The sequence below is a fragment of the Nocardia sp. 149-1B genome, from assembly GCF_057747975.1.
In genome coordinates this window covers 3102484-3329921 of record NZ_CM173233.1, presented here as the reverse complement: position 1 = coordinate 3329921, position 227438 = coordinate 3102484, and the positions used below count along the sequence as shown (strand labels likewise).

Here is a 227438-nt window from a genome sequence, read left to right as displayed (position 1 = left end):
CGCTGGAACCTCGGCATCGACGACGGACGGATCACGGCCGTGAGCCCGGACCTCCTCACCGGCGAGCAGGAGATCGACGCGGCCGGCGGGCTGGTCACGGAGAGCTTCGCCAACGGCCACATGCACTTGGACAAGGTGCACACGCTGGACCGGATCGGTGACGCGGCGCTCACGGCCTACACCGCCGGCGACATGGGCTCGGCGCTGCACTCGATCGAGCTCGCGAGCGCGGTCAAGGCCGGATACGACCGCGCCTGGATCGAGCCCAACGCGCGGCGGGCGGTGCTCGAGGCCGTGCGGTACGGCGTGCGCCACGTGCTCGCCTTCGCCGACGTCGACACCTCGGCCCGCCTGGAGGGCGTGATCCCGCTGCTGGCGCTGCGCGAGGAGTTCCGCGGCGTGGTCGACCTCCAGGTCGTGGCGTTCCCGCAGGACGGGCTGCTCCGCGACCCCGGAGCCGAGGAGCTCGTGCGCGAGGCCATCGAGCTCGGGGCCGACGTGGTCGGCGGCATCCCCTGGATCGAGCACACCGACGCCGAGGCGCGTGAGCACGTCCACCGCATGTGCGCGCTCGCCGCGGAGCACGGGCGCCGGGTCGCGATGCTCGTCGACGACGCGGGCGACGCGAGCCTGCGGACCACGGAGATGCTCGCGGCCGCGATGCTCGAGCACGGCCTCGAGGGCCGCGGCGTCGCCAACCACGCCCGCGCCGTCGGCCTCTACGCCCGGCCGAGCCTCGAGCGGCTGGCCGGCCTGGCGCGGCGCGCCGGTCTCGGCTTCGTCAGCGACCCGCACACCGGCCCGCTGCACCTGCCGGTCCGCGAGCTCGCCGCGATGGGGCTGCCCGTGGCGCTCGGCCAGGACGACATCGAGGACGCCTACTACCCCTTCGGCCGGCACAACATGACCGAGGTCGCGTTCCTCGCCGCCCACGCGCTCGAGGCGGTCGACACCGCCGGCATCGACCTCGTCTACGACGCCGTCACGACCACGGCCGCACGCGTGCTCGGCGTGGCCGGCCACGTGCTCGAGGAGGGCGGCAACGCCGACCTCGTCGTGCACCACCACCCGACCCTGCGCGAGGTCCTCGCCCACCACGAGGCGCCGGCGTACGTCGTCGCGTCGGGCAGGTTGGTGGCGAGCTCGACCCAGTCCACGACGTTCCACCTGGAAGGACCCGCATGAACCGCCGCATCCGGATCGGCATCGACACCGGCGGGACGTTCACCGACGTCGTCGCGTTCGACGAGGGCTCGGGCGAGGTCGTCACCACCAAGACGCCGTCGACCCCGAGCAACCCGGCCGACGGGTTCCTGGCCGGCATCGACAAGGTGCTGGGCCTGCTCGGCGCCACGGGTGCCGACATCGACGCGGTGAGCCACGGCACCACCGTCGCCACGAACCAGCTGCTCGAGGGCAAGGTCGACCGGCTCGGGTTCATCACGAACACCGGCTACGAGGCGATGCTCGAGATCGCCCGCCAGTCCGTGCCCGACGGCTACGGCAACTCCTACTTCTGGGTGAAGCCGGACCGGATCGTGCCGCGCCACCTGGTCCGGGGCGTCGAGGGTCGTCTCGACGTCGCCGGGGACGAGGTGCGGCCGTTCGACGAGGACGGTGCCCGAGCGGTCGCCCGCTGGTTCCGCGCCCAGGGTGTCAACACGCTCGGCGTCTGCTTCCTGCACGCCTACGCCAACCCGGTCCACGAGGAGCGGATGCGGGCGGTGCTCGCCGAGGAGCACCCGGACGCCGTGGTCTCGCTGTCCAGCCAGGTGCTGCGCGAGTACCGCGAGTACGAGCGGGCGATGACCACGCTCGTCGACGCGGCCGTCAAGCCGCGGCTCTCGGCGTACGTCACGAACATCAAGAACCGCCTCGAGGCCCTCGACGACCGGACGATCCCGTTCTACGTCATGAAGTCCAACGGCGGAGTGCTCTCGGCCGACGAGGTCGTGCACCAGCCGATCACGACCGTCCTCTCCGGCCCGGCGGCCGGCGCCCTCGGGGCCGCGCTGATCGCGAAGGTCGCGGGCTTCGACCGCGTCCTCACCTCCGACGGCGGCGGTACGTCGACCGACGTCAGCGTGGTGATCGACGGGGAGCCGACGCTGACCACCGAGGGGTCCGTCGGTGCGTTCCCGTCCAAGATCCCGATGATCGACGTGGTCACCGTGGGGGCCGGGGGCGGCTCCATCGCCTGGCTCTCCCCGGAAGGAACGCTCAAGGTCGGGCCCCAGTCGGCCGGCGCCGACCCGGGTCCGATCTGCTACGGCAAGGGCGGGGCCGAGGTCACGATCACCGACGCCCACGTCGTGCTCGGTCGCATCCCCCCGCACCTGCTGGGCGGAGAGATCCCGCTCGACGTGAGCGCCGCGCGAGCCGGCGTCGAGGCGCTCGCCGAACAGCTCGGCCTGAGCCCCGAGGCCTGCGCCTCCGGCGTCCTGGAGATCTCCGCGTGGAACCAGGCCAACGCCCTGCGTCAGGTCACCGTCAAGCGTGGTCTCGACGTACGCGACTTCACGCTCGTCACCTTCGGTGGCTCGGGGTCCCTGCTGCTGTGCCGGCTGATGGACATCCTCGGGATCGGCACCGTGCTGGTGCCGCCGAACCCCGGCAACGTCTCGGCGTTCGGACTGCTCACCGTCGACGTCAAGAACGACTACGTGCGCACGCACGTCACGCTCGCCGACCACCTCGACGCCGCGGCCGTGACGGGCATCTACGACGACCTCACCGCTCAGGCCGCCGAGGCGCTGGCGAAGGAGGGGTTCGAGCCGGCAGAGCACCAGTTCGTGCGCACGGCGGACCTGCGCTACTTCGGCCAGGCGTTCGAGGTGCGGGTCCCGGTCGGCCACGGCCCGCTCGACCCGGGCGCGGTCGCGGACGTGTTCCACGCCGAGCACCGGGCGCTCTACGGCTACGACTTCTCCACCGACCCCACCCAGCAGGTCGAGTGGGTCAACCTGCGGGTCTCCGGCATCGGTCCGATCCAGCGGCCGGAGATCCAGCGGCATCCGGTGGACGGTGGTTTCGAGGCTCGCTCCGCTCGCACCTCAACCACCGAGCACGCTCGCTCCGCTCGCACCTCAACCACCGGCGACGACACGGTGGACGGGGGTTTCGAGGCTCGCTCCGCTCGCACCTCAACCACTGGCGACGTGCGCCAGGTCTGCTTCGACGCCGCCGAGGGGTACGTCGAGACGCCGCTGCACCAGCGCAGCGAGCTCGCGCCGGGGACCGTGATCGCCGGCCCGGCGATCATCGAGGAGTTCGGCTCGACGGTGCCCATCCACCCGGGGTTCGACGTACGCGTCGACGAGTACCTCAACCTGATCGTGACCCGGACGCAGGAGGACGAACGATGAGCGAGCGCAGCGAGCGAACCATCCAAGGCAGCGCCGCATGTGCCTCATGCGCGCACGGAGCGAAGCGAGTACGTGCATGAGCAAGCGTGCGCCCACCGACTTCCCGTTCGGCCACCTGACCGCCGACGCCGGCGCGAGCGCCGACCCGGTGCTGGTCGAGATCGTGCAGGGCTCGCTGGCCAGCGTCGAGATGGAGGTCGAGACCGCCATCGGGCGCACCAGCCGCAGTCCGATGATCCGCGACGCCCACGACTTCCGCGCCGGCATCCACGACCGGCTGCTGCGCAAGCTCACCGGGCGGTCCTACTCGGCCCTGGTGCACCCGGTCGCCCGCGACTTCCCGATCGAGGAGATGCGCGAGGGGGACGTGTTCTTCCACAACGACGTCTACCGTTCCGAGGGCGGCATCGGGCACCTGCCCGACCTGTGCGTCACCGTCCCGGTGTTCAGCGGTCCGGAGGGCGAGCGGCGCGTGGTCGCGTTCGTGCAGGCCTTCGGTCACCACGACGACATCGGCGGCGCCGTACCGGGCTCCATGCCCTCCCACGCCATGAGCGTGTTCGAGGAGGGCCTGATGGTCCCGCCGATCCGGCTGTGGGACGCCGGCGTGCCCAACCGGGCGGCGCTGAGCATCATGACCCGCAACTCGCGCATGCCCGAGTCGCTGGCCGCGGACCTCGACGCCGAGTGCTCGGCCTGCCTGATGGGCGCGCGCCGGCTCGGCGAGCTCTTCGACCGCTACGGCGTCGAGACGGTCGAGTCCTGCTTCGACGCGATCATCAGCCGCACCACCGAGACCTACCGGCGCGAGATCCTCAGCCAGATCCCGGTCGGCAGCTGGACCTGGGAGGACTACGCCGAGCACGACGGCGTCGACGACCCGATGCTGCACACCCAGCGCATCACGCTGACCCGCACGCCGGCCGACGATCCGGGCGGCGAGCGGCTGATCCTGGACTTCGACGGCACCGGCCCCCAGGCCAAGGGCCCGATCAACCACTGCGGCGACTACAGCGACGGCGTGTTCCTCAAGAAGTGGCTCGCCCCGATCCTGCGCAACCTCGCCGAGACCCCCGAGCGGATGGCCGAGCTCGACGTCAACGAGGGCATCGTGCCGCTGATCGAGATGCGCTTCCCCGAGCCCGGCACCCTCCTGACGCCGGTCTTCCCGGCGCCGACGAACGCCCGCACGTTCGTGATCCTGCGGCTCCTGGGCGTGCTCGCCGGCGTGGTCGCGAAGGCCGTCGACGGCCGGATGCCCGCCGACCAGGAGACGATCCGCTACACGGGCGTGTACGGCGAGGACCTCGACGGCCGGCCCTACCTGATGCGCGAGGTGCTCGGCGGCGGCTCCGGCGGCCGCTACTACGCCGACGGTGAGGACACCATCCACGTGGTGCCCGACTCGCGGAACCTGCCGACGGAGTTCACCGAGGCGCGGTTCCCGTTCCGCGTCGAGTCGCTCTCGCTGGCGATGGACAGCGGGGGAGCCGGCCAGTTCCGCGGTGGTCTGGGCTACGAGAAGCAGATCCGGATGCTCAAGGACGGCCACTTCATGTCGATCGCCGACCGGTCGATCCTGGCGTGCTGGGGGGTCAAGGGTGGCCGCGCCGGCCAGCCCTTCCAGGTCACGATCGACCCGGGCGGCCCGCGCGAGCGTGAGGTCGACGCCCTGGCCGACGCCGAGCCGGTCCAGGCCGGTGAGGTGATCCGCATCCGCACCACCGGCGGCGGGGGCTGGGGCGACCCGCTCCGGCGCGACCCCGACCTGGTGGTCCGCGACGTCGTGTGGCGCAAGGTCTCTCCGGAGGCGGCGCTGGCCGACTACGGTGTCGTCCTCACCGGCTCCGTGGAGGACGACTCGCTGGGCTACGACGAAGCCGCGACCGCCGCCGAGCGGGCGGACCGGGCGGCTCCGAGCGAGGCGTTCTTCGACCGCGGCCCGGGCTACGCCACGCTGGCCGCGGGTGCGGCGTACGCCGACGTCGACCTCGTCTGAGCCGATGCGCGTCGGCGTTGTCGGGGGTCACGGGAAGACCGGGCGCGCGGTGTGCGCGGGCCTGCCGGACGCGGTCCCGCTGGGACGGGCCGACTGGGCGGGCCTCGCGGGTGCCCTGGCGGGCTGCGACGCGGTGTACGTGATCGCCCCCAACCTGCACCCCGACGAGCCGGCGTACGTCGCCGAGGTGCTCGCCTCCGCCCATGCGGCCGGGGTCGGTCGCGTGGTCTACCACTCCGTGGCATCGCCGTACGTCCCGGAGATGCCGCACCACCTCGGCAAGGCGGTCTCGGAGGACCTGGTGCGCCGGTCGGGCCTGGCCTGGACGGTCCTGCAGCCCGGCGCCTACCTGCAGAACCTCGACCTCGCCGGACCCGTCGTGCGCGTGCCCTACGACGTCGAGGCCCGCTTCGGGTTCCTCGACCTGGCCGACCTCGGTCCCGCGGTGGCAGCGGTGCTGTCGGGGGAGGAGCACGTCGGTGCGACGTACGAGCTGGCGTCGCGGCAGGCCAGCGTGGCCGAGCTCGCCGCCGAGGCCGGTCTCACCGCCGAGCGGGTGGCCGATCCGGGGACGCATCCGTGGCTCAGCGCGATGTTCGCCTACTACGACCGGCACGGGCTCCCGGCCGGCACCGTGCCTCTGCGGGCACTGCTCGATCGCCGCCCCTGACGAAGATGTCGACACGTTGTCGGTAAGATGCCGACATGATGTCGACAAACTCTCGTCCGGACCGGGGAGGCCACCGTGTTCCTCGCCGTCCGTGAGCTGCGCTTCGCGCGCGCCCGGTTCGCCCTGATGGGGGCGGTCGTCGCCCTGATCGCGGTCTTGATGGTGCTGCTCTCCGGGCTGTCGGTCGGCCTGGTCGACGACGGCGTCTCGGGGCTGCAGAAGCTGCCGGTGACGTCGTTCGCGTTCGAGAAGGACGTGCCCCACGACACCGCGTTCTCGCGCAGCGTCGTCTCGCTGTCGGCCGTCGACACCTGGGCGAAGCAGCCCGGCGTCGAGGATGCCGCGCCGTTCGGCAACACCCTCGCCAACGCCCACAGCGATCGCGGCGTCGCCGTCGACCTCGCGCTCTTCGGGGTCGAGCCCGGCACGTTCGTCGCGCCCACCCCGACAGCCGGAGCGCCGCTCGGCAAGGACCCCCAGGGCATCGTCGTGAGCCAGACCTTGATCGACCAGGGCCTGCACATCGGCGACACCGTGACGATCGACCGGATCGGCACCGAGCTCCACGTCGTCGGCTCCCTCGCCGGCCAGCACACCTACGGACACGTCGACATCGCCTACGTCCCCCTCGAGACCTGGCAGCGGATCAAGGTCGGCGCCCGTCCCGGCGAGCAGCTCCCGGCGGCCGCCCAGGACGAGGTGACCGCGGTGGCGGTCCGCGCCACCGGTGACGTCGACCTGGCCGCCGGCGACCGCGCGGCCGGGACGGAGTCCCTGACCAAGAAGCAGTCGTACGGCGCCTCGCCGGGCTACACCGCCGAGACATCGACGCTGCTGCTCATCCAGGTGTTCCTCTACGCGATCTCGGCGCTGGTCGTCGGCGCGTTCTTCACCGTCTGGACGATCCAGCGCCGCCAGGAGATCGCGGTGATGCGCGCGATGGGCGCGCCCACGGCGTACCTCCTGCGCGACAGCCTCCTCCAGTCGCTGCTGCTCCTGGTCGCCTCGGCCGCCGCCGGGGTCGCCGTCGGCGTCGGGGCCGGCGTCCTGATCGACGGCACCTCGATGCCGTTCGCGCTCAGCGCGCCCTCGATCGTGCTCGCGGCCGTGCTGCTCGTCGTTCTCGGGCTCGTCGGCGCCGCTGCCGCCGTCGTCCGCATCACGCGGGTCGACCCGCTGACCGCCCTGGGAGGCAGCCGATGAACGCCAACACCGATCAGCCGACCGGCCAGCCCGGCCTCGTCCTCGACGACGTCACCCTCGTCCTCGGCGACGGTGAGGAGACCGTGCAGGCTCTCGACGCCGTGTCGCTCGCTGTCCTGCCCGGAGAGCTCGTGGCCATCGTCGGCCCGTCCGGATCCGGCAAGTCCAGCCTGCTCGCGGTCGCCGGCGCACTCACGCTGCCGACCTCGGGCCGGGTCGTCGTCGACGGTGTCGACACCGCGGTCGCCGGCCCGCGCGGCCGGACCCGCCTGCGCCGCGACCACATCGGGTTCGTGTTCCAGTCCGGCAACCTGATCCCGGCGCTCACCGCGGCCGACCAGCTGCGGCTGCCGGGCCGGTTCGGTGGCAGGCGGGAGCACCGCGACCCGGTGGAGCTGCTGGCCGAGGTCGGCATCGAGCACAAGGCCGACCGGCGCCCGCACCAGCTCTCCGGCGGCGAGCGGCAGCGCGTCGGCATCGCCCGGGCGCTCGTGACCGGCCCGCGGGTCCTGCTCGTGGACGAGCCGACCGCGGCCCTGGACCGGCAGCGCAGCCAGGACATCGTGGCGCTGCTCGCCCGGGAGACCCGCAGCCACGAGGTGGCCACGGTGATGGTGACCCACGACCACGACGTACTGCACCACTGCGACCGCGTGTACGAGATGATCGACGGGTCGTTGCACGCGTTCGCGGGCTAGCCGCACCAGGGGAGGGAGGGCCGCGATGCCGAGGATCCAGGCCGCCACGGTGGCCGAGCACCGCGCCCTCCAGCACCGCGCGCTGCTCGACGCGGCGCGCGCGCTGCTCGCGGAGCCCGGCCGCCGCGAGGGGCCCGGCCTCGGCGAGGTCGCAGCTCGAGCGGGCCTGGCCCGCTCGAGCGTCTACCAGTACTTCGCCTCGCGTGACGAGCTCTTCGAGGCCCTGGTCGCCGAGCTGCTGCCCGGCTGGGCCGCGCACGTCCAGGAGCAGATGGCGCGCTCGAGCACCCCGGGCGGCAAGGTCCGGGCGTACGTCGAGAGCAACCTGCAGCTGGTCGCGGCCGGTGACCACGCCGTGCTGCGCGGCCTGGCGACCGTGGCGCCGGCCTCGCTGGCCCACTCCAGCGCGGTGCTCCACGAGCAGCTGCGCCGGCCGCTGGAGCGCGCGCTCGACGAGGCCGGTGAGGACGACCCGGCCGGAATGTCTGAGCTCGTGCATGCCGTCGTCCTCACCGCCTCGCGGCTGGTCGAGGAGGGCCGCGGACTGGACGAGGTCATGCGGCTCTGCGACCGGCTGCTCGCGGCGTACCTCGCCGACTGACGCCGAGGCGTCGGTCGGATCAGCTGCTGCTGGGCTTGGGCAGCTGGGGGATCAGCCAGCTGAGGAACGCGTCCTGGCTGCGGGTCTGGAGATAGATGCGCCCCGGCCCGGTGAGGTCGCAGACCAGGCCCTCGCCGGAGAAGAACGTGGACTTCCAGTTGCCGACCTTGCGGACGTTGTACTGGACGCCGTCGGTCCAGGCGACCATGTGGCCCGTGTCGACCGTGTAGGTCTGGCCCGGCTGCAGGTCGATCGCGTGGATCGCGCCGTAGCTGGAGAGCACGAGCTCGCCCTGCCCGGAGATCCGGAGCATGAACAGGCCCTCGCTCGAGAAGAACGTCTTGCCGCCGCCCCACTGGGTGTCGACCTGGACGTTCGACGACGCGGCGAGGAACGACCCGGACTGGACGAACAGGGTGCCGTTGAGCGGCCACGAGACGATGTCACCGGGCAGCGCGGGAGCGACGTACAGCTCGGCTCCGTCGGTCTGGGCGGTGAAGGTGTTCATGAAGAACGACTCGCCGCCGAGCACGGCGCGCTTGAGGCCCTTGAGCACCCCGCCCTGCGTGGAGGTCTCCATGGAGATCCCGGCCGACATCGCGAGCATCGCGCCGGACTCGGCCCGGACGGCCTCGCCCGCCGCCAACGTGAGCTTGGCGGTCGCGTAGGCGGGGCTGTACATGACTTCGGATTGCATCGGACTACTTCCTCTACGGTCCCGAGCGCGGTCGACGGTCGCACCGAGCCTAGTGGTGCCGGAACGCGCTCGGCCGTGTTCGTGGCTACGTCGCGACCCCGGTCCGGACCGGGGGCTCGCCGTAGTCGTTGGCGTGAGAGTCGCCGGCCTGGCACCACATCACGATCAGCGCGATGAAGCCGAGGCAGGGCACCAGCGACAGCAGCAGCCACCAGCCGCTGCGACCGGAGTCGTGCAGCCGCCGCGCGCCCACGGCGAGGCTCGGCACGAGCACGGCGACCGAGGTCACCAGGCTGATGACGCCGTCGGCGACGTAGGCGGCGCCGCCGTCGAACCCGAGACCCGTGGCCTTGTCGAGCCAGCTGGCCACGAACGACACAGCGACGTTGAACACGAAGAACCACCAGAACTCCGCTCGCCCGGCGCGACCGGAGAACACGGCGTACTTCTGGAAGCAGGTCCGTACGGACTCGGAGAACGTCACGGCGGGATTCTCCTCGCAGTCGGGTGGGGCTCGCGGCAGGATGGCGGAATGCTTCCTCCAGTCGCCCAGTCGCTCGGCCTGCGGCCGCACCCCGAGGGCGGCTGGTACCGCCAGACCTGGGCCGCGCCGGAGACCGTGACGCTGCCCGACGGACGCGTCCGGCCGACCGCCACGCTCATCTACTTCCTGCTGCCCGCGGGTGAGACCTCGGCCTGGCACCGGGTGGCCTCCGACGAGGTGTGGCTGGCTCACCACGGCGCGGTCGCCCTCGAGCTCGGCGGGGTGGGCCCGGAGCCGGTGCTGGAGTCCACGCTGGTCGTCGACGCCGATGCGCCGCAGGCCGTCGTCGCGGCCGGCACCTGGCAGCGCACGGTCCCGTCAGGGGAGGACGCGCTGGTCAGCTGCGTCGTCTCGCCCGGGTTCGACTTCGACGACTTCGAGCTCGCGTGACCAGGCCGCTGACGCTGGTCACCGGCGGCACCCGGGGGATCGGGGCCGCGACCGCCCTGCGCCTCGCCCGCGACGGCCACGACCTGGTGCTCGGCTACGCCCGCGACGTCCGGGCCGCCGAGGAGGCACGGCTGGCTGTCGAGGACGAGGGTGCGCGCTGCGTGGTCGTCCGTGCCGACCTCACCGAGCCCGACGCCGTCGACGACCTCTTCGCGCGGGCCGCCGAGCACGGCCGGCTCACCGGCGTGGTCAACAACGCCGGGGCGACCCTGCACATCGGGCGCCTCGCCGAGACCCCCGTCGAGGTCGTGCAGGCCACGGTGGACCTCAACCTCACGGCCGCGCTGCTGGTCGCGCGGGCCGCGGTGCGTGCGCTCGGCACGTCGTACGGCGGCGCCGGCGGCGTGCTCGTGAACGTGAGCTCGGGGGCGGCCACGCTCGGGGCACCGGGGGAGTACGTGCAGTACGCCGCGGCCAAGGCCGGTGTCGACGCGCTCACGGTCGGCCTCGCGCAGGAGGTGGCCCCCGAGGGCATCCGCGTCGTCGGGGTGGCCCCCGGCATCGTCCGCACCGGCATCCACGCCGACGCCGGCGAGCCGGGACGGCTCGATCGGGTCGGCCCGCTGGTGCCGCTGGGACGCGCGGGCGAGCCCGCGGAGGTCGCCGACGCGATCGCCTGGCTGATGAGCGAGGAGGCGTCGTACGTCACCGGCACCACGCTGAGGGTGGCGGGCGGGCGGTGACCTCCCGGCCGGTGACCCGCCGGGCGCGGATGCGCCGATCGTCGGGGGCGTCGACTACCTTCGTCTCGGCATGACAGCGTCGATTCCCGGGGTGGAGCCCGCCGGCCACCGCCGAGCGGGGCACTCGGCGACCGCTCCTCCGGAGACCGCCACTCGGTTCCGGGGCGACATCCAGGGCCTGCGCGCCGTCGCGGTGCTCACCGTGATCGCCGCCCACGCCGGGGTCGGTGTCCTCGCCGGCGGGTTCGTCGGCGTCGACGTGTTCTTCGTGATCTCCGGGTTCCTCATCACCCAGCAGCTCGTCGGCGACGTCGAGCGCTCCGGCAACGCCTCGCTGGTCGGCTTCTACTCACGCCGCGCTCGCCGGATCCTGCCGGCCGCCACCGTCGTCCTCGTGGCGACCGTCGTGGCCGCCACCTTGTTCCTGGGCTTCCTGCGGGTGCGGACCATCGTCACCGACGCGATCTGGGCGGCGTGCTTCGGCGCCAACATCCGGTTCGCCCGGTCGGGCGTCGACTACTTCGCGGCCGACCTGCCTCCCTCGCCGGTGCAGCACTTCTGGTCGCTGTCGGTCGAGGAGCAGTTCTACCTCGTGTGGCCCCTGCTGCTGATCGCGGTCGTCGCCGTCGTACGCCGGGGCCGTGCCGGCAAGGCCCCAGTCGGCGCGCTGCTGGGCGTGATCGCGGCGCTGGCGGTCGCGAGCCTCGCGTGGTCGGTCACCGACACCTCGAGCAGCCCGGCAACGGCGTACTTCTCGACGTTCACCCGGGGCTGGGAGCTGGCGGTCGGGGCGATGGCCGCGCTCGCGGTGCACCGGGTTCCGGGCTGGCTGCAGGCGTTGGGGCGGGTGCGCTGGCTGACCGAGGTGCTGGCCGCCGCCGGCCTCGTGGCGATCGCCTGGGCCTGCCTGACGCTCGACGACACCACCCCGTTCCCGGGCGCGGTGGCCGCGGTGCCGGTGCTCGGCAGCGCCGTGGTGATCGTGGTGGGCGCCGTCGCCGCCGAGCGCACCGCCGCGGCCCGGCTGCTCTCGGTCGCGCCCGCCCGCCTCGTCGGCGACTGGTCCTACTCGCTGTACCTGTGGCACTGGCCGATCCTCGTGATCGCCGAGGAGCACGTGCGCCACGACCTCACCAACGTCCAGACGCTGGTGCTGGTCGCGCTCACGTTCGTGCTCGCGGGGCTGACCTACCACCTCGTCGAGACGCCGTTCCGCGTCGGCGCGGGGTGGTCCGTACGCCGCCGGCGTGCGGAGGGTCCGTCCGAGTCGCGGCTGCGGCCGTGGACCCGCCCGCCGCGGGCGCTCGCGCTCTATCCCATCTCGCTCGTGCTCGTGGTGGCCTCCGCGATCGCCGGCAACGCCGCGACCGACTACCGCGAGGAGCACCGCCCCGACAACCCGCCGATCACGCTGCCCGACGGCTGGCGCTCGCGGGCGACCGACGCCGCGGGCAAGGACCCGACGGTGGCGCTGGTCCGCCGCTCGGTGTGGGCGGCCCAGCACGGTGCCGGGGTGCCGAGCACGCTGCACCCCGCCCTGGAGGACGTCGAGGGCTCGGTCGCCGACATCGGGGAGTGCGACTACGCCGACGAGTTCGTGAAGCTCTGCCCCCGGGGCGACACCCACGGGTCCAAGACCCTCGTGGTCCTCGGCAACTCCCACGGCCGCCACTGGATCCCGGCGTTCGAGAAGATCGCGAAGCGGGCCGGCTACGTCGCCTACTACCTGGTGCGGGTCAAGTGCACCGCGGCCCTGGTGACCCCCGACCTGGAGACCAACAGCGAGCCCAACCAGGGGTGCGCGGACTTCCACGAGTGGGCGATCGACCAGATCCGCGACCTGCACCCCGACCTCGTCGTGGTCGCCACGTCCACCACCAGCGGTGGCGTCTACCTCGACGACGGCACCTACCTGACCAAGACCCACGACGTGAACGACGCGCTGCGGGTCGGCTTCACCCAGCTCTTCGAGCGGCTGAAGCCGCTCACCCCGCGGCTCGTGCTCCTCGACGACATCCCGCGGGTCCACACCCCGATGAGCGACTGCCTCGCGTCGGCGCCTGACGACCTCGGCGAGTGCCTCCAGAAGCCGCTGGGCGCCAACGCCGGACTCACCCGGATGGTGGGTGACGTGGCCGACGGGCTCGGAGTGGAGCGGATCGGCACCGCGCAGTGGTTCTGTGCCGACGGGTGGTGCCCGGCGGTCATCGGGGACACCATCCCTTACCGCGACCCGAGCCACATGACCAACGAGTACTCCGCCGAGCTCGCCCGGCCGCTGGGCGAGGCCCTCGGCATCTGGTGATCGCGATCGTCGCGGCCGTTGGCACAACCTGACAGCGGGCTGCGTCCTCGTTGGCCGCTGTTGCCAGTGCCCGGCCCGTGGGGCACTCAGTAGGTTCGACGCCATGAGGGTCCTGCTCGCGCTCGGTGGCAACGCCATGACGAACGCCGAGGGCCGGGCTCGGCCCGAGGACCAGATCGCGGCGGCCGACGTCGCCATGGAGGCCGTCGCCGGCCTCCTGGAGCGTGACGTCGAGGTCGTGATCACCCACGGCAACGGCCCGCAGGTCGGCAACCTGCTGGTCAAGAACGAGGTCGCCGCGGCCGTCGTGCCGCCGGTGCCGCTGGACTGGTGCGGGGCGCAGACCCAGGCGACGCTCGGGTTCGTGCTGATGAACTCCCTCGAGGCCGCGCTCGCGCGGCGGGGCGTCGAGCGGCGTACGGCGACTGTCGTCACCCGTGCGCTGGTCGCCTCCAACGACGAGGGCTTCACCCGTCCCACCAAGCCGATCGGCCGCTTCCTGCCCGCCGCCGAGGCCGCGGTGCTCGTCGAGCACGGCGAGACCTGGGAGGACCGCGGCGAGAAGGGCTGGCGCCGCGTGGTCGCCTCACCCGAGCCGCTGCGGATCATCGACGCCCCTGCCGTGCAGGCACTGGTCGACGCGGGGTTCGTCGTGGTCGCCAACGGCGGTGGCGGCATCCCGGTGATCCAGGACCTCGACGGCACGCTGCGTGGCGTCGAGGCCGTGATCGACAAGGACCTGGGTGCCGCGCTGCTCGCCCAGACCGTCGCGGCGGACGTCCTGGTCATCGGCACCGACGTGCCGCACGCCGTGCTGCGGTACGGCGCCCCCGACGCCGAGCCGCTCGGCACCGTGACGGTCTCGCAGCTGCGCGGGTTCGCCGCGGAGGGCCACTTCGCCAGCGGCTCGATGGGACCCAAGGTCGACGCGGCCTGCCGGTTCGTCGAGCGCGGCGGCGCGCGCGCCGTCATCACCGACCTCGCTCACATCACCCAGGCCGTCACCGGCGACGGCGGCACCGTCGTCGTACCCGACTAAGCAAAGGACTCCCATGCCCGACGCCATCGAAGTACGCAAGGTCCCGATCCACTCCGTCGCCGACGCCAGCGAGCTCGCGAAGCTCATCGACGACGGCGTCATGCAGGCCGAGCGCGTGATCGCGATCATCGGCAAGACCGAGGGCAACGGTGGGGTCAACGACTACACCCGGATCATCGCCGACCGTGCGTTCCGCGAGGTGCTCATCGAGAAGGGCGCCCCCGCCGAGCAGGTCCGGCAGGTCCCGATCGTGTGGTCGGGCGGCACCGATGGCGTGATCAGCCCGCACGCGACGATCTTCGCGACGGTCCCGCCGTCCGAGGTCGTGCCGTCCGACGAGCCGCGGCTGACGGTGGGGTTCGCGATGAGCGAGCAGCTGCTGCCCGAGGAGATCGGCCGGACGCCGATGATCACCAAGGTCGCCGACGCGGTGAAGGTCGCGATGGAGCGCGCGGGGATCACCGATCCGGCCGACGTGCACTACGTGCAGACCAAGACCCCGCTGCTCACCATCCACACGATCCGCGACGCCAAGTCGCGCGGCAAGACCGTGTGGACCGAGCACACCCACGAGTCGATGGACCTCTCCAACGGCTGCACCGCGCTCGGCATCGCGGTCGCGCTGGGTGAGATCGAGATGCCGACCGATGCCGACGTCATGCACGACCGCTCGCTGTTCTCCTCGGTCGCCTCGTGCTCCTCGGGTGTCGAGCTCGACCAGGCGCAGGTGGTCGTGGTCGGCAACGCCCCGGGTGTCGGCGGGCGCTACCGGATCGGCCACGCGGTGATGGAGGACGCGCTCGACCAGGACGGCATCTGGGACGCGATCCGCTCCGCCGGCCTCGACCTGCCCGAGCGGCCCCGCACCTCCGACCTCGACGGCCGGCTCGTCAACGTGTTCCTCAAGTGCGAGGCCTCCCAGGACGGCCAGGTCCGGGGCCGCCGCAACGCGATGCTCGACGACTCCGACGTGCACTGGCACCGCCAGATCAAGGCGGCCGTCGGTGGCGTCACCGCGGCGGTCACCGGCGACCCCGCCGTGTTCGTCTCCGTCTCCGCCGCCCACCAGGGCCCCGACGGCGGCGGCCCGGTCGCCGCGATCGTCGACCTCGGCTAGCGGCCCGCGACCGCGGCGCCGACCGCAACCACGACGTCGGGTGACCGACCCAAGAGCGATCCGCGACCGGCGTGGCGGCGGAGCCGACACGCCAGGCGCGGGACCTTCGTCAGTTAGATGAGTTGTCAACCACCATCAGACTGAGGACAAAGGTCCTACGAATCCACGGTTCCGGCGCGGGACGATGGAGCGGTAAAGACGGGAGGACGGGCGACAGCGTCCGGCCCCCGGGACCCGCGAAGGACTGCACCGACCCGTGACGACCACCGCTGAACGCCCCGTCGAGACCGCGACCCCCACGACCCGCAGCGGGACGGACACCGGCCCCTGGCGCGGGTTCGTGCGCGGCACCTGGTGCGACGACATCGCGGTGCGCGACTTCATCAACGCCAACTACACGCCGTACGACGGTGACGCGGGCTTCCTGGCCGGGCCGACGGCCCGCACCACCCACATCTGGGCGACGCTCTCGGCGATGTTCCCGGTCGAGCGCTCCCGTGGCGTCTTCGACATCGACACCCATGTCCCGGGGTCGATCATCAGCCACGGCCCGGGCTACATCGACCGTGAGCACGAGCTGATCGTCGGCCTGCAGACCGACGTGCCGCTCAAGCGCGCGATCATCCCCAACGGCGGCTGGAAGATGGTGAAGGACTCCCTCGCGGCGTACGGCTACGACGTCGACCCGCACGTGGAGGAGATCTTCACCCACTACCGCAAGACCCACAACGCGGGCGTCTTCGACGCCTACACCCCCGAGATCCGCGCGGCCCGCCGCTCGCACATCATCACCGGCCTTCCCGACGCCTACGGCCGCGGCCGCATCATCGGCGACTACCGCCGCGTCGCGCTGTACGGCGTCGACCGGCTCGTCGCCGGCAAGGTCGCCGACCTGCGGGCCCTCGACTCCCGGCCCGCCAGCGAGGAGATCATCCGCTCCCGCGAGGAGCTGGCCGAGCAGATCCGCGCGCTCGACGAGCTGAAGACGATGGCCGCGTCCTACGGCTGCGACATCTCCGGCCCGGCGGCCAACGCCCACGAGGCGATCCAGTGGCTGTACTTCGGCTACCTCGGAGCGGTCAAGGACCAGAACGGCGCCGCGATGTCGCTGGGTCGCACCAGCACGTTCGTCGACGTCTACCTCGAGCGCGACCTCGCCGAGGGCGTGCTCACCGAGGAGCAGGCCCAGGAGCTGGTCGACGACTTCGTGATCAAGCTGCGGATCGTGCGCTTCCTGCGGACTCCGGCGTACGACGCGCTGTTCTCCGGCGACCCGATGTGGGTCACCGAGTCGATCGGCGGCATGGGCGAGGACGGCCGCACGCTGGTGACCCGCACCTCCTTCCGCTACCTGCAGACGCTCTACAACCTCGGCCCGGCGCCCGAGCCGAACCTGACCGTGCTGTGGTCGCCGGCGCTCCCCGAGGGCTTCAAGCGCTTCTGCGCAGCGGTCTCCCTGGACACCAGCGCGATCCAGTACGAGTCCGACGAGCTGATGCGGCCGCGCTTCGGCGACGACACCGCGATCGCGTGCTGCGTCTCCCCGATGCCGGTCGGCAAGTCGATGCAGTTCTTCGGCGCCCGGGTCAACCTGGCCAAGACGCTGCTCTACGCGATCAACGGCGGCCGCGACGAGGTCTCCGGGGCGCAGGTCGGCCCCGAGAGTGCCGTCTACGACGCCGAGGTCCTCGACTACGACGAGGTCCGCGCGCGGCTGGACGCGATGATGGACTGGCTCGCCGGCACCTACGTGTCCGCGCTGAACGTCATCCACTACATGCACGACAAGTACGCCTACGAGAAGCTCGAGATGGCGCTGCACGACTCCGAGGTGCACCGCACCATGGCGTGCGGCATCGCCGGGCTCTCGGTCGCTGCCGACTCGCTGGCCGCGATCAAGTACGCCCAGGTGCGTCCGGTCAAGGACGAGCGCGGACTGGTGGTGGACTACGAGACCACGGGCGAGTTCCCGACGTACGGCAACGACGACGACCGCGCCGACGCGATCGCGGTCGAGCTGGTCGAGTCGTTCATGGAGAAGGTGCGCCAGCACCCGACGTACCGCAACGCCGAGCACACCCAGTCGGTGCTGACGATCACCTCGAACGTCGTCTACGGCAAGGGGACCGGCAACACCCCCGACGGCCGGCGCGCGGGCGAGCCGTTCGCCCCGGGAGCCAACCCGATGAACGGCCGCGACCGGCACGGCATCGTGGCCTCGGCGCTCAGCGTCGCCAAGCTGCCGTTCGACTCCGCGCGCGACGGGATCTCGCTCACCACGACCGTCACGCCGGCCGGCCTGGGCCGCACCCGCGATGAGCAGATCACCAACCTGGCGGGCGTCCTGGACGGCTACAACGCCTCCGACGGCTTCCACATGAACGTCAACGTGCTCGACCGGGCGACGCTGCTGGACGCCATGGAGCACCCGGAGAACTACCCGCAGCTGACGATCCGGGTCTCGGGGTACGCCGTGAACTTCGTGCGGCTGACCCGCGAGCAGCAGCAGGACGTCATCTCGCGCACGTTCCACGAGGGGCTCTGACCGACGTGACCATCGACCTGTGTGCCGCCACCCCCGAGGCGGACGCGACCGCCTCGGCGGGTGGCGTCACCGGGTCGGTGCACTCCTGGGACATCTCCACCGGCGTCGACGGACCCGGCACCCGGTTCGTGCTGTTCACCGCCGGCTGCCCACTGGCCTGCGCGTACTGCCACAACCCCGACACCCAGGACATGCGCTACGGCACCCGGCACTCCGTGGACGACGTGCTGGCCCGGGTCGGGCGCTACCGCCGGTTCATCTCCGCCTCGGGTGGCGGCGTCACGGTCTCTGGCGGTGAGCCCCTGCTGCAGCCGGCGTTCACCTCCGCCGTGCTCCGCGGCGCCAAGGAGCTCGGGCTGCACACCGCCCTCGACACCTCGGGCGCGCTGGGTCAGCGGGCCGACGACGAGCTGCTGGACGCCACCGACCTGGTGCTGCTGGACGTAAAGGCCATCGACCCGGCGATCTACGAGAACCTCACCCGCGGTGACCTCACACCCACGCTGCGGTTCGCCGAGCGGCTCGCCACGATCGGCAAGCGGGTCTGGATCCGCTACGTCCTCGTGCCCGGCTGGAACGACCAGCCCGAGCACCTCGAGCGGCACGCGGCGTACGTCGCGACGCTCGGCAACGTCGAGCGCGTCGACGTGCTCGGCTACCACCGGCTGGGCCGGGAGAAGTACGCCGAGCTCGGCATGGTCGACCGCCTCGAGGGTGTGGACGGTGCGACCGCCGCCCAGGTGCAGGCCGCACGCGACGTGTTCACCGCCGCCGGCCTGGTCGCGCCGTGACACCCGCGATGATGGTGCCGTGACCACGAACCCCGAGCCGGTCGGCTCCCTCTGGCCCGGCCTCACCGACCCGGAGCACTCCCACCACTACGTCGAGCGGTTCCGCCAGATGGCGGCCCGTGGTCAGGACCTCCACGGCGAGGCCCGGCTGGTCGACACCCTCGCCCCGCGCGGCGCCCGCCTGCTCGACGCCGGCTGCGGTCCCGGCCGCCACGGCGGCTACCTCGCCCGTCTGGGTCACGAGGTCGTCGGTGTCGACGTCGACCCGGTGCTGATCGACGCCGCCCGCGCGGACCACCCGAACGCCACCTGGCTGGTCGCGGACCTGGCCGGTCTCGACCTGCCCGCGCTGGGCGAGCCGAAGCCGTTCGACGGCGCCATGGTCGTCGGCAACGTGATGGACTTCGTGCCCCCCGAGGCCCAGGCGCGGGTCGTGCAGCGGCTGGCCGCGCACCTGCGTCCCGACGGCTTCCTGGTGGTCGGCTGCCGGACGGTCCGGGGCTTCACCCCCGACGACCTCGACGCGGCCCTCCCCGACGCCGGGCTGGTGCTCGAGCAGCGGTTCGCGACGTACGACCTGCGACCCTGGCGCGCGGACTCGACGTTCTGCGTGAGCGTGCTGCGCGCCGGCTGACCGCAGGTCGCCGGGGACGCCATCCGTTTCGAGGTCCCTAGCCATCGAAAGGGATGACGTCTGCGACCGGCGCTGGGCGCCTCCGGTCACACGAAGCTGAACAGCCGCACGCCTGGGCGGTACGGCGTGCCCGCGTGCGGCCAGCGGTGCACGCCGACCCGGAACCCGGCGTCGTCGGGCCGCACGAACGCGACCTCCTCGAAGCCGGCGTCCGCGAAGAGCGCGCGGACCAGCTCACTGGGATCGCCGCCGAAGTCCGAGGGGTCGCGGGGCACGTGACTGCCGCGAGTCCAGATCACCTGCCCACCCGGAGCGAGCAGCGACGGGAGGGTGGCCACCGTGGCGGCGATGTCGTCGTCGACGACGTTGCCGAACACCCCGCACGCGAGGAGCACGTCGGCGGGGACCGCGCCCTCGTAGGAGGAGGTGGTGCCCGCGTCGGCGGTGCGCACCTCGACGCCGCGCAGCTCGAGGTCGTGGGCGCTGGAGCGAGCCGCCTGGGCCAGGTCGGGGTCGAGCTCGACCAGGAGCGCGACGACGTCGGCGCCGGTCGCCGCAACCACCGGCAGTGTGTCGCGGCCGTCACCCGAGCACATGCTCACGAGCCGGGTCGGACCGGTCGCGGCCGCCAGCAGGGCGCCCAGCTCGGTCCGGACGACCTGGAGCCGGCGCGACAGGTCCGACGTGGGGTCGTCGTACTCGCCGTGCCAGGCGTGCCAGTCGCGACTCATGAGTCCAGCCACTCCCGGATCGAGGCGTCGTGCTGGCCCAGGGTCGGGGGAGCGGTGTGCTCGGACCGTCCGCCGGAGAACGCGTTGTCGTCGAAGCGGATCGGCGAGCCGGGCAACCGCAGCTGGCCCTGGGTGGCGTGCTCGACCGAGAGCAGCAGTCCCTGTGAGAGCGTCTGCTCCCAGGAGTAGACGTCGTCCAGCGAGCGGACCTTGCCCGACGGCACCCCGGCCTCGGCGAGGGCGGTCAGCCAGTGCTCGGCGGGCTCGGTGGCGAACAGCGCCTCGATGCGGGCGGTCAGCGCGTTGCGGTTGGCCACGCGCACCGCGTTGGTGGCGAGCTCGGGCTCGTCGGCGTCCCAGCCGAACGCCGTGCAGAGGGCGCGCCACAGGTTCTCCGACCCGCAGGCGATCTGCACGGGCGCGCTCGCGGTCGCGAACATGCCGTACGGCGAGATCGAGGGGTGGTGGTCGCCGGCCAGCCCGGGCACCTCGCCGGCGACCGTCCACCGGGTGCCCTGGAACGCGTGCACGCCGACCATGCCCGCGAGCAGCGAGGTGCGGACGACCCGGCCACGCCCGGTGCGCGTGCGCTCGTGCAGGGCGGCGAGGATCCCGAACGCGCCGTTCATGCCGGCAACGAGGTCGGCGATCGGTACTCCGACCTTGGTGGGCTGGGAGGTGCCGGTGATCGACATCAGGCCGCCCTCACCCTGGGCGATCTGGTCGTAGCCGGCGCGGGTCGCCTCGGGGCCGTCGTGGCCGAAGCCGGTGATGCTGAGCACGACCAGGCCGGGGTTGAGCTCGTGCAGCCGCTCGTTCGAGAAGCCCAGGCGGTCCATCACCCCGACCCGGAAGTTCTCCATGAGCACGTCCGCGCGCTCGACGAGCCGGGCCAGCACCTCGCGGTCGTCCTCGGACTTGAGGTCGAGGACCAGCGACTCCTTGTTGCGGTTGGCCGAGAGGAAGTACGTCGACTCGCGCTCGTCGTCCGCGCCGATGAACGGCGGGCCCCATCCGCGGGTGTCGTCGCCGGCCGGCGGCTCGATCTTGATGACCCGGGCGCCCATGTCGCCGAGCATCATCGCCGCGTGCGGCCCCGCCAGGGCGCGCGTCAGGTCGAGCACCAGCAGGTCGGAGAGGGGCCCGTCGCTCATGGGCGTGCACGCTACTGAGCGGAGGTGGGCGCGGCCTACGGCGAGATCTGCCAACGCGAGCCGGCGTTCCTTGGGCGCGGCGTCGCCGTGGATCGAGCAGCGAAGGCCGCCAGGCCTGAGCGCCCGTCGAGATCCCCGCAGCCGACCCGCCGCGACGACCCCTGGGAGCCGGCGCCCTGCCGACGCTGCGGGGGTCTCGACAGGCTCGACCACCGTCCGGTGCTCAGCAGGTCAGGACTGCCACATCCATTCCATCTCCGTGACCGTGACGTCGCGGGTGGCCTGGCCCGCCAACAGCTGCACCACGTGCAGGGACAGGTCGACCCCGGCGGACACACCCGCCGACGTCAGGATCGTGTCGCTGCTGCGCACGAACCGCTGGCCGCGCACGACCTGCGTGGTGGGCGAGATCACCGCGAGCTCGTCGTACGCACCGTGGTGGGTGGTGGCCGCGCAGCGCTCGAGCAGTCCGGCCTGCGCCAGCAGCAGCGCGCCCGTGCAGACCGACAGCAGCAGCTCGACCTCCGAGGCCCGCTCGCGCAGCCACCCGAGCAGCCGTTCGTCGCGCAACAACGGACGGGTGCCGGCGCCGCCGGGCACCACGAGCAGGTCGGGCGGGGGAGCGTCGTCCAGGGAGTACGCCGGCAGCACCGTGAAGCCCCCGCGCCCGACCGCCGGGGCGCCGGTCAGGCCGACCGAGAACACCGAGAACGGGTGCCCCTCGCCGAGCTCCCCGGCCACGTTGAACACCTCGTAGGGTCCGGCGAAGTCCAGGACCTCCATGTCGTCGAAGGCGAGGATGGCGACGCTGCGTTGGCTCACGCACGACATTGTGACGGGCCTGTCGGTGCGGTCTGGTCGAATAGCCGCATGACGACCACCGCCACCTCCTACCGCCTCGTGCGGCCGGAGCTCGCGGTGCGCGTCCCGGAGCTCGACGAGCACCAGCGCCGGGTCGTCGACCACCCCGGCGGCCCGCTGCTCGTGCTCGCCGGCCCCGGCACGGGCAAGACCACCACGCTGGTGGAGACGATCGTCGACCGCATCGAGCACCGCGGCGCCCAGCCCGACCAGGTCCTCGCGCTGACGTTCTCCCGCAAGGCGGCCGAGCAGCTGCGCGACCGGGTCACGGCCCGCGTCGGCCGCACGATGGCCACCACGCTGAGCTCGACGTTCCACTCCTTCGCCTACGGGCTGGTCCGGCGCTACGCGCCCGCCGAGCTCTACGCCGCGCCGCTGCGGCTGCTCTCGGCGCCCGAGCAGGACGTCGTCCTCCAGGAGCTGCTCACCGACAACCCCGAGTCGGTCCGCTGGCCCGACTCGTTGCGGGCCGCGGTCGGCACGCGGGGGTTCGCCCGCGAGGTGCACGCCGTCCTGTCCCGAGCGCGCGAGCGCGGGCTCGACCCCGACGACCTGGTCGCGCTGGGCCGGGCCGAGGGGGTCCCGGAGTTCGAGGCGGCGGGCCTGTTCCTCGGGCAGTACCTCGACGTCCTCGGCGACCAGGCGGCGATCGACTACCCCGACCTGATCGCCCGTGGCGTCATCGAGGCGCAGCGCCACCGCGACGAGCTGCGCGCGCAGTTCCGCCACGTGTTCGTGGACGAGTACCAGGACACCGACCCGAGCCAGGTGGCCCTGCTCCGGGCGCTGGCCGGCGACGGCCGCGACCTGACCGTCGTCGGCGACCCCGACCAGTCGATCTACGGCTTCCGCGGCGCCGATGTGCGCGGCATCCTCGACTTCCCGGCCGAGTTCCGCACGCGCGACGGCGACCGGGCGCCCGTCGTCGCCCTCGGCACGACCCGACGCTTCGGGTCCCGGCTGCTGCGCGCGTCGCGCACCGTCGCCGCCTCGATCGGCATCAGTGGCGCCATCCCGCACGAGGCGTGGGACGCGTTCCGCAACCCGCAGGCGGCGGCCCACGACCTCGGTCCCGGTTCGGTCGAGGTGCTCACGTTCGACACGGCGCGCGCCGAGACCGAGCACGTCGCCGACCTGCTCCGCCGCGCCCACCTCGAGGACGGGCTGCGCTGGTCCGAGATGGCGGTGCTCGTCCGTTCCGGCCGCGGCAGCATCCCCGCGCTGCGCCGGTCGCTGACCGGCGCCGGCGTCCCCGTGGAGGTCGCCAGCGACGAGACGCCCCTGGTCCGCGAGCCCGCGGTGCTGCCGCTGCTGGGCGCGCTCGCCGCCGTGGTCGACGCCGACGTCGAGGACCCCGCTCACGACGACTACGTCGGCCCCGACCGCGCCGAGGCGCTGCTGACCTCCCCGCTCGGGGGTCTCGACGCGACCGACGTGCGCGCCCTCACCCGCGCGCTGCGCGCGCGTGACCCCGAGGCCGCGCCGCGCACGCTCGTACGCCGCGCCCTGCTCGACCCCACCGCGCTCGACGACGCCCGGTCCGGCAACGTGTCGAGCGAGCCCGCCCGTCGCGCTCGCCGCCTCGCCGTGCTCCTCGACCAGGCGCGTCAGCAGGCGGCCGTCGGCGGCACGGCCGAGGAGGTGCTCTGGACGCTGTGGGACGGTTCCGACTGGGGGCGCAGGCTCCGCCAGGCCACGCAGGGTGGCGGCCACGGCGCCCGGCTGGCCCACCGCGACCTCGACGCGATCTGCGCGCTCTTCGAGGTCGCCGCCCGCACCGAGGAGCAGCGCGGCCACACCAGCATCGGCGCGTTCCTCGACACGCTGCGCGCGCAGGACATCCCGGCGGACACCCTGGCCGACCGCGGCGTCCGGGGCGACGCGGTCCGCCTCCTCACCGCTCACCGGTCCAAGGGCCTGGAGTGGCGGCTGGTCGTGGTCGCCCACGTGCAGGAGGGGGCGTGGCCCGACCTGCGCCGGCGCGACTCGCTGCTCGGCGCCGACCGCATCGGGCGCGGCGCGCTGCTGCCTCCACTGGCCCGCAGCGCGATGCTCGCCGAGGAGCGCCGGCTCTTCTACGTCGCCGCGACCCGGGCACGGCAGCGGCTGGTCGTGACGGCCGTGCAGTCGCCCGACGACGACGGCGAGCAGCCGTCGCGGTTCCTCACCGAGCTGGGCCGACCCCCCGAGCACCGCGTGGGCCGCCCCCGTCGGCCGCTGTCGATGGACGGCCTGGTCGCCGAGCTGCGCCGCACGCTCGCCGACCCCGACCAGCCGGAACCCCTGCGGCGGGCCGCGGCCCGACGGCTGCGGCTGCTGGCTGACACCGACCTCAACGGTCGTCCGCTCGCGCCCTCGGCCGACCCGGCGAGCTGGTGGGGGCTGCGTGCCCCCACCCGGTCCGAGCGCGCGGTCCGGCCGGAGGACGAGCCGCTCACGATCTCCGCGAGCGCCCTCGAGGGGCTGCTCACCTGCCCGGCACAGTGGTTCCTCCAGCGCGAGGCCGGGGGTGAGGTGGTGAGCTCGGCCAGCCAGGGTTTCGGCAAGGTCGTGCACGCGATCGCCGAGCGGGTCGCCTCCGGTGAGCTCGACAGCGGCGACCCGATGCCGCAGCTGATGGCCTTGGTCGACGAGGTGTGGGGGCGCATGGAGTTCCGCACGCCGTGGTCGTCGGCGCGTGAGCGCGAGGCGGTCGAGGCGGCACTGCTCCGGTTCCTCCTCTGGCACCGCCGCCCCGGCGCCCGCACCGTCGTCGCGACCGAGCCGAGGCTGCACGCCGAAGTCACGCTGCCCGACGGCCAGGTGGTCCGGCTCCACGGCTACGCCGACCGGCTCGAGCTCGACGAGGACGGCCGGGTCGTCGTCGTCGACCTCAAGACCGGCAAGTACGCCCCCACCGGGCCCGAGGTCGAGCGGCACTCCCAGCTCGGCCTCTACCAGCTCGCCGTCGACCACGGAGCGGCCGACGAGCTGGTCGGGCGACCGGTGGTCTCCGGTGGCGCCGAGCTCGTGCAGCTGCGGCTCGGTGACGAGCAGCCCAAGGTGCAGCACCAGCCCCCCGCGTCCGGCGAGGGCCCGCGCCTGGTGGAGGAGCAGCTCGCTCAGGCGGCGGCGGCCGTGCGCGCGGAGCAGTTCGCGGCGCGCCCGGGTGCCCACTGCGAGCGGTGCACGTTCTGGGCGGTCTGCCCGGCCAAGGCGTCCGGGACGGTGCTGTCGTGACGACCATCGACACCCCCGAGCAGCTGCGCGAGGTGCTCGGCGCCGACTTCACGTTCAGCGCCCAGCAGTTCGCGGCGATCACGGCACCTCTCGAGCCCGCGGTCGTCATCGCCGGCGCCGGCTCCGGCAAGACCACCGTGATGGCGGCCCGGGTCGTCTGGCTGGTCGCCACGGGCCGGGTGCGCCCCGACCAGGTGCTGGGCCTGACGTTCACGACCAAGGCGACCGCGGAGCTGCAGACGCGGATCCGCGAGAGCCTGCGCAACGCCGGGCTGCTGCCCGACCGCAGTCGACCGCTCACCGGCCCGCAGGCGGAGGACGAGGACGAGGTCGAGGAGCCGACCGTCGCGACGTACCACTCCTATGCCTCGACGCTGCTCAGCGAGCACGGCCTGCGGATCGGTCACGAGCCCGACACCCGGCTGATCGCCGACGCGAGCCGCTACCAGCTCGCCGCGCGCGCGGTGCAGCGCTACACCGAGCCGGTGGAGAAGCTCAGCGACTCCCCGCGCCACGTGGTCCAGTACCTCCTCTCCCTCGACGCCGAGCTCAGCGAGCACCTCGTCTCGCCCGAGCAGGTCCGTGCCTACGACGCCGCCGAGCGGCCGCGCTTCGAGGCCGGCATGGCCACCGAGCACCGCAAGACCTACCGCGAGCGCAACGAGAAGGCGATCCTCGCGATCGACCGGCGTGCCGAGCTGCTCGGACTCGTCGAGTCCTACCGTCGCCTCAAGACCCACCTCGGGCTGATGGACTTCTCCGACCAGATCGCTCTGGCGGCACGCCTGGCCCAGGAGTGCCCCGAGGTCGGCGAGGCGGAGCGGGAGAAGTACCGCATCGTGCTCCTCGACGAGTACCAGGACACCTCGGTCGCCCAGGCACTGATGCTCAGCCGGCTGTTCGGCGGCGGCCACCCGGTCACCGCGGTCGGAGATCCCAACCAGGCCATCTACGGCTGGCGCGGTGCGTCGGTCTCCAACATCTTGGAGTTCGCCCGGGACTTCCCCCCGGCCCCGGGCGCCACCACCACCTACCCGCTCACGGTCAACCGGCGCTCCGACGAGCGCATCCTCGCGACCGCCAACCACCTGGCCGCGCAGCTCTACACCGAGCGGCCGGACCTGCTGCCGCTCGAGCCCAAGCCCGACGCGGAGCCGGGCGAGGTTCGCGCGATCGTCCACGACACCGATGTCGACGAGCTGACGTGGCTGGCCGACCGGGTGATCGAGACCCACGCTGCGATCGCGGCCCGCACCGACCAGCCGGCCTGGAAGGAGATCGGTGTCCTCACCCGCGACAACGCGCACGCCGCGGCAGTCTTCGACGCCCTGAGCGCGCGAGAGGTCCCGGTCGAGATCGTGGGCCTCAAGGGCCTGCTCCGGCTGCCCGAGGTCTCCGAGGTGGTCGCCACGCTGAGCCTGGTCCAGGACGTCACCGCCAACGCGGCGTTGCTGACGCTGCTGGCGGGACCCCGGTGGGCGATCGGCCTGCGCGACCTGGCGCTGCTGGGCCGCCGGGCGCGCGAGCTCGCCGGGGGCACCCGTGGCGGAGCGGCGTTCGCCGACCTCGAGGCGCAGCTGCGGGCCGCGGTCGAGGGCGCCGACCCGACCGAGATCCCGTCGCTGTGTGATGCCCTCGAGGACCCGGGCGACCTCGACTACTCCGCCGACGCGCTGGCGCGGTTCCGGATGCTGGCCGACGAGCTGCGCCGGCTGCGCACCGCGATCGGCGAGCCGATCCTCGACCTGGTCCGCCGGATCGTCGACGTCACCGGCATCGACGTCGAGCTCGCCTCCTCGGTCAGCCCGGCCGCTGCGGCCCGACGGGACAACCTCGACCTGTTCGTGCAGGCCGTCGCGGAGTTCCAGGCGGTCGACGGGCAGGTCACCCTGGCCGCGCTGCTGGCCTGGCTGGAGGCCGAGGACGAGTTCGGGCAGGGCCTCGACGTCGCGACCCCCTCGGAGGCCGACTCGGTCAAGCTGCTCACCGTGCACCGCGCCAAGGGTCTGGAGTGGGACGCGGTGTTCCTGGTCGGCGTGACCGAGCAGAAGTTCCCGACCAACCGCGGGCGGTCGAGCTGGCTGACGGTGCCCTACGCGATGCCGGTGGCGCTGCGCGGCGACGCCCGCGACCTGCCGCAGCTGGCGGGCCACACCCCCGAGGACATCGCTGCGCGCGCCAAGGCGGCCAAGGAGCACGAGGCGCTGGAGGAGCTCCGGCTCGGCTACGTCGCCTGGACCCGGGCCCGGCACCAGCTGTTCGTCTCCGGCTGGCGCTGGACGGCCTCGCGCAAGGGCGGGCTCGGCCCCTCGGCCTACCTGGTCCGCACCCGCGAGGCGATGGCGGCGTGGGGCGGTGAGCCCGACGCGTGGCTCGAGCCCGTGGCGAAGGGCGAGCCGCACCCGTTCGCGGACGCGTCGCCCGACCTGCCGTGGCCGATCTCGCACCAGACCGCGGAGGTCGAGCGTCGCCGGGAGGCGGCGGCGCGGGTGCGCGACGCCGATCCGTCCGTGCCCGACGCGGTCGAGGACATGCTGGTGCTCGACCGGATCCAACAGTGGGACGACGAGATCCGGCGCCTGCTGGAGGAGGCGACCCGCGATCGCTCGCCGGACGTCGCCGTGCCGTTGCCCTCCAGCCTGTCCGCGACCTCGCTGGCCCGGTTGCGCGACGACCCGGAGGAGTTCGCCCGCGACCTGGCCCGTCCGATGCCCCGGCCCCCGTCGTCCGCGGCCCGCTTCGGCACCCGCTTCCACGCCTGGGTCGAGGCGCGGTTCGGCCAGCAGCTGCTGCTCGACCCCGACGACCTGCCCGGCCGCGCGGACGCCGAGGTCGACGACGACGCCGACCTGCGTGAGCTCGTGAAGCGGTTCGAGGACGGCCCGTTCGGCGACCGGGTGCCCACCGCGATCGAGCCGTCGTTCGCCCTCGTGCTCGGCCAGCCGGGCGGGGGCGGCCAGGTCGTGCGCGGCCGCATCGACGCTGTCTACGTCGAGCCGGACGGCTCCCACCTGCTCGTCGACTGGAAGACCAACCGCTCGGCGAACGCGGACCCGCTCCAGCTGGCGATCTACCGGGTCGCCTGGGCGGAGCTGCACGGCCTCCCGCTGGAGCGGGTGCGTGCCGGCTTCTACTACGTCCGCACCGGTGACCTGGTCGAGCCCGAGGGCCTCGCGGACCGTCAGGCGCTCGAGGCGATGCTCTCCCTCGGCGCCTGACCCAGCCACGCGGCGACGCCACGGGCCGCGACGCGGCCCGCCCGGTTGGCGCCGATCGTGCTCGCGGAGGGGCCGTACCCGACGAGCTGCACCCGCGGGTCCGCGACGGCCGTCGTGCCGTCGAGCTGGATCCCGCCCCGCTCCGAGCGCAGACCCAGCGGCGCGAGGTGTCCGACGGCCGGCCGGAAGCCGGTCGCCCACACGATCGCCTGGGCCGGCTCGAACGAGCCATCGGGCATCCGTACGCCGCCCGGCTCTACGCGTGTGAACATCGGGTGCCGCTCGTAGGCGCCCAGCCGCTCGGCCTCGCGCTCCTGCTCGCGCAGCACCAGCCCGGTCACGCTGACGACGCTGGCCGGGGGCAGGCCGCGGCGTACCCGCTCCTCGACCAGGGCGACCGCCTGTCGCCCGCGGTCGGGAGTGAAGTCGTCGGAGCGCCACACCGGCTCGCGCCGGGTCACCCAGAACGTGTCCGTGACCGGTGCCAGCTCGCCGAGCAGCTGGACCGCCGAGGCGCCACCGCCCACGACGACCACCCGGCGTCCCCGGAAGTGCTCGGCCCCCGGGTAGCCGACCGGGTGCAGCTGCTCCCCGCGGAACGACTCCATCCCCGGATAGCGCGGCACGAACGGGTGCGACCACGTCCCGGTCGCGTTGACCAGCGTGCGGCTGGTCCAGGTCCGCTCGCCCGCTCGGACGACGAGCAGGTCGCGGTCGCTGGTCACCTCCTCGACCCGGACCGGCCGGAGCACGGGCAGGTCGTGCGCGCGCTCGTAGTGGTCGAAGTACGCCGGCACCACCACGTTGGCGCGACCGGACTCCTCGGTCGGCGCGTCGGCGTCGGGGAGCGCGGCGACGCCGTGGACGTCCCGCATCGTCAGGGAGTCCCAGCGGTGCTGCCAGGCGCCACCGGGTGCCGCATCGCCGTCCAGCACGACGTGGCCGATCCCGCGACGCTGCAGGTGGTACGACGCGGAGAGGCCGGCCTGGCCGGCACCGATCACCACCGAGTCGTAGACCGGGCCCAGGACGTCCATGGTCGTGCAACGCCCGGGGGCGGGGGATTACTCCGCAGCGGTGCCGGCGGCGAGGGCGATCTCGACCATGGTGCCGAAGGTCTGCTCCCGCTCCTGGGCGGTGGTCTCCTCACCGGTGAGGATGTGGTCGCTGACCGTGCAGATCGTCAGCGCCCGCCGGCCGTGCTTGGCGGCGAGGGTGTAGAGCGCGCTGGCCTCCATCTCGATCGCGAGCACGCCGTAGTCGGCCATCCGGGCGGCCAGCTCGGGACGGGCCGGGTAGAACGAGTCGCTGCTGAAGATCAGCCCGACGTGCACACCCTCGCCGGCCGCCTGGGTGGTCGCGGCGTCGTGGGCGGCACGGAGCAGGCCGAAGTCCGCCACCGGGGCGTAGTCGAGGCCCTCGAACCGGATCCGGTTCATCGCGGAGTCCGTGCACGCACCCGAGGCGATCACGACGTCGCGGACCGCGAGCCGCTCGCTCAACGCACCACACGAGCCGACCCGGATCACCGACTGCACGTCGTACTCGCTGAAGAGCTCGTTGACGTAGATCGACATCGAAGGTTGGCCCATGCCGGAGCCCTGGACCGAGACCCGGTGGCCCTGCCAGGTGCCCGTGAAGCCGTACATCCCGCGCACCTCGGTGTAGCACCGGACGTCCTCGAGGAACGTGTCCGCGATCCAGCGCGCACGCAGCGGGTCGCCGGGCATGAGGACGAGGGGAGCGATGTCGCCGGCCTGGGCGCCGATGTGGGTACTCACGTGGATCAACGCTAGAGCTAACCTCCCCTGAGTGACGTATCCGCACGAGCGGCTCTCGGCCAACCCCCACGACCGGACCGCGCTGCACCGCAGCGACGAGGAGTGGCTCGACGCCAGGTGGGCGGACCCGGCGACCCGGGTGCTCGTGGTCGCCGGCACCCGGGTCCGGCCCCGCGACGGGCAGATCCCGTGGGTCTCGCCCGCGGAGGCCCCGGACGGGTTGCGGGTGCTGCTGGGGGAGTACGACGGGCGCGCCTGGTTCGCCGTCGTGGCCGACCCCGCGCTGGCAGCCGCGGACGATCCGGAGGAGTGGACCCCGCTGCGCGGACTGCTGCCCCACCTGGCCGACGGCGCGGGCGACGCGGCCCTCGTGCTGCATGCCCTGGGCCTGGCCGAGTGGCTGTTCGTCACCCGCTTCTGCCCGCGGTGCGGCGAGCCGCTCTCGCCCCGGTCCGCCGGCCACGAGCTGGTCTGCCCGAACGGGCACACGCACTTCCCGCGCACCGACCCCGCCGTGATCATGGTCGTCACCTCGGGAGAGCCCGGGGCCGAGGACGAGCGCTGCCTGCTCGGCCGGCAGGCGGTCTGGCCGGCGGGGCGCTACTCCACCCTGGCCGGCTTCTGCGAGCCGGGCGAGACGCTCGAGGACGCCGTACGCCGGGAGGTGCACGAGGAGGTCGGTGTCGAGGTGGGCGAGGTCGAGTACTTCGGCAACCAACCCTGGCCGCTGCCCGCGAGCCTGATGGTGGGCTTCGTCGGCCGCGCCCTGACCACCGAGATCCAGGTGGACGAGCGCGAGATCGAGGACGCCCGCTGGTTCACCCGGGCCGAGATGAAGGAGCTCGCCGAGGCGGGCACCCTCGTGCTGCCGAGCGGGGTCTCGATCAGCCGCTCGCTCGTCGAGCACTGGTACGGCGGGTCGCTCCCCGGTCACTGGTGACCGCGTCTGGCGTGTCGGGGCTCCGCCCCGCCACGCCGGCCGCGGGATCGCTCTTGGGTCGGTCGTCCGACGGTGTGGTTGCGGTAGGCGCGTCGGCTGCGGCTTACGAGGCCAGAGCGGCGATCTTGTCCTTGACCTGGATCAGCGAGGGGTTGGTCTGGGCGGTGCCGTCGGCGTAGACGAGGGTCGGGACGGTCTGGTTGCCGTCGTTCGCCGACTCCACGATCTTCGCGGCCTCGGGGTGCTGCTCGATGTCGACGACGTCGTAGGTGATGCCCTCACGGTCCAGCTGGCTCTTGAGACGGTGGCAGTAGCCGCACCAGGGGGTCGTGTACATGGTGAACGAGCTGCTCATCTGGGACTGTCGCCTCCGACGTCTAGGGTTTGACCTGCACCCGATCCAACCACCGCCCTCCAGGAGATGTTCCCCCGCATGGCCACCGCCGCCGACCTGCTGACCGCGCTCGATCCCGAGCAGCGCCAGGTGGCGGAGGCGCTGCGTGGGCCGGTCCGGGTGCTCGCCGGAGCGGGCACCGGCAAGACCCGGGCGATCACCCACCGCATCGCGTACGGCGTGGCGACCGGCGTCTACGCGCCGACCGAGGTGCTCGCCGTGACGTTCACGACGCGGGCGGCCGGCGAGATGCGCGGCCGTCTCCGCACGCTCGGTGCCGGACCGGTCCAGGCCCGGACGTTCCACTCCGCCGCGCTGCGCCAGCTGCGCTACTTCTGGCCGGGCGTCTACGGCACCGAGCTGCCCACGCTGATCGAGTCCAAGATCGGGCTGCTCGCCACCGCCGCGCGTCGGCAGCGGCTCAGCGCCGACCAGGCGCTGCTGCGCGACCTCGCCTCCGAGATCGAGTGGGCCAAGGTCAGCAACGTCCACCCTGACGACTACCCGGCCGTCGCGGCCCAGCGCGGGCGCAGCGTCGCGGGTCACGACCACGACACCGTCGGCCGGGTCTTCGGCAGCTACGAGGAGGTCAAGCGCGGCCAGGGACGCATGGACATGGAGGACGTCCTGCTGCTCACCGCCGGGATGCTCGCCGAGGACGAGCGGGTGGCCGCGCAGGTGCGCCGGCAGTACAAGTGGTTCGTCGTCGACGAGTTCCAAGACGTCTCCCCGATCCAGTCGGCACTCCTCGACCTGTGGCTCGGCGGCCGCGACGAGCTGTGCGTGGTCGGCGACCCCGCGCAGACGATCTACTCCTTCGCCGGCGCCAACGCCGCCTACCTGCGTGACTTCCCCGCGCGACACCCCGGCACCACCTCCATCGAGCTGGTCCGCAACTACCGCTCCACCCCCGAGGTCGTCGCGGCTGCCAACTCCCTGCTCGCCGGGTCGTCCAGCGCCGGGGTCGAGCTGCGCGCCCAGCGACCCTCGGGCCCGCCGGTCTCCTACACCCCACGCTCCGACGAGGTCGCCGAGGCCGAGGCGGTGGCCGCCCAGATCCTGCGCCTGCGCGACGCCGGGCGCTCGCTCGGTGAGGTCGCCGTGCTGTTCCGCATCAACGCCCAGTCCGAGGCGTTCGAGGAGGCCATGGCGGCGCGCGGCATCCCCTACGTCGTGCGCGGCGCCGCCCGGTTCTTCGACCGTCCCGAGGTCCGTGAGGCGGTCACCCGGCTGCGCGGCGCGGCCCGGTCGGGCGAGGCCGAGGCGAGCGCCACCGACGGCGACTGGGTCGAGGTCGTGCGCGCCATCCTGGCCGGCATGGGCTGGAGCGCCGAGGCGCCGACGACGCGCGGCCAGACCCGCGATCGCTGGGAGTCCTGGCAGGCGCTGGTCGACCAGGCCGCTCAGTTCGCGGCCGAGTCCACCACCGCCGACGGGCCGGTGGGGCTGAACGCCTTCGTCGACCATCTCGACCGGCGCGCGTCCGAGCAGCACGCTCCCGTCGCCGACGGCGTGACGCTCGCGACGTTCCACGCCGCGAAGGGCCTGGAGTGGGACTCGGTGTTCCTCTGCGGCCTCCAGGACGGCACGCTCCCGATCACCTATGCCGACACCCCGGCCGCGGTCGAGGAGGAGCGCCGGCTGCTCTACGTCGGCATGACCCGTGCCCGTCTCGACCTGGCGCTGTCCTGGGCGCTGTCGCGCAACCCGGGCGGCCGCGCCTCCCGCAAGCCCTCTCGGTTCCTCGACCCGCTGCTGCCCGACGACGCCCGCGCGACGCACGACCGGCCGCGCAGCCGCAAGGTCGCCAACTGCCGCGAGTGCGGCCGTCCGCTCGCGACCGGCCAGGAGCTCAAGCGCGGGCGGTGCACCGACTGTCCGGCGTCCTACGACGAGGAGCTCTTCGAGCGCCTGCGGGAGTGGCGTCGCGAGCGCGCGGGGGAGGAGAGCGTGCCGGCGTTCGTGGTGTTCACCGACGCGACCCTGCAGCTCATCGCCGAGCACAAGCCGCGCACGCCCGAGGCGCTGCTGCGCATCAACGGCATCGGTCGGTCCAAGCTCGAGCGCTACGGCGAGGACGTGCTCACGGTGGTCGGCTGACCGGCCCCGGACGCCGTACGTCGTACGCCCCCTGCTCGGTCCGTCTGACGTCCCGGGACACCGCCGCCCACCGAGCCGGAGGCCCGTCCGCGAGAAATTTCGAGAAATACCCACTAAATCGTTTGCCCATTACATGCCGGAGACGATAAGTTTCCGCAGGAACAACCGGAACGCGCACTCGACCCTGGCACGGTCGGCGCCCAATGCACCGAAGGAGGTGGCCTCGTGAACAGCATCAAGAACCAGAAGGCGGCTCAGACCCCGTCTCGCTTCGTCATGCCCATTTCCGGCCACGCCTTCTTCGGCGCGACCACGCGTGCCACCGACTCCTGCACCGCCGCCGCCACGCTCGTCGTGCGCGAGCGCCGGGTCGTCGTCGGCAGCACCACGGGCGTGAAGACCGACAAGGGTCTTGCTCAGTCCTACTTCCCGGGGACCTCTGCCTGGAGACCACCGACCTGTTGACACCCAACAGTCATCGGCAGCCTCCAGGCCGCGGAACCCGAACCCCGGGATCCGCGGCCTTCTTGTTTTCCCGAAGGACCCGCACCGCACACACCCACCGCGATCAGGTCAGATGAAGGAGGTGAAACATGACCATCAGTGAACTCGTCCGCACCGACGAGGCTGCCGAGGTCAGCCTGGGCCAGCTGCACGACCAGGCTGTCCAGATCGACGACGAGATGCTCCCGTGCCGGGCGAACAACCCCGAGCTCTGGTTCGCCGAGTCGCCCAACGACGTGGAGTTCGCCAAGGCCCTGTGCCAGGACTGCCCGGTCCGCACGCTGTGCCTCGACGGAGCACTCGAACGCCGTGAGCCCTGGGGAGTCTGGGGAGGACAGCTGTTCCTGCAAGGAGTGGTGATTCCCCGCAAGAGGCCCCGCGGGCGTCCCCGCAAGAACGAAGCCGCCGCCTGACCGGGCGGTCCGCTTCATGACCACCCGCCCGAGCACCACCGATCCCGTACTCGACAACGACGTCAAGGAACCCACCATGATCCCGAGCCACGAAACCCTGGTACGCGCGCACCTCAGCGCTCGTCTGGGTGAGGCGCAGCAGTGTCGACAGGGCCGCCAGCTGGCCCGCGTGCTCCGAACCGGCCGCAAGGCCGAGGAGCTCGCTCAGCAGGCCCGTCTCGCCCTCGCCCGCACGCTCTGAGCGCGCCACCCGAACACGAAAGTCCGACCTTCGATGAAGACCACCCAGACCACTGACCCGAACGGAACCACGAAGATGAATCTTCTCCACGAAAATCTGGCCCGAGCGCAAATGACCGAGCGCCTGGGAGAGGCGCAGCAGCTCCGGCGCGGCCACCAGCTCGGCCGTGCCCGCCGACTCAGCCGCAAGGCCGAGCAGGCAGCGCAGCAGGCTCGTCTCGCCCTCGCCCGCGCGCTGTAGGACCACACCCACCTCACCTGATCGCGGGTGACTGAGAACGAGAGCCGGGTACGACGTGCGTCGTATCCGGCTCTCGCACGTCCGGAGCCGGGTCCCGCACTAGCCTGGCGGAGTGATGACGTGCGACTTCTGCGGACGCCAGGAGGCGGACGAGGCCAAGACGCTCACCTGGACGACCGCCGTCGAGAACGGCCGCAGGCGGGTGTTCTGCGACGAGTGCTCGCGGGCCAACCTGCGGGCGATGGAGGGCAAGCTCGACAGCGAGTGGTGGTGATCTGGGTGCCCGGTGCCCGCTGGCTCACCCCGTGAGCCCCTCGGCCCAGGAGCAGCCACAGTGCGGGTGTCGGGCCCAGGGGCGGCGGATCGGGTCGAGATCGGTTCCGAGCGAGACCGTGGCCGACCAGGTCGCCGGCCGGCCGCCGGCGAGGTAGGTCAGCACGTCGTGCACCGCCCAGGCCGCGGCCAGCGAGCGCAGGACGGGGTCTTCCGGTCCGCCGGGCCGGCCGTCGAGCTGCTCGACCACCACCGCGCGGCGCGGATCGTCCTCGCCCCGGTGGGCATCCACGCAGCGCAGGCACGCGGTCATGCCCGGGACGACGAACGGCCCCACGGTGTAGCCGTAGGCCGTCCCGCCGACCACGAGGTGGGCTCGTCCGGCACGCACCTGGTCGTCGACGTCCGTGCGGGGTGGCTCGCCGTCGGCCACCAGCAGCGCCACGTCGGCGGAGTCGGTCACCGGAGAGCCGGCGACCCGCAGCACGCGCACGGCCTCGGCGGCCAGCGGCCCGCTGCCGTGGACGGCGACCGCCGGCGGCGTACCGGTGCCGGGCGCGGGCTCAACGAGCATGCCGGCGCGCGCCAGGGCGTGCAGGACCCGGTGGGCCTGCGGGGTGTCCGGCGCCGGCCTCCGGCCCGCCGTCAGGTCCTCGAGCAGGCGACGGACGTCGGGCTGGTCGGGGACCACGAGCCGCCAGGGCGGGTCGACGCCGACTTGGAGGTGCCGGTCGTCACGGCGGACGACATGGAGTCCGGGACGCAGGAGGGTCATGACCGGGGTCTACCCACCGGGGAGCGGCTCGCCGCGTCCTCTCCACAGGCCCTGTCTTCACGGGCCCTGTCTTCAGGGCCGGCTCTCCACGGGTGGAGCGTGGGCGCCCGGGGAGACGGCAACGGCGACGCCAAACCGGTCGCGGGACCGGTTCGACGCCGCCGTTGTCAGATCATCGGGGCGCTACGCGCGAACGTGTCGCGTCAGGCCTTGCCGAGGATGCGGTTGAGGTTGGTGCCACAGACGGGGCAGACGGCCTTGGCCATCCGGGTGCCCTTGTCGTTCACCTTCACCTCGCCCTCGGCCTCACGCTTCTCCTTGCACTTCACGCAGTAGAACTCGCCGCTCCAGGTCTCCGCCATGACGGCCTCCTTGCCTATGTATAACTGGTCGTCGCGACGGGGCAGAGGGGAAGACCCGTCGGAAGTTCGGCAGCGGGTGCCGCCGAACCGACTCAGACCCTACGACACGAGCGGGCACATTGCGCATCAGGCGCACCGTACGCGGTGAATCGGGTCACGGCGCGGCGCGCCGCCGGTCAGTACCTTGAGCCCATGTCTGCAGCCCTCGAACTCACGCACCTGCGCCTCGAACGCCCCACCGACGGCGTCGCGGTCCTCACCCTCGACAACGCCGACCAGCGCAACGCGATGTCGGATGCGATGACCGCGTCCTGGGTCGCCGCGATCGACGAGCTCGCCGCCGACCGGTCGGTGCGCGTGGTCGTCGTCACCGGAGCCGGCTCAGCGTTCTGCTCGGGCGGCAACACCTCCTGGATCGCCAGCGAGCCGGACGCGACCGTCGACCACCTGCGGACCCGGATGATCGCGTTCTACCGGGCCTGGCTCGCGATCCGCCGCCTGGAGGTCCCGACCATCGCCGCGGTCAACGGGCCGGCGATCGGCGCCGGCCTCTGCCTGGCGCTGGCGTGCGACCTGCGGTACGCCGCAACGGGCGCCCGGCTCGGCGCACCGTTCGTCAAGCTGGGGATGCACGCCGGCATGGCCGGCACCTACCTGCTCCCCAACGTGGTGGGGGAGGCCCACGCCCGGGACCTGCTGCTCACCGGCCGCGTCGTCGACGCGGACGAGGCGCTGCGCCTGGGCATGGTGTCCCGCGTGATCGCGCCGGAGACGTTCCTCGAGGAGGTGCTCGCCACCGCGGAGGGGATCGCCGCCACCGCGCCGATCGCGAGCCGGCTCACCAAGCTCGCCCTGGCCGACGGTGGTCACGCGGACTTCGAGAGCTGCCTGCAGTGGGAGGCGATGGCGCAGCCGATCACGCTGGCGACCGCCGACCTCCAGGAGGGCATCCGGGCCGCGCAGGAGAAGCGCGCGCCGGTCTTCACCGGTCGGTGACTCGACGGAGAACGTGAGGAGGCCCTCGACTGCGTCGTGACGTTTGCCTTCCCCTTGCGAACGTCGGTCAGCGGCCGAGGGCCTCATCTGCGGACACGCTAGGAGCCCGGGGCCGGCCCGGTCAACGCGAGCGCCCGCACCCCTGTGGACAACGCTGTGGATAAAGCTGTGGAGAGACGCCTGGGGCGGTGGAGGAGCCGGCATCCGTCCGGGATCCACCTGTGGACAGGCGGCGTTGCACCGGGACGCGCGCGCCGCTGACCTGGGAGGATGGGTCTCCACCGGGTGTGGACGAAAGAAAGTGCGCCCCCGGAGACCAGGAATCGGGAGGTCGACGGCGTGTCGGAGGCTGCAGCGGGTGCTCCGTACGACGGCGGGCCGGTCGCGGCGCTGCGCCGGATCGCCTTCCTGCTCGAGCGTGGGCGCGAGGACAGCTACAAGGTCAAGGCGTTCCGCGGGGCAGCTGCCGCGATCCTGCCGCTGTCGCACGAGCAGGTGGTCGCGGCGGTCGACGAGGGCAGCCTGACCGCCCTGCCGGGCGTGGGCGCGAGCACGGCTCGCGTGATCGCCGACGCGGTGCGCGGCGTGATGCCGGCACGGCTGGCCGAGTTGGAGCGTGAGCACGGCGGCGACCTGACCGCCGGCGGCGCGGGCCTGCGCAGCGCCCTGCGGGGTGACCTGCACTCCCACTCGGACTGGTCCGACGGCGGCTCGCCGATCGAGGAGATGGCGTTCACCGCCATCGAGCTCGGTCACGACTACCTCGTGCTCACCGACCACTCACCGCGCCTCACGATCGCCCACGGGCTGAGCCCGGAGCGGCTGAGCCGCCAGCTCGGGGTGGTCGAGGCGGTCAATCGGCACCTCGCCTCCGCGGGTGAGGGTCACTTCACGCTGCTCAAGGGCATCGAGGTGGACATCCTCGACGACGGGGCGCTCGACCAGGACGACGACCTGCTGGCGCAGCTCGACGTACGGGTCGCCAGCGTGCACTCCAAGCTCAAGATGGATCCCGACGACATGACGCGCCGGATGATCGGAGCGATCCGCAACCCCCGCACCAACGTGCTCGGCCACTGCACCGGCCGGCTGGTGACCGGCAACCGCGGCACCCGCCCCGGTTCGCGGTTCGACGCGCGAGCCGTGTTCGAGGCGTGCGCCGAGCACGACGTCGCCGTGGAGATCAACTCCCGTCCCGAGCGCCGCGACCCCCCGACGGCGCTGCTCGAGCTGGCCCGTGACCTGGGGTGCGTGTTCTCGATCGACAGCGACGCCCACGCGCCCGGACAGCTCGACTTCCAGGTCTATGGCTGTGAGCGTGCCGAGGCGGCGGGCATCGGCGCCGAGCGGATCGTCAACACGTGGCCGCGGGAGCGGCTGCTGGACTGGGCGACGAAGTAGGTTTCGCCCATGGACCGTCCCGACGTGGAGGTGCGCCGCTCCAAGCGGCGGCGTCGCACCGTCTCGGCCTACCGCGACGGGGAGCGGGTGATCGTGATGATCCCCGCCTCGCTGTCGCGGCGTGAGGAGGCGGAGTGGGTCGAGAAGATGCTCTCCCGCCTGGAGCGCTCCGAGCGGCGGCGGCGCCCCAGCGACGGTGACCTGATGCGCCGTGCCCGGGACCTCAACGACCGCTACCTCGGCGGCCTCGCGACGCCCGAGTCGGTGCGGTGGGTCGACAACCAGCAGTCGCGGTGGGGCTCCTGCACACCGGGTGACCGGACGATCCGGCTCTCGGTCCGGCTGCAGGGGATGCCGTCCTGGGTGGTCGACTACGTGCTGGTGCACGAGCTCGCCCACCTGATCGAGCCCGGTCACGACGAGGGGTTCTGGGCGTGGGTCGACCGCTACCCGCGCGCCGAGCGCGCCAAGGGCTACCTGGTCGGCTGGTCGACGGCCGCCCGGCTCGAGCCGCCCCCCGGTGAGGAGATCGACCACTAGCAGGGTGGTTTCGAGGCTCGCTCCGCTCGCACCTCAACCACCGGGGTCGGCTCGCTGTCAGTGGTTGAGACGCTCGCTCCGCTCGCACCTCAACCACCGGGGTCGGCTCGCAGTCGGTGGTTGAGGTGCGAGGAGCGCTAGCGACGAGCCTCGAAACCACCCGAGCCACGGACGCGCGCCAGTGCCAGCTCGACCAGCTCCACCAGGTCCGGCTCGGGGTCCGGGAGCGCGTCGAACGGCCACCAGCGGACGTCGAGCGACTCCTCGCTCACCGCGTGGGCGGTCCCGGCGGGAGCGAGCGCGACGAAGCGCACATCGAGGTGGTGCACGTCCCCGTCGGGCCCGCAGAACGGTACGGCGTGCTCGCTGAGCTGGACCGGCACCGGGTCGAGCACGAGGCCGGTCAGTCCGGACTCCTCGGTCGCCTCGCGCAGCGCTGCGCCAGCCAGCGTGGCGTCACCGGGCTCGCAGTGCCCACCGAGCTGGAACCACTCCCGCGCCTTGGCGTGCAGGGTCAGGAGCACGGCGTCACGGTCCGCGCTGAGCACCAGCGTGCTCGCGGTCAGGTGGTCGGGCCGGCAGGCCCGGTCCAGCCCGTCGGGATGGGCGCGCAGGTGCGCGACGTACCGCTCTCTCGAGCGCTCCTGGGCGGGGCTCGGCGCTCGCCAGCCGGTGAGGGCCGCGAGCGCGTCGTCGTGCAGCGGGCTCACTCGTCGGGGGAGTCGAGCAGCTTCTTCAGCTCGGCGTCGAAGTCCTCGTCGCTGAGCTCGGGGAGCGCGGTGGCGTCCTCACGGAAGCCGAGCGGGTCGTCGAGGTCGGCCGCGGTCGGCAGCAGGTCGGGGTGCATCCACACCCCGTCGCGCGCCTCGACGCCCTGGCGAGTGCGCAGCGAGCCCCACAGGGTGGAGGCGTCGCGCAGGCGCCGCGGGCGCAGCTCGAGACCCACCAGGCTCGCGAACGTCTCCTCGGCAGGCCCGCCGGCCGCGCGGCGGCGCCGGAACGCCTCCTGCAGCTTGCCGGCCGCGGGCATCCGCTCGGCCGTCGCCTGTCCGACGACCTCGTCGACCCAGCCCTCGACCAGGGCGAGGGTGACCTCGAGGCGCTGGAGCGCGGCTTCCTGGGCGGGGGAGCGGGGGAGGTCGAACATGCCGCCGTCGAGCAGCGCCTGCATCGACTCGGGGTTGGTCGGGTCGACGCCGCGCATCTGCTCCTCGATGCGGGACTGGATGCCCTCGGTGTTGATCTCGATGCCGCGGGCGTAGTCGGCGACCGCGCCGATCAGGTGGTCGCGCAGCCAGCCGACGTGCGCGAAGAGGCGCTGGTGGGCGGCCTCGCGCAGCGCGAGGTAGAGCAGGACGTCGTCCTCGGTGACGTCGAGGCCCTCGGCGAAGGCGCTGATGTTCGTCGACACCAGCGCGGCCTTGCCGGGTGCGGCGAGCGGGAGACCGATGTCGGAGACGCTGAGCACCTCCGCGGCCAGGGCGCCCAGGCCGGAGCCCACCTGCGACGCCAGCATGCCGCCGACGGCCTGGCCGAGGATGCCGAGCAGCGGCCCGGTCATCGCCCGGGCCTCCTCGGGGAGCGCGCCGCCGAGCGCGTTGACCGAGGACTCCGCGATCGGCTCGACGAGCACCTTCCAGACGTCGGTGGTGCCGACGATCCACTCCGCGCGGCTCCACGCCGCGGTCGAGGTGACGCCAGAAGGGAACGCCGTGGTGTCGTCGAGCCAGTGGTCCGCGAGGCGTACGGCGTCGGCGACCGCGTCGCGCTGCCGCTGGCTCGGCGTCGGGTCGGGCTCCTGGGCGACGGACTTGCGGGCGAGGTCGAGGGCGAGGTCCCAGTTGACCGGGCCGTCGTGCGGCTGCATGAGGAACTGGATCTGGCTGAAGATCTGGCCGAGGTCGGGCATGCCCGCGGGCATGGCACCGCCGGCGCCTCCGAAGGCGCTGAAGATCTGTTCGAACGGCGTGCCCTTGAACGGGTTCTGGCCCGGGTTCTGGCCCGGGTTCTGGCCCGGGTCCTGGCTCGGGTCGCTGCCGTCGTCGGGCGTCTCGCCCGGCTTGTCGTTCATGGCTCCACGGTACGCGGGTGCCGGTCACCGAGTGGCGTACTAGGGTCGCGACGTGACCTCCGCCGTACGCCTCGTGGACCTGCGCGAGACCCCCCTCGACGTCGCCGAGGTCGTCGGTGCGCTCGACGACGACGCCTCCGGTGGCCTGACGCTCTTCGTGGGCCGGGTCCGCGACCACGACGGTGGGAAGGGTGTGACCGGTCTGGACTACTCGGCGCACCCGACCGCACTGGACCGGCTGCGTGAGGTGTGCGAGCGCGTCGCCGAGGAGTACGCCGTGCACGGGGTCGCCGCCGTCCACCGCACGGGCACGCTCGACATCGGCGACATCGCGGTCGTCGTCGCGACCACCGCCTCCCACCGCGGCGATGCGTTCGCCGCGTCCCGCGCGCTGATCGACACGCTCAAGGCCGAGGTGCCGATCTGGAAGCACCAGCGGTTCGGTGACGGCACCGAGGAATGGGTGGGCACCCCGTAAGCCGCTCGGTGCGGCGAACGGGGTAGGAGCCGACTAGGGCTCTCCTGCTGGAAGTGCGGGCGGGTCGGTGTCCTCCCGGTGGCGCCAGTGTCCGTCCTCCGCCAGGCGCCTGTCGGGAGGACGCCGACCTGTGGTCACCCCGGGACGTCATACGGATGGAGCAGGAGGACACACAGGAGGACACCGTCCGTATGACGTCCCGCGAGCGCCCGGCGACGAGCCCACGGTGGCCACCGACACCCATAGCAGAAGAGCCCGACTCGGCGATCCCGACGTGAACGGTGAAGGATCCGCCTGCCGCGAGTCGCGCGGGTTTGCCTGAGGCTCGGGCCTAACCTCTCTCTGTGGAGATCCTGCTCTGGCTGGTGCCGTCGATCGTCGTCACGGTGATGGCGATGCTCTGGGTGGCCTGGGCCGGACGCGAGGGGCGTGGCGAGGTCGACCGCGAGGTCGCCGTACGCCGTCTCGCTGCGGTGCTCGAGCCCGACGGCACCCCGCGCCGGGCGCCCGGGTACGCCGTCACGCCGCCGACCCGCGACCGCTCCACCGGGGTCGCCGTGCGGCCCTCGCGCCGGGTCTCCTGACCGTCGCCTTCACCTGATCTGACACTCTTGGCGCCATGACGCAGCGCACCGTGGCCGGTCTCCTTGCCGTGCCGCTGCTGATCGGGCTCTGGTTGACCGCGGTGCTCAAGCCGCTGCCGTTCGTCACCTACGAGCCCGGCCTGACCGTCGACGTGCTCGGGACCAACGCCGACGGCAAGGAGATCATCGAGGTCACCGGACACCAGGTCTACCGCGACCCGGGCCAGCTGCGGATGACCACGGTCTACGTCTCCCAGCCCGAGCCGAAGGGCAGCAACAACCTCTTCGAGCTGATGCGCGACTGGTTCAGCGACGAGGACGCCGTCTATCCCTACGACGCCGTCTACCAGCGCGGCGAGACCGTCGAGCAGAACCGCCAGCAGGGCGCCCAGGAGATGACCAGCTCCCAGGACGCCGCCACCGCGGTGGCGCTGGAGGAGCTGGGCTACGACGTCACCGAGGCCGTCGTGGCCGGGGTGGCCAAGGGCACGCCCGCCGACGGGGTCCTCGAGACCGGCGACGTGCTGCTGAGCGTGGACGGCAAGGCTGTCAGCACCGGGAACGACGTCGTCGACACCGTCGGCAGCCTCCAGGAGGGCCAGCCCGTGCGGCTCGCCGTACGCCGCGACGGACAGCGCCGCGAGCTGTCGATCACGCCGAAGGTCGTCGACGGCAAGCCGCAGATCGGCATCCAGGTCGGCACCCAGACCAAGAAGGACCTGCCGGTCAAGGTCGACATCGGCATCGACCCGAGCATCGGTGGCCCCAGCGCCGGACTGATGTTCTCGCTCGGCATCTACGACACGCTGACCCCCGGGTCGCTCACCGGTGGGGCCACGGTGGCCGGCACCGGCACGATGGACGCGGCCGGCAACGTCGGCCCGATCGGCGGGATCCAGCAGAAGATCGTGGGCGCCCGCGACGCCGGCGCCCAGCTGTTCATGGTGCCGCCCGACAACTGCGCCGAGGCGCTCGGCGCGCCCCACGGCGACATGCGTCTCGTGCGCGCCGACACCATGCACGACGCCCGGTTGGCGATCACCGCCTGGGTGAAGGACCACGACGCTGATCTGCCGAGCTGCGAGGAGAAGGACGAGTGACGGAGTTCGACCCCGACCTGAGCCCGGAGCTCAGCGAGGAGCTGACCGCGGACCTCGACGCCGACCCGGCCCTGGCCTCGGCCGTGCTGGAGATCGAGGGTCACATCGCCGCCGACGGGTGGGACCAGCCCGCGCGGCTCTACGCGCTCGTCGACACGGCCGCGCTGGTCGAGCGGGAGCCGGCGCTGGCGGCCGCCATGGGCCTGGACGCCTCGTCGGCCCACGGGTCGCTCACCCCGATCGAGCAGGACCAGCTGCCGCCCGACCTGCCCTTCGAGATCGCCCTCGAGTCGGTCCTCTGGCCGCCCGAGGTCACCGGCTGCGCGGCCGTCGTCGAGCGGCTGGTGCTGCCTCCGGACGCCGACCCGCTGATCCCGGCCGACCCGGCCTCGGCCGAGCGGTTCGCCCGGGAGCACCCCGACCGGCAGGACGTCCGCATCGTCGCCGGCGTCACGCGCGCCGGCGCGACGTACTGTGCATTGCGACTGCGTGCGCACGACGACGACCAGTCCGTCGTGGGTGGCTCCGACCTGGTGCCGGGGCTGCTGCAGTTGCTCGGGGCAACGCTGGAGGAGCCCGGGGACCTGTCCGGGCACGAGGGAGAGAAGCTGAGATGAGCGAGCTGTTCGACGAGGACCCCCGCGACGTCGGCCCCCCGGCGCGGTCCGGGTCGCGGCGCTCGCGTGCGCTGATCATCACCGCGGTCGTGCTGGTGGTCGCGTTCCTGGGCCTGAGCACGTTCGCCGGCATCTACACCGACCGGCTGTGGTACCAGTCGGCGGGCTACGGCAAGGTCTTCAGCACCTTGTTCTGGACCAAGACCGTGCTGTTCCTCGTCTTCGGCGCGGGCATGGCGCTCGTGGTCGGCGCGAACATCTACCTGGCCTACCGGTTCCGGCCCTTCTTCCGGCCCAACTCCCCGGAGCAGAACGGGCTGGACCGCTACCGCGACGCGGTCAACCCGATCCGCACCTGGCTGCTCGTCGGGGTGGCGCTGCTGATGGGCGCGTTCGCCGGCAGCTCCGCGATCGGTGAGTGGCGCGACTACATGCTGTGGCGCCACGGGGTGTCCTTCGGCAGCGAGGACGCCTACTTCCACAAGGACATCGGCTTCTACGTCTTCTCCCTGCCGTGGCTGCACTACCTGGTCGACTACGCGATGGCGGTGCTGGTCGTCGCGCTGATCGCCGGCGCGGTCGTCCACTACCTGTACGGCGGGATCCGGCTGCAGACGCCCCGCGACCGGCTCTCCGGCGCCGCTCAGGCGCAGATCTCGGTGCTACTGGGCTTCTTCGTGCTCGCCAAGGCCGCCGACTACTGGCTGGACCGCTTCGACCTGGTCACCCAGGGCGGCGGGCTCGTCACCGGCATGACCTACACCGACGACCACGCCGTCTTGCCGGCGAAGAACATCCTGCTCGGCATCTCGGTGATCTGCGCGGTGCTGTTCTTCGTCAACGTGTGGCGCCGCACCTGGCTGCTGCCCTCCGTCGGCCTGGCGCTGCTGGCCGTGTCGGCCGTGCTGCTGGGCCTGATCTGGCCGGGCATCGTGCAGCAGTTCCAGGTCAAGCCCACCGAGGCCGACAAGGAGGCGTCGTACATCCAGAAGAACATCGAGGCGACCCGCCAGGCCTATGACATCGCCGACGTGCAGGTGAAGGAGTTCGACCCGGCCAACTCGCTGCCGGCCTCCTCGCGGACCACCGTCGAGAACGAGATGTCCTCGGTACCGCTGATCGACCCGCAGCTGGTGCGCGACGCCTTCGAGCAGACCCAGCAGGTCCGCGCCTACTACTCGGTGGCGCAGGTCCTCGACGTCGACCGCTACAAGATCGACGGCATCGACCGGGCGCTGGTGCTCGGCGTGCGCGAGCTCGACCAGTCCGGCGTGCCGAACGGCGACCGCAACTGGTCCAACCTGCACACCACCTACACCCACGGCAACGGCATCATCGCGGCGTACGCCAACCAGCGTGGCGAGGACAACCAGACCCAGATCGACAACGCCGACAACAGCGGCGACCAGGCCGGCATCGTGTGGGCGCAGGGCACCAACACCGGCCAGGACGGCCTGAGCCGGGCGACCGGTGGCTTCGAGGACCGTATCTACTACGGCGAGCAGAGCCCGGAGTACTCCGTGGTCGGCAAGGCCAAGACGAGCGACCCCGACATCGAGCTCAACCTTTCGACCGGTGGTGAGGACAAGGGCTCCACCACGACGTACGACGGCAAGGGCGACGCAAGCGTCGGGGGGCTGTTCAACCAGCTGATGTTCGCGACGAAGTACGGCGAGCCGAACTTCCTGCTGTCGGGCCGGGTGAACGAGAACAGCAAGATCCTGTTCAACCGCAACCCGCGTGACCGGGTGGAGAAGGCCGCGCCGTGGTTGACGGTGGACAGCGACCCCTACCCGGCCGTGGTCGGGGGGCGGGTCCTGTGGATCGTCGACGGCTACACCACGACCGACCGGTACCCGCTGTCGCAGAAGGAGTCGTTCAAGACGATGACCGACGACTCTCTCCAGGACGAGACCGGTCTGCGCACGCTCCCCACCGACGAGATCAACTACATGCGCAACGCGGTGAAGGCCACCGTGGACGCCTACACCGGCCAGGTCACGCTGTACGCCTGGGACGAGACCGACCCCATGCTGCAGGCGTGGCGGGCGGCCTTCCCCGGCACGGTCAAGGACAAGGCGGACATCCCCGACGACCTGCTCCAGCACCTGCGCTACCCCGAGGACTTCTTCCAGGTGCAGCGCTACCAGTTCGCCCGCTACCACGTGGACAAGCCGGTCGACTTCTACCAGGGCAACAACCGCTGGCAGGTGCCCGAGGACCCCTACGCCAAGGGCAAGTTCCAGCCGCCGTACCGGCTCTTCGCCGACAGCTCCGGCGGGGACAACCAGGTGTTCTCGCTGACCTCGGTCTACGTGCCATACAACAACACCGGTGCGCGGGCGCAGAACAACCTCGCGTCGTTCGTGTCGGTCAACGCCGACGCCACCAGCGATCAGTACGGGCAGATGGAGGTGCTCCAGCTCCCCAACGAGCAGACGCCGGGCCCGGCGCAGGTCGCGAACGCGTTCGCTGCCGACCCGGGGATCGCCAACGAGCTGGCGCAGTTCAACCGCAGCGGGGCCCGACCGGTCTACGGCAACCTCCTGACGCTGCCGATCAACGACGGGCTGATGTACGTCCAGCCCGTCTACGCCACCCGGGCCCTCTCGGACTCGAGCTTCCCGATCCTGCGCTACGTGCTGGTGAAGTACGGCGACAACATCGGGTACGGCTCGACCCTGCGCGACGCCCTCGCGGACCTGCTCGACGTCGACAGCAGCACCCCCGACAACTCGGGCGGCTCGGACAATCCGGGCACCCCCGACAACTCCGGCACACCGGGGACCGGGACCGTGTCGGCCCAGATCCGAGCGCTGCTCGATCAGGCGCAGAAGGCCTTCGACGCCGCGGACCAGGCGCTCGCCAACCAGGACCTGGCGGAGTACCAGGCTCAGGTGAAGCTCGCGCAGTCCAAGGTGGCCGCCGCGATGAGGCTGGCCGAGAAGCGTGACTCGACGGCGCAACCCTCGGGCTCGCCGTCGGCGACCACTTCGCCGTCCAGCTCACCCTCGGCGTCGCCCACGGGCTGACCCGATTTGGCCGCTCCCGCACCGGTCTGTAAGGTTGTGTTCACCGACGCGGGGTGGAGCAGCTCGGTAGCTCGCTGGGCTCATAACCCAGAGGTCGCAGGTTCAAATCCTGCCCCCGCTACAAGTCCGAGAGGCCCTCACAGTCTGACTGTGAGGGCCTCTCGCACGTGCGCCACCAGGTCGCGTTCGGGCCGCGGCCACGCGATGAGGCCCGAGACTCACACCCGTCGGGTGTCGTAGGCCCACATGGCGATCTCCACCCGGTTGCGTGCGCCGAGCTTGGTCAGCAACGAGGCGACGTGGGTCTTCACCGTGCTCAGGCCGATGAACAGCTCGGAGGCGATCTCCGCGTTGGTCCGGCCCCGCGCGACCAGGGCCAACACCTGCTCCTCGCGCTCGGTGAGCGGGTCGATCGGCTGGACCGGCAGGGCCGGCGTCTGGTCGGCGAAGGTCGACAAGAGGCGGCGGGTGACGTTGGGAGCGATCAGCGCGTCCCCGTGGGCCGCGGCGTGGATGGCCTGCACGAGGAGGTCCGGCCCGGCGTCCTTGAGCAGGAAGCCGCGGGCGCCGGCGCGCAGGGCGCCGAGGACGTACTCGTCGAGGTCGAAGGTGGTGATGACGACGACCGCCATCGGGTCCGCCACACCGGGCCCGGCCAGACGCCGGGTCACCTCGACGCCGTCGAGGCCAGGCATCCGGATGTCGACGAGGAGGACGTCGGGCCGCAGCCGGGTCGCCAGGTCGAGGGCCGTGAGCCCGTCGCCTGCCTCGCCCACGACCTCGAGGTCGGGCTGCGCGTCGAGGATCATCACCAGCCCGGTCCGGACCAGGTCCTGGTCGTCGGCGACGACCACACGGATGGTCATGCCGGTGCCTCCACCGGCAGCACGGCCTCGACCATCCAGCCGCCGTCGGGGCGGGGGCCCGCGGTGAGCGAACCGCCCAGGAGCTGGGCGCGCTCGGCCATGCCCTGCAGTCCGAACCCGGGCTCGGCGACCGCGCCCGGCGCGGTCCGCCCATCGTCGACGACCCGCAGCCGCACGGCATCGCCCTCCCGGCACACCGCGATCCCGATCCGCGTCACGCCCGGTGCGTGCCGTACGGCGTTGGTCAGGGCCTCCTGCGCGAGCCGGTAGACCGCGGCGTCCACGGGACGCGCCAGCCGGGACAGTGGTCCGGTGAGCGTCACCTCGACGGTCGGGATGGCCTCGTCTCGTGCCAGGGCAGGCAGGTCCGCGACGCCCGGCTGCGGGGTGTAGGTGGCCGGCCCCTCCTCCCGCAGGACCCGCACCATGGACCGCATCTCCGCCAGCGTCAGCGACGCCTCCGACTGGATCGCAGCGAGGACCTCGGCCGCCTTCTCGGGCCGGGTGCCGGCGACCACCCCACCAGCCTGGGCCTGCACCGCGATGGCCGAGACGTGGTGGGCCACGATGTCGTGCAGCTCGCGTGCGATCGCCACCCGCTCCTGGTTGCGGACCTCGAGCTGCGTGCGGCGCCAGACGTCGGCCCGGTAGCGGAAGACAGCGCCGAGGGCGACGAACAGCAGCAGGAAGACGCCTCCACCGAAGACGTCGCTCCAGCCCGCGAAGGTGACGTACATCCCGAGCGCGACCACGACGGCCACGAACGACATGCCCAGGACGACCTCCAGGCCCGAGCCCCACCGCACCAGCGAGTACAGCAGGATGACGACAGCCATCATCGAGTAGAGGCCGAGCTCGCCGGTGTCCGCGGCCAGCTGGAGGACCGAGAGGAGCCCGGCGGCTCCGAAGCCGACGAGCGCGGCGACCAGGGGCCGGCTGCGCCGCCAGAGCAGCGCGGGCACCATGGCCACGGCCAGCACGGTGACGAAGAGCCGCCAGGTCACGTCCGGCCGGACGACGGCCTCGACGAGCGCGGCGACCTCGAACCCGGCGACGAGCAGCCAGTCGAGCCGCCCGACTGGCGGGGCGTCGACCGGGCGGGGCTCGCGCCACAGGGAGCGCCGGTCCGTGACCACGGTCCCAGCCTAGGGACCAGCGAGCCCCGACGTACCAGTCTGGAGAACGAGCGACGAATCAGCCAGAAGGAGGAGCGACACCGGCCTCGACGCGGATCCGTCCGGCCCTCCTCCCACGGGACGGTGAAGGCAGCCGGGCACGAGCCCGCAGTCCGAGCCGAGGAGGCTGCGATGTCACACATCCTGTACCGCTGGGGTCGCTGGGCGGCCGGCCACGCGTGGACGACCGTCGGGATCTGGGTGGTCCTCGCCGTCGCCGTGGCGGGGCTGGCGAGCACGGCCGGCCATGCCCTCGACACCAGCATGGAGGCGCCCGGGACCGACTCCGCGGCCGCCGCCGACCTGCTGTCGCGTGCCGACACCGGGGCGGGCGGGCTCACGGCGTACGTCGTCGCGACCCCGCGCGGCGAGGACGAGACGTTCCTCGGCTCCCCCCAGGCGCGGCGCGACCTCGCCGCGGTCGAGCAGCAGCTGCGCGGCCTGAAGGACCAGCTCGGCGCGACCGACCCGGCCGGCCTGCTGGCGCGGGACCCCCAGGCCGCCGTCGCCGCCCAGATGGTCTCGGCCGACGGCCGGATCGCCATCATCCGGCTGCAGTACCCCGTGATCGAGAAGACCGACAAGTCCGCGCTCGCCGCGCTGACCTCGGCGCTCGCCCGGGCGCAGGCCGGGTCCGACCTCCGTCTCGAGGCGGGCGGCGACCTCTACTACACCTTCGCCGAGCCGCCGATGAGCCTCTACGAGGCCGCGGGCATCCTCGCCGCCCTCGTCATCCTGCTCGTCGCGTTCGGCTCACTGGTCGCCGCCGGACTGCCCGTCGTCATCGGGCTCTTCGGCCTGCTCGTCGGGACGAGCGCGCTCTCGCTGGTGGCCTACGCGGTCGACATCCCCGAGTGGGCGCCGGTGATGGCCTCGATGGTCGGGCTGGGCGCCGGCATCGACTACGCCCTGTTCCTAGTGACCCGGCACCGAGAGTTCCTCGCCCGGGGGCTGTCGGTCCCCGAGTCCGTCGGCCGCTCGCTCGCGACCTCCGGCCAGGCGATCCTGTTCGCCGGCGGGACCGTCGTCGTCGCCATCCTCGGCCTGACCTTCGCCGGGCTCCCGTTCGTGGCCGCCGGCGGCGTGGGCATGTCCCTGGTCGTGCTCGTGATGGTCCTCGCCGCGCTGACCCTGCTTCCCGCGCTGCTGGGCATGGCCGGTCAGCGGATCACGCGCAGGCGGGCCCGTCGTACCTCCGGCGCCACCCAACGCTGGACCCGGTGGGGCGCCCACGTGACCCGGCACCCGGTCGTCTACCTCGTCACCGGCACCGCGCTGCTGCTCGCACTGGCCGCGCCCGTGACGGCACTGCGGCTCGGCATGCCGGACGAGGGCAACTACCCCCAGGAACGCACCGAGCGCCGCGCCTACGACCTGATCGCCGACGGGTTCGGGCCCGGCGCCATCAGCCCCTTCGTCATCGCCATCGACCCCGCGGGTGACACCAGCGCGTCCGAGCGGGTCGCCGCCGCTGTGGCAGACGCCCCGGGCATCGCCGCGGCCTCCGTGCTCAGCAGCGAGCCCGACCTGGGCATCGTCACCGCGCAGGCCACCTCCACGCCGCAGGACGAGCAGACGCAGGCGACCCTGCATCGGCTGCGCTCCGACGTCCTGCCCGCCGCCCTGGCCGGCAGCCCGGCCACGGCGCACGTGGGCGGCTACACCGCGTCGATGACCGACATGAGCACTCGGGTGCAAGACCGGCTCCCGGTCTTCCTGGTCGCCGTCGTGCTGCTGTCCTTCCTGCTGCTGGTCGTCGTCTTCCGCTCGGTCGCGGTGCCGGCGAAGGCCGCCGTCCTCAACCTGCTCAGCGTCGGCGCGGCGTACGGCGTGCTCGTGATGGTCTTCCAGTGGGGCTGGGCCAAGGACCTGATCGGCCTGCACGCGACCGTGCCGATCATCTCCTTCATCCCCCTGTTCATGTTCGCCATCCTGTTCGGCCTGTCGATGGACTACGAGGTCTTCCTCCTCTCGCGGATCCGCGAGGAGTACCTGCGCACCGGCGACAGCGACCACGCCATCGTGCACGGCATCGGCGTCACGGCCCGCACCATCTCGGCGGGCGCCGCGATCATGGTCGCCGTCTTCGCCGGGTTCGTCGCCGGCAACGACCCGGTCGTCAAGATGCTCGGCCTGGGGCTGGCGACCGCCGTCGTCGTCGACGCGACCATCGTGCGCCTGGTCCTCGTCCCGGCCGCGATGAAGCTGCTCGGCCGCCTCAACTGGTGGCTCCCCGCCTGGCTCGACCGGCTGCTGCCGCACCTGACGATCGAAGAACCCGAGGGTCCCCGGGCGGGGCATGACACGGTGGGCAGCCCGGCCATCCACGGGACCGGGGAGCTCGTCGACCACTGACCGCGCTCGAGGTCGTGTGCCTGAGAGCGCGTCATGGAGCGTTCTCAGGCACACGACCCAACGTCACCAGGTGTCGTTGAAGGTGTGCCCGCCGCCTGGGTCAATCTGCACGTGGATCGTGCAGGAGTCGTCGCCCGTGGCGCTGAGGGTGCAGACCAGTGAGCCGTTGCCGCCCGAGACGCTGACGCCGCCGCCGAGGGTGGCGGTCAGGGGTGCTGCCCGGCTTGGTGGTGTCCATGGAGTAGGTCAGCCCGATGGCGATCTTCGGGTGCCGGTTGTAGCGGTGGCCGAAGAACCTCCACGACGTGCTGCGCTCGAAGGAGAAGTAGACGCCGCCGGCGAGGATGTGCGTCGTGCTGTTGTAGTCGAGGTTGAACAGCTGGGTCAGGCCGCCGTGCGACTGGACGGCACTGCAGGTGGAGCACCTTGAGCTGTCCGCAGTCGAGCTCGATCTTGCCGGCGAAGGCCAGGTTGGTCTTGCTGCCCAATCGACATGTGCCCGCTTGTGCTCGACGTGAAGTTGGCGCACGTGTTCGCCCCGAACGGCACGTTCATCACCAGGGCGAAGTCGAAGCCGTCGGTACCGTCAGACGGATCGGGCCATGGGGGTTGCCACCCTCGGGCGCACCGTCGCGGGCCGGGCCCGGTGGCGGCGGATCGCGCGGGCGACGAAGAGCGCGCCGAGCAACCCGGCGGTGATCGCGAGCCCGGCGACCGAGATGTAGTGCCCGACGGTGTGCCAGCTGTTCCCGGCGAGGTAGCCGGCCAGGATCATCATCGAGCCCCAGAGCACGGCGCCCGCGACGTTGGCGAGGGCGAACCGGCGGTACGGCATCCGCGCCATGCCGGCCAGACCCGGGACCAGCACCCGCAGGGCGACCGTGAACCGGCCCACGAACACCGACCATCCGCCGCGCCGGGCCAGCGCGCCCTCGGCGCGATCGAGGTGCTCGGCCCGGACGAACCGGCCCAGCGTGGAGTCCAGGATCCGCCGGCCCCAGCGGCGGCCGACGACGTAGCCGACGGAGTCGCCGAGGATGGCGCCACCGACGCCGGCCGCGAGTACGGCGGCGAGCGGGAGGTGACCCTGGCCGGCCGCGACGCCGCCGAGGAGGAGCGCCATCTCGCCGGGGAAGACGAACCCCAGGAACACCGAGGACTCCAGCACGGGCAGGGCGAACACCACCAGCAGGGCGAGCCAGGCCGGCGTCGTCAGCAGCTGCGCGACCAGCGCGGTGATCACGCGGCCCTCGGTGCCGTGGTGAGCAGCGGCCGGGCCGGGGTCCGCGCGAGCCGTGCGACCAGGGGTTCACCGACCGGTCGGGCGAGCAGCAGGTAGCCGGTGACCGAGACCGCGGCACCGACCAGGAGGCCGGCGACGACGTCGAGCGGGAAGTGGGCGCCGACGTACACGCGGGTGAACGCCATCAGCAGGGCCGTCGCGGCGGTGACGAGCCCGAGCCTCCGGTCCGTCAGCAGGACTCCTGCTGCCACCGCTCCGGCCATCACCGCGTGGTCGCTCGGGAAGGAGTAGTCGCTGCTGCGTGACGCCAGGATGTAGGCGTGGGGGAGCACGGTGTAGGGCCGCGGCTCGGCGAAGGCGGCGACGAGGAACTGGTTGATCGCCAGCGCCACCAGTGCGCCGACCGGCGCCCACAGCGCGGCGGTGACGCGCTGCAGATCTCCGCCGCGGCGCGCCCGCCACCACGACAGCAGCAGGAGCGCGGCGAACACCACCACGCCGTACTCGGCGAAGAGCAGGGCCGGTGTGTGCAGCCACGGCGTCGCCTTCGCCAGGTGGTCGACCGCTCCGAACCACTGCTCCTGCGCACCGGCCCAGACCACGGATCCAGCGGATGGGCTCACGACCTCGACCTCCCCTCTGCGGACCCTCAGGGGTCGGCATGGCACGACGGTAGGCAGGGACACATGAAGCGACGATGAAGCCGGCCTCCCGGGGAGGCCGGGCCGGCGGCGGGGAGAATCGGTAGCCGTGAGGCAGAGCCGCGTACGCCGTACCGAGCCCGGTGCGCCCATGCCCGAGGCGTGGTCGCCGTGGCGGACGGTGCTCGCCTTCGGCCTGGTCAGCCTCGCAGCCGACATGGTCTACGAGGGCATGCGGGCGACGGCAGGCCCGTTCCTCGCGACGCTGGGTGCTTCGGCGTTCACCGTGGGCCTGGTCACCGGCGCCGGCGAGGCCGTGGCCCTGATGCTGCGGTTGGCGACGGGCTTCTGGGCCGACCGAAGCCACCACCACTGGAGGCTGACCGTCCTGGGCTACGCCATGACGGCCGTGTCGGTGCCACTGCTGGCAGTCACTCCGTTCATCGGCGGTGCCGGCCTCGCAGTCGCCGCGTCCCTCATCCTCCTCGAGCGCACCGGCAAGGCCATCCGCAGCCCCGCCAAGTCCGCCCTGCTCGCGCACATGGCGACCGCCACCGGGCGTGGCAAGGGGTTCGCGGTGCACAAGGCGCTCGACCAGGTCGGCGCCTTCTCCGGACCCCTCCTGCTCGCGGGAACCGCCGCCCTCACCGGACTCCTGTGGCCCGGGTACGCCGTGCTCGCCGTGCCCGGGGCCATCTCGCTGGTGCTGCTCGCCCAGCTGCGCCGTCACGCACGGGTGGTCGCCGAGCCCGCACCCGACGAGACGCCCATGTCCCCAGCACGTGGAGTGCTCAGAGAGTTCGGCGCGGCGGCGGTCGGCGCCGACCTGCCTCGCACGTTCCACCTGTTCGCGCTGTCCGCCGCCCTGACCACGGCAGGACTCATGACCTTCGGGGTCATCTCGTTCCGCTTCGTCCAGGCCGGACTGCTGGCCCCGGCTGCCGTTCCGCTCGTCTACGCCCTGGCCATGGCCGTCGAGGCGGTCGTCGCGCTCGGTGCCGGTCAGCTCTTCGACCGCGCCGGCGGGCGCACCCTCCTCGCCGTCCCGGTGCTCGTCGCGATCGTGCCGCTCTGCGTCTTCTCCTCCCGGCTGTGGCTGGTGCTGGTCGGGGTCACGGTCTGGGGCGCCGCGACGGGCGTCCAGGACTCGACCGTCAAGGCGTACGTCGCCGACCTGGTGCCCAGCCCGCGCCGGGCAACGGCGTACGGAGTCTTCGCAGCCGTCCAGGGGGTCGGTGCGCTCGCCGGAGGCGCTCTCGCCGGGAGCCTCGTCGAGCACCACGTGCCGGGACTCGCGGTGACGATCGGCGTGCTCCAGGCAGCGGCCGCCCTGCTGCTCTGGCGCACGACGAGCACACGCGTGGGTAGTGCTCGAGCTCGGGACGCCAAGGCCCCGAGCCCCCGGGCTTAGGGTGCTGCCTCGTGACCGACGCTCCGAAGTCCGACGCTCCTGCTGAGGCGGTCGCGCGCGGCTCGCGGCGCCGGGAGCGCACCCGGGGGCTGCTCCTGGACGCGGCCGAGCAGCTGCTGGCGGAGAGTGCGCCCGAGGAGATCAGGATCGAGGACGTGGCCGCCGGGGCGGGGATCTCGCCGGCCTCGGTGTACGTGCACTTCGGGACCAAGGACGGGCTGCTGGCGGCCGTGACGGAGCGGGTGCTGGGGGTCGCGACCGAGACGCTGCGATCGGCGTACGCCGCCGAGACCTCCCCGCTCGAGCGGTTCGCCGGCGTGGGCGCGGCCTACCTGCGGCTGCTCCTCGACCACCCGGCGGTGGTGCGGTACCTGACCGTCACGGGGGAGCGCGGTCCGCGCTCGGCGATCGAGGACGAGGTGGTCGCGAGGTTCAGCGAGCTGCGGCGGGAGTTCGAGCAGAGCATCCGGGACGCCGTCGAGGCCGGCGCGATCCGGCAGGTCGATCCGGAGCTGATGTCGTGCTTCCTGTTCGGCGCCTGGAACGGCGTCGCCGCGCTCGCGTTGCGCCGCGACGCCCTGGCGCTGCCGCCGGAGCGGGTGGAGCAGGCCGTGATCGAGGCGGGTCTGGTGCTGCTCGAGGGCCTCATCCCCGGAAGTGATCTAGAGTCTGACTCCAGATAACTCTCCCGAAAGCGACGTGCCATGACCCGGACCGCCACCCCGCCGCCCCCGACCGAGGCGACCGGACCCGTGACCTGGGACGTCGTGGTCGTCGGTGCCGGCCCGGGTGGCCTCACCTGCGCGGCGTACCTTGCGGCGAACGGCAAGCGGGTGCTCGTGCTCGAGGCCAACCAGGTGGTCGGCGGGAGCACCCAGGTGTTCCGGCGGGCCGGCAACAAGTTCGAGTTCGACGTCGGCACCCACTACGTCGGGGAGTGCGGTCCAGGCGGCCGGATGCAGACCGCGCTTTCCGGGCTGGCGCTGACCGAGCGGATCAAGTGGCTGCGCCAGCGCCCTGAGGGCCACTGCCAGATCATGGTCCCGGGGACGACGTTCCAGACGCCGACCGGCTGGGACACCTATCTCGAGCGGCTGATCGCGGCGTTCCCAGCCGAGGAGGCGGGACTGCGGCGGTGTGTGCGGATCATGCGCACGGCCGCCACCGGCGGTCGGGACCTCAGGCGCACGCTCGCTCTGGTGCGCTGGGGCGTGCGGCCGATCACGACGTTGATGGCCGCGTGCGGCCTCAGCGCCGACGCCCAGGCGGTGATCCTCGCCGAGAACGGCGACTACACCTGGCCGCCGCACCGCACACCGACCGCGATGCACGCGGGCTTCCTGCACCACTACCTGCAGGCCGGCGCCTACTACCCGCGCGGCGGCGGCCAGATGATCGGCGCCCACCTGACCGACGTGATCTCGACCCACGGCGGCCGGGTCCGCACCAAGGCCCGGGTCGAGCGGATCCTCGTCGAGGACGGCCGCGCCGTCGGCGTACGACTCCGTGGCGGTGAGGAGATCCGATCCGAGGTCGTCGTCTCCGCGGCGGACTTCAAGAAGACCTGGGCCGACCTGGTGGGCGCGGAGCACCTGACGCGACGACTTCGGCGCCGGCTGGCGAAGCTCGAGATGACGCTGCCGATGTTCGCGGTGTACGTCGCGCTCGACGTCGACCTGCGCGAGCGCGACACCCCGCCGCTGGCCTGGGTGTGGCCGACCAACGACGTCGACGGCTACTACCGCGAGGTCGCCGCCGGGCGCTGTCCCGAGCTGATGCCGGTCGGCATCAGCTGCCCCACGGCGAAGGACCCGGAGGGCACCCACTCGGCGCCGCCGGGCTACTCCACGCTCGAGCTCGTCAGCTGGGCGCCGAAGGAGCACGCGTTCTGGAACGTCGCCACCGACCCCGGCGAGGGTGATGGCTATGGCCGCGACGAGCGCTACCGCCAGCTCAAGGAGGAGCTCACCCAGCGGGTGCTCGACACCGCCTCGCTGATGATCCCCGACCTGCGGGAGCGGATGGTGTTCTGCGAGGCCTCCACGCCGATCACCCAGGAGCGGTTCACGCTCAGCACCGGCGGCTCCTGCTACGGCATCGCCCCACTGATCAAGAACCTCGGCCCGTTCCGGCCGCGGGTCACCACGCACATCCCCGGCCTGTTCCTCGCCGGCGGGAGCACCGAGCACATGTTCGGCATCAACGCCACGATCTGGGGCGGCATGGGCACGGCCGGCGCTGTCCTGGGCCGGGACCTGGTCCAGGAGGTGCGCGACGGCGCGGTGTTCGTCGACGAGTCGCGGCTGACGCCGATCACCGACGACTTCGACCCGCTGCTCGCCTCGAAGCCCGGGTCGCCCATCCGCCGGCCGGCGCGGCGACGGCCACGGGCAGCGGCCCCGTCGGCCTGACCTCGGACGGGACGACCGTCAGCGGATCACCTTGATCGGGACGGTCGCCCGGTCCTGGTTCCCGGCCAGGTCCTCCGCCACGACGATGAGGCGGTAGGTCCCGGCCTCCACGAGGCGCCCCGACTGCATGCGCCCGTTCCACACCTGGGTGACGACTCCGGTGACGGACCTCTTCGGCGCGAACTCGCGAACGGTGGCCCCGTGGCCCTTCACGATCCGGAAGGTCACGTTCGACAGCTCGTCGACCTGGACCCGGAGCGGGAGGGAGGACTTCCGGCGCAGGTCGAACCGCACCGGCGTGCGCCCCATGCGCGTGACCAGCACGGGGGAGGTCGTGTCGAGGATCGTGGTGACGTCCGGGACTGCTGGTGCCGGCTCGACGTTCCCCACCGCGTCGGTCGCGACGGTGTAGAAGTCGTAGGTCCCCTCTGCGCCGCCGGTGAAGGTGAGCACGCCGTCCAGGACGCCGGCGTCCTCGGCAACCTGGGCGTAGGTGCTCTCGCCCGGGCCACGGGCGAAGAGGGCCACCGAGGCCGCGGTGGTGTCGTCGGTCGCCTCGTAGCTGATCGACCACGTCCCGGTCGAGCTCAGGCGCGGACCGGCCGCGCGCGATGCCGGAGCGAACCCGTCGACCACGTAGTTGCCCGAGGTCGCGGTGCCGATCCCGGCGTTGCCTGCGATGTCGGTGACGCCGGTCAGGTTGAGGGTGACCACGTTGGTCGTGTCGGTGATCCCCGTCAGCGCCGTGAGCGTGGCGGTCCAGGTCGTGCCACCATCCGTGGACGAGACGGAGCTGAGGTTGCCGTTGGGCACGGTCAGGTCGGCGTTGGTGAACCCGGCGACCGGCTCGCTGAAGGTGACGGTGATCGGCGACGTCCCGCCGGCCGCCAGCGTGCCGTCGGTCACGACGATGGTCGCGGTCGGCCGGATGGCGTCGAGCGCGTAGTTGTTCGACACGGCGGAGCCGACGCCCGCGTTGCCTGCGGTGTCGGCGACGCCGGCCAGGTTGAGGGAGATGACGTTGGTGGCGTCGGTGACGGACGGGACCGGCGTGAGGGTCGCGGTCCAGGTGACGCCGCCGTTGGTGGTGGTGACCGTGCTCAGGGTGCCGTTCTGGACGGTCAGGTCGGCGTTGGCGAACCCGGTGACGGCCTCGCTGAACGTGATGGTGACCGGCGAGGTCTCCCCGATCGCGAGGTTGGCGTCGGTCACCACGATGGTGGCGGTCGGTCGCGCGGTGTCGACGGCGTAGGCGTTCGAGATCGTCGTGCCGGCTCCGGCGTTGCCGGTGGCGCCGAACACGCCGGCGTTGTCGAGCGTGATGACGTTGGTCGGCGCGGTGATCGGCGCGTTGGGGGTGAGGGTCGCGGTCCAGGTGATGTTGTTGGCCGAGGAGACCGGGCTCAAGGTGCCGTTGGGGACGGTCAGGTCCGCGTTCGCGAACCCGGTGACGGCCTCGCTGAACGTGATCGTGACCAGGGAGGTCTCGCCGGCCTTGAGGTTGTTGTCGGTGACCGCGATGGTCGCGGTCGGTCGCACGGTGTCGACGGCGTAGTTGTTCGAGCTCGTGGTGCCGGTGCCCGCGTTACCGGCGAGGTCGGAGACACCGGCGTTGTTGAGCACGACGAGGTTGGTCGTGTCCTTCGTGGTGGGCGTGGGCGTGAGGGTCGCGGTCCAGGTGGTCCCGCCGTCCGTCGTGCCGACGGGGCTCAGCGCACCATTGGCGGCGGACAGGTCGTCGTTCGCGAACCCGGTGACGCGCTCGCTGAACGCGATGGTGACCAGGGAGGTCTCGCCCGCCTTGAGGTCGGCGTCGGCGACCGCGATGGTCGCGGTGGGCCGCTGGGTGTCGACGGCGTAGGTGTTGGAGGTCGTGACGCCGGACCCGTCGCCCACGGCCGGCGTCACACCCCCGTTGGCCAGAGTGATGGTGTTCGTCGGAGCCGTCACCGGCGCCGACGGGGTGAGGGTGGCGGTCCACGTGGTGCCGCCGTCGGAGGACGACACGGCGCCCACCGTTCCGTTCTGGACGATCAGGTCGCTGCTGTCGAATCCGCTGACGGCCGCAGCGAAGCTGATCGTCACCAGGGAGGTCTCGCCGATGCTGAGGGCGGAGTCGGCCACGACGATCGAGGCGGTCTGTGTCGCAGCCAGGGCTGGGGCCGGCGCGAGCAGAGCCCCGGCGAGGCACACGACGATGGACGAGGACCAGACTCGGGCGCGCATGGGACATCCTCACGTTCGTGCGACCGTCGGCACGGGCCGCGTCGGCCCTCCTGAACCAGTCGCAGACGAAATCCTAGGGGACGCGCATCCTGAGGCGATGTCGTGTGGCCGGGTGTCGTATCGGCGTGCTTTCGTTCGTGGTCTGGGTGTACGGCGGTCACCGGGACCGCCAGAGACCGAAGGAGTCACGCGATGACGCACTACCTGCTGTCGGTGCACGGACCGGCCGAGATGGGTGAGTTCGGCAACTACGCCTCGAAGGAGGACATGGAGGAGGCATTCGCCGCGACCGGTGCCTTCAACGACCGCCTCAAGGCCGAGGGCTACTGGGTCTTCGCCGGCGGGTTGCAGTCGGCCTCGACGGCGACCGTCGTCGACGGCCAGGGCGAGACGCCGCTGATCACCGACGGGCCGTACCTGGAGACCAAGGAGCTCATCGGCGGGTTCTGGGTCGTCGAGGCCCCCGACCTCGACGTGGTCCTCCGCCTCGCCGCCGAGGGCTCGAAGGCGTGCCGAGGCAAGGTCGAGGTCCGCCCCTTCGAGGGGCTCGCCTGAGGTGCCGCGGCGTCGGAGCCGGCGTCCTCTCCACGACCGACCGTGCCAGCGTTACCGGGACCGCCCGGTTGGCGTGGCCGGCCCACCTGCGCCGGTCGGGCCGTCGACGGACGGACCATCGGGCCCGAAGGCGATCCGGCGCAGGTGGAGCTCTCGTCGCGTCAGGTCCTGGTCCCAGGCATGGAACGCGATGACGTCGGCGCCGTCGGGGCCCACCACGAGCGAGTTGTGCCCGGGGCCGATGAGCCCGCCGGTGGTGCTCAGCAACGGCGGCGAGCCGAGGGGAGCCGGGGTCCAGGGACCTCGCACATCGTCGGCGACCGCCCAGGAGACCGCGTAGCCGGGACCGGTCCACGCGCCGCCGGAGAACGTCATCCAGTACCGACCTGCCCTCCGGACGACGCTCGGTCCCTCGAGGGTGTGCCAGTCGAACGTGGCGCCGTACATGGATCGCGACCGCTCGTAGATCTGCCAGTCGGCGTACGGCCGCAGGACCTCGACCGCCCGGCCGAGCCGGGTCGGGTCGAGGAGGGGTGCCATCGCCAGGTGGGTGCCGGGCCGCGCGTCGTCCACGACGTCCCGCGCGAAGAACAGGTACGTCGCGCCGTCCTCGTCGACGTAGGGGTGGGGGTCGATCGCGAACCGCTCGTCGGGAGTCAGGTCGATCCCGAGGTCCTCGTAGGGCCCGTAGGGGCTCGATGCCTGGGCCACGCGGAGGTGGTGACCCGCGATGCCCCGGCCGACCGAGTAGTACATCCACCAAAGGCCGTCGAGCTCGATGATCTCCGGCGCCCAGTACTGGTCGCCGAGGTCGGGGTCGAGACCCACCAGCGCGCCGCCGCGATGGGTCCACCGGACCAGATCGGGTGAGCTGAGGACGTCGAACTGCAGCGCCGGGTGCGTGTGACGAGGACCGGGATGGGTGCCGACCGCGACGTACCCCTCGGTGGTGCGGGTGAGGAACGGGTCGGCGAAGTATCCGTCGTAGAGCATCAGGCGGGGTCCTGTGCGGGGGTGCGTGACGCGGCTCTGCGGAACTCCAGCGCCGCGGGGGTGGAGACACGGCGCAGGCTGCCGTCGGGCCGCTCGTCCAGGCGCACGAGACCCATCCGGCGCAGGAACGAGCCCTTGCCCTGGCCCGGATCCCCTCGGAACCCGGCGAACTCGAAGCCGGCCGACCCGTCGGGCAGGGTGGCCTCCATCGCGAACTCCTCGACGTTGTGGCCGCCGGCGATCCACGACCAGTCGACGAAGTCGAACAGCGGCCACCAGGTGTAGCCCCGGATGTCGAGGTCGTCGGCGCGTGCGGCGACCACCGCCGCCGACTCCCGCAGCCACCGGGTGCGGACGGCGTCGTCGCCCTCGATGCTCGTCTCGGTGAGCGCGAGCGGGAGCGCGTAGCGCGCGGCGAACGTCTCGAGCACCTCCTCGAGCACGGCTGCGCCGCCGTCGAAGGCCACCTGCACGTGGGTGCCCTCTGCCGGCACCAGCCTCCGGGGCGTCAGGTCGGGGTAGTAGTTCACACCGATCACGTCGGGCCGGACGCCGTGCTGCGCCAGCCACGCGAGCTCGGCCGCTGGGGCGCCGTGGGCCAGGAGCCAGTCGTGCATCGGATGGGTGGCACCGACCCGCCCCGTCATCAGGTCGGTGGGCAGCCACCCCAGTCCGCGGAGGTGCTCGGCGTCCGGCTCGAGGGCCGGGTCGGAGGCCACCACGTGGGTCGAGGCCTCCACGTGGACGACGGTGGCGCCCGGGTCGGCCTCTCGGATCGCCCGGGTCGCGGTGATCAGTCCCCGCGCGATCGGGACCACGACCCGGACCCAGCCGTCCCAGCCGTGCAGGTTGGGGGGCCAGACCCCGCGCAACCCCGCGAAGGACGCGGTCGTGATCGGCTCGTTGAGCGGCGTGTAGGAGCGGATCAGGCCCCGGTAGCGGGTCGCGAGCGCGCCCGCGAACTCCTCGATCGCGTCGGCGTACGCCGGGTCCGCGAACGAGTCGGCAAGCCACCGGGGAGTGCCGTAGTGGACGAGGTCGGCGACGATCTCGAGCTGCAGCGAGCGGGCGGTCTCCACCGCCTCGTCGAGCAGCCGCCAGTCGAACCGGCCGGGGGCGAGGTGCACCCGCGGCCAGCTCATGCCATAACGCAGCGCCCGCGCGCCGAGGTCGGCGACCAGGCGCAGGTCGTCGCCCACGTTGACGTCGTGCTCGGTCAGGACGAACTCGTCCAGCGGCAGGCGTCCGCGGTCGGGGTAGACGCAGGTGTCTTCGATTCCCAGGATCCAGCTGATGCCGGGCTCCTGGAACACCGAGGGCGTGGTCATTTGATTCCTGTCGTGGCGACGCTCTGGACGAAGAACCGCTGGGCGAACATGAACGCGACGGCGAGCGGGACGACCGAGATCGTCGCGCCGGCGAAGAGCACGGCGTGATCGATGACGTGCTGCCCGCCGAACAGGGTCAGGCCCGCGGGGAGCGTGCGCATCTTGGTGTCGCTGGTGACGACGAGCGGCCAGAGGAGGTCGTTCCAGAGGTTCATGAAGTGGAGGAGGGCCAAGGTGCCGAGGGCCGGCTTCGACATCGGCAGGATGATCCGCCAGTAGATGGTGAACGCGTTGGCGCCGTCGATGCGGGCGGCCTCGTCCATCTCCCGGGGGATCGACATGAAGAACTGCCGGAGCATGAAGATGCCGAACGCACTGGTCGCCCGCGGGATGATCAGGCCCTGATAGGTGTTGAGCCAGCCGAAGTGGAAGAGCTCGATGAACACCGGGATCAAGGTCACCTGGAAGGGGACCATCAGCGTGGCGATGACCAGGAGGAACGCCCACCGGGCGCCCGGGATGTCGAGCCTCGCCAACGCGTAGGCGCACAGCGAGTCGAAGAGCACGCAGAGGATCGTCGTGCCCCCGGCGAACACGATCGTGTTCACCAGCATCCGGGCCAGGGGCAGCTCCGAACCGATGTCTCGGTAGCCGTGCAGGGTCCAGGTCCGGGGCAGCAGCCGCGCCGGGTTGCTGAACAGGTCCGCCTCGGGGCGGAACGACCCGCCGACCATCCAGATGAACGGAACGACGCACAGCGCCGCGCCGAGCAGCAGCAGGGCCCACTTGGCGACCCTCAGTCCGTCAGTCAACATCGCGGTACCTGAACAGTCGGAGCTGGAGGGCGGAGGCCAGTGCGATCACCAGGAACAGGGCCCAGGCCACGGCGCTGGCGTAGCCGACGTCGAACTGCGTGAAGCCGACGCGGTAGAGCATCGTGACCAGCGTGTCGGTCGCGAAGACCGGTCCGCCGTTGGTCATCACGTAGACCAGGTCGAACATCTGCAGTGAGTTGATGACGAGGATCATCGTGGTGAACATCAGCGTCGGCCGGATGCTCGGCAACGTGATGTGCCAGACGGTCCGGACCAGGCCCGCGCCGTCGACGCTCGCCGCGTCGTACAGCTGCTCGGGCACGCCCTTCAGCCCGGCGAGCAGGATCACCATCGAGAACCCGAGGTTCTTCCAGACGCTGACGAGGATCAGGACCGGGAGAGCGAGCTGGGGGTCCTGCAACCAGCCGACCGGCTCCCAGCCCAACCGGGCGGTGATGCCGCCGACGAGGCCGATGTTGGGATCGAGCAGGAAGCGCCAGACCAGGCCGATGGTCGTGAGGGACACGACCGTGGGGAAGAAGTAGATCGACCGGATGATGCGGTTGAGCCGGGTGTCGTCCTGGAGAGCGAGCGCGGCGAGGAAGGCGAGCGCGATCTGCAGCACCACGCTGGCACTGGTGAAGACGACCGTCACCCGGAGGGCGTTCCAGAAGCGCTCGTCATCGAGCAGCGTGCGGTAGTTGTCGAGCCCGACGAACTGGTTGTCCGAGGACCCCAGGTGCCAGTCGTGCAGGCTGTACCAGAACGATCGGAAGATCGGGTAGATGATGAAGGTCGCGATGATCAGGACGCTCGGGGCCGCGAACGCCCATCCCCGCCAGCGACCCCAGTCCGGCCTCCTCGCCGGCGAGGAGGACCCGCGCGTCGAGACGCGGGTCCCCTTCGCCATCGTGGCCTCCGTCAACGTCACTGACCGCAGCCGGTGAGCTGGTCGATCTGGTCGCTCGCCTTCTGTGCGGCGTCCGCGACATCCTTGCCGCGGGTGATGTCGCCGATGAGCGGAACGTAGACCTCCGTGTCGACCTTGGTGGCGTTCGGCACGCCGGGCAGGTAGAGCCGGGCGCTCGGGACCGCGGCCGCGAAGGCGGCCACCGTCGCGTTGGCGGCGAGCTCCGGGTCGTCGGCGAGGTCAGTGCGCGCGGGCGGGAAGCCGCTCGAGAGCGAGAACATCTTCTGGGCGTCCTTGCCGGTCCACCAGGCCAGGAACTCCTGCACCTGGTCGGGGTGCTTGGTCTTGGCGGAGGCGGCGAGCGGGACCGTGGAGGCCAGGGTCACCGGGCCGTCGACCCCGACGGGGACGGGCGCGATGCCGAGGTCGATCCCGGCGTCTTGGTAGCCGGCCGCGGCCCAGGGGCCGTTGAGCTGCATCGCAGCCTTGCCGGAGCTGAACAGCGAGTCCGACTCGGCGCCGCTCAGCCCGACGGGAGCCGACTTGTCCTGGACCAGGCCGGCCCAGTCGGTGAGGCTGCTGATCGCTGCCGGGTCGGTCAGCACGCTGCAGTTGTCGTCTCCCACGATGTCGGAGCCGTCGAGCCACTGCAGCAGCGGCCACATCGAGATCGTCTCGTGGTCGGCCAGCGACAGCCCGTAGACCCCGTCGCCGGTCAGTGCGGCCGCGTCGGTCTTGAAGTCGGCCACCGTGGCGGGCGGCTCGGCGATGCCGGCATCGGCGAACAAGGCCTTGTTGTAGTAGAGCTGCAGTGTCGCGAAGTTGGCCGGCACCGCCAGGAGCTTGCCGTCGATCGTGAACGCGTCGACCGCCGCCGGTGGCAGGCTGTCGACGTTGATCTGGTCCGCGCCCGTGCCGACCTCGGTGATCGGGAGGAGCGCGCCGTTCTCGGCGTACTCCGCGAGGACGTTGGGATCGAAGTTGGGGGTGGCCAGGTCAGGACCCTGCCCGGTCGCCCACGCGGCGGGGAGCTTCTGGCCCAGGGTGTCCCAGGGCTGCACCTCCATCGACACCTGGACGTCGTCGTGGGTCTTGTTGAACTCCGCGACGAGGTCCTCGTAGGACCCGCGGTCACCGCCGGTGAAGCCGGTCCACATCACGAGCTTGACCGGCCCGCTGCCGTTGTCGGCGTCGCTGCCGCCGCCGCACGCCGTCAGACCTGCGACCAGCGCCAGCCCGAGTCCGGCGGCCGCCCACCTCTTGTACGTCATAGCGCTCCTCTAGTCACCCGAGGTTGCTGAATCGATTAAGCAGAAGATAGGCATCCGCGGAAGATCATGTCAATACCCTAGATGTTGACAGTGGATCGCGTATCATCTTCGCGATGGGTCGGATTGCTCAAACGGTCAAGCAGGTCGGGTGGGCGATGGACGGAGGAGAACGATGACGAGTCCGCGGGTGACACTCCAGGACGTGGCCCGGCTCGCGGGCGTGTCGCGCAGCGCCGTCTCCATGGCGCTCTCCGACAGTCCGCGCATCAGCTCCGCGAAGAAGGCCGAGATTCGCGAGGCCGCCGAGCGACTCGGCTACGTCCCGAGCTCGGCCGGCCGGGCGCTGCGCGCCCAGCGGGCCGGCGCGGTGGCGCTGGTGATCCCCAACACCAGCCACCACGTCTACGGCCACCCCTACTTCACCCACCTGCTGGTGGGCGTGACGGAGGCGGCTCAGGCGCACGGCAGTGTGACGCTGGTCGCTACCAACGACGACGACCAGGAGGGCGTGACGGCCTATGAGCGTGCGCTGCGCTCCGGCGCGGCCGACGGCGCCATCGTCACCTCGGCGGCGGCTGCCGATCCCAACGTGAGCCGGATGGTGAGCTCCGCACTCCCCGTGGTGCTGGTCGGCCGGTTCCCGCACCTGCCGGCCGCGCTGAGCGTCGGGGTCGACGACGTCGCGGCCGCGGCGATGATCACCGAGCACCTGCTGGTCGAGCACGGCGTGCGCAAGATCGGACACATCTCGGGTCCGCTGGACCACCAGACGGGGGCCGATCGCTACACGGGCTTCCGCGAGGCGCTGGCGCAGCTCGGGGAGCCGACGCTCCAGGTGCATGCCGAGGGTGACTTCAGCGAGGAGTCCGGCCGGCGCGCGGCCCGCGAGCTGCTCGACCAGGCTCCGGGCCTGGAGGCGATCTTCGCGGCGAACGACGAGATGGCGTACGGCGCGCTCCTCGAGCTGCGCGACCGCGGTCTTCGAGTTCCCGATGATGTCGCGCTGGTCGGCTACGACGACTTCGGCGTCTCCCGGCTCACCACGCCGGGCATCACCACGGTCCGGGTCCCGGCCGAGGAGCTGGGGCGCACGGCAGGGGAGAAGCTCTTCGCCTCGATCGCCGGCGAGGCACCCGGTGAGCGGCACACGGTGCTGCCGGTCGAGCTCGTGATCCGCGAGTCCTGTGGGAGGCATGCGTGAGGACGGTGTCGGAGGAGAGCTTCGGTGTCGTCGATGGCCGGGAGGTCACGCGCTACACGTTCGTCAGTGACCACGGGCTCACCCTCCGCGTGCTCGACCTGGGGGCGACGGTCCAGGAGCTGTGGGTGCCGGACCGTGCGGGGGGCACCGCCAACGTCGTGCTCGGGTCGGCGATCGTGGAGGAGTACGCCGCCACGCCGAGCCAGTACTTCGGCGCCACCGTGGGGCGCTTCGCGAACCGGATCGCGGGCGGCAGCTTCTCCCTGGACGGAGTCGCCCACGAGCTCGTGGTCAACGACGGCGAGCACACGCTGCACGGCGGTCCGGACGGGTTCCACCGGCGCCACTGGGCGGTGGTCGACCTCGACCACGCCGGCGTGAGCTTCCAGCTCACGAGCCCCGACGGTGACCAGGGCTTTCCCGGTGCGATGTCGGTGACCGCCTCCTACCGGATCAGCGGCCACGAGGTCGAGCTGCGCTACCACGCCGAGTGCGATGCGCCCACCGTGGTCAACCTGACCAACCACGCGCACTTCAACCTCGCCGGTGAGGGCTCCGGGTCGGTCGAGGACCATGTGCTGCACGTGGACGCTGATCGGTACACCCCGGCCGGCCCCGACCTCATCCCGACCGGCGAGCTCGCGGAGCTCGCCGGCACCCCGCTCGACTTCCGTACGCCGACCGCGATCGGGGCCCGCATCAGAGCCGACCACGAGCAGCTGCGCCGCGCGCGTGGCTATGACCACAACTTCGTGCTGAACCCGTCGACGGGCGCGCCCGCGGCCAGGCTCACCGAACCACGGTCGGGGCGAACGCTGGAGGTGCGGACCGACCAGCCGGGGTTGCAGGTCTACACCGGCAACTTCTTCGACGGTTCGCACGCCGGACCGAGCGGCCGGTCGTACCGGCAAGGGGACGGGGTCGCGCTCGAGACCCAGCACTTCCCGGACTGCCCGAACAACGCGACCTTCCCGTCGACCGTGCTCCGACCGGGCGAGACGTTCACGAGCTGGACGTCGTGGTCGTTCCTCACGACGCCGTAGCGGTGACCTGCAGGTCGTGGTCTCGGCACGCTTGTGTTCGTGGTCATCGAGGCCTCCGACCCCGACGTGTCCCTCCGCCTCGCTGCGCAGGGCTCGAGGGCGTGCCGAGGGCGTCGTCACGGAGGCAGGGACGACCCGCCCGGTAGGTGACGTACTCCGGCAACGCCACGACCCGCGCGGCCCACTTCACGGTGACCATCACGCGCCGGTAGGCCTCGCGGCGACCGGTCAGCCCTCGGCGGCGGCGGGCTGCTCGCCGTTGTCTCCGGCGGCGATGAAGTCGCGGAGCACGGCCGCGAACCGGTCCGGGTCGTCGAGGTGGGGGAAGTGGCCGGCGCCCTCGAACAGCTCGACGCGGCAGTCGGGGACCGCGCGTTGCGCGCTGAGCGCGTGCCAGGCGGGGATCATCCGGTCCTTGGAGCCCCACACGATCAGGATCGGGATCGGCAGCACCCCCTCCAGGTGATCGTGGGCGCTGATGCTCTGGCCGCCGATGTCGATGACGGCGCGGGTCGTGGCGAGGAAGGCGCGACGGCTCTCGCGGTCCGAGAGCGAGCTGAACCCGCGCCAGATCGCGCCGACGTCCGCGCCGGGCCGCCAGCCCGCCTTCGAGGCGCCTCGACCCAGGGCCTCGACCCGCGACAGGACGGGAGTGGAGGCGACCAGGCTGAGGACCTGCTCCGCGCCGGGCAGGGTCGCGGCTCGCAGGATCAGGTTCACCTCGCGTCCGAGGCCGCCGCTGGAGACCAGGACCAGGCGGTCGACCCGATCGGGGAAGAGGTAGAAGAACTGCATCGCGATGCCACCCCCGAGAGAGTGGCCGACCAGCGTGACCCGCTCGACCCCGAGGTGGTCGAGGAGGTCGCGCAGCGCGGCGGCGTGCGCGCTCAGCGAGTAGTCGCCGAGCGGCTTGGCCGACTCGCCGTGCCCGAACAGGTCCGGCACGAGCACGCGGTGGTCGTCGTCCATGTCGTCGACGAGGTGGGCCCACTGTCGCTGCGAGCCGAGGATCCCGTGGATGAACAGGACCGCCGGTCCCGACCCGCTGTCGATGTAGGAGAGCTCGTGGCCGTGGAGCACGACCTTGTGTGGAGCCATGCGCGCCATGTGGTCATCCTCGGAGGTGGCCGGTGGACCCGTCGAACCCACGGTAGCCCTGCCACCCCCGGGCTCTCTCCGCGATCTCGGCCACCGGCCGTACCTGGCGTGCCGAGGCAAGGTCGAGGTCCGCCCCTTCGACGGGCTCGCATGACGCACGCTCTCGACGCGTAGGTCGAGGGCAGCGGAACGACCTCTTTTGGACTACTCTGGTCTACAACAGTTATCTAGTGGTGTTGTCACCAGAGAAGGGCGAAACGGCGATGCAGGCCTCGGCGAGCGCGATCACCTCCGACAACCCGGACCCTCTGTGGCAACAGACGGTCAACCACATCAAGGCCGAGGTGCAGTCGGGCGACCTGGCACCCGGCACCCGGCTCGCGCCGGAGCGTGAGCTCACGGAGCGGTGGGGGATCAGCCGGGTGACGCTGCGCAAGGCCCTGCAGCACCTGGTCACCGAAGGAGTGCTCAGCTCCTCGCACGGTCGTGGGTGGTACGTCGCCTCCGGCGAGCCGACCCGGGAGTTCCCGAACACGCTCGAGTCGTTCACCGAGACCGCCGCACGGATGGGCCTGCACGCCAGCGCCGCTGTGTTGTCGGAGGGCCGCGGGTCGGCCAGCGTCGACGAGGCCGAGGTGCTGAGCATCGCTCCCGGCGCCCCGGTCCTCCGGCTCGAGCGGATCCGCCGGCTCGACGACGTCGCGATCGCGCTCGACTCCTCGACGGTGCCGCTCGCGGCCCTGCCGTCCCTGGACGACGTCGACTTCGGCACCGCGTCGATCTTCGACCTGCTCACCGAGTCCGGCTACTCCCCGGAGCGCGCCGACAGCACCGTCGAGGCGACTCCGGCGGATGCGGCCGAGGCCGACCTGCTCGGCGTCGATCCCGGCACGCCGCTGCTCGTCATGCGGCAGGTGACCTACCGCGCGGACGGCAAGCCGGTCGCGATCTCCGCGATCAAGTACGTCGGCGAGCGCTACCGCCTGCGAACGGTGTTCTATCGCACGCACTGATCGGCGGACGGCCCGCGCGACGGTTCAGCCGAGCGCTGCGCGGGCGAGCGCCAGGGCCCCGGTCACCGGTGGCTCGGTCAGCAGGTGGACCGTGACGTCGGGGTGCGCCTCGGCCAGCAGCGCCCGCAGGGCCGACATCAGCAGCGGCTGCCCCGTGGCGACCCCGCCGGCGACGACCACGTCGGCCCCGACCGCACCCCGGCGTCGCAGCTGCGACACCAGCCGGGCCAGGTGCGCGGCCGCCGCATCGATCACCCGGTGGGCGAGGGGGGAGCCGCCTTCGGCCGCCGCGAAGACGGCGGGTGCGTGCGGCCCCCAGCTCGCCATCGTCGGCTCGTCGTTGACGGCGCGGGCCAGTCGTTCGGCGTCCGCGACCCCGAACGACGCCAGCAGTGCGCCGAGCAGGCCGTCGTCGGGCAGACCGTCGTCGTGCGCGAGGAGCGCCGTACGCGTTGCCTCCCGCACGATGCCGGCGGCACCGGCCTCGTCCCCGATGACCCACCCCCAACCACCGGTCGCCAGGAACCGTCCGGTGGCGTCGGCGCCCACGCCGATGGCCCCGGTGCCGGCGATCAGCCCGATCCCCGTGTGGAGGCCCGCAGCCGGGACGAGGAGCGCCGCGTCGTTGACGCACCGCACGAGGGGGTAGCCCCTCGACCTCAGGGTCTCGGTGAGCGCTGCCACGGTCGGCTCGGAGTCCAACCCCTGGGCCCCGAGCGCCAGCGACGCGACGACCTCGCCGGGAGCGAGCGACTCGCGGATGACACGGTCGAGCCAGCCGGCTGCCGTGCCGGCCGGCTCGGCGTCCCAGCCGGAGGAGCTCGTGTGGTGGAGCCGGGGGACCTCGGGACGTGGAAGCTGCTGGCGGGGCTCGACCAGGACAGCGGTCTTGGTCCCGCCGACGTCGACGCCGACGACGACCTCCGTCACGCGCCGGCTCCGGACGAGGCGACCTTGGTGTCGTCGTTGTGGAAGACGAACTCCTCGATGTCGACATCGCGCTCGTCGGCGACGTGCTGCACCAGCGCCTGCATGAGCACAGCCTCCACCACGGCGCGGCGCAGCACCGGCAGTTCGGGGACTAGCAGCACGGCGCGCAGGTCGGTGGGCTCCACGTCGTGCGCGGTCACCAGCACCACCCGGTGCCCAGCACCGGTCAGCGTGCGCGACATCTCCTCCTCGCGCTCCTCGCCGAGGAGGACGTGAACGCCGGCACCGGCGGACTCCATCGCCCCGTGGAGGTACTGACGCGTGCTCATCGCGCTGCTGGGCACCCGCGCCACCTCTCGGAACAGCAGCGCGCCGGCCTCGGCCAGCCCCGCGGAGGGTGCCTGGCCCACGAAGTCCGCGCTCGGCGCGTCTCGGAAGAAGCCCGCCGCCCGACGCAGCTCCGCGGCGGCCGCGTGCTCGACCGCGGCGGCGAGGCCGCCGATGCCGGCCCACTCCGGGCTCACAGCGCCGCCGTCCCAGGCCTCGGCGATCATGCCCAGCGCCACCAGGGTCGCGGTGAACCCGACCGTGGAGGCGTAGCTGTCCTCGAGGTTGCCCAGACCCACGGGCAGGTCGACCAGGTCGGCGACCGGCGACGGCGTGATGTTGACCACCGCACTGCGCAGCTCGCCGGGGACGGCACCGAGCGCGGCCAGCGTCTCGGTGCTCCGTCCGCTCTGGGAGATCGCGATGACCCGGCGCCGACCGGGGGGGAGCGGCAGCGGTACGTCGCCGGCTCCGAGCCGCACCGCGTCGATCCCGCGGCCGCGCAGGTGCCAGACCGGTGCGCCGGCCGCGGCGAGGCTCGCCCCGATGCCCAGCAGCACGGGCCCCTCGCCGGCGAGCGACTGGCGCGGGTCCTCGACGCACGCCCGCAAGCGGGGCACCGTGGCGTCCAGGACGTCGGACTGGGTGGAGCGGGCCCGGGCCCAGCTGATGTAGTCCATGTCCTAGGCCTCCGTCGTGGTCGCGGTGGCGACCGGCTCCCAGCGGCCGCTGCGCATGGAGCGGTAGCAGGCGTCCAGCACCCGGTTGACCGCGAGACCGTCCTCGAACGTCTCGCGTGGCGGTCGGCCGGTCGAGAACATCTCGACGAAGTGGCGCATCTGCGCGGAGAAGCCGTACGCGCGGGTCTCCTCGGGCACCGGGTAGACCCATCCGGTGTCGGCGTCGGCCTTCTCGACCAGGTAGCCGACGGGATGGGTGATGAAGCCCCAGACCGGGGTGACCGAGCTGTCCATCACCAGCCGGCCGCCGGTGCCGGTGAGCTCGTGGCGCAGCTGCATGCCGCCCTTCTCGGTCCACGCGGACTCGATGATCGCGAGCTGACCGCGCTCGAACTTCAACAGCGCGACGGCAGTGTCCTCGGCCGTCGTCTTGTCGATGTGGACCATCGTCGATCCCCAGGCGAAGGCCTCGGTGACGGCGTTGTCCTTGCCGAAGAAGTGCCGCGCGGACTCCACGGTGTGGCACCCCATGTCGAGCAGCGCGCCACCCCCGGCGGTGTCCGCGTCCCAGAAGTGCGGGGCGTGCGGACCCGAGTGCGCCTCGCGGGCGCGCATGGTCAGTAGCTCCCCGATGCCGCCGGCCTCGGCCATCTCGTGGGCCTTGGCGACGTTGGGGGAGAACACCGAGCTCTCGGCGTAGCCGTGCCAGACACCGGCGGCGACGACCACCTCGAGGATCGCGGCGGCCTCGGCGCCGGTCCGGGCGAGGGGCTTGGTGCAGATCACGCCCTTGCCCGCGGCCGCGACCGTCCGCACGGCCTCGAGGTGCAGCTCGTTGGGCAGGGCCACCACGACGAGGTCGACGTCAGGGTCCTCGCACAGCGCCGCCATGTCCGTGTACGTCGCCGGCACGGACCACCGGGCGCCGAAGGAGGCGACCCGCTCCGCGGTGCGGGAGTAGGCGGCGGAGAGAACGGCCTCGCGGACGTCGAGCAACGAGTCGGCGTACGAGTCGGCGATGAAGCCGGACCCCAGGATTCCAATACCAATCATGACCAGACCTTCGCGTCGTTGGTGTTCAGGACCATACAAGTCAAGATCATTAAAGTCCACTACAAGATCTCTTGCTACATTGAAGAGACATCGCTATGGTCGGTCACGGGCTACCCGGTCGGGCGCCCTTCGCCCTCAGGGAGAGGACCTGGGATGAGGACACGACGACTCGCAGCCGCGGTGGCCTGGTCGATGGCCACGGCGCTGGTGCTGGCTGGCTGCGGCGGCAGCGATGAGAGCTCGGGCGACGGCGGTGGGAGCACGAAGCTGACCATCGGCACGTGGCGCACCGAGGACGCGGCGATGTGGGAGTCCACGATCATCCCGGCGTTCACGAAGGCGCACCCCGACATCAAGGTCGAGTACGCGCCCATCGACACCAACGACTACAACGCCGCGATCCAGTCGCAGGTCGAGGGCGGCACCGGTCCCGACGTGATCATGTGCCGTCCCTTCGACGTCAACCGGTCCTGGATCGAGAAGGGCTACTTCTCCGACATCAGTGACCTGTTGGCCTTCGACGCCTTCGACGACACCGCGGTGGCAGCGTGGACCGGCGACGATGGGAAGCCGTACTGCGTCCCGGTGGCGTCCGTGCTCGCGGGGTTCTACTACAACAAGGCGATCTTCGACGAGCTCGGGCTCCAGGTCCCGACCACGCAGGCCGAGCTCCTGGACGTCCTGAGCGCGATCAAGGACGACGGCAAGTACACGCCGCTCTCCCTCGGCACCGCCGACGGATGGCAGCTCGCCTACAACGTGCTCTACCAGATCGGTCCGAACTACTGGCACGGCGAGGACGGCCGGCTGGGCCTCATCGACGGCAGCGCGAAGCTGACGGACCCCGACTTCGTGGCCGGGTTCGAGGCCTTCGACCAGCTCAAGGACTTCCTGCCCGACGGCTACGAGTCGATCTCGTACGAGGACATGACCCAGCTCTTCAACCTCGGCAAGGCAGCGATCCTGCCGGACGGCTCCTGGCAGATCTCCCAGGTCACCTCGACCGGGCTCGACGTCGGCGTCTTCGGTGCCCCGCCCGCCAACGCCGGCGACCAGCGCTACCAGCAGGAGATGGCCGACATGGCCTTCGGCCTGAACGCCGAGAGCAAGAACGCCGATGCGGCCAGGACCTTCCTCGAGTGGCTCGGCACCCCGGAGTTCCAGCAGATGTACGTCAACGCACTGCCCGGGTTCTTCTCGATGGCGACCGAGCCGGTGACCTATGACGACCCGCTCGCCCAGGAGTTCGCCGGGCTCAAGGAGGGCGCCAAGCTCACCTCCCGCCTGGCGCTGGACCGCCTGAGCGCGGGCCAGCCACCTCTCGACGACGAGATCTGGCGCGTGACCCAGCTGATGTACAACTCCGGGCTCTCGCCCGCGGACGCGACGGCTGAGCTGCAGAAGGGTCTCGACAGCTGGTACACCCCCGCCGGCTGACCCGACCACCCCCGGGGCGGCGCGCCGGAAGGCGCGCCGCCACCATTCTCGACAAGGAGGCTGCTGTGCAGGGAAGGGCGAGGAGGTATCGCCTGTTCGGCCTGTTCGTGCTGCCCGCACTCGCGGTCTACGTGGCGTTCGCGGTCTTCCCGCTCGTCAGCTCGGTGGCACTGAGCTTCGTGGACTCCAGCGACGGCGGGTCGCGGTTCGCCGGCCTGGACAACTACCGCGAGCTGTTCACCAACCCGGCGATCAGCGAACGGTTCTGGAACGCGCTGGCCAACAGCGTGGAGTTCTTCCTCATCCACCTCGTGGTGGAGCTCCCGATCGGCCTGCTCCTCGCGGCGATGCTCACGTCGGGACGGCTGCGCCGCAGCGCCGGCGTCTACCGGACCTTGCTGTTCATCCCCACGACGCTCTCGGTCGTGATCGTCGGGTTCCTGTGGCGGCTGATCATCAACCCGCTGTGGGGCTTCGTCGACTACCCGCTGCTCGGGACCGAGAAGACCGCGCTCCCCACGATCTCGCTGATGTCGGTGTGGGAGTACGTCGGCATCCCGATGGTCTTCCTCTACACCGCCCTGCTGGCGATCCCGGACTCGGTGATCGAGGCTGCCCGCATCGACGGGGCGAACGCCTGGTCGACGTTCTGGCGGGTGAAGTTCCCCCTGATCGCCCCGCAGTTCGGGCTGATCGTCATCCTGACCTACATCTGGACGTTCAACGGGTTCGACATCGTCTACGCGCTGAACGGGTCGGCGCCCGGGCCGAACTACTCCACCGACATCCTCGGCACGCTGTTCTACCGGACGTTCTTCGGGTCCAGCGGGCAGGTCGCCGACGTCGACCTCGGCGCCACCGTCGCCTCGGTGATCTTCCTGATCATCCTCGTCACGACCGGCGCGTACTTCTGGGTGCTGCAGCGCCGGCTCAAGACCCACGAGCTCTGAGGAGGGCACACCGCATGAGCTCCCGAACCATCGAGCCCCGTACCACCGCGCCGGGGGCGGTGCGGACCGAGCGCCCCGCGAAGCCACGACGGCAGACCGGCGACGCCCTCGGTGTCGTCGGTGTGCACGTCGTGCTGGTGGCGTTCTCGCTGCTCGCCGTGCTCCCGATCCTGTTCATCGTGATGAACTCGTTCAAGACGCCGCAGGGCATCTTCGGCGAGCCCTTCGCGCTGCCCGACGGAGACACGTTCAACCTCCAGGGCTACAAGAACGTGTTCAGCCGCGGCAACTTCGTGACGAACTACCAGAACAGCATCATCGTCACGGTCTGCACGATCACCCTCACGGCGGTCCTCGGCACGCTCGCGGCCTGGGGGATCGTCGAGTACAAGGTGCGTATCGGCGGGCTGGTGGCCGGGTTCTTCGTGGTCGGCATCATGCTGCCGATCCGGCTCGGCACGGTGCCGCTGCTGCGGATGATGAAGGCGTGGACGCTGATCGACACGCTGCCGGCATTGATCCTCGTCTACACCGCCATGCAGCTGCCGCTGGCGGTCGCGCTCATGGTGACGTACTTCCGAGCGGTCCCAGCCGAGCTCAAGGAGGCGGCCCGGATCGACGGTGCCAACGAGCTGCGCACCCTCGGCATCACGTTGCCGATCGTGCGCGTGGGCATCGCGGCCGTCGCGTCGATCACGATGCTGCCGGTGTGGAACGACCTGTGGTTCCCGCTCATCCTCGCGCCGAGCAAGGACAACCAGACCGTGACGCTCGGGGTGCAGCAGTTCGTCGGCCAGTTCCAGTCGGACTACCCCGCGCTGCTGGCCGCGCTGACGCTCGGGGCGGTCCCGCTCGTGCTGCTGTTCGCGGTGTTCTCCAAGCAGTACGTCGCCGGCCTGTCGCAGGGCTACGGCAAGTAGGACCCCCACCAGCACCCCGGGGGAGACCTGTTTCACGTGCCGGGCCCGCCAATCCGGTCACACGGGCGGTCGCGGGTGGCTAGCGTCGCACTGTGACCGTCGAGCTGTTGATCGACGGGGCCGAGCTTGTCGTCACACTCGACGCCGATGAACGTGAGCTCGCCGGGGGCTGGGTCGCCCTCGACGGGGGCTTGATCGCGGCCCTCGGCGGTCCGGGCGACGAGCGCCCGGCGGCAGGACGCGTGCTGCGCGCCGACGGCTGCCTGGTGACGCCGGGGCTGATCAACACCCACCACCACATCTACCAGAACCTCACCCGCGCCCACCGGCCCTCGGTCAACACCTCGCTGTTCACGTGGCTGACGACGCTCTACCCACTCTGGGCCGGTCTCGACGAGGAGGCGGCGTACCTCTCGGCCTGGGTGGGTCTGGCCGAGCTCGCGCTCGGCGGGTGCACCACCACGACCGACCACCTCTACGTGCACCCCCGCCACGGCGGTGACCTGATCTCCGCGGAGATCACCGCCGCGGCGGAGCTCGGGATGCGGTTCCACCCCACCCGGGGATCGATGAGCCTGTCGGAGAAGGATGGCGGCCTGCCGCCCGACTCGGTCGTGCAGGACGACGACGAGATCCTCGCCGACAGCGAGCGACTCGTGGCCCGTCACCACGACCCGTCCTGGGGCGCGATGGTGCGGATCGCGCTGGCGCCCTGCTCGCCGTTCTCGGTCTCCTCCGACCTGATGCGCCGCACCGCGGAGCTGGCCGAGCGGCTCGACGTGCGCCTGCACACCCACCTCGCCGAGGACCCCGACGAGGAACTCTTCGCGGCCCGGGCGTTCGGCCGGCGCACCATCGACCACTTCGAGGACGTCGGGTGGATGTCCGACCGCAGCTGGGTGGCGCACTGCATCTACCCCAACGACGACGAGGTACGCCGGCTCGGCGCGGCCGGCGTCGGCGTCGCGCACTGCCCCTCGTCGAACATGATGATCGGCGGCGGTGGGATGGCCCCGGTCGCGGAGCTGCGCGCCGCGGGCGCGCCGGTCGGGCTCGGGTGCGACGGCTCGTCCTCCACCGACCACGCCTCGCTCTGGCTCGAAGCTCGCACGGCGCTGCTCCTGGGCCATCAGCGCAAGGGCCCGACGGGGATGACCGCCCGCGACGCGCTCGACATCGCCACCCGGGGATCCGCCGCCTGTCTGGGCCGGACGGGTGAGCTCGGCACGCTCACCGTGGGCGCGGTCGGCGACCTCGTCTGCTGGCCGCTGACCGGCATCGCGTTCGCCGGGGCGCTCACCGACCCGGTCGAGGCGTGGCTGCGCTGCGGGCCCGTCGCGGCCCGGCACACCGTCGTCGCGGGCCGTCCCGTCGTGGAGGACGGCGCGCTCGTGCACCCCGGCCTCGAGGACATCCTGCGCCGCCACCACGCCGCCGCCAGCCGTCTGCAACGGCTTGCTTGAGAAGGACCACCAGAAGGAACGGAGCACCCATGTCGTCACGTGGCTCATCGCTGGGCGTCGAGACCCACCTCGTCGACGCGGCCGTCCGAGACCGCGCCGTCGCTCACTTCCGCGACGCCGGCATCGTGCTGCCCACGTTCGCGGAGCTGGCCGACCCCGCCCGGATCCCGGCCTCGACGAACGAGTCCCTCGCGGCAGTCGGACCCGACGAGGCCGACCCGCGCAACCTGTTCCGCATCCACTGGTACAACGACGCCGACCGCACGTCGCGCGCGGCCCTGCCCGCACACGTGGTGCTGCCGCGCGAGCTCACGGGCGTCGATGCCCGGATCGTGGTCGCGCTCGGGGACCGGTTCCCGATGATCCGGGCGCACAAGGTGCTCGCGGCCTACGGCTGCCTGGCCCCGCGGATCGTCACCGGCACGTTCGACCCCACCAGCCAGCGCGCGGTGTGGCCCTCGACCGGCAACTACTGCCGCGGCGGAGTGGCGATCTCCCGGATCCTCGGATGCCGCGGTGTCGCGGTCCTCCCCGAGGGCATGAGCCAGGAGCGCTTCGACTGGCTCCGCCACTGGGTGGTCTCGCCCGAGGACATCATCACGACGCCCGGCACCGAGAGCAACGTCCGGGAGATCTACGAGGCCTGCGACGAGCTCGCCGCCGATCCGGGGAACGTGATCCTCAACCAGTTCGCGGAGTTCGGCAACCACCTCGTGCACTGGCTGTGCACCGGCCGCGCCCTGGGCGCCGTCTTCGAGCACCTGCACGAGGCCGATCCGCGGCTGCGGCTGCGCGCGTTCGTCTCCGCGTCCGGCTCGGCCGGGACGCTCGGCGCCGGCGACCACCTCAAGAGCGAGTACGGCGCCGCGATCGTCGCGGTCGAGGCGCTGGAGTGCCCCACGTTGCTCCGCAACGGCTTCGGCGAGCACAACATCCAGGGCATCGGCGACAAGCACGTCCCGCTCATCCACCACGTCCACAACACCGACATCGTCACGGCGATCACCGACCGGGCGACCGACCAGCTCGGGGTGCTCTTCAGCGACCCGGCCGGCCTGGCCTACCTCGCCGGGCGCTGCGGCGTGCCGGAGGACGCGCTCGCCGCCCTGCCGTCGTTCGGTCTCTCGAGCATCTGCAACATCCTCGCCGCGGTGAAGGTCGCCAAGCACCTCGACCTCGGCCCCGAGGACGTGATCGTCACCGTCGCCACCGACGGCGCGCCGATGTACCAGAGCGAGCGTGACCGCGTGCTGGCCAGGGACTTCGCCGACGGCTTCGACGAGGCAGCGGCAGCCGGCGTGTTCGGGCAGTGGATGCTCGGCGCCGACACGAGCGACCTGCTCGAGACGACCAGCCGGGACCGGGACCGGATCTTCGACCTCGGCTACTACACGTGGGTCGAGCAGCGCGGCACCTCGATCGAGGACTTCGTCGCGCGGCGCGACCCGGCGTTCTGGGCCGGTCTGCACGCCAGCATCGAGGTCTGGGACGAGATGATCACCGACTTCAACGCGCGTACGGGGGTGGTGAGCGTCGGAGCCGGGATGAGGTGATGAGCGTGAACCTGCCGGCCAGCAGGCTCGTCTGCTGGGGATGCGGGGGAGTGCCGGATCCCCAGGATCCGCACCCGTTCCGCTGTCCTGACGCGGGCGTCGGCGACGTCGACCACGTGCTGGTCCGGATCCTCGACACCGACCGGGTCCGCTTCCCTGACGGTACGGCGGGGACGGCCTCGCCGTTCGTGCACTACCGCGGGCTGCTCCACAGCGACCACCGGGCGGTCGCCGGGGGCGTGAGCGACGACGAGGTCGCCGGCCTGGCCGTCCGGCTGGACGACGCGGTGGCGCGGGTCGCGGGTGCGGGCTTCCGGGCCACGCCGTTCGGTCGCGACGACGTGCTGTCCGACCGGCTCGGGTTCAGCGCCGCCGGCGGGGTGTGGGTCAAGGACGAGACCGGCAACGTCGCGGGCTCTCACAAGGGGCGGCACCTGATGGGGGTGCTGCTGCACCTCGAGGTCGCCGAGCTCCTCGGGCTCGCCGACCCGGTAGCGCGGCCGGACCTGGCGATCGCGAGCTGCGGCAACGCGGCCCTCGCGGCGGCCGTGGTCGCCCGCGCCGCGGACCGGCGGCTCCGCGTGTTCGTGCCGGTCGAGGCCGACCCGGTGGTGCTGGGCGATCTGCGCGACCTGGGCGCCGACGTCGTCACCTGCGAACGCACCGCGGGAACCGACGGCGACCCGGCCTACCTCCGGCTGCGAGCCGAGCTGGCCGCGGGCGCGCTCCCGTTCACCTGCCAGGGCAACGAGAACGGGTTGGTCATCGAGGGTGGCGAGACGCTGGGGTACGAGATCGTCTCCGACCTCCGGGCCGCGGGCGTGGCCCTCGACCACGTCGTCGTCCAGGTCGGTGGCGGTGCCCTGGCGAGCGCCTGCATCGAGGCCTTCGACGAGGCGGTCCGGCTCGGCGCGCTGGACCGGTCGCCGCGGGTGCACACCGTGCAGACCACGGGCGGGCACCCCCTGGAACGGGCCTACGTCCGCGTCCGGGCCGGTCTCGCCGGGTCGGCCGGCGCCGCCGAGATCGACCAGGCGCTGCACGCGGCTGCCGCTCACCGGTCGGCGTTCATGTGGCCCTGGGAGGGCGAGCCGCGGAGCATCGCGACGGGCATCCTCGACGACGAGACCTACGACTGGCGAGCGGTCGTGCAGGGGATGCTCGCCACCGGCGGGCGGCCGCTCGTGGTGAGCGAGGAGCGGCTGGCCCAGGCCCATGCACTCGGGCAGACCGCCGGCTACTGCGTCGACCCGACGGGGTCCTCCGGTCTGGCCGGACTCCTCGAGCTGGTCGCCGACGGGAGCGTCGACCCCGACGCCCGCGTGGGCGTGCTGTTCACCGGCGTCGATCGGTCGTCGAGAGGGTCCATGGACCCTAGCGAGCGACTGCAGCCCGGCGCACGCTGAGGGAATTCGGAGCAGAGGAGCGCACATCGTGGCGACCGGGACTCGAGACATCACTGCCTCCTCCGCGCTCTGCGGGGCCACGGTCGTGGTCGCGCTCGACCCGCCCGAGGTGGTCGAGGCCGACGTCGTCATGGCCGGCGACCGGATCGCCGCGGTGGGCTCCGCCCCGCCCGGCGTACGACGGCGCGACTGCACCGGGACGCTGATCGTGCCGGGCAACGTCTGCGCCCACCACCACCTCTACTCGGCCCTGAGCCGGGGGATGCCCTACCGGCTGGCCCCGCCGGTGACGTTCACCCAGATCCTCCAGCGGGTGTGGTGGCGCCTCGACCGGGCCCTGGACGAGCAGGCGATCCGCGCCTCGGCGCTGCGCGGCGGCCTCGACGCGCTGCGAGCCGGGACCACCACGATCGTCGACCACCACGCGTCGCCCTACGCCATCGACGGCTCGCTGGACATCATCGCCGAGACCCTCGCGCAGCTGGGGGTGCGCAGCGTGCTGTGCTACGAGGTCAGCGACCGCGACGGGCTCGATCGCGCCGCCGCCGGCATCGCCGAGAACCGCCGCTTCCTCGCGCGGGCGGGTGGGCTGACCCGCGGCATGATGGGGGCGCACGCGTCGTTCACGCTCTGCGACGCCACGCTCGAGCAGCTGGCGGACGCGGCCCGCAGCGACGGGGCCGGCATCCACATCCACGTCGCCGAGGACGCGGCCGACCAGGACGACGCCAGGGCCCGGTCCGTCCACGGCGTCGTCGAACGGCTCGACCGCGCCGGCGTCCTCACCGACCGGGCGCTGCTCGCCCACGGCGTCCACGTCGCCCCGGCCGAGATGCACGCGGTCGCCGACGCCGGCGCGACGGTGGTGTGCAACCCGCGCAGCAACATGAACAACGCGGTGGGGCACTCGCCGTTCAACCACCTCGGGCGCAGCGCCGGGGCCGGGGTCGCGCTCGGCACCGACGGCATCGGCGGCGACCTGTTCGCGGAGTCGCAGGTCGGCTACTTCCGGGCGCGCGAGGCCGACGTCGCGACGCCGGGCGACTGGCCGCTCGCCCGGCTCGCCGAGGGTGCCCGGTTCGCCGGCACCGTCCACGGCGAGCCGCTGCTCGGCACGATCCGCCCGGGCGCCCCGGCCGACCTGGTGGTCCTGGACTACCCGACCCCCACGCCGGTGACCGCCGACAACCTGGTCGGCCACTGGGTCTTCGGGCTCGGCGCGGGCCAGGTGCGCGACGTGCTCGTCGCCGGTGAGCTGGTCGTCGCGGACCGCCGGTCGACGCGGGTCGACGAGGCCGAGGTGGCCGCCGAGGGTGCGGCCGAGGCCAAGCGCCTGTGGGCCCGCATGGACGCGATCCCCCCGCACGACTTCACCCCGATGCCGAGCAGATGAGGAGCAGACGATGACTCACCAGGCGAGAGTGGCGCTGTACCTCCAGGACCTGCACCCGCTGCGTGACGCGATGGAGTACGCCCGCTACGCCGAGGACCGTGGTTTCGACGCGGTCTGGCAGGCCGAGAGCCGGCTGGTCCGCGAGGCGACGGTTCCGATGGCGGCGTACGCCGCGGTCACCAGCCGGATCAAGGTGGGCTCGGGCATCGTGCCGATCTGGACCCGCAACGTCGGGCTGCTGGCTGCCACGTTCTCGACCCTCGACGAGCTGGCCCCCGGCCGGGTGATGCTCGGCCTCGGCGCCTGGTGGGAGCCCCTGGCCACCAAGGTGGGGGTCGACCGTCGCAAGCCGCTGCGGGCGATGCGAGAGACCGTCGAGGCCACCCGCCGGCTGCTCGCCATGGAGCGGGTCACCTACCAGGGCGAGTTCGTGCACCTCGACGACGTCGAGATCGACATCGTCCACGGCGACCGCTCGCCCAAGCAGGTGCCGATCTACATCGGCGCCACCGGCATGCAGATGATGGAGCTCGCCGGTGAGATCGCCGACGGCGTGCTGCTCAACTACATGGTCGCCCCGGCCTACAACGCGCAGGCGATGGTGGCGCTCGCAGCCGGTGCCGCCAAGGCCGGCCGGTCGGTCGACGACCTCGACCGGCCCCAGCTCGTCGTGTGCTCGGTCGACCGCGACCGCGCCGTGGCCCTAGACCGGGCCCGTGAGCTGCTCACCCAGTACCTCGGCCAGCAGCCGCACATCATGAAGGCCAGTGGCGTCGACCCCGCGCTGATCGAGGAGATCGGCAAGGTCCTGACCTGGCCGGCCGAGCGGGAGGAGATCCGCCGCGCGATGCGGCTGGTCCCCGATGACGTGGTGCAGCAGATCACCGCCTCCGGCAGCCCGGAGGAGTGCCGCGCCAAGGTCGCCGAGTACGTCGAGGCGGGCGCGACCTGCCCCGTCCTCTACCCGCTCGGTGACGATGTCCGACTGATGATCGACACCTTCGGTGTCTGACAAGGAGAACGCACGATGAGGAGCTTCCTGGGCCGCGACATCCTGTCCCTCAAGGACGTCGAGCGCGACGACTACTTCCGGATCTTCCAGGTCGCCGAGGAGCTGCGCCCTCACGCCGAGAACCGGCGCAACGGGAACCTGCTCCAGCACAAGACCCTCCTCACCGCGTTCTACCAGCCCAGCACCCGCACCCGGCTCTCGACCGAGGCCGCGATGCACCGCCTCGGCGGCCACGTGCTCGGCTTCTCCGACGCCAAGATGACGCGCGCCGGCGACTTCTACCAGGAGTCGATGAAGGACACCGTGAAGATGCTGGAGTTCTACGGCGACGTGATCGCCATGCGCTCCCACGTCCAGGGCGCGCCGCACGAGGCCGCGAAGTGGGCGTCGGTGCCGGTGATCAACTGCGGGGACGGCTGGGGCGAGCACCCCACCCAGGTGCTGACCGACCTCTACACGATCTGGCGCGACAAGGGCACGCTCGACGGCATCAAGATGGTCCTCGTCGGTGACATGCGGATGCGCACCATGCACTCGATCCTGCTGGCCTCCTCGCAGTTCGACATGGAGACGATGGTCGTCTCCCCGCCCGAGCTCGCACTGCTCGACGACTTCAAGGGCGAGCTCGCCGAGCGCAGCGTGAACTTCCGCGAGGTCGAGTCCGTGGAGGAGTGCATCGGCGAGGCCGACGTCATCTACATGGAGCCGATCGTGCAGGCCGACTACACACAGTCGCGCGTGGACCCGACGGCGGAGAAGGGCACCACCCCACCGGCGTACCAGGTCACCCGGCGCCTGCTGCACGAGAAGGCCAAGCAGGACTCGATCGTGCTGCACTCGCTGCCGCGGATGGACGAGCTGACGCCCGACGTCGACGCGACCCGGCACGCGCGCTACTGGGCCGAGGCCGCCAACGGGGTGTCGCTGCGGATGGCGCTGCTGGCGCTGGTGCTCGGCGCGGTCGAGTAGCAGGGGAGGCACCGCGATGCAGACCCACCTGCGTGGCCGCGACGTCATCGACTTCCAGGAGTGGACCCGCGACGAGATCGAGACAGTGCTCGACGTGGCGTTCGCGCTCAAACGGGACCGGGCGCTCGGCCAGCCGCACCCGTACCTGCGCGACAAGGTGCTGGCGATGCTGTTCTTCTTCGCCAGCACCCGGACCCGGGCCTCCTTCGAGGCCGGGATGGCCCAGCTCGGGGGCCACGCCCAGTTCATCGAGAGCCGCTCGACCCAGATCGCGCACGGCGACACCGCCAAGGAGATCGGTGAGATCCTCGGGCGCTACAACGACGGGATCGCGATCCGCAACGTCGACTGGGGCGTGGGCAACACCTACATCCGTGAGGTCGCGGCCGCGAGCCGGGTGCCGGTGCTCAACATGCAGTGCGACCACTTCCACCCACATCAGGCCCTGGCCGACCTGATGACGATCATCGAGCGGTTCGGGGACCCGCGCGGCCGGACCGCGACGATCAGCTGGGCCTGCGCGAAGACCTACTCCAAGCCGCTCAGCGTGCCGCAGAGCCTGATCATGCTGCTCCCGCGGTTCGGCATGAACGTCCGTCTCGTGCACCCGCCGGAGTTCGGCCTGATGCCGGCGTACGTCGAGCAGGCCCGCGAGAACGCGCGCCTCGGGCGTGCGTCGTTCGAGGTGCTCGACGACTTCGACGAGGGCATCCGCGGCACGGACGTCGTCTACGCGAAGAGCTGGGGTGCGGTGATGACCACCTCGGACGAGGCGGAGGAGGCCCGGCTCGTCGACTCCTACCGGAGCTGGATCGCCGACGAGCGCCGCCTGGCCACCGCCGCGGACGACGCGATCTACATGCACCCCCTGCCGGGTGAGCGCGGCACGGAGGTCACCGACGCCGTGATCGACGGGCCGCAGAGTGCGGTCTTCGACCAGGCCGAGAACCGCCTGCACGGCCAGAAGGCCGTGATGGCTCTGACGATGGGCTGAGGCCCGTGAGGACGGTGACACCATGGTGACGGCTTCCGCCTACCGGCGCCCCTCGACGATCGACGACGCCCTCGAGCTGCTGGCCTGGTCCGGCGCGGTCGTGCTCGCCGGCGGCACGCGACTGAACGGCGACACCACGGCGCGGCAGGTCCAGGTGGTGGACCTGCAGGCGCTCCACCTCGACCGCATCCGGGCCGACGGCGAGCACCGGGTGTGCGTCGGTGCGATGACCACGCTGCAGCAGGTCGTCGACAGCGACCTGCTGCCCGCCGTCGTCCGGGAGGCCGCGCGCCGGGAGCGCCCGAGCACGCTGCGCGCGCAGGGCACGCTCGGTGGCTGCGTGGCGACCGGGGACGCGGAGAGCGAGCTGCTGGCCGCGTTGCTGGTCCACGAGGCCGTGGTGCAGGTCGAGAGCGCCGCCGGCTCCGAGGCGGTCGCGCTCGCGGAGGTCCTCGCCGGGTTGCCGTTCGCCGGGGGCCACCTGATCACCGCGGTGTCGGTGCGCACCGACGGCCGAGCCGCCGCCGTCCGCACCGCCCGCACCCCGGCCGACACGGCGATCGTCGCGGCCGTCGGCCGGGAGGCCGAGGGCGTACGACGCATCGCGCTCACCGGGGTGGCCCCGACCCCGATCCTCGTGGAGCCCGGGGACGAGCTCGATCCGCCCGCGGACTTCCGGGGCTCGAGCGACTACCGCCAGGCCCTGGCCCGCGTCCTGACGACCCGAGTGGTGGAGGCGATCTCGTGACGAGCACGGCGGACATCCAGATCACGCTCAACGGTGCGCCGCAGCACCTCACCTGCGCGCCCGGCGACTCGCTGCTGACCGTGCTGCGCCGGCTCGGCTGCTTCAGCGTCCGGTACGGCTCCGAGACGGGCGAGACCGGGGCGGCCGCCGTGCTGCTCGACGGCCGGCTGGTCGCCGCCGACGTGCTGCTCGCCGCCCAGGCCGGTGGCCACCAGGTGACGACCGTCGAGTCGCTGAACGTGGCGACCGGCGAGCTCCACCCGATCCAGGCCGCGTTCGTCGAGTCCGGCGCCCTGCAGTCCGGATACTCGGCGGGCGCCATGGTGCTGGCCACCCTGGCGCTGCTCGAGCGGACGCCCGACCCGTCGGAGTGGGAGATCCGCGACGCGTTCTCGGGGATCCTCGACCGCGAGACCGGCTACGTGAAGGTCGTCGACGCCGTCCAGCGGGCGGCGGCGCTGCTGCGCGGCGAGAAGCCGGAGCCGATGGCGCCGGTGCCGGTCGAGCGACTGACCGAGGGCGGCGGAGCACCGGTCCCGGAGGCACCGCTGGCGAGGCCGCGCCTGGTCCCGGCGTCCGACGTACCTGCCACCCAGGTCGTCGGCACGGGTGCGCCCAAGGTCGACGCAGTCAAGCTGGTGAAGGGCAACCCGGCGTTCGTCGACGACATCGAGCTGCGCGGGATGCTCTACGCCAAGGTGCTGCGCAGCCCGCACGCCCACGCCCGCATCGTCGCCATCGACGACTCCGCGGCCCGTGCGCTGCCCGGCGTGCACGCCGTGCTGCACACGTTCAACACCCCGCGGGTGAAGTACGCCTCCGGCGGCCAGAGCTGGCCCAACCCCCGGCCCTGGGACCAGGTGAGCTTCGACGACAAGGTCCGCCACGTCGGCGACCGGGTCGCCGCGGTGGCCGCCGAGAGCGTCGCGATCGCCGAGGAGGCGTGCCGCCTGATCGAGGTGACGTACGACGTGCTGCCTGCCGTCTTCGACGAGGTCGAGGCGATCAAGCCCGGAGCACCCGTCATCCACGACGAGGACGACACCGAGGGGATCCTCGACGCGTCGCGCAACATCCCGCGCGAGGTCAACGGCCAGACCGTGCCCGACGAGCAGGTGGAGGCGGCGTTCGACGCGGCCCCGCACGTGTTCGAGCGGACCTCCCACGTCCAGCAGCAGCACACCTGCCCGATCGAGCCGGCCATCACCATCGGCTGGCTGGACGAGGACGAGCGCCTGGTGCTGCGCAGCTCCACCCAGGTGCCGTTCCACGCCCGTCGGATGGTCGCGCCACTGCTGGGCCTGCCGGTCAAGCAGATCCGGGTGATCAAGCCCCGCATCGGCGGCGGGTTCGGTGGCAAGCAGGAGATGCTGCTCGAGGACGTCGTCGGGCACCTGGTGCTGGCCACCCGCCGGCCGGTCCGGCTCGAGCTCACCCGCGAGGAGGAGTTCGTCTCCGCGCGGATCCGGCACGCCCAGACGGTGACGTTCCGTGCCGCCGTCGACGACGAGGGCCGGCTGCTCGCCCTGGACCACCACGTGGTCGGCAACACCGGCCCCTACGCGACGCACGGCTTCACCGTGCAGTCGGTCTCCGGGCAGCGCGGCCTCTCGCAGTACAACTGCCCGGCGAAGCGCTACCACGCCGACGTCGCCTACACGAACCGGCCGGTGGCCGGTGCCTTCCGCGGCTACGGCGCCCCGCAGGCGCTGTTCGCCCTGGAGTCGCTCATGGACGACATCGCGCACGGCCTCGGCATGGACCCGGTCGAGCTGCGCCGGAAGAACTGGGTGCGCGCGGGTGACCCCCTCGACATCCTGCCCGCCCTCGGCGAGCGCGGTGCGGCCGAGATTGCCGGTGACGTGCCGCGGGTGACCAGCTGCGCCACTGACGAGTGTGTCGCCCAGGCCGTGCGCGCGATCGGCTGGGAACGGCGCAACGATCCGACGTGGAAGCAGCCGCAGGACCGGCCCCACATCCGGCGTGGGATCGGGTTCGCCCTGTGCATGCAGGCGACGGCGATCCCCAACCTCGACATGGGCGGTGCCTCGATCAAGATGAACGACGACGGGTCGTTCAACCTGCTGTTCGGCGCCACCGACCTCGGCACCGGCGCCGACACGGTGCTGGCCCAGATCGCCGCCGAGGTGCTCGGGGTCGAGACCGACGACATCATCGTGTACGCCGCGGACACCGACCTGACGCCGTTCGACGTGGGCGCCTACGCGGACAGCACGACGTACATCTCCGGCATGGCGGTGAAGAAGGCGGCGGACGCCGTGCGCGAGCGGATCGTGCTGCGGGCCGCCCGGCTGCTGGGGCTCGACGACCCCGGCGAGGTGGAGCTGCGGAGCAAGCAGGCCTGGGCGCCCGACGGGCGGTCGGTGACGCTGCAGGACATCGCCCTGCACGCCCTCCACCTCGAGGACCAGGAGCAGATCATGGCGACCACGTCGCACGTGTCCGGCGAGTCGCCGCCGCCGTTCGCCGCCCAGACGGTCGAGGTCGAGGTGGACCTCGACACCGGTCAGGTCACGGTCACCAAGCTCGTCATGGCCGTCGACGCCGGCGTCGTCATCAACCCCACGACCGCCAGCGGCCAGGTCGAGGGCGCGATGGTGCAGGCGCTGGGCTACGCGCTCACCGAGGACCTGGTCCTCGACGAGGCCGGCCGGGCGGTCAACGCACAGTTCGGTCCGTACTGGATCTTCCGGCCCGACGACACGCCCCCGATGGAGGTCTTCCTGGTGCAGACGATGGAGCCGAGCGGCCCGTTCGGCGCGAAGTCGATCGGCGAGATCGCGATCGACGGGGTGGCGCCCGCCGTGCGCAACGCGATCCTCGACGCGACCGGGGTCACCGTCAACGAGCTCCCGCTCACCCCCGAGCGGGTGTGGCGGGCGCTGCACGCCTAGCCGGGCACGATGCCGAACGATCTGCTGGTCCGCGGCGGGACCGTCGTGGACGCGGGCGGCGCGCGCCGCGCCGACGTGCTGGTCCGCGACGGCCGGATCGCGGCCGTCGAGCCGAGGCTGACGACCGAAGGAGCCGGGGGCGCCGAGGTCGTCGACGCCGGTGGGGCGTACGTCGTCCCCGGCGGCATCGACGTGCACACCCACTTCGCGCTCCCGGTCGGGGCGGTCACCTCGGCCGACGACTTTGAGTCCGGGACCCTGGCCGCGGCCTGCGGCGGCACCACCTGCGTGGTCGACTTCGCGGGCGCCGGACGGGAGCCGTGGCAGGAGGCGCTGGCCACCTGGCACGAGCGGGCACGGGACCGGGCGGTGATCGACTACGGGTTCCACCTCACGGTCACCGAGCTCCCGGAGGATCCCGAGGACGCGGCCGGACGGTTCGCGGAGTTCGCTACCCACGGGGTCACCAGCGTGAAGCTGTACCTCGCCTATCCGGACCGGCTGATGGTCGACGACGCCACGCTCGGCCGGGCGCTCGCCGCGTCCCGGCGTACCGGCGTGCGCGTCTGCGTGCACGCCGAGGACGGTGCGGGCGTCGAGGCCCTGGTCGCTGCGTCGATCGAGGCCGGCCGGACCGGTCCCGAGGCGGTGCCCGCGGCCCGTCCGCCCTCGGTCGAGGCCGAGGCGATCGGGCGGGCCGCAGCCCTGGCCGGCGCGGCGGGTGCGTGGCTCTACGTCGTGCACCTCTCGAGCGAGGCCGGGCTGCGGGCCGTCCTCGACGCCCGGGCCGCCGGGGTCGACGTCCACGCCGAGACCTGTCCGCACTACCTGCACCTCGACGCGTCTCACCTCGCGGCGGGGGAGCAGGACTTCGTGTGCGCGCCTCCGCTGCGCGGGGCGAGCGACCGGGCTGCACTCTGGGCGGCGCTCGGCGCCGGGGACGTGGAGGTCGTCTCGACCGACCACTGCCCGTTCACGCGGGCCGACCGGCGGCGGGGCACCGGGGGTGACGGATGGGCCGACTTCCGGCAGATCCCGGGCGGCCTCAGCGGCGTCGAGACGCGACTGTCGTTGGTCTTCCAGGGCGTGCTGTGCGGCGCCCTCTCGCTCGAGAGGTGGGTGGCGGCCACCGCGGGTACGCCGGCGCGGCTGTTCGGCCTGGACGGCGCCAAGGGCGCGGTTCGGCCCGGGCTGGACGCCGACCTCGTGGTGTTCGACCCCGGCGCCACCCGGCGCCTGGATGCCTCACGCCTGCACTCGCGCTGCGACCACAGCCCCTACGCGGGCTGCATCGTCACCGGGTGGCCGGCCCTCACCCTGAGCCGGGGAGAGGTGGTCGCGGTCGACGGTGAGCCGACCGATCCGACGCCCGGCCGGGGCCGCTTCGTGCGGAGGTCGCCGCTGGACTGACAGGGGAGTGCCCGCGCAGCCGGATCGAGCCGTGCGGGCAGGCAGCCGCGTAAAGTCGTCGTCGCGTTGCATGCGTGAGGAGTCCGGCATGGAGGCACCCAGCGTCTCGAGCATCACCGTCAACGGCGCGACGCGGCCCCTCGCCGGGGTGTCGCCGCACACGACGGCGCTGGAGTGGCTGCGCAGCATCGGGCTCACCGGCGCCAAGGAGGGCTGCGCCGAGGGCGAGTGCGGCGCCTGCGCGGTGCTGGTCGCCCGCCCCGACGGCGAGCGCAGCCAGTGGACCGCCGTCAACGCCTGCCTGATCCCCGCGGCCGCACTCGACGGCCAGGAGGTGGTCACGGCCGAGGGCCTCGGCGGCCCCGTCGACCTGCATCCCGTCCAGCGCGAGCTGGCCGCCCGGGGCGGCTCGCAGTGCGGCTACTGCACCCCGGGCTTCGTGTGCAGCATGGCCGCGGAGTTCTACCGCCGCGACCGGACGCCCGATGCCGGACCGGGCGACGGCGAGCACGGGCCCAACGGGTTCGACCTCGCGGCCCTGAGCGGCAACCTGTGCCGGTGCACCGGCTACCGCCCGATCCGCGACGCGGCCTACGCCCTGGGCGTGCCCGCCGCGGACGACCCGCTGGCGGAGCGGCTCGACCGGCCGGCTCCGGCGCCCACGGCGACCCGGGTCGCCGACCGGACCGGCCTCTTCGTCCGGCCGCGGGACCTCGCCGAGACACTCGCGCTCCTCCAGGAGCACCCCGACGCGACACCGGTCGCGGGCTGCACCGACTGGGGCGTCGAGGTCAACCTCCGCGGCGTCCGTGCGCCGTACGTCGTCGCGGTCGACCACCTCCCCGAGCTGCGTGAGCTGTCGATCCCCACCGCGACCGGCGGCGACTTCGAGCTCGGCGCCGCGCTCCCGCTCTCCGAGATCGAGACCGCGCTGGCGGGACGGGTGCCGCTGCTTGCCGAGCTGTTCCCGCTGTTCGCGTCGCGGCTGATCCGCAACGCCGCCACGATCGGCGGCAACCTGGCGACCGCATCCCCGATCGGTGACCTCGCACCAGCCCTGCTGGCGCTGGAGGCGAGCGTGCTCCTCGTCTCCGCCGACGGTGACCGCGAGGTGCCGCTGGACCGCTACTTCACCGGCTACCGCCGCACCGCGCTGCAGCCGGGCGAGCTCGTCCTCGCGGTGCGGATCCCGCAGCCGCTCGCGGAGCTCACCGCCTTCCACAAGGTCGCCAAGCGGCGGTACGACGACATCTCCAGCGTGGCGGTCGCCTTCGCCCTCGACGTCGCCGACGGTGTCGTCGTCCGGGCCCGGATCGGCCTCGGCGGGGTCGCGGCGACGCCGATCCGCGCGCTGGCGGCCGAGGCCGCGCTCGAGGGTCGGCCGTGGTCGGCCGACACCGCCCGCGTGGCCGCCGGCGTCCTGCGCACGGAGGGCAGGCCGATCGACGACCACCGGGCCAGCGCCCGCTACCGGGCCGCGATGCTCGAGCAGGCCCTGCTCGGGCTGTGGGCCTCCCACGCCACAGGCGGGGAGGTGCCGGCATGAGCGAGCTGTCCGGTCGCCCGGCCGACGCGGTCGTCGGGCTCGAGGTGCCGCACGAGAGCGCGGCCCTCCACGTCACGGGTGCGGCGCTGTTCACCGACGACCTCGTCGTACGCACCCGCGACTGCCTGCACGCCCACCCGGTCCAGGCCCCGCACGCCCACGCCCGGGTGACCGCGTTGCGGACCGCCGCGGCCCTCCAGGTGCCCGGGGTCGTCCGGGTGCTCACCGCCGACGACGTCCCCGGTGTCAACGACGCCGGGGTGCACGAGGACGAGCCGCTGTTCCCGCACGAGGTCAGCTACTTCGGCCACGCCGTCTGCTGGGTGCTGGCGGAGACGCTGGAGGCCGCCCGCCTCGGCGCCGCCGCCGTCGAGGTCGACTACGAGCCCCTGCCCTCGATCCTGCTGGTGACCGAGGCGATCGCCGCCGGGAGCTTCCAGGGCGGGCGGCCCACGATCGAGCGCGGCGACGTGGAGCTCGGCCTCGCCTCCTCCGCCCACGTGTTCAGCGGCCTCACCGAGACGGCGGGCCAGGAGCACTTCTACCTCGAGACCCAGTGCTCGCTGGCGCACGTCGACGAGGCCGGACAGGTCTTCGTCCAGAGCAGCACCCAGCACCCCGCCGAGACCCAGGAGGTCGTCGCGCACGTGCTCGGCCTCCGCGACCACCAGGTGACCGTGCAGTCGCTGCGCATGGGCGGGGCGTTCGGCGGCAAGGAGATGCAGCCGCACGGGTACGCCGCGATCGCGGCGCTCGGCGCGGTCATCACCGGCCGGCCGGTGCGGGTCCGGCTCACCCGCGCCCAGGACCTGACGATGACCGGCAAGCGGCACGGGTTCCACACCCGGTGGCGGGTCGGGTTCGACGCGGACGGGCGGCTGCAGGCACTGGACGCCACGCTCACCGCGGACGGTGGGTGGAGCCTCGACCTCTCCGAGCCGGTGCTGGCGCGGGCGCTGTGCCACGTCGACAACGCGTACTTCGTCCCCCACGTGCGCCTGCACGGACGGATCGCGCGCACCCACAAGGCGTCCTCGACCGCGTTCCGCGGGTTCGGTGGGCCCCAGGGCATGCTCGTCATCGAGGACATCCTCGGCCGCTGCGCGCCCGCGCTCGGCATCGATCCGCTGGAGCTGCGCCGCCGCAACTTCTACACCGAGGGCCAGAGCACGCCGTACGGCCAGGTGGTGCGGCACCCCGAGCGCGCCGGCCAGGTCTGGGACCAGGTCCTGGCCACCGGTCGGGTCGAGGAGCGGCGGGCGGAGATCGCCGCGTTCAATGCCACCCACCCCCACACCAAGCGCGGGCTCGCGGTGACCCCGGTGAAGTTCGGGATCGCGTTCAACTTCAAGGCGTTCAACCAGGCCGGGGCACTGGTCCACGTCTACAAGGACGGCTCCGTGCTGATCAACCACGGCGGCACCGAGATGGGGCAGGGCCTCCACACCAAGATGCTGCAGGTGGCGGCCACGACCCTGCGCGTGCCGCTGCCGCGGGTGCGGCTGGCCCCGACCCGCACCGACAAGGTCCCTAACACCTCCGCCACGGCCGCGAGCTCGGGGGCCGACCTGAACGGGGCCGCGGTCAAGCACGCCTGCGAGCAGATCCGGGCCCGCCTCGACGAGCTCGCGGCCGGCCGGGAGCTGGCCTGGGAGGACCTCGTGATGGAGGGCTACCTCAACCGGGTGCCGCTGTGGGCCGCGGGCTTCTACCGGACCGAGGGGCTGGAGTGGGACGCCGCCCGGATGCAGGGCCATCCGTTCAAGTACTTCGCGTACGGCGCGGCCGCGGCCGAGGTCGAGGTCGACGGGTTCACCGGGGCCCACCGCACCCGCCGGGTCGACATCGTCCACGACGTCGGCGACAGCCTCTCGCCGTTGGTCGACCTCGGACAGATCGAGGGCGGCTTCGCGCAGGGCGCCGGCTGGCTCACGCTCGAGGACCTGCGCTGGGACGAGTCGGACGGCCCGACCCGGGGCCGGCTGGCGACCCGGGCCGCGAGCACCTACAAGCTGCCCAGCCTCAGCGAGCTGCCCAAGGTCATGCACGTGTCGCTCCTGCCGGGTGCTCACGAGGACGGCGCGGTCTATGGCGCCAAGGCCGTGGGGGAGCCGCCCCTGATGCTGGCGTTCTCGGTGCGCGAGGCGATCCGGGCCGCCATCGCCGCGTTCGGCCCCGAGGGGGCCGGCGTCGAGCTGCCGTCCCCGGCCACGCCCGAGGCGGTGTTCTGGGCGATCGAGCGTGCCCGGTCCGCGGCGCCCGACACGCCCGTGGTCCCGGCCCTGGCCGGGGGCGATTGAGATGCCGTGGCAGAGCGTGGTCGAGGAGCTGCGCCGCGAGCGCCGTGCGGGCGTCCTCGTCACCGTGACGCAGGTGCGCGGCCACGCCCCGCGCGAGGCCGGCGCCAAGATGGTCGTCGCGTTGCGAGACCCCGGGGCCGGTGCGGGCTCGACCTCCCCGGTGCAGGCGTGGGGGACGATCGGGGGCGGCAACCTCGAGGAGACCGCCCTCGCCCGCGCGGCCGAGCTCCTCGAGGTCCCGCCCGGACCGCCGGAGTCCCTCACACTGCAGCTCAACGAGCACGCCCGCACCGACCACGGCCGCCAGTGCTGCGGCGGCGAGGTGACGCTGCTGCTCGAGCACCTCCCGGTGCCGGCGGCCGTCGCCGTCTTCGGTGCCGGCCACGTCGGCCTCGAGCTCGCCCGGATCCTGTCGCGTCAGGAGCTGGAGCTGCACCTGGTCGACTCGCGGGCCGACCGCGTCGACGCCGCGCGACTGGCGTTCCTCGACGACGGCCCGGCCTCACTCCACCTGCACCACGCACCGCTTCCCGAGCTCGTCCTCGGCGAGCTGCCGCGGAGCGCTCACGTGCTGGTGATGACGCACGACCACGCCGAGGACTTCGCCCTCTGCGACGCCGCGCTGCGGTGTGAGCACCTGGCCTCGATCGGCTTGATCGGGTCCTCCGCGAAGTGGCGGCGCTTCCAGCACGGGCTCGAGCTCGAGGGGCACCCGGCGGCCGCGATCGCGCGCATCCGGTGCCCGATCGGGCGACCCGAGCTCGGGGGCAAGGAGCCCGCGACCATCGCGGTCGGAGTCGCGGCCGACCTCCTGGCCCGGGTCGCCCCCGCGGCCGTCGGAGCTCCACCGCGCGGGATCACCTGACGGCATGACCGTGACAGCACTACTGTTACGGTCATGCCGGAGTTCGACGCTGACGTGGTCGTGGTGGGCAGTGGCTTCGGCGGAGCGGTCACGGCGCTGCGCCTGACCGAGGCCGGCCACCGCGTCCTGGTGCTCGAGAAGGGTCGCCGACTCCGCGACGAGGACCTGGTCCGCGCCCGGCGGGACCCGCGCGCCTACCTCTGGCAGCCGGGGGCCGGCCTGCGCGGGTTCTTCTGGCAGCGGATCTTCCGGCACGTCGCGATCATCGGCGCGACCGGCGTCGGCGGCGGCTCCACCGTGTGGGCCGGGGTGCTGCTCGAGCCGCGTGACGGCTTCTACGCCGATCCCGCGTGGTCGCACCTGCATGCCGACTGGCGCGCCGAGCTCCGGCCGCACCTGGACCGGGCCGCCGGCATGCTGGGACGCGTCGTCACGCCGCACCGGGGGCCGATGGACGACCACCTCCGGGCCGCGGCCGAGCACGTCGGCGCGGGCGCGACGTACGGACCGGTGCCGGTCGCCATCCACTTCGGTCGCGAGGGTGTCACCGAGCCGGACCCGTTCTTCGGCGGCGAGGGTCCGCCCCGGACCGGGTGCCGGCTCTGCGGCGAGTGCCTGCTCGGCTGTCCGTACGGCGCCAAGAACCAGCTCACCCGCAACTACCTCCACCTCGCCGAGCGGTACGGCGCCGAGGTGCGCGCCGAGCACGAGGTGACGGCGATCCGCCCGCTGGCCGGTGGCGGCTACGAGGTCTCGGTCGCCCACCCCTGGCGGCGTGCGTCGATGTCCCCGCTCCGGGCCCGTCGCGTGGTGCTGGCGGGCGGCGTGCTCGGGACGCTCGACCTGCTGTTCCGGTGCCGCGACGAGCTGGGCACGCTGCCGCACGTCTCGCCGATGCTCGGCCGGCGCGTGCGCACCAACAGCGAGGCGCTCACCGCGGTGCTCCAGCCGCCGGGGGAGGACCTGTCGCGGGGCCCGACGATCACCAGCGACTTCTACCCCGACCCCGACACCCACGTGACCCAGAACCGGTTCGTCGGCGGGTGGCACATGCGGCTCCAGGTCGGGCCGATCGTGGACGGGGAGCGCCGGTGGGGCCGCGCCGCGCGCACCCTCGGCCGGCTCGCGCTCTCGCCGGTGGCACAGGTCCGCGCGATGGCGGCGCGCGGCTTCGAGCGCCGGCTGACGGTGCTCACCGTCATGCAGCACCTCGACAACGAGCTGGCCTTCGAGCGCCGGCGGTCCCCGCTCCGGCCCTGGCGCCGGGTGCTGCGCTCACGCGCGGTGCCGGGACGCCAGGCGCCCAGCTACCTGCCGGTGGCCAACCAGGTCACCCGCGCCTTCGCCGAGTCCTCGGGCGGCACCCCGCTGAACCTGCTGGGCGAGACCGTCGGCGGACTGTCGGTGACCGCGCACATCCTGGGCGGTGCGGTGATGGGCGCCTCCCCGGACGACGGGGTCGTGGACACCTCGCACGAGGTGTTCGGCCATCCCGGCCTCTACGTCGCCGACGCCAGCACGATCCCGGCGAACCTCGGAGTGAACCCGTCGCTGACGATCACGGCGCTGGCCGAGCGCTTCGCCGCGCTGTTCCCCGACGCGCCCGAGGACGCCGTACGCCGGGCACCGATCGTGGCGCGCACCCGATGAGTGGCGTGCTCGCGCTGGTCCGCGCGTGGTCGGACCTCCCCGCACCGCGCCTCGACGACGTGTCCGGCACGCTGCGCGCCGAGTTCGTGGCGCCCCTGCGGCAGGTCGCCCCCGTCGGGCTCGGACTGGTCGGCCTCCCGCGCTGGCACGGCAAGCGGTTCGTCGCTGCCGGCCCGGGCGAGCTGACCGGGGTCAACCTCGTCCGGAGCCGCGACGGGTCGGGCTCCCTCGAGGAGCGGCTGCCCATGCGCGCCGTGCTCGGGACCGGCGTGGCCGACGGGCTGCCCGCGGTGGTCGTCACCTATCCGGTCGACGGGCCCCGGCCGTGGCGCTGGGTCCGCGACGAGCTGCGCGTGGCGCCCGACGGGTCGCTGGTCGGCATGTCGTACGTCGACCGCCCGCTGCTGCGCCGCGCCGGACTGCCGTTCCTGCTCCGACGCCCGGACGTGACCTAGGGTCCGGCTCCGAGGACCGCGCTGGTGCGCCCCAGCGGGCCGCGCCCGTCGGGATCGTCGATGGGCATGTGGACCGACCAGCCCGACGCGGAGCTCGCCACCGGGACCTTCTTCCACGGCTCGCGGCGGGGCCTCGCGGCTCGGGGTGCGTCGGCCCGGGGGCGTCGCGCTCGAGACCCGGCACGTTCGCGACTCCCCGCACCGGACCGCGACGCTGTTCTCGATGGCCGACCTGACCATCGGCGGCACCGGGCCGCTCACGGTCACCGGCGCGAGCAACGACGGCATCACCAGCAAGGACGGCCTGGTGATCCTGTCCGGGACGATCACGGTTGGGTGATGCCCAGTCGAACTGCCGGGGTTGTGGGGGGAGTGCGGCGTGCGTGTGCGCCTCCTGTGCGTCACCCGAGCTCGTCGGGCCGCGTCCCTAGAAGCTGTCGGCGACCATCACGGTGTCGTATCCGAGCGGCAGCCGTGCGGTCGTCGAGAAGCACATCATGGGCAGGGTCTGGCCCGGGTCGACCGACGGGCAGGAGCAGTCGACCTCAGCGAGCCACGTGCTGCCTCGGCGGAACGTGAACGCGTAGCGCAGGTCCGCCGTGTGGTCCCCGGTGTTGGTGACGCGCAACCCCTCGATCGTCGGCCCGCCGAGGGTCTCCTCGCCGACCGTCCATCCTCGGGCCGCCCGGAATCCCGCCAGCAGGAAGGCCTTGCCGGTCCGGACCTCCTGCGAGGTGACCGATGCGGGAGAGGTCGCGACCTCGTAGGCGCCGCTGTACTCGTAGGCGACGTGGCCGACCGCCGCGAGGCAACCGCCGACGGTCAGCACCAACGCGAGCACCGTGCCGAGGGCGATCGCCTGGAGCGGGTCGCGGCGTCGCTTCGCCGGGGTGACGGCGTAGAACCCCCAGGGGGTGAGCTGCGGCCCGGACTCGGGCTTGCGACGCAGGTGGACCATGTCGGCGACGGCTTCCTCAGGGCGCTCGCCCTGTTCTTTCCACGCTAGCCAGTCGGCACGGCTTCTGCCGCAGAAGTGCGGAACGATGCACGTGAGGTGCACCATCTGGAGTCAGCGGACCGCGCCGTCCAGCACGCTGGGCCGCATACCCGACGGCCGCCAGGGTGCGGCGACGACCTGCAGGTCGAGTGCCTGGTGCCCCAGGTCGGTGCGATCGCGGCCGAGCCGTGACCGCACGCGTCGCGGGTGATCGCCGCGCGGGGCCCGGAGGGAACGAACGGGGACGGGGCGGGTCGAGCAGTCAGGGGCGCCGGCGCGGCACCCAGAAGTTGACCACCAGGAAGGCGGCCGCCAGCGCCGCGGTGATCACCAGTGCGGTCATCACGATCCGTCACCCCGTTCTGTGTGCTCAGGTCTCGTGGGGCAGCGGTACCCCGCGGTCCGTGCCGCAATCGCCTCTCCGGGATCCCGCTCAGTCGAGGGGCACGGTGTCCCCCTGGGCGACCGGCCGCACGGTGGTGGGCGCCGACCGCTCTCGGCATTCCTGGAGGAAGTCCTCGAGCGGTGAGCGGAAGACCCGGTAGTCGTTGTGGTGGACGGGCACGGTGATCGCAGGTCTGAGCAGGTCGACGAGTCGGACGCCCTGGTGTGCGTCCATGGTCACCGTCATGCCCAGGATGCGTGTGCCGCCGAGGTGGACGAGCATCGCGTCGATCGGGCCGGTGCGGTCGCGGACGTCACGCAGCCAGGGTCGGTAGAGGGTGTCGCCGGTGATGTAGAGACGGAAGGGCTCGCTCGCGCCCGGGCTGTGCAGCTCCAACACCGAACCCATCACCGGCGGCAGCAGGGCCTGGGCGATGCCCGGTGCGTGGCGCCCGGGAACCGCCGTGATGGTCAGCCGGTGCCCCTCGGCCGCCAGCGCGGTCTGCTCCCACGGCGCGAGCCCCGCGGCGTGGCCGAACCCCCATCGATCCAGGCGCCGAGCCGCGCTGGGCGTGCTCAGCACCGGGAGGTCGCGGTCGAGCTGCTGGCGTGCCAACCGGTCGAAGTGGTCGCCGTGGAGGTGCGAGAGGACGACGGCGTCCAGCCTCGGGAGATCGGCCGGCTGCCGGGAGGGCTCGGTCAGCCGGCGGCTGAACAGGCCCTTGCCCAGGTAGGCGTGCTGTCCCCGATGGAGGAAGTTGGGGTCGGTCAGGATCGTGAACGGCCCCAGCCGCAGGAGGGTGGTGGCCGTGCCGATGAACTCCAACGTGCGGTGCATGCGCTCCGGTATCCGCGTCGCCGGGCGGCAACCCTCGGCGTCCTAGTCGGGCGGTTCGGAGAGGTCGAGCCCGTCGTCACCGTCGTCGCGCCGAGTCGCGGACCCGGACCGGGTCTCGATGCTCGGACTCGGCGCGTGGACGAGCCGCTCCTCAAGCTGCTCGACGATCATCTCCGAACGGACGGCCCCGGGAGGGGTGTCCATCAGGACCGCTCTGCAGGCGCGGGGCGGAGCCGGTGCTGATCACGGTGAGCTGCTGGGCCACGCGGCAACGCATCCGGGCGACGACGAGGTACCAGAGCGACGGGGTGTCCACACGGCGTACGTGGTGTCCTGGGTTCGAGGGGCCCTGCCGATTCGCCAACTCGCCAATTACGTGGTCTTCGTTCATCATCCTGCTCGATTCTGCGATGGCGCTGCTGCCCTGCCAGAGCGGAGTCGCGGCTGTTCACGACGCTCGCTTGGTACCCCGCCCGGAAGCGGCGACACCACCCAGGTGGGTGATTCGGGGGCGGCCGGCGATGGCAATACGGCCGGAATCGGTCCGACTTCGTCGCGGTCCGGAGTCGGCTCGTGCGCCTCGGCCAAAGGTCCCGAAGCTGCGGCCGAACGCCTCAGGCAGGCGCTGCGGACAAAAGCTACCGTCCAGTACGTGACGACGACACTGTTGATGACCGGGTTCCCCGGATTCCTCGGGTCGGCCCTGCTGCCGCGGGTGCTGGCCCGGCGCGACGGGGTGCGGGCGGCCTGCCTGGTGCAGCCCCAGCACCTGGAGGAGGCGCGCGAGCGCCTGGCCCAGATCGAGTTCGAGCACCCGCACGTGAGCGGTCGGGTGGACCTCGTCGAGGGCGACATCACTGCTCCGGACCTCGGCCTGGCCGCCGAGGTGCTGGCGGACCTCGCCGACGTCACCGAGGTGTGGCACCTCGCTGCCGTCTACGACCTCACGGTTCCCGAGGCCGTGGCCCGGCGGGTCAACGTCGACGGGACGGCACGGGTGCTCGACTTCTGCCGGTCGCGGGAGCGCTTCGACCGGCTGCAGTACGTCAGCACCTGCTACGTCAGCGGACGGCACGAGGGCCGCTTCACCGAGGACGACCTCGACACCGGCCAGGAGTTCCGCAACCACTACGAGTCCACGAAGTTCGAGGCCGAGGTGCTCGTACGCCGGGCCATCGGCCAGGGCCTGCGGGCCACCGTCTACCGGCCCGGCATCGTCGTCGGCGACTCCCGCACCGGTGTGACGCAGAAGTATGACGGCCCCTACTTCCTCGCCGCGTTCATGCGCCGCCAGCCGAAGCTGGCCGTCGTGCCCGCGGTCGGCGACGCCGACACCGTGCGGTTCTGCCTGGTGCCTCGCGACTTCGTCATCGGCGCGATGGACGCGCTTTCCGTGCTCGACCGCTCGGTCGGCCGCACCTACGCACTCACCGACCCCCGCCCGCCCACGGTCCGCGAGCTGGTCACCACGTTCGCTCGCCACCTGGGCCGCAAGCTGGTGTGGGTGCCGCTGCCCCTGCGCCCCACGCGTGCGCTGGTCTCGCTGCCCGGCATCGAGCGGCTGCTCGGCATCCCCGCCGAGTCGCTGGACTACTTCGCCTCGCCGACGACGTACGACACCTCGCACACGACCGCGGACCTCGAGGGCACCGGCGTCGCCTGTCCGGCGTTCGAGACCTACGCGGACCGGCTCCTCGACTACATGGTCGAGCACCCGGAGATCGACGCCGCGGCGATGGTCTGAGGGAGGACCACCATGGCCAGGACCGCCGTACCGCTGATCGTGAACGTCAGCCTCACCGGACGTGAGCGCGACTACGACGAGACCGTCACGTTCCTCAACCGCCCCTTCCGGGTGCGCCGGATGGGCACGGACGGCGACGTCGCCGCTGCCGAGGAGCTCGTGCGGACGATGGCGCCGCACGCCGCCGCGATCGCGGTCAGCGGCCTGCGCGAGGCCAAGGCCAGTGGCCTGTACGACGGCGACCCGGGCGCGATCGAGCAGATCACCCGGGCCACGGACGCCGTGCCGGTCACCGACGGCCGGGCCCTGCTGGGCGTGCTCCAGGAGTGGGCGGTCCGGCGCGTGCAGACCGAGATGCCGGGCTACTTCGACAACGCCCGGACGGTCGTGCTCGGTGGGTCCAACCACGGCCCGACCGTGCGGATCCTGCGCGAGTACACGGCCAATCTGGAGTTCGCCGACCCGCTGCTGCGCGTCGACCTCCCGGCGCGCCTCGACGCCAACCCGCTGCTGGCCGTCGCGGCCGACGTGGGCCGGGCATCGCTCGGCCTGCTGCCCGGCCTGGTGCAGTCACAGCTGCAGGCACCTGGCCAGCTGGTCAGCCACGCGCTCGCCCGGCGGGCGGCACGCGACTGCGACGTGGTGGTCGCGACGTACGAAGAGCTCGACGGCTTCGGCCTGGAGGACCTGGCCGGCAAGACCCTGATCACCATGTCGATCTCCGAGGAGCGGCTCGCCGACCTCGGCGACCGTGGCGTGGACATGGTGGTCGACGTGACACCCCAGCCGTTCGCGGTCACCGTCAGCGCCGCGGTGCTCGAGGCGTTGATGCTCGCGACCGTGCACGCGTCGGGGCGGCTGACCAACGACGACCTGCTCGAGATGATCGTCGCCGCGGGCTTCGAGCCGCGGGTGCTCTACCCCAACGGGTTCCGGCGCAAGAGCCGGTTCGCGTTCGTGATCCACCCGCTCTCGCAGCAGTACTTCTCCAAGATCGAGCCGCTTCGCACGATCTCGAAGGTGGCACCGGGTGTGGTGATGGACGCGGTGGAGAAGGCGGTCGCGTACGCCCCGCCGTTCACCTACAGCCACGTCACCGGCATCACCTCGCCGACCGGCGCCGAGGCGGAGGGCTGGCTGATCTCCGTGGGCGGTACGCCGAAGGAGCTCATGGCGCACAGCCCGGAGTTCACCTACGCGCGGCTGCTCGCCGCAGCCGAGACGGCCCGCAAGCTGGGTGCGCAGATCATGGGCCTGGGGGCGTTCACCAAGGTGGTCGGCGACGCCGGCGTCACCGTCGCGAAGAAGGCGCCGCTGCCGGTCACGACCGGCAACAGCTACAGCGCCGCGGGCGCGCTCTGGGCCGCCCACGAGGCGCTCGTGCAGCTCGGACTGGCGCCCGTCGACGACGAAGGCCACATCAAGGGCAAGGCGATGGTCGTCGGCGCGACCGGGGCGATCGGCTCCGTGTGTGCCCGGCTGCTCGCGCTCGCGAGCGCCGAGCTGTGGCTGGTGTCGCCGGAGTCCGCGAAGCTGTTGGCGCTCAAGCAGGACATCCAGCGCGAGAACCCGCGGGCGAAGGTCCACGTCGCCGCGACTCCCGACGGGCACCTGGGGGAGATGGACCTGATCGTGACCGCCACCTCCGGGGCGGGCAAGCGCGTGCTCGACATCATGGCGGTCAAGCCCGGCTGCGTGATCACCGACGTGGCCCGCCCGCTGGACCTCTCGGCCGAGGACGTGGCCCGGCGGCCCGACGTGCTCGTCGTCGAGTCGGGCGAGATCGAGCTGCCCGGCGACGTGCGGATGAAGAACATCGGGCTTCCCCCGAACGTCGCCTACGCCTGCCTCGCCGAGACCGTCGTGCTCGCCCTCGAGGGCCGCTACGAGACGTTCACGGTCGGGCGGAACATCGAGTGGGCGAAGGTCAAGGAGATCTACAAGCTGGGCCTCAAGCACGGCATGAAGCTCGCGACGATCTCGGGGGTCAACGGCGTCTACTCGGCCGAGGACATCGCCGAGATCCGCGACCGGGCGATCGCCGCTCGGGCGGCCCTGGACGGGCCCTCTGCCGGACGTGCCGGTCGGCGCTCCCGCGGGTGACGTTCGTCCCTGCCCGCGGGCGTGGACGCGGGCGACGATGAGGCCTACCGGACGGTAACCATAGTGAGGGTGTCATGGGTGGACGACAGCGGCTGAGCGGACAGGACGCGCTCTGGTTGGAGATGGACAAGCCCGGCAACCTCATGGTCGTCGACAGCCTCTTCTGGACCGAGACGCCGATCGACTGGGACCACTACCGCGCCCTGATGAAGGAGCGGTTCTGGGACAGGTACGCCGTCGTCCGCAGCGTGGTCGCCCGCGACGAGTCCGGCGCCCTGTGGTGGGAGGAGGCCCCCGACGCCGACCTCGACGACCGCTTCGAGCACGTGGTGCTGCCGGCGCCCGGCGGTGACGCCGAGCTGCAGGAGCTGATCGCGCAGCAGCGGGTGCTCCCGCTCGACCGCGGCGAGCCGCTGTGGCGGGCAATGCTGGTCGACGGTTTCCACGGTGGCAGCGCCGTGATCTTCCGGACCCACCACTCGATCGCCGACGGCATCCGGATGGTGCAGCTCGTGCTGCGCATCTTCGACACCAGCCCCCACGGTGGCACCCACCGGGCCCGGACGGGGTCGCGCGCAACCTCCGAGGTCGCCGTGGTCGAGCCGGCCGAGGCGACGCTGACCGAGCGCGCCATCTCCGCGGCCGCGACCTCGCTGCAGGTCGCCCGCAGCGCGATGACCAACCCCATCGGCGCCGCGCACAGCGCGCTGACGCTGTCGGAGTCGGTGCTGGGTCGCATCGGCGCGTTGCCGCTCGTCTCGGCGCTGCCCGGCGACGTCGACACCGCCCGCAAGCTGGTGCTCGGCACCCGCAACGACACGACCACGTGGAGCGGCACGGTCGGGGAGCGCAAGGCGATCACCTGGTCAGCGCCCCTGCCGCTGCCCGAGGTCAAGGCCGTGGCGCACGCCCACGGTGCCACCGCCAACGACGTGCTCGTCAGCTGCGTCGCCCAGTCCCTGCGGTCCTACCTGCAGGCGCACGAGGCCGTCTGTCACAGCGTGACCTGGGACGTGCCGGTCAACCTCAAGCCGTTCGACCCGGCGCTGCCGATCGAGCTCGGCAACAGCTTCGCCCTCGTGCAGCTCGAGCTCCCGACCAACATCGAGGACCCGGTGCGCGCGCTGGACGTCGTACGCCGGCGGATGAACCGGATCAAGAACGGCCACGAGGCCGTCGTCGACTACAGCATCCAGGCCGCGATCGGGCGGCTGAGCACCGTGCTCTACCGGGCGACGATCGACCTGCTCGCCAACCGCGCCATCGGGGTGCTGACCAACGTGCCCGGTCCCCAGGTGCCGCTCTACGTCGGTGGCCAGAAGGTCCAGGCGATGATGGGCTGGGCCCCGCTGACCGCCGACCAGGTGATGAGCCTGACGATCTACAGCTACGACGGCAAGGTGTTCGTGGGTCTCGCGGCGGACGCCGCGCTCGTGCCCGACCACGAGCAGATCGTCGACGGCTTCGCCGAGGCGTTCGCCCGGTTGGCCGAGTCCACGGAGCGGACCGCCCGGCGGTAGTGGTTGCCGCCGTTGGTTCATCCGGGGTAGCCGTCGTCCAGGTGCGTGCATCGCCAGGCGCCGGAGCGAGGTCATACCCGGGTTGTCTGTCGAGCGACGGCAACGCCGCGAGGTGCGTGCCTGGGTGGCGGGGACGCCCGACGAACCAACGGTGGTGACCACTGGGCCTGCGGGGGAGGCGCCAGCGGGCAGCGCCGTTGCCCGGATCACCCTGCGAGCGACGCAGGATGCGGTCGCCTGGATGTCAGACGGGCTCGGGAGACTCGCGCGGAGTCCGGAACGCACAACCGACCGGCACGCCCAGGCGGCTGAGCACCACTGCGGCGGGGCAGAAGCCCGTGATGCTCGCCTGCAGCAGGTTGAGCCCGACGAAGGCCGTGAGCAGCAGCCACCACGTCGAGACCAGGGCGACGAGCCCGACGCTGATCAGCGTGACGGTTCCGGCGACGGTGAGGACGGCGCGGTCGAGGTTCATGAGCTGCGGTTCCTTTGCGATGGGGTGCTGGGGCGGGCGGCAGCGAGGCGACGGGGGTCCAAAGACCCGGTCGCCGGGTCGCTGGACCCTCGCTCAGCATATACCCCTGGGGGTATACCTGGTGACACGGAACCCACATCCAGAGGAGGAAGACGATGCGCGCGAAGGTCCTGGTGCTCGGCGCCAACTTCGGAGGGATGACGGCCGCACTCGCCGTCCGTCACGAGCTCGAGGGCGACGTGGACGTGACGGTCGTGTCGGCCAGCGACCACTTCCTCTTCAACCCCAGCCTGATCTGGCTGCCGTTCGGCAAGCGCGACCGTGCCGACATCACCTTCCCGGTCGCGCCCACGCTGGAGTCGCACGGCATCGAGTTCGTGCACGCGGCGGCGACCGGGGTCGATCCCGTGGGCAAGAAGGTCACCATCGACGACGGTCGCGAGCTCGACTACGACTACCTGGTGATCGCGACCGGATACCGCAACAAGAGCGACGTGGTGCCCGGGTTCACGGAGAACGCCAACACGATCACGACCCTCGTCGAGGCCGAGCGCACCGGGGTCGCCTGGCAGCGCTACCTCGAGGCGTCCCGCGGACCCCGAGGCCCCCAGGACGTGGTGATCGCCGCCACCCAGGGCGCCGGCTGCTTCGGCGCAGCGTACGAGTTCCTCTTCAACACCTCCTACCAGCTCAAGAAGGCGGGCCTGCGCAAGCAGGTCAAGCTGACCTACGTGACCTCCGAGCCGTTCCTCGGGCACTTCGGCATCGGGGGACTCCCGCACGGCGAGCAGCTGCTCGGCATGTTCTTGAAGAAGGAGGGCATCGAGACCCGCCTGAACGTGGGCATCGACCACGTCGACGAGGGCTCCGTCGTGCTCGCCGGCGGCGAGCGGCTGCCGTTCGGGTTCGGCATGGTGGTGCCGCCGTTCCTCGGCCAGGAGTTCCTCACCCGGTCCGACGGCCTCGCGGACGAGAAGGGCTACGTCCAGGTGCGTCCGACCTACCAGAGCGAGAAGTACGACGACGTCTACGCGGTCGGCGTGGCTGCGGCCGTCGACGTCCCGTGGCAGACCCCGACCCCGGTGGGGATCCCCAAGACCGGGTTCCCGACCGAGGTGATGGCGCACACCGCGGCGGCCAACATCGCCGCGCAGGTCAAGGGGGAGGCGCCCACGCAGACCAAGGCCTTCGGCGACATCAAGGCGGTCTGCGTGATGGACGCCGGCAACAACGGCGTGATCATCCTCGCCGACAAGATGCTGCCCCCGCGCAAGCACGGGGTGCTGATCCCTGGCCCGCAGGCGCACCTGATGAAGCTGGGTTTCGAGAAGTACTTCCTCTGGAAGATGCGCAACGGGCACGTGCAGCTGCCCTGACTCCTGCAGCTGCGCGAGGGGGAGGCCGTGGCGGTCGCTCAGCCCGGGTCCGGGCTCAGGTGGCCGCCACGGCCGATGCCACGGCCGCGAGCACCACGAGGAAGCCGGCCAGCTCGACCATGCCGATCGTGCCGGGTCGCATGCCCGACCAGTCGCGGCGCAGTGCCCGGGCCGCGAGCACCACGAACGGGACCACCAGGAACCACCCGCCGGGCAGGCCCCAGGCGACGGCCAGCGCCACCGATCCCAGCGCCGCGGCGACGGCGTACCACCGCGACGCGGTCGCGTAGCGGGGGTCACGGCGCTCGCGCAGCAGCGACTTCACGTGCAGCGTCGAGCCCAGGAGCACCAGCGCGCAGACCAGCGTCAGCAGCCAGGTGTGGGCCGAGACCGCGCCGAGCAGGCTGCCGGGTGCCCAGGTGTCCGGGTCGTCGCCCACGAGAGCCGTGACGACCACCATGGCCGAGCACTGCGCGACGAACACCGCGTCGTTGACCACGTCGCGCTCGCGGTTGCGCCGGGCGTAGGCGAGGTTGATCGCGAACGACGCGAGGTAGACGAGCGCCACCCAGAGCAGCCACGGCCGCAGCGCCACCGCCGCCGCGCCCGCCGGGGCGAACGCCGCGACCCAGATCGCCAGGGGGCGCCGGAACCGCTCGGGCCGACGCGCGCGCACCTGGCTGAGCACGAAGTACGACGCCGGGTAGGCCGCGACCCAGGCCCAGGCGAGCGGCAGCCAGGCCCAGGCCGGGTCGCCGGCCAGGAACCCGAGCGCCAGCGGGAGACCGAGGAACGCCCACGCGCCGTGCTGCGGCGGGAACAGTGAGGTGCGCTGGACGGCGCGCGCCGGCGGCGGTGCTGCGGTGGTCACGGCCCGAGCCTACGAACCCCGGCACGCCTGCGCATCCGGGGGAATGGCTGCGCCCCGCCGGATGCTGTGTACGATGTTGTCGGAAGCAACTGGATCCGGCCGCACGTCGTGGGCCGGTGCTCCGCGCCGAGTCCCGGCCGTCTAGCCCGGCACTCAACGATCGCGCAGATCCGTGGACCAGTAGGTCGAGAAGCGCGTCGCCCGGGCGCACCAGCTCGCCGCACCGCAGAGTCGTTGCACACCGGGCACACTCCGGAGGAGGGGTTCTTGGCTCGACAGGGCCAGCGCCAGTCGGCGGGTCGCCGTGCACCGGCACGCAACCAGCGCCGCGGCGGCCGCACGCTCGACAACGAAGGCATCATCCCGGTGCTCGCCCGCGCCGTGCGCGAGGTCGAGACCGCCGTGCAACGCGGTGCCGTCGCGCCCTCGACCCGGACGAAGTTCCAGGTCGTCGCGCTGCTGGTGCGCGAGGAGCGGGCCCGGGTCAAGGCCGACGCCGAGAGCACCGAGGCCCAGCGCGCCGAGCAGCTCAAGCGGCTCGACGGGATCGCGACGATCCTGGCCAAGAGCGCCGCCCGGGAGACCTCCCTGCTCGCGCTGCTCGCCGAGCAGGCCGAGGTCTCCGACGCCGCCCGCGAGCTGCGCCGCCGGATGATCGAGGCCGCGGGCCTCGAGGCCGAGGAGGAGGAGCCCGAGGCGCCCGAGGCGCTGGCCGTGGTGACCGCCCCCAACCGCCGGGTCGTGCCGCAGTCGGTGATCCAGCGCCAGCTCTCCAACCCCTTCCTCGTCCCCGACTTCTCCGCCGTCCAGCAGGGCAGCGGCCACGCCCGCCGCCTGGCCGGGTGGGAGCTGCTCGGCCCGCTGTTCCGGTCCTTCGAGTACGCCGCGAACGGCATCTCGTGCATGCCGCTGCCCGAGCCGATCTCGGCGGTCAAGCTGCCGGACGGTCGCGAGCTCATGCACCACCAGGCCCAGCTGGTCGCCGGTGCGGGCAGCGGGCACCGGACGTTCCTGCTCGCCGACGAGCCCGGACTGGGCAAGACCGCCCAGGCGCTGCTCGCGGCCCAGGCCGCCGAGGCCTACCCGCTGCTGGTCGTCGTACCCAACGTCGTGAAGACCAACTGGGCCCGCGAGGTCGGGCTGTGGACGCCCAACCGGACCGTGACCGTGATCCACGGCGACGGCGAGGACGTGGACGGCTTCGCCGACATCGTGGTCATCAACTACGAGGTGCTCGACCGCCACGTCGGCTGGCTCGGCCAGCACGGCTTCCGCGGGATGGTCGTCGACGAGGCGCACTTCATCAAGAACAAGTCCTCCCAACGCTCCCAGCACGTGCTGCAGCTCTCCGACCGGATCCGCAGCCGCTACGCCCGGCCCCTGCTGATGGCGCTGACCGGCACGCCGCTGATCAACGACATCGAGGACTTCCAGGCGATCTGGGAGTTCCTCGGCTGGATCGACGAGAAGAAGCCGCTCGGCACCCTGATGGACGCCCTCGAGGACACCGGCCTCACGCCCGCCGACCCGAGCTTCTACCCCAACGCCCGCCGCGCGGTGGTCGACATGGGCATCGTGCGCCGGCGCAAGATCGACGTCGCCGCCGACATCCCCGCCCGGCGGATCGCCGACCTGCCGGTCGAGCTCGACGACGAGGCCGGCCGCTCGATCCGCGAGGCCGAGCGCGAGCTCGCCCGCCGGCTCGTCGAACGCTACGAGATGGCGCTGGCCACCCGCAAGGAGGGCCGCACGGTCGAGGGCATCGACCACGAGCTCGTCCGTCGCGTCGCGACGTGGGAGCGCGAGGACATGGACACCTCGAGCGGTGAGAACGTGTTCAGCATGATGCGACGCATCGGCCGGGCGAAGGCCGGGCTCGCGTCCGACTACGCCGCCCAGCTCGCACGCAGCGTCGGCAAGGTCGTGTTCTTCGCCAAGCACATCGAGGTCATGGACACCGCCGAGCAGACCTTCGCTGCGCGCGGCATCCGTTACTCGTCGATCCGTGGGGACCAGACGACCGCGGTCCGTCAGCGCAACATCGACGCGTTCGTCAACGACCCCGAGGTCTCGGTCATCGTCTGCTCGCTGACGGCCGCCGGCGTGGGCGTCAACCTGCAGGTCGCCTCCAACGTCGTGCTCGCCGAGCTGTCCTGGACCGACGCCGAGCAGACCCAGGCGATCGACCGGGTCCACCGCATCGGGCAGGAGGAGCCGGTGACGGCGTGGCGGATCATCGCCTCGCAGACCATCGACACCCGGGTCGCCGAGCTCATCGACAGCAAGGCCGGCCTGGCCGCCGTCGCCCTGGACGGGTCCGACGAGGAGATCGGCTCGTCGGTCGACATCCAGCTCGAGGCGCTGGTCGCACTGCTCACCCGCGCGCTCACCGAGGCCGAGGAGCAGGCCGCGTCCTGACCCCGTGCGGTCGGCCGGGCGGGACACTGAACCGCACGGGCCGTTCCTGCGTGACACGGGGTGGGAGGTGTGATGGCCGGCGACAACCAGGGGAGCCCCGAGGCGCTCATGCAGCAGCTGCACGACGAGCATGCCGCCGCGCTCTGGGGCTACTGCCTGCGGCTGACCGGGCAGGACCGCGCCCGCGCCGAGGACGTGGTGCAGGAGACGCTGCTGCGCGCCTGGCGCAACTTCCCGGCCCTCGACGAGACGCACGGCTCGGTCCGCGCATGGCTGTTCCGCGTCGCCAAGAACATCGTGATCGACGAGTGGCGCACCAAGCGGTCCCAGAGCGAGATCGCCGTCGCCGACGTACCGGAGGGCCCCGGGGAGCCCGACCGCACCGACCAGGTGCTGCTGTCGTGGGTGGTCGCCGACGCGCTCACCCGGCTCTCCGCCGAGCACCGGGCGGTCCTGCTGGAGTGCTACTACCGCGGGCAGTCGGTCGCCGAGGCGTCCCGTCGTCTCGGCGTCCCCGAGGGCACCGTGAAGTCGCGCACCCACTACGCCCTGCGCGCGCTGCGGCTCGCGCTCGAGGAGAGCGGGGTCGTGGCATGAGCACCCCCTGCGAGCTCTCTCACCTCGACGGTGCCTACGTGCTGGGTGCGCTCGCACCCGAGGAGCGCCTGGAGTTCGAGCGGCACCTGCGCGGGTGCCCGGCGTGTGCCAGGTCGGTGCAGCAGCTCGCCGGCCTGCCCGGCCTGCTGTCCCAGGTCTCGGCGGAGGTGCTCGAGTCCGACCCGGTCGAGGTGCCCGTCCCCGACACGCTGCTGCCGGCGCTGGTGCGGGAGGTACGCCGTGGCCGACAGCGGCTGCGCTGGACCGCCGGCCTCGCCGCGGCCGCAGCCGTCGTGGTGGTTGCCGGCGTCTCGGTCGCGGTCGTCGCGACGGGCGACGGTGACGGCACCCCGCAGGCGACCCCCACGATCTCGGCGGCGCCCTCCCGGCAGATGACCCCGCTCGACGCCAGCGGCACGACCGGCTGGCTGACGCTGACCTCGGTGGCCTGGGGCACCCGCCTCGAGCTGACTTGCAGCTACCCGCTGCCGGAGGGCTACCACGGCGGCGGCCCGCCGACGTACGAGATGGTCGTCCGCACGCGCGACGGTGCCATCGAGCGGGTCGCGAGCTGGCGCGGTGTCGCCGACCGGCCGATCACGGTCGCGGGGGCCACGGCGCTCGACGTCGCCGAGATCGCCTCGGTCGAGGTGCAGACCTCTGACGGACACCGCGTCCTGCGTCTCACCCAGTGAGCCGGCAGGCCCCGACGAGCCCAACCTCCGAACCCCGCAACCACCTCAGCCGCTGAACGCCTGCAGGAACCGGTCGCGGAACGAGTCCATGGGCCAGACGGTGGCGTCGGGGGAGGGGTGCAGCCCGGGCTGCCAGCCCCAGCCGGCGATGCGATCGGCGACCCGCGGGTCGCGGCTGATCACCGAGATCGGTACGTCGTGCCCGGGGTCGGGCCCGGTGACGTAGGAGTGCGGCTGGTGGTCGCCGAGCACCACCAGCACCAGGTTCGGGTCGCGGTAGGTGTCCAGGAACGAGACCAGCGTGCTCATCGTGTACTCGATCGACTGGCCGTAGAGCCGGCGCACGTCGGAGGAGTCCGGCTGGGTGGGCGTGTCGTCGAACACCGATCCGTCGCCGACCCGGTCCCAGGGCACCAGGTGGGGTGACGGCGCCCACGGGTGGTGGCTGGAGACCAGGTCGATCTCGGCCATCACCGGCCGGCGGTGCTTCGGGGCGAGCTCGAGCCGGCGGAACGCCGCGAGCGTGTACTGGTCGGGCATCGTGGCGTAACCGAACCGTGGCCCCTGGTAGTCGACGTTGCGCGAGTCGTAGAGCTGGTCGAAGCCGTAGAAGCCGGCACCCTCGGGCCAGTCGCGGGTGTTCGCGGGCACGTCGAAGACCGTGCGCCAGCCGGCGCCCTCGAACGCAGAGGTGAGCGTCAGCCGGTCGGCGCCGAGCAGCTGGTCGTAGCGCCGCTGGCTGTCGACCCACAGCCCCGACTCCAGCGTGGAGTGCGCCAACCAGCTCGCGGCCCCGAACGTCGGGGAGGTCAAGAAGGCGCTCCGCGACGACCAGCCCGCGGCCCGCAGCCGCCGGGTCCCGGCGTCCAGCACCGCGTCCACACCCGCGTCGATGTCGGGGGCGAAGTCGGTGCCCTGCACGGCCACCCGGCCGTAGGACTCGACGAACACCACGAGGACGTCCTTGCCGCGCAGGCCGCGCAGCAGGCTGTCGGGCGGCGAGGTGGCGTAGCGGTCGGTGGAGATGTCGTGGCCGAACGTGCGCCGGTCGGCCAGGTCGGCCCGCATCTGCCGCACCTCGTCATAGGCCAGCACCGCCGCACCGCTCGTGCCCGCCGGCGCGATCTGCACCAGCACGACCGACGGCAGGGCGAGCGTCAGCCCGACCACGGCCGCGGTACGCCGATGGGTGGCCGCGGTCGCGGAGACCCGGACGGTCGCGAGCGCGAGCAGCACCAGCACCACGAGCACGAGCAACCCCACACCCACGGCGGTCGCCCGCGCGGCGGCGACACCGATCGAGTCGCCCAGCACCCCGACCCCGGGGCCGAGGTAGACCCAGTCCGCGAGCGGGTCGAAGGGCCGGTCCAGGATCCGCTGGAACCCGAGGTCGAGCGCCTTGACGACCACCGCGGCCCCGATCAGCAGGCCGAGCACCACGGCCAGCACCCGACGGGTGCGGCGCCACGGCACGAGCGCGACCGCCACCACCAGCAGCGCCTCGGGCGGCGGGCGCAGGAGGTCCGCGGGACCCTCGGGGAGCACCAGCGCAGCCCACACGATGCCCAGGGCGGCCAGCGTCAGCCCGCCGCCGCGGGGGTACGCCGGCGGTGCGTCGCCCGACCGGCGGCTGCGGGTGAGCCACCAGACGTCGCGCCCGAACGACTCGGCCAGCAGCGCCAGCGCGACCACGAGGACCGCCTCCACGAGCGTCCGGGGCAGCACGTCCGCCACCGCGACCGCGAGCGTGACGCCCTGGACCGCGGCCACGACCTTGCGCCACGGACGCTGCGGCACCGGACGGCGCAGCCAGGGCCACACCCGCTCGGCCAGCCAGAGCAGGTAGCGGGCCGCGCCGATCGCCAGGACCCACCAGCCGACCGCGGCGGCGACGTACGCGCTCAGCGCGGCGATCAGGAACGCGTCGGTCTCCATGTCGAAGCGGGCCCCGAACGCCGAGACGGTGCCGGTGCGCCGGGCCACCTGGCCGTCCACCCAGTCCAGGGCGAGCGCCACCGCGACCAGCACGAGCCCAGTGGGGGTGGGGCCGATTGCCGCGAACGCGACGGCCAGCGCGGCGCGGGTCGCCGTCACCAGGTCGGCCGGTCGGTGAACCAGGAGCACCATGCCTCCGTGTGTGGGGTGTGACCAGTCGTACGGAGCCGGCACCGGCCGGGTTCACCTCGACCCGTGAAGCGTGCGCGTTCTGGGTCGAGACGCCCGGGCGCGGAGCGCTCCGTCCGGTGGAGCTCGCGCCTCCCGGCCCGGGTGAGGTGCTGGTCCGTGCACTGCACTCGGGGATCAGCCGCGGGACCGAGACGCTCGTCTACCGCGGGCAGGTGCCGGCCGACCAGCACGAGGCCATGCGGGCCCCGCACCAGGAGGGGAGCTTCCCCGGCCCGGTGAAGTACGGCTACCTGGGCGTCGGACGCGTCGAGGAGGGTCCCGACGACCTCGTCGGCCGCACGGTGTTCTGCCTGCACCCCCACCAGACGGCGTACGTCGTCCCCGCTGCCGCGGTCACCCCGGTGCCCGACGGCGTACCGGCGCGCCGGGCGGTGCTCGCCGGCACCGTCGAGACCGCCCTCAACGCGCTGTGGGACCTCCGGCCGCTGATCGGCGACCGGGTCGCGGTCGTGGGCGCGGGCATGGTCGGGTGCAGCGTGGCGCGGCTGCTGGCCCGGGTCCCGGCCACCGAGGTGACGCTGGTCGACGTCGACCCCGACCGGGCCGCGGTGGCGAGGGCGCTCGGGGTCGGCTTCGCGATCCCGGACGAGGCTGCCGGCGGGCGCGACGCCGTCGTGCACTGCAGCGCGACGTCCGAGGGGTTGCAGCTCGCCCTCGACCTGCTCGGACCGGAGGGCACCGTGCTCGACCTGAGCTGGTACGGCGACCGCCCGGTGCAGGTCGCGCTCGGTGGGGCGTTCCACTCGGGGCGGCTCGCGATCCGCGCCAGCCAGGTCGGCACGGTCGCCCCGGCCCGCCGCGGCAGCCGCAGCCACGCCGACCGGCTCGCGCTCGCGCTCGAGCTGCTGCGCGACCCCGCGTTCGACGAGCTGCTGACCGGGGAGTCGGACTTCGCCGACCTGCCCCAGGTGATGGACGACCTGGCGGCGGGCCGGCTGCCCGCGCTGTGCCACACGATCCGCTACGACACCGCGCCCGGCCCCAGGAAGGACTCACCGTGTACACCGTGACCGTCCGCGACCACATGATGATCGCCCACAGCTTCACCGGCGAGGTGTTCGGACCTGCCCAGCGGCTGCACGGGGCGACGTACGTCGTCGACGCGGCGTTCTCGGGTCCCGAGCTCGGCCCGGACGGCATCCTGCTCGACATCGGCCGGGCGGGGGAGCTGCTGCGCGAGGTGCTGGGCGGCCTGACCTACCGCAACCTCGACGACGAGCCGGCGTTCGCGGGGGTGAACACCTCCACGGAGGTGCTGGCCCGCGTCGTCGCCGACCGGGTGGCCGCCGGGGTCGCCGGCCTGGGCCCCGTCACCGGCCTGCGCGTCACGCTGCACGAGTCGCACATCGCCTCCGCGAGCTTCGAGAGGCCCCTGTGAGCATCCACCTGGTCGTGCCCGCCGGCATCGACGATCCCCGGCGGCCGAGCGGGGGCAACGTCTACGACCGGCGGATCAGCGACGGGCTCGGCGCCGTCGAGCACACCTCGACGCGGACGGTGCCGGACGGGTCGCTCACACTGGTCGACGGACTGCTGACGACCCCGGCGCTCGTCGCCGAGGCGTCCCGGCTGCGCCTGGTGGTGCTCGTGCACCTGCCGCTCGGACTGCCTCCGGGGGCGGCCGCCCCGTGGGAGCGCGACGTCCTGCGGGCCGCGGCCGGTTCGATCACGACCAGCCGGTGGACGCGCGACTGGCTGGTCGAGACCTACGGCCTCGACCCCGGGCGCGTCCTCGTCGCGGAGCCGGGGGTCGACCCGGCCCCCGTGGCCCCGGGCTCGCCGGCAGGTGGGTCGCTGCTGTGCGTGGGAGCCGTGACCGCGCTGAAGGGGTACGACGTGCTGGCCGCCGCGCTCCGCCGTCTCGACGACCTGGCGTGGACGTGCCGCGGGATCGGGTCGGTCGACCTCGAGCCCGACCTCGCGGCGGGGCTGGGGGAGGCCGTGCGGCTGAGCGGAACGATGACCCGCGACGAGCTCGCGTCGGCGTACGCCCAGGCCGACCTGCTGGTGCTCGCGTCGCGGACCGAGACCTACGGCATGGTCGTGACCGAGGCGCTGGCCCACGGGACGCCGGTCGTCGCGACCGACGTCGGCGGGGTGCGCGAGGCGCTGGGGGACGGCGGCGTGCTGGTCCCACCGGAGGACCCTGCGGCGCTGGCGGGCGCGCTCCGCACCTGGCTCACCGACGAGGAGCACCGAGCGGGCCTGCGGGCGGCGGCGGTGCGCCGGCGTGAGGAGCTGACCGGGTGGGACCGGACCACGGCCCTGGTCGCCGAGGCCCTGGAGGTGCTGCGATGAGGTGGTGGCGGGTCGCCGGTGGCGGGCTGGTCCTCGCGGTCGTCGTGGCGCGGGTCGGGACCGGGCCGTTCGTCGACGCGGTGCGGTCCACGACGCCGCTGGCCGTGGTCGTCGCGCTGGTCGTCACGGCCCTGACGACGCTGTGCTGCGCGTGGCGATGGCGGGTCGTGGCCGCGCGACTCGGGATCGACGTACCCCTTCGGCCGGCAGTCGGCGCGTACTACCGCTCGCAGTTCCTCAACGCCACGCTCCCGGGCGGGGTGCTCGGCGACCTGCACCGCGCGGTCCGCCACGGGCTCAAGCCGGTGGCGCTGGAACGGGTGGCGGGTCAGGTCGTGCAGGTGGTCGCTTCCCTCGGGGTGCTGCTCGCGGTCTCGCCCTGGCCGCTCGCCGCGTCCGCCGTCGCGGCCGTCCTCCTCGCCGGGCTGGTGCGATGGCCGCAGGTCGTCGCGGCCTCGATGCTGGCCGCCGCCGGCCACGTCGTGGTGTTCCTCGTCGCAGCCCGGGCGGCCGGCACGGACGCGCCGCTGACCGCGCTGCTGCCGCTGGCACTGGTGGTGCTGCTCGCCGCCGCGATCCCGCTCAACGTGGCCGGGTGGGGTCTCCGCGAGGGCGCCGCCGCCTGGGCGTTCGCCGGCGCCGGCCTCGGCGCCGCTCAGGGCGCGACGGTCGCGGTGTTGTACGGCGTGCTCGCGCTCCTGGCGACGCTGCCCGGTGCGGTCCTGCTGACCCGGGGGATGGTGGCTCGTGGCTGATCGGCCCTACACCCTGCTCAGCTGCGGGATGTCGCTCGACGGCTACCTCGACAGCGCCGCGGACCAGCGGCTGATCCTGTCCAACGACGCCGACCTCGACCGGGTCGACGCCGTCCGGGCCGAGTGCGACGCGATCCTCGTCGGCGCCGCCACGGTGCGCAACGACAACCCCCGGCTGCTCGTGCGCAGCGCCTCGCGCCGCGACCACCGCGTGGCTCGGGGCCTGGACCCGTCCCCGGTGAAGGTCACGGTCACCGGACGCGGGCGCCTCGACCCCCGTGGCCGCTTCTTCACCACCGGCGACTCGCAGAAGCTCGTCTACAGCCCCACCGGCACCACTCCCGAGCTGCGCTCCCGGCTGGGCTCGGTGGCGACCGTGGTCGACGGCGGATCCCGCGTCACCATGCGCCGGATGAGCGAGGACCTCCACGAGCGCGGGGTGCGCCGGCTCATGGTCGAGGGCGGCGGGACGATGCACACCCAGTTCCTCACCGAGGACCTCGCCGACGAGCTGCACCTCGTGGTCGCGCCGTTCTTCGTGGGCGACTCGCGGGCGCGCCGGTTCGTCGACGACGGCCCGTTCCCGTTCCGGCCCGACCGGCCGGCTCGGCTCGTCGACGTACGCCGCATCGGCGAGGTCGTGCTGCTGCGCTACGCGCTGTCGCCGCGGTTCGAGGACGCGTCGTGACGCCGCGGGTCCGCACCGAGATCATGGTGCCGCTGCGCCTGCCGGACGGCTGGTCGGCCCTGGCGTGCGTGTTCACGTTCGACGGGCTCGGCGACACCCGCGAGCACCTCGCGCTGCGGCTCGGCTCGCCCGGTGACACGCCCCTCGTCCGCGTCCACAGCGAGTGCCTCACCGGCGACGTCTTCGGCAGCCAGCGCTGCGACTGCGGGCCCCAGCTGCACGAGTCGTTCCGCCGGGTCGAGGCCCGCGGCGGCTACGTGCTCTACCTGCGCCAGGAGGGCCGCGGCATCGGGCTCTATCCCAAGCTCGACGCCTACGCGCTGCAGGATGCCGGGCTCGACACGTTCGAGGCGAACCTCGCGCTCGGGTACGCCGAGGACGAGCGCGACTACTCGGTCGCGGCCCAGATGCTCACCGCTTTGGGTGTCTCCCGGATCGCCCTGCTGACCAACAACCCCGACAAGGCCGAGCAGCTGGCGCTCGCCGGCATCACCGTCGCCGCCCGAGTGCCCACGGCCGTGCACCGCTCGGAGGCCAACGCCCGTTACCTCGCCGCAAAGGCGCAGCACGCCGACCACACCCTGGACCTCGGCGCCTGACGGCCGGGAATGCCGCACGCGCCGCGAGCGCTCTGCAGGTCATGGAGCATCGGGTGATCGTGTCGGGGGACCGCATCGAGACGGGGCGTCTCGTGCTGCGGCCGTGGCGCGTCGCGGACGCCCCCGAGGCGCTCGCCGTCTACGGCGCCGAGGACGTGACCCGCTGGCTGAGCCCGGCGATGGAACGGGTCGCCGACCTCGCCGAGATGGAGGCCCTGCTCGCCCGCTGGGCCGCCGACGAGCTCGAGCCGCCCCAGCGCCGCTGGGCGGTCGAGCTGGGTGAGGACGGCACGCTGGTCGGCAGCGCCACCCTGCGCGCGCTCCCGCCCGGCCACGAGGACCTCGAGGTCGGCTGGCAGCTAGCCCCGGCCCACTGGGGCCGCGGGCTGGCCACCGAGGCCGCCCACGCGGTGGCGCACTACGCGTTCGACAGCGGAGCCGAGGAGCTGTTCTCCGTCGTCCGGCCGCGCAACGCGCGCGGCATCGCCACCGCCCGACGCATCGGCATGGAGTGGGTGGGCGAGACCGACAAGTACTACGACCTCCGGCTCCAGGTCTACCGCCTGCGCAAGGCCGACCTCGACATCGCCGAGGTCGGCACCTCCGCGCGCCGCTAACCCAGTCGGGCGCGGGCGCAGCCCAGGCGGTGGAGGCGGGCGACCATCTCGGCGGCGGCCTCCGGACTCGTCGTGGGGAGGTCCGCATACGGCAGGGTGGCTCCCACCTCGACCGACTTCGCCGCCCCCCAGGAGTGGTAGGGGAACACGTCGACGCCGTCGAGCTCGGGGTGCGCGGCGGCGATCCGGGCGACGTGCTCCAGGTGCTCGTCGGTGTCGTTGACCCCCGCGACGAGCGGCACCCGCAGCCGCACCCGCTCGCCGAGCTCGAGCAGCCGCTCGAGGTTGGCGAGGATCGGCCCGGGGCGGACGCCGGTCAGGCGCCGGTGGTCCTGCTCCCCGGTGGCCTTGACGTCGTAGAGCCAGAGGTCGACGAGGCCGACCATGCGCAACAGGGTCTGCTCGCCGGCGAAGCCGCTGGTGTCGAGGCAGGTGTGCACCCCGGCATCGCGGGCGAGGCCGAGCAGGGCCTCGGTGAACGCAGGCTGCGCCAGCGGCTCCCCGCCCGAGAGGGTGAGTCCGCCACCGGAGGCGGCGTAGTAGTCCCGGTCGCGCAGCACCTCCTCGACGACGCTGCCCGCCGTGCGGACCGCGCCGACGACCCGCAGCGCCGGGCAGCGCGGCTGGTGCGGCAGCGGCACGGGCGCCCCGGGCACCGCGTCGCGGCACTCCTCGCACCCGGGACAGAGGCCGGCCCGGACGGCGAGCTGCGGGCGGTGCAGCCAGGACTCGGCGTTCTGGCACCACCCGCACCGCAGCGGGCAGCCCTTGAGGAACACCGTGGTCCTGATGCCCGGGCCGTCGTGGACGGCGAAGCGCTGCACGTCGAAGACGGTGCTCTCCACCGTCGCCGGTGGCGTGGGGTCAGTAGAGGGTGCGCTCGAGGATCTCACGCTGCACGTCCTCGGGCAGGTCGACGAACCGGGCGCTGAAGCCACCGACGCGCACGAAGACGTGCCGGTACTGGTCGGGGTGGGCGAGTGCGGCCTCGAGCTCGCCGCGTCCGGTGACCGTGACCATCAGCTGGCTGCCACCGCGGGCGAAGTAGACGGAGAGCAGCGCCTCGACCAGCTCCCGGTGGTCGCGGAACAGCTCGCGCGACAGCGAGAGGTTCTGCACCGCGCCGGCGTGGATCGCGGGGGAGGGGCAGACGACCGAGTTCATCCGTGCCGTCAGCCCCGAGACGTCGGCGCCGCCCGTAGGGGCGTTGCCGTTGGCCATCGGCGTGCCGTTGTGTCGCCCGTCGGCGGAGGCGGCGGTGTGGGCGCCCATCAACGTGTTGGCGCTGTTGTTGATCACGACCACGAGATAGCTGGAGAGCCCGACCCGGTCCGCCTGCGCGCGGGTCTGCTCGCAGACGTGCTCGTGGACGCGCACCAGCATGTCGTCGGCCTCGGGGTCGTCGTTGCCGTACTTCGGTTGCGCGAGCAGGAGGTGTCGCAGCGGCTCGGCGCCGGCGAAGTCCTCGCGCAACGCGGCGAGCAGCTCAGCCGCTCCGACCACCTGGTGCTCGAAGACGAGCCTGCGGATCGCGAGCAGGCTGTCGGCGGTGTTGGTGTTGCCGTAGGTCTCGAGCGTTCCCGCGAGCAGGTCGAGCCCGCCGTCGTGGAACGCCCGGCCGCGTTCGAGGCAACCTTCGTAGAGCAGGCTGAGGTAGAGCGCGCTGAACTCGCGGGCGCAGACGTCGTACTCCACGCGCTCCTGCTCGGCCAGCCGGCGGACCAGGTGGTCGACCTGTCCGGTGTACGCCGCCCAGAGGTCCTCGAACGTGCCGTAGGTCTCCAGGCCACCCAGGTCGGGTCCCACGCGGCGGCCGGTCCGCTGGCACACGCCGTGGAAGAGGGCGGCCTCGAGCGCCTTGAGCAGGTTGATCACGCCGCTGGGCGTGGCGAAGCTGCGCCCGTCGAGGATCAGCTCGCCGCAGCCGTAGGGGACGTACTGCTCGGCCTCCTCGCGGCTGACCCCCATCGCCGCGGCGGCGGCCGGCACGTTGACGTCGTCGTTGTAGAGGATCGGGAACGTGCGGCCCTCGCCGATCGCGTCGAGGCCGCGGGCGAGCAGACGCGGGTCCTGACCGGTGTGGAAGCGCAGGGAGAGCTGGGGCTCGGCCTCGAGCACGGTGCGGGAGGTCTCGATCGCGAGCAGCGCGAACCGGTCCGCCGTCGCGGGGTCGGGGCGACCGACTCCTCCGACGACGACCCGGTTGTGCACGCGGGTCAGCCGCGCGGCCATCAGCCGCCACAGCGACTGGGTCAGCCGGAGGGACTCGTCGTCGGTCAGCACGCCGGCGTCGAGATCGTGCGCCAGCCACGGTCCCAAGGTGACGTCGAGCCGGCCGTAGTTACGGATGTCCCCGCACACCTGGTAGAGCCAGAACAGCTGAACCGCCTCGCGGTAGCTCGCGGGTGCGCGCTCGCACACGTGACCGAGGGTCTCCGCGAGCATCTCGAGGTCCGTACGCCGGGCAGGCTCCGCGGTCGCGGCCAGCCGGAGTGCCTGGTCCCGGTAGCGGCGCGCCACGTCCTCCAGCAGGTCGAGCGCCTGGTCGAACCCGGCCAGCAGCCCGAGGTCGACCGAGCCCCGGTCTCGCCGGGCGGCGATCTCGGCGCGCAGTCCGGGCAGCCCGAGCCGCACCAGGCGAGCGTTCTGCACGGTGCCGCCGCACAGCCGGTAGAGCGGGAACCCGATGCCCGGCTCGCCCATCCAGGCGTCCGACGGGAGCGCTTCGGCGAGGTCGGGCGGATAGGCCGCGCGGACCAGCGCGGCGGTCCGCTCGGTGCGCCAGTACGCGACCATCTCCTCGACCTCGGCCCGGAGGTCGGCGCCGACCGCGTGGTGTGTGAGCGCCTCGTCGACCAGCCGCGGGAGGACGTGGTAGCCCAGCGAGATGTCGGCGCCCCACTCGTCCGGGGTGAAGCCGCACAGCCGGGGCGCGAGCCGGCCGGCGAGGAGGTCGCCGTCCTCGATCGGCGCGAGCGTCGCGGGCAGCTGGACCGCGAGGCAGGCCGCCTCGCGAAGCGCGGGGTGGGCGTCGCGGTGCGCCCGGTGCGCGGAGGTGAAGCCGAGCTCGGCGGCGAACGGGTCCAGCGTGCTGGTCGTCGGCACCAGCATGTCCGGGGCGGGCGGGACGTTCCGGGTCGAGGTCGGCCCGGGCGCGATCGCGGTCGTCTCCATCTCAGGTCCTCCAGCCTGGGGCGGCACCCGCGGGTGTCGCCGATTCGAGTGTAGGCAGCGGGCGCCGCGCCGGCATGAAGCGTTCGAACCACGCGATCATCCGCGCGCACTGGTCGGCGAGGGGGGGGAGGCGCCTGCACGCCGTGCCCCTCCTCGGGGTAGACGGCCAACGCGGTCGGCACGCCGTTCTCGCGGAGCGCGTGGTGCATCTGCTGGGCCTGGTGGGGTGGGCAGGCGAGGTCACGCGCACCCGCGGTGAGCAGCATCGGCGTGCGGATCCGCGCGTGGTGGACGACGGGGTTGCGCGTCTCGTACTGCGACCCGGGGTCCCAGGGGGCGCCGTCGAGGAACAGCCGGTCGAACTCCGCGAGGTTGCTGGTGAGGTGGAACGAGCGCCAGTCCGTGCACGGCGACCGCGACACCGACGCCTGGAACCGGTCGGTCAGGCACGGTATCCAGCAGGCCATGAAGCCGCCGTAGCTCTGACCGGTGATGCCGACTCGCTCGGGATCGACGACGCCGTCGCCGACGAGGCTGTCGATCCCGGTGAGCACGTCGGTCACGTCCGTCCCGCCCATGTCGCCGAGCACGGCCTCCGCGAACGCCGGCCCCCGTCCGGCACTGCCGCGCGGGTTCGGGCGGAAGACGGCGTAGCCGCGCGCGACGAGCGCGGTCGTGTGGGGATCACGTCCGATCCAGCCGTCCTGGTAGGCGCAGACGGGGCCGCCGTGGACGTGAACGACGAGCGGGTACGGCGCCGCGCCGGTCCGGGGCAGGTCCACGAGCCCCTCCAGCTCGAGGCCGTCCGCCGATGTCCAGGTCACGCTCCGGGTGCTGCCGACCACGGCCCGCACCGCGTCGGTGCCCGCACCGGCGCAGCTGAGCAGCACCTCGCGGTCGTCGTCCGGTCCGACCCGGACGAGGGTCGGGGGCAGGTGGTGCTGCTCGAGCACCAGGACGGGCGACCCGTCGTGACCGAGGCCGCCGAGCTCGGGCTGGTACCGACCGGTCGTCGCGCGTCCGGTCCACAGCTCGGTGACGTCGCCGCTGTCGACGTCGACCGTGGCGAGGACGGTGTCCAGGCCCCGGTGACCGATGAACAGCACGCCGGCGCCCGAGATCCATCGGTGGTCGGTGACGTGCACGTCCGCGGTGTCGACCAGCACGGGCGCTCTGTCACGGGTGCCGACCAGCAGCTGGCCGGCGAGCAGGTCGCGGTCGCTGGCGAGTCCCGTGAGCGCCGACCACCGGCGTCCGTCCGGCGAGCCGGTCGGCTGCGCCAGCTGGAACCGCTCCCGGTGGAGGTGCGTCGTCTCGCCGTCCGGTGAGACCAGCACCAGCCGGGCGGCGTACCAGGCGCCCTCGCCGGCGCCTTCGCTGACCAGGGCCACCAGGTCCTCGCCGAGCCAGTCGGCCTCCCAGGTGTTGAGGCCGGAGGCCGTGCGCACGGCACCCGTCTCGACCTCCCACACCACCAGCCTCCGGCGACCACCGGACCTGGGTGAGGTGGCCGGCCGCCAGGGCTCGCCGGCCGCCGGCTCGCCGACGACGCCGGAGCCCCAGACGTCGGAGATCTCGGCCCCGGGCTCGGCGACCACCAGGGCGATGCGGGTGCCGTCGCCCGACCACCGGGCCGTCTCGACGGAGCCGGCCAGGTCGTGGGCGCGGGCCAGCTCGACGCCGTCGACGTCGAGCACCACCGCGGTGGCGAGGCCGCCCGCGTCGGCCGCGAGCACGCAGAGCCGGGTGCCATCGGGTGACCAGACCGGCGACGCGGAGGCGGACCCGGGGAGCACAGGGCGCACCCCAGCGCCTGCGGCGACCAGGAGGACGTGTTTGTCGTCGTCGCCTGCGGACGCGCCGCCGCGCATCGTCCCGGTGCAGGCGACCAGGGCCCGCGCCGGGTGCGGAGCCGCCTGCGCCAGGTCGACGAGGTCGTGTTCGCCGGGCGCCCGGAAGCTCTGCTGCAGGTCGGCGACCCAGGCACGGACCCGGTCCGGCACCGTGCTCAGGTCGTCCTCCACGAGAGCACTTTCGCAGATCACGGTGGCGTTCACTGGCAATTCCCAAATCGATTGGCTACGGTGCCGCTGAGAGTACTCCGCCAGGAGTGCAGAGAGGAACGTCATGGAGACCACCCGCACCCGCCAGGCCCTGATCGTCCGGGGCGGCTGGGACGGCCACAGTCCGGTCGAGGCGACCGAGCGGTTCATCCCGTTCCTCGAGGAGCACGGCTTCGCCGTCGAGGTCCACGACGGTCCCCAGGTGTACGCCGACGCCGAGCGGCTCGCCGCGACCGACCTGGTGATCCAGTGCTACACGATGGGCGAGGCGACCGACGAGCAGGTGCTCGGTCTCTCGGCAGCGGTCGCCGCGGGCACCGGCATGGCCGGATGGCACGGAGGCGTGTGCGACTCGTTCCGCAACTCGCCGGACTACCTCCACATGATCGGCGGTCAGTGGGCCGCGCACCCGGGCGGCTTCGTCGACTACGAGGTCGAGGTCGTGCCGGCGAAGGCCGACCACGAGATCGTCCGCGGCCTGGACCGCTGGCAGCTGCACACCGAGCAGTACTGGGTGCTCACCGACGCCCTCGACGATGTCCTCGCCACCACGACCTTCACCGTCCGCGACGACACCCCGTGGCGCGAACCGTTCGCGTGCCCCGCCGTGTGGACCCGCCAGTGGGGCCGGGGCAAGGTGTTCGTCTCCACCATGGGCCACAAGCTCGAGGACCTCGACCACCCCGATGTGCGCACGCTGACCGAGCGAGGTCTGCTGTGGGCGAGCCGCTGAGCCCGCCGACCCGCATCATCCTCGACACCGACCTGGCGATGGGAGCGCCTGGCTCGGACATCGACGACGGCTTCGCGCTAGCGCTGGCGATCGCCGACCCGGCCCTGTCGCTGGAGGTCGTGACCACGGTCGGTGGCAACAGCGACGTCGTCACCTCGACCCGCCTGACCCACGAGCTGCTCGCGGTCCTCGGGCACGACGACGTACCGGTCGTCCAGGGGGCGCCGGCCGACGAGGGTGCCGCCGCCGAGATCGTGCGCCGGGTGCGCGCGGAACCGGGTGAGCTCACGATCGTCGCGATCGGACCGCTGACCAACCTCGCCCGCGCTCTCGAGCTCGACCCACGGGTCGCCCACGACGTCGGCGAGATCGTGGTGATGGGCGGGGTGTTCCTCGGGCAGACCAACGTCTCCGCGATGCCGGGGGAGTACAACTTCTGGTGCGACCCGGACGCCGCCCAGGCCGTCCTGCAGAGTGGTGCCCGTGTGCGGTTGGTGGGTCTCGACGTGACCAGGAAGGTGCGCGTCTCCCGTGCCGACGCCGACGAGCTCGCCGACGGCGGCGCGTTCGGGCGGGTCGCAGCCGCCGCCACCCACGGCTGGATCGACTTCCAGGAGCGGGTCAAGCCGCGTGAGGCGATCGAGCAGGGCAGCTGTGCGCTGCACGATCCGCTGGCCGTGGCGGTCGTCGCGCACCCGGACCTGGTGACCTGGCAGGACGCGCACGTGGAGGTCGAGACCGTCGGCCGGGTGACCCGCGGCGTCGCGATCGCCGACCTCCTCATGTGGGAGGACCCGCCGGCTCCCAACTGCCGGATCGCGACCGAGGTCGATGCGGCCGCTTTCCGGCGGCTGTTCCTGGAGCGGATGGCGGCGCTGCCATGACGACCGTCGACGTGGTGGTCGTCGGCTCGGTCAACCGCGACTACGTCTGCCGGGTCCCGGTGCTGCCGGCGCCGGGGGAGACCGTGCTGGGCGGCGAGGCCTCGGTCGGCTCGGGCGGCAAGGGCGGCAACCAGGCCGTGGCCGCGAGCCTGCTGGGGGCGCGCACCGCGCTGGTGGCCCGGGTCGGTCGCGACGACGACGGCCGCGCCCTGGCCGCCGACCTGGCCGCGTCCTGGGTGGACACGACCGAGATGGTGGCGACCCAGGCGCGCACCGGCATGGCGTTCGTCCTGGTCGACGCCTCCGGCGAGAACTCCATCGTCGTCGCGCCGGGTGCCAACGAGCTGCTCGAGGCGCGCACAACCGCCCGCGCCGTGCGTGATCTGATCAGGCCGCCGGGGGTGCTCGTCACCCAGGCCGAGATCCCGGTGGCGGCCTTCGACGCCGCGATCAGGGCGGCGGGGGCGGTGGGCTGCCGGGCGGTGGTCAACCTCGCGCCGTACCGACCCGTCGACGCCGAGGTGCTAGCGCTGTGCGACCCGCTGGTCGTCAACGAGACGGAGGCGAGCGGGCTCCTCGGCCGCGAGGTGCGAGGCGTCGAGCAGGCACGAGTGGCGGTCCGGGAGCTGGCGACGAGGTGCCGATCCGCGGTGGTCACGGTGGGTGCGGCCGGCGCGGTCCTCGGCTGTGGTGACGTGGTGGAGCACGTCCCCGCCGACTCGGCCGAGGTCGTGGACACGACCGGCGCCGGCGACGCGTTCACCGGTGCGCTCGCGGCGGTCCTGAGCGCAGGACACGGTCTGGCGGACGCGGTGCGCGTCGGCGTGCGGGCCGGGACCTACGCGGTCGGCCGGCCCGGCGCGCAGGCCTCGTTCGCGGACAGTGCCGCGCTCGGGCTCGGCCCGTTGCACGAACGCGGCTGAGCCATTGACCCGGCCGCGGGCGAGGGCCTAGCGTTCCTGGCAGTAAAACGATTTGCACCGATTTGTTGCGGACACGAGGGAGAGCGCGATGAGCGTGCACGAGACGGGTGCGGGGCGCGAGCCCCTGGGTGTGGCGATGATCGGCTACGCGTTCATGGGCGCGGCTCACTCGCAGGCCTGGCGCAACGCCCACCGCTTCTTCGACCTGCCCGTGCGGCCGGCGATGAACGTGGTGTGCGGCCGCACGGAGTCGGCGACCCGCGAGGCGGCCGAGAAGCTCGGCTGGGCGGCGTGGTGCACAGACTGGCGCGACGTCCTCGAGCGTGACGACATCCAGGTCGTCGACATCTGCACGCCCGGCGACACCCATGCCGAGATCGCGCTGGCCGCGCTCGAGGCCGGCAAGCACGTGCTGTGCGAGAAGCCGCTGGCCAACAGCGTCGCGGAGGCGGAGCGGATGACCGCCGCCGCCGAGGCCGCGACGGCTCGTGGCGTGCACTCGTCCGTCGGGTTCAGCTACCGGCGTACGCCCGCCCTGGCCTATGCCCGTCGACTGATCGCCGACGGTGCCGTGGGGACGGTCCGGCACATCCGAGCGCAGTACCTCCAGGACTGGATCGTCGACCCGGAGTTCCCCCTGGTGTGGCGGCTGCAGAAGGACAAGGCGGGATCCGGCGCCCTCGGTGACATCGGCGCCCACATCGTCGACCTCTCGCAGTTCCTCACCGGCCAGCGGCTCACCGATGTCGCGGGACACCTCACGCGGTTCGTCGAGCGGCGACCGCTGCCCGAGGCTTCCTCGGGGCTCAGCGCGAGCGGCGGTGCGCAGACCGGGGAGGTCACCGTCGACGACGCCGCGGTGTTCTTCGGCCGCACCGACGGCGGTGCGCTGGCGACCTACGAGGCCACCCGCTTCGCCACCGGACGCAAGAACGCGATGCGCATCGAGGTCAACGGCTCGGCCGGCAGCGTCGCCTTCGACTTCGAGTCGATGAACGAGCTCCACGTCTACGACGCGAGCGTGCCCGCGCGCGACGCGGGGTTCCGCCGGATCCTGGTCACCGAGCCCGACCACCCCTACACCGGAGCCTGGTGGCCCCCCGGGCACGGACTGGGCTACGAGCACACCTTCGTGCACGAGGTCGCCGACTTCGTCCGCGATGTCTGCTCGGGGACGGCACCGAGCCCGTCGTTCGCCGACGGCCTCCAGGTGCAGCGCGTCCTCGACGCCGTCGAGCGGTCCTCGGCCACCGGGGCCGGCTGGACCACCGTCTGACCTCGCCACGTCCGCACCCCTCGAAAGGAGCTCCGATGCCTCGTCCCGTCACCCTGTTCACCGGACAGTTCGCCGACCTGCCGTTCACCGAGATCTGCCGCAAGGCGGCCGAGTGGGGCTACGACGGGCTCGAGATCGCCTGCTGGGGAGACCACTTCGAGGTCGACCGGGCGGTCGCCGACCCCTCCTACGTCCGGGGCCGGCGCGAGATCCTCGAGAAGCACGGGCTGAGCGTCTACGCGATCTCCTGCCACCTCACCGGCCAGGCGGTCTGCGACCACCCGATCGACGAACGGCACCAGGGGATCCTGCCGTCGCGTCTGTGGGGCGACGGTGACCCCGAGGGCGTCCGGCGCCGTGCCGCGGAGGAGATCAAGGACACCGCGCGCGCCGCCGCGCTGCTCGGTGTCGACACCGTCATCGGCTTCACCGGGTCCTCGATCTGGCACACCGTCGCGATGTTCCCGCCGGTCCCCGACACCATGATCGAGCGCGGGTACGCCGACTTCGCGGAGCGCTGGCACCCGATCCTCGACGTGTTCGACGAGGTCGGCGTCCGGTTCGCCCACGAGGTCCACCCCAGCGAGATCGCCTACGACTACTGGACGACCGTGGCCGCCATGGAGGCGATCGGCCACCGCCCGGCGTTCGGACTGAACTTCGACCCGAGCCACTTCGTCTGGCAGGACCTGGACCCGGTCGACTTCTTGTGGGACTTCCGCGACCGGATCTACCACGTCGACTGCAAGGAGTCGGCGACGCGCCTCAACGGGCGCAACGGCCGCCTCGGCTCCCACCTGCCGTGGGGCGACCCGCGGCGCGGGTGGGACTTCGTCTCGACCGGCCACGGCGACGTGCCCTGGGAGCCCGTCTTCCGGATGCTCAACGCGATCGGCTACGACGGCCCGATCAGCGTCGAGTGGGAGGACGCCGGCATGGACCGCGAGCACGGTGCCCCGGACGCCCTCGCGTTCGTGCGGGCACTGACCGCGATCGAACCCCCTGCCGCGTCGTTCGACGCCGCGTTCTCCTCCGGCGGCTGAACCTCGTTGCCGGAGACCACCCACCCATCGAGAGGTACGAAGTTGAGCAGGCTGCGCGTCGGAGTCATCGGTCTGGGCGAGGTCGCCCAGGTCATCCACCTCCCCATCATCGAGTCGCTCCCCGAGCACTACGAGCTCGCGGCCGTGTGCGACATCTCGCCCGGCCTGCTCAAGCGGGTCGGCGACCGCTACCGCGTCGAGCGCCGCTACGCCGACGCGGCCGAGCTGATCGCCGCCGGAGGCCTGGACTGCGTGTTCGTCCTCAACAGCGACGAGTACCACGCCGAGTGCACGATCGCGGCGCTGGACGCCGGCATCCATGTGCTCGTCGAGAAGCCCATGTGCCTGAGCCCGCGCGAGGCCCAGGAGATCATCGAGGCGCGGGACCGCTCCGGCAAGACCGTGATGGTCGCGTACATGCGCCGCTTCGCCCCCGCGTTCACCGAGGCGGTGGAGCGGCTGCCCGAGCTCGGGGACATCCGCTACGTCCGCGTGCACGACGTGATCGGGGAGAACCGGTTGATCGTCGACCAGACCTCCTACGTCGACCGGGCCGACGACATCCCCCAGGACCTGGTCGACGAGAAGTGGGCGCGCCGGTCCGCGCTCGTCAAGGAGGCGCTCGGTGAGGTCCCCCAGGAGCTGGAGTGGACCTACGGCCTGCTCTGCGGCCTCGGCAGCCACGACCTCTCCGCGATGCGGGAGCTGATCGGGCGGCCGCAGCAGGTGGCCGCGGCGCGGATGTGGCGCAACGGCGGGTACGTCGTGGCGCTCCTCGACTACGGCGACTTCGTCGTGACCTACGAGACCGGCGTCGACGACCAGCTGCGCTTCGACGCCCACATCGAGGTGTTCGGAGCCTCGGGCAGCATGCGGGTGCAGTACGACACGCCGTACGTCCGGCACTTCCCGACCACGCTCCACCTCGAGCGCACGGTCGGCGACTCCTACGAGCGCTCCGTGGTGCGGCCGCACCTGAAGGACCCCTACACCTACGAGCTGGAGTACTTCCACGATGTGGTGACGTCGGGGGCGACGCCCAAGACCGGGCCGGAGGACTACGTCGAGGACATGGAGCTGTTCGTCGAGATCATCCGGGCGCTGGAGCGGCCCTGACCCCGTCCGGGCGACGGTCTGCGGCCCCGGGTGCCGAAGATAGGTCGAGTGCTCCGGAGGATAGGCGGGGTGACCCGGGTCACCCCGCACGTAGCGTCGTCACCGCCCCCGAGCCGGGGATCCCGAGACCTCGAAAGGCCACCGCGATGACCCAGACCTTGACCGACGCCGACGTCACGTTCTTCCAGGAGAACGGCTACCTCCTGCCCGGCCGGCAGCTGCTCTCCGAGGAGCGGCTCGCCCGGCTCGAGCAGATCTTCAACGAGCACCTGGCGGACAAGGGCGACAAGCTCTCCGACGAGCTGGACACCCCGCACTACCGCGACGAGAGGCTGCTGGAGTTCCTGCTCTCCGACGAGGTGCTCGACTGGATCGAGCCGCTGATCGGCCCCGACATCGCGCTCTGGTCGAGCCACTTCATCTCCAAGGACCCCTTCACCGGCCGAGCGACACCGTGGCACGAGGACAGCGCGTTCTGGGAGGGGCGGTTCGACAGCTACGACCACATCGTGACGATCTGGCTCGCGCTCGAGGACGGCAGCTTCAAGGACAACGGCTGCATGCGGGTGATCCCGGGCTCCCACCTGAACGGCGGCTTCTCGGACGACTACCAGCCGACCGACATCACCGAGCAGACCTTCCACGCCGAGCTCGCCGGGGTCGACGAGGACCAGGCGGTGTACTTCGAGCTCGGCCGCGGCGAGTTCTCCATGCACGACGGCCGGATCGTGCACGGCGCCAAGGCCAACACCAGTCCGGTGCGGCGCACCGGCTACACGATGCGCTACTTCCCGTCCTCGGTGCGGATGCAGGACGTCCCCCAGAACGAGGGGTGGAAGATCTGGCTGGCCCGCGGCGAGGACCTCGCCGGGAACGACTACGCGAACGTCCCGGCCGGGGCGTGAGAGGAGAGCGATGAGGCTCGGACTGCTGACGGCCTGCCTCCCGGGGGAGACCCTCGAGGACGTCGCCACCTGGGCGGGCGCCCACGGCTACGCGGCCCTCGAGGTCGCCGCCTGGCCGGACCGGCCCGGACGGGACTGGGAGGCGACCCACGTCGATGCGGAGTCCTTCGGCGCCGCCGACGCCGAGCGGGTGCGCGACACCCTGACCGCCAACGGCCTGGAGATCTCGGCCCTCGCCTACTACGAGAACAACCTCCACGAGGACCTCGCCCTGCGGGAGGCCACCCATGACCACCTCCGCCGTTGCATCGACGCCGCCGAGCTCCTCGGTGTCGGGTTGGTCGGCACCTTCGTCGGGCGCGACATCAGCCTGACGATGGTCGAGAACCTGCGGCTCGCCGAGAAGGTGATGCCGCCGCTGGTCGAGTACGCCGCGGCTCGCGGCGTACGCCTCGTGATCGAGAACTGCCCGATGGAGGGGTGGCACCCCGACGGTTACCCGGCCAACCTCGCCTACTCGCCCGAGCTCTGGGGCTGGCTGGCCGACCTCGGCCTGTGGCTGAACTACGACCCGTCCCACCTGGTGTGGCTCGGGATCGACCCGGTCACGGCATTGGAGGCACACGCCGACCGGGTGCTGCACGTGCAGGCCAAGGATGCCGAGGTCGACTTCGCCGCGCGCAACCGCTACGGCGTGTTCGGCCAGGTCCTCGACAAGCAGCCGTGGGTGAGCGGTTGGTGGCGTTACCGCATCCCGGGTCTCGGGCAGGTGGACTGGCGCCGCGTGATCGACACGCTCTACCAGGCCGGCTACGACGGGGTCGTCTCCGTCGAGCACGAGGACCCCGTGTGGAGCGGGGACGCCGAGCGCGTCCGCCAGGGCCTGTCCATCGCCGAGCGCACCCTCGGCGCCCTCATCGTCTCCTGACCACCCGACCGAAAGGCCGCCCATGCACCGCGGTGTCTACTTCGACGCCTGGTTCCCGCGCCAGCACTGCTACCACCCGAGCCTGCCCCCGCGACGGCTGCGGATGGTCGACGACCTCGTCGACTTCCGCGCCACCGTGCTGGTCTGGGCCTCGATGGGCGGCGGCTCGCTCTCGCTGCCCTACCTCGAGCAGGAGGCGTTCGGACCCGTCGACGCACGCTCGCGCTTCTACGGCTTCGTCAACGACAGCGAGTTCATCGCCGCCTGCCATGAGCGGGGCATCCAGGTCCTCGGCATCGTCTTCGAGGCGCAGGGTTGGGAGTTTCCGGTCGAGCTCAGCGCTGAGGAGGACGAGGTGCTCGCCCTCAACGAGCTCCGCGGGTCCGGCAAGCGGGACTGGATGGGGCTGCGCGAGTTCTCGTCCAACCGCTACCCGAAGCTCTGGAAGCCGGTCGAGCACTACTTCCCCGAAGGTCTGGTGAACTCCGACGGCGAGCCCGTCACCGACCTGATCGAGGAGTGCGTGGTACGCGACATCCACCAGCAGCCGTGCCACGCGCACTGGGTGGAGTGCCCCGACCGCGAGCACCAGTGCTACTACATGGACCGCAACAACCCGGTCTGGCGCGAGTACCTCAAGGCCGTCATCCGCATCCAGCTCGACGCCGGCGCCGACGGCATCCAGCTCGACGAGGCCGAGCTGCCGATGGGCGCGTTCCAGTACGGCGCGTGCTTCTGCAAGGACTGCATGAAGGGGTTCCGCACTTACCTGCAGGAGCTCACGCCCTCCCGTGTCGACATCGCCCTCGACGACGTGGACCTGGACACGTTCCACTACGGCGAGTGGCTGCTCGCCCAGGGCTACGACTTCAAGGAAGGTCGCGAGTCGACGCCCCTGTTCGGCGACTACTACGCCTTCCAGTGCCTCTCGATCAAGAAGTACTTCGCCGAGCTGGCGGACTACGCGCGCGCGTACGGCCGCTCGCTGGGCCGGGAGATCATCCTGTCCGGCAACTTCTTCAACCTCGAGCCGATGTACCTCGCGATGGCCGACGACGTCGACCTGGTCATCACCGAGATGCGCAACACGACATACCGCCAACCCGAGTGGTACCGGTACGTCGCTGCGTTCGCCGGTGACAAGGACGTCGTCGTCGTCGAGAACCCGTACGGCGGCGTGGTCCCGGAGCTGATCGGCCTGCTCGCCGAGGGCAAGGGCCACGACCTCTTCCGCCTCTCCCTGTTCGAGGCCGCGGCGTTCGGGGCGAACATGTCGGTGCCCTACGGCTCGTGGATGGGCAGCGTCATCGAGGACTCGTTCTACGCCCCGCACGGGCTCGCGACCGAGGTCCAGGGCTTCCTCGCCGAGCACGAGCACCTCCTCGCCCGGCAGACCGTCAACGAGGTCGCCGTGGTCTACAGCGTGGAGAGCACGCGCGAGCTGATCGGGAAGGCCGACGCGAGCGACAACACGACCAACCTGCGCGACGAGTCCGTGGTGGTGCCCTACCGTGTCGTGACGAAGACCCTCGCCGACGCGGCCGTGCCGTTCGACGTGGTGATCTGGCCGGACGGCGTCACGGCGCCGGATCGAGCCAGCGCGGAGTCGTTGGAGCGGTACTCGACGGTGGTGCTTCCGGACGTGTTCGCGATGACCGACGCCCAGTCCGACGCGCTGCGCGGCTACCTCGCCGACGGCGGGACCGTGGTGACCACCGACCGGGTGGCGCCGAACCTCCCGAGCCACGACAACATCCGCAGCGCCCACCGGGCGGTGCTCGGCGAGCTGCTCCCGCGCGGTCCGCAGGTCGTGTCCTCGGCGCCGCTCTCGGCCAACCTCCAGCAGCTCGACGACGGTTCGGTCGCCCTCCACCTGGTCAACTACGACTACGACCGCGATGCTGATGCGGTGCGCAGGCTCACCGATGTCTCTCTGCGGGTGCGGTTGCCGAAGAGCAAGCAGCGCGCGACGGCGGTGGCCGCCGACGGGATGCGCACACCGCTGGAGCTGGGCCGTGAGGAGGACGTGCACCTCGTCCGCGTCGACTCGGTGGGTGTCTACTCGATCGTGGTGTTCCACGACGAGGAGCTGTCGTGAGGATCGCCGCGCTCCGGGGACCGGAGGCCTTCGAGATCGAGGAAGCGCCGATACCGACGATCAGACCCGACGAGGTGCTGGTGCGTGTCGTCGCCTCCGGTGTCTGCGCCTCCGAGCTCGAGCCGTGGGTCGACGGCCCGCCGGCGGGGGAGGTCCGCTACCCGGGCCACGAGGTCAGCGGCGTGGTGATCGAGCTGGGTGCGGAGGTCACCGAGCTCGGGGTCGGCGACCGGGTCGGCGTCTGGGTCACCGAGCGGGGCTTCGCGGAGTACGTCGCGGTCCGCGCTGCCTACTGCTTTCCGGCAGGCGACGGTCCGCTCGAGGAGGCCCTGGCCGAGCCGATCGCCTGTGCCGCCAACGCCGTGGAGGCCGCCGACGTGCGCCTGGGGGATGACGTCGTCGTGATCGGTGCCGGCTTCATGGGCAACCTCGTCCAGAGCCTGGTGGCCTCGCGCGGGGTGCGCAGCCTGGTGGTCGCGGACGCCCGGCCCGACGCCCTGAGGAGAGCGGCGGACCTGGGTGCCACCCGGGTCGTCGACGTCACCCAGGAACCTCTCCCCGACGTCGTACGCGCCCTCACCGGTGGACGCGGCGCGGACATCAGCTTCGAGTGCACCGGCACCCAGCCCGCGCTCGTCACGTGCGGCGACACGACCCGGATGAGCGGCAAGATCGCGATCGTGGGCTTCCATCAGGGCGCCGCTCGCGAGATCCCGTTGGCGTACTGGAACTGGATGGCCTTCACGATCGTCAACGCGCACTTCCGCGACCTCGCCACGATCATGCGAGGGATGTCCGTGGGGATGCGGCTGGTCTCGTCGGGGGTGCTGGACATGGCGGGCCTCGTCAGCCACCGCTACGCGCTGGAGGACGTCAACGAGGCGTTCGCCACCCTGCGGGACAAGCCGGAGGGGTTCGTCAAGGCGGTGATCACGTTCCCCGATGAGTGACGACGACGAGTCCCGACGTGCCCGCGCGGCCAGGGTCCACGAGCACGGCGCCGCGCAGGAGCGCCGACGACGCCAGGAGTCGGAGCTGGCCCAGACCCTCGTGGACCGGTTCGTGGCGGACGCGCACCGGGCCGGCCTGCCGACCGAGCAGCTGACCGCCCGGCCCTGGAGCGGCGGCGGCCGCTACCGGACCGGCCTCACGGGCTGGTTCCTGCGCGGAGACCGCTCGATCGGCGTGAGCCGGGACGGCGGCTACTACGTGCTCGTCGTCGCGCCTCGCCGGCTCGGGCGTTGGCGACGGGTGCGGCTCGACCCGGTGCCACCGCCCCTCCAGGTGGGCGAGGGTGCTCGCGACGGCGAGTCGATCGCGCTGGAGGCGCTGCTGCGGCTGCGGCTGGAGAGGTGAGCTGCTGACGGGCTCGGGCAGGCGGCTCGATCCGGCTCAGGCGCTGTCGCGCACGACCAGGGGGCACGGCAGGACGACCGTGCGACCGGCGCCGGAGTAGCGCCCTGACATCCTGCTCAGCAGCAGGTCGCCGGCGGTGCTGCCGGCCTCGTAGGCGGGGTTGCGGACCGTGGTCAGGCCGGGCGTGACGATCGTGGCGGCGTCGACGTCGTCGAATCCCACGATCGCCAGATCGTCGGGCACGTGGAGCCCGAGCTCGTTGGCGAGATCGAGGGCACCGATCGCCATCAGGTCGTTGGCGCAGAAGACGGCATCCGGCGGGGAAGAGAGCGCCATCAGGGTCTTCATCGCCTCGTAGCCCCCGCGGCGGGTCCAGTCGCCGCGGACGAGCAGCGGCGCGGCGACCTTGCGCTTCGCCGCGTGCATGGCGGCTCGGAACCCGGAGGTGCGCGCGGCCCCGTAGCGCGGCGGGCCCTGGATCATCGCGATCCGCGCATAGCCACGCTCGGCCAGGAACGCCGCCGCCTCGCGCGAACCGGTCTCGTCGTCGGGGATCACCGCGTCACAGCTGGGGTGGTCGAGGTGGTCCCCGACGCACACGATCGGGGTGGCCAGGTCCGCCGGCCCGAAGGAGATCTCGGAGGCGGTCTCACCCGAGGCGAACACGATTCCATCGACGCCGCGGTCCATCACGTCCTCGAAGAACTTCCGTTCGCGGTCGTGCTGGCCGTCGGTGTTGCAGAGGTAGCTGCCGTAGCCGAGGGCGTCGACCGCGTCCGCGAGACCTCGGCTCAGCACGGCATAGAACGGGTTGGTGATGTCTGGCACCACCACGGCGATCATGTGCGACTGCCGGGTGCGCAGGTTGCGAGCCACGTGGTTGGGGCGGTACCCGAGCTCGCGGATAGCCTCCAGCACCGTCGTGCGGGTGGCCGCCCCCACCACCCGTTTTCCCGAGAGCACGTGCGAGACCGTCGTCGGACTGACGCCGGCGCGATTCGCGACGTTCGCGATGGTGACCCGAGCAGGGACGGCCTGCTCGTCGAGCTGGTCGTGCGCCGTCATGGCGATACTGTAGCGGATCTGGAGCAAAACGATTTGAGATCCGGAGGCACAGCCGTGAGGGAACCGATCGAGCGATTCAGCACGGACGCCCTGCTCCCTCCCGACCTCGGAGCTAGGGTCATGCGGCCACGCCTGCGCTCGGTCGGCGTGCACTGGCACGACTACTACGAGCTGAGCCTGGTGCTCTCCGGCGAGGGTGAGCACGTCGTCAACGGCCTCGTGAGCCGGATCGGACCTGGAAGTGCGTTCTTGCTCTCGCCGGCCGACCTCCACTCGCTCCGATCGCTCGGCGATGCTCCCCTGAGCTGCTACAACACGGTGCTCGACCCGGTGTCGATGGAGCGCCACCTCGCCGGGATCGAGGCCTCAGCGATCGCCGGCCTCCCCTGGCAGACCGAGGACTTCCTCGACGCCGAGCCCGAGTTCCGGCGGCTGCAGGAGGAACTGGAGGAGCCCCGCTTCGGATCCTCGCGGGTCGCGGACGCGCTCGTGGTCTGCCTGGTCGTCGAGCTCGCCCGGCGGTGTGGCGTCGAGAACACGCCGCGTCCGTTGCCGTCCGCCGACGCGGACCTGCGTGCTGCGGTGCAGTACGTCGACCGCCACTTCCGTGAGCCCCTCACGCTGGCCGGTGCCGCTGCCCGGGCGCACCTGTCGCCGAACTACTTCAGCGAGCGGTTCCGGGTCTACACGGGCGTTCCGTTCCAGGCCTACCTGCAGGAACGACGGCTCAGGTTCGCCCGGTCGCTGCTCACTTCGACGGGCCTGAGCGTGTCCGAGGTCTGCCATGCGGCCGGCTTCAACAGCCTGTCGCACTTCGGCCGCGCCTTCCGTCGCCGGTACGGCGAGGCGCCGTCGCAGCTCCGCGTCGGCGGGCCCTCCGGCGCCGGAACGAGGTCGCGCGAAGGTCACGATGTGACGGTTCCCACGCGAATCCATTGACAAATTGCATGCCGCCTACGATGCTTCCCGCCAAGGAGCCAAACGATTTGCATCGGTTGCGTCTCGGATCGTGTCGAGGACTCCTACTGTGCTGCTGGAGCAAGCGAAGGAGCTGGTTCGGTGAGGTTCAATCTGTCCCGGAAGGCGGCCGTGGTGGCCGTCCTTGCCACGATCGCGTCCACGGGTCTTGCCGCTTGCGGCAGCGACTCCGAGAAGCCGCAGGGCAACACCGAGCAGGGTGCGGGGGAGGGGCCCGTCAAGGATCCGACCGAGCCCACCACGGTCACGTTCTTCTCCTGGCTCGGCAACCAGCCCGAGATGAAGAAGATGGCCGCCGAGTTCCACGACCAGCACCCGAACATCACGATCAAGTTCGAGAACGTGCCGGCCGAGCAGGCCGCGCAGGTGCTGACCACGCGCATCGCGGGCAACAACGCTCCCGATGTCGCCTACATCAACGCCAGTGACACCTCGGACTACGCGACGCGGGACGCGGCGGTGGACCTGACCGACTACATCAAGCGCAGCGACGTGGTGAACCCCGATGACTACACCGACGCGTTCAAGTCCTTCGTGACCTACGACGACAAGTGGTGGGGCCTGCCGCTCGACGGCGAGACCACCGGGCTCTTCTACCGGACCGACCTCTTCGAGGCGGCCGGCATCGATGCCCCGCCGACCACCTGGGACGAGTTCGAGGCCGACGCGGCGGCGCTGACCGACCCGGCGAAGGGTCAGTACGGCTTCGAGATGTTCGCCCCGGAGTCGGGCTACTACTTCTACCCCTGGCTCTACCAGGCGGGCGGCGACCTGCTGAGCGAGGACGGCGACATCCTGTTCACCAGCGACGAGGCGCGCAAGGCCGCCAACTTCTACATCGGGCTGACCAAGTACGCCCCGCCCGACTACCTCAACTCCAACTCGTGGGACGGACGTGTGGCCTTCGCCCAGGGGCAGGTCGGGATGTACATGGCCGGTGCCTGGTTCGCCGGCACCCTGAGCGAGGAGTTCCCCGACATCGAGGGCAAGTGGGCCACGGCCGCCCTGCCCGAGGGGGACGCGGGTTGCAAGACGACCATCGCCGGCGACTCGCTGGTGATGATGAGTCAGACGAAGCACTCGGACGCCGCCTGGCTGTGGATGGAGTTCCTCTCCAAGCCCGAGAACATCGCGCGTTCGACCTACAAGACCGAGGGCACGCTGCTCCCGCCGCTGAAGTCCCTGCTCGAGGGCGATGAGATCGTCAAGGAGAAGCCGGTGCTCAAGGGGTTCATCGACCTGATGAAGTGTGGTGTCGCCAGCACGGTGGCCAACCCGAAGATGCCGCGGATCGAGACGATCCTCAACGACGAGCTCGGCAAGGCGATGTACGGCGACGAGACGGCCGACGAGGCCCTGGACAACACCGCCCAGCAGGCCGAGGCGATCTTGTCGCGCGGCTGAGTCCACCGCAGACGCTGGACTGCCGCGGGCCCGGGCGGGGAGCACCCGGCCCGGACCCGCGGCCCCGAGAGCAGAGGAGCAGGAATGGCGACGGCGGTCGTGTCGGGAAGGAAGGACATCCGGGAGACCCGGGTCAGGCGCTTCTTCTGGCGGATGTGGCGAGAGCGGTCGGCGTACCTCTTCCTCGCCCCCGGGGTGATCATCTTCTCGGTGTTCACGCTGGCCGCGTTGATCTTCGCGTTCTACCTGACGTTCCACCGCTGGAGCATCATCGAGCCCCAGAAGCCCTACGTCGGGTTGACGAACTACGACGACATGATCCACGACGAGCGGTTCGTGAAGTCGATCCTCAACACGATCTACTTCAGCGGTGCCTCGGTCCCGCTGAGCATGGGGATCGGCCTGGGGCTGGCGCTGCTGCTCAACCAGCCGATCCGGTTCCGGGCTCTGTTCCGCACCGCCTACTACCTGCCGGTCGTCACTCCGTTCGTCGTGTCCGCGCTGCTGTGGAAGTGGCTCTACAACGGGCAGTACGGCCTGTTCAACTACTACCTGCTCAAGGGGCACGTCATCGACCAGCCCCTGCTCTGGCTCTCGGACAAGGACCTCGCGATGCCGGCGGTCGTCTTGATGAGCGTGTGGAGTGGAGTCGGGTTCTCGATGGTCGTCTATCTCGCCGGTCTGCAGGCGATCCCCAGTGAGATCTACGAGTCCGCCAAGCTCGACGGCGCAGGTGCCTGGCGGCGCGTCCGCTACATCACGATCCCGATGCTGCGTCCGACGACGCTGTTCTTGCTGGTGATGGGCGTGATCAGCTCCCTGCAGGTCTTCACCCAGATCTTCGTGATGACCAGTGGTGGCCCCGTCAACAAGACGACCACGATGGTCTATTACATGTATCAGTGGGCGTTCAAGTACTACGACATGGGCTACGCCAGCACGCTCGCGTTCGCACTGTTCGCGATGCTGCTGTTGTTCACCGGTCTCCAGCTGCGGCTGTTCCGGGGCGGTGACGGCTCATGAGCGGACTGACGGAGGAGCCCACCGCCCCCCGGTTCGTCAGCGAGGCGCAGCCAGTGCTGCCGAGGCGTCTGCGCCGTCGCGCCAAGCCCAAGCGGGCGCCTGGCGCACCCCGCGAGAAGGAGCAGGTCAGCCTCAAGGCCAAGCTCGTGACGTACCTGATCCTGGCGCCGGTCGCGATCCTCTTCGTGGCGCCGTTCGCGTGGCTGATCAGCGCGTCGTTCCAGCCGCTGAGCACGATCTTCGCGAATCCACCGACGTGGATCCCCGACCACCCCACGATCGACGGCTACAAGGGCTTCCTCAACGTCGGCCACCTGAGCAAGGCCCAGCAGGGTCAGGGCCACGGCGACTGGCGTTGGTTCCTGAACAGCGCCTTCGTCGCGCTCTCGATCACGGCGCTGCAGACGTTCTTCAACGCCCTGTGCGCCTACACGTTCGCCAAGCGCAAGTTCCCGGGCCGCAACGTCATCTTCATGTTCTTCCTGGCGACGATGATGGTCCCTGGCCAGGTCACGCTCATCCCGAACTACATCATCATCCAGCACATCCCGTTCTTCGGTGGCAACGACTGGCTGGGCGCCGGCGGGCATGGCTGGCTCGACTCCTACTGGGGCCTGATCATGCCGGGCGTCGTGAGCGCCTTCGGCATCTTCCTGCTCCGTCAGTTCATGGTCTCCATCCCCGACGAGCTGCTCGACGCGGCGCGCATCGACGGGGCGGGGGAGTTCCGGATCTTCTGGAGCGTGATCCTGCCGTTGTGCACGCCGGCGCTCGCGGCCAACGCGATCTTCACGTTCCAAGGGGCGTGGGAGGACTTCCTCTGGCCGCTGATCGTGACCTCCGGAGACCCGGACAAGATGACCGCGCCGGTCGGGCTGGCCCTGTTCGTCGTGCAGAACAAGACCGACTGGAACCTGTTGTTCGCCGGCTCGGTGATCGCGACGCTGCCGATGATCTTGGTGTTCATCGTCTTCCAGCGGCAGTTCGTCAAGGGCATCGCGATGACCGGACTGAAGGGCTGAGCACGGTGGATCCTGTCGCGATCCGCGGGACCCTGGCCCGGCTCCTGTCGGACGGCGGTGGCGTGCTGCGTTGCCAGCCGGCGTGGGTGGCGCGCGACTTCCTCCCACCGGGTCGCCGCCTGGGGCTTCCGGAGGACGCCTATGACGTGGGTGAGCGTGGCTTCATCTGCGAGCGGTGGTTGGCCTCCACGACCCGGGCCGACAACCGCATCGGGCCCGATGACGAGGGGCTCAGTCACGTGGTCGGCGGCCGCGGCGAGCGCATTCTGCTGCGCGACGCCGTGGCCGCCGGTCCCGCGGAGGTGATGGGTGCGGCGTACGCCGCCACCCACCCGGCCGGCCTGGGGCGGCTCGCCAAGATCTTCGACTACGGCTACCGGCTGCCGTTCCACATCCACCCGCCGCAGGAGTACGCCGCGCTGGTGGGCTGCAACGCCAAGGACGAGTCGTACCACTTCCCGGCCGGGGTGGACCTGGGTCCCCATCCCGAGACCTTCTTCGGCGTGCACCCCTGGATCGCCGAGCAGGGTGCCCACGAGACGTTGCTGCCCTACCTCGTGGACTGGGACAGCGACCTGATCCTGCGCCACGCGCGCGCGGAGCTGCAGGTGCCGGGGGAGGGCTTCCACGTCCCGTCCGGCGTCCTGCACGCCCCCGGGACGGCGCTGACGATCGAGCTGCAGGAGGACTCCGACGTCCTGGCGATGTTCCAGGCGCTCAACGCCGGCCGGATCATCTCCAAGGACCTGCTGTTCAAGGACGTCCGTGCCCAGGACCGCGCCGCGGAGGGCGAACGGTTCCCGCTCCGCTTCGTCGACTGGGAGACCAACGGCGACCCGTGGTTCTACGAGAACCGGCACCTGAGCCCGCAGCCGGTCGCCGGCGCGCCGGACGACGGAGCCGAGACCTGGGTGTTCTACAACACCGACAAGTACGCCGGGAAGCGTCTCGTCGTGCGCCCTGGCGGAAGCCACCAGCTGCAGGAGCCGGGCGTCTACAGCGTGTTCGTCTGGTCCGGCACCGGCGCGTACGCCGGTCACGAGGTGCGCGGTGGTGAGCCGGGCATGGACGAGCTGGTGGTCACTCACGAGGCCGCGACCCGCACCCACGACGTCGTCAACACCGGAAGCGAGGACCTGGTGGCCTTCTTGTTCTTCGGCCCGGACCTGCACACCCAGGTCCCCACCATCCCCGTCCACGGCCGATGAGCGACGAGCTCACCGTCGGCCTCCTGGGAGCCGGCATGATCGCCGGGGTGCACGCCCACGCCTACCGGGAGTCGCCGGGGGTCCGCCTGCTCGCGGTCGCGGACCTCGTGCCGGGGAAGGCCGATCGGATCGCCGGTCAGTACGACGCGAAGGCCGTGCCCGACCTCGCTGCGCTCCTCGACCTCGGCGTCGACGTGGTCGACATCTGCACGCCCCCGACCGCCCACGCCGAGGCCACGATCACGGCCCTCGAGGCCGGGCGCCACGTCTTGTGCGAGAAGCCGATCACCCGCACGCTCGACGAGGCCCGCCGCGTCGTCGAGGCGGCTCGGAGGTCGCCCGGGCTGCTCTCGATCGGCCAGGTCGCTCGCTACGGGCCCGACCACCGGCTGGCCCATGACCTGGCCGAGGCCGGCGAGATCGGTGAGGTCCGGCTGGTCAGCCACTCCACGACGACGTCACTGCCCGGCTGGAGCGAGGCCGGCTGGCTCGCCGATCCGGCGACGTCGGGCGGGCCGCTGCTCGATCAGGCGGTGCACAGCTTCGACTACGCGCGCTGGATGATCGGCAGTCCCGCGGTGCGCGTGCACTGCATGGCCGCCGACAGCGGAGCGGGCCCGGCGACGTACACGCTCACGACCGTGCGCTACGAGAACGGCGCCATCGCGCACGTCGAGTGCAGCTGGGCGCACCCCGCCTCCCGCGGGTTCAAGCTGCGCGCCGAGATCGTCGGCACCCAGGGACGACTCTCGTGGGACTACGACCACCTCATGGGCGGGGTGCTGCACCCGCGCGAGGGCGACGCCGAGTGGTGGGACGTGCTCGGCGACCGCGAGTTCACCGCGGAGCTGGCCGCGTTCTTCGGGGCGGTCCGCGACGGCGGGCCGCCGCCGGTCCCCGCCGAGGAGGGACTCGAGTCGCTGCGGACGGCCCTGGCAGCGCTGGAGTCGGCACGCACCGGCCGGACCATCGACCTGACCACCTGGGAGGTCTCGTGATTCCCGCAGCACCCCTGCGCCCGGTGGGCGTCGCTATCCTCGGTGCCGCCCACATGGGCCACGCGTGGGCCTACGCGCGTGCCCTCACCGAGTCTCCCCACGCGGTGGTGGTGGGCCTGCACGACCCGGAGCCCGAGCACACCCGCTGGATCCACCAGGACTTCGGGGTGCCACTGGCGGGTACGGCCGAGGAGCTGCTGTCCTCGCCCGGGGTCGACGCCGTCTTGGTGTGCGGCGCCAACGCCGAGCACCGGGCCCAGGTCGAGCTCGCGGCCGCCTACGGCAAGCACGTGCTGTGCGAGAAGCCGATCGCGACGACCGTCGAGGACGCCCGGGCGATGATCGCCGCGTGCGAGGCGGCCGGTGTCCAGCTGCACCTGGCCTTCCCCTCGCGCTTCCTCCCTCTGGTCTCCCGCGCACGCGCCGCGGTCCGCGACGGCCGGCTCGGCGAGCTCGTCGGCCTCGTGGGCGGCAACCGCGGGCGGCCGCCACTGCCGCCGGCGTACCCGGGCTGGATCACGGACCCGGTCTCGGCCGGGGGAGGAGCGCTCATCGACCACTCGGTGCACGTCACCGACGTGATGCGGCACGTCAGCGGCCTGGAGGTCGCGGAGGTGTCCGCGGAGTCGGGGTCGCTGCTGTGGGGGTGCGACGTCGACGACGTCGCCATCCTCTCGTTGCGCTTCGAGAGCGGCGCGGTCGGCAGCGTGGACCCGAGCTGGTCCGTGCCGGCGGACAACCCCTGGGACTACGACTTCTTCCTGCGGCTGGTCGGCACCGAGGGTGCGCTCGAGATCAGCGACACGGCCGAGGCGCTGCGGGTGGTCAGCACCCGCCCGGGCGGTCCCGCGGGGCTGCGTGACGCGTCGTTCGCCGAGGACGCGGACCGGGCGATGATCGAGGCCTTCCTGGCGTCGGTGCGCACCGGCACCGTCCAGGAGCCGTGTGCGACCGGGCTCGACGGCCTGCGCGCACTGGAGGTGGCGCTCGCGGGATACCGGTCCTCGGCCGCGGGCGCGGTCGTCGCCGTTCGCTGAGTTGGTCGAGGGCTCGGCGTGGGTCCCGCCGACGGCGCCATGGGGGACGCCGCCGACGGGACGTCGGGGTCAGCGACCCTTCTCGAGCCTCCAGAGGCGCTTGCGCTCGGGAGCGTGGCGGAAGGCGCGGCTGATCGCGTAGTACGCCGGCTTGGGGTGCATGGTGCGGTCGAAGGCGAGAGGCCGCCGGTGCGTTCCGTCCGCGCGGGGCTGGTCCTCGTCGAGCCAGGTGTAGCGGTCGGTCAACCCGAAGGCGTTCACGACCTTGACGGCCGGCTCGTCGAGCGTGACGTCGAGGTAGCGGCGGTAGACGTCGGCCACCATCCGGTCGCGCTTCGCGAACCCCGTCGGCAGACCCTCGTCGAGTACGTCGAGCTCGGTCACCAGGATCGGCAGCCCGCGGTCGGCGATCTCCTGGAGGAACGCCCGGTAGCCGCGCTCGTCGAACTTGCTGCCGAACCCGTCGGCGAGGAGGTGTCCCTGGATGCCCACCGCCTGCAGCGGGACGTCCTGGTCGAGCAGCCGGTCGATCGCCTTCAGGTAGGCCCGGCGCCGGGGCTCGGGCCGGTCGCCCCACTCGTTGACGGTCTCGAACCCGAACTCGTTGATGATCCGCAGCGCGCCCGGGTCCTGGTCGTGGGCGAGGTGGAAGCTCTCCGCGATGTAGCTCGGGCCGATCGTGGCGTACCACGGCACGTTGGTGCGGAAGCCGTGCTTGTCGGCGTCCGTGGGGTCGGTGACCTCGTTGGCGACGATCCAGCCGTTGACCCGTCCGCGGTAGTGGGCCACCTCGCGGCGGATCACGCCGTACAGCAGCTTGCGGGCGTCTTGGCGGTCCAGCCCCCACAGGTCGTCGTCGGTCCACCCGTCGCCGAAGCCCTCATCCCAGGCCAGGTGGGCGGCGATCACGAGCTGGCTGTGCTGCTCGGCGAAGCCGACGATCTGGTCGCCGGGCCCGAAGTTCATCGGCTCGTCGGGACCGGGCTTGAGCTGGTACCAGAGCAGGTCGTCCTCGGTGAACAACAGCCCGGCCTCACGTGCGTGGAGCTGCTGGTAACGCTTGTCGAGCTGCCAGGTCGCGATCGAGGACCCGAACACGATGCCGCGCCGCTCGGCCTGCCGCCACAGCGGGGGACGGCCGGTGCCGTCGATGGTGCCGGTGGCGCCGGCCCCGTCAGCACGCTCGAGACCGGGGAGTCCGGCGAGGAGTGCTGCGGCGCCGCCGGCGGCCCCGGTCAGCAGCGAGCGGCGGGCGACGTGGGCGGTGTCGTGCATGTGGGCTCTCCCTGTGAGGTGCGGTGCGGTGGGTCAGGAGCGGCCGTCCCGGACGGGTCACAGGGTGTGACCACGGTCGCAAGCAAATCGATTGCACTGACGGTAGAACGTGGGTCCGCGGAGAGCAAGACCCGGCGGCCATGTCGTTCTCTCGTAGGTCCTCGTCCGTGCCCCTCGGCTCAGACGACGCCCTTCACAAGGAGGAAGCAGCCGAAGGGGCGGGCCTCGGTCGTCGCCACGACGACGTAGGCTTCCGCGGCCCGGCGGTAGAACTCGAACCGCTCGAGTGCGGCGGACGGCACCGAACGGCCCTCGGCGGCGTCGACCTCGGCCTGGAGGTCGGCGTGGACGGGCTGCACCCGCAGCTCGTCTCCGACGGCACCCATCCGCAGGACGGCCGGCTCGACGAACGTGTCCACGGGGAACACCGAGAGGATGGCCCGTGCGGCCTCGGGCACGCCCACCCCCGAGAGCCGCACCAGCCGGCGGGCGGTCGAGGCGGCCGGGAAGTTGCGGTCGACGATCGCGAGGACATCGCCGTGCCCCATTGCGGCGAGATGGCCGAGCAGCTCGGCGTGGAGCAGGGGGTCGATGTTCTTCAGCATCAGGGGTCCTCTCAGGGTCGGAGCTTGCTCCGGGTGACCAAGACGAAGGCGTGCCGGGTCCGCGGCATCACGTGTGCAGCACGACCTCGCCGTTCTCCTCGGTCACGCGGAACGTGCGCAGCCCCACGCGGGCCGGCTCGAGCAGCGACCGGCCGGTCTCGAGGTCGAACTCCCAGCCGTGCCAGGGGCAGCGGATCACCCGGTCGTCGAGGCCGTAGACGAGCTCGTGCGGCGCGGCCGCGACGAACGTGCCGCCGAGCGAACCGGCGCACATCGAGGCGCCCATGTGGGGGCAGCGGTCGCTGATCGCGTAGAACGAGTCGCCGACGCTGATCACGCCGACGGGCTTGCCGTCGACCTCGACCAGCCGGCAGCCGTCGCGGCGGACCTCGTCGGCCGGTCCGACCCGGTGCTCCATACGGTTCCTCCCGTCGATCCTGGCCCTATCGCGGAGCCAAACGATTTGCTATGCATGACTCTGACGGCTCCGAGGCCGTCTCCGCAACGGTTAGACGCCGAGGAGCGCGCCCATGACCCGAGTACTCGACCAGGCCACCGCCCCGCCGTCGGCGCGCTATGAGCTCGTCGACTGCGACGTGCACCCGATCATGAAGGGCGGGCTGGGCGACCTGCGGCCGTTCCTCTCCCGGGAGGCGCAGCGCCGACTGGGCCTGGACGAGCGCCGCAACCTGACCACGCAGGGGCACCGCGAGGCGGTCTCGATCCCGCGGAACCTGCTGTACGTCAACCAGGCAGGCGTGCTGCGCGACGACGCCCGAGCACCCGACGGGTCCGCACCCGGCGCCGACCCGGCGTTCACGGCCGAGCAGCTGCTCGACGCCAACGGGATCTCCCGGGCGGTGCTGATCGGCGGGGAGGTGCTCGGCCTCGGGGCGATGCCCGACCCGGACGCCGCCGCGATGATCGCCTCGGCGTACAACGACTGGCTCGCGGCCACCTGGCTGACCGCGGACGAGCGCTACCGGGGCAACCTGGTGGTCGGCGCCCAGGACCCCGAGCAGGCAGCCCGCGAGATCCGGCGCGCGGGCCGCGACGAGCGCTTCGTCGCCGTCCTGCTGCCGTTGACGAACATCCTGATGGGCCAGCGCCACTACTACCCGATCTACGAGGCGGCCGCGGAGCTCGGCCTGCCCATCACCGTGCACCCGAACTCCGGCGAAGGGATCTTCCGCACCTCACCGCCCATGGCCGGGGGCACCCCCACCTACTACGTCGAGTGGCACACCGGCCTGAGCCAGGTGTTCCAGGCAAACGTGATCAGCCTGATCTGCCACGGCGTGTTCGAGCGCTTCCCCGGCCTGAAGGTGATCCTCACCGAGGGCGGGCTGGGCTGGATCCCGGACGTCATCTGGCGCCTGGACAAGAACGTCAAGGGCCTGCGCGACGAGGTCCCGTGGATCCGCCGGCTGCCGAGCGAGTACATCGCCGACCACGTCCGCTTCACGACCCAGCCGTTGCCGGAGCCGAAGCGGCGACACCACCTGCATGTGCTCTGCGAGATCGCCCAGGCGGAGCGGACCCTGATGTTCAGCTCCGACTACCCGCACTGGGACTTCGACGACCCGCGGCACGCGTTGACCGCGCTCCCCGCCGAGATCCGGGGCCGGGTCAAGGCAGGCAACGCGATCGAGACCTACGGCTCGCGGCTCTGACGTCGCCTGGTCACCGGGCAGGATGGGCGCATGCCCGACTACGGCCAGGACCTGCAGTTCGGAACGTTCCTCACCCCCGACGCGGCCCACCCCGACCGGGTGGTGGAGCTCGCGCTGCTCACCGAGGCCGCCGGCCTGGAGCTCGCGACGTTCCAGGACCACCCCTACCAGGCGCGCTTCCTCGACGCGTGGGCGCTCGCGGCCACGGTGCTCGCGCGTACGTCGACGCTGCGGGTGACCACCAACGTCAGCAACCTCCCGCTGCGGCCGCCGTTCGTGCTCGCCTCGACCGTCGCCAGCCTGGACGTGCTGAGCCGCGGACGCGTCGAGCTGGGCCTCGGTGCGGGCGGGTTCTGGGACGCCATCGAGGCGGCCGGCGGGCCCCGCCGGAGCCCGGGGGAGGCGCTGCGGGCGTTGGACGAGGGCATCGCGGTGATCCGCGGCGCCTGGGACACCTCGCAACGGTCGGTCCGGGTGGACGGCGAGCACTACCGGGTCGCCGGCGTCCACCCCGGACCCGCGCCCGCCCATGACGTCGAGATCTGGATCGGGGCGATCGGCCCACGGATGCTCGCGCTCACCGGCCGGGTCGGCGACGGGTGGCTGCCCAGCCAGTCCTACGTGCCGCCGGACACGCTCGCCGAGCGCAACGCCCGCATCGACGACGCGGCCCTGGCCGCCGGCCGCGACCCGTCCCGGGTGCGCCGGCTCTACAACGTCGACGCCTCCGACGATCCCGGGTGGGCGGAGTGGCTCGCGGCGCTGACGCTCGAGCACGGCACCAGCACGTTCATCCTCGGCACCGACGACCCGGCCCGGATCCAGCGGTTCGGCACCGAGGTGGCGCCCGCGGTCCGCCAGCTCGTGCTCGCCGAGCGGTCGCGAGGGCCCGCTGTCGACCCGGTGCCCGCGCACGCACCCGCGCCTGCCGAGGCACCGGTGCGCGTGCGCGGGGGCGAGCCCGTGCGGCCGACCCCCGACGACGGTGTACGCCGCGGCGCCCGGGCGCCCTGGGACGAGTCGACGCGGCCGTCGTACGACGCCGGGCTGCCGCCCCTGGCCTGGACCGACCACGAGCGGGCCACCGGGCAGCACCTCGTGGACGTCCACGACCACCTGCGCTCCGAGCTGGCTCAGCTCTTCGACCTGATCGACCAGGTCGAGGCGGGCAGCCTCGACGCCGGGCGCGCGCGCTCGCTGATCAACACGATGACGATGCGTCAGAACGACTGGGCCCTCGGCGCCTACTGCCAGTCGTACTGCCGGCTGGTGACCACCCACCACACGATCGAGGACACCGGCATGTTCCCCCACCTGCGGTCGCGTGACGCGGCGCTCGTGCCGGTGATCGACCGGCTGGAGGAGGAGCACCACGTGATCGCGGGGGTGCTCGACACGGTCGACCGGGCGCTGGTCGCAGTCGTCGCGGAGCCCGAGGGGATGTCCCGGCTGCGCGAGGCGGTCGACCTGCTCGCGGACACGATGGCCTCGCACCTGTCCTACGAGGAGCGGATGCTCGTCGAGCCGTTGGCACGATACGGGTTCTACTGACCCGCGACCCGGGCTCAGGTGCAGAACCCGAACGTCTGCGGCGACCCGGCCTTGATCGAGTCGTTGTAGCTGAGCCCACGCAGCACCCACGAGCCGGTGGCGGCCGTGAAGGAGATGCTGTCGGAGTTCCAGAAGTTCGTGGGCTGGGTGAGCAGCCAGAACGTCGGCGAGGTGAGCCCGGGCGTGGTGTGGTCGATGGTGGCGCGCCACTTCACGAAGTCCGGTGAGGTCGTCGAGACGGTGACGTTCGCGCAGTAGTGACCGCCTCCCGAGCTGGTGACCTGGGCGGAGACGGTGGCGTCGACGAGCGCGGCGTTGGCGTTTGTGGGTGCGCAGAAGCCGAAGGTCGCGGGCTGGCCGAGCTTGATCAGCTCGTTGCTCGCCGTGCCCCTCAGCACCCACGTGCCGCTGGCGGCGGTGAAGGAGATCGTGGTGGCGTTCCAGAAGTTCGTGGGCTCGGCGTTGAGCCAGTAGACGCCGCTGCTGAGGCCGGCGGTCGAGTGGTCGATGGTCGCGCGCCACTTGATGTACGTCGGCGACGTCGTCGAGACCGTGATGTCCGCGCAGTACTGCCCGCCGCTGGGCGCGGCCACGCTGGTGGTGACGACGGCGTCGACCAGCGGCGAGGCCGCCGACATCGGTGCGCAGTAGTTCCAGGTCGCGGGGCTGGTCGCTCGGATGTACTCGTTGCTGCCCGAGCCCCGCACCAGCCAGGTCCCGGTGGCGGCGGTGAACGAGATCGTGGTCGCGTTGCTGATGGTGGTGGGCTCGGCTGCCAACCAGTAGTTGTTGTCGGTGAGACCGGTGGTGGCGTGGTCGATCGTGACCCGCCAGCGGATCCAGTCGGTCGAGGTGGTCGTGACCGCGACCGTGGCGCAGTAGACCCCGCCGCCGGCGCTGGTGACGGTGGCGACCGCTGTTGCGTCGCTCAGGTCGGGTGGTGTCCGCGTGCCGCAGTAGCCCCAGACGTACGACGCACCCGGCGCCAGCACCGAGTTGAACGCGACTCCCTTGACCCGCCACAGGTTCGGCTGGAACGACACCGTCGTGACGTTGTACGACGACGACACCGCCGTGGCGTTGTAGGGCTGTTGGGAGATGTTGAGCGTGATCTCCCACTCGACCGACTGCTGGGAGTGGTTGGTGACCGTGACCGTCGCGCAGTACTCCAGGGCGGTCTCGCTGATCAGCACCTGCTCGTAGGACACCGGGTTGGCGGCCACCGAGCTCGGCACGGTGAACGCGAGCAGGTCCGCCGACACGAGCGTCGCGGCCGGGGCTGCCTGCGCCCCGCTCGCGGTCAGCGCCGCCGCGAGGGCGGTGCCGGCCGCCGCGACCCGGAGTGCGACGTTGGCGCGTGGCGTCCTGCGGCGGTGACGCCGGCGGGGTCCGGCGTCACCGCCCGGGGGTGGGGGGCCGCCCCCGCCCCGGCCCACCCTGCCGAACACCGAAGCGCCGGCGAGCAGGCCGGAGAACAACGCGAGCACCATCGGGGATCCGAACCAGCGCAGCAGGATCCCCCCGCGCGGCACCCGCACCACCACCTGGCCCTTGACGTCGGAGGCCCTGGGCTGCCACGGGTCGACATGGTCGTTGTTGTCGCCCTGGGTCACGAACGTCGCGTCGGGCCGCACCGAGACGATCCGGTGGACGACGTTGAGGCCCGCGCCGACGTCGTCGGCGGGGATGCCGTAGACCACCGGGTCCCCGATCGAGTAGTCGGCCGAGCGCCACGTGACCACCAGGTCGCCCGGTTGGTACGTCGGCAGCATGGACGGACCGGAGACGACCGTGATGCCGAGGTGGGGCGGGCCGAGCGGGGTCGGCAGCCCGAGCGCGAGCACCACCAGCGTGCTGGCCCAGCTGAGCGCGCTGAAGAGACGACGCCACCACCGTCGGTGACGCCGCCCCTTCGCCGTGAGCTCGACCACTCCCCGCCCCCCAGCGGAGAGATCAGGAGACGTGCGCTCCGCTGATGACGACGGCCACGTCCGTGACGGAGGCCGCGTCCGCCGTCACGGTGAAGCTCGCCGTCTTCGCCCCCGTGGTGCCGGTGTAGGTCGGCGTGGCCACGTCTGCCTCGGCGAGCGAGCTGGTCCCGTCACTGAGCGTGACCTTCACGGCCTGGCCGACGCACGCGTCCGCCACGTTGCTGAGCGTCACCGAGCTGACGTCGTAGGCCCCGCTGGTCGCGTTGTACGTCGTGGTGTAGCTGACGTCGATGCTGCTGTCGCAGGACGCCACCACCGTGGTCCCCGCTCCGAGGTCGGTCGAGTTGACGGACCCGATGCTCGCTGCCGAGGCGACGACCGCCGCTGTGGCTGCGCCGCCCGCGCCGAGCGCGAGCAGTAACTGCTTGGACATCTGTTACTCCCTAGTCTGCCCCTCCCAGGGCGCTACAGGAGCACGCGCACACGCCAACAGACCGCCCCCAGCGCGGCATGCGAGCGCATGCTGCGACTCCCTCCCATTGGCCGCGCCGAGTCACGGCAGTGTGATACAAGTCACGTTGTATCACTGGTCTACGCCGCTGGACCAGACCCGTAGGGGTGCCCTCGCTCCTCGCTCGCCCAGAGCCGGAACAGCAGGTACGCCGCCAGCGCGTCCAGCAGGTGCCAGGCGGCGTGCCCCTGGAGCAGCGAGTGGGGGTCGCACCACGCGCCCTTCGTGGCGTTCCAGATCGCGAAGGCCGCGAGGATGCTGACCAGGGCGGCACCGCCCCACCGCAGGTCGGTCCGCGGCCCGCCAGTGCGCCGCGCGCGGCGCCACAGCGCCACCTCGAGCGCGACCGCGGTCAGCAGCAGAGCCGCGAACGCGACGTTGCCGGCGTAGCGCACCACCGGCACGTGGTGCGGCCACAGGCCGACCAGCTCGCACCCCGCCACGCACCCGGCGAACACCGCGGCGAAGAGACCGCGGCGCCGACCGGCCCACCGCACCACCCCGTAGGCGGCCGCGAACGACGCGACGAGGTACATGCTCAGCAGGTCGAGCTGGCCGCCCGCGGCCGTCTGCGTGGCGTGCATCGCCGCGCTGGCGGGGCCGAGCACGACCACCAGGCAGGCGTACGCCGTCGCCAGCCCGACGAGCGGGATGCGCCCGGCCCGCCAGGCGATGGCCAGCCCGGCCACCACGAAGCCGAGGTTGGACCAGGTGTTCGCCGGCTGCTTGACCCAGCCGGACCGGGCCGCCTCGCAGAAGTCGTCGCCGCGGCCGACGTCCGGGCCCAGCCACCCCCGGCCGACCGCGAGCACCAGCAGAACCGTGGCGACCCCCGCCACCACCGTGGCCGCGCCGAGCGGGCGCAGTGACCGGGCGTGCATCGCCCTAGTCTGTCGCCATGGACCTGTCGGTCGACCTGGACGCGCGGGGCGACCGGGTGAGCGCGATCTACCGGGCGCTGCTCGACGCGATCCGCGCCGGCCGGCTCGCCGTCGGGGACCGGCTGCCACCGAGCAGGACCCTGGCGCGCGACCTCGGGGTCGCCCGCAACACCGTGGCGACGGCGTACGAGCGGCTGGTCGCCGAGGGGTTCCTCGACGCCCGGGTCGGAGCGGGCACCTACGTCGCCGGCCTGGCCGCGCCCGCGCCCGCGCCGCGGCGGCCGGGGGAGCTGCACCCCCGGGCCGGCTGGACGTTCCGCCCGCTGCCGGTCAGCGGCGAGCGCCCGGTCCCGCCGCACGACTTCCGGGTCGGCATCCCCGACGCGTCGCTGTTCCCCTTCGACACCTGGCGCCGGCTGGTGGCCGCCGAGCTGCGCGGGGGAGCGCACAGCCCGGGCACCTACGCCCACCCCGCCGGGCTCCCCGAGCTGCGGCACGCGATCGTCCGCTACCTCGCTCGCTCTCGCGGCGTGGCCGCCGACGCCGAGGACGTCGTGATCACCCACGGCACCCAGCAGGCTCTCGACCTGGTCGCGCGGGTGCTGGTCTCGCCGGGCGACGTCGTCGCGGTGGAGGACCCGGGCTACCCGTTCGCCCGTGAGCTGTTCGCCTCCTACGGCGCGCAGGTGGTGCCCGTCCGGGTCGACGGCGAGGGGCTGGTGGTCGAGGACGTGCCGGAGCAGGCGCGGGTCGTCTTCACGACGCCCTCCCACCAGTTCCCGTTCGGTCCGCCCCTGTCTCTCGCGCGTCGGGTGGCGCTGCTCGAGCTCGCCAACCGGCACCGGGTGGCGGTGATCGAGGACGACTACGACAGCGAGTTCCGCTTCACCGAGCGCCCGCTGGAGACGCTGCAGGCGATGGACCGGCACGGCCGCGTCGTCTACGTCGGCACGTTCTCCAAGTCGCTGGTCCCGGCACTCCGCTCGGGCTACCTGGTCGCACCGGCCTCCCTGCGCGACGCACTGCTCGGCGCCCGCCAGCTCGCCGACGGCTACGGCGCCCCCGCCGAGCAGGCCGCGCTGGCGCACTTCGTCGAGGACGGCCTGCTGGCCCGCCACCTGCGCCGGGCTCGGGCGACGTACGCCGAGCGGCGTGAGCTGGTCCTCGGCGGGATCGACCGGTTGCTCGGCGACCGGCTCGAGGTGGTCGCGTCGGCGGCCGGGCTGCACGTCACCGCGACGTTCCGCGACCCGTCGGTCGATGACGTCGAGGTCGCCGCGGCCGCGCTGGACGCCGGGGTGGCCGTGGAGGCGCTGTCGGCGTACGCCCACGGCCCCCAGGTGCCCTCCGGCCTGGTGCTCGGCTACGGAGCGGCACTCACGGCGTCGATCACGCCGGGTCTGGAGCGGCTGGCGCGGATCGCCTGAGCGACTGCCGGTTCCGGGCCATCCAGGCGACGGCGGCCAGTCCGACGACCAGCTGGGGCAGCAGGTTGCGCCCGGTGAGACCCAGCAGCACCAGCGTCGAGGCGAACGAGACGCCGGCGCCCCGGCGGACCCAGGTGCCGCGCGGCAGCAACCGGAGGGCGGCGGCCGTGCCGACCACGTAGACGAGGCTGAACGCCCCCGTCACCAGCAACATGGTCCGCTCCAGCGGCACACCGGTGATCGCGACGACGACGAGCGTCCCCAGCGCACCCACGGTCACGACCATCAGCGAGCGCCTCGGGACCTCGCCGGCCGACGATCCGTGGGCGAACCAGGCCGGGAGCGAGCCGTCGCGGCCGAGCGCGGCACCGAGCCGGGCACTGCCGGCGAAGTAGGCGTTCATCGCCCCCAGCGAGAGCAGCACGGCCACCACCGTCGTCACGCCGCGGGCGCGCTCGCCGAAGCCGAGCACGAGCAGGTCGGAGAGCGGCGCCTTGCCGCTGTGCTCGCCGAGCACGGCGACGGTGGCGAACGCGATGCCGAGGTACATCACGCCCATCACCACCAGGGCGATCGCGGTCGCCCGGCCGATGTCGCGACCGGGGTCGCGATACTCCGAGGAGAGCGAGGTGACGACCTCCCAGCCGGCGAACGCCCAGATCAGCAGCGCCGCCGCGGAGCCCACCGAGGCCCAGCCGTGCGGCGCGAACGGCGTCAGGTTGTCGGTGCTCGCGTGCGGCAGCGCGACCAGGGTGGCGACCATCAGCAGCACCGCCAGGGTCCCGGCGATCGCGAGCTGCACCCGGCCCGACACCCGGACGCCGTACCAGTTCATCAACGCGACCGCGCAGATCAGCAAGCCTGCGGTCAGCAGCTGCGTCTGCCGGCCCCCGCCGGCGCTGTCGGCGACGTACGCCCCGGCGAAGCCCGCGGCCGCGGGCGCGCCGAGCGGGATCGCGAAGTAGAAGCACCAGCCGACGATCGTCGCCGCCTGCCCGCCGAAGGCGCGGCGGGCGTACGTCGCCACCCCGCCCCCGTCGGGGTAGCGGCCGCCGAGCGCGGCGAACGTCGTCGCCAGCGGGATCGAGAGCAGCACCAGCGCCGCCCACGCGACCAGCGAGGCCGGCCCCGCCTCGTGTGCCGCGAGCGCCGGCAGCGAGAGCACGCCCGTGCCGAGCACGGCGCCGAGCGTGAGCGCGGCGCCGTGCGGCACCCCGAGGCCGTGAGCGGCGACCGGGTCGTCGCCCGCGAGCGGGAGGGGAGTCAGCGACTGGGCAGGCCGAGAAGGCGGGACGGACGTGGTCACCCGGTCAATCTAGAAACGTTGATTGTCCGTCCGCAGCGCCAATTCGGTCCCGATCATCAGGGCCAATCAACGCTGCATGGAGGCTGTTCTCAGTGGTGCTTCTTCGCGTGCGCGCGCCGCGCGATGGTCCGGACCACGAACGTCTCCCCGTTGTCACGAGCGCGGCCCTGGCAGGACCACGACGTGCGGTGCCAGCAGGAGAACCGGGTCGAGGCGTTGACCAGCACGACCGTCACCGAGACCACGTTGCGGGCCGAGAACGAGACCAGGGCGTGGCCGCGTCCCTTGCGGCTCAGGCCGATGGCCTTCCGCGCGATGCCGTGCTTGGTCCGCACGACCAGGTAGGCACCCGGCTGGGTGCGGGCGGACGGACCGTCGACGACCACCCGGAGCTTCCAGCGCCGCGCCTTCAGCGCGGCGTCGGGCGTGACCACGACGTTGCGCGAGGCCATGTGGTCGATCCGCATCTTCGCGCCCTGGCGCGGGTTTGCCGGGGAGAGCGCCCAGCGTGCCGACGCGGGGGACGGCGCCCACGCGTCGCCCTCGGCGTAGGTGCGGCCGGGGACCACGTTCGCGGCGGCGAAGGACCGGTAGACGCCGGCGAAGCCGCCCCGCCGCTTGAGCACGCTCTTGACCGCGGTCGTGGAGTACTGGTGGCCTGAGCCCGGGTAGGCCCCGGCGTGCGTCCAGATCGAGCGGACGACGTCGTTGCCGAAGCGGGCCGAGAGGTACTCGAAGAACAGCCAGTTGCCGTACTGGTTGAACCCGCCCTGGTTGAACAGGTCCAGCGGCTGGCCCGGGGCGCCGAGCTGACCGTAGGGCAGGTACTGCCGGTTGTCGTTGACGTCGTCGGCGACCCGCTCCTCCATCCAGGTCGCGGTCGCCTCCATCAGCCACGGGTCCTCGCCGTAGTCGTAGGCGAACTGCACGGCGTGGAAGAACTCGTGGGCCGCGGTGACCCGGAGGCTGTTGCGCGGCGGGGCGTTGTACTGCGACTGGGCGAAGTCGTTGTCGAGCACGCAGTAGCCCGAGGCAAGCCACTTGTGGCCCGGGGCCCGCCGCTCCGGTGCGCAGTAGCCGTAGAGACCGCGCGCGCCGAGCTCCTTGAGGTAGACGTCGAACTTGGCGTTGCCGCCCCGGTGCCGGTCGGTCACGGGGGCGCGGTAGCCGAGCTTCCTGACCTCGGTGCGCCAGACCTTGTTCATGAACGTCAGCGTGGTGTCGACCCACGCCTGGTCCGGCGGCGCGTCCGCGGTGCTCGTCACCCAGTGCAGGCAGATGTGGTTGCGGCACTTCTTCTCGGCGGGGACGGTGTACCCGTCGCCCTGGGAGTCGGCGGCGCCGTCGGTCGGCCGGGCGAGCAGGCCGTGCGCCTCGCGGCGCTGGCCGGCGTCGAGACCGGGCAGCACCCGGAACAGGTCGCGCAGGGCCAGCGTGGCGTCCGGGCGGGCCGTGGTCGGCCGCGACGTACGCCGGGCGGCCGCCGGCACGTCCAGGCCCAGTGCCCGCCGGGCGGTCGCCAGCACGGCAGCGGGGTCGGCAGTGGGGTCGGCAGTGGGGTCGGCAGTGGGGTCGGTGGCGCCGCTGCCCGCGGCCGGCGCGGTGCGGCCCGCGGCAACGGTGGGGGACACGTCCGCTGCGAGCACGGACAGGGCCAACGCAACGGATGCTGCGGTGGCGACGATCGTTCGGCGCATCTCACTCCCTCGAGAAGTACGGGTGACGGCGGCCACGGAGTCGCGAGCGCCTGCCACGAGAGTGCCCGGAGGTCGGGCGCTCCCAAACCACTTGGGACTGCTCAGCTGCCCCCGGAGATCTTCTCGATCAGCGCGGTCGTCGAGATCGCCGGCGTGCGGGGCAGGTAGACGACCTCGCAGATGTCCTCGAACTCGTCGAACTTGCCGGCCCAGTCGTCGCCCATCACCAACACGTCGGCGGCGTACTCCTGGATGTACTCGCGCTTGAGCTCGAGACTCTCCTCGATGAAGACCTCGTCGACCGGCTTGAGGGCCGCGACGATCGCCAGCCGCTCCGCCTGGCTGAAGACCGGCTCGCGGCCCTTCTTGCGCAGGTTGAGCTCGTCGGCCGAGACCCCCACGACGAGCCGGTCGCCGAGGGCCGCGGCGCGCTCGATCACCCGGAGGTGTCCGACGTGGAAGACGTCGAACGTCCCGAAGGTGATCACCGTGCGTGGCATGCGGCGCATTCTGGCATGCGCACCCGTGGGGGAGGATGGCGGGCGATGACCACCACCGACACCAGCACCGGCACCAGCATCTCGATGATCACCCCCGACCCCGCCGCCGACGAGCAGCGCCGCCGGGGGCTCCGCCGGATGCGCACGCTCGCGGTCTCACTGCTGGTCTTCGCCGCGATCGTGTACGTCGCGACCCTCGGCCACGAGGGGTTCCTCGGCTTCGTCAACGCCGGGGCCGAGGCCTCGATGGTGGGCGCGATCGCCGACTGGTTCGCGGTGACCGCGCTCTTCAAGCACCCCCTGGGCCTGCCGATCCCACACACGGCGCTGATCCCTCGCCGCAAGGACGAGCTCGGCCGCGGGCTCGAGGAGTTCGTCGGGGAGAACTTCCTGCAGGAGGCGATCATCCGTGACCGGGTGGCGGCGGCCACGATCTCCCTGCGGGTCGGTCGATGGCTCGCGAAGCCCGAGCACGCGCGTCGCGCGGTCGACGAGGCCGCGGACGTCGCGGTGATCGCGCTCAACCGGGTGCGTGACGACCACATCGAGGGGCTCATCCGCGACGCGCTCGTGCCGCGCTTCCACGACGAGCCGATCGCCCCCCTGCTCGGCAGCCTGCTGGAGGAGACCGTCCGCGACGACCTGCACCAGGGGCTGGTCGACCTCGGCCTGGCCGAGCTTCACCGCTGGCTCACGGAGAACCCCGACACGGTGACGGAGATCCTGGGCGAGCGCGCCCCGTGGTGGGCGCCGACCCGGCTCAACGACGCGGTGACCTCCCGGCTGCACCGCGAGCTGGTGCAGTGGGTCGAGGACATCCGCGACGACCCGCGCCACCACGCGCGCCAGGCGCTCGACTCGATGCTGGCCCAGCTCGCCCACGACCTGCTGCACGACCCCGACACCCAGGAGCGCACCGAGCGGCTCAAGGAGCGGCTCCTGGACCACCCGCAGGTGCTGGCCTCGAGCGTGTCGCTGTGGAACGCCCTGCGGCGTACGCTCCAGAGCTCGCTCACCGACCCCGAGGGGGCGCTGCGCCAACGGCTGCTGGCGGAGGTCTCCGCGTTCGCGCAACGACTGCTGGCCGACGCCACGCTGCGCGAGCGCATCGACGGGCTGGCGGCCGATGCGACCGTGTTCGGGGTCGAGCGGTACGGCGCCGAGGTGACCACGGTGATCACGCACACCATCGAGCGCTGGGACGGCAAGGAGGCCGCCCGCCGCATCGAGCTCCACGTGGGCCGCGACCTGCAGTTCATCCGGATCAACGGCACGATCGTGGGTGGGCTGGTGGGTGTGCTCATCCACGCGGTGAGCGTGCTGGTTCACTGAGCACATGCCCGAGCCCGTTGACGTCTCGATCCGCGACCAGTCCATCCGCCTGGGCCAGTTCCTCAAGCTCGCGAACCTGGTCGAGTCCGGGGCCGAGGCCAAGCCGGTGATCGCCGAGGGTCAGGTCCTGGTCAACGGCGAGGTCGAGACCCGCCGCGGCCGCCAGCTGGTCGTCGGCGACGTGGTCACCCTCGGGCCGGCATCCGCCCGCGTCACCGACGAGGAGTCGTTCGAGGACAACCTCCCCTGGTGAGGCGCGTCCCGCGGCCCACCCATCGAGGCAGGCGTCTCAGCGGCCGGACGGTTGTGGCGCAGCCTCAGCTCACAGCCAGCAGGTCGACGACGAAGATCAGGGTCTCGCCGGGCTTGATGACCCCGCCGGCGCCGCGGTCGCCGTACCCGAGGTGCGGGGGGATCACCAGCTGACGGCGACCGCCGACCTTCATGCCCTGCACGCCCTGGTCCCAGCCGGAGATGACCTGGCCGACGCCGAGCCGGAACTGCAGCGGTGTCCCGCGGTTGTACGACGCGTCGAACTCCTCGCCCGTCGAGTGGGCGACGCCCACGTAGTGCACCGAGACGGTGGCACCGGCGGCGGCCTCCGGGCCGTCACCCTCGGTGATCTCGGTGATCACCAGGTCGGCGGGCGGGTCGAAGTCGGGGAAGTCGATCTCGGGCTTGTCCATGGTCCTCACCCTATGCACCGGGGCGTCCTGAGAGAATCTGCGGGTGACCCCTCTCTCGGACCGCTGGCCACGCCTCGACCTCGGCGTGGTGTCCGGGCTGGCCGTGCTCACCGTCCTGGTCACGCTGTCGGCGACGACCGACGTCCAGCTGATCGCGGTGTTCGCCGCGAGCACGATCGTCACGAGCCTGCAGACGACACCTCGGCGTACGGCGCTGGTCGGCGTGGTCGCGCTCGTTGCGGCACTGGGTGCGGGGGTGTGGCACGACACGGTCGGCACCGCCGACTGGTTCGTCCGCGTGCTGCTGTGCGGGCTGCTCTCGCTGCTCGGCATCCAGAGTGCTGCCCTTCGGGAGCGCCGTGAGGGCAGGCTCGAGCGGATGACGGTGATCGCCGAGACCGCCCAGCGTGCGGTGCTGCGGGCGATGCCGACCGCCATCGGCTCGGTCGGGCTCGCGGCCCGCTACGTGTCGGCGACCGCCGAGGCACTGGTCGGCGGCGACCTCTACGAGGTCGCGGCGACGCCGTTCGGCGTGCGTGTGATCGTGGGGGACGTGCGCGGCAAGGGGCTCGAGGCGGTGCAGACCGCGGCCACCGTGCTCGGTTCCTTCCGGGCGGCGTCGTTCACCGCCACGGACATCGCCGAGCTCGCGCACACGATCGACCAGACCCTGGCCCGGATGATCGGTGAGGAGGACTTCGTGACCGCGATCGTGGGGGAGTTCCAGGGCGATCGCGTCACGCTCGCCAACTGCGGCCACCACCCGCCGGTGCTGGTCGTCGGCTCCCAGGTGACGACCACCGACACCGGTGAGCCGGCGCTGCCGCTCGGCCTCGGCGCCCAACCGGAGCTGACCGTGCATCCCTGGCCGGTCGGCGCGCGGGTGCTGTTCTACACCGACGGGCTGGTCGAGGCCCGGGACGGCCGCGGGGAGTTCTTCCCGCTCGACGAGTACGCCGCCGAGCTGGGCGAGGGTTCGGTGGAGGAGGCGCTCGACCGGCTCGTCGAGAGGCTGCTGGCGTGGGGCGGGCACCGGATGTCCGACGACCTCGCCCTGGTGCTCGCCGAGAGCGAGACGCGCTAGCGCTCGCTCAGGTCTGGTGCACGTAGCTGTCGAGCTGGTCGCGCTCGAACTCCAGCTGGTCGATGCGGTGCTTGACCACGTCGCCGATGCTGATGATGCCGACCAGGTGGTCGTCGTCGACCACCGGCACGTGCCGGATCCGGCGCTCGGTCATCGTCTTCATGAGCTCGTCGACCTGGGTGTCCTGGTCGCAGGTCTGCACGACGGCCGTCATGATCGCCTGCACGGTGTTGTTGATGACGGTGCCGTCGCTGTGCAGGTGGCGCACGACGTCGCGCTCACTGACGATGCCGTCGATCGTGGAGCCGTCGGAGCTGACGATCAGCGCACCGACGTTGTGCTCGGCGAGCCGCGCGAGCAGCTCGCGTACGCCGGCGTCGGGGCCGATCGTGACCACCTCGTGAACGGGCTTGGCCTTGAGCACTTCGCCGATCCGCATCGCTGCACCTCCGAGGTTCCACCGTGGAGTCCGTGCGACGACCGTACTGTCGCCCGCACCCCGGCGTACAGCCCCGCGTCCAGCACCTGACGGGGTGGCGGGAGTCAGTCGCGGGGCCGGTGCATCCGCAGGTCGGACACCGAGCCCGGTCCGGAGGGCCGCGAGTCGGGGTCGTCCTCGTCGTCGGGCAGCGAGCCGAGGAAGGACAGGGCCGCCTCGTGGAGGTGGCCGTTGGTGGCCAGCACGTTGCCGCCGAAGGGTCCGTCGGTGCCGTCGAGCGAGGTGAACCGCCCGCCGGCCTCGCGCACGATCACGTCGAGCGCGGCCATGTCGTAGACCTCGAGCTCGGGCTCGGCCGCGATGTCGATCGCCCCCTCGGCGAGCAGCATGTAGGACCAGAAGTCGCCGTACGCGCGAGTGCGCCAGCAGCGCCGCATCAGCGACACGAAGTCGTCGAGCCGGCCGCGCTCCTCCCAGCCGTGCAGGGAGGCGTAGGACAGCGAGGCGTCCTCGAGGCGGCGTACGTCGGAGACCTGGCAGCGGGTGGCCTTGAGCAGCGAGCGACCGGTCCACGCGCCGTGGCCGGTCGAGGCCCACCAGCGCCGTTGCAGCAGCGGGGCGGACACCACGCCGAGCACCACCTCGTCGTCGACCACGAGCGAGATCAGCGTCGCCCAGACCGGCACGCCGCGGACGAAGTTCTTGGTGCCGTCGATCGGGTCGATGATCCAGCGGCGCTGGCTGTGGCCGGTCGAGCCCTGCTCCTCGCCCGTGATGGCGTCGCGCGAGCGCACCCGGGAGAGCGTGCGGCGGATCGCCTCCTCGACGGCCTGGTCGGCGTCGGTGACCGGGGTCAGGTCGGGTTTGCTCATCACGTGCAGGTCGAGCGCCTTGTAGCGCGCCTCGGTCAGCGAGTCGGCGTCGTCGGCGAGCAGGTGGGCGAGCCGCAGGTCGTCCGTGTAGTCGGTGGGGGTCGGCACGCCGTCAGCCTAGTGCTGCCGGTGACTGAACGATTCGACGCGGCGACACGTGTACTGGGGCATGGAGATCAACGGGCTGCCCCTCCATCCCCTCGTCGTCCACGCAGCGGTCGTGTTCGGGTGTCTCGGCGCCGTCGCGGCACTGGCGTACGTCGCGGTCCCGCGCCGCCGCGCCCAGCTCCGCTGGCCGATGGTCGGGATCGCGCTGCTCGCGGTCGCGTCGATCGTCGCGGCGTACTACACCGGCCGGAGCTTCCTCGACTCACGGCCGCCGGAGATCCGCGCCAGCCCCCAGGTGCTCACCCACGAGCACCTGGCGCGCCAGCTGTTGTGGATCACGGTCGGCTTCGGCCTGGTGGCCGTCGTGGCCGGCTGGCTCGCCAGCCGCACCGGTGCCCTCCGAGTCGTGCTCGACGTGCTGCTCGCGGCCGCGGCTCTCGCCGTGCTGGTGTGGGTCGCCCGCACCGGCGACGCCGGCGCGCGTGCCGTGTGGGGGTGATCGCCCCTAGTACACCGGCTCGCTGCGGGCGGCCAGCAGCCGCCGGAACGACGCGACCCGCTCGGGGTCGGCCTCGCCGTTCGTGACGGCCTCGTCGAGCCCGCACTCGGGCTCGTCGTCGCCATGGGTGCAGCCGCGGGGGCAGTCCTCGGTCATCTCGTCGAGGTCGGGGAAGGCCTCGATCAGCCGTTCGGGCTGCACATGCGCCAGCCCGAACGAGCGGATGCCCGGCGTGTCGACGATCCAGCCGCCCGTGCCGTCCCCGGTGTCCGGCAGCGCCAGCATGTACGCCGAGGTCGAGGTGTGCCGGCCGCGGCCGGTGACCGCGTTGACGATGCCGACCTGGCGCCGGGCCTCGGGCACCAGCGCGTTGACCAGCGTCGACTTCCCGACCCCGCTCGACCCGATGAGCACGCTGGTGCGCCCGCCGAGCCGCTCGCGCAGCGCGGAGATGTCGCCGCCACGCTGGGTGACCACCCAGGGCACCCCGAGCGAGCGGTAGGTCACGAGCAGCGTCTCGGGGTCGGCCAGGTCGGACTTCGTCAGGCACAGCAACGGCTGCATGCCGGCGTCGTACGCCGCGACCAGGGCCCGGTCGATGAGCCGGGGCTGCGGGTCGGGGTCGGCGAGCGCGGTGACGACCACGAGCTGGTCGGCGTTCGAGACGATCACCCGCTCGATGGGGTCGTCGTCGTCGGCGGTGCGGCGCAGCGTGGTCACGCGCTCGCGGACCTCCACGATGCGCGCGAGCGAGCCGTCCTCACCGGAGGTGTCGCCCACGACGCGCACCCGGTCGCCGACGACCACGCCCTTGCGCCCCAGCGGCCGGGCCTTCATGGCCATCACGACGTGGTCGCCGACCAGCAGCGTGAACCGGCCCCGGTCGACGGTGACGACCACGCCGTCGACGGCGTCGTCGTACGTCGGTCGCTCCTTGGTGCGGGGGCGGGTGTGGCGGCGCGGCCGGTCGTAGTGCTCGACGTCGTGGTCGGAGTAGCGTCCCCGCGCCTTCGGGCTCATCGCGCCGGGCTCACGCGGGGATCAGTCCGGACCAGAAGCCGGCGAAGTCGGTGAACGTCTTGCCGGTCGTCGCGATGTTCTCGACGAGCACGTCCTCGACGGCGGCGCCGATGATCACGCCGGCGTGGGCCATCCGGTGGTCGGCGTAGGTGTGGAACACGCCCCCGTGGAGGGGTGCGGGGCGGATGCTCAGGCCGTCGTCGTGCTCGGTGACGTCGGCACCGAGCGCGGTGAGCTCGGTGGCGAGTGCCGCGAGCCGGTCGGTCTCGTGGCCGCGGATGTGGGCCACGCCTCGCAGGTGCGAGGGCGCCTCGGCCAGCGCGCAGAGGGCGGCGATCGCGGGGGTGAGCTCGCCGACGTCGTGCAGGTCGACGTCGATGCCCAACAGGGTGCCGCTGCCGGTGACCTGCAGGGCCGGGTTGTCCGGGCCGTCCGGGCCGTCCACGAACGCCACCTCACAACCCATGGCGGTGAGGATGTCGCGCAGGGCGTCGCCGGCCTGGGTGGTCGCGCGCGGCCAGTCGCGGACCGTGACGGTGCCGCCGGAGACCGCGGCCAGGGCGAGGAACGGGGCGGCGTTGGAGAGGTCGGGCTCGATCAGGCGATCGATCGGCTTGACCGGTCCGGGGGCGACGCGCCACCGGTTCGCGTCGTGGTCATCGACCTCGATGCCCTGCTCGCGCAACATCGCCACGGTCATGTCGACGTGGGGGAGCGAGGGCATCGGCTTGCCGTCGTGGCGCACGTCGACGCCCTCGTCGTAGCGCGCGCCCGCGAGCAGCAGAGCCGAGACGAACTGCGACGACGACGAGGCGTCGACCACGACCGTCCCGCCGCGCACGGCACCCGAGCCGCGCACGACGAACGGCAGCGCATCGCCCTCGACGTCGACACCCAGCGCACGCAGGGCCCCGAGCACCTCGCCGATCGGGCGGGTCCGCATGTGGGGGTCGCCGTCGAAGGACACCGCGCCGCTCGACAGGCCCGCGACCGGCGGCACGAAGCGCATCACCGTGCCGGCGAGCCCGCAGTCGACCGTGGCGTCACGGTCGAAGGAGCCCGGAGTGACCAGCCAGTCCTCACCGGAGGTGTCGACGGCGGAGCCCAGCGCAGTCAGCGCCCCCGCCATCAGCAGCGAGTCGCGCGAGCGCAGGGCCCGGCGTACGACGGACGGGCCATCGGCCACTGCGGCCAGCACGAGCGCGCGGTTGGTGAGCGACTTGCTGCCCGGGAGCGTGACGGTCGCGTCGACGGGACGGCGCGCGCGCGGCGCGGGCCACGGATCGGAAGGCTCAGTCACGCGCGCAGCCTATCGGCGGCCCCGGAGGGGGGCGGCGCTCAGCCCACCTTCGCCTTGGCGAGCTTGGCCTCCTGGCGGGCAGCCGCGGCGAGGTGCTTGGCCTCGCGGCGTGCGTCCTTGGCGACCCGGCGCGCACGCCAGGCGACGCCCGGCTTGCCGTCGGTGTCGCCGGCCGCGATGACCAGGCCGCCGAGCACCGAGAGGTTCTTGAAGAAGTGCAGCTTCTGCTGGGTCCGCTGGGCCGGGTCCTGGACCTCCCAGAACCGGTGTCCGGCCGCGGTGGTCGGCACCAGGGAGGCCGCGAGCACCGCCGCCGAGAGGCGAGGGGCCCGGCCGGTGGCCAGGGCCAGGCCGGCGCCGAGCTGGACGCCGGCGTTGACCTTCACCAGCGTCTCGGGATCCTCGGGCAGCGGGATCCCCGCGCGCTTGGCGAGCGGGACCAGGCGGCTGGTCACGGGCTCGGCCTTGCCGGCGGTCCCCGAGGTGTTCTTCAGGGCGTTGACCGCACCGACGAGGAAGATCGAGGCGAGCATGGGACGGGCGATGACTCGGCTGACGCTCATGGGTCCTTCTTACCCGCCCGGGCCAGCGGCCAGTCCTGCGAGCTCACCCGCGGGCTCTTCCGCGAGCTCTCCGGCGTCGGGGTCAGGGTGTGGTCGGCCCGGGCACGCCGACCGAGATCGGCGGGAGCAGGACACCCGCGACGCCGGCCGAGACCTGCACCGAGATGCCGCCGGGGCCGGCTGAGGCTTCCACACCGAGCTGGACGAGGGGCGACTGCGGGGGCGCCGACGGGGGAGCGGACGGCGGGCTCGTGGGCGGGCTCGACGGGCCCGTGGTGGGACCCGTGGTCGGACCGGTGGTCGGGCCCGCGCTCGGTCCGACGGTCGGTGCGGGCGTCGGTTCGAGGGTCGGGCCGGTGGTGGCGGCAGCCGTCGGCGTCAGGAGGCCGGCCGGCGACACGCTCGACTGCTGCCGGTCCACGGGGCGGGTGCCCGGGGTCGACGCGGGGACGGCCGAGGTCGTGCGCGTGGGCGGCAAGCTCAGGACGGGGGTGTCCTCGGCCGCGGGCCGCCCGTCGGGCCCCTGCTGAAGCAGCGCGACCACGAGGCCGGCGGCGACCACCGAGGCGGCCGCCCCGGCGACGGCCGCGGTCGGTGCGTGGGTGACGACCGCGTCGCGGGCCCGGCCGAGCAGCACGCTGACGCCCCCGGCGCCGGCGGCCAGGCCACCGGTCGAGGCGCCGACGTACGCCGCGGCCGCGGAGCCGAGCAGCAGCGGCGCGAGCAGGGCGCCCAGGCCGGAGTTGACCTCGCTCAGCTCGAGGTAGATCGCAGTGCACCGGCGGCACTCCTTGAGGTGCTGCTCGACCTTGGCGCTGTCCCGGCGCGACAGGCCGCCGCGGACGTAGGCGCCGAGCTGGGCCCGGGTGCGGGCGCACGCATCGTCCTCGACGTCCTGGGTGTGCATCGACAGGTAGGCCTGGCGCAGCCCTTCGCGCGCGCGGTAGGCGAGAGCGGAGACCGAGTTGGCGCTCATGCCCAGCAGCAGGGCGACCTCGGCGGGCTTCTGCTGCTCCACCTCGGTGTGCCACAGCACCAGCTGCCACCGCTCGGGGAGCGAGGCGAACGCGCGGGCCGCGGTGAGGCTCTCGAAGCCCTCGAGGGCGGTGTCGCGGAACGGGACCCCGGGGTCGAACGGGGTCAGGTCGCCGGTGGTCTGCAGTCGGGCGGTCGCCCGGATCCGGTCGATGTGGAGGCGGCGTACGGCGGTCAGCAGGTAGGCGCGGAACGCGAGGTCCGGGCCGCCCCCGCGCTGGAGGACCACGAGCACCTTCGCGAAGGCCTCGGAGACCAGGTCGTCGACGTCGCCGGCCGACACGAGCTGGCGTGCCAGGCGGCGTGCGGCCTCCACGTGGCGGGCGAAGAGCTCGCCGTAGGCGTCGACGTCGCCGCCTCGGACAGCCGAGATCAGCTCCCCGTCACTGCGGCCTTCGAGGGTGGACACGTGGCTGGACACACCGGACCAACGCGCCAGTCCGGAAAAGATCACGGCATCGGACCGAGGAAATAACGTGACGAAGTTCGCGAGAACCGCGTCATGGCAGCGCGGGGGCGCCGTTCCATCGCCACAGACCAACCGAGGGGGAGCAACCGTGGGCCGGATCACGACGCGCAGGCGACGTGCCACCACGGCCGACCCCGGAGCAAGGGGGGAGCTGTCCCCGGAGCAGCGTGTGGCACTGCCGCCGCGCTTCGAGGCAGTCGGAGAGGCCCTTGCTTCGGGGTCGGGCACGGCCTCGGCGTGCGAGGTCGCCGGCGCCCTGCTCGCCCGTGACGGCCTTTCCCTCGACGAGAGCCTCGCCGCCCTGGCCAGCACGGCCGCGCTGGTGCTCGGCACCGAGCCGAGCTTCACGGACACGCGCGCGCTCACCGTCGCCTGGAGCGAGGCGGTCCTCGGCTACCTGCACGGACTGTCCTGCGCCGACCCGCTCACCGGGCTCGCCAGCCTCGCGCACCTGCGCACCCGGGTCTCCGACGTCTACCGGGGTGAGCAGCGAGCCGGCGCACCGGTCTCCCAGTCGCACGCCCTGGTCGTCGTGGCGGCACCGCCGTGGCCCGACGCGACGTCGGGGCGCGACGACGTCCTCACCCGCGCGATGCGCACCGCCCAGCTCGGTGACACCGCCCGCACCGTGTTCGCCGGACCCGAGACCATCGGGCACGTCGCTCCCGGCCGGGTCGTGGTGCTCGCCGGCCGCGACGACCGGATCGGGCGGCGGGTCGGCCTGCTGCGCCGGATGCTGGACGGCAGCGCCGTACCGCACACCCGGGTCTGGATCGAGGGGCTTCCCGACTCCGACGAGGCCGCCGGTCGGCTGCTGGACGAGCTCACCCGGGTCTGAGGGTCATCCCGGAACTGAGTCCGCTGCGGTACTGGGTTTCGACGCGGCGTTGCGACCTCGCGGGCTCGGTCGCAGCCTTGCTCAACCTCCCGCCCCACGCCGTGCACGACTCCGTCGTGCCCGGCTAGGGTCGTGACATGTGTGGTCGCTACGCCTCCAGCCGTAGGCCCGAGGACCTCGTCGAGGAGTTCGACATCGCCGACGTCCGCATCCCGGCGCCGCTGGAGGCCGACTACAACGTCGCCCCGACCAAGGAGGTCTACGCGGTCGTCGAGCGGCCTCCCAGGACGTCGGCAGAGTCCCACGAGAGCGAGGAGCCACCCGAGCGCCAGCTGCGGGTGCTCACCTGGGGCCTCGTGCCATCGTGGGCGAAGGACCCCTCGATCGGCAACCGGATGATCAACGCCCGGATGGAGACGGTGGCCGAGAAGCCGGCGTACAAGCGGGCGTTCGCGAAGCGGCGCTGCCTGCTGCCGGCGGACGGCTACTTCGAGTGGTACCCCACCCAGGAGCTGACCGCGAAGGGCAAGCCGCGCAAGCAACCGTTCTTCATCCGTCCCCGCGACCACGGCGTGCTCGCGATGGCCGGGCTCTACGAGATCTGGCGGGACCCGACCAGGGCCGAGGACGACCCCGACCGGTTCCGCTGGACCTGCACCGTGATCACCACCGAGGCGGAGGATGCCGTGGGCCACATCCATGACCGGATGCCGTTGATGGTCGAGCGCGAGCGCTGGGGCGCCTGGCTGGACCCGACCGCGCCCCAGGACCACCTGCTCGACCTCCTGGTGCCCGCCGCGCCGGGAGAGCTCGAGGCCTACCCCGTCTCGACGCTGGTCAGCAACGTGCGCAACAACGGCCCGGAGCTCCTCGAGCCGCTGCCGCTGGAGGACGTGCCCGCTGACGTGCTCGCCGACGTGCCCACCGACGGGCCCGCAGAGGGGGCCGGCGCATGAGCCCGGTCGAGCGGCGGGTCGACACGCCGTACGGCGAGGCGCGGCTGGTCGTCGACCAGGCGCGGCGGCCCGTGGCGACCGTGCTGCTCAGCCACGGCGCCGGCAACGGGATCGACACCGCGGACCTCGAGGCACTCGCCCGTCACCTGCCGCGCAACGGCGTCACGGTCGTGCGGCTCGAGCAGCCGTGGAAGGTCGCCGGTCGCCGGATCGCGACGCCACCGGCCACCCTCGACGCCGCGCTGATCGCCGCCGCCAACCGGCTGCGCACCCGCACCCCGCTGGTCCTCGGCGGCCGGTCTGCCGGTGCGCGGTCGGCCGCCCGCTGCGCGCGGACCCTCGCCGCGAGCGGCTGCCTGGCGCTGTCGTTCCCGCTCCACCCGCCCGGCCGTCCCGAGAAGTCGCGGCTCGACGAGCTGGAGAAGGCCGGCGTACCCACGCTGGTGATCCAGGGTGAGCGAGACCCGATGGGCCGGCCGGACGAGTTTCCCGACGGGGTGGACCTGTGCGTCGTCCCGGGCGCCGACCACGGGCTCAAGGTCCCGGCCCGGGGGCCCGTCTCCCAGGCCGAGGCGCTGGAGATCATCGTCGAGAGCGCCCTGGAGTGGATCGTCCGCGAGGTGGCAGGCGTCACCCCGGGGAATGGCCGACCCGCCTGAGGCGTTCACCCACCATGCTGGCCGTGCTCGAACCACCCGCCACGGGGCTAGTCTGGGATGCGATGACTGACCCCACACTGACGCCCGAGGGCGTCCTCGAGTCCTCCCTCGATGCCGAGGTGGACGTCGATACCGAGACCGAGGCGGACCGCTCCGCGCGCTTCGAGCGCGAGGCGCTGCCGTTCCTCGACCAGCTGTACTCCGCGGCGATGCGGATGACGCGCAATCCCGCCGATGCCGAGGACCTGGTCCAGGAGACGTTCGCGAAGGCGTACTCCTCCTTCCACCAGTTCCGCCCGGGCACCAACCTCAAGGCGTGGCTCTACCGCATCCTCACCAACACCTTCATCAACACCTACCGCAAGAAGCAGCGCCAGCCGCAGCAGTCGATGTCCGAGGACGTCGAGGACTGGCAGCTGCACCGTGCCGAGTCGCACTCTTCGACCGGCCTGCGGTCGGCGGAGATGGAGGCGCTCGAGCACCTCCCCGACTCCCAGGTCAAGGACGCCCTCCAGCGGCTGCCCGAGGAGTTCCGCCTCGCGGTCTACCTCGCCGACGTCGAGGGCTTCGCCTACAAGGAGATCGCCGAGATCATGGAGACCCCGATCGGCACCGTGATGTCCCGGCTGCACCGCGGCCGGCGACAGCTGCGCGACATGCTGTCGGACTACGTCCGCGACAACGACCTGCTGACCGTCGGTCGCGGCACTCCGGAGGGTGGTGCGTGATGGGTCACCAGCACGGGTCCGATCCGTCGCCGGCCGACTGCGCCGACTACCTCGAGCGGATCGTCTACTTCCTCGACAACGAGCTCGACGAGGGCGACTGCTCCGCCGTACGCCTCCACCTCGACAGCTGCAGCCCCTGCCTGGAGAAGTACGACCTGCAGCGCACGGTCAAGGCCGTGGTCGCCCGGTCGTGCTCGGAGTCGGCGCCCGACGAGCTGCGCCAGCGGGTGATGCTCCGGATCCGTGAGGTCCAGGTGCAGATCCGCGAGGGCTAGCGAGGACGCGTCAGCGGACTCGCTGATGGTGATCGAGCGAGCCGCGCGGCTGAGGGACGAAGCCGCGACCGGCGTGTCGAGATCGGATCATCCAGCTGGCCACGACAGCCGCCTGAACGCACAGAACCCCCGAGCCGTGAAGGTTCGGGGGTTCGTTGCACTCTGTCGAGTGGTCGACGACGTCGACTGCGCTCAGGCGTTGGGGCGCTTGCCGTGGTTCGCGCCCTTCTTCTTGCGAGCACGGCGCTTGCGGCCGGTCTTGCCCATGGTTTCCTCCTGATCGGACGGTCCTGGCCCGGTCAGGGGCCAACGCCTAGTCTCTCAAACCCGCGGCCGAGGCGCTAATCGGGTCCGCGTCAGAGCCGGCTCAAGAACCGCTCCGCGTCGACGACCACCCGGGTGATCTCGCCGGTGGCGACGACCTTGCCGGGCCCGCCGGGGCCCAGGTTGCGCGCGGCCACGGTGAACCGGACCAGTCGGCCGTCGACGTACGACGACGACGCGGTGACCTCGACCTCCTGGCCGACCGCGCTCGCGGCCAGGTGCTCGACCTCGACGCGGGTGCCGACGCTCGTCGACCCCTCGGCGAGGGTCGGGTCGATCGCCGCGCACGTGGCGGCCTCGAGCCAAGCCAGCAGCCGCGGCGTGCCGAGCACCGGCAGGCTGCCCGACCCGACCGCAGCGGCGGTGTCCGCGTCGGTGACCGTGAACCGCAGGGTGGCCTCCATCAGAGCTCCAACCGGTAGGCGATCAGGTCGACCCCGGGGATGGGGGACCAGTCGCGGGCAGGCAGCCGGCGGAAGCCGAGCCGTTCGTAGACCCGGTGCGCGGCCGTCATCTCCGCGAGGCTGGAGAGCACGATCGCCGGGGAGCCGAGCTCGCGGAACCGGTCGAGCACGAGCTGCATGAGGGCCTCACCGACACCGCGCCGGCGGGCGGACGGCGCGACCGCCAGCATCCGGAACTCGCCCTCGCCCGGCTCGGCGATCTCGCGCCACGGCGATCCTTCCGGCGCGATCGTCACCGTGCCGACGACGGCGCCGTCCAGCTCGGCGACCCACAGCTCCGCCTCGCGATGGCGGGCCGCGGCGTCGCGCAGGCGCTCGACGTACGGGTCGGCCGGGCCGTGGGTGAACTCGCCGTACGCCGCGACCGTCACCTCCCCGACGGTCGGCAGGTCGCCGGCCTCGGCACGCCGCAGGCGGACCTCAGACACCGAAGCTGTTCCGGGGGTAGGTCGCGGTGACGTCGGTGATCACGTTGACCAGGTAGGGGACGCCGGAGGCGAACGCCCGGTCGAGGGCCGGACCGACCTCGCGAGGGTCGGTGACGGTCTCGCCGGCGCCGCCGAGCGCGCGCACGACCTGGTCGTACGCCGTGCGGGGTGCGAGGTCCGCGATCACGTCGTAGCCGTAGAGCATCTGCATCGGGCCCTTCTCCAGGCCCCACGCGGAGTTGTTGCCCATGACCATCACCACGGGCAGGTTGTGCCGGACCAGGGTGTCGACGTCCATCAGCGAGAACCCGGCAGCGCCGTCGCCCAGCAGCAGCACCACCTGGGCCGACGGCCGGGCCAGGCGAGCCGCGATCGCGGCGCCGAGACCGGCGCCGAGGCAGCCGTAGGGCCCGGGGTCGAGCCAGCCGCCGGGGCGCTTGGGCTCGACGAACTTGCCGGCGAAGCTGACGAAGTCGCCGCCGTCACCGATGACGACGGCGTCCTCGGCCAGCCGGGGCACGAGCTCGCCGTAGATCCGTGCGGGGTGGATCGGGTCGGCCTCGGCGCCCAGCAGCGCGGCGTCGCGCTTCACGGCCGCGGCGACCCCGGCCTGCAGGTCGGTGACCCACGCGGACCAGTCGGGACGGCGGACCACCTGCTCGATGCCGGCCAGCAGCCCGTCGAAGATCGTGCTGAGGTCACCGGAGAGCGACGCGGCGAGCTCGGCGTGGCCGGAGACCTGGCCGGGGGAGTCCGCGACGTGCACGACCTGGGCCGCGGGGGAGTCGTTGGCGCCGCCGAAGACGCCGTAGCCGAGCCGGAAGTCCAACGGGGTGCCGACGACGACGACGAGGTCGCTGCCGCTCAGCGCCTGACTGCGCGCCTTGGTGACCAGCAGCGGGTGGCCGCCGGGGACCACTCCGCGGCCCATGCCGTTGGTGATCGTCGGCACGCCGACGGCCTCGACGAAGCGCAGCGCGGCCTCCTCGGCGTGGTCGGCCCACACGTCGGTGCCGAGGATCAGCACCGGGTGCGACGCCGCGGCGAGCAGCTCCGCGACCTCGGTGAGCGCGTCGGGGTCGGGGTCGGCGCCGCGCACGCGGCCGGCCCGGGGGAGCGGACCGCTCGCGCTGTTGAACAGCTCGTCCATGGGCACGTCGACGAACACCGGGCCGCGGTGCGGCGAGCCGGCGGTCACGAACGCCTGGTGCATGCCGTCGAGCACCGCGTCGGCCGTCGGGATCGTGCGGGCCAGTTTGGAGACCGGCGCGAAGATCGGGGGCTGGTCGAGCTCCTGCAGGGCGCCGGTGCCCCACCGCCCCTGCGGGGCGCGGCCACCGACCACGACCATGGGTGATCCGGCGAACTGGGCCTGCGCCACCGCGCTCAGCCCGTTGGTGACCCCGGGACCGGCGGTGAGGACCGCCAGCCCGGGCACCCGGGTCAGCTTGCCGGTCGCCTCGGCGGCGAACGCCGCGGTCTGCTCGTGGCGCACGTCGAGCAGTCGCAGCGGCGTCGCCGACTTCACGGCGCCGTCGTAGAGCGGGAACACGTGCGCTCCGGACAGCGTGAACATGGTCTCGACGCCGTGCGCCTGGGCCACGGCGACGGCGAGCTCGCCGGCGTGGCCGGTCAGCTCGGTGCCGTCGCTGTCGGTGCCGGAGAGGTCTGCGTCGCTCAGCTCGGGGCCGTTGGCTTCCGTGGACATGCCCGAAGGTTACTCACCCGTAGGCGCGAGGAAGGCGGCGTTCGTCGACTTCAGTGCGTCGAGCACGACCAGCAGCAGGTCCGAGCGCACCTGGGGCGGACGGCCCCCCAGCGAGAGCTGCAGGTAGAGCGCGCGGAGGAACGCCTCGGCGTTGCCGCCGACCAGATAGGGGTCGCGGTCGTCGTACGACGACCGCGTGCCGGCCGCACTGGCGAGCCGCGCGATCCACGGCTCCAGCACGCGCAGGGGCACCACGTTGCGGCGCAGCACGTTCATCGTGGCGTGCGCGAGGCGGTCGGGCTCGCCCGCGGTGAACAGCCGGTCGACCGGGAGCAGCACCCGGTCGGCCACCACGTCGAGGAGCACGGTGAGCTCGGGGGTGGCCAGGTGGGGGGAGCTCGCGAGGATCGCCAGGGCATCGGCCCCGTGCGCGACCGCATGCGCCCAGCCCTTGCCCGGGACGTAGCCGCGCAGGTCGCGCTCGCGGAGCAGCCAGGTCGCGATCCGGTCGCCCCACTCGAGGATCTTGCCGCCCGGCAGCAGCGGCCGCTGGTTGTCGCGGGCGATGCAGTCGCCCAGGACGAGGGCGGAGAAGCTGCGCCGGAACACCGAGTCGGTGTCCTGCTCGCCGAGACCGGCGAGCAGACCGACCGCCATGCCGTCGCCGAGGCCGGCCAGCAGGTCGTCGTAGACCCCGCGGTCCAGCCACGTCGTGAGCGTGGGGTACGCCGTACCGTCTCGCGTCGCGGGATCGGGGTCGCCGAGCATGCGTGTGAGTTCGGCGGTCAGGTCGTCGAGCGGCCGGTCCGACGGGACCGCGAGCCCGTCTGCGTGCACCTGTCGCCAGTATGACCCGGACATAGACCCCATCCTGCCAAAGGTCGGCGAGACGTCCACCGGCGGTCCAGGGCGAGCGTCCGAGCCCTAGTCTTGCGAGCGTGCCGACCCTCGCTGAACTGGTGCGCAGCCACACCGATCTCGACGACCAGGACGTCGCCTGGTTGCAGCTGCTCCAGGCGGACTGGCAGATCATCGCCGACCTGTCGTTCGCGGACCTCGTGCTGTGGCTGCCCGACCGCGAGGAGAAGGGCTACTGGGCGGCCGGCCAGATGCGGCCCACCACCGGGCCCACGGCGTACGTCGACGACGTGATCGGCACGTTCGTGCCGGTCGGCCGGCGGCCGCTGATCGACGCGGCGTACGCCCAGGGCCGGCTGGTGCGCGAGGGCGACCCGGAGTGGCGCGACGACGTGCCGGTCCGGGTGGAGACGATCCCCGTGCGTCGTGCCGGACGGGTGATCGCCGTCGTGGCGCGCAACACCAACCTGCTCGGTGTCCGCACGCCGAGCCGCCTCGAGCTCTCCTACCTGCAGAGCGCCGCCGACCTGACCCAGATGATCGCCAACGGCTACTTCCCGGCGACCGGCCAGCGCAGCGACCACGCCGACTCGCCGCGTGTGGGGGACGGGTTCCTCCGGGTCGACGTCACCGGCCGGGTGGAGTACGCCAGCCCGAACGCGCTGTCGGTCTACCGACGGCTGGGGCTCGCGGGCGACCTCGCCGGCGTCTCTCTCGCGCAGCTCACGCGCGACCTGGTGCCGCCGCGCCGGCGCCCCGACGAGGAGACGCTGAGCGCGGTGCTCGGGGGCCGGGCCTACCGGGACACCGAGATTGGCACCGACACGGTGTCGCTGATCGTGCGCGCCATCCCGCTGCGCCCACACGGCGAGCACATCGGTGCGCTGATCCTGGTCCGCGACGTCACCGACCTGCGGCGTCGCGATCGCGAGCTGGTCACCAAGGACGCCACGATCCGCGAGATCCACCACCGGGTGAAGAACAACCTGCAGACCGTTGCGGCGCTGCTGCGGCTCCAGGCGCGCCGGATGGACTCCGAGGCCGCCCGGCTCGCCCTGGAGGAGGCGGTCCGCCGGGTGGGCTCGATCGCGATCGTGCACGAGACGCTGAGCCAGGCCGTGGAGGAGCGGGTCGACTTCGACGACATCATGGACCCGCTGGGCCGGATGGTCACCGACGTGAGCGCGCTCGGCAGCCGGGTGCGCGTGGTCCGCAACGGCTCGTTCGGGATCCTGCGCTCGGAGACCGCGACGGCGCTCGCAATGGTGCTCACCGAGGTGCTGCAGAACGCCGTCGAGCACGGCTACCACGGCGCGGACCCCGACGTGACCGGCGAGATCCGGATCAGCGTGCGCCGGCTGGTGGGCCGGATCCACGTGAGCGTCGACGACGACGGTCGCGGCCTACCCCCGGGCTTCGACCTGGACTCCTCGACCAACCTGGGTCTCTCGATCGTCCGCACGCTCGTGGAGTCCGAGCTCGGCGGTCAGCTCGAGCTGGGACCCGGTCCCTCGGGCATCGGCACGCGTGCGGCGCTCGACTTCCCCCTGGACTAGTGCGACACCAGCCCTCAGGCGGTCCGGACGCGGGCGCGGGCGTTGCGGCGCTTCAGAGCGCGCCGCTCGTCCTCGCTGAGACCGCCCCAGACGCCGTGGTCCTGTCCGGCCTCGAGGGCCCAGGCCAGGCATTGCTCGCGCACCTCGCAGCGTCGACAGACCTGCTTGGCCTCCTCGATCTGGAGGATGGCCGGACCGGTGTTGCCGATCGGGAAGAACAGCTCCGGGTCCTCGTCGAGGCAGGCCGAACGGTGGCGCCAATCCATGGCTGGGGAATCCCTCTTTCCTACAATGATCGTGCAGGTCAGGGGCAGACAAGACCTGCGGTGCCCGCGGGCACAGCGAAGTGAACGCATTCACGAGCGCCCACCAAGGGTGGCAACCTTTGGACCGTTAAACAAGACCTGCCCGCGGTCGGTTTCGTCACAGCAGTCACATGTGCCAGCCGCAACGCGGGTGCCTCAGGGTCTCTTCTAGGCTCCCTGCGTGACTCTACGCCGTTCGCCCAAGCCGGCACCACTGATCGCCGCGGCTTCTATCGTGGCGATCGAAGGGGTGCTGCTCGTCGGCTACGCGGTGCTGGAGCTGGCCAACGTGTCCTCGGACCGGGTTGCGGTGGCGGTCACGACCGCCGTGTTCTTCGCGGCGTACGGCGCTCTGCTGCTGGTCTGCGCGCGCGAGGTCACCCGGGGCCGGTCCTGGGCACGCAGCCCGATCGTGCTGGCGCAGCTGATCCAGCTCGGCCTGGCCTGGAGCTTCCGCGGCGGCGACACCACGCTGGTCGCGATCGGTCTTGCGGTGGCCGCCCTGATCGTGCTCGCCGGGATCCTGGCCCCGTCCAGCGTGGACGCACTGTCCGACCACGACCCGGACTGACGTCGTCTGGACAGTCCTCCGGGCGGGTGCCTAGACGGACTCCTCCAGGGACGTCCGGAGCTGTTCCAGGGTGCGGTTGAGCAGCCGGGAGACGTGCATCTGCGAGACGCCGATCTCGTCGGCGATCTGCGACTGCGTCATGTTCTTGAAGAACCTCAGCAGCAGGATCTTCTTCTCCCGCGGCTCGAGCCGGTCGAGCAGCGGCTTGATCGACTCGCGGATCTCGACGTGCTCGAGGCCCTCGTCGTCGATCCCGATCGCGTCGAGCATGGTCGCCGCGCTGTCGTCACCGTCGTCGGTCGCGTCCAGGGACAGCGTGGAGTAGGCGTTGCTGGACTCGATGCCCTCCACGATCTCCTCCACGCTGCAGCCGATGGCCGACGCGAGCTCGCGGGGGGTCGGGGAGCGGCCGAGCGACTGGGTGAGCTCTGCCGTCGCCGACCCGATCTGCATGCGCAGCTCCTGGAGCCGGCGCGGCACCCGGATCGCCCAGCCCTTGTCGCGGAAGTAGCGCTTGATCTCCCCGATGATCGTCGGGGTGGCATACGTCGAGAACTCCACGCCCCGGTCGGAGTCGAACCGGTCGACGGACTTGATCAGGCCGATCGTGCCGACCTGGACCAGGTCCTCGAGCGGCTCGCCGCGGTTGCGGAAGCGGCGCGCGCAGTGCTCGACCAGCGGCAGGTGCAGGTGCACCAGGTCCTCGCGAGCCGCGTCGCGAGTCGCCGCGGAGGCCTCCTCGTCGCGGAACACCGCGAACAGCTCGGCGCTGCGGCGCCGGGTGAGCTCGACCCCCGTCGGGGCGTCGAGATCGATGTCGTCGTCCCCCGTCGCGACCATCTCTAGAATCCGGACTCGGGCAACCCGGACTCCATGGTCACCGAGATCGCGAAGACACCGTCGGAGGTCTCGGCGACGGCTCCGGTCGCCAGCGTGGTGAGCACCTGCCAGGCGAAGCTGTCCTCGTCGGGCACGACCTCGTGGTCGACCTCGACGCCGACCCGGATGGTCAGCTCGCCGGGGTTCATGAAGAAACGGCAGACCAGGTCGGAGTCCGGGCGTGCCTCGGGCAGCACCATCGCGCTGGCCTCGCCGACCGCGATCCGCAGGTCTTCGATGTCGTCGATGGGGAAGTCGAGCCGCGCGGCCAGCCCCGCGGTGGTGGTGCGCAGGACCGATGCGTAGGCACTGTCCGCAGGCAGCCGCAGCTCGACGTCGGCCCGCTCGTCGCCATGACTCGTGGCCGTGCCGGCCTGTGCGCCGATCGATGACATGTCGCCGTCCTTCGGAATGGGAAGTCTGGACTGGGCGGTGCCCGGGACTGGCCCGAAGACTAGTAGGGACCGGCCCCCCGGTGTCGTACCCGGGGCCGGTCCCTACTAACCGCGCCGTGGCGCTGCGCTCAAGCCTTCTTGACGGTCGCGACTTCGCTTCGCTCAGTCACGCTTGAGACCGCGAAGGCTTTCGCTTCGCTCAAGCCTTCTTGGTCTCCCAGAAGATCTCGGCGATCTCGTCGATCTTCGCGAGCAGCTCGTCGGCCTTGCCGGCGTCGAGCTCGCCCTTGGTGCCGGACGCGCCGGCCAGCTTGGTCGCCTCGTTCACCAGCGTGTGCAGCTGGGGGTACTTCTCGAAGTGCGGGGGCTTGAAGTAGTCGGTCCACAGCACCCACAGGTGGTGCTTGACCAGCTCGGAGCGCTGCTCCTTGATCAGGATCGCGCGGGTGCGGAAGTCCGGGTCGTCGTTGTCGGCGACCTTGGCGATGATGGCCTTGATCGACTCCGCCTCGATCCGAGCCTGGGCCGGGTCGTACACGCCGCAGGGAAGGTCGCAGTGGGCAGAGACCTCGAGGGTGGGGGCGAACAGACGCGCAAACATGCGGTTCCTCTCGTCGTGGAGTTGTTCTGACGTGGTCCTGAAGGGGTCGACTGCGACACTACTCCGCGTGCGAGAACCACGACGAGACGCGTCTTCCGCCGTGGAACGGCCCTCCGGCAGGCCCGCCCGCTGGTCGGCCCGCTGGGGGTTCGCCGTGGTGCGGGGCGCCTCGATGACGCCCCTGCTGGCGCCCGGTGACCGGCTCCTGGTGTCCTACCGCCGGACACCGCGGCCGGGTGCGATCGTCGTCGCGCGGCTGGCGGACGGCACGGTCGTGGTGAAGCGCGCGACCGAGCGGCGTACGACGACGTCCGGATCGCCCGGGTGGTGGCTGCTGAGCGACAACGCGGCGGTGGGTGTCGACTCCCGTCACCGCGGGGTGGTGCCTGACGCCGACGTGATCGCGGTCACGGTCGCCAGGATCTGGCCCCGACCGCGACGTCTGTGACGCTGTGCGAGACTGGCCGCCGGAGAACCCGAGGACCGTGGTTCCGCGCACCACCCCTGCGCGTCGAGCCGGGCCTTCCCCCACCGCCGTCCCCACTTTCGAAAGTCAGATCAAGGTCATGGCCGAAGCAGAGTCCGCGAGCCCCCATCCGTACGCCGGCGACCCCGTGTTCGACCTCCACGTCGGCGGCAAGATGGCGGTCCACTCCACCGTCGCGCTCGACGGTCCCGACCACCTGTCGCTGGCCTACACGCCCGGCGTGGCTCGGGTGTGCGAGGCGATCGCCGAGGACCCCTCGCTGACGCAGGTCTACACGTGGGTGCCGAACACCGTCGCGGTCGTCTCCGACGGCACCGCCGTTCTCGGCCTCGGCGACATCGGGCCCGCGGCCGCGATGCCCGTGATGGAGGGCAAGGCGGTGCTCTTCAAGCAGTTCGGCGGGGTCGACGCCGTCCCGATCTGCCTGGCGACCACCGACGTCGAGGAGATCATCGAGACCGTGGCGCGGCTCGCCCCGAGCTTCGGCGGCATCAACCTCGAGGACATCTCGGCGCCCCGCTGCTTCGAGATCGAGACGCGGCTCAAGGCCATGCTCGACATCCCGGTCTTCCACGACGACCAGCACGGCACGGCGGTCGTCGCGCTGGCCGCGCTGTGGAACGCGCTGACCCTCACCGGCCGCGACGCGGCCACCACCCGCGTCGTGATCTCGGGTGCGGGTGCTGCCGGCGTCGCGATCGCGAAGATCCTGCTCGAGGCCGGCATCGAGGACCTCGCGGTCACCGACCGCAAGGGCATCGTGCACTCCAGCCGCAGCGACCTGACGCCGGTCAAGCGCGAGCTGGCCGAGATGACCGCCGACAAGACCGGCCGCACCGGCAGCCTCGCGGACGCCCTCGACGGCGCCGACGTCTACCTCGGCGTCTCCGGCGGCACGGTGCCCGAGGAGGACGTGGCCCGGATGGCCTCCGACGCGATCATCTTCGCGATGGCCAACCCGCACCCGGAGGTGCACCCGGAGGTCGCGCACCGCCACGCCCGGGTCGTGGCGACCGGGCGCTCGGACTTCCCCAACCAGATCAACAACGTGCTGGCCTTCCCGGGCATCTTCCGGGGCGCGTTCGACGTGCACGCCACCGCTATCACCGAGGGCATGAAGCTCGCGGCGGCTCGGGCGCTCGCCGAGCTCGTGGGCGCCGACCTGGCCGAGGACTACGTGATCCCCTCGCCGTTCGATCCCCGGGTCGGGCCGGCGGTATCGGCCGCTGTGGCCGACGCCGCACGCCGCGACGGTGTGGCTCGCCGCTAGACCTCGGTAGGTTCGAGCAATGCTCGCTGTCTACGCCGACCGCTTCTCCAAGGAAGACCCGCTCTCCGCGCTCCAGGTGGGGGAGCGTCCCGATCCCGCGGAGGCAGGGGTCCCCGATGGGTGGACGACCGTGACCGTCAAGGCCGCCTCGCTCAACCACCACGACCTGTTCTCGCTGCGTGGCGTCGGCCTGCGCGAGGAGGCGCTGCCGATGATCCTCGGCTGCGACGCGGCGGGCTACGACGAGGACGGCAACGAGGTCGTCGTCCACGCCGTGATCAGCGACCCGTCCTGGACCGGCGACGAGACCCTCGACCCGAGGCGCTCGCTGCTGTCCGAGCGCTACCAGGGCACGCTGGCCGAGAAGGTCGCGGTGCCGCGGCGCAACGTCGTCCCCAAGCCGGCGTCGCTGTCGTTCGAGGAGGCCGCGTGCCTCCCGACCGCCTGGCTCACGGCCTACCGGATGCTGTTCACCCGCGGTCAGCTGCACGCCGGTGAGACCGTGCTCGTGCAGGGCGCGGGCGGCGGGGTCGCCACCGCAGCGATCGTGCTCGGCCGGGCGGCGGGTCTGCGGGTGCTGGTCACCAGCCGCGACGAGGCCAAGCGCGCCCGGGCGCTCGAGCTCGGCGCCCACGAGGCCTTCGAGTCCGGCGCCCGGCTGCCGGTGAAGGTCGATGCGGTGATCGAGACCGTCGGGCGGGCCACCTGGTCGCACTCGATCCGTGCGCTGCGTCCCGGTGGACGGATCGTCACCTCCGGCACCACCTCCGGGCCGAACCTCGACGACGCCGAGCTCACCCGGATCTTCTTCCTGCAGCTGAGCGTGGTCGGCTCGACCATGGGCACGCGCGACGAGCTCGCGGCGCTGGTCACGATGCTCGACGCGACCGGGGTGCGCCCGCTGATCGACCGGACGCTGCCGATGGAGCAGGCGCGGGACGGGTTCGCCGCGATGCTCGGGGGCGAGCAGTTCGGCAAGATCGTCTTCACCCGATGATCCACCTGCTCACCGGCGCGGGGTCGGGCATCGGCTCGGCGCTCGCCCGGCGGCTGCACGAGCGGGGCGACGACCTCGTGCTGCTGGCCCGCTCGGAGGAGCGGGCGGCCGAGCTGCGGGCGGCGTACGCCGGCGCCGAGGTGCTGGTCGCCGACCTCGGCTGGCCGGAGTCGGTGGAGTCGCTGGAGCTCCCCGGGCAGCTCGACTCCGTGGTCCATGCCGCGGGCGCGGTCGAGCTCGGGACGGTCGCGGACCTCTCGATCGACGACTGGGCCTCGCAGCTGCGGGTCAACCTGGTCGCGCCGGCCGCGCTCACCCGCGTCGTGCTGCCCGCCCTGCGCGCGGCCCGCGGCACGGTCGTGTTCGTCAACTCCGGCGCGGGCCTCTCCGCCCACCCCGGCTGGTCGGCGTACGCCGCCTCCAAGCACGGGCTGCGGGCGCTGGCCGACTCGCTGCGCGGCGAGGAGGCCGGGCACGGGGTGCGGGTGAGCACGGTGTTCCCCGGCCGCACCGCCACGCCGATGCAGGAGAAGGTGCATCGCCAGGAGGGCAAGGAGTACGACGCCGCGCAGTGGATCCGCCCGGAGACGGTGGCCGACGCGATCCTGCACCTGCTCGACCTGCCCCGCGACGCCACGATCCCCGAGGTCGTCGTCCGGCCCGCGGGGTAGCCGCACTACCGCTCGGAGCGCCAGCTCAGCGCGCCGATCAGCACCATCCGCAGCTGCAGCTGGGCCTGCTCGACCAGCCTCCGCTCGGCGTCGGGGTCCCCGGCCGCGCCCAGGATCGCCTCCGCCGTCGCGACCATCGCGGTGACGATCAGGTTGGAGAGCACCTCCAGGTCCCGGGCCGACCACACGTCGGTGCCCGGGAGCCGGGAGAGGTCGGCCGCCAGCTCGTGCTCGAACCTCTCGATCTCCTCGTGGATCGCGTGGCGCACCGCCGGTGGCCCGGCGGCCCGCTCGCGCGCGATGAAAGCGAAGTGCGCGTGCCGGTGGTGGACGTGGTCGACGAGGATGGTGATCGACCGGTCGACGATGTCGGCCAGGGCGGGGTCGCCCTGGCGGATGTCGCGCAGCATCGTGCGCAGGGACACGAACGACTCCGCGACCAGCGCGACCCCGAGCGCCTCGACCGAGTCGAAGTGCCGGTAGAACGCGGTCGGCACGATCCCGACCTGCTTGGTGACCTGGCGCAGGGACAGGGCCGCCATGGTGCTCTCGGAGGAGAGCTCGAGCGCGGCGTCGAGGATCGCGCGCCGGGTGCGCTCCTTGCGCGCGACGCGCGACATCGGCTCGAGCTCGGCCGCCTCACCAGGCATGCCGTCAGGCTAGTGGTCCCCACCGTCGGTTCGTCGGGGGTCCCCGCCGCCCAGGCACGCACCTCGCGGCGTTGCCGTCGCTCGACAGACGACCCGGTATGCCCCTCGCTCCGGCGCCTTGCGATGCACGCGCCTGTTCGACGGCTACCCCAGATGAACCAACGGCGGCAACCACTAGTGGTGGCCGCCACGCGTGTGATCGCATGGTGCCATGCGCGACCGCCTGAGCAAGTCCGAGATCCGCAAGGACGCCGTCCAGGGCACGGTCGAGGCGGCCGCCTCGACCGTCGGTCAGGTCGCGACCATCGTCACCGGAGCCGTCCGGGACGTCGCGTCCGTTGTCGGCGGCTTCGCCACCGAGGTGTTCGAGATCCGGGACTCGGCCCGCAGGGCCGCAGCGGAGCACCAGCCGACGCCTCCGTCGACGCCCTCGACGTCGGCGGAGTGAAACTCCACCCGATCGGGTGAGTTCGAGCGTGGGTGGGACCGGGCACCTCGAGAGCAGCGCGGCATGGCCCCGGAGTCGCCCTCACGCAGCGGCAGCTCCTGGGGCCGCGCCGTGCCGATTCACGTTCCGGCCGGCGGGGCGTCGAGGAGGCGCACGAGCTTCTGCGGTGCGCAGCAGCGGAAGCTCTCGGTGACGAGCTCGCTCACCTCGGTCCAGTCGGTGCCCTCGTCGACGACCAGTCCGACGATGGTGGCCGACCACGGAGGCTTGTAGAACGGCAGTCCCGCGTGGGTGAGCGCCAGCAGCTCGTCGCCGGCGGCGTGGAACGTGAGGACGGTGCGCGGCTCGGGGTCACCGGTGATGTCGCGGTAGGCCGACTCGTAGCCCTCCTGGGCGACCATCACGTGGGCGAACGTCTTCGCACGCACCCGCCAGCGCACCCCGGTCCAGGCGTCCTCCTCGTAGGCGTCCGGCAGCGCGAGCGCGATCGCACTCAGCCGGCGCACGACGCCGGTCGCCGGCTCCACGCGGCGTGGCACGGGCCTCGACCGCGGCTCAGCCGAAGGACATCCGGAAGTCGGCCTGACGGAACGACGCGAGCTGGCGGGCGCCGCGCAGCCAGCCCAGCGGGCCGTCGGCGGCGAAGTCCCAGCGGCCGCGACACGGCAGCGCCTTCGCCGAGCCCTGGAGTGTGGCGGTGCGCTCCTCGCCGGCGGTGTCGGCGATGCCTGGCTGCCAGGTCCCGCCCTTGAACGGCACCCGCACCGCGGCCTTCGACACGTCGCTGAAGGTCGCACTCGCGATCGGGCTGCGCCCGAGCGACGCCGACCACTCGGTGGTCGAGAGCGGGCCGCGACGGACGCTCTCGAGCTCGAAGTCGCACAGACCCTTGGGGATCGCCCACAGCTCGCGACCACCGGCGACCGAGGCCGCGGAGTCGACCCAGATGTCGGTGATGCTCACCCGCCGACCGTGGGCGTCGGTGCTGATCGGACGGGCGACGAGCAGCTCGGAGTAGGTCAACGGGCTGCCGGGCTCGTAGCTGACCCAGGCGACGCCGTAGATGCCGGCAGGGCGCAGCTCGTCGACCGCCTCACGCACCCGGAACAGGGAGAGCCACAGCTGACCCACCATGTGCCACGGTGCCGGCGGATAGTCGGTGGCGTGGGGGCGGGGGTCGGTCGTCGGCTCGGCCATGCCCGCATCCTGCCGCAGCCCGCCGACAGAGGGAACCCGGACGATGCCGGTTCGAGACGGGTTGGATCTCGCGCGTCAACGGACTGGGTCTCGACACGACGGTCCCGACCTCGCGAGCTCGGTCGCGCCCCTCGCTCGACCACCATCAGCGGATCCGCTGGCGCGTCCCCGCTCAGTCCTCGGGGTCGTCGAGCCGGGCGAGCCAGGTCGCGAACCGCTCGACGGCTGTCTCGAACTCCGGGTGGGTGTCGGTGAACTCCTGCAGGCGCTCGGCGAGCCAGGCCAGGGTGACCTCCTCGTCACCCCGGCGCTTCTCGAGCTCCTCGATGCCGCGATCGGTGAAGTACATCTGCTGTGTCCTCTGCACTCACTGGGTCTCGACACGCGGGTCACGGCTTCGCAGGCTCAGCCGTGCCGCTCGCTCGACCTCCATCAGCTGGTCCGCTGGCGCGTCCCAGCTAGGCAAACGCCCGCGCGATGAGGTCCTTCTGCTCCTCGGTGTGGCGCTTGACCGTGCCGACCGCGGGGGAGGAGGACTCGGGCCGCGAGATCAGCTCGACCTGGGCGTCCACGTGCGGCCAGACGTTGAGCTGGTAGTGCGGCCACGGGCCCATGTTCGCCGGCTCGTCCTGCACCCAGCGCACCGCCTTGAGCTTCGGGAAGCGGGCGATCTCCTCGCGGATCTCCGACTCCGGGCGCGGGTAGAGCTGCTCGACCCGCGCGATCGCGAAGCGCTCGCCGTCCTCGCGCTTGGCCCGCTCGACCATCAGGTCCCAGGTGACCCGGCCCGAGCACAGGAGCAGGGTGTCCACCTGGTCGGCGTCGGCACGCTCGTCGGTGACGAACGGGCGGAACGTCCCCGAGGTGAAGTCGGCCGGCTGCGAGGCGGCCTCCTTGCGCTTGAGCATCGACTTCGGGGTGAAGACGACCATCGGGCGGTGCTCCTCGCCGAGCGAGTGCTGGCGGAGCAGGTGGAAGTACGACGCCGGCGTCGAGGGCTGGGCGACCACGAACGCCTCGTCGGCGGCCATCGTCAAGAACCGCTCGATCCGGGCCGAGGAGTGGTCCGCGCCCTGTCCCTCGTAGCCGTGGGGGAGCAGCAGCACGACGCCGGACTGCTGGCGCCACTTGCTCTCACCGGAGCTGATGAACTCGTCGATCACCGTCTGTGCGCCGTTGACGAAGTCGCCGAACTGCGCCTCCCACAGCACCAGCGCCTCGGGGCGGGCCACGGAGTAGCCGTACTCGAAGCCGAGCGCGGCGTACTCGGAGAGCAGCGAGTCGTAGAGGTAGAACTTCGCCTGGTCCTCGGTGAGCGACGTGAGCGGCGTCCACTCATCAGCGTTGACCCGGTCGATGATCGTGCCGAAGCGCGAGACGAACGTGCCGCGGCGCGAGTCCTGCCCGGCCAGCCGTACCGGGCGACCGTCCATCAGCAGCGAGCCGAAGGCCAGGATCTCGCCGGTGCCCCAGTCGATCGGGCCGTCGGCGATCGCGGCGGAGCGGCGCTGCAGCTGCGGCATCACCTTGGGGTGGACCGTGAAGCCCTCGGGCGGGGTGACGTAGGCGTCCGCGATCCGCTTGAGGACCTCCGGTCCGACCGCGGTCTTGGTCTCGCCGGCCGGCTTGTCCGGGTAGTCGGGCACCGTGGTCCACTCCGACGGCTGCGAGCTCGCCTCGCGGACCTCGGTGAAGACCCGCTCCAGCTGCTGCTGGTAGTCGCGCAGGACCTGCTCGGCCTCCTCGATCGTGATGTCGCCACGGCCGATGAGGGACTCGGTGTAGAGCTTGCGGACCGAGCGCTTCTGCTCGATCAGGTCGTACATCAGGGGCTGGGTGTACGACGGGTCGTCGCCCTCGTTGTGACCGCGGCGGCGGTAGCAGACGAGGTCGATGACGACGTCCTTCTTGAACGCCTGGCGGTACTCGAACGCGAGCCGCGCGACCCGGATGCAGGCCTCGGGGTCGTCACCGTTGACGTGGAAGATCGGCGCCTGCACCATCCGCGCCACATCGGTGCAGTAGAGCGAGGAGCGCGACGAGCCGGGCGAGGTGGTGAAGCCGACCTGGTTGTTGACGACCAGGTGGATGGTGCCGCCGGTGCGGTAGCCGCGCAGCTGGGAGAGGTTCAGCGTCTCCGCGACCACGCCCTGGCCGGCGAACGCCGCGTCGCCGTGGACCAGCAGCGGGAGCACGGGGTACGCCGCGCCCCGGTTGAGCACGTCCTGCTTGGCGCGGGCGATGCCCTCCAGCACCGGGTCGACGGCCTCGAGGTGGGAGGGGTTCGCGGCGACCGAGACCTTGATCCGGTCCTTCGAACCCGCCTCGAACACGCCCTCGGCGCCGAGGTGGTACTTCACGTCACCGGATCCCTGCACGGTCCGCGGGTCGATGTTGCCCTCGAACTCACGGAAGATCTGGGAGTACTTCTTGCCGACGATGTTCGCAAGCACGTTGAGCCGGCCGCGGTGGGCCATGCCGATCGTGACCTCGTCGAGGGCAGCCTCGGCGGCCGCCTCGCAGATCTCGTCGATCACCGGGATCGTGGTCTCGCCGCCCTCGAGCGAGAACCGCTTCTGCCCGACGAACTTCGTCTGCAGGAAGGTCTCGAACGCCTCGGCCTGGTTGAGCTTGAGCAGGATCCGCAGCTGCTCCTCGCGGGGCGGCTTGGTGTGCGGCTGCTCGACACGCTCCTGGATCCAGCGGCGCTGCTCGGGATCCATGATGTGCATGTACTCGATGCCGGTGGTGCGGCAGTAGGAGTCGCGCAGGATGCCGAGGATGTGGCGCAGCTTCATGAACCGCCGGCCCTCACCACCGAACGAGCCGGTCGCGAACTCGCGGTCGAGGTCCCACAGCGTCAGGCCGTGCGACTCCACCTCGAGATCGGGGTGGCTGCGCTGGCGGTACTCCAGCGGGTCGGTGTCGGCCATCATGTGGCCGCGCACCCGGTAGGCATGGATCAGCTCCAGGATCCGGGCCTGCTTGCTGATCTCGTCGTCGTGGCTGGTGGAGATGTCGTGCGCCCAGCGGATCGGCTCGTAGGGGATCCGCAGCGACCGGAAGATCTCGTCGTAGAAGTCGTCCTGCCCCAGCAGCAGCTGGTGCACCCGCTTGAGGAACTCACCGGACTGGGCGCCCTGGATGACGCGGTGGTCGTACGTCGAGGTCAGCGTCATGACCTTGCTGATCGCGTTGCGGGCGATCGCGTCCTCCGAGGCGCCCTGCCACTCGGGCGGGTACTCCATCGCGCCGACGCCGATGATCGCGCCCTGGCCCTTCATCAGCCGCGGGACGGAGTGGCTGGTGCCGATCCCCCCGGGGTTGGTCAGGCTGATCGTGGTGCCCTGGAAGTCCTCGACGGTCAGCTTGTTGTCGCGGGCCTTGCGCACGATCTCCTCGTACGCCGTCCAGAACGCCGCGAAGTCCATCGTCTCGGCGGCCTTGATGCTCGGCACGAGCAGCTGCCGGCTGCCGTCGGGCTTGGAGACGTCGATCGCGAGACCGAGGTTGATGTGTGCGGGGGTGATCAGGTTGGGCTTGCCGTCGACGGTGTCGAAGCCGACGTTCATCTCCGGCATCGACTTGACCGCCTTGACCAGCGCGTAGCCGATCAGGTGCGTGAAGGACACCTTGCCGCCGCGGGCCCGGGCGAGGTGGTTGTTGATCACCGTGCGGTTGTCCCAAAGCAGCTTGACCGGGACGGAGCGGACCGAGGTCGCGGTCGGCACGCTCAGCGAGGCGTCCATGTTCTGAGCCGTCCGCGCCGGGGCCCCGCGCAGCACGGTGTAGGTCGGCTGGTCGCTGGCGGGCGCGGGGGCAGCCGGCCGGGACTCCTTGGGCACCGGGTTGGTGGTGCCCTTGGCGGGCTCGGCGGCCTTCGCGCTGGGCCGGGGCTTGGCCACCGGCGCCGGGGCCGGCTTCTCGGCAGCCTGCTCAGCGGTCGCTGCCGCGGGCTTCTCGGCGGGCTTCTCGGCGGGCGCGGCAGGTGGCTTCGCCGCGCGGGCGGGCGCCTGCTCCGTCGCGGTCTGCGGCGCGCCGTTCGTGGCGCCGTTGGCGCCGTTCTTGGCCTGGAAGTACGCGACCCACGTCGCGTCGACGCTCTCCGGATCCCGTTGGTACTGGTCGAACATCTCCTCGACGAGCCACTCGTTGGCTCCGAAGTCGGCCCCCTCGAGCTGGGTGGAGGGAACATCGGGATGACTGCCTGGGGACTGCGGCACGGGTAGTTTCGCCTCTTCCGGTGCGTGCGCGGGGGAGTAGTTCAGTCCTCAAGGCTAGTCCCCCGCACCAGCAAATGCAGACTGTCTCAGTGGCATTTCGGCGTGGTGTGCGTCGAGCCACATCGCGGTCGCGGACACTGCCGTTCGACGGCACCTCAGGGAGGGGCGTGAGCCATGACCACATCCGTACGACGAGCCTACGTGGCGGCACTTGCCGGGCTGGTGGTCGCCCTCGGCGCGACCGCTTGCACCGGGGGCGACAACCCCGACGAGCCCGGCGCCGCGCCGAGCTCTCCGAGCGGGTCCGCGGCACCTGCGTTCGAGACCGTGACGGTCTTCGGCAAGATCACCGGCCGGCTGCCGAAGCAGGCGCGCGAGCGACTCGCCGACGAGGTCGGCGCGGTCGTCGACGGCTGGACCCAGGCGGCGTACCTCGGCGGTGACTACCCCCGGAACGACTTCTCCGACTCCTGGCCCGGCTTCACCGCCGGCGCCCAGCAGGAGGCTCGGCAGGACCGGGCCTTGATGAGCAACGAGGACATCGGTGACCGGATCGACGGCGTCGAGGCCCGCGCCAGCCGGGTGCGGATCGACGTCCTGGCCGTGCACCAGCGCGCGGTCGGGGTGACCGCCCACGTGCTGCTCGGGTTCCGGACCACGGGTGACGTCGAGCGCGTCGTGCACGTCGAGGGTCGCCTCTATCTCACCCACACCGATCGCGGCTGGCGAGTGTTCGGCTACGACGTCACCAAGGGAGCCGTGTGATGAGCCGCTCGCGCAAGATCGTCCGACTCGCGACCATCGGCCTGGTGCTGGCGGTGTTCGGGATGGTCGTCCCGGCCTCGGCGGTGAAGAGCACCGACGTCGCGCTGGTGAAGGTGGACCGTGCCGACGGGGTGGACCTGACGCCCGACGTGGTGTGGATCCTCGCGGTCGGCTCCGACGCCCGACCCGGCGAGGACATGACCCACAGCCGCGGCGACGCGCTGCAGCTGATCGGCATGAACACCCGCACGGGCGCGGCCGCCGCGATCGGAGTGCCCCGCGACTCGTGGGTCTCGATCCCCGGCCACGGCTACGAGAAGATCAATGCCTCGCTCTACTTCGGTGGCCCGCAGCTGCTCGGCCAGACCGTCGGCAACCTCGTGGGGATCCAGCCGGACTACGTCTTCGTCACCCGGTTCAAGTTCTTCCAGGCGATGATCAATGACATCGGCGGCGTCGACGTGGTCAACCCGATCGCGTTCGACGACACCTACCTCAAGCCCGAGGGCTTCCCAAAGGGCCGCATCCACCTCGGTGGGTACGACGCGATGGCGTTCTCACGGATCCGGCACAACCTGCTCCGCGGCGACTTCGACCGTTCGGCCAACCAGCAGCGGGTGCTCCGCGGCATCCAGGCGAAGGTGCGCGACCGCGCCCCCGTCCCCGGGTTCATCGAGCACGGCGTGCTGTCGGTGATGGAGCACCTCTACACCGACCTGTCACCCGCCGAGCTGTTCAAGCTCGCCCAGGCCGTGGCGCACGTGGACCCACACAAGGTCACGACCTGTGTCGTCCAGGGCGGCATCGGGAGCATCGGCGGCGCGAGCGTGGTCCTGCCGTACGTCGACATGGCGCGCCGGCTCGGCGACGAGGCCCGCAACGACGCGACGATCGAGCACTGCTGATCTGGTGACCAGCAGCGCCCGATCGTCGGCGTCAGGTGAGGATCAGTCCGGTGATCAGTTGGGGATGATGTGCGCGCCGGCCCAGCCGAGCTCGAGGATCGAGCCGCCGGGGATCAGCCCGGGCAGGGTCAGCCGGAGGGCCTTGACCTCGGCGCCAGTCCAGTTCTGCTTGACCACCCGGTACTGCAGGATGTTGCCGTTGCCGAGGTCGAGCGTGTCGCCCGCCTTGGGCAGGGCGACCTCCTTGCCGTTGAGCAGGATCTTGGCCAGGCTCGTGGAGATGTTCCGGTTGACCTTCGTCGTGCCCGCGGGCTTGCGCAGGTCGACCCGGGAGTTGATGCCGTCGATGACCAGGCCGAGGCTCGGGATCTCCAGGGAGCCGATCTTGCTGGACACGAACCCGCGGCCCGAGCCGTTGGCGTTCTGGTCACCCATGAGGGCGTACTCGATGCCGGTCAGGTTGACCAGGCCGCCGAGGACCCGAGCGTCGGCGAGCTTGTGGGTGCGGACCTTGCCGTTGGTGCCGGAGCAGCCGATGGCCTGCTCCTGGAGGCCACCGAGGTTGAGCAGGTCGTTGCCGCCGAACATCAGCAGGCCCATGGCACGCGACTGGAACACGCCCGCGGGGACCGGCTCGGAGATCGCCGTACGGGCCCGGCCCAGCGTCACAACGGTGTCGTGACCGGTGGCGTTGACCAGCAGCCGCAGCGCGTAGGTCTCCGACGCGGCGCCGTGGGCGCTGGCGTAGCCGGACTTCACCCCGCCGAGGCCGATGCTGCCCAGGCCCGGGATCTCGATGGTGTTGCCGGTGACCTGGGTGAGCAGGTTGATGACCTGGGTGACGATGTCGCCGGTGGCCGACCCGAGGATGTCGAGGAGGTCCTGGAGCTGCTGGGGGATCTGCGCGGGGAGGTTCTCGATGCGCAGGCCGTCGAACGAGAAGGTCTCCTTGTGGCCGAAGGTGCCGTCCGCCTTGCGGAACGAGTCGGCCACGGAGGTGAGGCCCTTGAGTGAGACCGTCGGCGTCTGGACGCCCTGGAACACACCGCCGAGTGCGAGGTCGCCGATCGTGCTGACGCCGCGGACGCCGTTCACGCCGTCCTCGAGGTAGGTCTCGGTGTGGCTGGAAGCCGCAGAGACCTTGATCAGCTCGTTGTCCGGGAGCGACAGCGTCGAGTTCTTCAGCACGTCGCGGCCGGCGTACCGGGTGCAGCGCTGCTGGGCGAACGCCTCCTTGGCGTTGCGCACCTCGACGCCGTCGATGAGCACCTTGGTGCCGTAGACGGTCGCCTTGTAGCCGAGGTTCGTCTTGACCAGTCGGGCCTCGCGTGAGCTCGTGCCCGCTTCTGCTGGTGCACTGGTGACGAGGCCACCGGTGAGGCCGGCGGCGCACACCGTGAGGGTCGCGATCGTCCTCTTGAGGGACATGTTCACTTCGTGTCCTGCTTTCGTTGCCGGAGTCGCGGCGTCCTCCCGTCGGCCGCGGCTGCTGGTCCCATGTCGGTGGTCCCGAGAGCTGTGTGGCGATGATTGTGCGGGCGCGATGGGGCCCATGGGGAGGGGCGGCGACGAGAAAGCAGCCGCCGGTCAAGACCAATCGGGCGCATTTCGTCCGGGTGCGTAACCCCAGGTCAGATGGGCCGTTTGCATCGCTCCGACCCGTCACATCGGGCATTCCGCGGACCGATCTCCGACGATGACGGGCGGGTCGGCGACCGGCCGGTGCACGGAGCATCGACCTGCCGGCGCCGCCCGTCAACCCGCAACCAGATGTCGCTGCCGATCGCGCGTGTGGTTCCGCTTCTTGGTTTTCGAGGAGGCGTGGTGGCGGTCCGCGGTGGTCGCCGCGGCATGGTTACGGCGCGCGCGGACGTTGCGGACGCGTGGGGGCCCGGGTGCTGTGGTTGCGGTCGCGGCGGTATGGCTCACTTGCGCCGCGTGAACCTGACTTTCCCGTTGGGGAGGTAGGTGGTGTCGTAGTCGGGGTCGTGCGCCCGCGCGTGGTGGTGGGGGCAGTAGAGCCGGGCGTGTTTGAGGTCGGTGACCCCGCCGGATGCCCAGGGTGGGTCGTGGTGGGTGTGGCAGCCGCCGGGTGGGGTGTCGCAGTCGTCGGAGGTGCAGCCGCCGTCGCGGATGCCGAGGGCGATCCTTTGGGCTTTGGTGTGGAAGCGGCGGGTGCGGCCGAGGTCGAGGACTTCGGAGGTGCCGCTGAGGACGGCGGGGATGATCCCTGCTTCGCAGGCGAGCCGGCGGGCTTGGCCGGGGGAGATCACGGCGCCGGTGTCGAGGACCCCGGGCTTGAGGCCGTCGGTGAGGGTCTCGACCGGGATGGTCACGACGACGGTGGCGGACACGCCGCCGGCGTGGGGGAGCTTGTCGGCGGGGTAACGCTCGATCAGCTCGACGAAAGCCTGGCCCATCCGTTCCGGGCTGGGCTTGCGTTCCCCGAGGTGGCCCTCGACCGCGGCGCGGTGTTTGGGGGCCGCGATCGCGAGGAGCTGCTTGCGGAGCATCTGCCCCTGGACGGTGGGCAACGCGAAGGTGCCGCGGGTGATGCCGTCGGGGTCGTCGTGCATCGTCAGGCGGGTGGCCTGGGCGGCGACCCGTTCCTCGGCCTGCAACAGCTTGGCCTGGTGGGCGTCGGCTGCTTCGGGGTCGATGACGTGCAACAGACCCTTGCCGAGGTGGCGTAGCGCGATGGCGTCGAAGTGGGCTGCCTGCCCGACGAGATGCGCCTCGGCCTGTTGCACCAGCCCGGGGTCGACGTGGTCGGGGAGATCCTCGACCGCGCGGATGATCACCCGGGCCTGGTCGACCAGCAGGTCCCCAATCTTCAGCGCGTCGTGGACGACCGGGTGGTGCTCGAGACCAGCAGCCAGGCGGGTCTTGCGGTGGGCCTCGGTCCTTGTCATGCGGGTGGCGTGGGCCCACCAGTTCGCCACCGACGTCGCGCCGACCTGCTCCGCCACGCCGACAGCGCCGGCGTGCGACGCGACCCGGGCTTCGAGCTCCGCGATACGAGAAGCAGCGCGGGTGATCTCGGTCAGCGTGTGGGCGGTCTCGTCGGTGCCCATGGACCACAACGACGTATCGGAGATGTCGTCGAGGAGGGCGTGGAGATCGGTGACGGCGCGGCTGACCCGGTGTGAAGGGTGTGCTTGTGCGGTCATCGCCACTCCCGAGATGAAGTCGTGGCGACAGTCTACCGAACAGGTGTTCGAGTTGTCAAGGAGCAGAATTCGACTCGTTCCGGCGGGGTGGTTTCGAGGCTCGGGCCTGGCGGCCCTCGCGCCTCAACCACCGTGCTGCGAGGCGGCGGTCCGAAGGTCGGGAGGGGGCCGTGACCGCGGCGGACCTGTCCCGCTTTGCTGCCAACGACGGCGACCCCCGACGACCTGAAGCCGACCTACACATCGACGCGGGCGCTTGGGCTGCGGTGGTTTCGAGGCTCGCTTCGCTCGCACCTCAACCACCGGATCCGCGGTGGGGAGGCGGCGGTCAGGGAGCCGGGGGCAGGCGGCGGTCGGCGCGCGCCGTAGCCGTTTTGCTGCCGACGACGGCGACCACAGGCGACCTGAGACCGACGTACATCTCGACGCGGGCGCTTGGGCTGCGGTGGTTTCGAGGCTCGCTTCGCTCGCACCTCAACCACCGGATCCGCGGTGGGGAGGCGGCGGCCGGACAGCCGGGAGGCAACGGTGGTCGGCGCGCGCCGTACTCGCTTTGCTGACCGACGACGGCGACCACAGGCGACCTGAGGCCGACGTACATCTCGACGCGGGCGCTTGGGCTGCGGTGGTTTCGAGGCTCGCTTCGCTCGCACCTCAACCACCGGATCCGCGGTGGGGAGGCGGCGGTCAGGGAGCCGGGGGCAGGCGGCGACCGAGCGCGCGCCGTAGCGGTTTTGCTGACCGACGACGGCGACCACAGGCGACCTGAGACCGACGTACATCTCGACGCGGGCGCTTGGGCTGCGGTGGTTTCGAGGCTCGCTTCGCTCGCACCTCGACCACCGTCGGTCTGTGCTCGCACTCGACCGCTGTCGGGCTGAGGGCATCTGACGGACTCGACCGGCGGTGTGACGACCGGGGTCGTCGGGCGCTGAGGCCCGGAAGAAATGAAGCGCCCCCGGCAGGATTCGAACCTGCGGCACCTGGTACCGGAAACCAGTGCTCTATCCCCTGAGCTACGGAGGCAACACCCCGCACTGCGAGGCTGCGCCGTCACCCTACAACTGACTCGCGACCGACGCGCAATCGCATCGACCGCGTCCCAAGGCGGATATCGATGCAGAGGCAGAGGCCGGGCGCCGATACCCTGGGACGGTGACTCCTGAGCAGCTCTCCACCGCGATCGTCGACGTCCTGACGACGCTGTCCACCGAGGGTGCGATCACCCTCCCGGACGGCGTCCCGACGAATGTCAAGGTGGACCGTCCGCGATCCAAGGAGCACGGCAACTACGCCACCAACATCGCGCTCCAGCTCGCGAAGCCGGCCGGCACGAATCCGCGCGACCTCGCCGCGCTGCTCCAGGAGCGGCTCGCACAGGTCGAGGGCATCGCGGGCGTGGACATCGCAGGCCCGGGATTCCTCAACATCACGGTGGCAGCGGACGCCCAGGGCGCCGTGGCCGCCCAGATCGTCGACGCCGGCACGGCGTACGGCTCGACGAACACCTTCGCCGGCGAGAAGATCAACCTCGAGTTCGTGTCCGCGAACCCCACCGGCCCGATCCACATCGGCGGCGTGCGCTGGGCGGCCGTGGGTGACGCGCTGGGCCGGATCTTCGAGAAGGCCGGGGCCGAGGTCACCCGCGAGTACTACTTCAACGACCACGGGGTGCAGCTGGACCGCTTCAGCGGGTCGCTCCTCGCCGCCGCGAAGGGCGAGCCCACGCCCGAGGACGGGTACGGCGGCCAGTACATCCAGGACATCGCCGCGGCCGTCGTGGCGAAGCGCCCCGACGTGCTCGACCTGCCGGCCGAGGAGGCTCAGGAGGTCTTCCGGTCCGAGGGCGTCGAGATGATGTTCACCGAGATCAAGAAGAGCCTGCACGAGTTCGGCGTCGACTTCGACGTGTACTTCCACGAGGACGACCTGCACAGCAGCGGTGCCGTCGAGCGCGCGATCGCCCGGCTGACCGAGATGGGCAACACCTACGAGCAGGACGGCGCGCTCTGGCTCGCCACCGAGAAGTACGGCGACGACAAGGACCGGGTGATCATCCGCTCCGACGGCCACGGGTCCTACCTGTCGGGCGACCTCGCCTACTACCTCGACAAGCGGGAGCGCGGCTTCGACCGCTGCCTGATCATGCTCGGCGCCGACCACCACGGCTACGTCGGCCGGATGATGGCCATGTGCGCGGCGTTCGGTGACGAGCCGGGCAAGAACCTCGAGATCCTCATCGGGCAGATGGTCAACCTGCTGCGCGAGGGCCAGCCGATGCGGATGTCGAAGCGGGCGGGCACCGTCGTGACCATCGACGACCTCGTCGACGCCATCGGCAACGACGCCGCGCGCTACGCGCTCGCGCGTTACAGCTCGGACTCCAACATCGACCTCGACCTGGACCTGTGGGCCAAGCAGTCCAACGACAACCCGGTCTTCTACGTCCAGTACGCCCACGCCCGGGTCTGCTCGATCCTGCGCAACGCCGGCGACCTCGGCATCGCCTGGTCCACCGCGGACTTCGAGCCTGCGCTCCTCTCGCACGAGAAGGAGGGCGAGCTGCTCCGATCGCTGGCCGACTTCCCGCGGGTCGTCGCCAGTGCCGCCGAGCTGCGCGAGCCCCACCGGGTGGCGCGCTACCTCGAGGACATGGCCGGCGTCTACCACCGGTTCTACGACAACTGCCGGGTGCTGCCGATGGGCGACGAGGAGGCCGGTGACCTGCACCGGGCGCGCCTGGTCCTCGTCGCGGCCACCCGCACCGTCCTGGCCAACGGCCTCCATCTGCTCGGGGTGTCCGCGCCCGAGCGCATGTGAGGCTGGCTCGATGAGCACGACCCACGAGGCCGGCTGGGCGCACGCGCCCGGCGGGTTGCGCGGACCAGCGTGGCTGCGCCCGCCCATTGACCCCGACGCGCTCGTCCCCCACCTGTGGTCGCTCACCGCCCACAAGGTCGACGGCGAGCTGCACGTCGGCGGCATGTCGGTGCCCGACCTGGTCGCGAACGTCAACACCCCGGCGTACGTGCTCGACGAGGCCGACTTCCGCTCTCGGGCCGCGACGTTCCGCAAGGCGTTCGCGGCGTACGACGTCTACTACGCCGGCAAGGCGTTCCTCTGCACCGAGGTCGCCCGGTGGGTGCAGCAGGAGGGGCTCAGCCTCGACGTGTGCTCCAACGGTGAGCTGACGGTCGCGCTGCGCGCCGGGTTCGACCCCGCGCGGATCGGCTACCACGGCAACAACAAGACCGTCACCGAGCTGCGCCGCGCGCTGGCCGCCGGGGTCGGCCGCATCATCGTCGACTCCTTCGACGAGATCGATCGGCTCGAGATGATCACCGCCGACGGCGAGATGCGCGCCAGGGTCATGATCCGTGTGACCGCGGGCGTCGAGGCCCACACCCACGAGTACATCGCGACCGCCCACGAGGACCAGAAGTTCGGGTTCTCGATCACCTCGGGCGACGCCTTCGAGGCCGTACGCCGGGCCGAGGCGGCCCCGGGCATCGACCTCCTCGGCCTGCACTCCCACATCGGCAGCCAGATCTTCGACTCCTCCGGGTTCGAGGTCGCGGCCCGCCGGGTGCTGGCGCTCCAGGCGCGGGTGTCCGACGAGCTGGGGGTCACCCTCCCCGAGATGGACCTCGGCGGTGGCTTCGGCATCGCGTACACGACCCAGGACGACCCGGCCGACCCGGCGCAGCTGGCGACCGAGATGAGCAAGATCGTCGAGCACGAGTGCCGGGCGCTCGGCATCCCCGAGCCGCGGCTGTCGATCGAGCCGGGCCGGGCGATCGTCGGGCCCTCGATGTGCACGGTCTACACGGTCGGCACCGTCAAGGAGGTCCGTCTCGACGGCGGCGCCGTCCGCACCTACGTCTCGGTCGACGGCGGCATGAGCGACAACATCCGCACCGCGCTCTACGACGCCGACTACTCCTGCACGCTGGCCTCGCGCCCCTCGAGCGGCGGATCGGTGCTCGCGCGGGTGGTCGGCAAGCACTGCGAGGCCGGCGACATCGTGGTCAAGGACGAGTTCCTGCCCGCCGACGTGCGGCCCGGCGACCTGGTCGCGGTGCCCGGCACCGGCGCCTACTGCCGTTCGATGGCCTCCAACTACAACCACGCCCTCCGGCCGCCGGTGGTCGCGGTGCGGGACGGGGTCGCGCGCGTGCTGGTTCGCCGCGAGACTGAGGACGACCTGTTGGCGACGGACATGGGTGATGCAGGGTGGGTGCAGGGTGAGTGAGGGCGAGAAGCCACTCAAGGTGGCGGTGCTCGGCTGCGGCTCGGTGGGCTCGCAGGTCGTGCGGCTGCTCGGCGAGCAGGCCGACGACCTCGCGGCCCGCGTGGGCGCACCCGTCGAGCTGGTCGGCGTCGCCGTACGCCGCCTCGACGCGCAGCGCGAGGTCGAGGTGCCCGAGGGGCTGCTCACGACCGACGCCATGGGTCTGGTCACCCGGCCCGACGTCGACGTGGTCGTCGAGGTGGTCGGCGGCATCGAGCCGGCCCGCTCGCTGATCCTCGCCGCGCTCGACAGCGGTGCCTCGGTCGTGACCGCCAACAAGGCGCTGCTCGCCGAGGACGGCCCGACGCTGTTCGAGGCCGCCGAGAAGGTCGGCCGCGACCTCTACTACGAGGCCGCCGTCGCCGGCGCCATCCCGATCCTGCGCCCCCTGCGCGAGTCGCTCGCGGGCGACCGGGTGACCCGGGTCCTCGGCATCGTCAACGGCACCACCAACTTCATCCTGGACCGGATGGACACCTCCGGGGCCGGCTTCGCCGAGGCGCTCGAGGAGGCCCAGGAGCTCGGGTACGCCGAGGCCGACCCGACCGCCGACGTCGAGGGCTTCGACGCCGCCGCGAAGGCCGCGATCCTGGCGTCGCTGGCGTTCCACTCCCGCGTCACCGCCTCCGACGTGCACCGTGAGGGCATCGCCGAGGTGACCGCGGCCGACGTCGAGTCCGCCCGCGAGATGGGCTGCGTCGTCAAGCTGCTCGCGATCTGTGAGCTCCGCGAGACCGACGACGGACAGAGCGCGGTCGCGGTGCGCGTGCACCCGGCGATGATCCCGCGCAGCCACCCGCTGGCATCGGTGCGCGAAGCCTTCAACGCGGTCTTCGTCGAGTCCGAGGCTGCCGGCCAGCTGATGTTCTACGGCCCCGGCGCCGGTGGGGCGCCGACCGCCTCCGCGGTGCTCGGCGACCTGGTCACGGTGGCCCGCAACCGCCTGGCCGGCACCCGCGGCGTGGGGGAGTCGGCGTACGCCGACCGGGCCGTGCTGCCGATGGGTGAGACCGTCACCCGCTACCACGTGGCGATCGACGTCGACGACCGCGCCGGCGTGCTCGCGTCGGTCGCGACCGCGTTCGCCGAGCACGGCGTCTCGATCCAGACCGTCCGCCAGGAGGGCCGAGGCGCCGACGCCCAGCTCGTCGTCGTCTCGCACGAGTCGACCGACGCCGCCCTGAGTGCGACCGTCGAGCACCTGCGCGGGATGGACATCGTGCGTGAGGTGACGTCCGTGATGCGTGTCGAGGGAGCAACCGAGTGAACCCGCAAGGCTTCGTGCCCACCCGCCAGTGGCGCGGCGTGATCGAGGAGTACCGCCCGCTGCTGCAGATCCCCGACGGCACCCCGGCGGTGACGCTGCGTGAGGGCGGCACCCCGCTGGTGAGCTCGGAGTGGCTCTCCGGCCTCACCGGCGCCCAGGTCTGGCTCAAGGTCGAGGGCGACAACCCCACCGGGTCGTTCAAGGACCGGGGGATGACCGCCGCGATCTCTGTCGCCAAGCACGAGGGCGCCGAGGCCGTGGTCTGTGCCTCGACCGGCAACACGTCGGCCTCGATGGCCGCGTACGCCGCGAAGGCCGGTCTCAAGCCGCTGGTGCTGGTCCCCGAGGGCAAGATCGCGGCCGGCAAGATGGCCCAGGCGATCCTGCACGGCGCCCAGGTGATCATGGTGCGCGGCAACTTCGACGACTGCCTCGGCCTGGCCAAGGCGCTGGCCTGGGACTACCCGGTCGCTCTGGTCAACTCCGTCAACCCGGTCCGGCTCGAGGGCCAGAAGACCGCGGCCTTCGAGATCGTGGACTTCCTCGGCGACGCGCCCGACTACCACCTCCTGCCGGTGGGCAACGCGGGCAACATCTCGGCGTACTGGCTCGGCTACACGCAGTACGCCGACTGGGGCCTGGCCACGCGCAAGCCCGTGATGCGCGGCTTCCAGGCGGAGGGCGCGGCACCGCTGGTCACCGGTGAGCCGTTCCCTGACCCCGAGACCCGCGCCACTGCGATCCGGATCGGCAACCCCGCCTCGTGGAAGCTCGCCGAGGCGGCGCGCGACGAGTCCGGCGGCCGGTTCGCGGCCGTCAGTGACCAGCAGATCCTCGCCGCCCAGCGTGATCTCGCCAGCCGGGACGGCGTGTTCGTCGAGCCGGGCTCGGCAGCCGGGATCGCCGGGCTGCTCCAGGAGCTCGCTGCGGGAGAGGACTACCGCGGCAGCACCATGGTGATCACGGTGACCGGTCACGGCCTCAAGGACACCGCGACCGCGCTCGAGGGCTTCACCGAGAGCGGCGGGAGCATCGTCGACACGGTGATCGACACCGACGTGACCGCCGCGGCCCAGGCCGCGGGCCTGGCCTAGCGCGACACCGTGGTGAACTTCGTCGACGGCCCGGTCCGGGTCTCGGTCCCGGCTACGTCCGCCAACCTGGGTCCCGGCTTCGACTCGCTCGGCCTGGCCCTGGCGATGCGCGACGAGCTCGAGGCGGAGGTGACGTCCTCGGGCCTCACCGTGGAGGTGACCGGCGCCGGCGCGGGCGACGTACCCCTCGACGCCAACCACCTCGTGGTGCGCGCGATGCACGCGGCGTTCGACCGCCTGGGCGTGCGCCCGCCCGGCCTGCGACTGTCCTGCCACAACGTGATCCCGCATGCGCGCGGCCTGGGTTCGTCCTCGGCGGCCATCGTGGCCGGCGTGGTGCTCGCCCGGGGTCTGGTCGCCGGCGGGGCGCTCCTGGTCGACGACGAGTCGTTGTTCGCCCTGGCGGCCCGGATGGAGGGACATCCCGACAACGTCGCACCGGCGTTCTACGGCGGCTTCGTGATCTCGGGCTACGAGGACGGCTTCTTCGCGGTGCCCTCGCCGGTCGACCCCCGCGTCGAGGTCGTCGTGTTCGTGCCGCCGGACCCCGTGTCCACGGAGGTCGCGCGCGGACTCCTGCCGGGCCACGTGCCGCACGCCGACGCAGCGGCCGACGCGGGCCGGACGGCCCTGCTCGTGGCCGCCCTGGCCGGGCAGCCGGAGCAGCTGCTGCGCGCCACCCGCGACTACCTCCACCAGGACTACCGCCGGCCCGCGATGCCCGGCTCGCTGGCCCTCGTCGACGCGCTGCGCGCCGACGGCGTCGCGGCGACCGTGTCGGGCGCCGGCCCGACCGTGCTCGCCTTCACCGACGCGGTCGGCGCCGGCGAGCTCGCGTCGCGGTGCCCGGAGGGCTGGGTGGCGCACCAGCTCCCGGTCGACCGCGAGGGCGCCCGGATCGCCCGGTAGTGCGTCCCCGTCCGCCCGTGGTGCCCGATGTCACACCCGGTCCTCGCGGTGGTATGTTGACCGGGCGCCGGAGCTCTTCGGCGTAGCACCCGCCGATTCCCCTGACGGCGCATCGGCACCGTGCACCTCTTCCTCCCGCCTGCCGACCCCGGCTGTGCATGCCCGTTCGGATGCGCCTCCCGCGGTGAGCTCGGTCGGAACGGGGAAGCAATGACCAGACGCCACCGGCCACCGGACCGGTCGGCACTGATACGTGCGAAGGACCTCACGTGACCGAGACCATCGACTCCAGCACCTCCTCGTCGGGCGCATCGGGCTCATCGGAGGACGCGACCGGACAGGCCCCGGCGTCGGCGAAGAAGCGTGGTGGTGGGCTCAGCTCGATGCTGTTGGCCGACCTCAAGTCGATGGCCGGCGGCCTGGGCATCCCGGGTGCGGGCTCGATGAAGAAGGCCCAGCTCGTCGAGGCGATCAAGGCCCGGCAGGGCGGCGGCCGCACCGCGCAGCCGGAGCAGACGGCCGGCCAGGAACGGACCGCGCGCCAGGACCGCCAGCCCGAGCAGGAGCGGCAGCCCGAGCAGGACCGCCCGGAGGGCCGGCAGCGGGAGCGCAGCCGGGACCGCGGGCAGGAGCGGGCGGCCCAGGCGCGGGCAACGGAGTCTGCTCAGCAGGAGCTGCCCGTCGGCCAGGACGCCCAGCAGGAGCAGTCCCGCCCGGAACGGAGCCAGCCGGAGCGCTCCCGCCAGCGCAAGCAGGACCAGGACCAGCAGGGCCAGGACCAGCAGGACAAGCAGGGCCAGGACCAGCAGGGCCAGGACAGACGCGGCCAGGACAAGCAGGACCGGTCCCAGCAGGAGCAGGGGCGCCAGGGCCGCCAGGGCCAGGCGAAGCAGGACCAGGGCAAGCAGGAGCAGGGCAAGCAGGGCCAGGGCAAGCAGGACCAGGGCAAGCAGGGCCAGGACAAGCAGGGCCAGGACAAGCAGGGCCAGGACAAGCAGGGCCAGAACAACCAGAACCGGCAGGGCCAGGACAAGCAGGGTCAAGGCCGGCAGGACCAGGACGGTTCCGACCAGAGCCGACGGGACCAGAACCGGCAGGACCAGAGCCGGCAGGACCAGAACCGGCAGGACCAGAACCGGCAGGACCAGAACCGGCAGGACCAGAACGAGCAGGACCAGCAGGACGGCGAGCAGGGCGAGGGCAGTCGCCGCAACCGGCGCCGCCGGGGCCGCGACCGGGAGCGGACCGGGCGCCCGGCAGCGACCGGCCAGCGCAACGAGCCCGACACCACGATCCTCGAGGACGACGTGCTGGTGCCGGCCGCCGGCATCCTCGACGTGCTCGACAACTACGCGTTCGTGCGGACCAGTGGCTACCTGCCCGGCGCCGACGACGTCTACGTCTCCCTGTCGATGGTGCGCAAGTTCGGCCTGCGGCGCGGTGACGCGCTCGTGGGACAGGTGCGCCAGCCCCGCGAGGGCGAGCGCAAGGAGAAGTTCAACCCGATGGTCCGCATCGACAGCGTCAACGGCGCCGACCCCGAGATCGCCAAGGGCCGGGTGGAGTTCGCAAAGCTGACCCCGCTCTACCCGACCGAGCGGCTGCGGCTCGAGACCGACCCGGCGAACCTCATCGGGCGCGTCATCGACATCGCGGCGCCGATCGGCAAGGGCCAGCGCGGTCTGATCGTGTCCCCGGCCAAGGCCGGCAAGACCATGATCATGCAGTCCATCGCCAACTCCATCACCACCAACAACCCCGAGTGCCACCTGATGGTCGTGCTGGTCGACGAGCGGCCCGAGGAGGTCACCGACTTCGAGCGCTCGGTCAAGGGAGAGGTCATCTCCTCGACGTTCGACCGGCCCGCCGGTGACCACACGATGGTCGCCGAGCTCGCGATCGAGCGCGCCAAGCGGCTCGTCGAGCTCGGCCACGATGTCGTCGTCCTCCTCGACGGCATCACCCGCCTGGGCCGCGCCTACAACCTCGCGGCACCCGCGAGCGGCCGGATCCTGTCCGGTGGGGTCGACTCCGCTGCGCTCTACCCGCCGAAGAAGTTCTTCGGTGCCGCCCGCAACATCGAGAACGGCGGGTCGCTGACGATCCTGGCGACCGCGCTGATCGAGAGCGGCTCGAAGATGGACGAGGTGATCTTCGAGGAGTTCAAGGGCACCGGCAACATGGAGATCCGGCTGCGCCGCGACTTCGCCGACAAGCGACTCTTCCCGGCGATCGACGCGGTCCAGTCCGGCACCCGTCGCGAGGAGCTCCTCATGGGCAAGGAGGAGCTCGCGATCGTGTGGAAGCTGCGCCGGGTGCTCTCCAGCCTGGACGGCCAGCAGGCTCTCGAGCTGCTGCTGGAGCGGCTGAAGAAGTCGCAGACCAACATCGAGTTCCTGATGCAGGTCCAGAAGACGACGCCGACCGCGTCCGGCGTCCGCGAGGACTAGAACTCGCCGGAAACCGCTGCAACACCGTCTACGCTCGCACCGAGCGCGACGCCCGATAGGCTGCACACGCACCTGCCAAGGAAGGGGACCTGAGTGGCTCGGATCCTGGTCGCTGACGACGACGTCGACATCCGCGAGCTCGTCGAGTTCAAGCTCTCGACGCTGGGTCACGACGTCGTGGCCGTCTCCGACGGGGCGGCGGCCATCGAGGCCTGTCAGGCCCAGCGCCCCGACCTCGCGGTCCTCGACGTGATGATGCCCGGCGTCTCCGGGCTGGACGCGATCCGGGCGATCCGCGCCGACCCCGCGCTGGCCGACCTGCCCGTGATCCTGCTGACCGCGCGGGCTCAGGAGTCGGACGTCGAGACCGGCTTCGACTCCGGTGCGGACGACTACATCACCAAGCCGTTCAGCCCCCGTGAGCTCGCCTCGCGGGTGCAGGCGCTCCTCACCCGCACGGTCTGAACCCGCTCGGGCCAATCCCGCCCGCGGTGACCCCGCTCGGCGATATCCTCCGGACTGGGGTGCGTGGGGCACTTCCGGGCGCGTGCGTCCGTGGGGCACGTGTGGGGTGTGGTCGAGCCATGAGGGTGCGAGTCATCCAAGGCTGTGCGTCTCGTGCCTCGTGCGCGGACGAAGCGTTGCGAGTACGTGCATGAGCGAGCGCAGCGAGCGAATCATCCAAGACAGGGCCTCGGGTGCCTCATGCGCGCACGGAGCGAAGCGAGTACGTGCATGAGCGAGCGCAGCGAGCGAATCATCCAAGACAGGGCCTCGGGTGCCTCATGCGCGCACGGAGCGAAGCGAGTACGTGCATGAGCTCAGGGCGTCCGGTCGCGCGGCTGGTCCAGCCGATCGTCGTGCGGCTCGCCGCGATGGCGGCGCTGATGGCCGTGATCGCGGTGACCGGGGTGCTGCTCTCGACGACGGCCGTCAACCGCCTCACCGACGACCTGCAACCGGCGGCCGCCGCCAACCAGGACATCTACCAGGACCTCACCGACATGTCCGCGGCCGTCGAGTCCTGGACGGCGTCGGGCCAGCAGGCGGCGTCCGACCGGTTCGCCCAGGCACTGGTGCGGTTCCCGGCTGACGAGCAGAAGGTCCGCCGGTACGCCGCCGGCGACGACGAGCTCGAGCTGCTCGTGGTCCGTCAGGAGCGTGCCGCCCAGGCATGGATCGAGAAGTACGCACAGCCGGTGATGAAGGGTCCGGGCGGTGAGCGTCCGGCCGCCGCCCAGGTCCGCACGGGCAACACGGCGTTCGACGCGGTCCGCAGCGCCCACCAGGAGACCTCGCAGGCCTTCGGCAGCCGCGTGCGGCAGGCCCGGACGGATGCGGCGTTCCGCCTCAAGGGGACCGTGCTCGCGGTCGTGCTGCTGGCCGCCGCGGCGTGGTACGTGATCTCCCGCGCCCGGCAGCGGCTGCTGCGTGAGCTCTCCGCCCCGCTGCTCGCGCTCGAGACCGTCGTCCAGCGGATGGCCAAGCAGGACCACGAGGCGCGTGCTCAGGAGCAGGGGCCCAAGGAGGTCCGCGCGGTCGCGGCCGCGCTCAACGAGTTCGCCGAGGCCCAGGTGCGGGCCCAGGCGGTCGAGAGCCGGATCCAGGGTGAGCTGCGCAGCCTCGACACCGCCCGCGACGACTTCGTCTCCAACGTCTCCCACGAGCTGCGCACCCCGCTGACCACGATCAGCGGCTACCTCGAGCTGGTCGCCGAGGAGTTCGAGGACCAGATGGAGCCCCGCCACGAGCGGATGCTCGAGGCGACCCGCCGCAACGTGGACCGCCTCAAGGCGCTCATCGACGACCTGCTCGCGCTCTCGCGCGCCGAGGGTCGTGGCAGTGAGATGGAGCCCGTCGACCTGGGCCTGCTGGTCCGCGAGGCCGTGACCGACGTACGCCTCACCGCCGCGCGGCGCGGCATCCACGTCACGGTGTCGATGCCCGACCACGTCGTGCCCGTCCGCGCCGACCGGGCGATGCTGCACCGGGCGTTCCTCAACGTGCTCACCAACGCGGTGAAGTTCAGCCACGACGAGGGTGAGGTCGAGGTGACCGTGACGGTCCGGGCCCGGCAGGTCGAGGTCGCGGTCACCGACCACGGCATCGGCATCCCCGCCGCGGAGATCGACCGCCTCGGCACGCGGTTCTTCCGGGCGTCCAACGCCGTCACCAACGAGATCGCCGGCACCGGGCTCGGCCTGCGGATCATGCAGACGATCGTCGACCGGCACTCCGGTGATGTGGTCATCGACTCCCGCGAGGGTGAGGGCACCACGGTCGCCGTCCGGCTGCGGCTCCACGGGGACGGCGTGCCACCGCCCCTGCCCCACGAGATCGTCGAGGCCGAGGTGGAAGCGGCCGCGATCGCGGCGGAGGAGGCAGCGCCGGTCACCCTCCGGGCCGTGTCCGACGAGCCCCTCGTCGACGGTCTGCCGCGGATCGTCCCCGCGTTCCCACGGAGAAGCTGAGCGGAGACGCGTCAGCGGATCCGCTGATGGTGGTCGCCCTTCGAGACGCCTCGTCCCTCGGCTCCTCAGGAACCGCGCCGCGCGACTGAGGCACGAAGTCGTGACCGGCGTGTCGAGACCAGGGGAACAACGCCGATTACCACGACGTTGGGACCCATGACACAATCGTGTGCTGGCTCCGGTTCACGGCTCTCGTAGGGAGAGGCGACCCGGCGGCCCAAGAGAGGACACCATGAAGAAGGACATCCACCCGGCGTACGTCGAGACCCAGGTGACCTGCACCTGTGGCGCGTCGTTCACCACCCGCAGCACCGCGACCTCCGGCGCGATCCACGCCGACGTCTGCTCGCAGTGCCACCCGTTCTACACCGGCAAGCAGAAGATCCTCGACACCGGTGGCCGCGTCGCCCGCTTCGAGGCGCGCTACGCCAAGAAGGCTGCTGCCACCAAGTAGCTTCTGCCAGGCGCCGGTCTCCCCGCTCAACGCGGGGGACCGGCGCTTGTGTCGTCTCCGGGGTCGCGATCGTGACCCGTGTGCTCCACGAGGTGAAGGAAGCAGATGTTCGAGGCCGTTGAAGGGATGCTCGCCGAGCACGCCGCGCTCGAGCAGCGGCTCGGTGCGCCCGAGACGCATGCGGACGCACGGCTGGCCAAGCAGCTCAACCAGCGCTACTCCGCGCTGTCGTCGATCATCGGTGCCTACCGCGACCTCCAGCGGCTCGACGACGACCTCGAGGCCGCCCGTGAGCTCGCGGACGAGGACCCTGGTTTCGCCGAGGAGGCGGAGGCCCTCGTGGGGCGGCGCCACGACGCCGAGGAGCGGCTGCGGCGACTGCTGGTGCCCCGCGACCCGACCGACGACAAGGACGCGATCCTCGAGGTGAAGTCCGGCGAGGGCGGCGAGGAGTCCGCGCTGTTCGCCGGCGACCTGCTCCGGATGTACACCCGCTATGCCGAGGCCCGCGGCTGGAAGGTCGAGATCCTCGACGCCGCCGAGTCCGACCTCGGTGGCTACAAGTCCGTCACGGTCGCCGTGAAGGCGAAGGGCAGCCCCGAACCCGGCGAGGCGCCGTACGCGCAGCTGAAGTTCGAGGGCGGCGTGCACCGCGTGCAGCGGGTACCGGTCACCGAGTCGCAGGGCCGGGTGCACACGAGTGCCGCTGGGGTGCTGGTGCTGCCCGAGGCCGACGAGCAGGTCGACGTGCAGATCGACGACAACGACCTGCGCATCGACGTCTTCCGCAGCAGCGGACCGGGCGGCCAGAGCGTCAACACCACGGACTCCGCGGTCCGCATCACCCACGTGCCCACCGGCATCGTCGTCAGCTGCCAGAACGAGAAGAGCCAGCTGCAGAACCGTGAGCAGGCGATGCGGATCCTGCGCGCCCGGCTCCTCGCCGCCGCGCAGGAGAAGGCCGACGCCGAGGCGGGGGAGGCCCGGCGCAGCCAGGTCCGCACCGTCGACCGCTCGGAGCGGATCCGGACCTACAACTACCCCGAGAACCGGATCTCCGACCACCGCACCGGCTACAAGTCCTACAACCTCGACCAGGTGCTCGACGGCGACCTCCAGCCGGTGCTGAACTCCTGCATCGACGCCGACCTCGCCGCCCGCCTCGAGGCGCTCGACCAGTGAGCCAGCGTCGCGCGGTCCTGATCGCCGCCACGCACCGGCTGCGGGAGGCCGGCGTGCCCAGCCCCGAGCACGACGCCGCGGCGTTGCTGGCCCACGTCCTGGGCACCACGCGCGCCGGGCTGGTCACCGTCGAGGACATCGCCGCCTCCGCCGTGGAGGAGTACGACGCCCTCGTGGACCGCCGCGCGGCCCGCGAGCCGCTGCAGCACCTCACGGGCACGGTCGGGTTCCGCCACGTCGAGCTCGCGGTCGGGCCGGGCGTGTTCGTCCCGCGCCCCGAGACCGAGCTGCTCGCCGGCTGGGCGGTGGAGCAGGCGGCGGCGCTGGCCGAGCCGGTGGTGGTCGACCTCTGCACCGGCTCCGGCGCGGTCGCGAAGGCGATCGCCGACGAGGTCCCCGGCGCGCGCGTGCACGCTGTCGAGCTCGACGAGGGCGCCCACCGCTGGGCCGTGCGCAACCTGGCGAGCACCACCGTCGACCTGCGCCTGGGTGACATGGCGACCGCCTTCGACGACCTGGCCGGAATCGTCGACGTCGTGACGTGCAACCCGCCGTACATCCCGCTGGAGGCCTGGGAGTCCGTGGCGCCCGAGGCGCGCGACCACGACCCGCACCTGGCGCTGTTCTCCGGCGCCGACGGCCTCGACGCCATCCGGGTCCTCGAGCGCCGCGCCGCCGAGCTGTTGCGGCCCGGGGGAGTGGTGGGCTTCGAGCACGCCGACGTGCAGGGCGAGTCGGCGCCGGCGGTGTTCGCGGCGTCCGGCTGCTGGAGCGACGTACGCGATCACGCCGACCTGGCGGGCCGCGCACGCTTCACGACCGCGCGACTGGCACGATGACGGGTGTGAGGTCCCAGCAGTGAGCGAGCGCTACCCCACCGGCACCGACGAGGAGCGCGAGGCAGCAGTCGAGGCGGCCAGCCTGGCCGTGCAGCGCGGCGAGCTGATCGTGCTGCCCACCGACACCGTGTACGGCGTGGGCGCCGACGCGTTCGACCCCGCCGCGGTCCGTGGCCTGCTCGCGGCGAAGGGCCGGGGCCGCGAGATGCCGCCGCCGGTGCTGATCAGCGCCGCGACGACACTCGACGCTCTCGCGGTCCGGGTGCCGGGCTACGCCCGCGCGCTGGTCGAGGCGTTCTGGCCGGGCCCGCTGACGCTGGTGTGCCACCAGCAGTCCTCGCTGCAGTGGGACCTCGGCGACACCCGCGGCACGGTGGCGGTGCGGATGCCCGACCACGAGGTCGCGCGCGAGATCCTCGAGCGCACCGGGCCGCTGGCGGTCAGCTCGGCCAACAAGACCGGCATGCCGGCCGCGACCGATGCCGACCAGGCGGCGGAGATGCTCGGCGAGGACGTCGCCGTGATCGTCGACGCCGGAGCGGCGCCCGGCGGCGAGGCCTCCACGATCATCGACGCGACCGGTCCCCAGGGCCGGGTGCTGAGGCGCGGAGCGCTGTCGCTGGCGCAGCTCAACGAGGTCCTCGAGCCGCTCGGCGCCACGATCACCGACGAGGGCTGAGGGCGGGGGCCCGTGCGGGAGTACCTCCTCGTCTTCCTCGTCGCCGCGGCGACGACGTACCTGCTCACGGTCATCGCCCGCGAGATCGCTCTGCGCACGGGTGCCGTCGCCAAGGTCCGCGACCGCGACGTGCACGCCGTCCCGATCCCCTACCTCGGCGGGCTGGCGATGCTCGGCGGCCTGGTCGCGGCGTACCTCGTCGCCCGCCAGTTGCCGTTCCTCTCCAAGAGCGGGGCCTTCGTCTTCCACGACGCCGGCATCGTGCTGATCGCCGGCGCCCTGATCTGCGCCGTCGGGGTCCTCGACGACCTGTTCGAGCTCGACGCGCTCACCAAGCTCGGGGGACAGGTGCTCGCGGCCGGGTTCCTGATCGCCTTCGGCATCCAGTACATCTTCTTCCCCGGCGGCGACGGGGTGCAGGTGGCGATCGACCAGTCGCAGGGCGCCCTGCTCACGGGCTTCATCGTGGTCGCGACGGTCAACGCGGTGAACTTCGTCGACGGGCTCGACGGCCTCGCCGCTGGTGTGGTCGGCGTGGGCGCCTCGGCGTTCTTCGTCTACTGCTACCAGCTCTCGAACATCAACAACGTGACGCTGGCGACGACCGGGGCGCTGCTCAGTGCCTCGCTCGCCGGCGCGTGTGCCGGCTTCCTGCCGCACAACTTCCACCCGGCGCGGCTGTTCATGGGCGACAGCGGGTCGATGCTCCTCGGGCTCGTGCTCTCCGCTAGCGCCGTCACGCTGACCGGCCAGTTCGACCCCGAACAGATCAGCGCGGGCGCCGCCGGCTCGCGGGCGAGCTTCGTGCCGACCCTGCTGCCGCTGCTGCTGCCGGTCTCGCTGCTGATCGTGCCGATGCTCGACCTGGTGATGGCGGTCGTACGCCGTACTCGCGCGGGCCGATCGCCCTTCGCGCCGGACAAGCAGCACCTGCACCACCGGCTGCTCGAGATCGGGCACTCCCACCGCCGGGCCGTGGTGATCATGTGGATGTGGGCGGCACTGGTGGCGTTCGGCACGGTCTTCATGAGCCTCTACAGCGACGACCCGTGGATGTGGATCTCGGTGTCCGCGATGGCGGTGCTCACCCTGGGCGCGACGTTCGTGCTGCCCAAGCTGCACCGTCCGGAGCGGGTCACGACGACCGGGGTCGAGCCCGTGGAGGGCGCCGGCTGAGGCTGGAACGGGCTTTGGATCGTTCCGTTTTCGGCAGCCCGGGACTTTGTGTTAACTTTCACAAGCGTCGCCGACCCAGTCGCGACGGCCCCGAAATTCGCCTCCCAGGACGGCCGCCACCATGACGACCGAGACGAACCAGCTCACCCGCAACCCGGGGTCCCGTGTGCTCCTGGGCGCGGCTGCCGGTTCGCTGGTGGCGGGCCTCGCGCTCGTCGCGGCCGGGGCTCTCGCTGGTGGCTCCGCCGCCGCGTCCGGTGCCCTCGTCGGCACCGCCCTGGTGGTGCTCGTGTTCGCCGGAGGATCCTTCGCGGTCAACGAGGTCGCGCGCCTGATGCCGGCCGCCGCCCTGCTGGTGGCGCTGCTCACCTACACCCTCCAGGTCCTCGCGATGGGCCTGGCGTTCGCCGCCATCTCGGGCTCCGGGTTGCTCGACGAGACCCTCGACCGGGACTGGCTCGCCGGCGCGGTGATCGCGGGCACGGCCGGCTGGCTCGTGCTCCAGATCGTCCTCGCCACGCACCAGCGGATCCCGGTCTACGAGCTCCGTGCGACCGCCCCCGGTCCCACGCCTGCCCAGGCGGGTGAGCGATGACCGCTCACGACTGCTATCGTCCGGGGCGCAATGAGTCGACAGGATCCGCCGCCTGGGGCTCAGGAACAACCGTCGGGGGACCCCTGGCACGCCTTCGGGTACGTCGTGTCCGGGGTCGCGCTGTACGGCTTCCTGGGGTGGTTGGCCGACCGCTGGCTCGGCACGGAGTTCCTGGTCGCAGTGGGCATCCTCTTCGGAGCGGGACTCGGCATCTACCTGACCTTCGCCCGGTTCAACCGCGCGCAGCCACACCAGCACGACACGTAGAGGAGAACCGGTGTTGATCGCAACCTCCGTGGTGCGCACCTCCGGCGACGGCTTCACGCCGCCCGGCCCCCACGACTTCGACCTGCCCGCCATCGGCGGCGGTCACGACACGTTCCAGATGTTCGGGCAGTCCTTCGTGCTCGGCGTCACGAAGCCGATGCTCCAGATCGTCCTCGCGGGCATCCTGGTCTTCGTCTTCTTCTACGCCGCCGCCCGCAAGCAGTCGATGGTCCCGAGCCGGCTGCAGTTCGTCGGCGAGGAGGCCTACGGCTTCGTGCGCAACTCGCTGGGCCGCGACATCATCGGCTCGCGCGACTATGCGACGTACGTGCCGTACCTCTTCACGCTGTTCTTCTTCATCCTGCTCAACAACCTGTTCGCCTCGATCCCGTTCATCGAGTTCCCGACGTTCTCGCGCTCGGGCATGGTCTACGGCCTGGCGATCATGAGCTGGCTGATCTACAACATCGCCGGCATGCGCCGCCACGGCGTGCTCGGCTACCTCAAGCTCCAGTGCGTCCCGGCCGGCATCCGCGGCCCGATGCTCGTGCTGCTGATCCCGCTCGAGTTCATGTCGAACATCCTGGTGCGGCCGGTCACGCTGGCCCTGCGTCTGTTCGCCAACATGTTCGCGGGGCACCTGCTGCTGATCCTGTTCGCCCTCGGCGGTGAGTACATCATCACCGAGATGGCGATCCAGTACGCCCCCGTCGGCATCCTCGCCTGGGTGCTGTTCATCGCGGTCGCGTTCCTGGAGATCCTGATCCAGTTCCTGCAGGCCTATGTCTTCGTCCTCCTGAACGCCATGTACATCTCCGGCGCTCTCGCGGACGAGCACTGATCTCCACCCGCTCCACCCCAGATCTCCACTCCACCCGAAGTAGCAAGTAACCCGAAAGGAAACTAGCCGTGATCCCTATGGCTGTTGATGGCTCCGCCAACATGATCGGCTACGGCCTCGCCGCGATCGGCCCCGGTGTGGGTATCGGCCTGATCTTCGCCGCGTACATCAGCGGTGTCGCCCGCCAGCCCGAGGCCCAGAGTCGGCTGCAGTCGATCGCGATCCTCGGCTTCGCGCTCGCCGAGGCGCTCGCCATCATCGGCATCGCCCTCGCGTTCGTCCTCTGACGGTCCGACCGCGACCGACGTAGGACCGGAAGGACCCGCCATGCAAGCACTCATCGCGCCACTCGTGGTGCGCGCCGCAGGGGAAGAGGACATCAACCCCCTGCTCCCTCACGTGGTCGAGATCGCCCTCTCGCTCGTGGTGTTCGGCCTGCTGCTCTTCGCCGTCCGGAAGTTCGTGACGCCGAGGTTCGAGCAGATCTACACCGAGCGCACCCAGGCCATCGAGGGCGGCCTGGCCGCGGCCGAGACCAAGCAGGCCGAGGCCGACGCCAAGCTCGCCGACCTCGAGCAGCAGCTCTCCGAGGCGCGGCACGAGGCGGCCCGGATCCGCGAGGAGGCTCGCGAGCAGGGCGCGCAGATCATCGCCGAGATGCGCGAGCAGGCCCAGGCCGATGCCGCGCGGATCGTCGAGCACGGCAAGACGCAGATCGAGGCCGAGCGCCAGCAGGCGGTCACCTCGCTGCGGGCCGAGGTCGGCACCCTGGCCACCAGCCTGGCCGGTCGCATCGTCGGGGAGAGCCTCGAGGACGACGACCGCTCCTCCCGGGTGGTCGAGCGCTTCCTCGCTGACCTCGAGACCATCGAGGCCTCCCAGGCCGCGGGTGGCGGGGCGAGCTGATGGTCCAGCAGCTCAGCTCGCTGCGCGGCTCGTCCGCCGAGGCCCTCCAGGTCCTCGGTGAGCAGGTCGACGGCGACCGCTACACCCTCGAGGAGTTCGGCGCCCTGGGCGCCGACCTCTTCCGGGCCGCCGCGCTGCTGCGGTCCGAGCCGTCGCTGCGCCGGGCCGTCACCGACGTCTCGACGCCCGCCGACGCCAAGGCGCGCCTCGTGCGCGGACTGCTCGACGGCAAGCTCGGGTCCGCCGCCGTCGAGCTGGTCGCGCAGGCGGTCGGCCTGCGGTGGGTCGCGGCCCGTGACCTCGCGGACGCCCTCGAGCACCTCGGTGTGGTCGCGGTCGTGCGGTCCGCCGGGCGCCGGGAGTCCACGCGGCTCTCGGACGAGCTGTTCATCGTCGCCCAGGTGGTGGAGGAGGAGGCCGATCTCCGGATCGCGCTCTCCGACCCGGTCCGCTCGGTCGACGACAAGCGCACGCTCCTGCGTCGGCTGTTGGAGGGCCGAGCGCTGCCCGCCACGGTCGTGCTGGTCGAGCAGGCGCTTGCCGGCTCGCACCGCTCCTTCCACGTGGCGATCACGGAGTACCAGAAGGTCGCCGCGGCGACCCAGGGCGAAGGGGTTGCGCTGGTGCGCGTCGCCCGTGAGCTCACCGAGGCGGAGCGCACCCGCCTCGAACAGGCACTGAGCACCCAGTACGGCCGCCCGGTCCACCTCAACATCGAGGTCGACCCGGCGCTCCTGGGAGGCATGCGGGTCGAGATCGGCGACGACGTCATCGACGGCACCGTCGTGTCCCGCCTGGACGACGCACGACGGAGACTGGCCGGCTGAGGCCGGTCAGCACCCAGACCACACCACGAGAGCCCAGGAGATAGGGACAGACAAATGACGGAGCTTTCGATCCGGCCCGACGAGATCCGCGACGCGTTGCAGCGGTTCGTCTCCGAGTACCAGCCCGACGCCGCCAGCAAGGAGGAGGTCGGCACGGTCGCCTCCGCCGGTGACGGCATCGCCCGCGTGAGCGGCCTGCCGTCCGCGATGGCCAACGAGCTCCTGGAGTTCGAGGACGGCACCATGGGCCTCGCGCTCAACCTCGACACCCGCGAGATCGGTGTCGTCATCCTCGGTGACTTCGCGGGCGTCGAGGAGGGGCAGACCGTCCGGCGCACCGGCGAGATCCTCTCGGTCCCGGTGGGCGACAACTTCCTCGGCCGCGTGGTCGACCCCCTCGGCAAGCCGATCGACGGTCTCGGCGACATCGAGGCCGAGGCCCGGCGCGCGCTGGAGCTGCAGGCCCCGACCGTGATGCAGCGCAAGTCGGTGCACGAGCCGATGGCGACCGGCATCAAGGCCATCGATTCCCTGACCCCGATCGGTCGTGGTCAGCGCCAGCTGATCATCGGCGACCGCGCGACCGGCAAGACCACGATCGCGATCGACACGATCATCAACCAGAAGCAGAACTGGGAGTCCGGCGACCCGACGAAGCAGGTGCGCTGCATCTACGTCGCCATCGGTCAGAAGGGCTCGACGATCGCCTCGGTGCGCGGCGCCCTCGAGGAGGCCGGCGCGCTCGAGTACACCACGATCGTGGCCTCGCCCGCCTCGGACAGCGCGGGCTTCAAGTACCTTGCCCCGTACACCGGCTCGGCCATCGGTCAGCAGTGGATGTACGACGGCAAGCACGTGCTGATCGTGTTCGACGACCTCACCAAGCAGGCCGAGGCCTACCGCGCCGTGTCGCTGCTGCTGCGCCGCCCGCCGGGCCGCGAGGCCTACCCGGGTGACGTCTTCTACCTGCACAGCCGGCTGCTCGAGCGCTGCGCGAAGCTCTCCGACGACCTGGGCGCGGGCTCGATGACCGGCCTGCCGATCATCGAGACCAAGGCCAACGACGTGTCGGCGTACATCCCGACCAACGTCATCTCGATCACCGACGGCCAGATCTTCCTGCAGTCCGACCTGTTCGCGGCCAACCAGCGCCCGGCGATCGACGTCGGTGTGTCGGTGTCGCGCGTGGGTGGCTCGGCGATGACCAAGGCGATGAAGGCCGTGACCGGCTCGCTGAAGGTCGACCTGGCGCAGTTCCGCGCGATGGAGGCGTTCGCGATGTTCGCCTCCGACCTCGACGCGGCCTCGCGCCAGCAGCTCGACCGCGGTCAGCGCCTGATGGCGCTGCTCAAGCAGCCCGCGTACTCGCCGTACCCGCTGGAGGAGATGACCGTCTCCCTGTGGCTCGGCACCAGCGGCAAGCTGGACCGGGTGCCGACCGAGGACGTGCTGCGCTTCGAGCGTGAGTTCCTCGACTTCCTGCGCCGCTCGCACGACGGGATCCTCGCGGCGATCCGGGAGACGCAGAAGTTCGAGGACGACACCGCGTCGTCGCTCGAGGACGCGTACACCTCCTTCCTCGACCAGTTCGAGACCTCGGAGGGCAGCTCGATCAAGGTCGGCCACGAGCCCGAGGCCGAGCCGCTCGCTGACGCGGACGTCGAGCAGGAGCAGATCGTCAAGCAGAAGCGGAGCTGACGATGGCTCTTTCGGTGCGCGAGTACCGCGCGCGGATCAAGTCGACGGAGTCGATGAAGAAGATCACCCGCGCCATGGAGCTCATCGCCGCGTCCCGCATCATCAAGGCGCAGCAGCGGGCCCAGTCGGCCGCGCCCTACGCCCGCGAGCTCACCCGTGCGGTGTCCGCGGTGGCGACGTACTCCAACGTCGACCACCCGCTGACCCGCGAGCCCGAGAACGCGAAGCGGGCCGCGGTGCTGATCGTCACCAGCGACCGTGGTCTGGCCGGTGCCTACTCCTCGAGCGTGCTCAAGGAGGCCGAGCGGCTCGCTGAGAAGCTGCGCGGCGAGGGCAAGGAGATCGACATCTACCTGTGCGGTCGCAAGGGGGAGGCCTACTACCGCTTCCGTGGCCGCCCGGTGGTCCGGTCCTGGACCGGCTTCTCCGACCAGCCGTCGTACGAAGCGGCGCTCGAGGTCGGCACCACGCTGATCGACGCGTTCCTCGACGAGGACGGTGACGCTGGGTCCGACAGCCGGGGGGTCGACGAGGTGCACGTGGTCTACACGCGCTTCCGCTCGATGTTGCTGCAAGAGCCCGCCGCGGTGCGCCTGCTGCCGCTGGAGGTCGTGGAGGGGGAGGAGCGACCGGCAAGCGACGACGTGCTGCCGCTCTACGAGTTCGAGCCGTCGGCCGAGGCCGTGCTGGACAACCTGCTGCCGCAGTACGTCCAGAGCCGGATCTTCTTCGCCTTCCTGCAGGCGGCGGCCTCGGAGCTCGCCGCCCGTCAGAAGGCCATGAAGTCGGCGACCGACAACGCCGACGAGCTGATCAAGAAGTACACACGGATCGCCAACCAGGCCCGCCAGGCCGGTATTACCCAGGAAATCAGCGAGATCGTCGGCGGCGTCAACGCGCTGGCCGACGCACAAGCCGGGAGTGAGTGAAGACATGACTGCAACGATCGAAGAGACCCGCGAGACCGGCTCGGCTGGCGTCGGCCGCATCGCCCGGGTCATCGGCCCGGTCGTCGACGTCGAGTTCCCGGTGGACTCGATGCCGGAGATCTACAACAAGCTCGAGTGCGAGCTGACCCTCAGCGGCGAGACGAAGATCCTCTCGCTCGAGGTCGCCCAGCACATCGGTGACGGCATGGTCCGCGCGATCTCGCTGCAGCCGACCGACGGCCTGGTCCGTGGCGCGCAGGTCAGCGACACCGGCGGCCCGATCACGGTGCCGGTCGGCGACGCGACCCTCGGCAGGGTGTTCAACACCCTCGGCGAGGTCCTCAACCTCGAGGAGGGCGAGACCTTCGAGCCCACCGAGCGCTGGGGCATCCACCGCAAGGCGCCCGCGTTCGACCAGCTGGAGTCCAAGACCCAGATGTTCGAGACCGGCATCAAGGTCATCGACCTGCTCACGCCGTACGTCCAGGGCGGCAAGATCGGCCTGTTCGGCGGCGCGGGTGTGGGCAAGACCGTGCTGATCCAGGAGATGATCGCCCGCGTCGCGAAGGACCACGGTGGTGTGTCCGTGTTCGCCGGCGTCGGCGAGCGCACCCGCGAGGGCAACGACCTCATCGTCGAGATGGAGGAGGCCGGCGTCATCGGCCAGACCGCCCTCGTGTTCGGTCAGATGGACGAGCCGCCGGGCACCCGCCTGCGGGTCGCGCTGTCCGCGCTGACGATGGCGGAGTACTTCCGCGACGTGCAGGGCCAGGACGTGCTGCTGTTCATCGACAACATCTTCCGGTTCACCCAGGCGGGCTCCGAGGTGTCCACGCTGCTCGGCCGGATGCCGTCCGCCGTGGGCTACCAGCCGAACCTGGCCGACGAGATGGGCACGCTCCAGGAGCGGATCACCTCGACGCGTGGTCACTCGATCACCTCGATGCAGGCGATCTACGTGCCGGCTGACGACTACACCGACCCGGCCCCGGCCACGACGTTCGCCCACCTCGACGCGACCACCGAGCTCTCGCGTGAGATCGCCTCGCTCGGCATCTACCCGGCCGTGGACCCGCTGACCTCGACGTCGCGGATCCTCGACCCGCAGTACATCGGGCAGGCGCACTACGACTGCGCGATCCGGATCAAGCAGATCCTGCAGCGCAACAAGGAACTGCAGGACATCATCGCGATCCTCGGTGTCGACGAGCTCTCCGAAGAGGACAAGATCATCGTGTCCCGGGCCCGTCGCATCCAGCGGTTCCTCTCGCAGAACACCTACGTCGCCAAGCAGTTCACGGGCATCGAGGGCTCGACCGTTCCGGTCTCGGAGACGATCGAGGCGTTCAACAAGATCGCGAACGGCGAGTACGACCACGTGGCCGAGCAGGCCTTCTTCATGTGCGGCGGTCTGGACGACGTCGAGCAGAAGTGGGCCGAGATCCAGAAGAGCCTCTGACATGGCCTCCGAACCCGGGCAGCACCTGCACGTCGAGCTCGTCGCCGCCGACCGGACCGTCTGGTCCGGCGAGGCGGAGATGGTGATCGCGCGGACCACCGAGGGAGACGTCGGTGTGCTGCGCGGTCACGCGCCGCTGCTCTCCGTGCTGACCGACGCCGTCGTCGAGATCTCGACGGCCGACGCCGGCGTCGTGGTCGCGGCGGTCGACGGGGGGTTCCTCTCGGTCGCCAACGACCGGGTGTCGGTCCTCTCGCAGCGGGCCCTGCTGCCCGAGGAGATCGACGTCGACCAGGCCCGTGTCGAGCTGGAGGAGGCGCGCGGCCTGATCGGCGCCAACGACGAGGCCGAGCGGCGCCTGCGCCGTGCCGAGGCGCGGATCCGGGCGGTCGAGCGAGCGTCCTGACCGACCGCTCGTCGGGGGCTCGGGTGCAGGCCGCTAAGGTGTGCACCCCTGGGTGAGCACGGTTCCGATGAGGGGGATGGATGCCGGTATGGCAGTGGCTGCTGGACGCAGCCGGTGTGCTGCTCGGCGTCGTCCTGCTCTACGGCCTCGGCCTGGTCCTCCGCCGCCGCCTGCTCTCTCGCAACGGCGGCACGTTCGAGCTCAGCTACCGCGTCCGGTCCTCCAAGGCCGGGCGCGGTTGGCTTCTCGGGCTCGGCCGCTACTCCGGTGAGTCGCTGGAGTGGTTCCGCTACTTCTCGCTCTGGCCCCGGCCGAAGCGGGTCCTCCAGCGGTCGCAGCTGGCCTTCACCGGCCGTCGCGCCGCCGAGGGTGCCGAGCAGATGTCGCTCTACCCCGACCACGTCGTGATCTCCTGCACCACTCCGGACGGCGTGGTCGAGCTCGCGATGTCGCCGGCCTCGCTGATGGGGTTCCAGTCCTGGCTCGAGGCCGGTCCGCCCGGCACCGACTGGACCCGCCCCCCGCGTTGACCCCTGAATGCGCCCGAGTCGGCGCGTCTGCACGTCTGAGAGTGCCGAGTCGGCGCGTCTGCACGCGGTTCTCCACAGGTGGAGGGTGCAGATGCGCCGACTCGGCATGGTTCAGGCGGTGGGGCGGCCACCCTCGAACAGGCGGGGGACCGGGTGGTTGGCGGCGAAGACGCCGTGGGGGTCCACCGCGCTACGGATGCCGGTGAGCTGGGTCCAGACGTCCGCGCCGTACGCCGAGCGGGTGTCGACGGGGTTCTCGGCGAAGTTGAGGTACTTGCGCCCGTTGTCGAACGGCGCGAGAGCCTCGGTCAGCCGCACCGCGTCGGCGTGCGCCTGGGCGCCCATCTCCGGGGTGATCGCCATGCCGCCGCCGAACGTCAGGAACTGCGCGTCGAGCCGGTTCAGCACCCCGCCGCCCTCGTGCGAGCGGCCCAGTGCGCCGCCGAGCTGGCGCAGCTCGGCCATCAGCAGCGAGGTCGTCGCGTCCGGCCCGGCCTCGGCGATGAACGCGTCGACCGCGGCATCGGGGAACGACGCGAGCATCGCGCTGTCCGAGGCGAACGGGGCGCCGCCCTCGGGGTCCATGTGCAGGCGCACCAGCGACTTGGCCGGCACCCGGGCGAACGTGTCCAGCTCCGGACGCAGGGCCCGCAGGCCCGCGAGCAGCTCGGATCCGCGCTCGTCGCTGCCGAGCACGGCGCCGTCGATGACGACCAGCTGACGGCCCCGCAGGAAGTCGGGGAGGTCCGGCATGTCCGGCAGCCGCATCGCGCGGAAGGCCGTGGTGATCTCGTCCGGAGCGGTCGGCGCCCACGCGGACCACTCGCGCAGCACCGGCTCGATGTGCGCGAGGTCCCACATGAGGAGTCCGGCGTACGCCGTCTCGATGTCGTACATCCGGAACTCGAGCGCGGTGACGACGCCGAAGCTGCCGCCGCCGCCACGGACCGCCCAGAACAGCTCGGGGTTGGTCGTCGCGTCCGCGCGGACCAGGCTGCCGTCGCCGATGACCAGCTCGACCGCGGTCAGGCTGTTGGTGGCGAGCCCGAGCTTGCGGGCGTACCAGCCGATGCCGCCGCCGAGCGAGTAGCCGGCGATGCCGACGTCGGGGGAGGAGCCGTGGAGCACGGCCTTGCCGTGGGCCGCCGCGGCCTCGACCGCAGGCTCCCAGATGGTGCCGCCCTCGACGCGGACGATGCCGCGGGCCGGGTCGGCGATCGCGCTCGTCATCTCCGACGTGCGAACCAGGACGACGTCGTCGAGGCCCTGCGCGGCGAGCGGCCCGGCGTTGTGGCCGGTGCTCTGGGGCGCGACGCGCAGACCGGCCTCCGCGGCGACCCGGACGACGGCTGCGACCTCCGCCGCCGAGCGGGGAAGGGCGACGGCCGCGGGCCGCTGGTCGACCGCGACGTTCCACGGCAGTCGCGCGGCGTCGTACCCGGGGTCGCCGGGGAGGTGGACGTGGCCGCCGATCAGGCCGCGGAGCGCCTCGGCGGGGTGGGTCGAGGTCGTCGGGCCCTGGGTGGCGTCGAGCTCGATGGTCATGGTGGTGACTCCTTCGTCGGCGACACGTCGGTCATGTCGCGGGGTTCGGTGGGACGACCATGCCGATGCGCACTTGGAGGCGACTTCGAGCCGACTTGGAGCCACTTGGGCTGCGCGTGGTGCCGAGCCTCCCTATGCTGCCGCCGTGGAGGTCTCCGTCCTCGGCCCGGTCGAGGTGAGCCTGGCGGGAGTGCCGGTGGATCTCGGCACCCCGAAGCAGCGCGCGCTGGTCGCGGCCCTCGCGCTGTCGCGCGGCCGGCCGGTCTCCGTGGACGCGATCGTCGACCTGCTGTGGGGTGAGGCCGCGCCGCCCGGGGTGACCGCGACGCTGCAGGCCTATGTCTCCCAGCTGCGCCGGGTGATGGAGCCCGAGCGGCAGCGCCGGGCACCGGCCACCGTGCTGGTGACGGTGGCGCCCGGCTACGCCCTGCGGGTCCCGGAGGGCAGCCTCGACGCGCACCGGTTCGAGCAGACGGCCATCGCCGCTCACCGGAGGCTCCAGGCGCTCGGCGGGTGGGGACCCTCGCCGCTGAGCGCCGAGGAGCTGGCCGAGACCGTCGCGGAGCTGGACCTCGCGCTCGCCTCGTGGCGGGGGACGCCGTACGCCGAGCTCGGCGATGCGTCCGCGGTGGTCGCAGAGCGCGCTCGGTTGGAGGAGCTCCGCCTGGTCGCCCTCGAGGAGCGGGCCGTGGCTGCGCTGGCGCTGGGCCACCATGCCACGGTCGCCGCCGAGCTCGAGGCACTCACGTCCGCGCACCCGCTGCGCGAGCGGCTCTGGGCGCTCCGCGCGCTCGCCCTGACCCGGTCCGGGCGCCAGGCGGATGCGCTCGAGGTGTTGCAGCAGGTGCGCGACGTGCTCGACGAGGAGCTGGGACTGGAGCTCTCGGCCGACCTGCGCGCACTCCAGACCGCGGTGCTCCGCCAGGACCCCGCCCTGGAGTGGGTCGCGCCGGCGCCCGGCAACGTGCCCGCGCCGCCAGCTGCCGAGGCGCCAGCACCGGTGGAGCCGCCGCCCGCGCAGACCGCCCCGTGGCCGATGGCCGGACGGGAGCACGAGCTCGCGACGCTGGTCGCGTCACTCGAGACGGCTGGTCGCGGGTCCCCGGCGTACGCCGTGCTGACCGGTGATCCCGGCATCGGCAAGTCCCGCCTGGCGAGCGAGCTGGTGTCACTGGCCCGCGCGCGTGGGGCGCGGGTGCTGATCGGCCGCTGCTCCCAAGACGACGGGGCGCCCCCGCTGTGGCCGTGGAAGAGCGTGCTCGAGGGCATCGGCGTGAGCGTGCTCGCGGAGGCCGCGGCGGAGTCGACCGACGACGGCGGGCAGTTCCGGGCCTGGGAGCGGATCGCGGACGCCGTTCGGGAGGCGTCGCAGGAGCAGACGACGGTGGTCGTGCTCGACGACCTGCACTGGGCCGACACCTCGACGCTGCGGGTGCTGCGACTTCTCGTGGAGGGCACCGACCGGGGACGGCTCCTGGTCCTGGTCACCTGGCGCTCCCACCCGGAGCCCACCGGGGTGCTGGCCGAGCTGGCCGAGACGCTCGCCCGGATGCACGCGGCGCGGATCCGGCTCGGCGGGCTCGCGGCCGAGGACGTGGCCGCCGTCTACGAGTCGGTGGCGAGCCGCGAGCTGTCCGGGGACCAGGCGACGGCTCTGCGCGAGCGCACCGACGGCAACCCGTTCTTCCTGGTCGAGCTGGCCCGCCTGGTCGGTGAGCGCGGTGACCCGGGTGCGGTGCGCGACCAGCTGCCGACCGCGGTGGCGGACGTGCTCAACCGCCGGCTGCTCCGGCTCCCGGAGCGCACGGTCACCACGCTGCGGACCGCCGCGATCATCGGCCGCAGCTTCGACACCCCGACGCTCGCCGCGGTCACCGGGATCGACGAGGACGATCTCCTCGACGTCGTGGAGCCGGCGCAGGCCGCGGGGCTCGTGCGTGAGGACGGGATCGACGAGTACCTCTTCTCCCACGCGCTCGTGCGCGACACCCTGCGAGCCGGACTGAGTGCGAGCCGTCGTGCCCGCGCGCACGCCCGGGTGGCGGAGGCGATCTCGGGAGCGCCCGGCCGGGAGACCGAGCTCGCCTGGCACTGGCGGGAGGCGGGGCCGTCGTACGCAGACCGCGCCTGGCGTGCCGCCGTCGACGCCGCGGGCGTCGCCCGCCGGCTGCACGCCTACGACCAGGCCGCCGGGCTCCTCGAGGGTGCTCTCGCTTCGCTCGACGGCGACCCCGGCGCCGGCCTGCGCGACCGCCTCGACGTGCTCATGGCCCTCATCGAGGCGTATCGCTGGTCGGCGCGGTTGCCCGACCTGGTCCGCACGGTCGAGGAGGCGATCGTCGTGGGCAAGCGGCTGCGCGATCCCGAGGCGGTGGCGCGCGCGGCGATCGCCACCACCGAGGGTGTGCTGTGGCGCTCGGGTGAGCCGGGCGAGGTCAACGAGGAGGTCGTCGCCGCGCTGCGGGGGAGCCTGGAGCGGCTGCCGGCCGAGGACAGCGACCTGCGTTGCCGCACGATGCTCGCCCTCGCCAACGAGCTCTACGTGACGGTGTCCTTCGCGGAGCGGCGGGCCCTGTGCGACGAGGGCCTGGCGATGGCGCGCCGCCTCGGTGACCCGCTGCTGCTGATGCAGGCCTGCCAGGTCGCGTTCGTCGCCCTCTGGACGCCGCGCACGGTGGTCGAGCGCGTCGGGCTCGTGGAGGAGGCGATGGACCTGGCACGAGCGACCGGCAGCGAGCGCAGCTTCGTCGTGTCGGCGTGCCTGCGTGCGGCTGCGCTGAGCGAGCTGGGCCACCCGCGGGAGATGTGGGCGGCGGCCGCCGTCGCGCGCGCCGCGGCGGAGGACCAGCGGATCGCGTTCGGGGAGATCGTGCTCGACGGGCTCGAGCTGCCCTGGCACGCGATGGCGGGCCGGTTCGAGGACGCCGAGCGGATCATCGAGCACCTCCGCAGGCTGGGCGAGCGCCTCGAGCACACCCATGCGGACGAGGCGATCGCCGCGGGGCACCTCGCGCTGCGGCTCTGGCAGGGCCGGTCGCTGGAGATGGTCCCGATGCTGGAGGCGTTCGACTCCGCCGCCTTCCCCTTCGCCGCGAGCATCGCGGTCTACCTCTGGCGGGCCGGCGAGCACGACCGCGCGCGTGAGGTGTACGCCGAGCGGGGCGCACCGCTCGAGCACGACAACGACATCTCGTTGCTGGCGTGGTGCCACGCCGCCGAGCTCGCGCTCTACCTGGGGGAGCGGGAGCTCGCAGGGCGCGCCTACGAGCGGATCGCTCCCTTCGCGGGCTTCAACGCCTGTGCCGGGTCCGCCCTGGCCCTCGGGCCCGTCGACTCCTACCTGGCGCTGGCGGCCGCGGCGGCCGGCGAGCGCGCCCTGGCCGCCCGGCACGCCGAGGACGCGCTCGCGCTCGCCGCCGACTGGGACGTGCCGCTGGTCGCTGCCTGGGTCCGCGACCAGCGCGCGGCGTACGGGTTCTGAGCCCGTTCTGGACCGGTCAAGTAAGGATTTGGGGAGCGGGACCCCGATCGGGTTGGCTGGACCCGTGCCCGCCGTTCTCCCCGCCCGTAACGCCGTCGCCGTGGTCTTCGTCCTCAACGGGTTCTGCTTCGCCTCGTTCGTCTCCCGGGTGCCCGACATCCGCAGCACGCTGGACCTCAGCAACGGCAGCCTCGGCCTGCTCCTGCTGGCGATCTCGGCCGGATCGGTGATCGCCCTGCCGTCCGCGGGGCGGCTGATCGCGCGGGTCGGTCCGGCCGGCGCGGTCCGGCTCGGGGCCGCGTCGTCCGCGGTCGGGCTCACGCTCGCGACCATCTCGATCGGGGTGTTCGAGGTCCGTCCGGTGGCCGCGGTGGGGCTGTTCTTCTACGGCGTCGGCACCGGTGTGTGGGACGTCGCGATGAACGTCGACGGCGCGGCGGTTGAGCGGCACCTGGGCCGCACGATCATGCCGCGCTTCCACGCCGGCTTCAGCTTCGGCACGATCGCCGGCTCCGGGCTCGGCGTCCCGATGGCCGCGCTGCACGTGCCGATCGAGGTCCACGTGACCACGGTCGCCGTGCTGTCGTTCGGCGCGGTGCTGGTGGCGGCCCGCTACTTCCTGCCCCCGCCGCCCGCGGAGGAGGTGGCTGCTCCCGCGCGCTCGGCCTGGCTCGAGCCGCGCACGCTCGCGATCGGCGTCATGGTGCTGGCGTTCGCGCTCACCGAGGGCAGCGCCAACGACTGGCTCGCGCTCGCGCTCGTCGACGGGTACGACGCCGCGCACTGGGTCGGGGTCGCCGGGTTCTCCCTGTTCGTGACGGCGATGACCGCCGGGCGGCTGGTGGGCTCGACGGCGCTGGACCGGTTCGGCCGGGCACCGGTGCTGTGGGCCACGACCGGGACCGCCCTGGCGGGGGTGCTGCTGGTGATCTACGGCCACTGGGCCCCGGTCGTGATCGTCGGCATCGTGCTGTGGGGCCTGGGCGCCTCGCTCGGCTTCCCGGTCGGCATGAGTGCGGCCTCCGACGACCCGGTGCGTGCCGCGGCGCGGGTCAGCGTGGTGTCGACGATCGGCTACGCGGCCTTCCTCGCCGGCCCGCCGTTCCTGGGGTGGCTCGGCGACAGCGTCGGGACGCTGCACTCCTTGCTCACCATCGCCATCTTGATGGGACCGGCCGCGCTCGCCGTCCTCGCCACCCGAGCCCCGGCCGGCGACCGCGTCGCGGCCTGACGGCTCACTCCCCGAGGCCGAGGTTCTCCTGGGTCGAGGTGATCAGGGCGACGACGGCCTCGACGTAGAAGTCCGCGCGCGGGTCGGCCTCGAGCGCCTGGGCCGCCGGGAGGGTGAGCACCACGTCGTCGACCATCTCGTCGCTGGGCCACGGGGTGAGGGTCCACTCCGCGACATCGCGCACGACCACGTGCAGCCCGATCCCGCCCATCAGTGCGCGCCGCCGGTGGAACTCCGGGTCGGTGGCCAGCGTGGACAGCGCCTCGTCCCACGCGGGGTCGTTGACGGGCACCAGGCCGTCCGCGGGGTCGTCGCCGAGCTCGAGATCCTCCGGTCCCGACTCCATCTCGGGGTCCCAGGCGGTTGTGACGCCGACGGGCACCTCGCCCGCCTTCCACTGCAGCCACACGCCGAGGTCCAGCTCGGACCCGTCCTCGTCGTCCATGGGTGCTCCCTCAGCCACGCTCGCCGCCGGGGACCCACAGCACGTCACCCTGCTCGCGGTTGGCGTGCCGGGCCAAGATGAACAGCAGGTCCGAGAGCCGGTTGAGATAGGTGATCGCGAGGAGGTTCATCGTCTCGGCGTGGAGCTCGTAGGCCGCCCAGGCCGAGCGCTCGGCCCGGCGTACGACCGTGCGGGCCACGTGCAGGAGCGCGGCACCGGGAGTGCCGCCGTTGAGGATGAAGGACCGCAGCGCGGGCAGCTCCTCGTTGTAGTGGTCGCACCACGCCTCGAGCCGGTCGACGTAGTCCTGCTCGATGCGCAGTGGCGGGAACTCCGGGCTCTCGACGACAGGCGTGCAGAAGTCCGCCCCCACGTCGAAGAGGTCGTTCTGCACTCGGGTGATCACCGCGACGACGTCCTCGTCGAGCGCGCCCTGAGCCAGCGCCAGTCCGAGGTGGGCGTTGGCCTCGTCGACGTCGGCGTACGCCGCGAGCCGCGGGTCGGTCTTCGTCGTGGTGCTCATGTCGCCGAGGCGGGTCTGGCCGCCGTCGCCGGTGCGGGTGTAGATCCGGGTGAGGTTGACCATGTGTCGCAGCCTATCGACCGGTGTCGGCGAGCCGATCCATCACATCGGCCGCCAGACGGAGCACCCCGAGCTCGGTGTCGGTCAGGGTCTCCAGCGCCCCGGCCAGCCAGTGGTCGCGCTCCGCCATGTCGTCCGCCAACGCCTGCCGGCCCGTGTCGGTGATCGACAGCAGCCACTCGCGCCGATCCTCCTCGTTGCGCCGGCGCGCCACGAGGGCACCGGACGTCAGCTCGGCGACGGCCCGGGTGAGCGACTGGAGCTGTTGGTGCTCGGCGGCGGCCAGGCGGCTCAAGGAGAGATCGCCGTCGCGGTGGAGCCGGCTGAGGATCAGCAGCTTGTTGCCACTCAGGGTGCTCGAGGCCCGCTCGGCGCGCAGCCGCTGCCCCAACCGGACCGTCCCGCGCCGGATCGTGGCCGCGGCGTCGATCCGGTCCTCTCTCCGCGATGTCACGATGGCAAGTTATCACTTGTCATCTTCTCCGGATCCGAGCGTAGGCTCCGCTCGTGCCAAGCAAGCGAATGTTCATCAATTCGTCTCGTGACTCGTCGCTCGCGATGGTTGCGGTGCTGGCGAGCTGGGAGTCCGCGCTGCGCATCGAGCACGCCGCCGGACTGCGCGACGACATCGTCGTGCTGGCGGTGGTGATGGCCGTGCTGACCTGGCGCAGCACCGGACACCAGCCGTCCCGTCCGTGGGCGCGCGCGGTGGCGCTGCCGGCGGCGGCGATCGCGAGCGTGCTCGTGGGGCGGTTGATGTCCTCCCACCCGACGTGGGGCGACGCGGTCTTCGTCCTCGCGCTGAGCTGCTCGGTCTGGCTGCGCCGGTTCGGACCGACCTGGTCGAGCACCGGGACGCTGCTCGCCCTGCCGTTCATCTCGCTCCTGGTGGTCCCGGTACCCCTCGCGCCGGCCGCCGGCATCACCGGCTGGCCGGCGCTCGTCACGCTCGTCGTGCTCGGCTGGGTCGAGGTGACGCGCCAGGTCGGGCTGCGGCTGGGGTGGGTCGTCCCTCCGGCGCCGTACGGCGCGCCCGCAGCGGCACCGAGCGCGCCGGCGTCGCGACGGCTCGCGCCGACCACGCGGATGGCGGTCCAGCTGGCGACCGGCCTGGCGGCGGCCTTCGCGATCGGCCGGACGGCCTACCCCGACCACTGGGCATGGTGCGTGCTCTCCTGCTACGTCGTGTGCAGCGGCAACCGCGGCCGCGGCGACGTCGTGCACAAGGGCCTCCAGCGTCTGCTCGGTGCCCTGGGCGGGACGCTGGTCGCGACCGTGGTCGCCGGCGCGTTCGCTCCGCGCGATCCCTCGGCGATCGTGCTGCTGTTCGCGGTGATGGCCGCGGCGCTCACGCTGCGGACGGTCGGCTACGGCTACTGGGCGGCGGGTGTGACCGCGATGCTGGCCCTGCTCTACGGGTACTACGGCCAGAGCGGCACCTCCCTCCTCGAGCAGCGGCTCGGCGGCGTGCTGCTCGGCTCGCTGGTGGCGATCGCCGCCTCGTGGTGGGTGCTGCCGGTGCGCAGCGCCGACGTCTTCCGTCGGCGCTGGGCCGACGCCCTGGCGGCGCTGGGTGCCCAGCTGACCGCGCTGCGCACCCAGCCCGACGACCTCGAGCCGTCCGCGCTGTCGCTCGCGCACGCGCTGGGGCAGCTCGAGCAGCTCGAGCCGACCTACCGGCTGCACCGTCGCGCCTTGCCCCGCCACCGGCACCTGGCGCACCCGGTCGACCTCGTGGTCGCGCTCCGTGAGGTGTGCGCGGCCCTGGACAGGGTCGCCGCCCTCCCCGTCGCCGAGCGCAGCCGGGCCGAGCACCGGCGCCGGCTGGGCGAGTGGGCTCGACGGGTAGGACTGGTGCGCCGCCGGATGCGGGCGGCGGGCGGACCGCCGGTCGTGGCCACCACCGCGGGGGACGCAGAGGGTGCCACGGACGCGGTCTTCGACCGCGTCGACCAGGCGATCGCCCGGCTCGACGAGGTCTTCGACGACGCCGTGTGGGCACGGCTGGGCGGACGCTCCACGGCGCCGTCCGGTGCTGGCCGACCCGCTCCCGGGAGTGCCCGCTCCCCGACGGGTACCGGTCCCGGGAGGCCGGCGGACGCGACACGACGGAAATTTCCGGGGAAGTGACGCAACCTCCTCGGTGTTGCACGCGTCATAGTGGGTGACAGGCACGCCATCCACGGGTGGAGCAGCCGGGGTGTCTCTGGGCCCCGGAGGACGGGGCACAGCATGCAGATCATCACCGACGGACCCACCCTTCTCCTCAGCGGAGACTTCGACGTGCGCAGCACGTGGGAGGCCCGCAACGCGATCTACGAGCTCCTCGGAGGTCACGACGAGGACGTCGTCGTCGACCTCACCGACGTCACCACGATCGACATGACCGCCCTCAAGGTGCTCGCCGTGGCGACCCGCCAGGCCAGCCGCGACGGGCACCACCTCACGCTGCGCGGCTGCGGCCCCGCCGTACGCCGGATGCTTCACCTCTCGCGCCT

Annotated in this window: 211 protein-coding genes, 2 tRNA genes and 2 pseudogenes (2 of these 215 only partly in view); 142 read left to right on the top strand and 73 right to left on the bottom strand. The window is 72.0% G+C overall.

Annotated features, from left to right (window positions below):
* The 7 genes from AC3ANS_RS15900 to AC3ANS_RS15870 all read left to right on the top strand — a co-directional run.
* A protein-coding gene (locus AC3ANS_RS15900) for an amidohydrolase family protein (protein WP_488292553.1) crosses the window boundary here: on the top strand, nt 1–1185 show its 3' portion. 54 nt of this gene lie to the left of the window's left edge; only the last 1185 of its 1239 coding nucleotides appear in the window; its start codon lies off the left edge, out of view; it ends in the stop codon at nt 1183–1185.
* A complete protein-coding gene (locus AC3ANS_RS15895; RefSeq protein WP_488292552.1) occupies nt 1182–3365 on the top strand; it encodes a hydantoinase/oxoprolinase family protein in 2184 nt (727 codons plus the stop codon). Before AC3ANS_RS15900 ends, AC3ANS_RS15895 begins: the two co-directional genes overlap by 4 nt.
* Nucleotides 3366–3441: 76 nt before the next feature.
* The gene (locus AC3ANS_RS15890) at nt 3442–5364 is read left to right on the top strand and encodes a hydantoinase B/oxoprolinase family protein (RefSeq protein ID WP_488292551.1); all 1923 of its coding nucleotides are present in this window, start codon (nt 3442–3444) and stop codon (nt 5362–5364) included.
* Between the two features lie 4 nt (nt 5365–5368).
* Nucleotides 5369–6034, top strand: coding sequence for an SDR family oxidoreductase (locus tag AC3ANS_RS15885; RefSeq protein WP_488292550.1), 666 nt, complete (start codon nt 5369–5371; stop codon nt 6032–6034).
* A gap of 75 nt (nt 6035–6109) precedes the next feature.
* Nucleotides 6110–7237, top strand: a complete 1128-nt coding sequence (locus AC3ANS_RS15880) for an ABC transporter permease (protein ID WP_488292549.1) — start codon at nt 6110–6112, stop codon at nt 7235–7237.
* Nucleotides 7234–7935, top strand: a complete 702-nt coding sequence (locus AC3ANS_RS15875) for an ABC transporter ATP-binding protein (RefSeq protein WP_488292548.1) — start codon at nt 7234–7236, stop codon at nt 7933–7935. The genes AC3ANS_RS15880 and AC3ANS_RS15875 overlap by 4 nt, the downstream gene beginning before the upstream one ends.
* Before the next feature lie 25 nt (nt 7936–7960).
* Complete coding sequence (locus AC3ANS_RS15870; RefSeq protein ID WP_488292547.1) at nt 7961–8536, top strand: TetR family transcriptional regulator; 576 nt, start codon at nt 7961–7963, stop codon at nt 8534–8536.
* A gap of 19 nt (nt 8537–8555) precedes the next feature.
* Here AC3ANS_RS15870 and AC3ANS_RS15865 read toward each other — a convergent pair whose 3' ends face one another.
* Complete coding sequence (locus AC3ANS_RS15865) at nt 8556–9233, bottom strand: TIGR00266 family protein (RefSeq protein WP_488292546.1); 678 nt, start codon at nt 9231–9233, stop codon at nt 8556–8558.
* 85 nt (nt 9234–9318) lie between these two features.
* Nucleotides 9319–9717 carry a DUF805 domain-containing protein gene (locus tag AC3ANS_RS15860; RefSeq protein ID WP_488292545.1) on the bottom strand — a complete coding sequence of 133 codons (399 nt, stop codon included), beginning with the start codon at nt 9715–9717 and terminating at the stop codon, nt 9319–9321.
* A 48-nt stretch (nt 9718–9765) separates the two neighbouring features.
* Here AC3ANS_RS15860 and AC3ANS_RS15855 point away from each other — a divergent pair, with 48 nt between their 5' ends.
* The 8 genes from AC3ANS_RS15855 to AC3ANS_RS15820 all read left to right on the top strand — a co-directional run bounded on the left by AC3ANS_RS15855 (nt 9766) and on the right by AC3ANS_RS15820 (nt 19341).
* The gene (locus AC3ANS_RS15855) at nt 9766–10167 is read left to right on the top strand and encodes a cupin domain-containing protein (RefSeq protein ID WP_488292544.1); all 402 of its coding nucleotides are present in this window, start codon (nt 9766–9768) and stop codon (nt 10165–10167) included.
* Nucleotides 10164–10910 carry an SDR family oxidoreductase gene (locus AC3ANS_RS15850; RefSeq protein ID WP_488292543.1) on the top strand — a complete coding sequence of 249 codons (747 nt, stop codon included), beginning with the start codon at nt 10164–10166 and terminating at the stop codon, nt 10908–10910. The genes AC3ANS_RS15855 and AC3ANS_RS15850 overlap by 4 nt, the downstream gene beginning before the upstream one ends.
* Nucleotides 10911–10980: 70 nt before the next feature.
* Nucleotides 10981–13215, top strand: coding sequence for an acyltransferase family protein (locus AC3ANS_RS15845; RefSeq protein WP_488292542.1), 2235 nt, complete (start codon nt 10981–10983; stop codon nt 13213–13215).
* Between the two features lie 103 nt (nt 13216–13318).
* Nucleotides 13319–14254 (top strand): carbamate kinase, encoded by a 936-nt coding sequence (locus tag AC3ANS_RS15840; RefSeq protein ID WP_488292541.1) that lies wholly within the window; start codon nt 13319–13321, stop codon nt 14252–14254.
* 13 nt (nt 14255–14267) lie between these two features.
* Entirely contained in the window at nt 14268–15371 is a 1104-nt protein-coding gene (bar, locus tag AC3ANS_RS15835) for a barbiturase (RefSeq protein ID WP_488292540.1), read from the top strand.
* 256 nt (nt 15372–15627) lie between these two features.
* Nucleotides 15628–17916 carry a formate C-acetyltransferase gene (gene pflB, locus AC3ANS_RS15830; protein ID WP_488292539.1) on the top strand — a complete coding sequence of 763 codons (2289 nt, stop codon included), beginning with the start codon at nt 15628–15630 and terminating at the stop codon, nt 17914–17916.
* Between the two features lie 5 nt (nt 17917–17921).
* The gene (pflA, locus tag AC3ANS_RS15825) at nt 17922–18707 is read left to right on the top strand and encodes a pyruvate formate-lyase-activating protein (RefSeq protein WP_488292538.1); all 786 of its coding nucleotides are present in this window, start codon (nt 17922–17924) and stop codon (nt 18705–18707) included.
* A gap of 19 nt (nt 18708–18726) precedes the next feature.
* On the top strand, nt 18727–19341 hold the full coding sequence (locus tag AC3ANS_RS15820) for a class I SAM-dependent methyltransferase (protein WP_488292537.1): 615 nt from the start codon (nt 18727–18729) through the stop codon (nt 19339–19341).
* A gap of 86 nt (nt 19342–19427) precedes the next feature.
* Here the strand turns inward: AC3ANS_RS15820 and AC3ANS_RS15815 are convergent, their stop codons facing one another.
* The 3 genes from AC3ANS_RS15815 to AC3ANS_RS15805 form a co-directional block, all read right to left on the bottom strand.
* Nucleotides 19428–20072 carry a class I SAM-dependent methyltransferase gene (locus AC3ANS_RS15815; RefSeq protein WP_488292536.1) on the bottom strand — a complete coding sequence of 215 codons (645 nt, stop codon included), beginning with the start codon at nt 20070–20072 and terminating at the stop codon, nt 19428–19430.
* Nucleotides 20069–21226: a CaiB/BaiF CoA transferase family protein gene (locus AC3ANS_RS15810; RefSeq protein ID WP_488292535.1), complete on the bottom strand. Its 1158-nt coding sequence runs from the start codon at nt 21224–21226 to the stop codon at nt 20069–20071. The genes AC3ANS_RS15815 and AC3ANS_RS15810 overlap by 4 nt, the downstream gene beginning before the upstream one ends.
* Nucleotides 21227–21457: 231 nt before the next feature.
* Nucleotides 21458–22048 carry a DJ-1/PfpI family protein gene (locus AC3ANS_RS15805; protein ID WP_488292534.1) on the bottom strand — a complete coding sequence of 197 codons (591 nt, stop codon included), beginning with the start codon at nt 22046–22048 and terminating at the stop codon, nt 21458–21460.
* Nucleotides 22049–22096: 48 nt separating this feature from the next.
* On the opposite strand from AC3ANS_RS15805, the gene AC3ANS_RS15800 reads away from it, so the two are divergent.
* Both AC3ANS_RS15800 and AC3ANS_RS15795 read left to right on the top strand, forming a co-directional pair.
* Nucleotides 22097–25306, top strand: coding sequence for an ATP-dependent helicase (locus AC3ANS_RS15800; protein WP_488292533.1), 3210 nt, complete (start codon nt 22097–22099; stop codon nt 25304–25306).
* Complete coding sequence (locus tag AC3ANS_RS15795; protein WP_488292532.1) at nt 25303–28524, top strand: ATP-dependent DNA helicase; 3222 nt, start codon at nt 25303–25305, stop codon at nt 28522–28524. The genes AC3ANS_RS15800 and AC3ANS_RS15795 overlap by 4 nt, the downstream gene beginning before the upstream one ends.
* Here AC3ANS_RS15795 and AC3ANS_RS15790 read toward each other — a convergent pair.
* The gene (locus AC3ANS_RS15790; protein ID WP_488292531.1) at nt 28488–29561 is read right to left on the bottom strand and encodes an NAD(P)-binding domain-containing protein; all 1074 of its coding nucleotides are present in this window, start codon (nt 29559–29561) and stop codon (nt 28488–28490) included. The two genes, AC3ANS_RS15795 and AC3ANS_RS15790, sit on opposite strands and share 37 nt — an antisense overlap.
* Before the next feature lie 27 nt (nt 29562–29588).
* Nucleotides 29589–30305 (bottom strand): purine-nucleoside phosphorylase, encoded by a 717-nt coding sequence (gene deoD / locus AC3ANS_RS15785; protein WP_488292530.1) that lies wholly within the window; start codon nt 30303–30305, stop codon nt 29589–29591.
* A gap of 31 nt (nt 30306–30336) precedes the next feature.
* On the opposite strand from deoD, the gene nudC reads away from it, so the two are divergent.
* A complete protein-coding gene (gene nudC, locus AC3ANS_RS15780) occupies nt 30337–31245 on the top strand; it encodes an NAD(+) diphosphatase (RefSeq protein WP_488292529.1) in 909 nt (302 codons plus the stop codon).
* 103 nt (nt 31246–31348) lie between these two features.
* Here the strand turns inward: nudC and AC3ANS_RS15775 are convergent, their stop codons facing one another.
* Nucleotides 31349–31600 (bottom strand): mycoredoxin, encoded by a 252-nt coding sequence (locus tag AC3ANS_RS15775; protein WP_488292528.1) that lies wholly within the window; start codon nt 31598–31600, stop codon nt 31349–31351.
* Between the two features lie 78 nt (nt 31601–31678).
* Here AC3ANS_RS15775 and AC3ANS_RS15770 point away from each other — a divergent pair, with 78 nt between their 5' ends.
* From AC3ANS_RS15770 to AC3ANS_RS15745, 6 genes and pseudogenes are all read left to right on the top strand, one after another.
* Nucleotides 31679–33739 (top strand): ATP-dependent DNA helicase UvrD2, encoded by a 2061-nt coding sequence (locus AC3ANS_RS15770; protein ID WP_488292527.1) that lies wholly within the window; start codon nt 31679–31681, stop codon nt 33737–33739.
* A gap of 225 nt (nt 33740–33964) precedes the next feature.
* Nucleotides 33965–34204, top strand: a complete 240-nt coding sequence (locus AC3ANS_RS15765; RefSeq protein WP_488292526.1) for a hypothetical protein — start codon at nt 33965–33967, stop codon at nt 34202–34204.
* Nucleotides 34205–34422: 218 nt separating this feature from the next.
* Nucleotides 34423–34656 (top strand): WhiB family transcriptional regulator, encoded by a 234-nt coding sequence (locus AC3ANS_RS15760; protein WP_488296508.1) that lies wholly within the window; start codon nt 34423–34425, stop codon nt 34654–34656.
* 16 nt (nt 34657–34672) lie between these two features.
* The gene (locus tag AC3ANS_RS15755; protein WP_488292525.1) at nt 34673–34897 is read left to right on the top strand and encodes a hypothetical protein; all 225 of its coding nucleotides are present in this window, start codon (nt 34673–34675) and stop codon (nt 34895–34897) included.
* Nucleotides 34898–34915: 18 nt separating this feature from the next.
* Nucleotides 34916–35137: pseudogene (locus AC3ANS_RS15750) on the top strand (hypothetical protein); the annotation flags it as partial.
* Between the two features lie 112 nt (nt 35138–35249).
* Entirely contained in the window at nt 35250–35411 is a 162-nt protein-coding gene (locus tag AC3ANS_RS15745; protein ID WP_488292524.1) for a hypothetical protein, read from the top strand.
* A 24-nt stretch (nt 35412–35435) separates the two neighbouring features.
* Here AC3ANS_RS15745 and AC3ANS_RS15740 read toward each other — a convergent pair whose 3' ends face one another.
* The gene (locus AC3ANS_RS15740) at nt 35436–36185 is read right to left on the bottom strand and encodes a hypothetical protein (RefSeq protein WP_488292523.1); all 750 of its coding nucleotides are present in this window, start codon (nt 36183–36185) and stop codon (nt 35436–35438) included.
* A 203-nt stretch (nt 36186–36388) separates the two neighbouring features.
* The gene (locus AC3ANS_RS15735; RefSeq protein WP_011754982.1) at nt 36389–36547 is read right to left on the bottom strand and encodes a DUF5679 domain-containing protein; all 159 of its coding nucleotides are present in this window, start codon (nt 36545–36547) and stop codon (nt 36389–36391) included.
* A 192-nt stretch (nt 36548–36739) separates the two neighbouring features.
* Here AC3ANS_RS15735 and AC3ANS_RS15730 point away from each other — a divergent pair, with 192 nt between their 5' ends.
* The 3 genes from AC3ANS_RS15730 to AC3ANS_RS15720 all read left to right on the top strand — a co-directional run bounded on the left by AC3ANS_RS15730 (nt 36740) and on the right by AC3ANS_RS15720 (nt 39484).
* On the top strand, nt 36740–37543 hold the full coding sequence (locus tag AC3ANS_RS15730; protein ID WP_488292522.1) for an enoyl-CoA hydratase/isomerase family protein: 804 nt from the start codon (nt 36740–36742) through the stop codon (nt 37541–37543).
* Between the two features lie 339 nt (nt 37544–37882).
* Entirely contained in the window at nt 37883–38944 is a 1062-nt protein-coding gene (locus AC3ANS_RS15725) for a PHP domain-containing protein (RefSeq protein ID WP_488292521.1), read from the top strand.
* Between the two features lie 9 nt (nt 38945–38953).
* Entirely contained in the window at nt 38954–39484 is a 531-nt protein-coding gene (locus AC3ANS_RS15720) for a M48 metallopeptidase family protein (protein ID WP_488292520.1), read from the top strand.
* A 137-nt stretch (nt 39485–39621) separates the two neighbouring features.
* On the opposite strand, the gene AC3ANS_RS15715 is transcribed toward AC3ANS_RS15720, so the two are convergent.
* Nucleotides 39622–40194: an NUDIX hydrolase gene (locus AC3ANS_RS15715; protein ID WP_488292519.1), complete on the bottom strand. Its 573-nt coding sequence runs from the start codon at nt 40192–40194 to the stop codon at nt 39622–39624.
* On the bottom strand, nt 40191–41555 hold the full coding sequence (locus AC3ANS_RS15710; protein ID WP_488292518.1) for a zinc-dependent metalloprotease: 1365 nt from the start codon (nt 41553–41555) through the stop codon (nt 40191–40193). The genes AC3ANS_RS15715 and AC3ANS_RS15710 overlap by 4 nt, the downstream gene beginning before the upstream one ends.
* A 52-nt stretch (nt 41556–41607) precedes the next feature.
* On the opposite strand from AC3ANS_RS15710, the gene AC3ANS_RS15705 reads away from it, so the two are divergent.
* From AC3ANS_RS15705 to AC3ANS_RS15680, 6 genes are all read left to right on the top strand, one after another.
* Nucleotides 41608–42033, top strand: a complete 426-nt coding sequence (locus AC3ANS_RS15705; RefSeq protein ID WP_488292517.1) for a molybdenum cofactor biosynthesis protein MoaE — start codon at nt 41608–41610, stop codon at nt 42031–42033.
* Nucleotides 42034–42377: 344 nt separating this feature from the next.
* On the top strand, nt 42378–42617 hold the full coding sequence (locus tag AC3ANS_RS15700) for a hypothetical protein (protein WP_488292516.1): 240 nt from the start codon (nt 42378–42380) through the stop codon (nt 42615–42617).
* Nucleotides 42618–42652: 35 nt separating this feature from the next.
* A complete protein-coding gene (locus AC3ANS_RS15695; RefSeq protein WP_488292515.1) occupies nt 42653–43717 on the top strand; it encodes a YlbL family protein in 1065 nt (354 codons plus the stop codon).
* Nucleotides 43714–44334 (top strand): PPA1309 family protein, encoded by a 621-nt coding sequence (locus AC3ANS_RS15690; RefSeq protein WP_488292514.1) that lies wholly within the window; start codon nt 43714–43716, stop codon nt 44332–44334. Before AC3ANS_RS15695 ends, AC3ANS_RS15690 begins: the two co-directional genes overlap by 4 nt.
* On the top strand, nt 44331–47366 hold the full coding sequence (locus tag AC3ANS_RS15685) for a UPF0182 family membrane protein (protein WP_488292513.1): 3036 nt from the start codon (nt 44331–44333) through the stop codon (nt 47364–47366). The genes AC3ANS_RS15690 and AC3ANS_RS15685 overlap by 4 nt, the downstream gene beginning before the upstream one ends.
* Before the next feature lie 47 nt (nt 47367–47413).
* A tRNA-Met gene (locus AC3ANS_RS15680) sits at nt 47414–47487 on the top strand.
* 97 nt (nt 47488–47584) lie between these two features.
* Here AC3ANS_RS15680 and AC3ANS_RS15675 read toward each other — a convergent pair.
* Together AC3ANS_RS15675 and AC3ANS_RS15670 are read right to left on the bottom strand one after the other, a co-directional pair.
* On the bottom strand, nt 47585–48232 hold the full coding sequence (locus AC3ANS_RS15675) for a response regulator (RefSeq protein WP_488292512.1): 648 nt from the start codon (nt 48230–48232) through the stop codon (nt 47585–47587).
* Nucleotides 48229–49368 (bottom strand): sensor histidine kinase, encoded by a 1140-nt coding sequence (locus tag AC3ANS_RS15670; RefSeq protein WP_488292511.1) that lies wholly within the window; start codon nt 49366–49368, stop codon nt 48229–48231. The genes AC3ANS_RS15675 and AC3ANS_RS15670 overlap by 4 nt, the downstream gene beginning before the upstream one ends.
* Before the next feature lie 171 nt (nt 49369–49539).
* Here AC3ANS_RS15670 and AC3ANS_RS15665 point away from each other — a divergent pair, with 171 nt between their 5' ends.
* Nucleotides 49540–51762 (top strand): MMPL family transporter, encoded by a 2223-nt coding sequence (locus AC3ANS_RS15665; RefSeq protein ID WP_488292510.1) that lies wholly within the window; start codon nt 49540–49542, stop codon nt 51760–51762.
* A gap of 586 nt (nt 51763–52348) precedes the next feature.
* On the opposite strand, the gene AC3ANS_RS15660 is transcribed toward AC3ANS_RS15665, so the two are convergent.
* A complete protein-coding gene (locus AC3ANS_RS15660) occupies nt 52349–53005 on the bottom strand; it encodes a DedA family protein (protein WP_488292509.1) in 657 nt (218 codons plus the stop codon).
* On the bottom strand, nt 53002–53628 hold the full coding sequence (locus AC3ANS_RS15655) for a phosphatase PAP2 family protein (RefSeq protein WP_488292508.1): 627 nt from the start codon (nt 53626–53628) through the stop codon (nt 53002–53004). Before AC3ANS_RS15655 ends, AC3ANS_RS15660 begins: the two co-directional genes overlap by 4 nt.
* 127 nt (nt 53629–53755) lie before the next feature.
* Between AC3ANS_RS15655 and AC3ANS_RS15650 the strand changes: the two genes are divergently transcribed.
* Genes AC3ANS_RS15650 through AC3ANS_RS15640 form a run of 3 tightly spaced genes read left to right on the top strand, consistent with a single transcriptional unit; the run spans nt 53756 to nt 57468 of the window.
* Complete coding sequence (locus AC3ANS_RS15650) at nt 53756–55057, top strand: MFS transporter (protein WP_488292507.1); 1302 nt, start codon at nt 53756–53758, stop codon at nt 55055–55057.
* A gap of 11 nt (nt 55058–55068) precedes the next feature.
* Nucleotides 55069–55740, top strand: a complete 672-nt coding sequence (locus AC3ANS_RS15645; protein ID WP_488292506.1) for a TetR/AcrR family transcriptional regulator — start codon at nt 55069–55071, stop codon at nt 55738–55740.
* Between the two features lie 21 nt (nt 55741–55761).
* Nucleotides 55762–57468 (top strand): phytoene desaturase family protein, encoded by a 1707-nt coding sequence (locus AC3ANS_RS15640; RefSeq protein ID WP_488292505.1) that lies wholly within the window; start codon nt 55762–55764, stop codon nt 57466–57468.
* A gap of 18 nt (nt 57469–57486) precedes the next feature.
* Here AC3ANS_RS15640 and AC3ANS_RS15635 read toward each other — a convergent pair whose 3' ends face one another.
* Complete coding sequence (locus tag AC3ANS_RS15635) at nt 57487–59694, bottom strand: Ig-like domain-containing protein (RefSeq protein WP_488292504.1); 2208 nt, start codon at nt 59692–59694, stop codon at nt 57487–57489.
* Nucleotides 59695–59886: 192 nt separating this feature from the next.
* Between AC3ANS_RS15635 and AC3ANS_RS15630 the strand changes: the two genes are divergently transcribed.
* Complete coding sequence (locus AC3ANS_RS15630) at nt 59887–60249, top strand: YciI family protein (RefSeq protein ID WP_488292503.1); 363 nt, start codon at nt 59887–59889, stop codon at nt 60247–60249.
* A 51-nt stretch (nt 60250–60300) separates the two neighbouring features.
* Here AC3ANS_RS15630 and AC3ANS_RS15625 read toward each other — a convergent pair whose 3' ends face one another.
* The 5 genes from AC3ANS_RS15625 to AC3ANS_RS15605 are packed head-to-tail and all read right to left on the bottom strand — an operon-like array spanning nt 60301 to nt 65566.
* Nucleotides 60301–61242, bottom strand: coding sequence for a glycoside hydrolase family 43 protein (locus tag AC3ANS_RS15625; RefSeq protein ID WP_488292502.1), 942 nt, complete (start codon nt 61240–61242; stop codon nt 60301–60303).
* Nucleotides 61242–62570, bottom strand: coding sequence for a family 1 glycosylhydrolase (locus AC3ANS_RS15620; RefSeq protein WP_488292501.1), 1329 nt, complete (start codon nt 62568–62570; stop codon nt 61242–61244). The genes AC3ANS_RS15625 and AC3ANS_RS15620 overlap by 1 nt, the downstream gene beginning before the upstream one ends.
* Nucleotides 62567–63385 (bottom strand): carbohydrate ABC transporter permease, encoded by an 819-nt coding sequence (locus tag AC3ANS_RS15615; protein ID WP_488292500.1) that lies wholly within the window; start codon nt 63383–63385, stop codon nt 62567–62569. The genes AC3ANS_RS15620 and AC3ANS_RS15615 overlap by 4 nt, the downstream gene beginning before the upstream one ends.
* Complete coding sequence (locus tag AC3ANS_RS15610) at nt 63375–64295, bottom strand: carbohydrate ABC transporter permease (protein ID WP_488292499.1); 921 nt, start codon at nt 64293–64295, stop codon at nt 63375–63377. The genes AC3ANS_RS15615 and AC3ANS_RS15610 overlap by 11 nt, the downstream gene beginning before the upstream one ends.
* Nucleotides 64296–64312: 17 nt before the next feature.
* On the bottom strand, nt 64313–65566 hold the full coding sequence (locus AC3ANS_RS15605) for an ABC transporter substrate-binding protein (protein WP_488292498.1): 1254 nt from the start codon (nt 65564–65566) through the stop codon (nt 64313–64315).
* A 172-nt stretch (nt 65567–65738) separates the two neighbouring features.
* On the opposite strand from AC3ANS_RS15605, the gene AC3ANS_RS15600 reads away from it, so the two are divergent.
* On the top strand, nt 65739–66767 hold the full coding sequence (locus tag AC3ANS_RS15600; protein ID WP_488292497.1) for a LacI family DNA-binding transcriptional regulator: 1029 nt from the start codon (nt 65739–65741) through the stop codon (nt 66765–66767).
* Nucleotides 66764–67810, top strand: coding sequence for an aldose epimerase family protein (locus AC3ANS_RS15595; RefSeq protein WP_488292496.1), 1047 nt, complete (start codon nt 66764–66766; stop codon nt 67808–67810). The genes AC3ANS_RS15600 and AC3ANS_RS15595 overlap by 4 nt, the downstream gene beginning before the upstream one ends.
* Nucleotides 67811–68038: 228 nt before the next feature.
* Here the strand turns inward: AC3ANS_RS15595 and AC3ANS_RS15590 are convergent, their stop codons facing one another.
* Entirely contained in the window at nt 68039–68917 is an 879-nt protein-coding gene (locus tag AC3ANS_RS15590; protein WP_488292495.1) for an alpha/beta fold hydrolase, read from the bottom strand.
* Nucleotides 68918–69171: 254 nt separating this feature from the next.
* On the opposite strand from AC3ANS_RS15590, the gene AC3ANS_RS15585 reads away from it, so the two are divergent.
* Nucleotides 69172–69921 carry a GntR family transcriptional regulator gene (locus tag AC3ANS_RS15585; protein WP_488292494.1) on the top strand — a complete coding sequence of 250 codons (750 nt, stop codon included), beginning with the start codon at nt 69172–69174 and terminating at the stop codon, nt 69919–69921.
* Nucleotides 69922–69945: 24 nt separating this feature from the next.
* Here AC3ANS_RS15585 and AC3ANS_RS15580 read toward each other — a convergent pair whose 3' ends face one another.
* Genes AC3ANS_RS15580 through AC3ANS_RS15570 form a run of 3 tightly spaced genes read right to left on the bottom strand, consistent with a single transcriptional unit; the run spans nt 69946 to nt 72911 of the window.
* Nucleotides 69946–70851 (bottom strand): N-acetylglucosamine kinase, encoded by a 906-nt coding sequence (locus AC3ANS_RS15580; RefSeq protein ID WP_488292493.1) that lies wholly within the window; start codon nt 70849–70851, stop codon nt 69946–69948.
* Entirely contained in the window at nt 70848–71858 is a 1011-nt protein-coding gene (locus AC3ANS_RS15575) for an SIS domain-containing protein (RefSeq protein ID WP_488292492.1), read from the bottom strand. The genes AC3ANS_RS15580 and AC3ANS_RS15575 overlap by 4 nt, the downstream gene beginning before the upstream one ends.
* Before the next feature lie 3 nt (nt 71859–71861).
* Nucleotides 71862–72911, bottom strand: a complete 1050-nt coding sequence (locus AC3ANS_RS15570) for a Gfo/Idh/MocA family protein (protein WP_488292491.1) — start codon at nt 72909–72911, stop codon at nt 71862–71864.
* A 153-nt stretch (nt 72912–73064) separates the two neighbouring features.
* On the opposite strand from AC3ANS_RS15570, the gene AC3ANS_RS15565 reads away from it, so the two are divergent.
* The 19 genes from AC3ANS_RS15565 (at nt 73065) to AC3ANS_RS15475 (ending at nt 97237) form a co-directional block, all read left to right on the top strand.
* Nucleotides 73065–74348 (top strand): ABC transporter substrate-binding protein, encoded by a 1284-nt coding sequence (locus AC3ANS_RS15565; protein WP_488292490.1) that lies wholly within the window; start codon nt 73065–73067, stop codon nt 74346–74348.
* A 65-nt stretch (nt 74349–74413) separates the two neighbouring features.
* Complete coding sequence (locus tag AC3ANS_RS15560) at nt 74414–75298, top strand: carbohydrate ABC transporter permease (RefSeq protein ID WP_488292489.1); 885 nt, start codon at nt 74414–74416, stop codon at nt 75296–75298.
* A 14-nt stretch (nt 75299–75312) separates the two neighbouring features.
* Nucleotides 75313–76218: a carbohydrate ABC transporter permease gene (locus tag AC3ANS_RS15555; RefSeq protein WP_488292488.1), complete on the top strand. Its 906-nt coding sequence runs from the start codon at nt 75313–75315 to the stop codon at nt 76216–76218.
* Nucleotides 76219–76310: 92 nt separating this feature from the next.
* Nucleotides 76311–77681, top strand: coding sequence for an 8-oxoguanine deaminase (locus AC3ANS_RS15550; RefSeq protein WP_488292487.1), 1371 nt, complete (start codon nt 76311–76313; stop codon nt 77679–77681).
* A 29-nt stretch (nt 77682–77710) separates the two neighbouring features.
* Nucleotides 77711–79234 carry a pyridoxal-phosphate dependent enzyme gene (locus tag AC3ANS_RS15545; protein WP_488292486.1) on the top strand — a complete coding sequence of 508 codons (1524 nt, stop codon included), beginning with the start codon at nt 77711–77713 and terminating at the stop codon, nt 79232–79234.
* The gene (locus tag AC3ANS_RS15540) at nt 79234–80640 is read left to right on the top strand and encodes a pyridoxal-phosphate dependent enzyme (RefSeq protein ID WP_488292485.1); all 1407 of its coding nucleotides are present in this window, start codon (nt 79234–79236) and stop codon (nt 80638–80640) included. The genes AC3ANS_RS15545 and AC3ANS_RS15540 overlap by 1 nt, the downstream gene beginning before the upstream one ends.
* A 28-nt stretch (nt 80641–80668) precedes the next feature.
* Nucleotides 80669–82033: an amidohydrolase family protein gene (locus tag AC3ANS_RS15535; RefSeq protein ID WP_488292484.1), complete on the top strand. Its 1365-nt coding sequence runs from the start codon at nt 80669–80671 to the stop codon at nt 82031–82033.
* Between the two features lie 10 nt (nt 82034–82043).
* Nucleotides 82044–83045, top strand: coding sequence for an LLM class flavin-dependent oxidoreductase (locus AC3ANS_RS15530; RefSeq protein ID WP_488292483.1), 1002 nt, complete (start codon nt 82044–82046; stop codon nt 83043–83045).
* 15 nt (nt 83046–83060) lie between these two features.
* The gene (gene pyrB, locus AC3ANS_RS15525) at nt 83061–84014 is read left to right on the top strand and encodes an aspartate carbamoyltransferase (RefSeq protein ID WP_488292482.1); all 954 of its coding nucleotides are present in this window, start codon (nt 83061–83063) and stop codon (nt 84012–84014) included.
* Nucleotides 84015–84030: 16 nt separating this feature from the next.
* Nucleotides 84031–85008: an ornithine carbamoyltransferase gene (locus tag AC3ANS_RS15520; RefSeq protein ID WP_488292481.1), complete on the top strand. Its 978-nt coding sequence runs from the start codon at nt 84031–84033 to the stop codon at nt 85006–85008.
* Nucleotides 85009–85030: 22 nt separating this feature from the next.
* Complete coding sequence (locus AC3ANS_RS15515) at nt 85031–85756, top strand: FAD binding domain-containing protein (protein ID WP_488292480.1); 726 nt, start codon at nt 85031–85033, stop codon at nt 85754–85756.
* Nucleotides 85753–88671, top strand: coding sequence for a molybdopterin-dependent oxidoreductase (locus AC3ANS_RS15510; RefSeq protein WP_488292479.1), 2919 nt, complete (start codon nt 85753–85755; stop codon nt 88669–88671). Before AC3ANS_RS15515 ends, AC3ANS_RS15510 begins: the two co-directional genes overlap by 4 nt.
* Nucleotides 88672–88680: 9 nt before the next feature.
* Complete coding sequence (gene hydA, locus AC3ANS_RS15505; protein WP_488292478.1) at nt 88681–90081, top strand: dihydropyrimidinase; 1401 nt, start codon at nt 88681–88683, stop codon at nt 90079–90081.
* An 88-nt stretch (nt 90082–90169) separates the two neighbouring features.
* A complete protein-coding gene (locus AC3ANS_RS15500) occupies nt 90170–91627 on the top strand; it encodes a xanthine dehydrogenase small subunit (protein WP_488292477.1) in 1458 nt (485 codons plus the stop codon).
* Nucleotides 91624–93927 carry a xanthine dehydrogenase molybdopterin binding subunit gene (xdhB, locus tag AC3ANS_RS15495; RefSeq protein ID WP_488292476.1) on the top strand — a complete coding sequence of 768 codons (2304 nt, stop codon included), beginning with the start codon at nt 91624–91626 and terminating at the stop codon, nt 93925–93927. Before AC3ANS_RS15500 ends, xdhB begins: the two co-directional genes overlap by 4 nt.
* Nucleotide 93928: 1 nt before the next feature.
* Nucleotides 93929–94792 (top strand): xanthine dehydrogenase accessory protein XdhC, encoded by an 864-nt coding sequence (xdhC, locus tag AC3ANS_RS15490; protein ID WP_488292475.1) that lies wholly within the window; start codon nt 93929–93931, stop codon nt 94790–94792.
* 33 nt (nt 94793–94825) lie between these two features.
* On the top strand, nt 94826–96442 hold the full coding sequence (locus tag AC3ANS_RS15485; protein ID WP_488292474.1) for a GMC oxidoreductase: 1617 nt from the start codon (nt 94826–94828) through the stop codon (nt 96440–96442).
* Nucleotides 96439–96897, top strand: coding sequence for a hypothetical protein (locus AC3ANS_RS15480; RefSeq protein ID WP_488292473.1), 459 nt, complete (start codon nt 96439–96441; stop codon nt 96895–96897). The genes AC3ANS_RS15485 and AC3ANS_RS15480 overlap by 4 nt, the downstream gene beginning before the upstream one ends.
* 145 nt (nt 96898–97042) lie before the next feature.
* Nucleotides 97043–97237 carry a carbohydrate-binding domain-containing protein gene (locus tag AC3ANS_RS15475; RefSeq protein ID WP_488292472.1) on the top strand — a complete coding sequence of 65 codons (195 nt, stop codon included), beginning with the start codon at nt 97043–97045 and terminating at the stop codon, nt 97235–97237.
* Nucleotides 97238–97324: 87 nt separating this feature from the next.
* Here the strand turns inward: AC3ANS_RS15475 and AC3ANS_RS15470 are convergent, their stop codons facing one another.
* From AC3ANS_RS15470 to AC3ANS_RS15460, 3 genes are all read right to left on the bottom strand, one after another.
* Nucleotides 97325–97855, bottom strand: a complete 531-nt coding sequence (locus AC3ANS_RS15470; protein WP_488292471.1) for a hypothetical protein — start codon at nt 97853–97855, stop codon at nt 97325–97327.
* Between the two features lie 472 nt (nt 97856–98327).
* Nucleotides 98328–99116 carry an MBL fold metallo-hydrolase gene (locus AC3ANS_RS15465; protein WP_488292470.1) on the bottom strand — a complete coding sequence of 263 codons (789 nt, stop codon included), beginning with the start codon at nt 99114–99116 and terminating at the stop codon, nt 98328–98330.
* Between the two features lie 42 nt (nt 99117–99158).
* Complete coding sequence (locus AC3ANS_RS15460) at nt 99159–99320, bottom strand: hypothetical protein (protein ID WP_488292469.1); 162 nt, start codon at nt 99318–99320, stop codon at nt 99159–99161.
* Nucleotides 99321–99768: 448 nt separating this feature from the next.
* On the opposite strand from AC3ANS_RS15460, the gene AC3ANS_RS15455 reads away from it, so the two are divergent.
* The 3 genes from AC3ANS_RS15455 to AC3ANS_RS15445 all read left to right on the top strand — a co-directional run bounded on the left by AC3ANS_RS15455 (nt 99769) and on the right by AC3ANS_RS15445 (nt 104483).
* Entirely contained in the window at nt 99769–100860 is a 1092-nt protein-coding gene (locus AC3ANS_RS15455; RefSeq protein WP_488292468.1) for an SDR family oxidoreductase, read from the top strand.
* A gap of 12 nt (nt 100861–100872) precedes the next feature.
* A complete protein-coding gene (locus AC3ANS_RS15450) occupies nt 100873–102963 on the top strand; it encodes a dehydrogenase (RefSeq protein WP_488292467.1) in 2091 nt (696 codons plus the stop codon).
* Nucleotides 102964–103037: 74 nt separating this feature from the next.
* Nucleotides 103038–104483 carry a WS/DGAT domain-containing protein gene (locus AC3ANS_RS15445; RefSeq protein WP_488292466.1) on the top strand — a complete coding sequence of 482 codons (1446 nt, stop codon included), beginning with the start codon at nt 103038–103040 and terminating at the stop codon, nt 104481–104483.
* Between the two features lie 244 nt (nt 104484–104727).
* Here AC3ANS_RS15445 and AC3ANS_RS15440 read toward each other — a convergent pair whose 3' ends face one another.
* On the bottom strand, nt 104728–104958 hold the full coding sequence (locus AC3ANS_RS15440; RefSeq protein WP_488292465.1) for a YgaP family membrane protein: 231 nt from the start codon (nt 104956–104958) through the stop codon (nt 104728–104730).
* Between the two features lie 155 nt (nt 104959–105113).
* Here AC3ANS_RS15440 and AC3ANS_RS15435 point away from each other — a divergent pair, with 155 nt between their 5' ends.
* Nucleotides 105114–106334: an NAD(P)/FAD-dependent oxidoreductase gene (locus AC3ANS_RS15435; protein ID WP_488292464.1), complete on the top strand. Its 1221-nt coding sequence runs from the start codon at nt 105114–105116 to the stop codon at nt 106332–106334.
* Nucleotides 106335–106389: 55 nt separating this feature from the next.
* On the opposite strand, the gene AC3ANS_RS15430 is transcribed toward AC3ANS_RS15435, so the two are convergent.
* Complete coding sequence (locus tag AC3ANS_RS15430) at nt 106390–107205, bottom strand: YwiC-like family protein (protein ID WP_488292463.1); 816 nt, start codon at nt 107203–107205, stop codon at nt 106390–106392.
* A gap of 267 nt (nt 107206–107472) precedes the next feature.
* Here AC3ANS_RS15430 and AC3ANS_RS15425 point away from each other — a divergent pair, with 267 nt between their 5' ends.
* The 3 genes from AC3ANS_RS15425 (at nt 107473) to AC3ANS_RS15415 (ending at nt 110915) form a co-directional block, all read left to right on the top strand.
* Nucleotides 107473–109623: a DEAD/DEAH box helicase gene (locus AC3ANS_RS15425; protein WP_488292462.1), complete on the top strand. Its 2151-nt coding sequence runs from the start codon at nt 107473–107475 to the stop codon at nt 109621–109623.
* A gap of 72 nt (nt 109624–109695) precedes the next feature.
* Nucleotides 109696–110220, top strand: a complete 525-nt coding sequence (locus tag AC3ANS_RS15420) for a sigma-70 family RNA polymerase sigma factor (protein ID WP_488292461.1) — start codon at nt 109696–109698, stop codon at nt 110218–110220.
* The gene (locus AC3ANS_RS15415; RefSeq protein ID WP_488292460.1) at nt 110217–110915 is read left to right on the top strand and encodes an anti-sigma factor family protein; all 699 of its coding nucleotides are present in this window, start codon (nt 110217–110219) and stop codon (nt 110913–110915) included. The genes AC3ANS_RS15420 and AC3ANS_RS15415 overlap by 4 nt, the downstream gene beginning before the upstream one ends.
* Nucleotides 110916–110960: 45 nt before the next feature.
* Here the strand turns inward: AC3ANS_RS15415 and AC3ANS_RS15410 are convergent, their stop codons facing one another.
* Nucleotides 110961–113042, bottom strand: coding sequence for a CDP-alcohol phosphatidyltransferase family protein (locus AC3ANS_RS15410; RefSeq protein WP_488292459.1), 2082 nt, complete (start codon nt 113040–113042; stop codon nt 110961–110963).
* A 17-nt stretch (nt 113043–113059) separates the two neighbouring features.
* On the opposite strand from AC3ANS_RS15410, the gene AC3ANS_RS15405 reads away from it, so the two are divergent.
* Genes AC3ANS_RS15405 through AC3ANS_RS15375 form a run of 7 tightly spaced genes read left to right on the top strand, consistent with a single transcriptional unit; the run spans nt 113060 to nt 118059 of the window.
* Nucleotides 113060–114112: a zinc-dependent alcohol dehydrogenase gene (locus tag AC3ANS_RS15405; protein ID WP_488292458.1), complete on the top strand. Its 1053-nt coding sequence runs from the start codon at nt 113060–113062 to the stop codon at nt 114110–114112.
* Nucleotides 114100–114480 (top strand): 6-pyruvoyl trahydropterin synthase family protein, encoded by a 381-nt coding sequence (locus tag AC3ANS_RS15400; protein WP_488292457.1) that lies wholly within the window; start codon nt 114100–114102, stop codon nt 114478–114480. Before AC3ANS_RS15405 ends, AC3ANS_RS15400 begins: the two co-directional genes overlap by 13 nt.
* Nucleotides 114477–115400 (top strand): glycosyltransferase family 4 protein, encoded by a 924-nt coding sequence (locus AC3ANS_RS15395; RefSeq protein ID WP_488292456.1) that lies wholly within the window; start codon nt 114477–114479, stop codon nt 115398–115400. The genes AC3ANS_RS15400 and AC3ANS_RS15395 overlap by 4 nt, the downstream gene beginning before the upstream one ends.
* Entirely contained in the window at nt 115397–116155 is a 759-nt protein-coding gene (locus AC3ANS_RS15390; protein WP_488292455.1) for a lysylphosphatidylglycerol synthase domain-containing protein, read from the top strand. The genes AC3ANS_RS15395 and AC3ANS_RS15390 overlap by 4 nt, the downstream gene beginning before the upstream one ends.
* Complete coding sequence (locus AC3ANS_RS15385; RefSeq protein ID WP_488292454.1) at nt 116148–116843, top strand: RibD family protein; 696 nt, start codon at nt 116148–116150, stop codon at nt 116841–116843. Before AC3ANS_RS15390 ends, AC3ANS_RS15385 begins: the two co-directional genes overlap by 8 nt.
* Nucleotides 116840–117442 carry a GTP cyclohydrolase II gene (locus AC3ANS_RS15380; RefSeq protein WP_488292453.1) on the top strand — a complete coding sequence of 201 codons (603 nt, stop codon included), beginning with the start codon at nt 116840–116842 and terminating at the stop codon, nt 117440–117442. The genes AC3ANS_RS15385 and AC3ANS_RS15380 overlap by 4 nt, the downstream gene beginning before the upstream one ends.
* A 41-nt stretch (nt 117443–117483) precedes the next feature.
* Complete coding sequence (locus tag AC3ANS_RS15375; RefSeq protein WP_488292452.1) at nt 117484–118059, top strand: GNAT family N-acetyltransferase; 576 nt, start codon at nt 117484–117486, stop codon at nt 118057–118059.
* Here the strand turns inward: AC3ANS_RS15375 and AC3ANS_RS15370 are convergent.
* From AC3ANS_RS15370 to AC3ANS_RS15360, 3 genes and pseudogenes are all read right to left on the bottom strand, one after another.
* Complete coding sequence (locus tag AC3ANS_RS15370; protein WP_488292451.1) at nt 118056–118904, bottom strand: radical SAM protein; 849 nt, start codon at nt 118902–118904, stop codon at nt 118056–118058. The two genes, AC3ANS_RS15375 and AC3ANS_RS15370, sit on opposite strands and share 4 nt — an antisense overlap.
* Nucleotides 118905–118923: 19 nt before the next feature.
* Nucleotides 118924–121233 (bottom strand): pyruvate formate lyase family protein, encoded by a 2310-nt coding sequence (locus AC3ANS_RS15365; protein ID WP_488292450.1) that lies wholly within the window; start codon nt 121231–121233, stop codon nt 118924–118926.
* Between the two features lie 134 nt (nt 121234–121367).
* A pseudogene (locus AC3ANS_RS15360) lies at nt 121368–122015 on the bottom strand (alpha/beta hydrolase family protein); the annotation flags it as partial.
* Between AC3ANS_RS15360 and AC3ANS_RS15355 the strand changes: the two are divergent.
* The 12 genes from AC3ANS_RS15355 to AC3ANS_RS15300 all read left to right on the top strand — a co-directional run bounded on the left by AC3ANS_RS15355 (nt 121962) and on the right by AC3ANS_RS15300 (nt 134558).
* Nucleotides 121962–122561, top strand: coding sequence for a hypothetical protein (locus tag AC3ANS_RS15355; RefSeq protein ID WP_488292449.1), 600 nt, complete (start codon nt 121962–121964; stop codon nt 122559–122561). The pseudogene AC3ANS_RS15360 and the gene AC3ANS_RS15355 sit on opposite strands and share 54 nt — an antisense overlap.
* 799 nt (nt 122562–123360) lie before the next feature.
* Nucleotides 123361–124029 carry a ThuA domain-containing protein gene (locus AC3ANS_RS15350; protein WP_488292448.1) on the top strand — a complete coding sequence of 223 codons (669 nt, stop codon included), beginning with the start codon at nt 123361–123363 and terminating at the stop codon, nt 124027–124029.
* Nucleotides 124014–124913 (top strand): nucleoside hydrolase, encoded by a 900-nt coding sequence (locus AC3ANS_RS15345; RefSeq protein WP_488292447.1) that lies wholly within the window; start codon nt 124014–124016, stop codon nt 124911–124913. Before AC3ANS_RS15350 ends, AC3ANS_RS15345 begins: the two co-directional genes overlap by 16 nt.
* Nucleotides 124910–125836: a ribokinase gene (locus AC3ANS_RS15340; RefSeq protein WP_488292446.1), complete on the top strand. Its 927-nt coding sequence runs from the start codon at nt 124910–124912 to the stop codon at nt 125834–125836. Before AC3ANS_RS15345 ends, AC3ANS_RS15340 begins: the two co-directional genes overlap by 4 nt.
* An 88-nt stretch (nt 125837–125924) precedes the next feature.
* Nucleotides 125925–127112, top strand: a complete 1188-nt coding sequence (locus tag AC3ANS_RS15335) for a Gfo/Idh/MocA family protein (protein ID WP_488292445.1) — start codon at nt 125925–125927, stop codon at nt 127110–127112.
* A gap of 35 nt (nt 127113–127147) precedes the next feature.
* Complete coding sequence (locus AC3ANS_RS15330) at nt 127148–128155, top strand: sugar phosphate isomerase/epimerase family protein (RefSeq protein WP_488292444.1); 1008 nt, start codon at nt 127148–127150, stop codon at nt 128153–128155.
* A gap of 42 nt (nt 128156–128197) precedes the next feature.
* Nucleotides 128198–129271, top strand: coding sequence for a Gfo/Idh/MocA family protein (locus AC3ANS_RS15325; RefSeq protein ID WP_488292443.1), 1074 nt, complete (start codon nt 128198–128200; stop codon nt 129269–129271).
* A gap of 146 nt (nt 129272–129417) precedes the next feature.
* Nucleotides 129418–130176: a phytanoyl-CoA dioxygenase family protein gene (locus tag AC3ANS_RS15320; RefSeq protein WP_488292442.1), complete on the top strand. Its 759-nt coding sequence runs from the start codon at nt 129418–129420 to the stop codon at nt 130174–130176.
* A gap of 10 nt (nt 130177–130186) precedes the next feature.
* Nucleotides 130187–131104, top strand: coding sequence for a sugar phosphate isomerase/epimerase family protein (locus AC3ANS_RS15315; RefSeq protein ID WP_488292441.1), 918 nt, complete (start codon nt 130187–130189; stop codon nt 131102–131104).
* A 22-nt stretch (nt 131105–131126) separates the two neighbouring features.
* A complete protein-coding gene (locus tag AC3ANS_RS15310; RefSeq protein ID WP_488292440.1) occupies nt 131127–133202 on the top strand; it encodes a hypothetical protein in 2076 nt (691 codons plus the stop codon).
* Nucleotides 133199–134152 carry a zinc-binding dehydrogenase gene (locus AC3ANS_RS15305; protein WP_488292439.1) on the top strand — a complete coding sequence of 318 codons (954 nt, stop codon included), beginning with the start codon at nt 133199–133201 and terminating at the stop codon, nt 134150–134152. The genes AC3ANS_RS15310 and AC3ANS_RS15305 overlap by 4 nt, the downstream gene beginning before the upstream one ends.
* Nucleotides 134145–134558, top strand: coding sequence for a hypothetical protein (locus AC3ANS_RS15300; protein ID WP_488292438.1), 414 nt, complete (start codon nt 134145–134147; stop codon nt 134556–134558). The genes AC3ANS_RS15305 and AC3ANS_RS15300 overlap by 8 nt, the downstream gene beginning before the upstream one ends.
* A 36-nt stretch (nt 134559–134594) precedes the next feature.
* Here the strand turns inward: AC3ANS_RS15300 and AC3ANS_RS15295 are convergent, their stop codons facing one another.
* Complete coding sequence (locus AC3ANS_RS15295) at nt 134595–135623, bottom strand: LacI family DNA-binding transcriptional regulator (RefSeq protein WP_488292437.1); 1029 nt, start codon at nt 135621–135623, stop codon at nt 134595–134597.
* 120 nt (nt 135624–135743) lie between these two features.
* On the opposite strand from AC3ANS_RS15295, the gene AC3ANS_RS15290 reads away from it, so the two are divergent.
* The 7 genes from AC3ANS_RS15290 (at nt 135744) to AC3ANS_RS15260 (ending at nt 143293) form a co-directional block, all read left to right on the top strand.
* Nucleotides 135744–136562, top strand: a complete 819-nt coding sequence (locus AC3ANS_RS15290) for a helix-turn-helix transcriptional regulator (protein ID WP_488292436.1) — start codon at nt 135744–135746, stop codon at nt 136560–136562.
* Between the two features lie 120 nt (nt 136563–136682).
* Nucleotides 136683–138005 (top strand): ABC transporter substrate-binding protein, encoded by a 1323-nt coding sequence (locus tag AC3ANS_RS15285; protein WP_488292435.1) that lies wholly within the window; start codon nt 136683–136685, stop codon nt 138003–138005.
* Nucleotides 138006–138089: 84 nt separating this feature from the next.
* The gene (locus AC3ANS_RS15280; RefSeq protein ID WP_488292434.1) at nt 138090–139028 is read left to right on the top strand and encodes a carbohydrate ABC transporter permease; all 939 of its coding nucleotides are present in this window, start codon (nt 138090–138092) and stop codon (nt 139026–139028) included.
* Complete coding sequence (locus AC3ANS_RS15275; protein WP_488292433.1) at nt 139025–140050, top strand: carbohydrate ABC transporter permease; 1026 nt, start codon at nt 139025–139027, stop codon at nt 140048–140050. Before AC3ANS_RS15280 ends, AC3ANS_RS15275 begins: the two co-directional genes overlap by 4 nt.
* Before the next feature lie 5 nt (nt 140051–140055).
* Nucleotides 140056–141258, top strand: coding sequence for a hypothetical protein (locus tag AC3ANS_RS15270; RefSeq protein WP_488292432.1), 1203 nt, complete (start codon nt 140056–140058; stop codon nt 141256–141258).
* Nucleotides 141255–142256: a Gfo/Idh/MocA family protein gene (locus AC3ANS_RS15265; protein ID WP_488292431.1), complete on the top strand. Its 1002-nt coding sequence runs from the start codon at nt 141255–141257 to the stop codon at nt 142254–142256. The genes AC3ANS_RS15270 and AC3ANS_RS15265 overlap by 4 nt, the downstream gene beginning before the upstream one ends.
* Nucleotides 142253–143293 carry a Gfo/Idh/MocA family protein gene (locus tag AC3ANS_RS15260; protein ID WP_488292430.1) on the top strand — a complete coding sequence of 347 codons (1041 nt, stop codon included), beginning with the start codon at nt 142253–142255 and terminating at the stop codon, nt 143291–143293. The genes AC3ANS_RS15265 and AC3ANS_RS15260 overlap by 4 nt, the downstream gene beginning before the upstream one ends.
* Before the next feature lie 69 nt (nt 143294–143362).
* Here AC3ANS_RS15260 and AC3ANS_RS15255 read toward each other — a convergent pair whose 3' ends face one another.
* The 3 genes from AC3ANS_RS15255 to AC3ANS_RS15245 form a co-directional block, all read right to left on the bottom strand.
* Nucleotides 143363–144568, bottom strand: a complete 1206-nt coding sequence (locus tag AC3ANS_RS15255; protein ID WP_488292429.1) for an endo-1,4-beta-xylanase — start codon at nt 144566–144568, stop codon at nt 143363–143365.
* Between the two features lie 179 nt (nt 144569–144747).
* Nucleotides 144748–145173 carry an RbsD/FucU family protein gene (locus tag AC3ANS_RS15250; protein WP_488292428.1) on the bottom strand — a complete coding sequence of 142 codons (426 nt, stop codon included), beginning with the start codon at nt 145171–145173 and terminating at the stop codon, nt 144748–144750.
* A 67-nt stretch (nt 145174–145240) separates the two neighbouring features.
* Complete coding sequence (locus AC3ANS_RS15245; protein ID WP_488292427.1) at nt 145241–145591, bottom strand: Rieske (2Fe-2S) protein; 351 nt, start codon at nt 145589–145591, stop codon at nt 145241–145243.
* A gap of 112 nt (nt 145592–145703) precedes the next feature.
* Between AC3ANS_RS15245 and AC3ANS_RS15240 the strand changes: the two genes are divergently transcribed.
* Nucleotides 145704–146846: an amidohydrolase family protein gene (locus AC3ANS_RS15240; protein ID WP_488292426.1), complete on the top strand. Its 1143-nt coding sequence runs from the start codon at nt 145704–145706 to the stop codon at nt 146844–146846.
* A gap of 30 nt (nt 146847–146876) precedes the next feature.
* The gene (locus AC3ANS_RS15235) at nt 146877–148397 is read left to right on the top strand and encodes an LLM class flavin-dependent oxidoreductase (RefSeq protein ID WP_488292425.1); all 1521 of its coding nucleotides are present in this window, start codon (nt 146877–146879) and stop codon (nt 148395–148397) included.
* Nucleotides 148398–148411: 14 nt separating this feature from the next.
* Here the strand turns inward: AC3ANS_RS15235 and AC3ANS_RS15230 are convergent, their stop codons facing one another.
* From AC3ANS_RS15230 to AC3ANS_RS15220, 3 genes are all read right to left on the bottom strand, one after another.
* Entirely contained in the window at nt 148412–150328 is a 1917-nt protein-coding gene (locus AC3ANS_RS15230) for a hypothetical protein (RefSeq protein WP_488292424.1), read from the bottom strand.
* Nucleotides 150329–150350: 22 nt separating this feature from the next.
* The gene (locus tag AC3ANS_RS15225; protein ID WP_488292423.1) at nt 150351–150761 is read right to left on the bottom strand and encodes a hypothetical protein; all 411 of its coding nucleotides are present in this window, start codon (nt 150759–150761) and stop codon (nt 150351–150353) included.
* Between the two features lie 158 nt (nt 150762–150919).
* On the bottom strand, nt 150920–151720 hold the full coding sequence (locus AC3ANS_RS15220; RefSeq protein WP_488292422.1) for a ceramidase domain-containing protein: 801 nt from the start codon (nt 151718–151720) through the stop codon (nt 150920–150922).
* A gap of 17 nt (nt 151721–151737) precedes the next feature.
* On the opposite strand from AC3ANS_RS15220, the gene pdxR reads away from it, so the two are divergent.
* Nucleotides 151738–153147, top strand: a complete 1410-nt coding sequence (gene pdxR / locus AC3ANS_RS15215) for a MocR-like pyridoxine biosynthesis transcription factor PdxR (RefSeq protein WP_488292421.1) — start codon at nt 151738–151740, stop codon at nt 153145–153147.
* Here the strand turns inward: pdxR and AC3ANS_RS15210 are convergent.
* The 3 genes from AC3ANS_RS15210 to AC3ANS_RS15200 all read right to left on the bottom strand — a co-directional run bounded on the left by AC3ANS_RS15210 (nt 153110) and on the right by AC3ANS_RS15200 (nt 156650).
* A complete protein-coding gene (locus AC3ANS_RS15210) occupies nt 153110–154453 on the bottom strand; it encodes an APC family permease (RefSeq protein ID WP_488292420.1) in 1344 nt (447 codons plus the stop codon). The genes pdxR and AC3ANS_RS15210 overlap by 38 nt on opposite strands.
* An 89-nt stretch (nt 154454–154542) precedes the next feature.
* Nucleotides 154543–156150, bottom strand: a complete 1608-nt coding sequence (locus AC3ANS_RS15205) for an MXAN_6640 family putative metalloprotease (protein WP_488292419.1) — start codon at nt 156148–156150, stop codon at nt 154543–154545.
* 101 nt (nt 156151–156251) lie between these two features.
* Nucleotides 156252–156650 carry an FAD synthase family protein gene (locus AC3ANS_RS15200; protein WP_488292418.1) on the bottom strand — a complete coding sequence of 133 codons (399 nt, stop codon included), beginning with the start codon at nt 156648–156650 and terminating at the stop codon, nt 156252–156254.
* A 45-nt stretch (nt 156651–156695) separates the two neighbouring features.
* Between AC3ANS_RS15200 and AC3ANS_RS15195 the strand changes: the two genes are divergently transcribed.
* On the top strand, nt 156696–157982 hold the full coding sequence (locus tag AC3ANS_RS15195; protein ID WP_488292417.1) for a DUF445 domain-containing protein: 1287 nt from the start codon (nt 156696–156698) through the stop codon (nt 157980–157982).
* Nucleotides 157983–157986: 4 nt separating this feature from the next.
* Nucleotides 157987–158235, top strand: a complete 249-nt coding sequence (locus AC3ANS_RS15190) for an RNA-binding S4 domain-containing protein (RefSeq protein WP_488292416.1) — start codon at nt 157987–157989, stop codon at nt 158233–158235.
* A 64-nt stretch (nt 158236–158299) separates the two neighbouring features.
* On the opposite strand, the gene AC3ANS_RS15185 is transcribed toward AC3ANS_RS15190, so the two are convergent.
* On the bottom strand, nt 158300–158668 hold the full coding sequence (locus tag AC3ANS_RS15185; protein ID WP_488292415.1) for an FKBP-type peptidyl-prolyl cis-trans isomerase: 369 nt from the start codon (nt 158666–158668) through the stop codon (nt 158300–158302).
* A 43-nt stretch (nt 158669–158711) separates the two neighbouring features.
* Here AC3ANS_RS15185 and AC3ANS_RS15180 point away from each other — a divergent pair, with 43 nt between their 5' ends.
* The gene (locus AC3ANS_RS15180; RefSeq protein WP_488292414.1) at nt 158712–159752 is read left to right on the top strand and encodes a PP2C family protein-serine/threonine phosphatase; all 1041 of its coding nucleotides are present in this window, start codon (nt 158712–158714) and stop codon (nt 159750–159752) included.
* Between the two features lie 7 nt (nt 159753–159759).
* Here AC3ANS_RS15180 and AC3ANS_RS15175 read toward each other — a convergent pair whose 3' ends face one another.
* Both AC3ANS_RS15175 and AC3ANS_RS15170 read right to left on the bottom strand, forming a co-directional pair.
* Nucleotides 159760–160191: a CBS domain-containing protein gene (locus AC3ANS_RS15175; protein WP_488292413.1), complete on the bottom strand. Its 432-nt coding sequence runs from the start codon at nt 160189–160191 to the stop codon at nt 159760–159762.
* Between the two features lie 104 nt (nt 160192–160295).
* Nucleotides 160296–161171, bottom strand: a complete 876-nt coding sequence (locus tag AC3ANS_RS15170) for an inositol monophosphatase family protein (RefSeq protein WP_488292412.1) — start codon at nt 161169–161171, stop codon at nt 160296–160298.
* A gap of 49 nt (nt 161172–161220) precedes the next feature.
* Here AC3ANS_RS15170 and AC3ANS_RS15165 point away from each other — a divergent pair, with 49 nt between their 5' ends.
* The gene (locus AC3ANS_RS15165; protein ID WP_488292411.1) at nt 161221–161670 is read left to right on the top strand and encodes a DUF2231 domain-containing protein; all 450 of its coding nucleotides are present in this window, start codon (nt 161221–161223) and stop codon (nt 161668–161670) included.
* Nucleotides 161671–161676: 6 nt separating this feature from the next.
* Here the strand turns inward: AC3ANS_RS15165 and rsgA are convergent, their stop codons facing one another.
* From rsgA to AC3ANS_RS15145, 4 genes are all read right to left on the bottom strand, one after another.
* Nucleotides 161677–162690 carry a ribosome small subunit-dependent GTPase A gene (gene rsgA / locus AC3ANS_RS15160; protein ID WP_488292410.1) on the bottom strand — a complete coding sequence of 338 codons (1014 nt, stop codon included), beginning with the start codon at nt 162688–162690 and terminating at the stop codon, nt 161677–161679.
* A 10-nt stretch (nt 162691–162700) separates the two neighbouring features.
* Nucleotides 162701–163990 (bottom strand): 3-phosphoshikimate 1-carboxyvinyltransferase, encoded by a 1290-nt coding sequence (gene aroA / locus AC3ANS_RS15155; RefSeq protein WP_488292409.1) that lies wholly within the window; start codon nt 163988–163990, stop codon nt 162701–162703.
* Nucleotides 163991–164028: 38 nt separating this feature from the next.
* A complete protein-coding gene (locus AC3ANS_RS15150; protein WP_488292408.1) occupies nt 164029–164553 on the bottom strand; it encodes a DoxX family protein in 525 nt (174 codons plus the stop codon).
* Nucleotides 164554–164635: 82 nt separating this feature from the next.
* Complete coding sequence (locus AC3ANS_RS15145; RefSeq protein ID WP_488292407.1) at nt 164636–165997, bottom strand: sigma-70 family RNA polymerase sigma factor; 1362 nt, start codon at nt 165995–165997, stop codon at nt 164636–164638.
* A 229-nt stretch (nt 165998–166226) separates the two neighbouring features.
* On the opposite strand from AC3ANS_RS15145, the gene AC3ANS_RS15140 reads away from it, so the two are divergent.
* From AC3ANS_RS15140 to rsrA, 5 genes are all read left to right on the top strand, one after another.
* Complete coding sequence (locus AC3ANS_RS15140) at nt 166227–166895, top strand: hypothetical protein (protein ID WP_488292406.1); 669 nt, start codon at nt 166227–166229, stop codon at nt 166893–166895.
* A gap of 137 nt (nt 166896–167032) precedes the next feature.
* Nucleotides 167033–167851 (top strand): SOS response-associated peptidase, encoded by an 819-nt coding sequence (locus AC3ANS_RS15135; protein ID WP_488292405.1) that lies wholly within the window; start codon nt 167033–167035, stop codon nt 167849–167851.
* Nucleotides 167848–168510, top strand: coding sequence for an alpha/beta hydrolase family protein (locus AC3ANS_RS15130; RefSeq protein ID WP_488292404.1), 663 nt, complete (start codon nt 167848–167850; stop codon nt 168508–168510). Before AC3ANS_RS15135 ends, AC3ANS_RS15130 begins: the two co-directional genes overlap by 4 nt.
* Nucleotides 168511–168527: 17 nt before the next feature.
* Nucleotides 168528–169238, top strand: a complete 711-nt coding sequence (locus AC3ANS_RS15125; protein ID WP_488296507.1) for a sigma-70 family RNA polymerase sigma factor — start codon at nt 168528–168530, stop codon at nt 169236–169238.
* Nucleotides 169238–169513, top strand: coding sequence for a mycothiol system anti-sigma-R factor (gene rsrA / locus AC3ANS_RS15120; protein WP_488292403.1), 276 nt, complete (start codon nt 169238–169240; stop codon nt 169511–169513). Before AC3ANS_RS15125 ends, rsrA begins: the two co-directional genes overlap by 1 nt.
* Before the next feature lie 192 nt (nt 169514–169705).
* Here rsrA and AC3ANS_RS15115 read toward each other — a convergent pair whose 3' ends face one another.
* The 5 genes from AC3ANS_RS15115 to AC3ANS_RS15095 all read right to left on the bottom strand — a co-directional run bounded on the left by AC3ANS_RS15115 (nt 169706) and on the right by AC3ANS_RS15095 (nt 173298).
* On the bottom strand, nt 169706–169780 hold the full coding sequence (locus AC3ANS_RS15115; protein WP_369759046.1) for a 50S ribosomal protein bL37: 75 nt from the start codon (nt 169778–169780) through the stop codon (nt 169706–169708).
* A gap of 89 nt (nt 169781–169869) precedes the next feature.
* Nucleotides 169870–170241: a thioesterase family protein gene (locus AC3ANS_RS15110; RefSeq protein ID WP_488292402.1), complete on the bottom strand. Its 372-nt coding sequence runs from the start codon at nt 170239–170241 to the stop codon at nt 169870–169872.
* Nucleotides 170241–170729 carry a GNAT family N-acetyltransferase gene (locus AC3ANS_RS15105; RefSeq protein WP_488292401.1) on the bottom strand — a complete coding sequence of 163 codons (489 nt, stop codon included), beginning with the start codon at nt 170727–170729 and terminating at the stop codon, nt 170241–170243. The genes AC3ANS_RS15110 and AC3ANS_RS15105 overlap by 1 nt, the downstream gene beginning before the upstream one ends.
* On the bottom strand, nt 170722–172437 hold the full coding sequence (locus tag AC3ANS_RS15100; protein WP_488292400.1) for an acetolactate synthase: 1716 nt from the start codon (nt 172435–172437) through the stop codon (nt 170722–170724). The genes AC3ANS_RS15105 and AC3ANS_RS15100 overlap by 8 nt, the downstream gene beginning before the upstream one ends.
* Before the next feature lie 9 nt (nt 172438–172446).
* Nucleotides 172447–173298 carry a DUF2785 domain-containing protein gene (locus AC3ANS_RS15095; protein WP_488292399.1) on the bottom strand — a complete coding sequence of 284 codons (852 nt, stop codon included), beginning with the start codon at nt 173296–173298 and terminating at the stop codon, nt 172447–172449.
* 77 nt (nt 173299–173375) lie between these two features.
* Between AC3ANS_RS15095 and AC3ANS_RS15090 the strand changes: the two genes are divergently transcribed.
* Nucleotides 173376–174851 (top strand): sensor histidine kinase, encoded by a 1476-nt coding sequence (locus AC3ANS_RS15090; RefSeq protein ID WP_488292398.1) that lies wholly within the window; start codon nt 173376–173378, stop codon nt 174849–174851.
* Between the two features lie 14 nt (nt 174852–174865).
* On the opposite strand, the gene AC3ANS_RS15085 is transcribed toward AC3ANS_RS15090, so the two are convergent.
* Nucleotides 174866–175117 carry a WhiB family transcriptional regulator gene (locus AC3ANS_RS15085; RefSeq protein WP_011755173.1) on the bottom strand — a complete coding sequence of 84 codons (252 nt, stop codon included), beginning with the start codon at nt 175115–175117 and terminating at the stop codon, nt 174866–174868.
* A 274-nt stretch (nt 175118–175391) separates the two neighbouring features.
* Between AC3ANS_RS15085 and AC3ANS_RS15080 the strand changes: the two genes are divergently transcribed.
* Complete coding sequence (locus AC3ANS_RS15080) at nt 175392–175727, top strand: hypothetical protein (protein ID WP_488292397.1); 336 nt, start codon at nt 175392–175394, stop codon at nt 175725–175727.
* A 30-nt stretch (nt 175728–175757) separates the two neighbouring features.
* On the opposite strand, the gene AC3ANS_RS15075 is transcribed toward AC3ANS_RS15080, so the two are convergent.
* The 3 genes from AC3ANS_RS15075 to sodN all read right to left on the bottom strand — a co-directional run bounded on the left by AC3ANS_RS15075 (nt 175758) and on the right by sodN (nt 177602).
* A complete protein-coding gene (locus tag AC3ANS_RS15075; RefSeq protein ID WP_488292396.1) occupies nt 175758–176567 on the bottom strand; it encodes an RNA polymerase sigma factor SigF in 810 nt (269 codons plus the stop codon).
* 2 nt (nt 176568–176569) lie between these two features.
* Nucleotides 176570–177001 carry an ATP-binding protein gene (locus tag AC3ANS_RS15070; protein WP_488292395.1) on the bottom strand — a complete coding sequence of 144 codons (432 nt, stop codon included), beginning with the start codon at nt 176999–177001 and terminating at the stop codon, nt 176570–176572.
* 199 nt (nt 177002–177200) lie between these two features.
* Nucleotides 177201–177602 (bottom strand): superoxide dismutase, Ni, encoded by a 402-nt coding sequence (sodN, locus tag AC3ANS_RS15065; protein ID WP_284536237.1) that lies wholly within the window; start codon nt 177600–177602, stop codon nt 177201–177203.
* 100 nt (nt 177603–177702) lie between these two features.
* Here sodN and AC3ANS_RS15060 point away from each other — a divergent pair, with 100 nt between their 5' ends.
* The 4 genes from AC3ANS_RS15060 to AC3ANS_RS15045 all read left to right on the top strand — a co-directional run bounded on the left by AC3ANS_RS15060 (nt 177703) and on the right by AC3ANS_RS15045 (nt 181027).
* Nucleotides 177703–178050 (top strand): S24/S26 family peptidase, encoded by a 348-nt coding sequence (locus AC3ANS_RS15060; RefSeq protein WP_488292394.1) that lies wholly within the window; start codon nt 177703–177705, stop codon nt 178048–178050.
* A gap of 109 nt (nt 178051–178159) precedes the next feature.
* On the top strand, nt 178160–179359 hold the full coding sequence (locus AC3ANS_RS15055; RefSeq protein ID WP_488296506.1) for an NAD(P)-dependent malic enzyme: 1200 nt from the start codon (nt 178160–178162) through the stop codon (nt 179357–179359).
* Nucleotides 179360–179378: 19 nt separating this feature from the next.
* A complete protein-coding gene (locus AC3ANS_RS15050) occupies nt 179379–180356 on the top strand; it encodes a zinc-binding dehydrogenase (protein WP_488292393.1) in 978 nt (325 codons plus the stop codon).
* Nucleotides 180353–181027, top strand: a complete 675-nt coding sequence (locus AC3ANS_RS15045; protein ID WP_488292392.1) for an SDR family oxidoreductase — start codon at nt 180353–180355, stop codon at nt 181025–181027. Before AC3ANS_RS15050 ends, AC3ANS_RS15045 begins: the two co-directional genes overlap by 4 nt.
* 5 nt (nt 181028–181032) lie before the next feature.
* On the opposite strand, the gene AC3ANS_RS15040 is transcribed toward AC3ANS_RS15045, so the two are convergent.
* On the bottom strand, nt 181033–181677 hold the full coding sequence (locus AC3ANS_RS15040) for a TetR family transcriptional regulator (RefSeq protein ID WP_488292391.1): 645 nt from the start codon (nt 181675–181677) through the stop codon (nt 181033–181035).
* Nucleotides 181678–181888: 211 nt separating this feature from the next.
* On the opposite strand from AC3ANS_RS15040, the gene AC3ANS_RS15035 reads away from it, so the two are divergent.
* Nucleotides 181889–182125, top strand: a complete 237-nt coding sequence (locus AC3ANS_RS15035) for a hypothetical protein (protein ID WP_488292390.1) — start codon at nt 181889–181891, stop codon at nt 182123–182125.
* A 119-nt stretch (nt 182126–182244) separates the two neighbouring features.
* On the opposite strand, the gene AC3ANS_RS15030 is transcribed toward AC3ANS_RS15035, so the two are convergent.
* The 4 genes from AC3ANS_RS15030 to AC3ANS_RS15015 form a co-directional block, all read right to left on the bottom strand.
* Nucleotides 182245–182664 (bottom strand): MmcQ/YjbR family DNA-binding protein, encoded by a 420-nt coding sequence (locus AC3ANS_RS15030; RefSeq protein ID WP_488292389.1) that lies wholly within the window; start codon nt 182662–182664, stop codon nt 182245–182247.
* A gap of 16 nt (nt 182665–182680) precedes the next feature.
* Nucleotides 182681–183322, bottom strand: a complete 642-nt coding sequence (locus tag AC3ANS_RS15025) for an acetoacetate decarboxylase family protein (RefSeq protein WP_488292388.1) — start codon at nt 183320–183322, stop codon at nt 182681–182683.
* A 172-nt stretch (nt 183323–183494) separates the two neighbouring features.
* A complete protein-coding gene (locus AC3ANS_RS15020; RefSeq protein WP_180936248.1) occupies nt 183495–183671 on the bottom strand; it encodes a DUF6104 family protein in 177 nt (58 codons plus the stop codon).
* 109 nt (nt 183672–183780) lie between these two features.
* On the bottom strand, nt 183781–187545 hold the full coding sequence (locus AC3ANS_RS15015) for a multifunctional oxoglutarate decarboxylase/oxoglutarate dehydrogenase thiamine pyrophosphate-binding subunit/dihydrolipoyllysine-residue succinyltransferase subunit (protein ID WP_488292387.1): 3765 nt from the start codon (nt 187543–187545) through the stop codon (nt 183781–183783).
* A 174-nt stretch (nt 187546–187719) separates the two neighbouring features.
* Here AC3ANS_RS15015 and AC3ANS_RS15010 point away from each other — a divergent pair, with 174 nt between their 5' ends.
* Together AC3ANS_RS15010 and AC3ANS_RS15005 are read left to right on the top strand one after the other, a co-directional pair.
* Nucleotides 187720–188310, top strand: coding sequence for a hypothetical protein (locus AC3ANS_RS15010; protein ID WP_488292386.1), 591 nt, complete (start codon nt 187720–187722; stop codon nt 188308–188310).
* Nucleotides 188310–189215 (top strand): LCP family protein, encoded by a 906-nt coding sequence (locus AC3ANS_RS15005; RefSeq protein ID WP_488292385.1) that lies wholly within the window; start codon nt 188310–188312, stop codon nt 189213–189215. The genes AC3ANS_RS15010 and AC3ANS_RS15005 overlap by 1 nt, the downstream gene beginning before the upstream one ends.
* Before the next feature lie 54 nt (nt 189216–189269).
* On the opposite strand, the gene AC3ANS_RS15000 is transcribed toward AC3ANS_RS15005, so the two are convergent.
* The 3 genes from AC3ANS_RS15000 to AC3ANS_RS14990 form a co-directional block, all read right to left on the bottom strand.
* Nucleotides 189270–190643 carry a hypothetical protein gene (locus AC3ANS_RS15000; protein WP_488292384.1) on the bottom strand — a complete coding sequence of 458 codons (1374 nt, stop codon included), beginning with the start codon at nt 190641–190643 and terminating at the stop codon, nt 189270–189272.
* 497 nt (nt 190644–191140) lie between these two features.
* Nucleotides 191141–192385, bottom strand: a complete 1245-nt coding sequence (locus AC3ANS_RS14995; RefSeq protein ID WP_488292383.1) for an HNH endonuclease signature motif containing protein — start codon at nt 192383–192385, stop codon at nt 191141–191143.
* A gap of 953 nt (nt 192386–193338) precedes the next feature.
* A tRNA-Arg gene (locus AC3ANS_RS14990) sits at nt 193339–193411 on the bottom strand.
* A 129-nt stretch (nt 193412–193540) separates the two neighbouring features.
* Here AC3ANS_RS14990 and argS point away from each other — a divergent pair.
* The 24 genes from argS to AC3ANS_RS14870 all read left to right on the top strand — a co-directional run bounded on the left by argS (nt 193541) and on the right by AC3ANS_RS14870 (nt 217655).
* Nucleotides 193541–195205, top strand: coding sequence for an arginine--tRNA ligase (gene argS / locus AC3ANS_RS14985; RefSeq protein ID WP_488292382.1), 1665 nt, complete (start codon nt 193541–193543; stop codon nt 195203–195205).
* Nucleotides 195206–195215: 10 nt separating this feature from the next.
* A complete protein-coding gene (lysA, locus tag AC3ANS_RS14980) occupies nt 195216–196637 on the top strand; it encodes a diaminopimelate decarboxylase (protein WP_488292381.1) in 1422 nt (473 codons plus the stop codon).
* Nucleotides 196630–197943, top strand: coding sequence for a homoserine dehydrogenase (locus AC3ANS_RS14975; protein ID WP_488292380.1), 1314 nt, complete (start codon nt 196630–196632; stop codon nt 197941–197943). The genes lysA and AC3ANS_RS14975 overlap by 8 nt, the downstream gene beginning before the upstream one ends.
* Nucleotides 197940–199037: a threonine synthase gene (gene thrC, locus AC3ANS_RS14970; protein WP_488292379.1), complete on the top strand. Its 1098-nt coding sequence runs from the start codon at nt 197940–197942 to the stop codon at nt 199035–199037. The genes AC3ANS_RS14975 and thrC overlap by 4 nt, the downstream gene beginning before the upstream one ends.
* 9 nt (nt 199038–199046) lie before the next feature.
* On the top strand, nt 199047–199946 hold the full coding sequence (thrB, locus tag AC3ANS_RS14965; protein ID WP_488292378.1) for a homoserine kinase: 900 nt from the start codon (nt 199047–199049) through the stop codon (nt 199944–199946).
* 269 nt (nt 199947–200215) lie between these two features.
* Complete coding sequence (gene rho, locus AC3ANS_RS14960; RefSeq protein ID WP_488292377.1) at nt 200216–202396, top strand: transcription termination factor Rho; 2181 nt, start codon at nt 200216–200218, stop codon at nt 202394–202396.
* Between the two features lie 93 nt (nt 202397–202489).
* Nucleotides 202490–202861 (top strand): response regulator transcription factor, encoded by a 372-nt coding sequence (locus tag AC3ANS_RS14955; RefSeq protein WP_488292376.1) that lies wholly within the window; start codon nt 202490–202492, stop codon nt 202859–202861.
* 350 nt (nt 202862–203211) lie between these two features.
* Nucleotides 203212–204867, top strand: coding sequence for a sensor histidine kinase (locus AC3ANS_RS14950; RefSeq protein WP_488292375.1), 1656 nt, complete (start codon nt 203212–203214; stop codon nt 204865–204867).
* Between the two features lie 232 nt (nt 204868–205099).
* Nucleotides 205100–205321 (top strand): 50S ribosomal protein L31, encoded by a 222-nt coding sequence (rpmE, locus tag AC3ANS_RS14945; RefSeq protein WP_488292374.1) that lies wholly within the window; start codon nt 205100–205102, stop codon nt 205319–205321.
* A 105-nt stretch (nt 205322–205426) separates the two neighbouring features.
* Nucleotides 205427–206503 (top strand): peptide chain release factor 1, encoded by a 1077-nt coding sequence (gene prfA / locus AC3ANS_RS14940; RefSeq protein WP_488292373.1) that lies wholly within the window; start codon nt 205427–205429, stop codon nt 206501–206503.
* On the top strand, nt 206500–207342 hold the full coding sequence (prmC, locus tag AC3ANS_RS14935; protein ID WP_488292372.1) for a peptide chain release factor N(5)-glutamine methyltransferase: 843 nt from the start codon (nt 206500–206502) through the stop codon (nt 207340–207342). The genes prfA and prmC overlap by 4 nt, the downstream gene beginning before the upstream one ends.
* Nucleotides 207343–207361: 19 nt before the next feature.
* Nucleotides 207362–208021, top strand: a complete 660-nt coding sequence (locus AC3ANS_RS14930) for an L-threonylcarbamoyladenylate synthase (protein WP_488292371.1) — start codon at nt 207362–207364, stop codon at nt 208019–208021.
* Nucleotides 208022–208033: 12 nt separating this feature from the next.
* A complete protein-coding gene (locus AC3ANS_RS14925) occupies nt 208034–209197 on the top strand; it encodes a glycosyltransferase family 4 protein (protein ID WP_488292370.1) in 1164 nt (387 codons plus the stop codon).
* 121 nt (nt 209198–209318) lie between these two features.
* On the top strand, nt 209319–209792 hold the full coding sequence (locus AC3ANS_RS14920; RefSeq protein WP_488292369.1) for a hypothetical protein: 474 nt from the start codon (nt 209319–209321) through the stop codon (nt 209790–209792).
* Between the two features lie 30 nt (nt 209793–209822).
* The gene (locus AC3ANS_RS14915; protein WP_488292368.1) at nt 209823–210059 is read left to right on the top strand and encodes an AtpZ/AtpI family protein; all 237 of its coding nucleotides are present in this window, start codon (nt 209823–209825) and stop codon (nt 210057–210059) included.
* Between the two features lie 10 nt (nt 210060–210069).
* On the top strand, nt 210070–210900 hold the full coding sequence (atpB, locus tag AC3ANS_RS14910; protein ID WP_488292367.1) for a F0F1 ATP synthase subunit A: 831 nt from the start codon (nt 210070–210072) through the stop codon (nt 210898–210900).
* A 77-nt stretch (nt 210901–210977) separates the two neighbouring features.
* The gene (atpE, locus tag AC3ANS_RS14905) at nt 210978–211187 is read left to right on the top strand and encodes an ATP synthase F0 subunit C (protein WP_488296505.1); all 210 of its coding nucleotides are present in this window, start codon (nt 210978–210980) and stop codon (nt 211185–211187) included.
* 40 nt (nt 211188–211227) lie between these two features.
* Nucleotides 211228–211806, top strand: coding sequence for a F0F1 ATP synthase subunit B (locus AC3ANS_RS14900; RefSeq protein ID WP_488292366.1), 579 nt, complete (start codon nt 211228–211230; stop codon nt 211804–211806).
* Nucleotides 211806–212633: a F0F1 ATP synthase subunit delta gene (locus AC3ANS_RS14895; protein WP_488292365.1), complete on the top strand. Its 828-nt coding sequence runs from the start codon at nt 211806–211808 to the stop codon at nt 212631–212633. The genes AC3ANS_RS14900 and AC3ANS_RS14895 overlap by 1 nt, the downstream gene beginning before the upstream one ends.
* Nucleotides 212634–212687: 54 nt before the next feature.
* Nucleotides 212688–214331, top strand: coding sequence for a F0F1 ATP synthase subunit alpha (atpA, locus tag AC3ANS_RS14890; protein ID WP_488292364.1), 1644 nt, complete (start codon nt 212688–212690; stop codon nt 214329–214331).
* Between the two features lie 2 nt (nt 214332–214333).
* Nucleotides 214334–215260, top strand: coding sequence for a F0F1 ATP synthase subunit gamma (locus AC3ANS_RS14885; protein ID WP_488292363.1), 927 nt, complete (start codon nt 214334–214336; stop codon nt 215258–215260).
* Nucleotides 215261–215264: 4 nt separating this feature from the next.
* Complete coding sequence (gene atpD, locus AC3ANS_RS14880) at nt 215265–216719, top strand: F0F1 ATP synthase subunit beta (protein WP_488292362.1); 1455 nt, start codon at nt 215265–215267, stop codon at nt 216717–216719.
* A gap of 1 nt (nt 216720) precedes the next feature.
* Nucleotides 216721–217125, top strand: coding sequence for a F0F1 ATP synthase subunit epsilon (locus AC3ANS_RS14875; RefSeq protein WP_488292361.1), 405 nt, complete (start codon nt 216721–216723; stop codon nt 217123–217125).
* Between the two features lie 80 nt (nt 217126–217205).
* Entirely contained in the window at nt 217206–217655 is a 450-nt protein-coding gene (locus tag AC3ANS_RS14870; protein ID WP_488292360.1) for a DUF2550 domain-containing protein, read from the top strand.
* Between the two features lie 111 nt (nt 217656–217766).
* Here AC3ANS_RS14870 and AC3ANS_RS14865 read toward each other — a convergent pair whose 3' ends face one another.
* Nucleotides 217767–219200: an FAD-binding oxidoreductase gene (locus AC3ANS_RS14865; protein ID WP_488292359.1), complete on the bottom strand. Its 1434-nt coding sequence runs from the start codon at nt 219198–219200 to the stop codon at nt 217767–217769.
* A gap of 145 nt (nt 219201–219345) precedes the next feature.
* Between AC3ANS_RS14865 and AC3ANS_RS14860 the strand changes: the two genes are divergently transcribed.
* Nucleotides 219346–222681, top strand: coding sequence for an ATP-binding protein (locus AC3ANS_RS14860; RefSeq protein ID WP_488292358.1), 3336 nt, complete (start codon nt 219346–219348; stop codon nt 222679–222681).
* Nucleotides 222682–222745: 64 nt separating this feature from the next.
* Nucleotides 222746–223912, top strand: coding sequence for an MFS transporter (locus AC3ANS_RS14855; RefSeq protein ID WP_488292357.1), 1167 nt, complete (start codon nt 222746–222748; stop codon nt 223910–223912).
* A gap of 4 nt (nt 223913–223916) precedes the next feature.
* On the opposite strand, the gene AC3ANS_RS14850 is transcribed toward AC3ANS_RS14855, so the two are convergent.
* From AC3ANS_RS14850 to AC3ANS_RS14840, 3 genes are read right to left on the bottom strand one after another with little or no spacing between them, the layout of a single operon-like run.
* Nucleotides 223917–224357, bottom strand: coding sequence for a hypothetical protein (locus AC3ANS_RS14850; RefSeq protein WP_488292356.1), 441 nt, complete (start codon nt 224355–224357; stop codon nt 223917–223919).
* 10 nt (nt 224358–224367) lie between these two features.
* A complete protein-coding gene (locus AC3ANS_RS14845) occupies nt 224368–224943 on the bottom strand; it encodes a cob(I)yrinic acid a,c-diamide adenosyltransferase (protein ID WP_488292355.1) in 576 nt (191 codons plus the stop codon).
* A gap of 10 nt (nt 224944–224953) precedes the next feature.
* A complete protein-coding gene (locus AC3ANS_RS14840; protein ID WP_488292354.1) occupies nt 224954–225394 on the bottom strand; it encodes a MarR family transcriptional regulator in 441 nt (146 codons plus the stop codon).
* Nucleotides 225395–225462: 68 nt separating this feature from the next.
* Between AC3ANS_RS14840 and AC3ANS_RS14835 the strand changes: the two genes are divergently transcribed.
* The gene (locus tag AC3ANS_RS14835; RefSeq protein ID WP_488292353.1) at nt 225463–227070 is read left to right on the top strand and encodes an FUSC family protein; all 1608 of its coding nucleotides are present in this window, start codon (nt 225463–225465) and stop codon (nt 227068–227070) included.
* Nucleotides 227071–227172: 102 nt separating this feature from the next.
* Nucleotides 227173–227438, top strand: partial view of an STAS domain-containing protein gene (locus AC3ANS_RS14830; protein ID WP_488292352.1) — the 5' portion only. It continues 43 nt past the right edge of the window; 266 of the gene's 309 nt are visible here — the first part of the coding sequence; it begins with the start codon at nt 227173–227175; the stop codon falls past the right edge of the window.

Excerpts from the sequence above, each read along its gene's own strand:
- AC3ANS_RS15040 (WP_488292391.1), bottom strand. The coding sequence starts at position 181,677 with ATGCCTGGTGAGGCGGCCGAGCTCGAGCCGATGTCGCGCGTCGCGCGC.
- AC3ANS_RS15265 (WP_488292431.1), top strand. The coding sequence starts at position 141,255 with ATGAGCGACGAGCTCACCGTCGGCCTCCTGGGAGCCGGCATGATCGCC.
- hydA (WP_488292478.1), top strand. The coding sequence starts at position 88,681 with ATGCCGAACGATCTGCTGGTCCGCGGCGGGACCGTCGTGGACGCGGGC.
- AC3ANS_RS15185 (WP_488292415.1), bottom strand. The coding sequence starts at position 158,668 with ATGGACAAGCCCGAGATCGACTTCCCCGACTTCGACCCGCCCGCCGAC.
- AC3ANS_RS14885 (WP_488292363.1), top strand. The coding sequence starts at position 214,334 with ATGGCTCTTTCGGTGCGCGAGTACCGCGCGCGGATCAAGTCGACGGAG.
- AC3ANS_RS15410 (WP_488292459.1), bottom strand. The coding sequence starts at position 113,042 with ATGGTGCTCCTGGTTCACCGACCGGCCGACCTGGTGACGGCGACCCGC.
- AC3ANS_RS15620 (WP_488292501.1), bottom strand. The coding sequence starts at position 62,570 with ATGACCACGCCCTCGGTGTTCCAGGAGCCCGGCATCAGCTGGATCCTG.
- AC3ANS_RS14835 (WP_488292353.1), top strand. The coding sequence starts at position 225,463 with ATGTTCATCAATTCGTCTCGTGACTCGTCGCTCGCGATGGTTGCGGTG.
- AC3ANS_RS15730 (WP_488292522.1), top strand. The coding sequence starts at position 36,740 with ATGTCTGCAGCCCTCGAACTCACGCACCTGCGCCTCGAACGCCCCACC.
- AC3ANS_RS15800 (WP_488292533.1), top strand. The coding sequence starts at position 22,097 with ATGACGACCACCGCCACCTCCTACCGCCTCGTGCGGCCGGAGCTCGCG.
- AC3ANS_RS15615 (WP_488292500.1), bottom strand. The coding sequence starts at position 63,385 with ATGTTGACTGACGGACTGAGGGTCGCCAAGTGGGCCCTGCTGCTGCTC.
- AC3ANS_RS15350 (WP_488292448.1), top strand. The coding sequence starts at position 123,361 with ATGGAGACCACCCGCACCCGCCAGGCCCTGATCGTCCGGGGCGGCTGG.
- AC3ANS_RS15570 (WP_488292491.1), bottom strand. The coding sequence starts at position 72,911 with ATGATTGGTATTGGAATCCTGGGGTCCGGCTTCATCGCCGACTCGTAC.
- AC3ANS_RS15315 (WP_488292441.1), top strand. The coding sequence starts at position 130,187 with ATGAGGCTCGGACTGCTGACGGCCTGCCTCCCGGGGGAGACCCTCGAG.
- AC3ANS_RS15025 (WP_488292388.1), bottom strand. The coding sequence starts at position 183,322 with ATGGCCGAGCCGACGACCGACCCCCGCCCCCACGCCACCGACTATCCG.
- AC3ANS_RS15100 (WP_488292400.1), bottom strand. The coding sequence starts at position 172,437 with ATGTCCACGGAAGCCAACGGCCCCGAGCTGAGCGACGCAGACCTCTCC.
- AC3ANS_RS15095 (WP_488292399.1), bottom strand. The coding sequence starts at position 173,298 with ATGTCCGGGTCATACTGGCGACAGGTGCACGCAGACGGGCTCGCGGTC.
- AC3ANS_RS14865 (WP_488292359.1), bottom strand. The coding sequence starts at position 219,200 with ATGACCATCGAGCTCGACGCCACCCAGGGCCCGACGACCTCGACCCAC.
- AC3ANS_RS15815 (WP_488292536.1), bottom strand. The coding sequence starts at position 20,072 with ATGAGTCGCGACTGGCACGCCTGGCACGGCGAGTACGACGACCCCACG.
- rsrA (WP_488292403.1), top strand. The coding sequence starts at position 169,238 with ATGGGTCACCAGCACGGGTCCGATCCGTCGCCGGCCGACTGCGCCGAC.
- AC3ANS_RS15130 (WP_488292404.1), top strand. The coding sequence starts at position 167,848 with ATGAGCCCGGTCGAGCGGCGGGTCGACACGCCGTACGGCGAGGCGCGG.
- AC3ANS_RS15050 (WP_488292393.1), top strand. The coding sequence starts at position 179,379 with ATGCTCGCTGTCTACGCCGACCGCTTCTCCAAGGAAGACCCGCTCTCC.
- AC3ANS_RS15175 (WP_488292413.1), bottom strand. The coding sequence starts at position 160,191 with ATGCGGATCGGCGAAGTGCTCAAGGCCAAGCCCGTTCACGAGGTGGTC.
- AC3ANS_RS15630 (WP_488292503.1), top strand. The coding sequence starts at position 59,887 with ATGACGCACTACCTGCTGTCGGTGCACGGACCGGCCGAGATGGGTGAG.
- AC3ANS_RS15840 (WP_488292541.1), top strand. The coding sequence starts at position 13,319 with ATGAGGGTCCTGCTCGCGCTCGGTGGCAACGCCATGACGAACGCCGAG.
- AC3ANS_RS15890 (WP_488292551.1), top strand. The coding sequence starts at position 3,442 with ATGAGCAAGCGTGCGCCCACCGACTTCCCGTTCGGCCACCTGACCGCC.
- AC3ANS_RS14850 (WP_488292356.1), bottom strand. The coding sequence starts at position 224,357 with ATGGACGACGAGGACGGGTCCGAGCTGGACCTCGGCGTGTGGCTGCAG.
- AC3ANS_RS15735 (WP_011754982.1), bottom strand. The coding sequence starts at position 36,547 with ATGGCGGAGACCTGGAGCGGCGAGTTCTACTGCGTGAAGTGCAAGGAG.
- AC3ANS_RS14870 (WP_488292360.1), top strand. The coding sequence starts at position 217,206 with ATGCCGGTATGGCAGTGGCTGCTGGACGCAGCCGGTGTGCTGCTCGGC.
- AC3ANS_RS15295 (WP_488292437.1), bottom strand. The coding sequence starts at position 135,623 with ATGACGGCGCACGACCAGCTCGACGAGCAGGCCGTCCCTGCTCGGGTC.
- AC3ANS_RS15275 (WP_488292433.1), top strand. The coding sequence starts at position 139,025 with ATGAGCGGACTGACGGAGGAGCCCACCGCCCCCCGGTTCGTCAGCGAG.
- AC3ANS_RS15480 (WP_488292473.1), top strand. The coding sequence starts at position 96,439 with ATGAGTGGCGTGCTCGCGCTGGTCCGCGCGTGGTCGGACCTCCCCGCA.
- AC3ANS_RS15755 (WP_488292525.1), top strand. The coding sequence starts at position 34,673 with ATGACCACCCGCCCGAGCACCACCGATCCCGTACTCGACAACGACGTC.
- AC3ANS_RS15870 (WP_488292547.1), top strand. The coding sequence starts at position 7,961 with ATGCCGAGGATCCAGGCCGCCACGGTGGCCGAGCACCGCGCCCTCCAG.
- AC3ANS_RS14900 (WP_488292366.1), top strand. The coding sequence starts at position 211,228 with ATGCAAGCACTCATCGCGCCACTCGTGGTGCGCGCCGCAGGGGAAGAG.
- prfA (WP_488292373.1), top strand. The coding sequence starts at position 205,427 with ATGTTCGAGGCCGTTGAAGGGATGCTCGCCGAGCACGCCGCGCTCGAG.
- AC3ANS_RS15885 (WP_488292550.1), top strand. The coding sequence starts at position 5,369 with ATGCGCGTCGGCGTTGTCGGGGGTCACGGGAAGACCGGGCGCGCGGTG.
- AC3ANS_RS14920 (WP_488292369.1), top strand. The coding sequence starts at position 209,319 with ATGACGACCGAGACGAACCAGCTCACCCGCAACCCGGGGTCCCGTGTG.
- AC3ANS_RS15600 (WP_488292497.1), top strand. The coding sequence starts at position 65,739 with ATGACGAGTCCGCGGGTGACACTCCAGGACGTGGCCCGGCTCGCGGGC.
- AC3ANS_RS15760 (WP_488296508.1), top strand. The coding sequence starts at position 34,423 with ATGCTCCCGTGCCGGGCGAACAACCCCGAGCTCTGGTTCGCCGAGTCG.
- AC3ANS_RS14995 (WP_488292383.1), bottom strand. The coding sequence starts at position 192,385 with ATGACCGCACAAGCACACCCTTCACACCGGGTCAGCCGCGCCGTCACC.
- AC3ANS_RS15205 (WP_488292419.1), bottom strand. The coding sequence starts at position 156,150 with ATGCGCCGAACGATCGTCGCCACCGCAGCATCCGTTGCGTTGGCCCTG.
- AC3ANS_RS15640 (WP_488292505.1), top strand. The coding sequence starts at position 55,762 with ATGACCCGGACCGCCACCCCGCCGCCCCCGACCGAGGCGACCGGACCC.
- AC3ANS_RS15875 (WP_488292548.1), top strand. The coding sequence starts at position 7,234 with ATGAACGCCAACACCGATCAGCCGACCGGCCAGCCCGGCCTCGTCCTC.
- AC3ANS_RS15810 (WP_488292535.1), bottom strand. The coding sequence starts at position 21,226 with ATGAGCGACGGGCCCCTCTCCGACCTGCTGGTGCTCGACCTGACGCGC.
- AC3ANS_RS15365 (WP_488292450.1), bottom strand. The coding sequence starts at position 121,233 with ATGGAGACGACCGCGATCGCGCCCGGGCCGACCTCGACCCGGAACGTC.
- AC3ANS_RS15605 (WP_488292498.1), bottom strand. The coding sequence starts at position 65,566 with ATGACGTACAAGAGGTGGGCGGCCGCCGGACTCGGGCTGGCGCTGGTC.
- xdhB (WP_488292476.1), top strand. The coding sequence starts at position 91,624 with ATGAGCGAGCTGTCCGGTCGCCCGGCCGACGCGGTCGTCGGGCTCGAG.
- pdxR (WP_488292421.1), top strand. The coding sequence starts at position 151,738 with ATGGACCTGTCGGTCGACCTGGACGCGCGGGGCGACCGGGTGAGCGCG.
- AC3ANS_RS15255 (WP_488292429.1), bottom strand. The coding sequence starts at position 144,568 with ATGCACGACACCGCCCACGTCGCCCGCCGCTCGCTGCTGACCGGGGCC.
- AC3ANS_RS14950 (WP_488292375.1), top strand. The coding sequence starts at position 203,212 with ATGAGCTCAGGGCGTCCGGTCGCGCGGCTGGTCCAGCCGATCGTCGTG.
- AC3ANS_RS15635 (WP_488292504.1), bottom strand. The coding sequence starts at position 59,694 with ATGCGCGCCCGAGTCTGGTCCTCGTCCATCGTCGTGTGCCTCGCCGGG.
- AC3ANS_RS15150 (WP_488292408.1), bottom strand. The coding sequence starts at position 164,553 with ATGAGCGTCAGCCGAGTCATCGCCCGTCCCATGCTCGCCTCGATCTTC.
- rsgA (WP_488292410.1), bottom strand. The coding sequence starts at position 162,690 with ATGAGCCCGAAGGCGCGGGGACGCTACTCCGACCACGACGTCGAGCAC.
- AC3ANS_RS15375 (WP_488292452.1), top strand. The coding sequence starts at position 117,484 with ATGGAGCATCGGGTGATCGTGTCGGGGGACCGCATCGAGACGGGGCGT.
- AC3ANS_RS15390 (WP_488292455.1), top strand. The coding sequence starts at position 115,397 with ATGAGGTGGTGGCGGGTCGCCGGTGGCGGGCTGGTCCTCGCGGTCGTC.
- atpD (WP_488292362.1), top strand. The coding sequence starts at position 215,265 with ATGACTGCAACGATCGAAGAGACCCGCGAGACCGGCTCGGCTGGCGTC.
- AC3ANS_RS15310 (WP_488292440.1), top strand. The coding sequence starts at position 131,127 with ATGCACCGCGGTGTCTACTTCGACGCCTGGTTCCCGCGCCAGCACTGC.
- AC3ANS_RS14845 (WP_488292355.1), bottom strand. The coding sequence starts at position 224,943 with ATGGTCAACCTCACCCGGATCTACACCCGCACCGGCGACGGCGGCCAG.
- AC3ANS_RS15545 (WP_488292486.1), top strand. The coding sequence starts at position 77,711 with ATGTCGTCACGTGGCTCATCGCTGGGCGTCGAGACCCACCTCGTCGAC.
- AC3ANS_RS15290 (WP_488292436.1), top strand. The coding sequence starts at position 135,744 with ATGCGGCCACGCCTGCGCTCGGTCGGCGTGCACTGGCACGACTACTAC.
- AC3ANS_RS15530 (WP_488292483.1), top strand. The coding sequence starts at position 82,044 with ATGACTCACCAGGCGAGAGTGGCGCTGTACCTCCAGGACCTGCACCCG.
- AC3ANS_RS15445 (WP_488292466.1), top strand. The coding sequence starts at position 103,038 with ATGGGTGGACGACAGCGGCTGAGCGGACAGGACGCGCTCTGGTTGGAG.
- AC3ANS_RS15335 (WP_488292445.1), top strand. The coding sequence starts at position 125,925 with ATGAGCGTGCACGAGACGGGTGCGGGGCGCGAGCCCCTGGGTGTGGCG.
- AC3ANS_RS15070 (WP_488292395.1), bottom strand. The coding sequence starts at position 177,001 with ATGTCATCGATCGGCGCACAGGCCGGCACGGCCACGAGTCATGGCGAC.
- AC3ANS_RS15135 (WP_488292405.1), top strand. The coding sequence starts at position 167,033 with ATGTGTGGTCGCTACGCCTCCAGCCGTAGGCCCGAGGACCTCGTCGAG.
- AC3ANS_RS15845 (WP_488292542.1), top strand. The coding sequence starts at position 10,981 with ATGACAGCGTCGATTCCCGGGGTGGAGCCCGCCGGCCACCGCCGAGCG.
- AC3ANS_RS15110 (WP_488292402.1), bottom strand. The coding sequence starts at position 170,241 with ATGGAGGCCACCCTGCGGTTCACGGTCACCGACGCGGACACCGCCGCT.
- AC3ANS_RS15420 (WP_488292461.1), top strand. The coding sequence starts at position 109,696 with ATGGCCGGCGACAACCAGGGGAGCCCCGAGGCGCTCATGCAGCAGCTG.
- AC3ANS_RS15685 (WP_488292513.1), top strand. The coding sequence starts at position 44,331 with ATGAGCGAGCTGTTCGACGAGGACCCCCGCGACGTCGGCCCCCCGGCG.
- AC3ANS_RS15470 (WP_488292471.1), bottom strand. The coding sequence starts at position 97,855 with ATGGTCCACCTGCGTCGCAAGCCCGAGTCCGGGCCGCAGCTCACCCCC.
- xdhC (WP_488292475.1), top strand. The coding sequence starts at position 93,929 with ATGCCGTGGCAGAGCGTGGTCGAGGAGCTGCGCCGCGAGCGCCGTGCG.
- AC3ANS_RS15665 (WP_488292510.1), top strand. The coding sequence starts at position 49,540 with ATGTCACACATCCTGTACCGCTGGGGTCGCTGGGCGGCCGGCCACGCG.
- AC3ANS_RS15190 (WP_488292416.1), top strand. The coding sequence starts at position 157,987 with ATGCCCGAGCCCGTTGACGTCTCGATCCGCGACCAGTCCATCCGCCTG.
- AC3ANS_RS15225 (WP_488292423.1), bottom strand. The coding sequence starts at position 150,761 with ATGTCCAAGCAGTTACTGCTCGCGCTCGGCGCGGGCGGCGCAGCCACA.
- AC3ANS_RS15790 (WP_488292531.1), bottom strand. The coding sequence starts at position 29,561 with ATGGACGTCCTGGGCCCGGTCTACGACTCGGTGGTGATCGGTGCCGGC.
- AC3ANS_RS15075 (WP_488292396.1), bottom strand. The coding sequence starts at position 176,567 with ATGGTCGCGACGGGGGACGACGACATCGATCTCGACGCCCCGACGGGG.
- AC3ANS_RS15235 (WP_488292425.1), top strand. The coding sequence starts at position 146,877 with ATGCCCGACTACGGCCAGGACCTGCAGTTCGGAACGTTCCTCACCCCC.
- AC3ANS_RS15330 (WP_488292444.1), top strand. The coding sequence starts at position 127,148 with ATGCCTCGTCCCGTCACCCTGTTCACCGGACAGTTCGCCGACCTGCCG.
- AC3ANS_RS15520 (WP_488292481.1), top strand. The coding sequence starts at position 84,031 with ATGCAGACCCACCTGCGTGGCCGCGACGTCATCGACTTCCAGGAGTGG.
- AC3ANS_RS15865 (WP_488292546.1), bottom strand. The coding sequence starts at position 9,233 with ATGCAATCCGAAGTCATGTACAGCCCCGCCTACGCGACCGCCAAGCTC.
- AC3ANS_RS15200 (WP_488292418.1), bottom strand. The coding sequence starts at position 156,650 with ATGCCACGCACGGTGATCACCTTCGGGACGTTCGACGTCTTCCACGTC.
- AC3ANS_RS15720 (WP_488292520.1), top strand. The coding sequence starts at position 38,954 with ATGGACCGTCCCGACGTGGAGGTGCGCCGCTCCAAGCGGCGGCGTCGC.
- AC3ANS_RS15710 (WP_488292518.1), bottom strand. The coding sequence starts at position 41,555 with ATGAACGACAAGCCGGGCGAGACGCCCGACGACGGCAGCGACCCGAGC.
- AC3ANS_RS15675 (WP_488292512.1), bottom strand. The coding sequence starts at position 48,232 with ATGACCATCCGTGTGGTCGTCGCCGACGACCAGGACCTGGTCCGGACC.
- AC3ANS_RS15515 (WP_488292480.1), top strand. The coding sequence starts at position 85,031 with ATGGTGACGGCTTCCGCCTACCGGCGCCCCTCGACGATCGACGACGCC.
- AC3ANS_RS15485 (WP_488292474.1), top strand. The coding sequence starts at position 94,826 with ATGCCGGAGTTCGACGCTGACGTGGTCGTGGTGGGCAGTGGCTTCGGC.
- lysA (WP_488292381.1), top strand. The coding sequence starts at position 195,216 with ATGAGCACGACCCACGAGGCCGGCTGGGCGCACGCGCCCGGCGGGTTG.
- AC3ANS_RS15855 (WP_488292544.1), top strand. The coding sequence starts at position 9,766 with ATGCTTCCTCCAGTCGCCCAGTCGCTCGGCCTGCGGCCGCACCCCGAG.
- AC3ANS_RS15740 (WP_488292523.1), bottom strand. The coding sequence starts at position 36,185 with ATGACCCTCCTGCGTCCCGGACTCCATGTCGTCCGCCGTGACGACCGG.
- AC3ANS_RS15035 (WP_488292390.1), top strand. The coding sequence starts at position 181,889 with ATGCGCGACCGCCTGAGCAAGTCCGAGATCCGCAAGGACGCCGTCCAG.
- AC3ANS_RS15460 (WP_488292469.1), bottom strand. The coding sequence starts at position 99,320 with ATGGACACCCCTCCCGGGGCCGTCCGTTCGGAGATGATCGTCGAGCAG.
- AC3ANS_RS15280 (WP_488292434.1), top strand. The coding sequence starts at position 138,090 with ATGGCGACGGCGGTCGTGTCGGGAAGGAAGGACATCCGGGAGACCCGG.
- AC3ANS_RS15020 (WP_180936248.1), bottom strand. The coding sequence starts at position 183,671 with ATGTACTTCACCGATCGCGGCATCGAGGAGCTCGAGAAGCGCCGGGGT.
- AC3ANS_RS15195 (WP_488292417.1), top strand. The coding sequence starts at position 156,696 with ATGACCACCACCGACACCAGCACCGGCACCAGCATCTCGATGATCACC.
- AC3ANS_RS15000 (WP_488292384.1), bottom strand. The coding sequence starts at position 190,643 with ATGTCCCTCAAGAGGACGATCGCGACCCTCACGGTGTGCGCCGCCGGC.
- AC3ANS_RS15585 (WP_488292494.1), top strand. The coding sequence starts at position 69,172 with ATGCAGGCCTCGGCGAGCGCGATCACCTCCGACAACCCGGACCCTCTG.
- AC3ANS_RS15465 (WP_488292470.1), bottom strand. The coding sequence starts at position 99,116 with ATGCACCGCACGTTGGAGTTCATCGGCACGGCCACCACCCTCCTGCGG.
- AC3ANS_RS15575 (WP_488292492.1), bottom strand. The coding sequence starts at position 71,858 with ATGGACTACATCAGCTGGGCCCGGGCCCGCTCCACCCAGTCCGACGTC.
- AC3ANS_RS15245 (WP_488292427.1), bottom strand. The coding sequence starts at position 145,591 with ATGGAGCACCGGGTCGGACCGGCCGACGAGGTCCGCCGCGACGGCTGC.
- AC3ANS_RS15450 (WP_488292467.1), top strand. The coding sequence starts at position 100,873 with ATGGCCAGGACCGCCGTACCGCTGATCGTGAACGTCAGCCTCACCGGA.
- AC3ANS_RS15895 (WP_488292552.1), top strand. The coding sequence starts at position 1,182 with ATGAACCGCCGCATCCGGATCGGCATCGACACCGGCGGGACGTTCACC.
- AC3ANS_RS15340 (WP_488292446.1), top strand. The coding sequence starts at position 124,910 with ATGACGACCGTCGACGTGGTGGTCGTCGGCTCGGTCAACCGCGACTAC.
- atpE (WP_488296505.1), top strand. The coding sequence starts at position 210,978 with ATGGCTGTTGATGGCTCCGCCAACATGATCGGCTACGGCCTCGCCGCG.
- pyrB (WP_488292482.1), top strand. The coding sequence starts at position 83,061 with ATGAGGAGCTTCCTGGGCCGCGACATCCTGTCCCTCAAGGACGTCGAG.
- AC3ANS_RS14875 (WP_488292361.1), top strand. The coding sequence starts at position 216,721 with ATGGCCTCCGAACCCGGGCAGCACCTGCACGTCGAGCTCGTCGCCGCC.
- AC3ANS_RS15625 (WP_488292502.1), bottom strand. The coding sequence starts at position 61,242 with ATGCTCTACGACGGATACTTCGCCGACCCGTTCCTCACCCGCACCACC.
- AC3ANS_RS15695 (WP_488292515.1), top strand. The coding sequence starts at position 42,653 with ATGACGCAGCGCACCGTGGCCGGTCTCCTTGCCGTGCCGCTGCTGATC.
- bar (WP_488292540.1), top strand. The coding sequence starts at position 14,268 with ATGCCCGACGCCATCGAAGTACGCAAGGTCCCGATCCACTCCGTCGCC.
- AC3ANS_RS15565 (WP_488292490.1), top strand. The coding sequence starts at position 73,065 with ATGAGGACACGACGACTCGCAGCCGCGGTGGCCTGGTCGATGGCCACG.
- AC3ANS_RS15500 (WP_488292477.1), top strand. The coding sequence starts at position 90,170 with ATGGAGGCACCCAGCGTCTCGAGCATCACCGTCAACGGCGCGACGCGG.
- AC3ANS_RS15435 (WP_488292464.1), top strand. The coding sequence starts at position 105,114 with ATGCGCGCGAAGGTCCTGGTGCTCGGCGCCAACTTCGGAGGGATGACG.
- AC3ANS_RS14915 (WP_488292368.1), top strand. The coding sequence starts at position 209,823 with ATGAGTCGACAGGATCCGCCGCCTGGGGCTCAGGAACAACCGTCGGGG.
- sodN (WP_284536237.1), bottom strand. The coding sequence starts at position 177,602 with ATGTTTGCGCGTCTGTTCGCCCCCACCCTCGAGGTCTCTGCCCACTGC.
- AC3ANS_RS15610 (WP_488292499.1), bottom strand. The coding sequence starts at position 64,295 with ATGGCGAAGGGGACCCGCGTCTCGACGCGCGGGTCCTCCTCGCCGGCG.
- AC3ANS_RS15770 (WP_488292527.1), top strand. The coding sequence starts at position 31,679 with ATGGCCACCGCCGCCGACCTGCTGACCGCGCTCGATCCCGAGCAGCGC.
- AC3ANS_RS15220 (WP_488292422.1), bottom strand. The coding sequence starts at position 151,720 with ATGCACGCCCGGTCACTGCGCCCGCTCGGCGCGGCCACGGTGGTGGCG.
- AC3ANS_RS15590 (WP_488292495.1), bottom strand. The coding sequence starts at position 68,917 with ATGGCGCGCATGGCTCCACACAAGGTCGTGCTCCACGGCCACGAGCTC.
- AC3ANS_RS15415 (WP_488292460.1), top strand. The coding sequence starts at position 110,217 with ATGAGCACCCCCTGCGAGCTCTCTCACCTCGACGGTGCCTACGTGCTG.
- AC3ANS_RS14895 (WP_488292365.1), top strand. The coding sequence starts at position 211,806 with ATGGTCCAGCAGCTCAGCTCGCTGCGCGGCTCGTCCGCCGAGGCCCTC.
- AC3ANS_RS15085 (WP_011755173.1), bottom strand. The coding sequence starts at position 175,117 with ATGGATTGGCGCCACCGTTCGGCCTGCCTCGACGAGGACCCGGAGCTG.
- AC3ANS_RS15005 (WP_488292385.1), top strand. The coding sequence starts at position 188,310 with ATGAGCCGCTCGCGCAAGATCGTCCGACTCGCGACCATCGGCCTGGTG.
- AC3ANS_RS15250 (WP_488292428.1), bottom strand. The coding sequence starts at position 145,173 with ATGCTGAAGAACATCGACCCCCTGCTCCACGCCGAGCTGCTCGGCCAT.
- AC3ANS_RS15010 (WP_488292386.1), top strand. The coding sequence starts at position 187,720 with ATGACCACATCCGTACGACGAGCCTACGTGGCGGCACTTGCCGGGCTG.
- atpA (WP_488292364.1), top strand. The coding sequence starts at position 212,688 with ATGACGGAGCTTTCGATCCGGCCCGACGAGATCCGCGACGCGTTGCAG.
- AC3ANS_RS15440 (WP_488292465.1), bottom strand. The coding sequence starts at position 104,958 with ATGAACCTCGACCGCGCCGTCCTCACCGTCGCCGGAACCGTCACGCTG.
- AC3ANS_RS15045 (WP_488292392.1), top strand. The coding sequence starts at position 180,353 with ATGATCCACCTGCTCACCGGCGCGGGGTCGGGCATCGGCTCGGCGCTC.
- AC3ANS_RS15555 (WP_488292488.1), top strand. The coding sequence starts at position 75,313 with ATGAGCTCCCGAACCATCGAGCCCCGTACCACCGCGCCGGGGGCGGTG.
- AC3ANS_RS15775 (WP_488292528.1), bottom strand. The coding sequence starts at position 31,600 with ATGAGCAGCTCGTTCACCATGTACACGACCCCCTGGTGCGGCTACTGC.
- AC3ANS_RS15320 (WP_488292442.1), top strand. The coding sequence starts at position 129,418 with ATGACCCAGACCTTGACCGACGCCGACGTCACGTTCTTCCAGGAGAAC.
- AC3ANS_RS15240 (WP_488292426.1), top strand. The coding sequence starts at position 145,704 with ATGACCCGAGTACTCGACCAGGCCACCGCCCCGCCGTCGGCGCGCTAT.
- AC3ANS_RS15300 (WP_488292438.1), top strand. The coding sequence starts at position 134,145 with ATGAGTGACGACGACGAGTCCCGACGTGCCCGCGCGGCCAGGGTCCAC.
- rpmE (WP_488292374.1), top strand. The coding sequence starts at position 205,100 with ATGAAGAAGGACATCCACCCGGCGTACGTCGAGACCCAGGTGACCTGC.
- AC3ANS_RS15540 (WP_488292485.1), top strand. The coding sequence starts at position 79,234 with ATGAGCGTGAACCTGCCGGCCAGCAGGCTCGTCTGCTGGGGATGCGGG.